At 70.2% G+C, this 227,474-nt stretch carries 216 protein-coding genes and 1 pseudogene; 84 read left to right on the top strand and 133 right to left on the bottom strand.

The annotated features are described in order from the left end of the window. Window positions 1-53: 53 nt before the first annotated feature. The gene (gene trxA, locus J5V16_RS01080) at window positions 54-446 is read right to left on the bottom strand and encodes a thioredoxin (protein ID WP_208494109.1); all 393 of its coding nucleotides are present in this window, start codon (window positions 444-446) and stop codon (window positions 54-56) included. A 116-nt stretch (window positions 447-562) separates the two neighbouring features. Here trxA and J5V16_RS01075 point away from each other — a divergent pair, with 116 nt between their 5' ends. The 9 genes from J5V16_RS01075 (at window position 563) to J5V16_RS01035 (ending at window position 11,361) form a co-directional block, all read left to right on the top strand. Next, on the top strand, window positions 563-1,732 hold the full coding sequence (locus J5V16_RS01075) for a PucR family transcriptional regulator (RefSeq protein ID WP_208494108.1): 1,170 nt from the start codon (window positions 563-565) through the stop codon (window positions 1,730-1,732). A gap of 93 nt (window positions 1,733-1,825) precedes the next feature. Then, on the top strand, window positions 1,826-2,761 hold the full coding sequence (locus J5V16_RS01070; RefSeq protein ID WP_208494107.1) for an ACP S-malonyltransferase: 936 nt from the start codon (window positions 1,826-1,828) through the stop codon (window positions 2,759-2,761). Further along, the gene (locus tag J5V16_RS01065) at window positions 2,758-3,711 is read left to right on the top strand and encodes a beta-ketoacyl-ACP synthase III (RefSeq protein WP_208494106.1); all 954 of its coding nucleotides are present in this window, start codon (window positions 2,758-2,760) and stop codon (window positions 3,709-3,711) included. Before J5V16_RS01070 ends, J5V16_RS01065 begins: the two co-directional genes overlap by 4 nt. A gap of 26 nt (window positions 3,712-3,737) precedes the next feature. Then, window positions 3,738-3,974, top strand: a complete 237-nt coding sequence (locus J5V16_RS01060) for an acyl carrier protein (RefSeq protein WP_363528385.1) — start codon at window positions 3,738-3,740, stop codon at window positions 3,972-3,974. Beyond that, entirely contained in the window at window positions 3,971-5,194 is a 1,224-nt protein-coding gene (fabF, locus tag J5V16_RS01055; RefSeq protein ID WP_243900640.1) for a beta-ketoacyl-ACP synthase II, read from the top strand. Before J5V16_RS01060 ends, fabF begins: the two co-directional genes overlap by 4 nt. A gap of 226 nt (window positions 5,195-5,420) precedes the next feature. Continuing rightward, entirely contained in the window at window positions 5,421-6,608 is a 1,188-nt protein-coding gene (locus J5V16_RS01050; RefSeq protein WP_208494103.1) for a DUF418 domain-containing protein, read from the top strand. Between the two features lie 157 nt (window positions 6,609-6,765). Then, window positions 6,766-7,962, top strand: coding sequence for a DUF418 domain-containing protein (locus J5V16_RS25285; protein WP_208494102.1), 1,197 nt, complete (start codon window positions 6,766-6,768; stop codon window positions 7,960-7,962). 82 nt (window positions 7,963-8,044) lie between these two features. Next, on the top strand, window positions 8,045-8,584 hold the full coding sequence (locus J5V16_RS01040) for a hypothetical protein (RefSeq protein WP_208494101.1): 540 nt from the start codon (window positions 8,045-8,047) through the stop codon (window positions 8,582-8,584). Window positions 8,585-8,685: 101 nt separating this feature from the next. Continuing rightward, on the top strand, window positions 8,686-11,361 hold the full coding sequence (locus J5V16_RS01035; RefSeq protein WP_208494100.1) for a Dyp-type peroxidase: 2,676 nt from the start codon (window positions 8,686-8,688) through the stop codon (window positions 11,359-11,361). Between the two features lie 52 nt (window positions 11,362-11,413). Here the strand turns inward: J5V16_RS01035 and J5V16_RS01030 are convergent, their stop codons facing one another. Next, entirely contained in the window at window positions 11,414-12,250 is an 837-nt protein-coding gene (locus J5V16_RS01030) for a phosphoribosylaminoimidazolesuccinocarboxamide synthase (RefSeq protein WP_208494099.1), read from the bottom strand. 153 nt (window positions 12,251-12,403) lie between these two features. Here J5V16_RS01030 and lipA point away from each other — a divergent pair, with 153 nt between their 5' ends. Both lipA and J5V16_RS01020 read left to right on the top strand, forming a co-directional pair. After that, window positions 12,404-13,312 carry a lipoyl synthase gene (gene lipA, locus J5V16_RS01025; RefSeq protein WP_243900637.1) on the top strand — a complete coding sequence of 303 codons (909 nt, stop codon included), beginning with the start codon at window positions 12,404-12,406 and terminating at the stop codon, window positions 13,310-13,312. A 30-nt stretch (window positions 13,313-13,342) separates the two neighbouring features. Further along, window positions 13,343-14,038, top strand: a complete 696-nt coding sequence (locus J5V16_RS01020; protein WP_208494097.1) for a DUF4191 family protein — start codon at window positions 13,343-13,345, stop codon at window positions 14,036-14,038. Window positions 14,039-14,164: 126 nt separating this feature from the next. On the opposite strand, the gene J5V16_RS01015 is transcribed toward J5V16_RS01020, so the two are convergent. The 17 genes from J5V16_RS01015 to hisI form a co-directional block, all read right to left on the bottom strand. Beyond that, on the bottom strand, window positions 14,165-14,575 hold the full coding sequence (locus tag J5V16_RS01015; RefSeq protein ID WP_205323886.1) for a DUF3040 domain-containing protein: 411 nt from the start codon (window positions 14,573-14,575) through the stop codon (window positions 14,165-14,167). Window positions 14,576-14,739: 164 nt separating this feature from the next. Next, entirely contained in the window at window positions 14,740-15,924 is a 1,185-nt protein-coding gene (gene dinB, locus J5V16_RS01010) for a DNA polymerase IV (RefSeq protein WP_255537178.1), read from the bottom strand. 416 nt (window positions 15,925-16,340) lie between these two features. Then, window positions 16,341-17,501 carry an alkaline phosphatase family protein gene (locus J5V16_RS01005; RefSeq protein ID WP_208494095.1) on the bottom strand — a complete coding sequence of 387 codons (1,161 nt, stop codon included), beginning with the start codon at window positions 17,499-17,501 and terminating at the stop codon, window positions 16,341-16,343. A gap of 83 nt (window positions 17,502-17,584) precedes the next feature. Continuing rightward, window positions 17,585-18,247 carry a response regulator transcription factor gene (locus J5V16_RS01000; protein WP_307792827.1) on the bottom strand — a complete coding sequence of 221 codons (663 nt, stop codon included), beginning with the start codon at window positions 18,245-18,247 and terminating at the stop codon, window positions 17,585-17,587. A gap of 40 nt (window positions 18,248-18,287) precedes the next feature. Further along, entirely contained in the window at window positions 18,288-19,427 is a 1,140-nt protein-coding gene (locus J5V16_RS25280) for a sensor histidine kinase (protein WP_208494093.1), read from the bottom strand. A gap of 92 nt (window positions 19,428-19,519) precedes the next feature. Further along, entirely contained in the window at window positions 19,520-20,290 is a 771-nt protein-coding gene (locus J5V16_RS00990) for a methyltransferase domain-containing protein (RefSeq protein WP_208494092.1), read from the bottom strand. 185 nt (window positions 20,291-20,475) lie between these two features. Beyond that, window positions 20,476-21,240 (bottom strand): WecB/TagA/CpsF family glycosyltransferase, encoded by a 765-nt coding sequence (locus tag J5V16_RS00985; protein ID WP_208494091.1) that lies wholly within the window; start codon window positions 21,238-21,240, stop codon window positions 20,476-20,478. After that, window positions 21,240-22,223, bottom strand: a complete 984-nt coding sequence (locus J5V16_RS00980) for an NAD-dependent epimerase/dehydratase family protein (protein ID WP_208494090.1) — start codon at window positions 22,221-22,223, stop codon at window positions 21,240-21,242. Before J5V16_RS00980 ends, J5V16_RS00985 begins: the two co-directional genes overlap by 1 nt. A 38-nt stretch (window positions 22,224-22,261) precedes the next feature. Next, window positions 22,262-23,236, bottom strand: coding sequence for a hypothetical protein (locus J5V16_RS00975; protein ID WP_208494089.1), 975 nt, complete (start codon window positions 23,234-23,236; stop codon window positions 22,262-22,264). A gap of 33 nt (window positions 23,237-23,269) precedes the next feature. Continuing rightward, complete coding sequence (locus J5V16_RS00970; RefSeq protein WP_208494088.1) at window positions 23,270-23,773, bottom strand: GNAT family N-acetyltransferase; 504 nt, start codon at window positions 23,771-23,773, stop codon at window positions 23,270-23,272. Window positions 23,774-24,085: 312 nt separating this feature from the next. Continuing rightward, entirely contained in the window at window positions 24,086-25,240 is a 1,155-nt protein-coding gene (locus J5V16_RS00965) for an FAD-dependent oxidoreductase (RefSeq protein WP_208494087.1), read from the bottom strand. A 28-nt stretch (window positions 25,241-25,268) separates the two neighbouring features. Then, on the bottom strand, window positions 25,269-26,315 hold the full coding sequence (gene lgt / locus J5V16_RS00960; protein WP_208494086.1) for a prolipoprotein diacylglyceryl transferase: 1,047 nt from the start codon (window positions 26,313-26,315) through the stop codon (window positions 25,269-25,271). Window positions 26,316-26,464: 149 nt separating this feature from the next. Next, entirely contained in the window at window positions 26,465-27,253 is a 789-nt protein-coding gene (gene trpA / locus J5V16_RS00955; protein ID WP_208494486.1) for a tryptophan synthase subunit alpha, read from the bottom strand. Window positions 27,254-27,258: 5 nt separating this feature from the next. After that, window positions 27,259-28,458 carry a tryptophan synthase subunit beta gene (gene trpB, locus J5V16_RS00950; RefSeq protein WP_208494085.1) on the bottom strand — a complete coding sequence of 400 codons (1,200 nt, stop codon included), beginning with the start codon at window positions 28,456-28,458 and terminating at the stop codon, window positions 27,259-27,261. Between the two features lie 83 nt (window positions 28,459-28,541). Beyond that, window positions 28,542-29,348 carry an indole-3-glycerol phosphate synthase TrpC gene (trpC, locus tag J5V16_RS00945; protein WP_208494084.1) on the bottom strand — a complete coding sequence of 269 codons (807 nt, stop codon included), beginning with the start codon at window positions 29,346-29,348 and terminating at the stop codon, window positions 28,542-28,544. Continuing rightward, window positions 29,349-29,939, bottom strand: coding sequence for a Trp biosynthesis-associated membrane protein (locus J5V16_RS00940; RefSeq protein ID WP_208494083.1), 591 nt, complete (start codon window positions 29,937-29,939; stop codon window positions 29,349-29,351). Next, on the bottom strand, window positions 29,936-30,280 hold the full coding sequence (gene hisI / locus J5V16_RS00935; RefSeq protein ID WP_270114183.1) for a phosphoribosyl-AMP cyclohydrolase: 345 nt from the start codon (window positions 30,278-30,280) through the stop codon (window positions 29,936-29,938). The genes J5V16_RS00940 and hisI overlap by 4 nt, the downstream gene beginning before the upstream one ends. Before the next feature lie 79 nt (window positions 30,281-30,359). On the opposite strand from hisI, the gene J5V16_RS00930 reads away from it, so the two are divergent. The 3 genes from J5V16_RS00930 to J5V16_RS00920 all read left to right on the top strand — a co-directional run bounded on the left by J5V16_RS00930 (window position 30,360) and on the right by J5V16_RS00920 (window position 33,887). Continuing rightward, the gene (locus J5V16_RS00930; RefSeq protein WP_208494081.1) at window positions 30,360-31,031 is read left to right on the top strand and encodes a RibD family protein; all 672 of its coding nucleotides are present in this window, start codon (window positions 30,360-30,362) and stop codon (window positions 31,029-31,031) included. Between the two features lie 93 nt (window positions 31,032-31,124). Continuing rightward, window positions 31,125-32,870 carry a BCCT family transporter gene (locus J5V16_RS00925; protein ID WP_208494080.1) on the top strand — a complete coding sequence of 582 codons (1,746 nt, stop codon included), beginning with the start codon at window positions 31,125-31,127 and terminating at the stop codon, window positions 32,868-32,870. A gap of 54 nt (window positions 32,871-32,924) precedes the next feature. Beyond that, window positions 32,925-33,887: a quinone oxidoreductase family protein gene (locus J5V16_RS00920; protein WP_208494079.1), complete on the top strand. Its 963-nt coding sequence runs from the start codon at window positions 32,925-32,927 to the stop codon at window positions 33,885-33,887. Here J5V16_RS00920 and J5V16_RS00915 read toward each other — a convergent pair. Beyond that, window positions 33,877-34,896 carry a GlxA family transcriptional regulator gene (locus J5V16_RS00915; protein ID WP_208494078.1) on the bottom strand — a complete coding sequence of 340 codons (1,020 nt, stop codon included), beginning with the start codon at window positions 34,894-34,896 and terminating at the stop codon, window positions 33,877-33,879. The genes J5V16_RS00920 and J5V16_RS00915 overlap by 11 nt on opposite strands. 111 nt (window positions 34,897-35,007) lie before the next feature. Here J5V16_RS00915 and J5V16_RS00910 point away from each other — a divergent pair, with 111 nt between their 5' ends. Beyond that, window positions 35,008-35,937, top strand: coding sequence for an NADP-dependent oxidoreductase (locus J5V16_RS00910; RefSeq protein WP_408612356.1), 930 nt, complete (start codon window positions 35,008-35,010; stop codon window positions 35,935-35,937). 351 nt (window positions 35,938-36,288) lie between these two features. Here J5V16_RS00910 and J5V16_RS00905 read toward each other — a convergent pair whose 3' ends face one another. From J5V16_RS00905 to hisF, 3 genes are all read right to left on the bottom strand, one after another. After that, on the bottom strand, window positions 36,289-38,073 hold the full coding sequence (locus tag J5V16_RS00905; RefSeq protein WP_208494076.1) for an ABC transporter ATP-binding protein: 1,785 nt from the start codon (window positions 38,071-38,073) through the stop codon (window positions 36,289-36,291). Further along, complete coding sequence (locus J5V16_RS00900) at window positions 38,070-39,911, bottom strand: ABC transporter ATP-binding protein (protein WP_208494075.1); 1,842 nt, start codon at window positions 39,909-39,911, stop codon at window positions 38,070-38,072. Before J5V16_RS00900 ends, J5V16_RS00905 begins: the two co-directional genes overlap by 4 nt. 453 nt (window positions 39,912-40,364) lie before the next feature. Continuing rightward, the gene (gene hisF, locus J5V16_RS00895) at window positions 40,365-41,129 is read right to left on the bottom strand and encodes an imidazole glycerol phosphate synthase subunit HisF (RefSeq protein WP_208494074.1); all 765 of its coding nucleotides are present in this window, start codon (window positions 41,127-41,129) and stop codon (window positions 40,365-40,367) included. Window positions 41,130-41,280: 151 nt separating this feature from the next. On the opposite strand from hisF, the gene J5V16_RS00890 reads away from it, so the two are divergent. Both J5V16_RS00890 and J5V16_RS00885 read left to right on the top strand, forming a co-directional pair. Continuing rightward, window positions 41,281-41,694: a hypothetical protein gene (locus J5V16_RS00890; protein ID WP_208494073.1), complete on the top strand. Its 414-nt coding sequence runs from the start codon at window positions 41,281-41,283 to the stop codon at window positions 41,692-41,694. Between the two features lie 19 nt (window positions 41,695-41,713). Beyond that, window positions 41,714-42,424, top strand: a complete 711-nt coding sequence (locus J5V16_RS00885; protein ID WP_208494072.1) for a TetR/AcrR family transcriptional regulator — start codon at window positions 41,714-41,716, stop codon at window positions 42,422-42,424. Between the two features lie 75 nt (window positions 42,425-42,499). On the opposite strand, the gene J5V16_RS00880 is transcribed toward J5V16_RS00885, so the two are convergent. The 6 genes from J5V16_RS00880 to J5V16_RS00855 all read right to left on the bottom strand — a co-directional run bounded on the left by J5V16_RS00880 (window position 42,500) and on the right by J5V16_RS00855 (window position 47,655). Further along, entirely contained in the window at window positions 42,500-42,910 is a 411-nt protein-coding gene (locus J5V16_RS00880; protein ID WP_208494071.1) for an SCO5389 family protein, read from the bottom strand. A gap of 146 nt (window positions 42,911-43,056) precedes the next feature. After that, a complete protein-coding gene (locus tag J5V16_RS00875; protein ID WP_208494070.1) occupies window positions 43,057-44,025 on the bottom strand; it encodes an ATP-binding protein in 969 nt (322 codons plus the stop codon). A gap of 216 nt (window positions 44,026-44,241) precedes the next feature. Further along, window positions 44,242-45,141 (bottom strand): amino acid ABC transporter permease, encoded by a 900-nt coding sequence (locus J5V16_RS00870; protein WP_208494069.1) that lies wholly within the window; start codon window positions 45,139-45,141, stop codon window positions 44,242-44,244. 13 nt (window positions 45,142-45,154) lie between these two features. Further along, window positions 45,155-45,811, bottom strand: a complete 657-nt coding sequence (locus J5V16_RS00865; protein WP_208494068.1) for an amino acid ABC transporter permease — start codon at window positions 45,809-45,811, stop codon at window positions 45,155-45,157. 76 nt (window positions 45,812-45,887) lie between these two features. Then, on the bottom strand, window positions 45,888-46,781 hold the full coding sequence (locus J5V16_RS00860; RefSeq protein ID WP_208494067.1) for a glutamate ABC transporter substrate-binding protein: 894 nt from the start codon (window positions 46,779-46,781) through the stop codon (window positions 45,888-45,890). Between the two features lie 118 nt (window positions 46,782-46,899). Continuing rightward, complete coding sequence (locus J5V16_RS00855) at window positions 46,900-47,655, bottom strand: amino acid ABC transporter ATP-binding protein (protein WP_304604838.1); 756 nt, start codon at window positions 47,653-47,655, stop codon at window positions 46,900-46,902. A gap of 250 nt (window positions 47,656-47,905) precedes the next feature. On the opposite strand from J5V16_RS00855, the gene lipB reads away from it, so the two are divergent. Continuing rightward, entirely contained in the window at window positions 47,906-48,577 is a 672-nt protein-coding gene (gene lipB / locus J5V16_RS00850) for a lipoyl(octanoyl) transferase LipB (RefSeq protein ID WP_208494066.1), read from the top strand. A gap of 66 nt (window positions 48,578-48,643) precedes the next feature. Here lipB and J5V16_RS00845 read toward each other — a convergent pair whose 3' ends face one another. Next, on the bottom strand, window positions 48,644-50,026 hold the full coding sequence (locus J5V16_RS00845; RefSeq protein WP_208494065.1) for an alpha/beta hydrolase: 1,383 nt from the start codon (window positions 50,024-50,026) through the stop codon (window positions 48,644-48,646). A 308-nt stretch (window positions 50,027-50,334) separates the two neighbouring features. Then, complete coding sequence (locus tag J5V16_RS00840; RefSeq protein ID WP_208494064.1) at window positions 50,335-51,126, bottom strand: ABC transporter ATP-binding protein; 792 nt, start codon at window positions 51,124-51,126, stop codon at window positions 50,335-50,337. Between the two features lie 238 nt (window positions 51,127-51,364). Between J5V16_RS00840 and J5V16_RS00835 the strand changes: the two genes are divergently transcribed. Both J5V16_RS00835 and J5V16_RS00830 read left to right on the top strand, forming a co-directional pair. Then, complete coding sequence (locus J5V16_RS00835; RefSeq protein ID WP_208494063.1) at window positions 51,365-52,432, top strand: ABC transporter ATP-binding protein; 1,068 nt, start codon at window positions 51,365-51,367, stop codon at window positions 52,430-52,432. Further along, window positions 52,429-53,445 carry an ABC transporter permease subunit gene (locus tag J5V16_RS00830; RefSeq protein ID WP_208494062.1) on the top strand — a complete coding sequence of 339 codons (1,017 nt, stop codon included), beginning with the start codon at window positions 52,429-52,431 and terminating at the stop codon, window positions 53,443-53,445. Before J5V16_RS00835 ends, J5V16_RS00830 begins: the two co-directional genes overlap by 4 nt. A 379-nt stretch (window positions 53,446-53,824) precedes the next feature. Here J5V16_RS00830 and J5V16_RS00825 read toward each other — a convergent pair whose 3' ends face one another. Beyond that, a complete protein-coding gene (locus tag J5V16_RS00825; RefSeq protein ID WP_208494061.1) occupies window positions 53,825-54,994 on the bottom strand; it encodes an ROK family transcriptional regulator in 1,170 nt (389 codons plus the stop codon). Between the two features lie 406 nt (window positions 54,995-55,400). Next, on the bottom strand, window positions 55,401-60,272 hold the full coding sequence (locus J5V16_RS00820; RefSeq protein ID WP_208494060.1) for an NAD-glutamate dehydrogenase: 4,872 nt from the start codon (window positions 60,270-60,272) through the stop codon (window positions 55,401-55,403). Window positions 60,273-60,455: 183 nt separating this feature from the next. Between J5V16_RS00820 and J5V16_RS00815 the strand changes: the two genes are divergently transcribed. The 7 genes from J5V16_RS00815 (at window position 60,456) to J5V16_RS00785 (ending at window position 64,876) form a co-directional block, all read left to right on the top strand. Then, the gene (locus J5V16_RS00815) at window positions 60,456-61,064 is read left to right on the top strand and encodes a DUF4178 domain-containing protein (protein ID WP_208494059.1); all 609 of its coding nucleotides are present in this window, start codon (window positions 60,456-60,458) and stop codon (window positions 61,062-61,064) included. Between the two features lie 55 nt (window positions 61,065-61,119). Further along, window positions 61,120-61,647, top strand: a complete 528-nt coding sequence (locus J5V16_RS00810) for a DUF2617 family protein (RefSeq protein WP_208494058.1) — start codon at window positions 61,120-61,122, stop codon at window positions 61,645-61,647. A gap of 57 nt (window positions 61,648-61,704) precedes the next feature. Then, window positions 61,705-62,169 (top strand): DUF4247 domain-containing protein, encoded by a 465-nt coding sequence (locus J5V16_RS00805; protein ID WP_208494057.1) that lies wholly within the window; start codon window positions 61,705-61,707, stop codon window positions 62,167-62,169. Window positions 62,170-62,206: 37 nt separating this feature from the next. Beyond that, window positions 62,207-62,653, top strand: a complete 447-nt coding sequence (locus J5V16_RS00800; RefSeq protein ID WP_208494056.1) for a DUF350 domain-containing protein — start codon at window positions 62,207-62,209, stop codon at window positions 62,651-62,653. Between the two features lie 43 nt (window positions 62,654-62,696). Then, window positions 62,697-64,244, top strand: a complete 1,548-nt coding sequence (locus J5V16_RS00795) for a polyamine aminopropyltransferase (protein ID WP_208494484.1) — start codon at window positions 62,697-62,699, stop codon at window positions 64,242-64,244. 3 nt (window positions 64,245-64,247) lie between these two features. Further along, entirely contained in the window at window positions 64,248-64,394 is a 147-nt protein-coding gene (locus J5V16_RS00790; protein ID WP_208494055.1) for a hypothetical protein, read from the top strand. A gap of 74 nt (window positions 64,395-64,468) precedes the next feature. Beyond that, window positions 64,469-64,876: a hypothetical protein gene (locus J5V16_RS00785; RefSeq protein ID WP_208494054.1), complete on the top strand. Its 408-nt coding sequence runs from the start codon at window positions 64,469-64,471 to the stop codon at window positions 64,874-64,876. 99 nt (window positions 64,877-64,975) lie between these two features. On the opposite strand, the gene J5V16_RS00780 is transcribed toward J5V16_RS00785, so the two are convergent. Both J5V16_RS00780 and J5V16_RS00775 read right to left on the bottom strand, forming a co-directional pair. Continuing rightward, complete coding sequence (locus tag J5V16_RS00780; protein WP_208494053.1) at window positions 64,976-65,278, bottom strand: hypothetical protein; 303 nt, start codon at window positions 65,276-65,278, stop codon at window positions 64,976-64,978. Continuing rightward, the gene (locus J5V16_RS00775; protein ID WP_208494052.1) at window positions 65,271-65,615 is read right to left on the bottom strand and encodes a hypothetical protein; all 345 of its coding nucleotides are present in this window, start codon (window positions 65,613-65,615) and stop codon (window positions 65,271-65,273) included. Before J5V16_RS00775 ends, J5V16_RS00780 begins: the two co-directional genes overlap by 8 nt. Before the next feature lie 229 nt (window positions 65,616-65,844). Here J5V16_RS00775 and J5V16_RS00770 point away from each other — a divergent pair, with 229 nt between their 5' ends. Both J5V16_RS00770 and J5V16_RS00765 read left to right on the top strand, forming a co-directional pair. Beyond that, window positions 65,845-66,663 carry a helix-turn-helix domain-containing protein gene (locus J5V16_RS00770; protein ID WP_208494051.1) on the top strand — a complete coding sequence of 273 codons (819 nt, stop codon included), beginning with the start codon at window positions 65,845-65,847 and terminating at the stop codon, window positions 66,661-66,663. Next, window positions 66,660-66,845, top strand: coding sequence for a DUF397 domain-containing protein (locus J5V16_RS00765; RefSeq protein WP_208494050.1), 186 nt, complete (start codon window positions 66,660-66,662; stop codon window positions 66,843-66,845). Before J5V16_RS00770 ends, J5V16_RS00765 begins: the two co-directional genes overlap by 4 nt. 53 nt (window positions 66,846-66,898) lie before the next feature. On the opposite strand, the gene J5V16_RS00760 is transcribed toward J5V16_RS00765, so the two are convergent. The 3 genes from J5V16_RS00760 to J5V16_RS00750 all read right to left on the bottom strand — a co-directional run bounded on the left by J5V16_RS00760 (window position 66,899) and on the right by J5V16_RS00750 (window position 72,333). After that, window positions 66,899-71,392 (bottom strand): hypothetical protein, encoded by a 4,494-nt coding sequence (locus tag J5V16_RS00760; RefSeq protein WP_208494049.1) that lies wholly within the window; start codon window positions 71,390-71,392, stop codon window positions 66,899-66,901. A gap of 161 nt (window positions 71,393-71,553) precedes the next feature. Then, window positions 71,554-71,907 (bottom strand): carbon-nitrogen hydrolase family protein, encoded by a 354-nt coding sequence (locus J5V16_RS00755; RefSeq protein ID WP_208494048.1) that lies wholly within the window; start codon window positions 71,905-71,907, stop codon window positions 71,554-71,556. Window positions 71,908-72,045: 138 nt separating this feature from the next. Then, window positions 72,046-72,333 (bottom strand): hypothetical protein, encoded by a 288-nt coding sequence (locus J5V16_RS00750; RefSeq protein WP_208494047.1) that lies wholly within the window; start codon window positions 72,331-72,333, stop codon window positions 72,046-72,048. Between the two features lie 53 nt (window positions 72,334-72,386). Between J5V16_RS00750 and J5V16_RS24815 the strand changes: the two genes are divergently transcribed. Continuing rightward, on the top strand, window positions 72,387-72,515 hold the full coding sequence (locus J5V16_RS24815; RefSeq protein ID WP_255537157.1) for a hypothetical protein: 129 nt from the start codon (window positions 72,387-72,389) through the stop codon (window positions 72,513-72,515). A 45-nt stretch (window positions 72,516-72,560) separates the two neighbouring features. Here J5V16_RS24815 and J5V16_RS00745 read toward each other — a convergent pair whose 3' ends face one another. The 6 genes from J5V16_RS00745 to J5V16_RS00720 all read right to left on the bottom strand — a co-directional run bounded on the left by J5V16_RS00745 (window position 72,561) and on the right by J5V16_RS00720 (window position 78,443). After that, complete coding sequence (locus J5V16_RS00745) at window positions 72,561-73,748, bottom strand: RtcB family protein (RefSeq protein ID WP_208494046.1); 1,188 nt, start codon at window positions 73,746-73,748, stop codon at window positions 72,561-72,563. 138 nt (window positions 73,749-73,886) lie between these two features. Beyond that, window positions 73,887-74,801 carry an arginase family protein gene (locus tag J5V16_RS00740; protein ID WP_243900561.1) on the bottom strand — a complete coding sequence of 305 codons (915 nt, stop codon included), beginning with the start codon at window positions 74,799-74,801 and terminating at the stop codon, window positions 73,887-73,889. Between the two features lie 148 nt (window positions 74,802-74,949). Continuing rightward, the gene (locus tag J5V16_RS00735; RefSeq protein ID WP_208494045.1) at window positions 74,950-75,819 is read right to left on the bottom strand and encodes a co-chaperone YbbN; all 870 of its coding nucleotides are present in this window, start codon (window positions 75,817-75,819) and stop codon (window positions 74,950-74,952) included. An 84-nt stretch (window positions 75,820-75,903) separates the two neighbouring features. Beyond that, window positions 75,904-76,368 (bottom strand): ribonuclease HI, encoded by a 465-nt coding sequence (rnhA, locus tag J5V16_RS00730; RefSeq protein ID WP_208494044.1) that lies wholly within the window; start codon window positions 76,366-76,368, stop codon window positions 75,904-75,906. Window positions 76,369-76,378: 10 nt separating this feature from the next. Beyond that, window positions 76,379-76,966, bottom strand: a complete 588-nt coding sequence (locus J5V16_RS00725; protein WP_208494043.1) for a TMEM165/GDT1 family protein — start codon at window positions 76,964-76,966, stop codon at window positions 76,379-76,381. Between the two features lie 253 nt (window positions 76,967-77,219). Continuing rightward, a complete protein-coding gene (locus J5V16_RS00720; RefSeq protein ID WP_307792825.1) occupies window positions 77,220-78,443 on the bottom strand; it encodes an MFS transporter in 1,224 nt (407 codons plus the stop codon). 143 nt (window positions 78,444-78,586) lie between these two features. Between J5V16_RS00720 and J5V16_RS00715 the strand changes: the two genes are divergently transcribed. Beyond that, window positions 78,587-79,744 carry an ROK family protein gene (locus tag J5V16_RS00715; protein WP_208494041.1) on the top strand — a complete coding sequence of 386 codons (1,158 nt, stop codon included), beginning with the start codon at window positions 78,587-78,589 and terminating at the stop codon, window positions 79,742-79,744. Between the two features lie 249 nt (window positions 79,745-79,993). Here J5V16_RS00715 and araA read toward each other — a convergent pair whose 3' ends face one another. From araA to araB, 3 genes are read right to left on the bottom strand one after another with little or no spacing between them, the layout of a single operon-like run. Continuing rightward, window positions 79,994-81,490, bottom strand: a complete 1,497-nt coding sequence (gene araA, locus J5V16_RS00710; RefSeq protein ID WP_208494040.1) for an L-arabinose isomerase — start codon at window positions 81,488-81,490, stop codon at window positions 79,994-79,996. Window positions 81,491-81,495: 5 nt separating this feature from the next. Continuing rightward, window positions 81,496-82,185, bottom strand: coding sequence for an L-ribulose-5-phosphate 4-epimerase (locus J5V16_RS00705; protein ID WP_208494039.1), 690 nt, complete (start codon window positions 82,183-82,185; stop codon window positions 81,496-81,498). Further along, on the bottom strand, window positions 82,182-83,846 hold the full coding sequence (gene araB, locus J5V16_RS00700; RefSeq protein WP_208494038.1) for a ribulokinase: 1,665 nt from the start codon (window positions 83,844-83,846) through the stop codon (window positions 82,182-82,184). The genes J5V16_RS00705 and araB overlap by 4 nt, the downstream gene beginning before the upstream one ends. 358 nt (window positions 83,847-84,204) lie before the next feature. Between araB and J5V16_RS00695 the strand changes: the two genes are divergently transcribed. Continuing rightward, on the top strand, window positions 84,205-85,050 hold the full coding sequence (locus J5V16_RS00695) for an SDR family oxidoreductase (RefSeq protein WP_208494037.1): 846 nt from the start codon (window positions 84,205-84,207) through the stop codon (window positions 85,048-85,050). Window positions 85,051-85,282: 232 nt separating this feature from the next. Here J5V16_RS00695 and J5V16_RS00690 read toward each other — a convergent pair whose 3' ends face one another. From J5V16_RS00690 to J5V16_RS00675, 4 genes are all read right to left on the bottom strand, one after another. Next, complete coding sequence (locus J5V16_RS00690) at window positions 85,283-85,855, bottom strand: hypothetical protein (protein ID WP_208494036.1); 573 nt, start codon at window positions 85,853-85,855, stop codon at window positions 85,283-85,285. Then, window positions 85,852-86,355 carry a phage holin family protein gene (locus tag J5V16_RS00685; protein WP_208494035.1) on the bottom strand — a complete coding sequence of 168 codons (504 nt, stop codon included), beginning with the start codon at window positions 86,353-86,355 and terminating at the stop codon, window positions 85,852-85,854. Before J5V16_RS00685 ends, J5V16_RS00690 begins: the two co-directional genes overlap by 4 nt. A gap of 22 nt (window positions 86,356-86,377) precedes the next feature. After that, window positions 86,378-86,710 carry a plasmid stabilization protein gene (locus J5V16_RS00680; RefSeq protein ID WP_208494034.1) on the bottom strand — a complete coding sequence of 111 codons (333 nt, stop codon included), beginning with the start codon at window positions 86,708-86,710 and terminating at the stop codon, window positions 86,378-86,380. A 279-nt stretch (window positions 86,711-86,989) separates the two neighbouring features. Then, window positions 86,990-87,502 carry a DUF4383 domain-containing protein gene (locus J5V16_RS00675; RefSeq protein WP_208494482.1) on the bottom strand — a complete coding sequence of 171 codons (513 nt, stop codon included), beginning with the start codon at window positions 87,500-87,502 and terminating at the stop codon, window positions 86,990-86,992. Window positions 87,503-87,705: 203 nt separating this feature from the next. Here J5V16_RS00675 and J5V16_RS00670 point away from each other — a divergent pair, with 203 nt between their 5' ends. The 3 genes from J5V16_RS00670 to J5V16_RS00660 all read left to right on the top strand — a co-directional run bounded on the left by J5V16_RS00670 (window position 87,706) and on the right by J5V16_RS00660 (window position 90,784). Beyond that, window positions 87,706-89,547 carry a transketolase gene (locus tag J5V16_RS00670; RefSeq protein WP_208494033.1) on the top strand — a complete coding sequence of 614 codons (1,842 nt, stop codon included), beginning with the start codon at window positions 87,706-87,708 and terminating at the stop codon, window positions 89,545-89,547. Between the two features lie 76 nt (window positions 89,548-89,623). Further along, a complete protein-coding gene (locus tag J5V16_RS00665; protein WP_208494032.1) occupies window positions 89,624-90,040 on the top strand; it encodes a CBS domain-containing protein in 417 nt (138 codons plus the stop codon). A 177-nt stretch (window positions 90,041-90,217) separates the two neighbouring features. Next, the gene (locus J5V16_RS00660; protein ID WP_208494031.1) at window positions 90,218-90,784 is read left to right on the top strand and encodes a hemerythrin domain-containing protein; all 567 of its coding nucleotides are present in this window, start codon (window positions 90,218-90,220) and stop codon (window positions 90,782-90,784) included. A 122-nt stretch (window positions 90,785-90,906) separates the two neighbouring features. Here the strand turns inward: J5V16_RS00660 and J5V16_RS00655 are convergent, their stop codons facing one another. From J5V16_RS00655 to J5V16_RS00555, 21 genes and pseudogenes are all read right to left on the bottom strand, one after another. Then, window positions 90,907-91,704, bottom strand: a complete 798-nt coding sequence (locus J5V16_RS00655; RefSeq protein WP_208494030.1) for a SigB/SigF/SigG family RNA polymerase sigma factor — start codon at window positions 91,702-91,704, stop codon at window positions 90,907-90,909. A gap of 271 nt (window positions 91,705-91,975) precedes the next feature. Next, complete coding sequence (locus tag J5V16_RS00650; protein ID WP_208494029.1) at window positions 91,976-93,712, bottom strand: acyl-CoA mutase large subunit family protein; 1,737 nt, start codon at window positions 93,710-93,712, stop codon at window positions 91,976-91,978. Window positions 93,713-93,996: 284 nt separating this feature from the next. Further along, entirely contained in the window at window positions 93,997-94,398 is a 402-nt protein-coding gene (locus tag J5V16_RS00645) for a Rid family hydrolase (protein ID WP_208494028.1), read from the bottom strand. A gap of 18 nt (window positions 94,399-94,416) precedes the next feature. Next, a complete protein-coding gene (gene priA, locus J5V16_RS00640; RefSeq protein WP_208494027.1) occupies window positions 94,417-95,145 on the bottom strand; it encodes a bifunctional 1-(5-phosphoribosyl)-5-((5-phosphoribosylamino)methylideneamino)imidazole-4-carboxamide isomerase/phosphoribosylanthranilate isomerase PriA in 729 nt (242 codons plus the stop codon). Then, window positions 95,142-95,759, bottom strand: a complete 618-nt coding sequence (gene hisH / locus J5V16_RS00635) for an imidazole glycerol phosphate synthase subunit HisH (RefSeq protein WP_208494026.1) — start codon at window positions 95,757-95,759, stop codon at window positions 95,142-95,144. Before hisH ends, priA begins: the two co-directional genes overlap by 4 nt. Window positions 95,760-95,768: 9 nt before the next feature. Continuing rightward, window positions 95,769-95,927: a hypothetical protein gene (locus J5V16_RS00630; RefSeq protein ID WP_208494025.1), complete on the bottom strand. Its 159-nt coding sequence runs from the start codon at window positions 95,925-95,927 to the stop codon at window positions 95,769-95,771. Beyond that, a complete protein-coding gene (gene hisB, locus J5V16_RS00625) occupies window positions 95,924-96,532 on the bottom strand; it encodes an imidazoleglycerol-phosphate dehydratase HisB (RefSeq protein WP_208494024.1) in 609 nt (202 codons plus the stop codon). The genes J5V16_RS00630 and hisB overlap by 4 nt, the downstream gene beginning before the upstream one ends. Next, on the bottom strand, window positions 96,529-97,689 hold the full coding sequence (locus J5V16_RS00620; protein ID WP_208494022.1) for a histidinol-phosphate transaminase: 1,161 nt from the start codon (window positions 97,687-97,689) through the stop codon (window positions 96,529-96,531). The genes hisB and J5V16_RS00620 overlap by 4 nt, the downstream gene beginning before the upstream one ends. Continuing rightward, window positions 97,686-98,996, bottom strand: a complete 1,311-nt coding sequence (gene hisD, locus J5V16_RS00615) for a histidinol dehydrogenase (protein ID WP_208494020.1) — start codon at window positions 98,994-98,996, stop codon at window positions 97,686-97,688. Before hisD ends, J5V16_RS00620 begins: the two co-directional genes overlap by 4 nt. 45 nt (window positions 98,997-99,041) lie before the next feature. Further along, complete coding sequence (locus J5V16_RS00610; RefSeq protein WP_208494018.1) at window positions 99,042-99,758, bottom strand: hypothetical protein; 717 nt, start codon at window positions 99,756-99,758, stop codon at window positions 99,042-99,044. A 73-nt stretch (window positions 99,759-99,831) separates the two neighbouring features. Continuing rightward, the gene (locus tag J5V16_RS00605; RefSeq protein ID WP_243900619.1) at window positions 99,832-100,872 is read right to left on the bottom strand and encodes a MinD/ParA family ATP-binding protein; all 1,041 of its coding nucleotides are present in this window, start codon (window positions 100,870-100,872) and stop codon (window positions 99,832-99,834) included. A 313-nt stretch (window positions 100,873-101,185) separates the two neighbouring features. Beyond that, entirely contained in the window at window positions 101,186-102,136 is a 951-nt protein-coding gene (locus J5V16_RS00600) for an RluA family pseudouridine synthase (RefSeq protein WP_208494014.1), read from the bottom strand. Continuing rightward, window positions 102,133-102,660: a signal peptidase II gene (gene lspA, locus J5V16_RS00595; protein WP_208494012.1), complete on the bottom strand. Its 528-nt coding sequence runs from the start codon at window positions 102,658-102,660 to the stop codon at window positions 102,133-102,135. Before lspA ends, J5V16_RS00600 begins: the two co-directional genes overlap by 4 nt. An 89-nt stretch (window positions 102,661-102,749) precedes the next feature. After that, the gene (locus J5V16_RS00590) at window positions 102,750-103,157 is read right to left on the bottom strand and encodes a TraR/DksA family transcriptional regulator (RefSeq protein WP_363528361.1); all 408 of its coding nucleotides are present in this window, start codon (window positions 103,155-103,157) and stop codon (window positions 102,750-102,752) included. Between the two features lie 483 nt (window positions 103,158-103,640). Continuing rightward, window positions 103,641-104,309, bottom strand: coding sequence for a hypothetical protein (locus J5V16_RS00585; RefSeq protein ID WP_208494008.1), 669 nt, complete (start codon window positions 104,307-104,309; stop codon window positions 103,641-103,643). A gap of 240 nt (window positions 104,310-104,549) precedes the next feature. Beyond that, a complete protein-coding gene (locus J5V16_RS24810; protein ID WP_255537156.1) occupies window positions 104,550-105,533 on the bottom strand; it encodes a DivIVA domain-containing protein in 984 nt (327 codons plus the stop codon). Window positions 105,534-105,616: 83 nt separating this feature from the next. Beyond that, a complete protein-coding gene (locus J5V16_RS00575) occupies window positions 105,617-105,907 on the bottom strand; it encodes a YggT family protein (protein WP_208494006.1) in 291 nt (96 codons plus the stop codon). Between the two features lie 22 nt (window positions 105,908-105,929). Then, window positions 105,930-106,538: a cell division protein SepF gene (locus J5V16_RS00570; RefSeq protein ID WP_208494004.1), complete on the bottom strand. Its 609-nt coding sequence runs from the start codon at window positions 106,536-106,538 to the stop codon at window positions 105,930-105,932. Window positions 106,539-106,681: 143 nt separating this feature from the next. Next, complete coding sequence (locus tag J5V16_RS00565; protein WP_243900559.1) at window positions 106,682-107,389, bottom strand: YggS family pyridoxal phosphate-dependent enzyme; 708 nt, start codon at window positions 107,387-107,389, stop codon at window positions 106,682-106,684. A 296-nt stretch (window positions 107,390-107,685) separates the two neighbouring features. Then, window positions 107,686-108,631 (bottom strand): annotated as a pseudogene (gene ftsZ, locus J5V16_RS00560) (cell division protein FtsZ); the annotation flags it as partial. Between the two features lie 75 nt (window positions 108,632-108,706). After that, a complete protein-coding gene (locus tag J5V16_RS00555; protein ID WP_208493998.1) occupies window positions 108,707-109,441 on the bottom strand; it encodes a cell division protein FtsQ/DivIB in 735 nt (244 codons plus the stop codon). Window positions 109,442-109,541: 100 nt separating this feature from the next. Between J5V16_RS00555 and J5V16_RS00550 the strand changes: the two genes are divergently transcribed. After that, window positions 109,542-110,459, top strand: coding sequence for a siderophore-interacting protein (locus J5V16_RS00550; RefSeq protein ID WP_307792824.1), 918 nt, complete (start codon window positions 109,542-109,544; stop codon window positions 110,457-110,459). A 63-nt stretch (window positions 110,460-110,522) separates the two neighbouring features. On the opposite strand, the gene murC is transcribed toward J5V16_RS00550, so the two are convergent. The 8 genes from murC to J5V16_RS00510 all read right to left on the bottom strand — a co-directional run bounded on the left by murC (window position 110,523) and on the right by J5V16_RS00510 (window position 120,345). Continuing rightward, complete coding sequence (gene murC, locus J5V16_RS00545; RefSeq protein ID WP_243900558.1) at window positions 110,523-111,935, bottom strand: UDP-N-acetylmuramate--L-alanine ligase; 1,413 nt, start codon at window positions 111,933-111,935, stop codon at window positions 110,523-110,525. After that, complete coding sequence (locus J5V16_RS00540; protein ID WP_408612355.1) at window positions 111,932-113,044, bottom strand: UDP-N-acetylglucosamine--N-acetylmuramyl-(pentapeptide) pyrophosphoryl-undecaprenol N-acetylglucosamine transferase; 1,113 nt, start codon at window positions 113,042-113,044, stop codon at window positions 111,932-111,934. Before J5V16_RS00540 ends, murC begins: the two co-directional genes overlap by 4 nt. A gap of 2 nt (window positions 113,045-113,046) precedes the next feature. Next, window positions 113,047-114,345: a putative lipid II flippase FtsW gene (gene ftsW, locus J5V16_RS00535; protein ID WP_307792823.1), complete on the bottom strand. Its 1,299-nt coding sequence runs from the start codon at window positions 114,343-114,345 to the stop codon at window positions 113,047-113,049. Continuing rightward, window positions 114,342-115,706, bottom strand: a complete 1,365-nt coding sequence (gene murD / locus J5V16_RS00530) for a UDP-N-acetylmuramoyl-L-alanine--D-glutamate ligase (RefSeq protein WP_208493994.1) — start codon at window positions 115,704-115,706, stop codon at window positions 114,342-114,344. The genes ftsW and murD overlap by 4 nt, the downstream gene beginning before the upstream one ends. 3 nt (window positions 115,707-115,709) lie before the next feature. Then, complete coding sequence (mraY, locus tag J5V16_RS00525; RefSeq protein ID WP_208493992.1) at window positions 115,710-116,834, bottom strand: phospho-N-acetylmuramoyl-pentapeptide-transferase; 1,125 nt, start codon at window positions 116,832-116,834, stop codon at window positions 115,710-115,712. Further along, complete coding sequence (locus J5V16_RS00520) at window positions 116,831-118,204, bottom strand: UDP-N-acetylmuramoyl-tripeptide--D-alanyl-D-alanine ligase (protein WP_208493990.1); 1,374 nt, start codon at window positions 118,202-118,204, stop codon at window positions 116,831-116,833. Before J5V16_RS00520 ends, mraY begins: the two co-directional genes overlap by 4 nt. Window positions 118,205-118,243: 39 nt before the next feature. Then, on the bottom strand, window positions 118,244-119,761 hold the full coding sequence (locus J5V16_RS00515) for a UDP-N-acetylmuramoyl-L-alanyl-D-glutamate--2,6-diaminopimelate ligase (RefSeq protein ID WP_208493988.1): 1,518 nt from the start codon (window positions 119,759-119,761) through the stop codon (window positions 118,244-118,246). Between the two features lie 65 nt (window positions 119,762-119,826). Beyond that, the gene (locus tag J5V16_RS00510; protein ID WP_208493986.1) at window positions 119,827-120,345 is read right to left on the bottom strand and encodes a MarR family winged helix-turn-helix transcriptional regulator; all 519 of its coding nucleotides are present in this window, start codon (window positions 120,343-120,345) and stop codon (window positions 119,827-119,829) included. Between the two features lie 260 nt (window positions 120,346-120,605). Between J5V16_RS00510 and J5V16_RS00505 the strand changes: the two genes are divergently transcribed. Beyond that, complete coding sequence (locus J5V16_RS00505) at window positions 120,606-121,634, top strand: hypothetical protein (RefSeq protein WP_208493984.1); 1,029 nt, start codon at window positions 120,606-120,608, stop codon at window positions 121,632-121,634. A gap of 81 nt (window positions 121,635-121,715) precedes the next feature. Further along, the gene (locus tag J5V16_RS00500) at window positions 121,716-122,930 is read left to right on the top strand and encodes a L,D-transpeptidase (protein ID WP_208493982.1); all 1,215 of its coding nucleotides are present in this window, start codon (window positions 121,716-121,718) and stop codon (window positions 122,928-122,930) included. A 48-nt stretch (window positions 122,931-122,978) separates the two neighbouring features. Here the strand turns inward: J5V16_RS00500 and J5V16_RS00495 are convergent, their stop codons facing one another. Together J5V16_RS00495 and J5V16_RS00490 are read right to left on the bottom strand one after the other, a co-directional pair. Continuing rightward, a complete protein-coding gene (locus J5V16_RS00495) occupies window positions 122,979-123,323 on the bottom strand; it encodes a DUF3817 domain-containing protein (RefSeq protein WP_208493980.1) in 345 nt (114 codons plus the stop codon). Continuing rightward, window positions 123,320-123,682: a hypothetical protein gene (locus J5V16_RS00490; RefSeq protein WP_208493978.1), complete on the bottom strand. Its 363-nt coding sequence runs from the start codon at window positions 123,680-123,682 to the stop codon at window positions 123,320-123,322. Before J5V16_RS00490 ends, J5V16_RS00495 begins: the two co-directional genes overlap by 4 nt. Window positions 123,683-123,748: 66 nt before the next feature. Here J5V16_RS00490 and J5V16_RS00485 point away from each other — a divergent pair, with 66 nt between their 5' ends. After that, complete coding sequence (locus tag J5V16_RS00485) at window positions 123,749-124,657, top strand: acyltransferase domain-containing protein (RefSeq protein WP_208493974.1); 909 nt, start codon at window positions 123,749-123,751, stop codon at window positions 124,655-124,657. A 46-nt stretch (window positions 124,658-124,703) separates the two neighbouring features. On the opposite strand, the gene J5V16_RS00480 is transcribed toward J5V16_RS00485, so the two are convergent. Further along, entirely contained in the window at window positions 124,704-125,195 is a 492-nt protein-coding gene (locus J5V16_RS00480; RefSeq protein WP_208493972.1) for a cupin domain-containing protein, read from the bottom strand. A gap of 164 nt (window positions 125,196-125,359) precedes the next feature. Here J5V16_RS00480 and J5V16_RS00475 point away from each other — a divergent pair, with 164 nt between their 5' ends. The 5 genes from J5V16_RS00475 (at window position 125,360) to J5V16_RS00455 (ending at window position 128,619) form a co-directional block, all read left to right on the top strand. Next, the gene (locus J5V16_RS00475; protein WP_208493970.1) at window positions 125,360-125,848 is read left to right on the top strand and encodes an RrF2 family transcriptional regulator; all 489 of its coding nucleotides are present in this window, start codon (window positions 125,360-125,362) and stop codon (window positions 125,846-125,848) included. Window positions 125,849-125,857: 9 nt separating this feature from the next. Continuing rightward, window positions 125,858-126,751 (top strand): TIGR01777 family oxidoreductase, encoded by an 894-nt coding sequence (locus J5V16_RS00470; RefSeq protein WP_208493968.1) that lies wholly within the window; start codon window positions 125,858-125,860, stop codon window positions 126,749-126,751. Between the two features lie 169 nt (window positions 126,752-126,920). Continuing rightward, window positions 126,921-127,433, top strand: coding sequence for a hypothetical protein (locus tag J5V16_RS00465; RefSeq protein ID WP_208493966.1), 513 nt, complete (start codon window positions 126,921-126,923; stop codon window positions 127,431-127,433). A 2-nt stretch (window positions 127,434-127,435) separates the two neighbouring features. After that, a complete protein-coding gene (locus J5V16_RS00460) occupies window positions 127,436-127,999 on the top strand; it encodes a hypothetical protein (protein WP_208493964.1) in 564 nt (187 codons plus the stop codon). A 32-nt stretch (window positions 128,000-128,031) separates the two neighbouring features. Continuing rightward, a complete protein-coding gene (locus J5V16_RS00455) occupies window positions 128,032-128,619 on the top strand; it encodes a hypothetical protein (RefSeq protein WP_208493962.1) in 588 nt (195 codons plus the stop codon). Here the strand turns inward: J5V16_RS00455 and J5V16_RS00450 are convergent. Together J5V16_RS00450 and J5V16_RS00445 are read right to left on the bottom strand one after the other, a co-directional pair. Continuing rightward, window positions 128,567-129,598, bottom strand: coding sequence for an LLM class flavin-dependent oxidoreductase (locus J5V16_RS00450; protein WP_208493960.1), 1,032 nt, complete (start codon window positions 129,596-129,598; stop codon window positions 128,567-128,569). The genes J5V16_RS00455 and J5V16_RS00450 overlap by 53 nt on opposite strands. 22 nt (window positions 129,599-129,620) lie before the next feature. Beyond that, window positions 129,621-130,982 carry a class II 3-deoxy-7-phosphoheptulonate synthase gene (locus J5V16_RS00445; protein ID WP_243900612.1) on the bottom strand — a complete coding sequence of 454 codons (1,362 nt, stop codon included), beginning with the start codon at window positions 130,980-130,982 and terminating at the stop codon, window positions 129,621-129,623. A 166-nt stretch (window positions 130,983-131,148) separates the two neighbouring features. Between J5V16_RS00445 and J5V16_RS00440 the strand changes: the two genes are divergently transcribed. The 3 genes from J5V16_RS00440 (at window position 131,149) to J5V16_RS00430 (ending at window position 133,413) form a co-directional block, all read left to right on the top strand. Then, the gene (locus J5V16_RS00440; protein WP_208493956.1) at window positions 131,149-131,772 is read left to right on the top strand and encodes a cyclodeaminase/cyclohydrolase family protein; all 624 of its coding nucleotides are present in this window, start codon (window positions 131,149-131,151) and stop codon (window positions 131,770-131,772) included. After that, window positions 131,769-132,614 (top strand): bifunctional 5,10-methylenetetrahydrofolate dehydrogenase/5,10-methenyltetrahydrofolate cyclohydrolase, encoded by an 846-nt coding sequence (locus J5V16_RS00435; RefSeq protein ID WP_208493954.1) that lies wholly within the window; start codon window positions 131,769-131,771, stop codon window positions 132,612-132,614. The genes J5V16_RS00440 and J5V16_RS00435 overlap by 4 nt, the downstream gene beginning before the upstream one ends. A 187-nt stretch (window positions 132,615-132,801) precedes the next feature. Beyond that, on the top strand, window positions 132,802-133,413 hold the full coding sequence (locus J5V16_RS00430) for a hypothetical protein (RefSeq protein WP_208493952.1): 612 nt from the start codon (window positions 132,802-132,804) through the stop codon (window positions 133,411-133,413). On the opposite strand, the gene J5V16_RS00425 is transcribed toward J5V16_RS00430, so the two are convergent. Continuing rightward, on the bottom strand, window positions 133,410-134,117 hold the full coding sequence (locus tag J5V16_RS00425; protein WP_208493950.1) for a hypothetical protein: 708 nt from the start codon (window positions 134,115-134,117) through the stop codon (window positions 133,410-133,412). The genes J5V16_RS00430 and J5V16_RS00425 overlap by 4 nt on opposite strands. A gap of 250 nt (window positions 134,118-134,367) precedes the next feature. On the opposite strand from J5V16_RS00425, the gene J5V16_RS00420 reads away from it, so the two are divergent. Beyond that, the gene (locus J5V16_RS00420) at window positions 134,368-134,760 is read left to right on the top strand and encodes a hypothetical protein (RefSeq protein WP_208493948.1); all 393 of its coding nucleotides are present in this window, start codon (window positions 134,368-134,370) and stop codon (window positions 134,758-134,760) included. 117 nt (window positions 134,761-134,877) lie between these two features. Continuing rightward, complete coding sequence (locus tag J5V16_RS00415; RefSeq protein ID WP_208493946.1) at window positions 134,878-135,084, top strand: hypothetical protein; 207 nt, start codon at window positions 134,878-134,880, stop codon at window positions 135,082-135,084. A gap of 183 nt (window positions 135,085-135,267) precedes the next feature. Here J5V16_RS00415 and J5V16_RS00410 read toward each other — a convergent pair whose 3' ends face one another. Together J5V16_RS00410 and J5V16_RS00405 are read right to left on the bottom strand one after the other, a co-directional pair. Continuing rightward, entirely contained in the window at window positions 135,268-136,293 is a 1,026-nt protein-coding gene (locus J5V16_RS00410; RefSeq protein ID WP_208493944.1) for a 6-phosphofructokinase, read from the bottom strand. 108 nt (window positions 136,294-136,401) lie between these two features. Continuing rightward, window positions 136,402-136,956, bottom strand: coding sequence for a polyadenylate-specific 3'-exoribonuclease AS (locus J5V16_RS00405; RefSeq protein ID WP_208493942.1), 555 nt, complete (start codon window positions 136,954-136,956; stop codon window positions 136,402-136,404). Between the two features lie 329 nt (window positions 136,957-137,285). Here J5V16_RS00405 and J5V16_RS00400 point away from each other — a divergent pair, with 329 nt between their 5' ends. Further along, window positions 137,286-137,975 carry a Crp/Fnr family transcriptional regulator gene (locus J5V16_RS00400; protein WP_030158415.1) on the top strand — a complete coding sequence of 230 codons (690 nt, stop codon included), beginning with the start codon at window positions 137,286-137,288 and terminating at the stop codon, window positions 137,973-137,975. Between the two features lie 40 nt (window positions 137,976-138,015). Here the strand turns inward: J5V16_RS00400 and J5V16_RS00395 are convergent, their stop codons facing one another. Further along, window positions 138,016-138,693, bottom strand: coding sequence for a lysophospholipid acyltransferase family protein (locus J5V16_RS00395; RefSeq protein WP_307792822.1), 678 nt, complete (start codon window positions 138,691-138,693; stop codon window positions 138,016-138,018). Window positions 138,694-138,918: 225 nt separating this feature from the next. Here J5V16_RS00395 and J5V16_RS00390 point away from each other — a divergent pair, with 225 nt between their 5' ends. Both J5V16_RS00390 and J5V16_RS00385 read left to right on the top strand, forming a co-directional pair. Continuing rightward, window positions 138,919-139,689, top strand: a complete 771-nt coding sequence (locus J5V16_RS00390) for an alpha/beta hydrolase (RefSeq protein ID WP_208493938.1) — start codon at window positions 138,919-138,921, stop codon at window positions 139,687-139,689. Continuing rightward, on the top strand, window positions 139,682-140,200 hold the full coding sequence (locus J5V16_RS00385) for a hypothetical protein (RefSeq protein ID WP_208493936.1): 519 nt from the start codon (window positions 139,682-139,684) through the stop codon (window positions 140,198-140,200). The genes J5V16_RS00390 and J5V16_RS00385 overlap by 8 nt, the downstream gene beginning before the upstream one ends. Window positions 140,201-140,370: 170 nt before the next feature. Here J5V16_RS00385 and J5V16_RS00380 read toward each other — a convergent pair whose 3' ends face one another. Continuing rightward, window positions 140,371-141,003 (bottom strand): hypothetical protein, encoded by a 633-nt coding sequence (locus J5V16_RS00380; RefSeq protein ID WP_208493934.1) that lies wholly within the window; start codon window positions 141,001-141,003, stop codon window positions 140,371-140,373. After that, a complete protein-coding gene (locus tag J5V16_RS00375) occupies window positions 141,000-142,349 on the bottom strand; it encodes a flavin-containing monooxygenase (protein ID WP_208493932.1) in 1,350 nt (449 codons plus the stop codon). Before J5V16_RS00375 ends, J5V16_RS00380 begins: the two co-directional genes overlap by 4 nt. A 156-nt stretch (window positions 142,350-142,505) precedes the next feature. Here J5V16_RS00375 and J5V16_RS25275 point away from each other — a divergent pair, with 156 nt between their 5' ends. Beyond that, window positions 142,506-143,630, top strand: coding sequence for a cytochrome P450 (locus tag J5V16_RS25275; RefSeq protein ID WP_208493930.1), 1,125 nt, complete (start codon window positions 142,506-142,508; stop codon window positions 143,628-143,630). A gap of 40 nt (window positions 143,631-143,670) precedes the next feature. After that, complete coding sequence (locus J5V16_RS00365) at window positions 143,671-144,162, top strand: NUDIX domain-containing protein (protein ID WP_208493928.1); 492 nt, start codon at window positions 143,671-143,673, stop codon at window positions 144,160-144,162. A 232-nt stretch (window positions 144,163-144,394) separates the two neighbouring features. Here the strand turns inward: J5V16_RS00365 and bioD are convergent, their stop codons facing one another. From bioD to bioA, 3 genes are all read right to left on the bottom strand, one after another. Next, window positions 144,395-145,069, bottom strand: a complete 675-nt coding sequence (gene bioD, locus J5V16_RS00360) for a dethiobiotin synthase (RefSeq protein WP_208493927.1) — start codon at window positions 145,067-145,069, stop codon at window positions 144,395-144,397. Between the two features lie 226 nt (window positions 145,070-145,295). After that, complete coding sequence (locus tag J5V16_RS00355; protein WP_208493925.1) at window positions 145,296-146,402, bottom strand: aminotransferase class I/II-fold pyridoxal phosphate-dependent enzyme; 1,107 nt, start codon at window positions 146,400-146,402, stop codon at window positions 145,296-145,298. Further along, window positions 146,399-147,721 (bottom strand): adenosylmethionine--8-amino-7-oxononanoate transaminase, encoded by a 1,323-nt coding sequence (gene bioA / locus J5V16_RS00350; protein WP_208493923.1) that lies wholly within the window; start codon window positions 147,719-147,721, stop codon window positions 146,399-146,401. The genes J5V16_RS00355 and bioA overlap by 4 nt, the downstream gene beginning before the upstream one ends. A gap of 445 nt (window positions 147,722-148,166) precedes the next feature. Here bioA and J5V16_RS00345 point away from each other — a divergent pair, with 445 nt between their 5' ends. From J5V16_RS00345 to J5V16_RS00335, 3 genes are all read left to right on the top strand, one after another. Continuing rightward, entirely contained in the window at window positions 148,167-149,468 is a 1,302-nt protein-coding gene (locus J5V16_RS00345) for an MFS transporter (protein WP_208493921.1), read from the top strand. Window positions 149,469-149,603: 135 nt separating this feature from the next. Then, entirely contained in the window at window positions 149,604-150,848 is a 1,245-nt protein-coding gene (locus J5V16_RS00340; RefSeq protein ID WP_208493919.1) for an ornithine cyclodeaminase, nickel-pincer nucleotide-dependent, read from the top strand. 280 nt (window positions 150,849-151,128) lie between these two features. Beyond that, window positions 151,129-152,256 (top strand): hypothetical protein, encoded by a 1,128-nt coding sequence (locus J5V16_RS00335; RefSeq protein WP_208493917.1) that lies wholly within the window; start codon window positions 151,129-151,131, stop codon window positions 152,254-152,256. A 55-nt stretch (window positions 152,257-152,311) separates the two neighbouring features. On the opposite strand, the gene J5V16_RS00330 is transcribed toward J5V16_RS00335, so the two are convergent. After that, window positions 152,312-153,271: an ROK family glucokinase gene (locus J5V16_RS00330; protein WP_208493915.1), complete on the bottom strand. Its 960-nt coding sequence runs from the start codon at window positions 153,269-153,271 to the stop codon at window positions 152,312-152,314. Window positions 153,272-153,597: 326 nt separating this feature from the next. Here J5V16_RS00330 and J5V16_RS00325 point away from each other — a divergent pair, with 326 nt between their 5' ends. Genes J5V16_RS00325 through J5V16_RS00315 form a run of 3 tightly spaced genes read left to right on the top strand, consistent with a single transcriptional unit; the run spans window position 153,598 to window position 157,904 of the window. Continuing rightward, entirely contained in the window at window positions 153,598-155,412 is a 1,815-nt protein-coding gene (locus J5V16_RS00325; protein WP_208493913.1) for an AMP-dependent synthetase/ligase, read from the top strand. A 13-nt stretch (window positions 155,413-155,425) separates the two neighbouring features. After that, the gene (locus J5V16_RS00320) at window positions 155,426-157,219 is read left to right on the top strand and encodes a sensor histidine kinase (protein ID WP_208493912.1); all 1,794 of its coding nucleotides are present in this window, start codon (window positions 155,426-155,428) and stop codon (window positions 157,217-157,219) included. Between the two features lie 13 nt (window positions 157,220-157,232). After that, window positions 157,233-157,904, top strand: coding sequence for a response regulator transcription factor (locus tag J5V16_RS00315; protein ID WP_208493911.1), 672 nt, complete (start codon window positions 157,233-157,235; stop codon window positions 157,902-157,904). 47 nt (window positions 157,905-157,951) lie between these two features. Here the strand turns inward: J5V16_RS00315 and J5V16_RS00310 are convergent, their stop codons facing one another. Next, window positions 157,952-159,088, bottom strand: coding sequence for a glycosyltransferase family 4 protein (locus J5V16_RS00310; RefSeq protein WP_208493910.1), 1,137 nt, complete (start codon window positions 159,086-159,088; stop codon window positions 157,952-157,954). Between the two features lie 119 nt (window positions 159,089-159,207). On the opposite strand from J5V16_RS00310, the gene J5V16_RS00305 reads away from it, so the two are divergent. Continuing rightward, window positions 159,208-160,404 (top strand): RNA-guided endonuclease InsQ/TnpB family protein, encoded by a 1,197-nt coding sequence (locus tag J5V16_RS00305; protein WP_208493909.1) that lies wholly within the window; start codon window positions 159,208-159,210, stop codon window positions 160,402-160,404. A 162-nt stretch (window positions 160,405-160,566) separates the two neighbouring features. Then, the gene (locus tag J5V16_RS00300) at window positions 160,567-161,997 is read left to right on the top strand and encodes an NYN domain-containing protein (RefSeq protein ID WP_208493908.1); all 1,431 of its coding nucleotides are present in this window, start codon (window positions 160,567-160,569) and stop codon (window positions 161,995-161,997) included. 20 nt (window positions 161,998-162,017) lie between these two features. On the opposite strand, the gene J5V16_RS00295 is transcribed toward J5V16_RS00300, so the two are convergent. Further along, complete coding sequence (locus J5V16_RS00295; RefSeq protein WP_208493907.1) at window positions 162,018-162,467, bottom strand: RDD family protein; 450 nt, start codon at window positions 162,465-162,467, stop codon at window positions 162,018-162,020. Window positions 162,468-162,741: 274 nt separating this feature from the next. Between J5V16_RS00295 and glnA the strand changes: the two genes are divergently transcribed. The 3 genes from glnA to J5V16_RS00280 all read left to right on the top strand — a co-directional run bounded on the left by glnA (window position 162,742) and on the right by J5V16_RS00280 (window position 165,301). After that, the gene (gene glnA / locus J5V16_RS00290) at window positions 162,742-164,166 is read left to right on the top strand and encodes a type I glutamate--ammonia ligase (RefSeq protein ID WP_208493906.1); all 1,425 of its coding nucleotides are present in this window, start codon (window positions 162,742-162,744) and stop codon (window positions 164,164-164,166) included. Between the two features lie 134 nt (window positions 164,167-164,300). Further along, entirely contained in the window at window positions 164,301-164,996 is a 696-nt protein-coding gene (locus tag J5V16_RS00285; protein ID WP_208493905.1) for an AzlC family ABC transporter permease, read from the top strand. Further along, complete coding sequence (locus tag J5V16_RS00280; protein WP_208493904.1) at window positions 164,993-165,301, top strand: AzlD domain-containing protein; 309 nt, start codon at window positions 164,993-164,995, stop codon at window positions 165,299-165,301. The genes J5V16_RS00285 and J5V16_RS00280 overlap by 4 nt, the downstream gene beginning before the upstream one ends. Window positions 165,302-165,383: 82 nt before the next feature. Here J5V16_RS00280 and J5V16_RS00275 read toward each other — a convergent pair whose 3' ends face one another. Beyond that, a complete protein-coding gene (locus tag J5V16_RS00275) occupies window positions 165,384-166,481 on the bottom strand; it encodes an LPXTG cell wall anchor domain-containing protein (RefSeq protein ID WP_208493903.1) in 1,098 nt (365 codons plus the stop codon). A gap of 236 nt (window positions 166,482-166,717) precedes the next feature. Beyond that, window positions 166,718-167,827: a substrate-binding domain-containing protein gene (locus J5V16_RS00270; RefSeq protein ID WP_208493902.1), complete on the bottom strand. Its 1,110-nt coding sequence runs from the start codon at window positions 167,825-167,827 to the stop codon at window positions 166,718-166,720. A 329-nt stretch (window positions 167,828-168,156) separates the two neighbouring features. On the opposite strand from J5V16_RS00270, the gene J5V16_RS00265 reads away from it, so the two are divergent. After that, window positions 168,157-169,065, top strand: a complete 909-nt coding sequence (locus J5V16_RS00265; protein WP_208493901.1) for an MBL fold metallo-hydrolase — start codon at window positions 168,157-168,159, stop codon at window positions 169,063-169,065. Between the two features lies 1 nt (window position 169,066). Here J5V16_RS00265 and J5V16_RS00260 read toward each other — a convergent pair whose 3' ends face one another. Then, complete coding sequence (locus tag J5V16_RS00260) at window positions 169,067-169,597, bottom strand: MarR family winged helix-turn-helix transcriptional regulator (RefSeq protein WP_208493900.1); 531 nt, start codon at window positions 169,595-169,597, stop codon at window positions 169,067-169,069. Between the two features lie 136 nt (window positions 169,598-169,733). Between J5V16_RS00260 and J5V16_RS00255 the strand changes: the two genes are divergently transcribed. Then, window positions 169,734-170,642, top strand: coding sequence for an EamA family transporter (locus J5V16_RS00255; protein ID WP_208493899.1), 909 nt, complete (start codon window positions 169,734-169,736; stop codon window positions 170,640-170,642). 53 nt (window positions 170,643-170,695) lie between these two features. Here the strand turns inward: J5V16_RS00255 and J5V16_RS00250 are convergent, their stop codons facing one another. The 8 genes from J5V16_RS00250 to J5V16_RS00215 form a co-directional block, all read right to left on the bottom strand. Continuing rightward, window positions 170,696-171,358, bottom strand: coding sequence for a hypothetical protein (locus tag J5V16_RS00250; RefSeq protein ID WP_208493898.1), 663 nt, complete (start codon window positions 171,356-171,358; stop codon window positions 170,696-170,698). A 69-nt stretch (window positions 171,359-171,427) separates the two neighbouring features. After that, on the bottom strand, window positions 171,428-172,231 hold the full coding sequence (locus J5V16_RS00245) for an ABC transporter permease (RefSeq protein ID WP_208493897.1): 804 nt from the start codon (window positions 172,229-172,231) through the stop codon (window positions 171,428-171,430). Then, window positions 172,228-173,223 carry an ATP-binding cassette domain-containing protein gene (locus J5V16_RS00240; RefSeq protein ID WP_208493896.1) on the bottom strand — a complete coding sequence of 332 codons (996 nt, stop codon included), beginning with the start codon at window positions 173,221-173,223 and terminating at the stop codon, window positions 172,228-172,230. Before J5V16_RS00240 ends, J5V16_RS00245 begins: the two co-directional genes overlap by 4 nt. A gap of 190 nt (window positions 173,224-173,413) precedes the next feature. Next, on the bottom strand, window positions 173,414-177,307 hold the full coding sequence (gene hrpA / locus J5V16_RS00235; RefSeq protein ID WP_243900557.1) for an ATP-dependent RNA helicase HrpA: 3,894 nt from the start codon (window positions 177,305-177,307) through the stop codon (window positions 173,414-173,416). A gap of 62 nt (window positions 177,308-177,369) precedes the next feature. Then, a complete protein-coding gene (locus J5V16_RS00230) occupies window positions 177,370-177,876 on the bottom strand; it encodes a superoxide dismutase family protein (RefSeq protein WP_208493894.1) in 507 nt (168 codons plus the stop codon). Window positions 177,877-177,959: 83 nt separating this feature from the next. Next, window positions 177,960-179,546, bottom strand: coding sequence for an ABC-F family ATP-binding cassette domain-containing protein (locus tag J5V16_RS00225; RefSeq protein WP_208493893.1), 1,587 nt, complete (start codon window positions 179,544-179,546; stop codon window positions 177,960-177,962). 338 nt (window positions 179,547-179,884) lie between these two features. Continuing rightward, the gene (locus J5V16_RS00220) at window positions 179,885-179,995 is read right to left on the bottom strand and encodes a methionine/alanine import family NSS transporter small subunit (RefSeq protein WP_208493892.1); all 111 of its coding nucleotides are present in this window, start codon (window positions 179,993-179,995) and stop codon (window positions 179,885-179,887) included. Continuing rightward, window positions 179,992-181,557, bottom strand: a complete 1,566-nt coding sequence (locus J5V16_RS00215) for a sodium-dependent transporter (protein ID WP_208493891.1) — start codon at window positions 181,555-181,557, stop codon at window positions 179,992-179,994. The genes J5V16_RS00220 and J5V16_RS00215 overlap by 4 nt, the downstream gene beginning before the upstream one ends. Before the next feature lie 276 nt (window positions 181,558-181,833). Here J5V16_RS00215 and J5V16_RS00210 point away from each other — a divergent pair, with 276 nt between their 5' ends. Both J5V16_RS00210 and J5V16_RS00205 read left to right on the top strand, forming a co-directional pair. Beyond that, window positions 181,834-184,059 carry a HelD family protein gene (locus tag J5V16_RS00210; RefSeq protein WP_208493890.1) on the top strand — a complete coding sequence of 742 codons (2,226 nt, stop codon included), beginning with the start codon at window positions 181,834-181,836 and terminating at the stop codon, window positions 184,057-184,059. Between the two features lie 52 nt (window positions 184,060-184,111). Beyond that, complete coding sequence (locus tag J5V16_RS00205; RefSeq protein ID WP_208493889.1) at window positions 184,112-185,911, top strand: Stk1 family PASTA domain-containing Ser/Thr kinase; 1,800 nt, start codon at window positions 184,112-184,114, stop codon at window positions 185,909-185,911. A gap of 46 nt (window positions 185,912-185,957) precedes the next feature. Here the strand turns inward: J5V16_RS00205 and pyrE are convergent, their stop codons facing one another. From pyrE to J5V16_RS00175, 6 genes are all read right to left on the bottom strand, one after another. Continuing rightward, a complete protein-coding gene (gene pyrE, locus J5V16_RS00200; RefSeq protein ID WP_208493888.1) occupies window positions 185,958-186,491 on the bottom strand; it encodes an orotate phosphoribosyltransferase in 534 nt (177 codons plus the stop codon). 26 nt (window positions 186,492-186,517) lie between these two features. Further along, window positions 186,518-187,396, bottom strand: coding sequence for a phytanoyl-CoA dioxygenase family protein (locus J5V16_RS00195; RefSeq protein ID WP_208493887.1), 879 nt, complete (start codon window positions 187,394-187,396; stop codon window positions 186,518-186,520). A 211-nt stretch (window positions 187,397-187,607) separates the two neighbouring features. Further along, complete coding sequence (locus J5V16_RS00190) at window positions 187,608-189,299, bottom strand: serine/threonine protein kinase (RefSeq protein WP_208493886.1); 1,692 nt, start codon at window positions 189,297-189,299, stop codon at window positions 187,608-187,610. Between the two features lie 127 nt (window positions 189,300-189,426). Continuing rightward, complete coding sequence (locus J5V16_RS00185; RefSeq protein WP_208493885.1) at window positions 189,427-189,861, bottom strand: hypothetical protein; 435 nt, start codon at window positions 189,859-189,861, stop codon at window positions 189,427-189,429. Between the two features lie 120 nt (window positions 189,862-189,981). Further along, window positions 189,982-190,449, bottom strand: a complete 468-nt coding sequence (locus tag J5V16_RS00180; RefSeq protein WP_208493884.1) for a ribose-5-phosphate isomerase — start codon at window positions 190,447-190,449, stop codon at window positions 189,982-189,984. A 9-nt stretch (window positions 190,450-190,458) separates the two neighbouring features. Further along, window positions 190,459-191,664 (bottom strand): DUF1015 family protein, encoded by a 1,206-nt coding sequence (locus J5V16_RS00175; protein ID WP_208493883.1) that lies wholly within the window; start codon window positions 191,662-191,664, stop codon window positions 190,459-190,461. 102 nt (window positions 191,665-191,766) lie between these two features. Between J5V16_RS00175 and pepN the strand changes: the two genes are divergently transcribed. Further along, window positions 191,767-194,307, top strand: coding sequence for an aminopeptidase N (gene pepN, locus J5V16_RS00170; protein WP_208493882.1), 2,541 nt, complete (start codon window positions 191,767-191,769; stop codon window positions 194,305-194,307). Between the two features lie 148 nt (window positions 194,308-194,455). Then, complete coding sequence (locus J5V16_RS00165; RefSeq protein WP_208493881.1) at window positions 194,456-195,388, top strand: hypothetical protein; 933 nt, start codon at window positions 194,456-194,458, stop codon at window positions 195,386-195,388. A 53-nt stretch (window positions 195,389-195,441) separates the two neighbouring features. Here J5V16_RS00165 and J5V16_RS00160 read toward each other — a convergent pair whose 3' ends face one another. The 3 genes from J5V16_RS00160 to J5V16_RS00150 all read right to left on the bottom strand — a co-directional run bounded on the left by J5V16_RS00160 (window position 195,442) and on the right by J5V16_RS00150 (window position 196,975). After that, a complete protein-coding gene (locus tag J5V16_RS00160; RefSeq protein ID WP_208493880.1) occupies window positions 195,442-195,876 on the bottom strand; it encodes a DUF5130 family protein in 435 nt (144 codons plus the stop codon). Further along, window positions 195,863-196,123 carry an aa3-type cytochrome oxidase subunit CtaJ gene (gene ctaJ, locus J5V16_RS00155; RefSeq protein WP_208493879.1) on the bottom strand — a complete coding sequence of 87 codons (261 nt, stop codon included), beginning with the start codon at window positions 196,121-196,123 and terminating at the stop codon, window positions 195,863-195,865. The genes J5V16_RS00160 and ctaJ overlap by 14 nt, the downstream gene beginning before the upstream one ends. A gap of 294 nt (window positions 196,124-196,417) precedes the next feature. Further along, on the bottom strand, window positions 196,418-196,975 hold the full coding sequence (locus tag J5V16_RS00150) for an HNH endonuclease (RefSeq protein ID WP_208493878.1): 558 nt from the start codon (window positions 196,973-196,975) through the stop codon (window positions 196,418-196,420). Between the two features lie 254 nt (window positions 196,976-197,229). On the opposite strand from J5V16_RS00150, the gene J5V16_RS00145 reads away from it, so the two are divergent. Both J5V16_RS00145 and J5V16_RS00140 read left to right on the top strand, forming a co-directional pair. Continuing rightward, window positions 197,230-198,264, top strand: a complete 1,035-nt coding sequence (locus tag J5V16_RS00145; RefSeq protein WP_208493877.1) for a mechanosensitive ion channel family protein — start codon at window positions 197,230-197,232, stop codon at window positions 198,262-198,264. A 76-nt stretch (window positions 198,265-198,340) separates the two neighbouring features. After that, entirely contained in the window at window positions 198,341-198,769 is a 429-nt protein-coding gene (locus J5V16_RS00140; RefSeq protein WP_208493876.1) for a globin, read from the top strand. 99 nt (window positions 198,770-198,868) lie between these two features. Here J5V16_RS00140 and J5V16_RS00135 read toward each other — a convergent pair whose 3' ends face one another. From J5V16_RS00135 to ettA, 5 genes are all read right to left on the bottom strand, one after another. Beyond that, on the bottom strand, window positions 198,869-199,699 hold the full coding sequence (locus J5V16_RS00135) for a hypothetical protein (RefSeq protein ID WP_208493875.1): 831 nt from the start codon (window positions 199,697-199,699) through the stop codon (window positions 198,869-198,871). A 138-nt stretch (window positions 199,700-199,837) separates the two neighbouring features. Beyond that, on the bottom strand, window positions 199,838-200,635 hold the full coding sequence (locus J5V16_RS00130; RefSeq protein WP_208493874.1) for a type III secretion system chaperone family protein: 798 nt from the start codon (window positions 200,633-200,635) through the stop codon (window positions 199,838-199,840). A gap of 340 nt (window positions 200,636-200,975) precedes the next feature. Further along, complete coding sequence (locus J5V16_RS00125; protein WP_208493873.1) at window positions 200,976-201,560, bottom strand: hypothetical protein; 585 nt, start codon at window positions 201,558-201,560, stop codon at window positions 200,976-200,978. 21 nt (window positions 201,561-201,581) lie between these two features. Next, a complete protein-coding gene (locus J5V16_RS00120) occupies window positions 201,582-201,983 on the bottom strand; it encodes an acyl-CoA thioesterase (RefSeq protein WP_307792821.1) in 402 nt (133 codons plus the stop codon). A 2-nt stretch (window positions 201,984-201,985) separates the two neighbouring features. Continuing rightward, window positions 201,986-203,665, bottom strand: a complete 1,680-nt coding sequence (ettA, locus tag J5V16_RS00115; protein WP_208493872.1) for an energy-dependent translational throttle protein EttA — start codon at window positions 203,663-203,665, stop codon at window positions 201,986-201,988. 161 nt (window positions 203,666-203,826) lie between these two features. Between ettA and J5V16_RS00110 the strand changes: the two genes are divergently transcribed. The 3 genes from J5V16_RS00110 (at window position 203,827) to J5V16_RS00100 (ending at window position 209,854) form a co-directional block, all read left to right on the top strand. Beyond that, window positions 203,827-205,257 carry an alpha,alpha-trehalose-phosphate synthase (UDP-forming) gene (locus J5V16_RS00110; protein WP_208493871.1) on the top strand — a complete coding sequence of 477 codons (1,431 nt, stop codon included), beginning with the start codon at window positions 203,827-203,829 and terminating at the stop codon, window positions 205,255-205,257. Window positions 205,258-205,322: 65 nt separating this feature from the next. Further along, the gene (otsB, locus tag J5V16_RS00105) at window positions 205,323-207,917 is read left to right on the top strand and encodes a trehalose-phosphatase (protein WP_208493870.1); all 2,595 of its coding nucleotides are present in this window, start codon (window positions 205,323-205,325) and stop codon (window positions 207,915-207,917) included. 101 nt (window positions 207,918-208,018) lie between these two features. Then, entirely contained in the window at window positions 208,019-209,854 is a 1,836-nt protein-coding gene (locus J5V16_RS00100) for a protein kinase domain-containing protein (protein ID WP_208493869.1), read from the top strand. Window positions 209,855-210,071: 217 nt separating this feature from the next. On the opposite strand, the gene J5V16_RS00095 is transcribed toward J5V16_RS00100, so the two are convergent. After that, entirely contained in the window at window positions 210,072-210,422 is a 351-nt protein-coding gene (locus tag J5V16_RS00095; protein WP_208493868.1) for a hypothetical protein, read from the bottom strand. A 394-nt stretch (window positions 210,423-210,816) separates the two neighbouring features. On the opposite strand from J5V16_RS00095, the gene J5V16_RS00090 reads away from it, so the two are divergent. Continuing rightward, window positions 210,817-211,326, top strand: a complete 510-nt coding sequence (locus tag J5V16_RS00090) for a DUF3145 domain-containing protein (RefSeq protein ID WP_208493867.1) — start codon at window positions 210,817-210,819, stop codon at window positions 211,324-211,326. Between the two features lie 88 nt (window positions 211,327-211,414). Here J5V16_RS00090 and J5V16_RS00085 read toward each other — a convergent pair whose 3' ends face one another. Then, the gene (locus tag J5V16_RS00085) at window positions 211,415-212,062 is read right to left on the bottom strand and encodes a mycothiol-dependent nitroreductase Rv2466c family protein (RefSeq protein WP_208493866.1); all 648 of its coding nucleotides are present in this window, start codon (window positions 212,060-212,062) and stop codon (window positions 211,415-211,417) included. Window positions 212,063-212,218: 156 nt separating this feature from the next. On the opposite strand from J5V16_RS00085, the gene J5V16_RS25270 reads away from it, so the two are divergent. Further along, entirely contained in the window at window positions 212,219-213,061 is an 843-nt protein-coding gene (locus J5V16_RS25270; protein WP_208493865.1) for a helix-turn-helix domain-containing protein, read from the top strand. A gap of 183 nt (window positions 213,062-213,244) precedes the next feature. Here J5V16_RS25270 and truB read toward each other — a convergent pair whose 3' ends face one another. The 4 genes from truB to J5V16_RS00060 all read right to left on the bottom strand — a co-directional run bounded on the left by truB (window position 213,245) and on the right by J5V16_RS00060 (window position 216,584). After that, entirely contained in the window at window positions 213,245-214,159 is a 915-nt protein-coding gene (gene truB, locus J5V16_RS00075; RefSeq protein ID WP_208493864.1) for a tRNA pseudouridine(55) synthase TruB, read from the bottom strand. A gap of 228 nt (window positions 214,160-214,387) precedes the next feature. After that, window positions 214,388-215,713: an MATE family efflux transporter gene (locus J5V16_RS00070; RefSeq protein WP_208493863.1), complete on the bottom strand. Its 1,326-nt coding sequence runs from the start codon at window positions 215,711-215,713 to the stop codon at window positions 214,388-214,390. After that, window positions 215,710-216,156 carry a 30S ribosome-binding factor RbfA gene (gene rbfA, locus J5V16_RS00065; RefSeq protein ID WP_208493862.1) on the bottom strand — a complete coding sequence of 149 codons (447 nt, stop codon included), beginning with the start codon at window positions 216,154-216,156 and terminating at the stop codon, window positions 215,710-215,712. The genes J5V16_RS00070 and rbfA overlap by 4 nt, the downstream gene beginning before the upstream one ends. A 131-nt stretch (window positions 216,157-216,287) precedes the next feature. Further along, entirely contained in the window at window positions 216,288-216,584 is a 297-nt protein-coding gene (locus tag J5V16_RS00060) for a DUF503 domain-containing protein (protein WP_208493861.1), read from the bottom strand. A 216-nt stretch (window positions 216,585-216,800) separates the two neighbouring features. On the opposite strand from J5V16_RS00060, the gene J5V16_RS00055 reads away from it, so the two are divergent. The 3 genes from J5V16_RS00055 (at window position 216,801) to J5V16_RS25180 (ending at window position 219,380) form a co-directional block, all read left to right on the top strand. Then, window positions 216,801-217,334 (top strand): DUF6069 family protein, encoded by a 534-nt coding sequence (locus tag J5V16_RS00055; protein WP_208493860.1) that lies wholly within the window; start codon window positions 216,801-216,803, stop codon window positions 217,332-217,334. Between the two features lie 75 nt (window positions 217,335-217,409). Then, the gene (locus tag J5V16_RS00050; protein ID WP_208493859.1) at window positions 217,410-218,672 is read left to right on the top strand and encodes a sensor histidine kinase; all 1,263 of its coding nucleotides are present in this window, start codon (window positions 217,410-217,412) and stop codon (window positions 218,670-218,672) included. Window positions 218,673-218,732: 60 nt separating this feature from the next. Then, window positions 218,733-219,380, top strand: a complete 648-nt coding sequence (locus tag J5V16_RS25180) for a response regulator (RefSeq protein ID WP_208493858.1) — start codon at window positions 218,733-218,735, stop codon at window positions 219,378-219,380. On the opposite strand, the gene J5V16_RS00040 is transcribed toward J5V16_RS25180, so the two are convergent. The 5 genes from J5V16_RS00040 to rimP form a co-directional block, all read right to left on the bottom strand. Further along, a complete protein-coding gene (locus J5V16_RS00040; protein WP_208493857.1) occupies window positions 219,377-220,807 on the bottom strand; it encodes a DUF7782 domain-containing protein in 1,431 nt (476 codons plus the stop codon). The two genes, J5V16_RS25180 and J5V16_RS00040, sit on opposite strands and share 4 nt — an antisense overlap. Beyond that, window positions 220,808-223,729: a translation initiation factor IF-2 gene (infB, locus tag J5V16_RS00035; protein ID WP_208493856.1), complete on the bottom strand. Its 2,922-nt coding sequence runs from the start codon at window positions 223,727-223,729 to the stop codon at window positions 220,808-220,810. It lies immediately after the preceding gene. Between the two features lie 80 nt (window positions 223,730-223,809). Next, on the bottom strand, window positions 223,810-224,151 hold the full coding sequence (locus J5V16_RS00030; protein WP_363526142.1) for a YlxR family protein: 342 nt from the start codon (window positions 224,149-224,151) through the stop codon (window positions 223,810-223,812). Between the two features lie 7 nt (window positions 224,152-224,158). Further along, window positions 224,159-225,193, bottom strand: coding sequence for a transcription termination factor NusA (nusA, locus tag J5V16_RS00025; protein ID WP_208493855.1), 1,035 nt, complete (start codon window positions 225,191-225,193; stop codon window positions 224,159-224,161). A 74-nt stretch (window positions 225,194-225,267) separates the two neighbouring features. Beyond that, entirely contained in the window at window positions 225,268-225,729 is a 462-nt protein-coding gene (gene rimP, locus J5V16_RS00020) for a ribosome maturation factor RimP (protein ID WP_208493854.1), read from the bottom strand. An 84-nt stretch (window positions 225,730-225,813) separates the two neighbouring features. On the opposite strand from rimP, the gene J5V16_RS00015 reads away from it, so the two are divergent. The 3 genes from J5V16_RS00015 (at window position 225,814) to J5V16_RS00005 (ending at window position 227,329) form a co-directional block, all read left to right on the top strand. Then, on the top strand, window positions 225,814-226,209 hold the full coding sequence (locus J5V16_RS00015; protein WP_208493853.1) for a hypothetical protein: 396 nt from the start codon (window positions 225,814-225,816) through the stop codon (window positions 226,207-226,209). After that, the gene (locus J5V16_RS00010) at window positions 226,206-226,619 is read left to right on the top strand and encodes a DUF4439 domain-containing protein (protein WP_208493852.1); all 414 of its coding nucleotides are present in this window, start codon (window positions 226,206-226,208) and stop codon (window positions 226,617-226,619) included. Before J5V16_RS00015 ends, J5V16_RS00010 begins: the two co-directional genes overlap by 4 nt. A gap of 116 nt (window positions 226,620-226,735) precedes the next feature. Next, on the top strand, window positions 226,736-227,329 hold the full coding sequence (locus J5V16_RS00005; protein ID WP_208493851.1) for a PadR family transcriptional regulator: 594 nt from the start codon (window positions 226,736-226,738) through the stop codon (window positions 227,327-227,329). Window positions 227,330-227,474: the final 145 nt, after the last annotated feature.

The raw sequence follows: 227,474 nt of genomic DNA, 5'->3' as shown, positions 1-227,474 counted from the left end.
CCGCCCGTTCGCGTCTGCCGCCCGCGGCCCGCCGCCGCGGGGCGTAGGTCTGCCTAGTGCGCGTGGCCCTCGTGGTCGTGGTCCTCGGCCTCTTCCTTCTCGATCTCGGCGCGCACGGCGTCCATGTCGAGCTCCTTGACCTTGCCGATGATCTCCTCGAGCGCGGCCGGCGGGAGCGCGCCGGGCTGGCTGTAGAGGAGGATGCCGTCGCGGAAGGCCATGAGCGTGGGGATCGACTGGATCCCGGCCTCGCCCGAGAGCTCCGGCTGGTCCTCGGTGTCGATCTTGCCGAAGACGACGTCGGGGTGCTTCTCGCTCGACGCCTCGAAGGTGGGCGCGAACATCTTGCACGGGCCGCACCAGTCCGCCCACCAGTCCACCAGCACGATGCCGTTGCCCGTGACGGTCTCCTCGAAGTTGTCCTTGGTCAGCTCAACCGTGGCCATAGGGCCGCCTCTCTGTCGTCGGTTCTTCGTGCTCTTCCGCGCAACAGTAGTGGCGGCCGAGCTATTCCGACAGACGGCCATGCGCGGCGCTCGCCACGTCTGGCAGGCTATAGGGCATGGATCTGGCCACGACCATTCAGAACATCGAACGCTCCTCGTCGGCGCTGACGACCCAGTCGCTCACCCGGATGGACGAACGCCTCCCCTGGTTCCGCGACCTCCCCGCCGAGCAGCGCTCCATGGTCACCCTGGTGGCGCAGGCGGGCGTGCGGCAGTTCCTCGAATGGCTGCGCAACGGCGGCGAAGACCTCGGCACCTCCGACATGGTCTTCGAGGCCGCCCCCGTCGAGCTCGCCCGCGCGATCAGCCTCCAGCACACCGTCGCCCTCATCCAGGTCGTCATCGACGTGGTCGAGGAGCAGGTGCCCCAGCTCGCCGCCGAAGGCGAGACCGACCAGCTGCGCGAATCGGTGCTGCGCTTCAGCCGCGAGATCGCGTTCGCCTCCGCGCGCGTGTACGCCCGCGCCGCCGAGACCCGCGGCGCCTGGGACGCGCGCCTGCAGGCGATGCTCGTCGACGCGCTCCTGCGCGGCGACAACTCCGACGAGCTCATCTCCCGCGCCGCCGCCCTCGGCTGGTCCGAGACGCAGACCATCACGGTCGTCTGCGGCGCCACACCCGGCGGCGAGGCCACCCTCGTGCTCCACTCCGTCCAGCGCGCCGCCAGGCGGCTCGGGCTCGACATCCTCGCGGGCGTCCACGGCGCCCGCCTCGTGCTCCTCCTCGGCGGCGTCAAAGAGCCCGTCGAGATCGTCGAGAAGCTCACCGGGCAGTTCGGTGACGGCCCGGTCGTGGTGGGCCCCACCGTGAGCGGCCTCGCCGACGCCTCCACGTCCGCGCTCGCAGCCGTCGCCGGCCACCGGGCCGCACCGGCCTGGCCCGACGCGCCCCGGCCCGTCACGGCCACGCAGCTCCTGCCGGAGCGGGCCATCGCGGGCGACGAGGAGGCCCGTCGGGCCCTGCGCGAGAGCGTCTACCTGACGCTGCGCCGCGCGGGCGGCGAGCTGCTGGAGACCATGGACGCGTTCATCGCCTCCGGCGGCGTCCTCGAGGGCACCGCCCGCGAGCTGTACGTCCACCCCAACACCGTCCGGTACCGCCTGCGCCGCATCCAGGAGGTGACCGGTTTCTCCCCCACCGAACCGCATGAGGCGTTCGTCCTCCGTGTGGGGTTGACCATAGGGCGCCTGGAGAACGCTTCGGGCACCCGGCGTTCTCGCAGTTGACAACGAGTGTTGTAGATTCCCTACAAGAACCGAACGGGCTTTCAGTCCTCCGACTGCTCCCGTATCTCCTGTTGTCGATGCGAAAGTCTTAGTGTGCTTGCCATTCTCGCCCCCGGGCAGGGCTCGCAGAAGCCCGGGTTCCTGACGCCGTGGATCGAATACGACCCCGCCGCCGAGGCCCGCCTGCGCGCCTGGTCCGACCTCATCCAGCTCGACCTCGTGCACCTCGGCACGGCCGCCGACCAGGCCGAGATCACCGACACCGCGAACACCCAGCCGCTCCTCGTGGCCGCCGGGCTCCTCGCCGCCGAGTACCTGCCGGTATCGGCCGCGAGCGTCGTCGCCGGCCACTCCGTCGGCGAACTCACCGCGCTCGCCCTCGCGGGGGTCCTCTCCCCCGAGGCCGCCGTGCAGCTCGCCGCCGTCCGCGGCCGCGAGATGGCCGCCGCGTGCGCGATCGAGCCGACGACCATGGCCGCCGTCCTCGGCGGCGTCGAAGCGGACGTCCTCGCCGCGATCGAGAACGCCGGCGCCTGGCCCGCCAACCGCAACGGCGCCGGCCAGATCGTCGCCGCCGGACCGGTCGCCGCCATCGAGAAGCTCACCGGCAACCCGCCTGAGAAGGCCCGCGTCATCGCGCTCAAGGTCGCCGGCGCCTTCCACACCCCGCACATGGCCCCCGCGCAGGAGGCGCTCGAGGCCGCGGCCGCCGAGATCGAGGTCGCCGACCCGGTCCGCACGCTGCTGTCGAACCGCGACGGCAAGCCCGTGGCCTCCGGCCGCCAGGCCCTCGACCAGCTCGTGGCCCAGGTCACGTCGCCGGTCCGGTGGGACGCCTGCATGAGTACGCTTGAAGACATGGGCGTCACGGCGGTCGTGGAGCTGCCGCCTGCAGGTACGCTCACCGGCCTCGCCAAGCGGGCGCTCAAGGGCGTGGAGCGCGTCAACGTGAACACGCCCGACGAGCTTCACCTCGCCGCCGAACACGGCGCGCAGGCCGAATCCGACTCGAACGAAGGAGCCGAGTGAGCGTCAACGGATCGCGCGTCGTCAGCGTCGGGCACTACCAGCCGGAGAAGATCCTCACCAACGCCGACCTCGCCGAGATGGTCGACACGAACGACGAGTGGATCGTCTCGCGTGTCGGCATCAAGGAGCGCCGCATCGCCGCCGAGGGCCAGAAGGTCGCGGACCTCGCGATCGAGGCCGCCCGGAACGCGATGGCAAACGGCGGCTTCACCGCCGAGGACATCGACATGGTCATCGTCGCCACCGTCTCGGCGAAGGACCTGTGCCCCAACACCGCCTGCCGCGTCTCCGACGCCCTCGGCATCGGCGCCCCGGCGGCCATCGACATCAACACCGCGTGCTCGGGCTTCGAGTACGCGCTGGCCCAGGCCGACATGGCCATCCGGGTCGGCAGCACCAAGCGCGCCATCGTGATCGGCGCCGAGTGCCTCAGCGCGGTCACCGACTGGGAGGACCGCTCCTCGTGCGTCCTCTTCGGCGACGGCGCCGGCGCGGTCATCGTCGAGGGCACCGACGACCCGGAGCAGGCGATCAGCCCGGTCCTGTGGGGCTCGGAGCCGTCGATGAGCGACGTCATCCGCATCGAGGAGGACGTGCCGTACATCAAGCAGGCCGGCCAGACCGTGTTCCGGTGGGCCACCACCCAGCTCGCGCCGCTCATCGAGCAGGTCGCCGAGCGGGCGGGCCTGAAGGTCAACGAGCTCGCGGCCTTCGTGCCGCACCAGGCGAACCTGCGGATCATCCAGGGCATCGCCAAGCGCCTCGACTTCAGCGACGACTGCGTCATCGCCGAGGACATCGTCTACTCCGGCAACACGTCCGCGGCATCGGTGCCGCTGGCGCTGTCGAAGTTGGTTCAAAGTGGCAAGGTGGCCTCCGGCGCCCCGATCCTCCTGTTCGGATTCGGCGGCGGACTCACCTACGCCGGGCAAGTCATCCGCTGCCCGTAATTATCGAGAGGAAATAACTCATGGCTCTGTCTCGTGACGAGATCCGCGAAGGCCTGTCCGACATTCTCGAAGAGGTCGCGGGCGTCAACCCCGACGATGTCGCCGACGGCAAGTCCTTCACCGACGACCTGGACGTCGACTCGCTCGCCATGGTCGAGGTCGTCGTGGCCGCCGAAGAGAAGTTCGGCGTGAAGATCCCCGACGACGAGGTCGCCAACCTGAAGACCGTCGGCGACGCCGTCTCCTTCATCGAAAAGGGCTGAATGTGACTGAGGTAGTCGTCACCGGGCTCGGCGCGACCACCCCGCTCGGCGGGGACGTGGCGTCGACCTGGGAAGCACTCGTGGCCGGTCGGTCGGGCGTCCACCTGCTCGAGCACGAATGGGCGCAGGAACTTCCCTGCCGCATCGCCGCCGAGCTGGCGGTGGAGCCGTCCGAGGTCCTGCCCCGGGTCCGGCTGCGCCGTCTCGACCGCTCCGAGCAGATCGCGCTCGTCGCGGCTCAGCAGGCGTGGGATGACGCGGGGCTGAACGACGACCTCGAGAAGGAACGCCTGGGCGTCGTCTTCGGTTCCGGCATCGGCGGGGCGCTGACGCTCCTCGCCCAGGACGACATCCTGGAGGAGAGCGGCGCCCGCAAGGTCTCCCCGTTCACCGTGCCTATGCTCATGCCCAACGGCCCCGCGGCCGTGGTCGGCCTCGAGTACCACGCCCGCGCCGGCGTGCACGCCCCCACCAGCGCGTGCGCCACCTCGGCCGAGGCGATCTCCTGGGCCGCCGACATGATCCGCGTCGGCCGCGCCGACGTGGTCATCGCCGGCGGCGCCGAGGCGGTCATCGGCGGCCTGCCGATGGCCGGGTTCTCCTCGATGAAGGCGATGTCGACCCGCAACGACGACCCGACGCACGCCTCCCGGCCCTGGGACCGCGACCGCGACGGGTTCGTCATGGGCGAGGGCGGCGGCGCCCTGATCCTGGAGCGCCGCGACCACGCCGAGGCGCGCGGGGCGAAGATCTACGCGGTCGTGGCGGGCTCCGGCCTGACCTCCGACGGCTTCGACATGGTCCAGCCCGACCCGGAGTGCCGGGGCGGCGGCCGGGCGATGGCGGCGGCGATCAAGCAGGCCGGCATCGACCCGAAGGAGATCGGCCACGTCAACGCGCACGCCACCTCGACCCCGGTCGGTGACATGGCCGAGGTCAAGGGCGTCAAGCGCGAGGTCGGCGACCACCCGGTGCTGACCGGCACCAAGTCCATGACCGGGCACCTGCTCGGCGGGGCCGGCGCGGTCGAGTCGATCGCGACGATCCTGGCGATCGTCGAAGGGGTCATCCCTCCGACCATCAACCTGGAGAACCCGGACCCGGCCCTGGACCTGGACGTGGCGGCGAACGAGGCCCGCAAGGTCGAGCTGAACGCGGCGCTCAACACGGCCTTCGGCTTCGGCGGCCACAACGCGGCGCTTTTGTTCACGAAGGCCTAAGCGGCACAAGAACATTGAAAGGCCCCATCGCTCAATGCGATGGGGCCTTTCGTCTGCCTGCGGCCCGTAGTACCGGGGTACCACGTGCGCGTCGGTGCTCCTTCTCGAGAACGAGCCGAGTCCGTCCCGCGGACGGGTGTGCCGTGCGGCGCCCGGCACTAGCGTGGAGCACGCCCGGTCGTCAGTGGACGGCCGGGACCACGAACCCGCAGAGGAGCCCCTTGCCATGACCGCAGCCCCCGTCGTGAGCGCCGGCCCGCCGGCGCCGATCGCCAAGGCCGAGCGGTCGCTCGCGCCCGACATCGCGCGGGGCGGGATGCTGCTGTTCATCGCGCTCGCGAACGTCCCGAACCACCTGTGGGGCATGGGCGTCGACGAGTACGGGCGCAACACCGGCCAGTCCGCGGCCGACCATGTCGCGCTGTTCATGGAGCAGCTGGTCGTCGCCGAGCGGTCCCGGCCGATGTTCGCGATCCTGTACGGCTTCGGGATCGCGGTCATGGCCTCGCGCATGTTCGCGCGCGGCATGGAGCCCAAGGAGGTCCGCAAGGTCCTGCGCCGCCGCTCGTGGTGGCTCCTCGCGTTCGGCTTCCTGCACGCCACGTTCCTGTTCGCGGGCGACATCCTCGCCCCGTACGGAGCCGCGGGGCTGGTCGCCCTGTTCTTCGTCAACCTCTCGGACAAGTCGCTCAGGCGCTGGCTGTGGGGCAGCTCGATCTACCTGGTGCTCGTCGGCCTCCCGCTCCTGGCCGTGCTCTTCAGCGAGAGCGGCCCGCCGGCCGAGTCCACCCGGCCGCCCTATGTGGAGCAGATGATCGGAGGCGCGTCCACTTCCGCCCTCCTCAGCTTCGTGAGCGTCCTGGTCGCCCTCTTCATCCCGCTCATCATCGCAGGGCTCATGCTCCACCGGGCGGGCTGGATCGACCGCCCCGAAGCGCACCTCCCGGCACTCAAGAAGGTCTTCATCACCGGCATGGCCGTGAACGTCCTCAGCTCGCTTCCCTTGGCGCTCACCGCACTCGGCGCCTGGGAGCCGCCGACGCTGCTCTTCATCGCGGCCATGTACCTGACGATCGCGGGCGGCATGTACGCCGGACTCGGCTACATCTGCGGCTTCGCGCTCCTCGCCCACAAGCTGCGCGGCTTCGGCCGCCGCGGCATCCCCGGCGCGCTCGCGGCGGTCGGCGAACGGTCGCTCACCAGCTATCTCCTGCAGTCGATCATCATGGCCCCGCTCCTCACCGCGTGGGGCCTCGGCCTGGGCGAGGACATGGGCTACCTCGCCGCGTTCAGCGTGGCGTTCGGGACCTGGCTGATCACGGTGCTCGTCGCGGTCGCGCTCGACAAAGCCGGGAAACGCGGCCCGTTCGAGGTGCTGCTGCGCCGCCTCACCTACGGCCGCCGACGGTCCTGATCCACCCTGGGTACGACGGGGGTCCTTCCGGGGCATGAGGCGGTTCGGTACCGCAGGCTGCAGTGTTCGACGGGGGTTGGCACTACCGTGAAATCACGCCTTTTCCCTTACGCTGTAAACGGAAACCCGCACCCGCACGACCCCGAAGGAGCCCGTCGTGTCCACAACGACCCCTGTCGCGGCCACCAGCCCGCCCGGCCCGCCCGCTTCCATCACCAAAGCCGAGCGCTCACTCGCACCCGACATCGCGCGCGGCTTCATGCTCCTGTTCATCGCGCTCGCGAACGTCCCCGTCCACTTGTGGGGCATGGAGCACGACCGGTACAACCACAACACCGGCCAGTCCGCGGCCGACCACATCGCCTACTTCATCGAGCAGCTGCTCATCGCCGAACGCTCCCGCCCGATGTTCGCCGTCCTGTACGGCTTCGGCATCGCCATCATGGCCTCGCGCATGTTCGCCCGGGGCATCGAGGCCAAGGGCGCCCGCAAGATCCTGCGCCGCCGCTCGTGGTGGCTCCTCGCGTTCGGCTTCCTCCACTCGGTGTTCCTCTTCTACGGCGACATCCTCGCCCCGTACGGCGCGATGGGCCTCATCGCCCTGTTCTTCGTCAGCCTCTCCGACAAGTCGCTCAAGCGGTGGCTGTGGGGCTCGATCGCGTACGTCGTCCTCATCGGCAACGCGATCATGGCGTACTTCTTCACCTCGACCACGCCGCCCGGGATGGACCTCCCGCCGTACCTCAGCCAGATGGTGACCGGCGCGTTCGCCTCGCCCGCGGGCGTCCTCGGCATCGTGCTCACCGGTTCGTTCTTCCCGCTGATCATCGCAGGCATGATGCTCCACCGCGCGGGCTGGATCGAGCACCCGGGAGACCACCTGCCGCAGCTGAAGCAGGTCTTCATCACCGGCATGGTCGTGAACGTGGCCAGCTCGCTTCCCGTGGCGCTCATCGGACTCGGCGCCTGGGAGCCCTCGACCGGCGTGTGGATCGGCTCGGTCTACCTGACCCTCCTGGGCGGCCTCTACGCCGGGATCGGCTACATCTGCGGCTTCGCGCTCCTCGCCCACAAGCTGCGCGGCTTCGGCCGCCGGGGCGTCCCGGGGGCGCTGGCGGCGGTCGGCGAGCGGTCGCTCACCTGCTACCTGCTGCAGTCGTTCATCATGGCGCCGCTGCTCACCGCCTGGGGCTTCGGCCTCGGCGAGGACCTCGGCTACCTGGGCGCGTTCGGCGTCGCGTTCGGGACCTGGCTGATCACGGTGTTCGTCGCGGTCGCGCTCGACAAGGCCGGCAAGCGCGGCCCCTTCGAGGTGCTGCTGCGCCGCCTCACCTACGGCCCCAAGCGGGCCTGAGGACCGCGATTCCCGACACCCCCGCGTCGCATTGCCGACGCGGGGGTTCCGCGCGTTTCGGGCGGCGTGCCACAATACGCGAGTGCTAGTGAGGCAGACGCCGTTCCGACTGCTGCGGGCCGCCGTGTTCGCAGCGGTCTCGGCGTCCGCTTCGCTCCTGCTGCACCTGTGGAGCGGCGGCCTCGCGCCCGGCCCGCTCCAGTTCGCCGCCGCCCTCGCGCTGCTCTTCGCGGCCGCGTACGCGATCGGCGGCCGCCAGCGCGGGTTCCTCGTCCTCACGCCGCTGTGCCTCGCCGCGCAGTTGGGGCTGCACGAGTGCTTCGAGCTCGGTGCCACCGCCACGGCGGGCCACGCGCACGGCGCGGGCCTGAGCATGTGGCTGGTGCACCTCGCGGCCGCACTCGCGCAGGCGTCGTGGCTGGCGCGCGGCGACGCCGCGTTCGCGAAGCTGCTGGACGCGCTCACGCTGTTCTTCGCGCGGGCGGTCCGGGTGCTCGGCGCCGGGCTCCTCGTGGCGATCCGGCCGCGCCGGTTCGCGCTGCGGACGCAGACGCCCCGTCCGGTCCCGGCGGTGCGCACCGCCATATCGCATCGCGGTCCACCGCCGTTCGCTTTCTCCTGAGTCCTTTTGTCCCCCAGCGCTTGAGGCGCTGACTCCTGCCCTCGATCAGGCGTGCCCCCGTGTGCGGCCGCCTGCTCCCAGGGCTGCTCAGAAAGCGAACCATGTCGAATACTGCAAGGATTCCGGCTGCCCTCAGGCGGCCGCTGCTCCGGCTGCACTTCCACGCCGGGATACTCATCGCCCCGTTCCTGCTGGTCTCGGCTTTGACCGGGCTGGCCTACGCGCTCTCCTACCCGCTTGAGGACGCGCTCTACGCCGACCTGCGGACCGTCGACCCCGGCAGCGGGCGGTTGGGCCTCGCCGCCCAGGTCGAGGCCGTCACCGCCGCACACCCGGACTGGACCGTGACGGCGGTGCGGCCCGCGGCCGAGGACGACGCCTCGACCGCGGTGCTCGTCGACGACGGCGTGACCCGCGAGTCGGGCGCGGTCGCGGTCGTCTACGTCGACCCGTACACCGGCGACGTGCTCGGCGAGTCGACCTCGTACGGGTCCTCGCAGGCCGGGCCGGTGCGCGAGTGGATCTCGACCCTGCACCGCAACCTGCACCTGGGCGAGCCGGGCCGCCTCTACAGCGAGCTCGTGGCGAGCTGGCTGTGGGTGGTGGCCCTGGGCGGGCTCGTGCTGTGGCTGGCCCGCCAGCGCCGCCACGGAGGCCTCCTCTTCCCGAAGCCGGCCGGCGCGGGCCGGTCGCGGACGCTCGCGTGGCACGGCCCTGTGGGCCTGTGGCTGGTCGCGGCCCTGCTGTTCCTGTCGGTCACCGGCCTGACCTGGTCGCGGTACGCGGGCGAGCGCATCGCGGACCTGCGCGAGACCCTGAATTGGACGACGCCGTCCGTCTCCGTCGAGGCCGCGGGCGACCACGGCGGCCACGGCGAGCACGACCACTCGGGTGCGACGGGCGCGTCGCCGTTCGCGGTGGCGCTCCTCGACAGCGTCTACGCGACCGCGCGCGACGCGGACATGAACGGTCCCTTGCAGATCACACTGCCCACCGGGGCCGGCACCCAGTACCTGGTGGCCGAGACGCACCGGGCGCTGCCGCTCGAGCAGGACCAGATGGTCGTCGACACCGCGTCGGGCGCTCCGGAGGTGGCCGAGGAGCTGCGGTTCGCGGACTGGCCGTTCATGGCGCAGGTGACGAACGTGCTCATCGCCGCGCACATGGGCCTGCTGTTCGGTCTGGCGAACCAGCTGCTGCTGGCGGCGGTGATGGTCGCGCTCGCGTGCATGATCGTGTGGGGCTACCGGATGTGGTGGCAGCGCCGCCCCAAGGACGGGCTCGTGGGCCGGCCGTATCCGCGCGGGTCGCTGCGGCGCCTGCCGTGGCCGCTCGTCGCGGGGATCGTCGCCGTCGCCGCGGGCGCGGGCTGGCTGTTCCCGCTCTTCGGCGTCTCCCTGGCGGCGTTCGTCGCGATCGACATCGCGATCGGCCTGTGGCAGCGGTTCAGGAAGCCGCCCAAGGAAAACGGCGAGGGCGAGGCCATGCTCTCCCGTCGCGCGGCGCTCGCCGGCGCCACGATCTCCGCGGCCGTCGGCGCGGGCGTGGGCATGGCGATCGCGTCGTCGCGGCCCGACGACGGCGAGGCCGCCGCGGACGCCACGAGCGTGGAGCCGTTCTTCGGGGAGCGGCAGGCCGGGATCGAGACGCCCGCGCAGGCGCACGCGCTGTTCGCGTCGTTCACCCTGTCCGACACCGATCTGGCGTCCGGCGCGGCGCTCGACGCGTCCGCGGTGGCCGCGAATCTGCAAGCGCTGCTGCAGGACTGGTCGGCGGTGGCCGCGGCGCTGGCCGCGGGCGAGGCGCCGCCGAAGGCGAGGATCGACGGCGACGACCAGTTCGACGCGGAGGCGGTGGCGGCGGGCCTGGACCCGGCGCGCCTGACGGTGACGTTCGGGCTCGGCCCGGGCGCGTTCGCGAAGACCGGGCTGGGGCGGGTGCAGCCGTCGAAGCTGGTGGAGCTGCCCGAGTTCGACGGCGACAGGCTCAACCCGGCCTGGTCGGGCGGCGACCTGCTCGTGCAGGTCTGCGGTGACGATCAGCAGGTGGTGAGCGGCGCGTTCCTGGAGCTGCGGAAGCGCGCGGTCGGCTTCGCGACGCTCGGCTGGGTGCAGCAGGGGTTCTCATCGCGTCCGGCGGGGGGCGGGACGCCGCGGAACCTCATGGGGTTCAAGGACGGCAGCGCGAACCCCGCGGCCGGGTCGGAGGCGTTCGACTCGCGGGTGTGGGCGGTCGACGCGGAGCCGGCGTGGTTCGAGGGCGGCACGTACCTGGTGTTCCGCAAGATCCGGATGCGCCTGCCCGACTGGTCGATGCTCTCGCGGGAGGACCAGAACCTGACGTTCGGGCGCGAGCGCGACTCGGGGGTGCCGCTGAGCGGCGGCGGCGAGTTCGACCACCCGGACTTCACGGCGCTCGACGCGTCGGGGCTGCCCGCGGTCCCGGCGGACTCGCACATCGCGGTCGTGCACGACGCGCCGATGGTGCGGCGCGGCTACAACTACGACTACGGGTTCCTCACCCAGGGCGACGTGAGCTCCGACGCGGCCGCGGACGGCCACCTCGACGGGCACATGCACGCCGAGCACCCGTACGACGCGGGGCTGCTGTTCGTGTCGTTCCAGGCCGATCCGCAGGCGTTCATCGACGCGCAGGAGAAGATGGCGGCCTCGGACCGGTTGAGCGAGTTCATCACCGCCGAGGGCAGCGGGGTGTTCGTGCTCCCTCCGGGCGCGCCCGAGGGCGGTTACGTCGGCCAGGGGCTGTTCGAGTCCTGAGGAAGATGGTGGCGGTGCGGGCCGTCCGCGAGGGCGGCCCGCACGATGCCGTTCAGGACCAGGTGCGGCCGGTGAGGAGCTCGTAGGCCTCGATGTATCGGGCGAGGGTGGCCTCGGCGACGTCCTGCGGGATCTCGGGGGCTTCGGCGTCGTCGGGCCGCCAGCCGGTGGACCTGGCCCAGTCGCGCACGAACTGCTTGTCGAACGAGGGCTGGGTCTGGCCGGGCTTCCACGCGGCGGCGTCCCAGAAGCGGGAGGAGTCGGAGGTGAGGGCCTCGTCGGCGAGGCGGAGGGTGCCCTCGGCGTCGATCCCGAACTCGAACTTGGTGTCGGCGATGATGATGCCCTTGTCGAGGGCGATCTCGGCGCCGCGGCGGTAGAGCGCGAACGTCAGTTCGCGGATGCGGGCGGCGAGGTCGGGGCCGAGCTTCGCCTCGGTGTCCTCGTACGTCATGGGGAGGTCGTGGTCCCCGACGTCGGCCTTGGTCGTCGGGGTGTAGATCGGCTCGGGCAGGCGCGAGCCGTCGACGAGGCCCTCGGGCAGCTCGAGCCCGCACACGGTGCCGCTCTTCTCGTACTCGGCGAGGCCGGAGCCGGTGAGGTAGCCGCGCACGACCGCTTCGACCTTGACGATCTCGAGGCGCTTGACGCGCACGGCGCGACCGGCGAACTCGGCGGGCACGTCCTCGGCGGAGATCACGTGGTTGGGCACGATGTCGGCGAGCTGCTCGAACCACCACAGGCTCAACGCGGTCAGGAGCGCGCCCTTGCCGGGGATCGGGGTCGGCAGGACCACGTCGTAGACGCTGACGCGGTCGGAGGCGACGAGGATCAGGTCGCCGCGGTCGGCGTAGACGTCGCGGACCTTGCCCTGGTGAATGAGTTCCACTGCTGCTCCCCTGTTCGACTGGTCCCATTAGACCAGCGGGAACGTCATCCTACGTTTCATCGACGCGGCCGCTGTGCGGAGCGACACCTGCCGTCCGGCGTCTGCGCGGCGTAGGCTGGGCCGGTGACTTCCGTACAGCCTGAAGGACGCCGGATGCTGCGCCTCGAAGTGCGCAACGCCCAGACCCCGATCGAGAAGAAACCCTCCTGGATCAAGGTCAAGGCCAAGACCGGCCCGGAATACACCGAACTGCGGGGCCTCGTCAAGAGCGAGGGGCTGCACACGGTCTGCCAAGAAGCCGGTTGTCCCAACATCTACGAGTGCTGGGAGGACCGGGAGGCGACGTTCCTCATCGGCGGCTCCCAGTGCACGCGCCGCTGCGACTTCTGCCAGATCGACACCGGCAAGCCCGACGCGCTCGACCGCGACGAGCCCCGCCGCGTCGCCGAGTCCGTGCAGACCATGGGTCTGAAGTACGCCACGATCACCGGCGTCGCCCGCGACGACCTCGACGACGGCGGCGCCTGGCTCTACGCCGAGACCGTCCGCCAGATCCACGCGGCCGTCCCCGGCTGCGGCGTCGAACTGCTCATCCCCGACTTCAACGCGGTCCCCGAGCAGCTCGCCGAGGTCTTCGCCTCCCGCCCCGAGGTGCTCGCGCACAACGTCGAGACCGTGCCGCGCATCTTCAAGCGCATCCGGCCCGCGTTCCGCTACGAGCGGTCCCTCGAGGTCATCACCAAGGCCCGCGAGGCCGGCCTGGTCACCAAGTCGAACCTCATCCTCGGCATGGGCGAGACCCGCGAGGAGGTCTCCCAGGCCCTCCGGGACCTGCACGCCGCCGGGTGCGAGCTCATCACCATCACCCAGTACCTGCGCCCGACCAAGCGCCACCACCCGGTGGACCGCTGGGTCAAGCCCGAGGAGTTCGTCGAGCTCACCGCCGAGGCCGAGGAGATCGGCTTCGCGGGCGTCATGAGCGGCCCGCTCGTGCGCTCCTCGTACCGCGCCGGCCGCCTGTACCGACAGGCGATCGAAGCACGCGCCGCAGCCCCCGCATAGAGTCCCGAACCGCCAACTAGAATTGACGTCATGGCAAAGCAGCAGGAAAAAGAGACGTTCGGGTCGCGCCTGAAGACCATCGGGATGGCGATCAAGTTCACCCACCAGCGGGACAAGCTGTTCCTGCCGCTGGAGGCCGCCGCGATCCTGCTGCCGTTCGCGATCATCACCGCTTTGGTCGTGTTCGCGAAGTTCTCGCTCATCTGGTTCGTGAGCGCCCTGTTCGTCGCGCTTCTCGCCGGCCTGATCGTGCTCAACATGCGCACGAGCAAGGTCGTGAACAAGGAGGCCGTGGGCAAGCCGGGCGCGGCGTACGCGCTCATCGACGGCATCCGCGGCTGGCAGGTCACCCCCGGCGTCGCGGCCCTGTCCGAGACCCAGATGGTGCACCGCGCGGTCGGCAAGGCCGGCGTGGTCCTCCTCGGCGAGGGCGGCGGCAAGGTCCGCAAGCTCCTCGGCCAGGAGAAGAAGCGCATCTCCCGCGTGGTCGGCTCGACCCCGGTCTACACGTTCCTCGTCGGCGAGACCGCGAGCGACGACTTCTCCGTGACCGAGGTCCGCAAGCGGCTCATGAAGCTGCCCAAGAACATCGACTCCAAGGACGCCAACCACATCGCCAAGCGCCTCGACGCGCTCGGCATCGGCATGGCCATTCCGAAGGGCCCGATCCCGACCAGCGCCAACGCCGGCAAGGGCGCCCGCCGCGCCGCCCTGCGCGGCCGCTAGAACGTAAGCGCCGCAACACACCTGCGCACGAAAAGGCCCGGCGGGGGAATCCCCGCCGGGCCTTTCGCTGTCCCTGCCCCGCCGCCGGTCGTGCCGCGGCGAAGCGATGTCTCAGATGACCAATGCCTAGAAGATGTCGCCGTTGTCGCGGCGGCGCCGCCAGCGCTCTTCCATGCGGGAGGTGAAACCGCCGGGTTTGGGGGGCTTCGAGCCGCCGACGGGCCGACTGGCCTTGCCGTCGACCGCCTTCAGCTTCACATTGGTGCCGCGGCGCTGGGCCCACAGGCCGAGGATCAGACCGCCGAACATGAGCACCGCGCCGATCGGGGCGCCGAACATGGCGACATCGCCCCCGGCGATCACAGAGCCGATGACGACGCCGATCCCGATGACCGTGACGATGCCGGCCAGGATCAGCCTGCGCCGGGTCACGTGCGCCGGATCGTGGGCGCGCACAGCAGAGGCGAACTGCGGGTCTTCGGACAAGGACTGCTCGATTTGCTCGAACAGACGTTGTTCGTGGTCGGAGAGCGGCACGACACTCCTCCTGCGCTAGTGCTCGACGGAGCCGCCGCGGCGACTCCACTGCTTGCGTCCAAGTCTACGAGGCTTTCGCCCGAGGCGGAAGGCAGTTCGTGCTTGAATCAGTGCGTTCTGGCCCCCATGCGCGCGCTGACGGAGCCGGCCCGCGGCCGAGGCCCTCACCGCCTCGGGTTCCCCGAATCCGGGGTGTCTACACGCGAGTCCCGGCGCGCCAGACGGCCCGCCGAACGCACCGCGCCCTTCCCGAACTTCGCGCTCGCCTGATCGATCACCGTCTCGATGTCGCGCCACCCGTGCTCGGGCTCGCCGAGCGCCACCTGCCGCCCCACCGCGGCCGCCTCGACCAGGTGATCGAGCTTCACGCCGATGAGCCGCACCGGCGCCGTCGCGGCCGCGTCCGCCAGTTCCCTTGCGGCGGCGTAGATCTCACGGCCCACATCGGTCGGCGCGGGCAGCATCCTCGAACGCGTGATCGTCTTGAAGTCCCCGAAGCGGATCTTCACCGTCACCCCGCGGCCCGCCCAGCCCGCCGCGCGCGCCCGCGACGCGACCTTCCGCGACAGCTCCAGCAGGACCGGCCCCCACACCGCGCCGTCCGGGGCGTCGCGGTCGAACGTCGTCTCGTTGCTGATCGACTTCTCGACCCGGTCGGGCCGCACCGGCCGCGGGTCGATGTTCCGCGACAGCGCGTACAGGTGCTCGGCGCTCGCGGTGCCGACGGACGCGGCGAGGCTGTCGACGTCGAGCCGGGCCAGGTCGCCGACCGTGCGCATCCCCAGGCGCGTGAGCTTCTCGGCGGTCTTCTCCCCGATCCCCCATACCGACCGGATCGGCAGGCGGTGCAGGAACTCGAGTTCCGTGGCCGCGGGGACGACGCCGAGTCCGTCGGGCTTCGACGCCTCCGACGCGAGCTTCGACAGGAACTTCGTCGAGGCGATCCCGACGGTGCAGGTGATGCCGTGCTCGGCCCGCACCCGCTCGCGGATCGCCCGCGCGATCTGGACGGGCGAGCCGATGAGCCGCCTCGCCCCGGACACGTCCAGGAACGCCTCGTCGACAGAGATCGGCTGGACGTGCGGCGTGAACTCCCGGAAGATCGCCATGACCGCGCGCGAGACCTCCCCGTACGAGGTGGTCGGGGTGATGAACACGCCGTGCGGGCAGCGGCGCCGGGCGATCGCGGTCGGCAGGGCCGAATGCACGCCGTACTCGCGGGCCTCGTACGAGGCGGCGGAGACGACCCCGCGCGGCCCGAGCCCGGCGACGATCACGGGCTTCCCGCGCAGCGAAGGGTCGCGCGCGATCTCCACGGACGCGAAGAACGCGTCCATGTCGACGTGCATGATCCCGAGACCGTCATCGGACAGCCCGGGACCGATGAACCGATGAAGATCGCTGGCCACCCCCGAAGCCTAACCACCAGGTCCGACAACCCCGACACCACCACCCATGACCTGCACAGACACATGAATGCCAGACCCATATGGGAGTGTGGTCCTTTTCGGTTGGTCGGCAGGCGGATGCGGGTGGGAAGGGGCACGCCCTACGCGCCCGCGCGAAGCGCGCCGCGCCGCGGCCCGAAGCGCCCCCGCGCCGCGGCCCGAACCGCGCGCGCCGCCGCGCACCCGTGGCCATCACACGCCGCCTCAGCCCCCGCGCCGCGCAGCACACGCGTCGCGTCCAGCCGCCCTCGTGAAGCGCCCCGCGGCGCACGGCCCACCCCCGCCGCCCGAGCGGCATCCGCGCCCCGGCCCTCGGCTCAGCCGGTGCGGTAGCTCCACAGCGGGACCGCCATCTCCGCGGCCGTCAGGCCGCCGTGGTGGCCGATGAGCCGTGCGACGTGCGGCGGCTCGCCCTCGACGCCCACGATCGCGAACGTGTCCCGGCACGCCACCACCAGGTCACCGATGCGCTCGCGGCTCCTCTCGGTGACCTTCGGCCCGAACCAGCCGCGGTCGACCGCCTCGTCGCGCCCGATCACCTCGGCCCGGCCCGCGACCGCGTCGGTCCACGCCTGCCGCACGTCCTCGACCGCGCCCGGCGCCGTGTACAGGTACCGCATCCGCCCGTCGCCCGCGACCGCCTCGACCCCGTACCGGAGGTCGGGCCGCCGGTCGAGGTGCAGCCGGTCGGTGATGTTGACCATCCCGTGGTCGGCGGTCACCATCAGCGCCGCGTCCCGCGGCAGCCCGGTGAGCATCCCGTCGATCGCCTCCGCGACCTTCGCGACCGCCTCGAGCCACTGCGGCGACCCGATCCCGTGAAAGTGGCCGGCCGTGTCGACGTCGGGCAGGTACGCGTACACGAGGCTCCGGTCCCCCCGCGCCAGCGCCGCCAAGGTCCCCTCGGCGACCTCGTGCGGGGCGATCGCGGGCAGCCAGTCGGCCCCGCGGTAGATCGCTCGGGTCAGGCCCGTGTCGCGGAACGTCCCGTTCGAGACGACCGTGCACGCCACGCCGTCCGCGTCGGCCTGCTCGAAGCAGGTCGGCTCGGGCTGCCACGTCTCGGGGTCGGGCGCGCCGTCCCACCGGATGTGGGTGACGAGGTCGCCGGTGTCGGGCACGCGCACGGTGAACCCGATGATGCCGTGCTCGCCGGGCGGGAGCCCGCAGGCGAGGGACGCGAGGCTGATCGGGGTGGAGGACGGCACCGTGGCGGTGATCGGGGTGAGGGTGCCGAGTTCGCCGTGGTGCATGGCGCCGATGGTGGCGCTGGCCTGGGCGGCCTGGCCGAGCAGGTGGTAGCCGAAGCCGTCCAGGAGGAGGACGGCGATGCGGCGGACGCCGTCGAGCTCGGCCCCGCGGAGGTTGAGGCCGCGGGTGGGGATGCCAAGGGCCGCAAGCGCGGTGGGCATGACGTCGGCGAGTGTGCCGGTGCCGTAGGCGGGTCGCATCGCCGTGAGGTGCGGGCTCGAAGGCATGGCCCGAGGCTAGCCGGTTTCGTGTCGGTTCGGCCACACCATGTGCGAAAGGAGCGTGGTTTCCGGGTCGCGGCTGGGGTCGTTCAGGCGTCGGGGATGTCGAGGCCGGACCGGTAGGCGAGGGCGACGAGTCCGGCGCGGTCGCGGGCGGCGAGTTTCGCCAGGAGCTTGCCGACGTGGGTGCGGACGGTGGCGGGGCTGATGAACAGGCGGGCGCCGATCTCGTCGTTGGGGAGGCCGGTGGCGACCCAGCGCAGGATCTCGAGTTCGCGTTCGGTGAGGGCGGCGAGGCCGGGGTGGGGCCGGGTGGCGCCGGTGCCGCGCTCGGCGTAGGCGTTGATGACCTTGCGGGTGACGTCGGGGCTGAGCAGGGAGTCGCCGGCGGCGGCGAGGCGCACGGCCCGCAGCAGGTCGTCCGGGGGCGCGTCCTTCATGATGAAGCCGGCGGCGCCGCTGGAGAGGGCGTCGAAGATGTAGTCGTCGACTTCGAAGGTCGTGATCATGACGACGCGGGTGGCGGCGAGGTGGGCGTCGCGGCTGACGCGCCGGAGCACTTCGAGGCCGTCGAGGCCGGGCATGCGCACGTCGAGGAGGGCCACGTCGGGCCGGAGGCGCGAGACGAGCTCCCAGGCTTCTTGGCCGTTCTCGGCTTCGGCGGCGACGTGGATGTCGTCCTCGCCGTTGAAGAGGTTGCGCAGGGCCATGCGGATGAGGCTCTGGTCGTCGGCGATCACGAGTTCGATCACGCGCGGTCCTTCATGCGTTGTCATTTATGGGCATTCTGGTTCATGCTGTCGTGTAAGGCATATCGGCTTTGACGGCGAAGCCGCCGCCGCGCCCGGGCGCGGCGCTGAAGTGGCCGCCGCTGGTGAGGACCCGTTCCATCATGCCGGTGAGGCCCTGGCCGACCCGGTCGAGGTCGATCGGCCCGCCGCGCCCGTCGTCCTCGACGAGGATGCGGATCTCCGTTGCTCCGCAGTCGATCCGGACCGCCGCCCGGCTCGCTTCGGCGTGGCGGATGACGTTCGTCAGCGATTCCTGGACCACCCGGTAGGCGGTGGCGGCGAGGTTCGCGGGCACGAGCGCGGGGTCCCCGCCGACCTCGTACGCGACGTCGAGCCCGCCGGTCCGCACCGACTCGACCAGGGACGGTATGTCGGCGATGGCGCCGGTCGGGCGCAGGTCGGGGTGGCGGCCCTGGCGCAGCGGCGCGAGGGTGGCGCGGAGGTCCTGGAGCGCGCGGGTGGAGGCGTCCCGGATCGCCTGGAGGTTCTCGAGCACCTCGGGCGGGGCGCTTTGGCCGCGTTTCTCCAGCATGTGCAGGGCGACGCCGGCGTTCATGCTGACGACCGCAAGGCTGTGGCCGACCACGTCGTGGATCTCGCGGGCCATCTCGACGCGCTCGTCGGCCCGGTACCGCTCGCGCTCGGCCTCGCGCTCGCGCGCCCGGGCGTGCCGGGCCTCGCGGACGATGCGGCCGCCCGCGGCGGCGATGCCGAGCCACACGGAGGTGATGCTCGCGTTGACCCACAGGTCGGGGATGTCGCCGAGGACGAACGTCTGGAACGCGGTGTTGACCGCGAAGAGCGCGCCGATGACGGTCAAAACGGTCTTGAGCGGCCTCGCGAACGCGTAGAAGAACACCGCGACCGCCGGCAGCATGTAGATCGGGCCTTCCGGCAGGCCGAGGTACAGGTACACGTACAGGCTCGTGATCGACCCGGCGAGGGCGACCTCGGGCCAGTGGCGGCGGACCGCCAGGAACGCGGCGGTGACCGCGATGAGGGTGAACGCGAGCGGCCCGGGGTCGTGGTCGACGGCCGCGCCGACCGTCGTGCCGCTCGCGAGGACGCCGAGCAGGGCGGCGAGGCCGATGTCGAAGGCCAGGGCCGGGAGTCGGCGCCGGGCGGCGGATGGCGTGGTCACGGCTCCAGGCTACGGCCGGTAGGCGCGTGCGCCTTCGGTGCGAGGACGTAACCGCGTCTACGCGCCTCGGCGTAGACGCGGCCGTTCCCCGGTCAGCGCATGGGTTTGCGGGCGAGCAGGTGGATGTGGGTGGCCATGTCCCGGAAGGGGACTCGCGAGGCGGTGGCGAGTTCGAACTCGCGCAGGCCCTCGCCGGGGCCGGTCTCGACCCTCGCGAGCGGGGCCGGGACGAGGTCGCCGACGACGCCGACGCCGTGGACCTGCTCGGTGACGAGGCCGGAGCCGCCGACGAGCGCGGTGAGCGTCGCGGTCTCGAAGCGGCGCTTGATGGTGTCGCGGCCCGCGGTGACGCCGTCGACGTGGGTGAGGAGGTCGAGCGCGGTGTCGAAGTGCCCGGAGAGGGCTTTGCTGAGGACGGCGGCGATGCGGTTGGCGACGAGGATGCTGACGGCGCCGCCGGGCGCGCAGACGCGGCCGAGGGCGTCGAGGGCGGAGTCGGGGTAGTCGACCATCTCCAGGACCGAGTGGCAGAGCACGAGGTCGGCGGAGCCGGGCTCGGCCACGTCGGGTAGTTCGTCGGCGTCGGCCTGGACGGCGCGGACGCGGTCGGTGACGCCCGCGTCGGTGGCGCGCTGGCGCAGGGAGGCGAGCGCGTTGGCGCTCGGTTCGACGACGGTGACGTCGTGGCCGAGTTCGGCGAGGGGGACGGCGAATCCGCCGGAGCCGCCGCCGACGTCGAGGATCCGGAGGGTCGCTCCGGTCCCGGCGGCGAATCGCTCGATCTCGGCCGACAGGACCGACCACACGACGGCCATGCGGGGGTGGTGCCCGGTGTGCGTGATCTCTTTGGGAATGTCGACCATGGGCCACAGCCTAGCGCCGTTCACCCCTGCGGGTGAGGAGGGCGGCGGAGTGCGGAAACGTGAACGGAGGGTCTGCATAAACCGGACTTTGATGGGCCGGCCCCCCGGTCTCAACCCTGACACGGGGGTGCGACACCGAAAAGCCGCCCGGTCCCGAGGACGGGACCGGGCGGCGGATGCGAGTGTCAGTCGCGCAGGAAGGGCGGGCGTTTGCGGATCTCCCGCAGGTACGCCGGGTTGTTCTTGAAGTACCGGCGCCAGAGGCGCTTGGGCTCTTTGGTGAGCCGGTAGAACCATTCGAGGCCGTTGCGCTGCATCCACGGCGGGGCCTGCGGGACGAGTCCGGCGTGGAAGTCGAATGCGGCGCCGACGCCGAACATGGCGGGGGCGTTGAGGCGGTCGCGGTGTGCGGCCATCCACCGCTCCTGCTTGGGCGTCGAGAGCCCCACCCACACCAGTTGGGCGCCGGAGTCGTTGATGCGCTTGACTACGCCAGCGTCCTCCTCCTCCGTGAGGGGACGGAACGGCGGCGAGTACATGCCGGCGAACTTGACGCCCGGGATGCGCTCGGCGAGCTTCTCGGCGAGGAGTTCGGGCACGCCGTCCTTACCGCCGTAGAGGAACGAGGTCCAGCCGCGTTCGGCGGCGCGGGCGAGCACGTTGAGCATCAGGTCGGGCCCGTAGACCCGGTCCATCCAGTCGGCGCCGGCCTTGTGCCCGGCCCACACCATCGGCATGCCGTCAGGCGTGGTGAGCCCAGAGGCGTTGTGGATGGCCAGGAGCTCGGGGTCCCGCTGGGACTCCATGACCCCGTGCACGCCGGTGACGCACACGTAGTGGCGTTCGCCGGTCTCGACCCAGCGGGTCACCTCGGCCAGCGCCATGTCCTGGTTGACGGTGGAGACGCCGACGCCGAGGACGTCGACGCGGCGCAGCTGCGGGTCGGACATTAGAAGCTGTACTTAGCCTTGACCTGGTCGTAGACCCACTCGTAGGTCTTCGTCATGCCTTCGCGGAGGCTGATCGAGGGCTCCCAGCCGTAGTACTTCTGGATGAGCGTGTTGTCCGAGTTGCGGCCGCGCACGCCCAGGGGGCCGTCGATGTGCTTGAGCTCGATCTCGATGCCGGCGATGTCGGCGACCAGGTAGTACAGGTTGTTGATGGTGGTCAGCTCGGAGGAGCCGAGGTTGAGGGGCTCGGTGACGTCGCCGCGGGTGAACATCTTGGTGCCGTGGACGCAGTCGTCGATGTAGGTGAAGGAGCGGGTCTGCTCGCCGTCGCCCCAGATCTCGACGGTCTTCTCGCCCTTGAGGGCGGCGAGGGCGATCTTGCGGCAGGTGGCGGCGGGGGCCTTCTCGCGGCCGCCGTCCCAGGTGCCTTCGGGGCCGTAGATGTTGTGGTAGCGGGCGATGCGCGTCTCGAGCCCGAAGTCCTCGCGGAAGTGGCGGCACATGCGCTCGGAGAACAGCTTCTCCCAGCCGTAGCCGTCTTCGGCGTCGGCGGGGTAGGCGTCTTCTTCCTTCAAGGGCGCGATGTTCGCCTCGGTCTGCTTGTAGCCGGCGTAGACGCAGGCGGAGGAGGAGTAGAAGAAGCGGCCGACCTCGGCGTCCTTGGCGGCCATGAGCATGTGGGTGGAGGGGAGGACCGAGAGCATGCAGAGGGCTTTGTTGTTCTCGATGAAGCCCATGCCGCCCATGTTGCAGGCGAGGTTGTAGACCTCGGCGGCGCCGTCGCCGACGGCTTCGCGGCAGGCGTCGAGGTCGGCGAGGTCGCGCTGCAGGTTCTCGGTGTCGCCGTGGACCTGGTACCACTCGTCGAGGGGCTTGACGTCGACGGCGCGAACGGTCTTGCCTTCGGCGAGGAGGCTCGCCACCAGGTGCCCGCCGATGAACCCACCGGCTCCCGCCACTACCGCGTCCACGCTTGCCGCCATCGTCACTCCTCAAGGTTTCGGATACGGGGAAAGAAGCCTCAGCCTACCCGTCGCGTTTCCGCACCTACCAGCCGGGAAATGGGGTGTAAGTCACCTTTGGGGGCTGTTTCGGGGCCGGCTGCGGGCGCCTCGTCCGCGCCGCGGCGCAGCAGCTGCGCGGGGCCGATGACGAACAGGTCCGGGTCGGGGTCGGCGGCGATCGCGGCCTCGACGCGGGGGGCGATGCAGTAGAGGCGGGTCGGGGGGTCGCCGAGGAGCTTCCGCACGTACCTGAGGCGTTTGAGCTGGCGTTCGACCATCTGGAACTTCCAGCGGATGGTGCCGAGCGCGATCGGTTCGCCAGTCGCGGTCCAGGCGGCGAGTTCGATGGAGCGCAGCTGCCGGAAGCGCGGGTCGGGGACGGTGAGGCGGGTGGTCTGCGCGGCGGCGGGGTCGTTGAGCGCCCATTCGCGGGCGAGCCGGTGGAATTCGGGGCGGCACACGTACCGGTCGAAGCGGGCGTGGGTCATCCGCCACAGTTTGTCGGTGATGTACCCGCGCCGCCAGCGCGGCAGGTGCTCGGCGAGCATCGCGTAGTGGAAGCGGGCGAGGCGGTGCTCCATGGTCCAGAACGGCGCGTCGGGTTCGAGCGGGTTCGCGTCGGCGCGGATGAGCCCGGCGGCTTCGAGGTGCGGGAGGAGGACGTCGAGGTCGGCTTCGCTGAGGCCGGTGGTGGCGCGCAGGTCGTAGGGGGTGCGGGGGCGGACGGTGACGGCGGCGAGGACGGCGTCGGTCGGCTTGTCGGGGGCTTCGCCGAGGACGGCCCGGACGGCGCCGGCGGCGGTCTCGAGGAAGGGGCTGCCGGGCCGCAGGAACGCGGTCTTGACCCAGGTGTCGGCTTCTTGGCGGGTCGTGGGGAGGTCGCCGGCCTGCGCCAGGAGGGCGGGGTCGGAGCCGAGGAGGGCGTGGACGCTGACGGCCGTCTCGGGGTCGGCGACGCCTACGGAGAGGATGGACTCGCGCAGTTCGTTCATAGCGATTGCGATGCTACACAAGTGCTGCGCGGGTCACAGTTCGCGGAACATGAGGTGCATGCCGACCATGCCGCGGGCGGGGTGGCGGAAGGTCTCGGGCAGGACCGCGAGGGTGCGGAAGCCGAGTGAGTGCCAGAGGTCGACGGCGCGGGTGTTGGTGGCGACGACGGCGTTGAACTGCATGGCGGTGAACCCGTCGGCTTTGGCGCGGGCGAGCGCGGCTTCGCCGAGGGCGCGCCCGAGGCCCTGGCCGCGCACGGTCGGGTCGACCATGAACCCGGCGTTGGCGATGTGCGAGCCCCGCCCGGGCTGGTTCGGGTGGATCTCGGCGATCCCGGCGACCCGGCCTTCGGCCGTACCGTCGTCGACGACCGCGACGAGCGCGCTCGCGGGCGCCTCCTTCTCGATCCAGTACGCCCGCAACCGATCCTCGGGAGTGTCGGCCTCCCACACGAAGTGCTCCCCCGACGCGACGATCGGGGCGGCGAACGCCCACACAGCGGGCCAGTCCTCAGGACGAGCGTCACGGATCTCCATGGCTCGAAAGCGTAATCCGCCCCTTCGAACAGCGCCAGCCCGCGCGAGCCGCCGACCGCTGTCGCACCCCGGTGTCAGGGTTACTGCGCACATTGCCGGCTCGCAAGCTTCGCCGGGCCTGGGGCCCATCGATATCCGATTTTCCGGGACCCTCCGCTCACGTTTCCGTGGCGGCCAACGATGTCGGACCGATGGTGCAGGGTTGAGACCGGGGGTCCGGTCTCGGCGAAGCTCGCGAGCCGTCAATTCGCAGAGGTGTCCGATTCGCGAAGACCCGCCGCTCACGTTTCGCGAAGCGCCCGCCGGTCGCGCTCAGCGCGGGGGTTGCCAGTCCGAGAGCGATGCGGCCTGGTTCTGCACCCAGGAGTCCGGGACCGCCCGCAGCAGGCTCTTGGTCATCCCGCGCCCGCCCGAGGCGATCGTGTGGACGCGCCGCGAGAGCCGGGCGACGCGCTTGATGCGCGCCATGCGCGCCCGGTCGTAGGAGCCGAGGGCCGCGGGCACCGACTCGGGGCTGCGCCGCAGCGCCCACCCGAGCGTCACCGCGTCCTCCAAGGCGAGGCTGCCGCCCTGCGCGAGGATCGGCGCCACCCCGTGCGCGGCGTCGCCGAGGAGCACCAGGCCGCCGTTGCCCACCCGCTGGTGCAGGACCGGCGGCACCGGCCACACGTACCGCACCGCCTGCTGCGTCAGCTCCGAAGGGCGCGTCGCGGCGATGAACTTCCCCACCGGCGCGGGCCAGTCCGCGAACCACCGGTTGATGAGCTCGTACTGGATCTGCGGCGACTCCGGGCGCATCCCGCCCGGCACCGTCGCCCACCAGCACGCCCCGGCGTGCCCGAGGTCGCCGTAGCCGAACCGGCGGCGGTCGGGCCCGTAGATCTCGACCGCGTCCGTGGTGCGCTCGGGCGCGCGGTGCGCGGGCACGAGCCCGCGGAAGCTCACCACTCCAGCATCCACTGTGGGCGAACCGGGGGCGACGAGCTGCCGGGTCGGCGAGTCGATCCCGTCGGCGGCGACCACGAGGTCGGCGTCCCACCGGCGCGACGCGTCACCCGCCGCGAGGTCCACCAGGTCGATCCGGTCGACCTGCGTCGCCGGATGCACCTCGACGCTGTCGCCGAGCCGCGACACGAGCGCCTCGTACAGCATCGCGGTGTGCACCATCACCGAAGGCGTCCCGTCGTCGGCCCCGAGCATCGCCGCCGCGAACGAGCTCGACAGCCGCTCCTCGCTGCGGATCTCGAACCGGTCCACCGGGGTCCCGGAGGCGTCGAGCAGCGCGTCGACCCCGAGCGCGCGCAGCGCGCGCACGCCCGAGGCCCACAGGACCATGCCCAGGTTCTCGCCCTTCAGCCGCTCGCGCCGCTCGAGCAGCGCGACCCTCCACCCCAAGCGGGACAGGACGATCGCACTGGCGAGCCCGGCGACGCCGGCGCCGACGACTACGGCTCTTCGGTTCTGCATCTGCACCTGCCCGGGGGATCGGCGGCGGTCAGCTGTCGTCGCGGGTCTTGCCCGCGGCCGGGGGCGCCTCGGCGGCCGGCTCGTCGGCGATCACATCGTCCTCGGGCCGGTCGGGCGCGGCCTCCGCGTCGTCGTCTTCGTCGTCGGCTCCGTATGCGGCGTCTTCGATCTCGCCCGGCTCGGCGCCCTTGGGGAGGGCCCCGTCCACGTAACCCGCGGCCTCGGCTTCGGGAGCGTCCCAGTCGACGGTGACGCGTTCGCCGCCGTCGAGGACGAACACCTGCCGGCGCCCGCGCACGAGCAGCAGGTAGACGATGGCGGCGGCCACGACGACGATGCTCACCCACTGGTTGAGGCGGAGCCCCAGCGCGCCCTCGGCGGGGTCGATGCGCAGGCCCTCGATCCAGAACCGGCCGGTCCAGTACAGGACGACGTAGAGGGCGACGGCGCGCCCGGCCCCGAACTTCCACTTCCGGTCGGCGAGGATCAGCACGGCCGCGACCCCGAGGTTCCACAGCAGTTCGTACAGGAACGTCGGGTGGAACGTCGCGTACTCGGAGTATCCGGCGACCCGGTGGCCCTCGTCGATGGCGACGGCCCACCAGGCGTCGAGCGGCTTGCCGTACAGCTCCTGGTTGAACCAGTTGCCGAGGCGGCCGATGGCCTGCCCGACGGGGATGCCGGGCACGACCGCGTCCGCGACCATCGCGAAGGGGAGCTTCAGCTGGCGGCATCCGAGCCATACGCCGACGGCGCCGAGGAGGACCGCGCCGGGGATGCCCAGGCCGCCCTCCCACACCGCGAGGGCCTTCCACGGGTCCCCGTCGGGCCCGAAGTAGGCGTCAGGGCTGGTGAAGACGTGGTAGAGGCGGGCGCCGACGATGCCGAACGGCACGGCCCACACGGCGATGTCGAGCACGGCCCACTTGGGGGCGCCGCGCGAGCGCATCCGCGCCTCGGCGATCCAGCAGGCGGCGACGATACCGGCGATGAGACACAGCGCGTAGGCGCGGATCGGGATGGGGCCGAGGTGCCAGACGGACTCCGACGGGCTCGGAATGTATGCGAGGTCCACGACGAGTAAACCTATCGGTTGCGCGTGCTGACCCTGGCACGGCCCCGAGCCGGTCCCACCGGCGGCCGCCGCCGGTATCGCATAACACGCAAAACGCCCCCGGGCACGGCGCGGCCCCGCGGGCCGGGCCCGCGGGGCTGCACGGCACGCTAGCGGCGGACGCCCTCGGCGAGGTCCGCGGTGAGCTCGGCGAGCTTCTGGTGCCCGGCCGGGATGTCGTCGGACTCCAAGTAGCAGTTGACGATCGCGGATCCGACGATGACCGCGTCACCGTACGCGCCGATCTCGGCGGCCTGGTCGCCCGACCGGACCCCGAGCCCGACGCCGATCGGCAGGTCGGTGTGCTTGCGGGTGCGCTCGACCAGCAGCGGCGCGGCCGCCGACGTGGCGGCGCGGGCGCCGGTGACGCCCATGACCGACTGCGCGTACACGAACCCGCGGCAGGCCGCCACGGTCGACGCGATCCGTTCCTCAGTGGACGACGGCGCGACGAGGAACACCCGGTCCAGGCCGTGCGCGTCCGAAGCGGCGATCCATTCCCCCGCCTCGTCCGGGATCAGGTCCGGCGTGATGAGCCCGGCCCCGCCCGCGGCCGCGAAATCGCGCGCGAACCGCTCGACCCCGTACCGCTCCACCAGGTTCCAGTACGTCATGACGAGGATCGGGACGCGGCCCGCGACCGCCTCGGTCACCTCGAACACCTGCCGGGTCCGGAACCCGCCCGCCAGCGCCTGGTCGGCGGCCTTCTGGATCGCCGGCCCGTCCATCACCGGGTCCGAGTACGGCAGGCCCAGCTCGATGATGTCGGCCCCGTGGTCGATCATGATCTCCACGGCCTTGATCGAGTCGGCGAGCGTCGGGTAGCCCGCGGGCAGGTACCCCACGAGCGCCGCCCGCTCTTCGGCCCTGGTCTTCGCGAAAGCGTCCGCAGCGTGCAGCACCCCTACGCCCCCTTCTCGTTCGCGAAGCCGAAGTACTCGACGACGTTGCCCATGTCCTTGTCGCCGCGCCCCGACAGGTTCACCAGGACCCGCGCGCCGGGCTTGAGGCCCTTCGCGAGCCGCAGCGCCCCCGCCAGGCCGTGCGCGGACTCGATCGCGCAGATGATGCCCTCGGTGCGGGCCAGCTTCTCCAAGGCCGCCATGGCCTCCGCGTCGTCCACCGGCTCGTACGCGGCCCGGCCGGTCGCGGCCAGGTGCGCGTGCTCGGGGCCGACGCCCGGGTAGTCGAGCCCGGCCGAGATCGAGTGCGACTCGATCGTCTGCCCGTCCTCGTCCTGCAGCACGAACGTGCGCGCCCCGTGCAGGACCCCGATCTGCCCGGCCGTGATCGTCGCGGCGTGCCGGCCCGTGTCGTAGCCGTCCCCGCCCGCCTCGAACCCGTACAGCTTCACGTCGGCGTCGTCGAGGAACGCGGTGAAGATCCCCATCGCGTTCGAACCGCCGCCAACGCACGCCGCCACCACATCGGGCAGCGACCCGGTCCGCTCGAGGAACTGGGCGCGGGCCTCGTCGCCGATGCCCCGGCAGTAGTCCCGCACCAGCTGCGGGAACGGCGCCGGCCCACCGACCGACCCGATCAGGTAATGCGTGTGGTCCACCGAGGCGACCCACTCGCGCAGGGCCTCGTTCATGGCGTCCTTCAACGTGCGCGACCCGGTCGTGACCGGCACGACCTCCGCGCCCAGCAGGCGCATCCGGGCGACGTTCAGCGCCTGCCGGCGCGTGTCCTCCTCGCCCATGTACACCGTGCACTCGAGCCCGAAATACGCGGCCGCGGTCGCGGACGCGACCCCGTGCTGGCCCGCGCCGGTCTCGGCGATGATCCGGGTCTTGCCCATCCGCTTCGTCAGCAGGGCCTGGCCCAGCACGTTGCGGATCTTGTGCGCGCCCGTGTGGTTGAGGTCCTCGCGCTTGAGCCACACCTCGACCCCGGTCTCCTCCGAGAGCCGCTCGGCGAAGTACAGCGGCGACGGCAGGTTCCCGTACTCGCGGCCCAGCTTGTCGAGCTCGGCCGTGAACGCCGGGTCCGCCAGCGCGGCGGTGTGGGCGGCCTCGAGCTCGTCGAGGGCGGCGATGAGCGCCTCGGGGACGAAGCGGCCCCCGAACTCGCCCCAGTGGCCGCTGGCATCTGGATTAGGCACGGTGTTCGCTCCCCTTCGCTGCTCGCTGCCCGGGCGCGCTCCCGCGCGCCTTCGGGCTGACCTGTGTGTTGCCCCCGCGGCCGCTACAGCGGGCGCGGCGTCGCCGGGTGGGACCCGGCGGTGACGAGCTCGGCGACGGCGTCGCGCGGGCTCTTCGTCTTGACCACGCCCTCGCCCACGAGCACGGCGTCGGCTCCGGCGCTGGCGTAGCGGATGAGGTCGCGGGTGCCCCTGACGCCGGACTCCGCGACTTTGACGACGTCGCGGGGCAGGCCGGGGGCGATCCGCTCGAACACCGAGCGGTCCACGTCGAGCGTAGTCAGGTCGCGGGCGTTGACGCCAATGACTTTGGCGCCGGCGCGCAGGGCCCGGTCGGCCTCGTACTCGGTGTGGACTTCGACGAGGGCGGTCATGCCGAGGCCCTCGATGCGCTCGTGGAGCGAGACGAGGGTGTCCTGGTCGAGGGCGGCGACGATGAGGAGGACGAGGTCGGCGCCGTGGGCGCGGGCTTCGAGCACCTGGTAGGGGGAGACCACGAAGTCCTTGCGGAGGACCGGGATCTGGACCTTGGCGCGGACGGCGTCGAGGTCGTCGAGGCTGCCTTTGAAGTAGTGCTGCTCGGTGAGGACCGAGATGACGGACGCGCCGCCCGCGGCGTACTCGGCGGCGAGCACGGCCGGGTCGGGGATGTCGGCGAGGGCGCCCTTGGAGGGGGAGGCGCGTTTGACCTCGGCGATGACGCTGACGCCGCCGCCGGCGAGGGCGGCGTACCCGTCGAGGGCGGGGCGGGCGGCCTCGGCGCGCTCGCGGATCTTCTCGATGGGGGTCTCGGTCTGGCGCCGTTCGAGATCGGCGCGGACTTCGGTGATGATCTGCTCCAGCACGTTCACCTAAGATCGTCCCTTCTCCTGCGCCGATGCCGAAATATTAGGCGACGAGGGGTCCTCGCCGGAGTCGAGGGCGTTCCACAGGGACACCGGGTCCTCTGCTATGGCCTTGTCGCCCGTGCCGTCGGGTGCCGCCTCGTAGCGGGAGCTGCTGTCGGGCCAGGTGCCGGCGCGGGCGGTGGTGGCGGCTCCGGCGGCGGCGAGGGCGAGGGCGGCGGCGGTCATGGCGATCGGCCAGGGGCCGGCGTCGAGGTGGAGGGCGCCGCCGAGGGCGGCCGCGAGGCCGGCGAGGGCGGCGACGACGCCGAGGGCGCGGCGGGCGCGGTTGCCGGCGGCGAGCATCGCGAGGAAGGCGGCGCCGCCCGCGAGCGCGCACGGCAGGGCCCAGGAGGCGAGGTCGGTGCCGGCCTGGGCGGTGGTGGCGGTGATGCCGGCGTGCCCGGTCGCCGTGGTGGTGGTCCAGTCGCGGGAGGCGGCGAGCGCGGCGAGGGCGGCCGCGAGGATCCCTGCGAGGAGGACGCGGGTGCGTTCGGCGGCGCGCTGGTCGGCGGCGCTGGTCGCGGCGTCGCGGGTGTCGTCGTTCGCTTCGCTCATGCGATCTCCCTTCCGGTGAAGCAGGTGCGGGTGCCGGTGTGGCAGGCCGGGCCGGTCTGGTCGACCTGGAGCAGGACGGTGTCGCCGTCGCAGTCGACCGCGACCGAGACGACCGCCTGGTGGTGGCCGGACGTCTCGCCCTTGACCCAGTACTCGCCGCGGCTGCGCGACCAGTAGGTGGCCTTGCGGGTGGCGACGGTGCGCCGCAGCGCCTCGGCGTCCATCCACGCGAGCATGAGGACTTCGCCCGTGTCGTGCTGCTGCGCGATGGCGGGGACGAGTCCGTCCGCGTTGAACGTGAGGTTCGCGATCACGTCGTCGCTGGTCTGTCCTGCTTCCACGTCTACTGATTGTGATCGCTCCCCGGCGGGCGCCGCCACCCGGCCCCGGTCGGGAGTGCATCGTGGGATTCTCGGGGGCATGGAGCGCCCTTATGTGATCGTTTCGGCCGCGATGAGTCTCGACGGCTACCTCGACGACGTGTCCCCGAAGCGGCTGATGCTCTCGAACGCGGCCGACTTCGACCGGGTCGACGGCGTGCGCGCGGGCGTGGACGCGATCGCGGTCGGCGCGGGCACGGTGCGCGCGGACGACCCGCGGCTGCTGGTGCGCTCCGCGGAGCGCCGCGCGGCCCGCGAGGCCGCGGGCCGGCCCGCGTCGCCGCTGCGGGTCGTGTTCTCCCCCTCGGGCGACCTCGACCCGGCCGCGCGCCTGTTCGACGGCGAGGGCGGCCCGGTCGTGGTGTACACGAGCGACCACGGCCGCCGGGCGTGCCCGCTCGGGCCGGAGGCGGCCGAGGTCGTCTCGCTGGGCGAGGGCCCGGTCGACCCGCGCCCGGCCCTCGACGACCTGGCGCGCCGCGGCGTCGACCGCCTGCTGGTGGAGGGCGGCGGCACCGTCCACACCCTGTTCCTCTCCGAGGACCTCGTCGACGAGGTGCATCTGGTGGTGGCGCCGTTCCTGCTGGGGAGCGCGGGGGGGCCGAAGTTCGTGCACGCCGCGGCGTTCCCGCAGTCCCCGCAGCGCCCGCTCCGCTTGGCGGAGACGCGGGCGATCGGGGAGGTCGCGCTGCTGGTGTACCGGCGGGAGTGAGCGCGGCGCGGGCTCCGCAAAGCGCCCGATCGGGTGCGTTTCGTCACTTATGGTGACTGCAGCGCCACTGGATCGACGAACGGAGCCCGCCCGATGGCAACGACCGCGATACCGCCCACCGAACCCGAGGACGTCCCGGCGGCGCCCCTCCCGCCGGTCCCGGCCGAGCGGCAGGCGACGCACCCGGTCGACCGGCCGGTGTTCTGTATCAGCGCGGTCGTCATCCTCGCCGTCATCGTCTTCGGCGCGGTCTTCCCCGACCGGTTCGAGGACGGCTCCACGGCGGCCCTGGACTGGGTCATCGTGAACTTCGCGTGGCTGTTCATCATCGCGGGGAACATCTTCGTGGTCCTCGCGGTCTACATCGCCGCGAGCCGGTACGGGAACATCAAGCTCGCCGCGAACTCGCAGGAGGAGCCGGAGTTCGGGACGCTCCCGTGGATCTCCATGATGTTCGCCGCCGGCATGGGCATCGGCCTCATGTTCTACGGCGTGGCCGAACCCCTCGCCCACTACTTCGACGCGCCCCCGCCGCTCGAACTCGACCCCGCGTCCCCGTTCTACAACGACGAGCTGACCGAGGGCGCCCTCGTCTACTCGTTCTTCCACTGGGGACTGCACCCGTGGGCGATCTACGCCGTCGCCGGGCTCGCCCTCGGCTACTCGACCTTCCGCAAGCAGCGCGGCAACAACATGAGCGACGCGTTCGCGCCCCTGACCGCCGGGCACTGGTGGGGGCCCGCGACCGGCCGCGCCATCGACCTCCTCGCCGTGTTCGCAACCGTCTTCGGCACCGCAGCGAGCCTCGGCCTGGGCGCGCTCCAGGTCGCCGTCGGCCTCGACATCGTCGTCGGCGTCCCCGACTCGACCCAGCTCGAGCTCATCGTCATCATCGCGCTCACGGCCGCGTTCGTCGCCTCGGCGTTCTCGGGCGTCCACCGCGGCGTCAAATGGCTGTCGACGACGAACGTGGTCCTCGCCCTGTTCCTGGTCGTGTTCGTGTTCTTCGCCGGCCCGACCCTGTTCATCCTCGACGCGTGGCCCAACGCCATCGGCGGCTACCTCACCGACCTCGTCGGCATCTCCAGCGCCACGGGCGCGTTCGGCGGCGCCGAGTGGATGGGCACCTGGACGATCTTCTACTGGGCGTGGTGGCTGTCCTGGGCGCCCTTCGTGGGCACGTTCATCGCCCGCATCTCCCGCGGGCGCACCATCCGCCAGTTCATCGTCGGCGTCCTCCTCATCCCCTCGGCCGCTTCGACACTGTGGTTCGCGATCCTCGGCGGCACGGCCCTGTGGCAGCAGAACCACGGCGAGGACTTCAGCGACGCCGTCGCCCTCGGCGAGGAGTACTCCCTGTTCGCCCTCCTCGAGTCCCTGCCGCTGTACAGCCTGCTCTCCGGCCTGTCGATGGTCCTCGTCGCGATCTACTTCGTGACCGGCGCGGACTCGGCTTCGCTCGTCCTCGGGTCCCTCTCCAGCCACGGGTCCCTCGCCCCGAAGAAGCCGCTCGTCGTCTTCTGGGGCACGACGATCGGCGCCGTCGCGGCCGTCCTGCTGCTCTCCGGCGGCCTCCAGGGCCTCAAGAACGCGACGATCATCGTCGCGCTCCCGTTCGTCATCGTCATGCTCCTGCTGTGCGTCGCCCTGATGAAGGAGCTCGTCCAGGACCCCGCCTCGCACCCGCTGCGGCACCAGCTGCGGCACAAGGGCTTCCGCGACGCGATCCGCAAACTCGTGGGCGAAGAGGTCGACTCCCGCACCTCCGACCCCAACCGGTGGGGCCGCAGCCGCCTCCGCTTCGGCGCGGGCAGCAAGCGCAGCAGCACGGAGGAATAAGTGATGCCGACCGCTGCTATTTTATGGGATGACCCTGCGGCGGAAGGAAACCTCATGAAGGCGATCGTGGTCGAGCAGACCGGCGGGCCGGGCGTGATGCGGGTGCTCGAGGGCGACGACCCCGGCCCCCGCCCCGGCCAGATCGCCGTCAAGGTCGCCGCCGCCGGCGTCAACTTCATCGACGTCTACCACCGCACCGGCGCCTACGGCCTCCCCCTGCCGTTCACACCCGGCCTCGAAGGCGGCGGGTACGTGACCGCCATCGGCGCCGGCGTCACCGGCTTCGCCGTCGGCGACGAAGTCGCCTGGAAGAGCGTCCCCGGCTCCTACGCCGACCTCGTCGTGGGCGACGCCGACCAGTTCGTGCCCGTCCCCGAGAAGGTCGCCGTCGAGACCGCCGCCGCCGTCATGCTCCAAGGCCTCACCGCCCACTACCTGTGCAACACCGTCTACCCCGTCCAGGAAGGCGACACCGTCATCGTCCACGCCGCCGCCGGCGGCATGGGCCTCCTCCTCACCCAGATGGTCAAGAGCAAGGGCGGCAAGGTCATCGCCACCGTCTCCACCGACGCGAAAGCCGAACTCGCCCGCCAGAACGGCGCCGACCACGTCATGCGCTACGAGGGCTTCGGCGCCAAAGCCCGCGACCTCACCGGCGGCGAAGGCGTCGCCGCCGTCTACGACGGCGTCGGCAAGACCACCTTCACCGAAGGCCTCGGCGCGCTCCGTCGCCGCGGCGTCATGGCCCTCTACGGCCAGGCCAGCGGCCCCGTCCCGCCCGTCGACCCCCAGGACCTCCACAAAGGCGGCTCGCTCATCCTCACCCGCCCGACCCTCCACGACTTCACCGCTACCCGCGAGGAGTACCTGTGGCGCGCCGGCGAGGTCTTCCAGATGATCGAGGACGACGACCTCCTCGTCCGCGTCGGCGAGACCTTCCGCCTCGAAGAGGCCCCCGAAGCCCACCAGGCCCTGCAAGACCGCAAGACCACCGGGAAGCTCCTGCTCATCCCCTGACCGGAGCGGCCCCCGCCGGCTCGCCGTCCACTTCGGACCGTTGGAACGTCTTGCGGTACGCCGAGGGCGAGACCCCGACCGCCGCCCGCAGATGCTGGCGCAGCGACACGCCCGTGCCGAGCCCGGCGCGCGCGGCGACCTGGTCCACCGACAGGTCCGTGGCCTCCAGCAGGTGCCGGGCGAACTCGACGCGCTGGCGCACCAGCCACTGCACCGGGCTGAGGCCGGTCTCGGCCCGGAAGCGGCGCGTGAAGTTGCGGCGGCTCATGCTCGCGCGGCGGGCCAGGTCGTCGACGCCGATGGGCCGGTCGAGGTTGGCGAGCGCCCATTCGCGCGCGACGGCGGTGCCGGCGTCGTCGGGTTCGGGCACGGCCCGCTCGATGAACTGGGCCTGCCCGCCTTCCCGCCAGGGCGGGACGACGCAGCGGCGGGCGACGGCGTTGGCGAGGGCGCTGCCGTGGTCGCGGCGGACCAGGTGCAGGCACAGGTCGACGGCCGCTCCGGCGCCCGCCGAGGTGAGGATGCGGCCTTCGTCCACGAACAGCACGTCAGGGTCGACGTTGACGGCCGGGAAGCGCTCGCGGAAGCGGTCGGTCAGCATCCAGTGGGTGGTCGCCGTCCTGCCGTCGAGGAGCCCGAGCTCGGCCAGGACGAACGCGGCGCTGCAGAAGGAGACGATGCGGGCGTCGGGCCGCACGGCCGCGAACGCCGCGGCGAGCCCCGGCGGGTTCGGCGGCATGTCGCAGCCGGGGCCGACGGGGTCGACCGTGGCGATGATGACGGTGTCGGCCCAGGCCAGCGTCTCGGGTCCGTGCTCTACGGCGAGGGAGAAACCGCCGCCGCAGGTGCGGACCGGACCGCCGTCGAGCGAGCACACCCGCAGCTCGTAGCGGGGCCGACCGTCGACGACGGCGGCCGAGAAGATCCGGTGCGGCACACCGAGTTCGAAGGGCATCACGCCGTCGAGGGCCAGTACCGCGACGCGGTGGGGGCGTTCGGTTCGAATCATGGCCCGATACTTTCACATCATGGCCTCCGGGCCACTGGGCGGCGGCCCCGCGCCGCAGCAGACTGGTCCCCACTGCACCGCAGCGATGGAAAGGAATCCACTATGGCCATGATGCGCACCGTCACCCAGGACGAGCTCGGCGGTCCCGAAGTCCTCAAGGTCGTCGAGGTCGAACGCCCCGAGCCGGGCGTCGGCGAGATCCTGGTGCGGGTCCAGGCCGCCGGGACCAACCCGGTGGACTGGAAGTCCCGGGCCTTCGGCGGGCTCCAGGCCCGCAAGCCCCCGTTCACGCTCGGCTGGGACGTCTCGGGCACGGTCGAAGCGGTCGGCTTCGGCGTGCGGCTCTTCGCGGTCGGCGACGAGGTGTACGGCATGCCGCGGTTCCCGCACTTCGCGAACGGCTATTCGGAGTACGTGACCGCGCCCGCGCGGCACTTCGCGCCCAAGCCCGCGGGCCTGACCCACGCCGAGGCGGCCGCGCTACCGCTGGCGGGGCTCACCGCCTACCAGGCGCTCGTCGACATCGCGGGTGTCCAAGCGGGCCAGCGGGTCCTGGTCCACGCCGCCGCAGGCGGCGTCGGCCACCTCGCAGTCCAGATCGCCAAAGCGAAGGGCGCCTATGTGATCGCTACCGCCAGCGCCGCCAAACACGACTACCTGCGGGGCATCGGCGCTGACGAGGTCATCGACTACACGGCGGTCGATTTCGCCGCCGAGGTCAACGACATCGACATCGTGCTCGACGGCGTCGGCGACGAATACACCGCCCGCTCCGCACTGGTGGTGCGCGACGGCGGCCACCTCATCACCCTCCCCGGCCCCGCCGAAATCCCCGCCGCCGAGGAGGCCCGGATCAAGTCGGGGTTCATGATCGTCGAACCCGACCAGACCGGCCTCCACGCCCTCACGGCCCTCGTCGAAGCAGGCCGCCTGCAGCCCACCGTGTCAGCGACCTTCCCGCTCGAGCACGCGGCAAAGGCCCACGAAGCGCTCGCGACCGGCCGCACCATCGGCAAGATCGTCCTCACAATCACCGAATAGAAGAGCGAACCGACCTCAACAAGTTGTCCACAGGCATGTGAACAGGCAAAATGTCAATCACTCGCGATACTGGCCCGGAGTTATCCACAGGCAAAAAAGTTGTCTTGAGTGTCTTGACTTTCTGTGGGAGGCTGGCTTCAGTTTTGGTGTAGGTCGGCGGTAGGTAGGGGTACCGCGGTCCGCCGGAAGATCGGAGGCGCGGGATGGCTCCCGCGCCGACGGCACCTGCATCAGACGGCCGCGGCAGCGAGGCGGCGGTCGGCCCTAGCCAGGCCGACCGCCCCCGCTACAACAACAGTCCAGTCGAGCACAGCTCAGTCAGTTTGAGCTCAGGTTCAGTTCAGTTTCAGTTCAGTTCGAGCGGGTCTGCTCCACCCAGGAGCCGTGCAACCCGGCGTATACCGAGCCAGCCTCGGCGGCCAGCTCGGCATGGGGGCCGTGTTGCACGAGGTTGCCGGCGTCGAAGACCAGCACCTCATCCGAGGTCTCGGCCGTCGACAGGCGGTGCGCGATGATCACGGTGGTGCGCCCCCGGGTGACCGCGTCGAGCGCCGACGAGAGCCGCAGCTCCGTGGCCGGATCGACGGCGCTCGTCGCCTCGTCGAGGACGAGCAGGTCGGGGTCGGCCACATAGGCCCTCACCAGCGAGACCAGTTGGCGCTCACCGACACTCAGATTCGCGCCGCTCTCGCCGAGCTCGGTGTCGAGCCCGGCCGACAGGGTCTCGAGCCAGTCGTCGAGGCCGAGTTCGGCGAAGGCCACATAGATTTCGGCATCCGTGAGGTCTGGCCGGGCGAAGCGCACGTTGTGGGCGAGGGTGCCGTTGAAGAGGAAGCCCTCCTGAGGCACCATCGTCACCCGGCCGCGCAGCGACGCGAAGGTCACCTCGGTGAGCGGGACCCCGCCGATGCGGACCTGTCCGGCGGTCGGGTCCATCAGGCGCGTCAGCAGCTTCGCGAACGTGGTCTTGCCCGAGCCGGTCTCGCCGACCACCGCGACCTTCGCGTGCGCGGGGATCTCGACGTCGATGCCGTGCAGGACCTCCTCGCCGCCCGGGTAGGCGAATCGCACGCCCTCGAAGCTGACCCCAAGGGGCCCTTCGGGAAGGGCCCGGCCGTCGACCGGGTCGGCTACGTCGGGCTCGGTGTCGACGATGTCGAGCACGCGGCGCCAGCCCGAGACCGCGTTCTGGGCCTCGTTGAGGGTCTCGGTGCCGATCACGACCGGCTGGGTGAAGAGGATGACCAGGAACAGGAACGCCGTCAGCTCGCCCACGGTCATCGAGCCGTCCGCGACCAGGAACGCGCCGAGGACCACCACGATCACGTTGACGCCCAGATAGACGAGCTCGCCAGCGCCGAACGAGAACGCCGAGCGGCTGATCGCGCGGGCCTGGTCGCGGCGGTGCTCCTCGATCGAGGCGTCGAGCCGCTCGCTCGTGCGCGAGCCGACCCCGTACGCGCGCACCGTGCCCGCGCCGACCACCGATTCGGCGACGGCCGAGAGCATCTTGGACACGCTCTTGCGCACGTCCGTGTAAGCCGCGGCCAGATGCCCCTGCAGCCATTTGATCAGCCAGGTCACGGGGATGAACACGATCCACACCGCGATCGCCAGCTGCCACGAGTAGACCGCCATGACCACCGTGGCGACCACGATCTGCGCGGCCGCGGTCACCAGCACCATGCCGCCCTGCTGCAGGAATGTGCTCACCTGGTCAATGTCAGTGGTCACCCGCGCCGTCAGCGCGCCGCGCCGCTCCGACTGCTGGTGCAGCATCGACAGGTCGTGGATGTGCCGGAACGTCCTGCGCCGCAGCGACGCCAGCGCGTGCTCCGAGACGACGAAGAGCCGCCGGTTCATGAGGTAGTTCGTGCCGGTGGTCACCAGCAGGGCGGCGACGCCGAGGGAGGCGACGAGGACGACGTAGCCGATGTCGGGGCCGCCCGGGCCGAGGAGGCCTTTGTCGAGGACCTGCTGTGCGCCGATCGGGACGACGAGGCGTCCGATGGAGGTGACGGCGGCGAGGAACACGGTGAAGCCGAGCCCTCGGCGCAGTTCGGGCGAGAGCCTGAGGCCGCGTTTGACGGTCTGCCAGGGGCCGGGCTGGGTGGGGGTCTCCTGCTGCGTGCTCACGCGGCGGCCTCCTCGTCGTTGAACTCGCGTTCGGCCTCGGCCCGTTCGTAGGCGGTGACGAGGTCGGCGTAGGGCTGGTGGGTGCGCAGGAGCTCGTGGTGGGGGCCGCGGGCGGTGATGCGGCCGTCTTCGAGGAAGACGACTTCGTCGGCGAGGGCGATGGTGGCTCTGCGGTAGGCGACGACGAGGACGCTGGCGGCGTCGGCGGAGTCCTTGAGTCCCCTGAGGATCTGGGATTCGACTTTGGGGTCGACGGCGCTGGTGGCGTCGTCGAGGATGAGGAGTCGCGGTGCGCCGGCGAGGGCGCGGGCGAGGGTGAGGCGTTGGCGTTGGCCGCCGGAGAGGGTGGTGCCGCGTTCGCCGACTTCGGTGTCGAGGCCGTCTTCGAGTGCGGCGGTGAACTTTTCGGCGCCGGCGGCGACGAGGGCGTCCCAGAGGCGGTCGTCGGTGAGTCCGGCGCGGTCGAGGGCGAGGTTGGCGCGGACGGTGTCGTCGAAGACGAACGGGATCTGCTGGACGAGCGCGGTGGTGCGGGCGAGGCTGGCGTGGGTGAGGTCGCGCAGGTCGGTGTCGTCGAGGGTGACGGTGCCGCGGGTGGGGTCGATGAGGCGGGCGGCGAGGTGGGCGAGGGTGGATTTGCCGGAGCCGGTGGCGCCGACGAGGGCGACGGTGGTGCCGGGTTCGACGGTGAAGGTGACTTCGCGGAGGGCTTCGTGGCCGTCGGGGTAGGCGTAGGCGACGGCGTCGAAGCCGAGGCGGGCGGGGGCGGTGGTGGCGGGGAGTTCGCTGCGGCCGTAGGTCATGTCGCCGGTGGCGGAGAGGACGTGGTCGACGCGGCGGCGGCCGACGACGGAGCCGGGGAGGTCGCCGAGGACCCAGCCGATGGCGCGGACGGGGAAGGCGAGGACGGAGAACATGAAGGAGACGGTGACGAGTTGGCCGAGGTCGATCGCGCCGGCTTCGAAGCGGGCGAGGCCGACGAGGAGGGCGATGAGGACGCCGATCTCGGGGAGGCCGGAGATGGCGGGTTCGAAGGCGGCGCGGAGGCGGCCGACGCCGATCATGGCGTCGCGGAGTTCTTCGGCGGAGGCGCTGAAGCGTTCGGTTTCGGCGGCTTCGCGGCCCATGGCTTTGACGACGAGGGCGCCGTCGAAGGATTCGTGGCCGACGGCGGAGACTTCGGCGCGGAGTTCTTGGGCGCGTTTGGCGCGGGGGGCCATCTTGGTGGCGAAGAGGGCGTTGAGGGCGAACAGCGCGGGGAACATGCCGAGGGCGACGAGGGCGATGGCCCAGTCGATCCAGAAGAAGGCGACCATGGCGACGGCGACCATGAAGAGGGTGCCGACGGCGAAGGGGAGAGGCGCGAGGGGGCGGGTGGCGGCTTCGACGTCGGCGTTCGCGTTGGAGAGGAGGGTGCCGGTGGGGTGCTTCTGGTGCCAGGAGACGGGGAGGGCGAGGTAGCGGCGGGTGATCTGGCGGCGCCAGTGGGCTTGGACACCGAACATCATGACGCCGGCGCCGATGCGGCGGGCGCACATGGTGGAGAAGCGGATGATGGAGGTGCCGAGGAGGGCGGCGACGCCGATCATGACGGTGCCGAAGGCGACTTCGCCGTTCTCGTAGGCGGGTACGGCGATGCCGGAGACGACCCAGCCGACGACGAAGGAGAGGAAGAGGGTCATGGCGGTGTTGGCCATGGCTCCGGCGGCGCCGACTGCGAACGGTTTGGGCTGGAGTCGGATCATGTCGCCGATGTTCCGCAGTCCTTGGCGGAGGATGCGGTCGTCAGCGGGCTGATCGTCGAGGGACGTTGCGGCGTCGCCGGTGGGCAGCGTCATTGGGTCTCCGGTCGGGTGGGTTCGGGCGCCAGGTGTCGCGCGCTGGCTAGCCGGTCGGCAAGCAACCGCTAGCAATCATGCCTCGCGCGCGCGGCGGTCGCCAACCGGATTCGCGCTTTGTCCGTTCCGGCAGGTTGGCGCCTTGGATCAGACGGCACGGTCCGGCAACGTGTCATACCTGTGGGACAGGGTTGAGACCGGGGCCCGGTCTCGGCGAGGCTTGCGAGGCGTCCATGTGCAGAGGTGTCCGATTTACGACGAACCTCCGTTCACGTTTGTGAATCCGTCGGCGTGTCGAGGCCGACTGTCGTCGCGGTGATCCGTCGTTCGTCGTCGGCGTGGCTGCGGCACCGTCCGAGGGCAGGGCAGTTCCGGTTCGCTGGCTCGCTGAGGTCAGGTTCGCCGTGCTGGTCTATTCGGTCGCAATGGCCGGCGGCTTCGGCGCCTGCGGCGTCAGCGGACCGGGTGGCCGGCGTTCTTGAGTTCCTGCTTGACTTCGCCGATGGCGACGTCGCCGAAGTGGAAGATGGATGCGGCGAGGACCGCGTCGGCGCCGGCGTCGACGGCGGGCGGGAAGTCGGCGGCTTTGCCCGCGCCGCCGGAGGCGATGAGCGGGATGTCGACGGCCGCGCGCACGGCGGCGATGAGCTTGAGGTCGAAGCCCTGCTTCATGCCGTCGGAGTCGATGGAGTTGAGCAGGATCTCCCCCGCGCCGAGTTCGGCGGCGCGGGCGCACCATTCGACGGCGTCGAGCCCGGTGGACCGCTTCTGGCCGCCGTGCGTGGTGACTTCCCAGCCGGAGTCGGTGTCGCGGCCGGAGGCGACGTCGGCGGAGAGCACGAGCACCTGGTTGCCGAAGCGTTCGGCGATCTCGGAGATGACTTCGGGCCTGGCGATGGCGGCGGTGTTGATGCCGACTTTGTCGGCGCCGGCGCGCAGGAGCCGGTCGACGTCGTCGGGGGCGCGGACGCCGCCGCCGACGGTGAGGGGGATGAAGACCTGCTCGGCGGTGCGGGCGACGACGTCGTACATGGTCGCCCGGTCGCTGGAGGAGGCGCTGACGTCGAGGAACGTCAGCTCGTCGGCGCCGGCGGCGTCGTAGGCGGCCGCGAGTTCCACGGGGTCGCCCGCGTCGCGCAGGTTCTCGAAATTGACGCCTTTGACGACCCGCCCGGCATCCACGTCCAGGCAGGGGATCACACGCACCGCAACAGTCACGCGGCAAGCCTACAGGCGCGGCCCGGCCGTGTCGTCCGCCATATTTCCCCTCCAGTCTTGAACATGTTCAAGAATCGGGTGTAGCGTCGATTTCGTAGTTGAACATGTTCAACTCAAGCCCTGACCACCCCGCACAGAACGGAGCACTGTCATGGACCTGGCAGTCGTCGGCTACATCGCCTACCTCCTCGTCGCCATCCCGCTCACCGTCTGGGTCGCCCGCACCCTCGGCGCGAACGGCTTCCACTTCATCAAGGACGTCTTCGCCGGCGACGAGCAGCTGGCCCAGGCCGTCAACAAACTCCTCCAAGTCGGCTTCTACCTCCTCAACTTCGGATTCGTGGCCCTGTGGCTGCGCACCGCCCAACCCGTCCACGACGCCCGCGGCGTCTTCGAGACCGTCGCCGTCAAGATCGGCGCCGTGCTCCTCGTCCTCGGCGTCCTCCACGTGCTCAACGTGGTCGTGCTCAACGGCTTCCGCAAGCGAGGCCACGTCGACGCCCGCGCCCTCGCCACGCTCGAGCCGCCGACCCCGCCCCGGCGGCCGCAGCCGTACGGCGCCTGACCCAAGTAGGATCGCCTGCGTGAGCACCGAATCCGAGTCCTCCGACGCGTCCGCCCGCCCCTCATCGAAGGGCGAGCGGACGCGGCAGCGCATCATCGACACCGCGCTCGACATGTTCGCCGAACGCGGCTACGACAAGACCACGATGCGCGCGATCGCCGCCGAGGCCGGTGTGTCCGTGGGCAACGCGTACTACTACTTCAAGTCCAAAGAACACCTCATCCAGGGCTTCTACGAGCAGGCCACCACCCGCCACGCCGAGCTGACCCCGCGCCTGCTCGACGGCAAGGAGACCCTGGCGGAGCGGATCGAGGCGGCGCTGCTCGCCTGGCTCGACATCGCCGGGCCCTACCACGCGTTCGCGGGCCAGTTCTTCAGGAACGCCGCCGACCCCGCCAGTCCGCTCAGCCCCTTCTCCGAGGACTCGACCGAGAGCCGCGACCGCGACATCGCGCTCTACCGCGAAGTCCTCGAAGGCTCGAAGACCAAGGTGCCCAAGGACATGGCGGACATCCTCCCCGAGATGCTGTGGCTCCACCAGATGGTCGTGGTCCTCTACTGGGTGTACGACAACTCCCCCGGCCAGGAGAAGTCGCGCGAGCTCGCCCAGCGCACCGCGCCCCTCGCCGCCCGCGTCGTCGCCCTCTCCCGCCTGAAGATCCTGCGGCCCTTGGTGAAGCAGGGCGAGGAGCTCGTGCGGGACTTCCTCATCACCCGCCGCCCGGCGTGAACGCCGAACGGGCCGGCGGGACGTGAGTCCCGTCGGCCCGTTCAACTTGCGCAGCAACGGTTCGAGCCGTGCGGCTCAGCAGTCGCGCAGCTCCGGCGACTGGTTGAGCAGCTGCCCGCGCGGGGAGATGAACTTGCGGTACGTGTCCGAGTCGACCTCCGAGAGCGGGAACGCCGCGATCCGGTGGCAGTTCTGGAACGCGAGCTTCACGCCGTAGTGGCGCTCCAGCGCGCCGCGCATCGAGTCCGAGGCGAGCACCCGCAGCAGCTGCCCGCGCGCCTGCTCGTCCGGCGGCGGCGTGGTGTTGTCCGCGAACTGGGTCGAGCCGCTGGACGAGACGACCCCGTTCTTCAGGTCGTTCACGACCTTCGCGATGAGCTCCCACGCGAACGGCAGCGACTGCTTCACGCAGTCGACGAAATCGGCGTCGCCGACCTCCCCTGCCTCGGCCTTGGCGAGCAGGTCTTCAGAGACGTCAAGGGACATGCGTTCTCCTCTCGGTTCGAATCGGTTCATTGTGCTCGGTCCCGGTGACCCTCCGCTGTCGGGTAATCGACGCAGAGAAGTCCTGAAAAGTTCAGCCCGGTCCCCGAGCGCCCGGGGGGCCGCACGGCTTTGGGCGGCCCCGCGGGTCAGACGGTCTGGGCCCGGAGCAGGTGCTCCCCGAGCACGAAGTCGGGCACGATCTGGTCGGCCAGGTCCACGCCCGCGCGGTCGTTCCCCCAGGCCAGAGCGGCCTTTCGGTGGAATTCGTGGGCTTGGCGGGTGAATTTGGCCCAGTCCTTGCCGCCGGCGACGGCGCGTTCGCGGGCGGCGTCGAGGACGGCGAGGTTGCGGGGCTCGAGGTCGGCGACGGGGCCGACGCTGCCGCGTTCGGCGGCTTTGACGTAGCGGGAGCGGGAGCACCAGCCGATGAGGGCGTCGCCGACGTGCTCGCGGAGGAAGGCGACGTCGTCTTCGTCGTCGATCTTGTTGCCGATCACGGAGATGCGGACGTCGTAGTCCTCGGCGTAGCCGACGTACTGCTTGTAGACGCCGACGCTGCGGAGGGTGGGCTCGCACACGAGGAAGGTGTGGTCGAAGCGGGTGAACATGCCGGAGGCGAAGGCTTCGGCGCCGGCGACCATGTCGACGATGACGAATTCGTCGGTGCCGTCGACGAGGTGGTTGAGGAGGAGTTCGACGGCGCCGACCTTGGAGTGGTAGCAGGCGACGCCGAGGTCGTCGTCGACGAAGCCGCCGGTGGCGGCGAAGCGGATGCCTTCGTGCTGGGTGAAGAGCATGTCGAAGACGGGGTTGGCCTCGCGGACGGTGAGGAGGCGGGAGCCGGGTCCGGGGGGCGTGGTCTTGAGCATGAGGTCGGTGGTGGGGATGAGCGGGTTGGCGCCGCGGAGGTAGTCCTTGATGTCGGGCAGGTGCTCGCCGAGGACGGGGCCCATGGCGGCGGCTTCGGGGTCGAGGCCGAGTGCGGCGGCGAGGTGCTGGTTGATGTCGGCGTCGATGGCCATGACCGGGTGTCCGAGCGCTGCTGCGCGACGCGCGAAGAGCGAGGCCATCGTGGTCTTGCCGGAGCCGCCCTTGCCGACGAAGGCGAGTTTCATGCCGTGGTCTCCCACCAATTGAAAATGGTTGTTGGTTTCAAGAGGAGGTTAGCAGGACGCGAATGCGTATGCGCCTCATATCGATCGGGTGACGGGCGTGTCGTTTCGCGGTGGGCGGTAATGCGTCACGTACTACCGTGATGCGGCCCGGGGGAACGGCGAGGGCCCCGTCGCGGTTCGCGGCGGGGCCCTCGGTAATGCGTGATGTGTGACGTGCTATTCGGCCATGACGGCGGCCTGCTCGATCTGCTGGACGCTCTCGGCGGGCGCGGCGGTCTTCTTCCGCAGCCGGCGTTCGACCAGGACCACGAGCTTGGAGAGCGCGTAGGCGAGGACGAAGTAGATGAACGCGGCGATGATGAGCGCCTGCAGGAAGGAGTTCCCGTAGTCGCGGCCGATGATGTTGGCCGAGTGCAGCAGCTCAGGGTAGGTGATCACGTAGCCCAGGGAGGTGTCCTTGAGCAGGATGACCAGCTGCGCGAGCACCGCCGGGAGCATGTTCCGCAACACCTGCGGGAGGACGATGAGGCGCTGCACCTGGCCGTGGCGCAGGCCGATGGCGTAGCCGGCCATGGCCTGGCCCGCGGGCAGGGCGTTGACGCCGGCGCGCAGGATCTCGGCGAGGACCGCGCCGTTGTAGACGGCCAGGCCCACGACGAGGAAGGTGAGGCGGCGGGCGTCGCCGTCCCAGCCGAGCACCTCGGTCGTGAACCCGAAGTAGCCGTCGATGGTGAAGGAGATCCAGATGAGCAGCACCAGCGGCAGGGACCGGAAGAACTGCACGTAGACCGTCGAGGCCCACCGGGTGGCGGCGAACCGCGAGATCCGCCCGAAGCCCACCACGGTGCCCAGGAGGAGCGCGCCGATCGAGCCGAGGGCGAAGGCGGTGAGGGTGTCGATGATCGCGGGGATCCACGTGGTCTGGACGACCAGGACGTCCAGCGGGTTGGCCCACCGGGACTCCTCGAAGAAGCCCTCGCCGGCGAGTTGCACGGCCGCGAAGGCCAGGATGCCGAGGATGACCGCCGCGGAGACGGCGGAGGCGATGTTCGAGTTGCGCTTGCCCTTGGGGCCGAGCGCGTCGAACAGGACTGTGCTCTCGTTCTGTCGGCTCATGTGTCACCCGCTCTCATCGGACGAAGGCGGTGCGTCGTTCGACGAGCCGCACGAGGTAGCTGAGGGCGAAGGCGATCAGCAGGTAGCTGACGGTCACGCCGATGATGACCCCCCAGAGGTCGAAGCGGCTCTCGTTGTCCTCGATGAGCCGGCGCGACTGGGCGGTGAGTTCGGTGACGCCGATGGCGAGCACGAGGGCGCTGTTCTTGACCAGGGCGATCAGGAGCGACCCGAGGGGCGGGATGACGGCCCGCACGGCCTGCGGCAGGATGACGCCGCTCAGCGACTGGCTGAACGTGAGGCCGATCGAGCGCGCGGCCTCGGCCTGGCCGAGGGGGATCGAGTTGATGCCCGAGCGCAGGGTCTCGCCGACGAACGCGCCGGTGTACATGCCGAGGCCGACCAGGGCCCAGACCCAGCTGTCGGCCACGATCCCGACGCTGGGCAGGCCGAAGTACATGATGAACAGGACGGCCAGGAGCGGCACGTTCCGGAACAGCTGCGTGTAGGCGTTCGCGGCCCAGCGGGCGGGCCAGGCGGGGCTGACGTGCATGACCACGAGGATCATGCCGATGACGAGGGCGATGGTGAAGCTGACGAGCGTGACCCACACCGTGGTCCATGCGCCCGCCCCCAGGGCCGCGACCATGAGGTCGAAATTGTCGAACAAGCGGACTCCTCCATAGGGCGGTCGGCGGCGGCTGCTTGAGCCGCCGCCGACCAGCCGAACGGTATCGGGTTACCGGTTACTTGGCTTCGTAGCGGTCCGGGACGGGCAGCTCGGCGGGCATCGGCATCCCGGCCGCGCCGAAGGTCAGGTTGAAGGCCTTCTCCCAGTCGCCGTTGGCGGTGATCTCGGCGATCATGTCGTCGATGAACAGGCGCGCGTCGGTCTCGCCGAGCTTCATGCCGACGCCGTAAGGCTCCTCGGTGAAGATGTTGGCGGAGTCGAGGACGCGGTAGGCATCGGGCTTGTCGACGGTGAAGCCGTAGAGGATGGTCTCGTCGGTGCTGACCGCGTCGGTCTGGCCGTTCTCGAGCGCCTGCGCGCAGGCCGCGTAGTCGGCGAGCGGCGTGATCTTGGCCTCCGGGTTCTCGGCCTCGAGGTTCGCGATCGAACCCGAGCCCTCGGCGATGCAGACGTCCTTGCCGGCGAGGTCGGCGACCGAGTTGATGTCGGTGTTGGAGGCCTGGACCATCACGTTCTGGCCGGTGTTGAAGTACGGGCCGGCGAAGTCGAACTTCTCCAGGCGCTCCGGGTACATCGAGTAGGACGCGATGACCACGTCGACGGTGCCGTCGTTGATGTAGGTCTCGCGGTTCTGGGAGGTCGTCTCGACGAACTTGAGGTTCGCGTCGTCGCCCTCTTCGTCGACCGAGCCGAAGATGTACTGCGTGAGCAGGCGGGCCATCTCGGCGTCGAAGCCCTCGATCTTGTCGGTCGCGGTGTTCTTCTGGCCGATGAGCGGCTGGTCGAACTTGACGCCGACGGTGATGCTGCCCTTGTCCTGGATGTCCTTGATCAGGCCTTCGGGAATGTTCTCGGCCTGCGCGAGGGAGTAGTCGCCGACCGAGTCCTCGAGCTCCTCCTGCTCCTGCTGGTCCTGGCTGGCTTCGCCGGAGCAGGCGGCCAGGGACATGGCGACAGCAGCTACCGCTGCTGCAACCGCGGTCCTGCGCCTCGAGCTTTTGAAGAACGTACGCATGGATGTTTCCTTTCCTCAAGGGGGCGGAACTGTGTGGTGGTGGTGCGGTTGCTCAGTGGGTCATGACCTTGGACAGGAAGTCCTGCGCGCGCTCGGTCTGCGGGTTGTCGAAGAACTCGTCGGGCGCGGCGGTCTCGACGATCTGCCCTTCGGCCATGAACACGACCCGGTTCGCCGCGCGGCGCGCGAACCCCATCTCGTGGGTGACGACGACCATCGTCATGCCCTCGCGGGCGAGGTCCTGCATGACGTCGAGGACCTCGTTGATCATCTCGGGGTCGAGCGCCGAGGTCGGCTCGTCGAACATCATGATCTTCGGGTCCATCGCCAGGCCGCGGGCGATCGCCACGCGCTGCTGCTGGCCGCCCGAGAGCTGCGACGGGAATACGTCGGCCTTGTCCGAGAGGCCCACGCGTTCGAGGAGCTGACGGGCGCGGGCCTCGGCCTTCGCCTTCGGGGTGCGGCGCACCTTGATCGGGCCGAGGGTGATGTTCTGCAGCACCGTCAGGTGCGCGAAGAGATTGAAGTGCTGGAAGACCATGCCGACGTCGGCGCGCAGGTTCGCCAGGGCGCGGCCTTCGGCGGGGAGGGGCTTGCCGGCGACGGTGATCTCGCCGGTGTCGACGGTCTCGAGCCGGTTGATGGTGCGGCAGAGGGTGGACTTCCCGGAGCCGGAGGGTCCGATGAGGACCACCACCTCGCCGTCCTCCACGGTCAGGTCGATGTCCTTGAGCGCGTGCAGGTCTCCGAAGTGCTTATTGACCCCGGAGATGCTGACCATCGGTGTCTTCGGCTGCGTTGCTTCCATTCGTGTCCCTGTTGTCGTGTGCAACCCTCGACTGGCGCGGGGCGAGCGGATGGGCTTGAGTACCTGGAAATAGTAGTGTGACAGCTCACCCGCGGTCAGCGGGGCGGCCAGAGCCGCAACTAGTCGGCAATTAAGTAACAGCATCATAAAGAACGACTTGGGCATAACGGATACGACCCAGCACTGGAACAATCGTGACGCAAACGGCGTCCGGTGGCCGCGGCGGCGCCGCGGGGATTAGTGTCGATCCATGACCGCAACCGTGGGAACCGCGAGCGTCGCCGGCGGGAAGATCACCGTCGAACGGCGCGGCCTGGTGGACTACCAGGAGGCCTGGGACTACCAGAAGGCACTGCAGCAGCGGCGGATCGACGACGAGATCGGCGATACCGTGCTCCTGCTCGAGCATCCGAGCGTGTACACCGCCGGGCGGCGGACCGAGACGTGGGCGCTGCCGCAGGACGGCACCCCGGTCGTCACCGTCGACCGCGGCGGGCAGATCACCTGGCACGGGCCCGGCCAGATCGTCGGCTACCCGATCATGAAGATGCGCAACAAGGTCGACGTCGTCGGCTACGTGCGCCGGGTCGAGGACACCATCGCGGCGGTGTGCCACGAGTTCGGGGTGACCTCGGCGCGCGGGCGGATGCACGACCGGACGGGTGTGTGGCTGCCCGAGGACGACAAGGGCCCGGAGCGGAAGATCTGCGCGATCGGCGTGCGGGTGCGGTGGGCGACGACGATGCACGGGTTCGCGCTCAACTGCAACCCCGACATGTCGTACTGGGAGCGGATCGCGCCGTGCGCGATCACGGACGCCGACGTGACGAGCCTGTCGCAGGAGCTCGGCCGCGAGGTCACGGTCGAGGAGGTCCTCCCGGTGGTGGAGAAGCACCTCGGGCTGCTGCTCGAACGGGACTAGACGAGGATTCGAGAAGCGGGCGCCGCGGATGCGGCGCCCGTTTCGCGTTCCCTGCGCCGGCCTCGGCTACGAGCAGGCTTCGTAGGGTTCGGGCTGCTCGTCGGCGAGTTCGGGCGTCTGGTTGAGCAGGACCTTGTAGATGTTGTTCCAGGCGTCCGACTCGGGGTAGAAGATCTCCGAGTGCGAGTGGACGCCTTCGACGGGCTTCCCGGAGAGGCCCTGGTCGGCGAGGCTGAGCCCGTAGTCGTCGACGGCGTCGGGGGCGTCGGAGAGGTTCCCGGTGACGAGGTTGCGGTTGCCCGGGAAGTCGTCGGGGTCGGCGCCGTGGCCGAGGAGCGGCACGTACGGCATGCCCTGGACGTACGAGATGGGGTCGCCCGGGCCGGTGATCGAGTACCGGGGCCGGCACGGCTCGGTGTAGTCGGCGGGGCTGTACACGTCGTTGCCCATGCCGGCGGAGGCGATGTGCAGGACCTGGTCGGCGGCGACGTCGTAGGTCTCGGCGTAGCCGATGACCGCGCCGCCGTACGAGTGGCCCGCGAGGGTGAGGGGCGTGTCGGGGCCGATCTGGTTGCGCAGGTCGAACGTGAAGGCGGCGAGGCTCTCGGCGGCGACCTGCGACCAGGACGCCCAGGACTCCTCGACCCAGCCGGACGGCCAGGACGCGGCGGCCCAGACGATGATCGCGAGGTCGCCGTCGGCGGCGTCGACGAAGGACTTGGCGCGGTTGTAGTAGAGCTGGAAGTTCTCGCTGGAGAGGACGGCCGAGCCGCCCGGTACGAGGACCGCTACGTTCGCGGCGGTGTCGAGGTCGCCGACGACTTCGATCCAGGAGCCGTCGCCGTTGTTGTTGTAGGGGTCGAGGTAGAGGAACTGGCGGTCGGTGCCGACGAGCGCTTGGAGTTCCTCGCGGGCGGGCCGCTCGGCGTCGTCGGTCCATGGCCGTGAGGGGCTGTCGTAGGTGGTCGAGGCGGTGGTGGTGGCCTCGAGGATGAGCTGGTTCGCGGTGATGCGGGCGTCGAACGGGGCGCCGGGCATCTCGGCGACGACCGAGGGGTAGAGGACGGCGAGCCAGGCGGTGGCCTCGTCGCCGAGGCCGGTGAAGAACGCATTGACGTCGAGCGGGTCGAGGTCGCCGCCGGCGTGGTAGAGCTCGGCGAGGGCGGCGCCGAGTTCACCCGAGTCGGCGGTGGGTTCGGCGTCGACGAGGGCGGCGGCGGTCGCGGGATCGGCAAGGGCCGCCTCGAGCGCGGCGGCCGGGTCCTCGCCGGCGACGGGGGCGTCCGCGCGGAGCGCGGCGAGCTCGCCGGCAGGGTCGGCCGCGAGGACCGGGACCGCGTGGAGCTGGTCGGCCTCGGCCTCGCCGAGGCGGGTCAAGCCGGCCAGGTAGACGAGCGCGAAAACGGCGACGGCCGTCACGACCGTCGCACGCCACCACCGAAATCTCACCGAGTCAGCCTAACCGAGGCGGGCCGGGGCCGACGAACGCTGCGCGTGTGAGGGCAGCCTCCGGGGAGGGAAAACGAGAGCAGGGTCCAGCCTTCAGGAAGCCGCCGTTGGGTCCCCCATGTATACCCTGACATGCCGGTACGACACCCCTACGGAACCCGACCAGCGCTCGCATTCGGGGGTGTTTTCCAGGCAGGGTTCGAGCCGCTGGGGGCCGTGTTTCGGGCCCCCGGTCAAAACCCTGGCTCGGGGGTGCGACATTTCCGGGCGGTTGAAGGGCCGGGGTGTCGCGGCTCACCGGGTGTGGGTCAGGCGGCGGTGGCGGTGTAGCGATTGCCGTTGGCGGTGAGGGTGAGCGGGAGGCCGAAGGCCTTGGAGAGCGTCTCCGAGGTGAGGGCGTCGCCGATCGGGCCCGCGGCGACGACGCCGCCGCCCGAGAGGACCAGGGCGTGGGTGAAGCCTGGGGGGATCTCTTCGACGTGGTGGGTGACCAGGACCAGCGCGGGCGCGGCCTCGTCGCGGGCGAGGCCGGCGAGGGTGGCCACGAGCGCTTCGCGCGCGCCCAGGTCGAGGCCCGCGGCGGGCTCGTCGAGCAGCAGCAGCTCGGGGTCGGTCATGAGCGCGCGGGCGATGAGCACGCGCTTGCGCTCGCCTTCCGAGAGCGTCCCGAACAGGCGGTCGGCGAGCTGCGAGACGCCGAGCCAGCGCATGAGGGAGGCGGCGCGCTCGTCGTCCTGCGGGTCGTACTCCTCGCGCCAGTGGCCCATCATGCCCCAGGCGGCGGTGCGGACGACGTCGAAGGCCTTCTCGTCGTTGGGGATGGCGTCGGCGACCTGGGTGGTGGTGAGGCCGATGCGGGGGCGCAGTTCGAACACGTCGACGCGGCCGAGGCGTTCGCCGAGGATCTCGACGACGCCGGAGGTCGGGTGGTTGCGGGCGGCGGCTAGGTTGAGCAGCGTCGTCTTCCCGGCGCCGTTGGGGCCGAGCACGACCCACCGCTGGTCGGCGTCGACTTGCCAGTCGACCCCGTCGAGGAGCTGGTTGCCGCCGCGCCGGACGGTGACGCCGGACAGGTCGAGGACGCGTTCAGACTGAGCCACGGGTCAATGAAACCACGGACCCCGGACGCCCGGTCGCGGGCGGGCCTCGGCGGCGGGAGTACGACACACGGTCGAACACCCCTGGGCGTGCGGAAGCGAATCCCCGGGCCGTGCAACGGCGCCGCGTCCGGCGGCGTCTGCATAGGGACGCCGTGTCCCGACGGCGGGAGGCGCCTCAGGTGTCGCCCCGCGCGCGGCCGGACAACTTGACCATGTACGTCCTAACTGGAATGAGCAGATGCCCCCCATCATCGAGATCTCGGGGCTGAGGAAGACCTATTCGAGGGCCTTCCGTCAGCCGCACAACGCTTTGGACGGCCTCGACCTCGAGGTCGCCGCCGGCCAGGTGCACGGATTCCTGGGCCCCAACGGCTCGGGCAAGACCACGACCCTGCGGGCCCTGCTCGGTCTCATCCGCGTCGACGGCGGGACCATGCGCATCTTCGGCGAGGAGGTGCCGCAGCGCCTGCCCGAGGTGGTGTCGCGGATCGGCGCCGTCGTCGAGTCCCCGCAGTTCTTCAAGCACTTCTCCGGGCGTCTGACGCTCCAGCTGCTCGCCGAGAGCGCGGGCGTGTCGAAGGCTCGTGTCGAGGAGGTGCTGGAGCAGGTCGGTCTGCGGGACGCCGCGAAGGCGTCCGTGAAGGGCTACTCGCTGGGCATGCGCCAGCGCCTCGCGGTCGCGCAGGCGCTGTTGAAGCAGCCGCAGCTGCTGATCCTGGACGAGCCGGCGAACGGGCTCGACCCGGCGGGCATCCACCACATGCGCGAGCTGCTGCAGTGGCTGGCGCATTCGCAGGGCGTGACCGTGGTGGTGAGTTCGCACCTGCTCTCGGAGGTGCAGCAGTTGTGCGATTCGATGACGATCGTCTCCAGGGGACGGCGCATCGTGGACGGGAATGTCGCGGACATCATCGCGGGTCACGGCGAGTCGAGCTTGAGCGTGCGGTTCCCGGACGCGGCTTCGCTGCCGGAGGCGGCTGAGGCGCTGGTGTCGGCGTCGTCCGGTCTGGAGGGGCCGAAGGCGGCGGTGTCCGCTGCGATCGACCGCGACCGGCTCGTGGTGAAGGGCGCGCCGGAGGCGGCGTGGGTGACGAGGACGCTCGCTGACGCGGGGATCTACCTGTCGGAGCTGCGGACGGAGACGAAGAACCTGGAGTCGGTGTTCCTGGAGTTGACCGGGACGGCGCCGGTGCCGGGGCAGACGGTCCAGATCGGGGAGTCGGTGGTGGTGCCGCAGGCGCCGTCGGTGCCGGTGTCCGCCGGTGAAGTGACGGTCCAGGTCGAGTCGGAAGGGGCCGAGCGGTGAATCTGTTCAAAGCTGAATTGCGGCGTATCGCGCGTCGTCGTCTGACCTTGGTCTTCGGGATCATCGCCGCGGCGGGGCTGCTGGTGCTGGCCGCGGTCTTCTGGTTCACGTCGAGCAAGGGCCCGACGGAGGCCGAGCTGGCCGACGCGCAGGCGGAGGCCGACCGGTTGAACGAGGAGAACTACGAGTACGAGGAGTGCCTGGACGATGAGGCGTACTTCGAGACCGAGGAGTACAGCTTCATCGAGGGTGAGCCGTACTACGAGGACATGACGCACGATGAGCTCTGCGCCGACATGTTCGGCATGTGGACCGCTGAGGACCTCATCTACACGTACACGTTCGATTTCGCTGCGGAGAGCCCGCTGATCCTCATCGGCGTGGCGATCATCGCGGGCCTGGTGATGATGATGCTCGCGTCGTCGCTGATCGGCGCGGAGTGGTCGAGCGGCGGTATGGCGAACCTGCTGCTGTGGCATCCGAACCGGATGAAGGTGTGGGGCGCGAAGCTGGGCGCGGCGGCCGCGGTGTGCGTGGCGGCGGTGGTCGTGCTGATGGTGCTTGCTTTCGGGTTGCTGTATGTGATCGCGGCGGCCCGCGGCGAGGTCGGCGATCTGGACTCCGGGTGGTGGAACGAGAACTTGGAGAAGTTCGCTCGTGCCGGGGTGCTGTCGGTCGGGATGACCTTGCTGGGTGCGTCGCTGGCGATGCTGGGCCGGCACACGGCGATCTCGGGCGGCATCATCGCGGGCTATCTGATCGTCGGCGACATGCTGGTGCGGTTCGCGGCCATGGCGCTGGAGATGGCGTACCCAGAGCGGTTGTCGCTGTACACGTGGGTGTCGGCGTGGATCGAGGGCCGGGTCGAGCTGTTCGACTGGAGCGATGTGAGTTCGGAGCAGGCCGACGTCATGGTGATCACTTCGAGTGAGGCCGGGCTGCTGCTGGGCGGGATCGTGTTCCTGTTCGCGGCCTTGGCGACGTGGGCGTTCAAGCGCCGCGACGTGGCGTAGCCGCTACCGGCTGGGCCGCGCCCGGCCGGTAGCGCGTGCCGCGTGACATATCACTGCGCGGCGTGGGCCGGTGAGCGATAGCGCGTGACATGTCACCGCGAGATTGGCCGCCGGCTTCGCGCGGTGACACGTGACATGTGCCGTGTGACATGGCACTGCGAATTGGATAGAAGACGAAAGAGCGCCGCCCGCAGGGTTCCGCGGGCGGCGCTTCGTTCTCGGTTCCAGGCCGCGGGCGCTGGGTTGTTGCGGCTCAGTCGGATGCGAAGGCACGGCCGAGGAACCTCGCGAGCCGGTGGCGGTGACCGGTCAACGTGGCTCTCTCACCCGGACCGGATTGGAAGGTCAGTCAGTCGCGCTCGTGGGGCCGGAGGCGGGGTCAGTCGAAGAGGCTTTCGCGGACGGCGTCGAGGCCGTGGAGGATGGCGCCGCGCATGACCGGCTCCTCGGTGACCGAGCCGGCGACGACGCTCGGGTTGACCGGGGCGAGTTGGGAGGTCTGGGCGGCGACGCGTCCGGCGAGTTCGAGCCCGCCCGCGTAGCCGACCGGTCCGCCGAGGACGACCACGGTGGGGTCGAGGAGGACGCAGACGGCGACGATGCCGAGGGCGATGCCGCGCGCGATCTCGTCGAGGCAGGCCGCGCCTTCGGGGCCCGCCGCGATCGCGGCGGCCAGGACGTCTTCGGGTTCGGTGGCGTCGAAGCCGTGCTTCGCGCCGATGTCGAGAACGGCGTCGCCGCCGATGACGCGCTGGTACGAGCCTTTGGAGAGGCGCGTGACGACGCCGCCGGTGGGCAGTTCGCCGCCGGGCACGGGGAGGAAGCCGATCTCGCCGGCGGCGCCGGACGCGCCCCGGTAGAGCTGGCCGTTGAGGATGACGCCGAGGCCGAGGCCGCCGCCGAACCAGGCGTACACGAAGTCGGTGGCCCCGCCGGCGCCGCCGGAGCGCTGCTCGGCGAGGCAGGCGAGGTTCACGTCGTTCTCGATCTCGACGGCGGGCGTGAACTCCTCGTTCAAGGCGGTGCGCAGGCCGCGGTGCCAGGCGGGGAGGTTCCAGGAGAAGCCGATGTCGCCGCTGGCGGGGTCGATGACGCCGGGGGTGCCGAGGACGATCCGCTGCACCTTCGACATCTCGACGCCGGCGTCGGCGACGGCGTCGGTGACGACGCGGCGGACCACGGCGACCGGGTCGGTCGAGTGCTCGACGTCGATTTCGGCGCGGCCGACGATGCGGCCGGTGAAGTCGGCGCAGGCGCCCTTGGTGGTGACCGGGCCGACCTCGACGCCGACGACGTACGTGAAGGTCGGCACGGCCGCGTACAGGGACGCGTTGGGGCCGCGCCCGCCGGACTTGGAGCCGACGACCTCGACGAGGCCGCGGCTCTGCAGGCGCTCCATCATCTGCGAGGCGGTGACCTTCGACATCGAGGTCCGCTCGGCGAGCTGGGCGCGGGTCTGGGGGCCGTCCTCCAGCAGGAGCTTCAGCGCGGCCTGGTCGTTGAGGACGCGCAGCAGTTTCGGCACCCCGGGGGTGTGGCTCTTCGGCATTCGTACGTACTTCCTTCTCCTCCGAGCCCACATTATCCACGGGAGCCCACACGCTAATGCTTCACCTAGCGCGCGAAAGCCGAACGCGTGATCGGTAAACGCCCGCCGCAGCCCAAAATCGCGGCGGGCCGCCCCGCACCGGGGCGAGGCGGCCCGAGCGAAAATGTCGCACCTCTATGCCAGGGTTTCGGCTCCGCCGATTGACGACTCGCAAGCTTCGCCGAGACCGGGCCCGAAATACAGCCCCCAGCGGCTCGGCCCCTGCCCGCCAAACCCCGTCCGGATTTGGCACGCACCACAGTAGACACGAAATTGTCGTACCCCCATGTCAGGGTTTTGACCGGGGGCCTGCGATACGGCGCTCAAGGCCTCTGCCCCTGCCCGCGAAACCCCCGGCCGCCGCCCCCTACTCCCCCTCGGTCTCGACCAGGCTCCTGATCTGGCGCAGCGACACCGACAGGACCGCCAGCTTCTCGTCCGAGCGCGAGGCCTCTGCCGTCGCCTCGTGGATCCGCTCGATCTCCGCGGCGTTGCGCTCGGCCCACGAGTCGACCGCCTCGGCCGGGTCCGTGCCCGGCTTCGCCTGCATCACGCTCGCGGTCAGGCCCGCCATCGCGCCGTACAGGTCGTACCGCAGCGCCGACCGCGCGAGCGTCTGCCACCGGTTCGTGCGCGGCAGCGCCGAGATCTCGTTCAGGATCGCGTCCAAGTGCACGCTCGCCGCGATCCCGTAGTACACCTCCGCGGTCTGGTGGAGGTCCGTCTCGTGCAGCCGCGCGACCTCGACCACGTCGACCAGGCCGAACCCGAAGATCGGCGCCGAGGCGTCCCGCGCGATCTCCGCGGGCATCCCCTGCTCCTCCAGCTCGTCGCAGAACTGCTCGAACCCGATCGCCTCCGAGTCGTGCAGCAGCTCCGGCAGCCGCGGCTGCAGCACCGCGAGCCCCGGCCGCAGCCGCTCCGACTCCGCCGCCACATCGAGCGGCCCGCGCCGGTGCTGCACCAGCCAGCGCACGCCCCGGTCCAGCAGCCGCCGGATCACGAGCATCCCCGCGATCTGCGCGTCCTGCGGCACCTGGTTGTCGAGCGCCTCGATGCGCCGCCACAGCCCCGGCAGCCCGAACGCGTCCCGGATGATCACGTACGCGCGGATCACGTCGACCACGTCCGCGCCCGTCTCGTCGGCGATGCGGAACAGGAACGTGGTGCCGGCCCGGTTCACGGCCTCGCCCACGACCGCGGTCGCGACGATCTCGCGCCGCAGCGGGTGGTCGGCCATGAGGTCCGTGTACGGCTCGCGCAGCGGCGCCGGGAAGTACTCGCGCAGCACCGGCGCCGTCCAGTCCTCGTCCGGCAGCCCCGAGTCGAGCACCGCCCGCTTCGCCCAGATCTTCACGTACGACAGGAGCACCGACAGCTCCGGTTCGGTCAGCGCCGTCCCCGTCGCCACCCGCTCCTTCAGCTGCTTGTCGCTCGGCAGCCCCTCGATCTCCCGGTCGAGGCCGACCGTCTTCTCCAGGTGCTTCATGAGCCGGATGTGCACGGGCAGCAGCCGCGTGCCGAGCCGCTTCGCGTTCGCCAGCGCCATGTTCTGCCCGTAGTTGTCGGCGAGCACCGCCTCGGCGACGTCGTCGGCCATGTCCATGAACAGCTTGTCGCGGTGGCCGGGGTCGATGCGTCCGGTGAGTGCGGCCGAGCGCAGGAGGATCTTGATGTTGACCTCGTGGTCGGAGGTGTCGACGCCGGCGGAGTTGTCGATGAAGTCGGTGTTGCAGTGCCCGCCGGTGCCTTCGGGGCCGCCGGTCTGGGCGTATTCGATGCGGCCGAGCTGGGTGAAGCCGAGGTTGCCGCCTTCGCCGACGACGCGGCAGCGGAGCTGTTCGCCGTTGACGCGGACGGCGTCGTTGGCCTTGTCGCCGGCGTCGGCGTCGGTCTGGGTGGCGGCTTTGACGTAGGTGCCGATGCCGCCGTTCCAGAGGAGGTCGACGGGGGCGGTGAGGATGGCGCGGATGAGTTCGGGCGGGGTGAGGTCCTTGACGTCGTCGTCGATGCCGAGGGCGGTGCGGACTTCGGGTGCGATGGGGATGGATTTGGCGGTGCGTTCCCAGACGCCGCCGCCGGCGGAGATGAGGGTGGGGTCGTAGTCGGCCCAGCTGGAGCGGGGCAGGTCGAAGAGGCGGCGGCGTTCGGTGAACGAGGCGGCGGCGACCGGGTTGGGGTCGATGAAGATGTGCATGTGGTTGAAGGCGGCGACGAGGCGGATGTGCTCGGAGAGGAGCATGCCGTTGCCGAAGACGTCGCCGCCCATGTCGCCGATGCCGACGGCGGTGAAGTCCTGCGCTTGGGTGTCGAGGCCTTCGGCGCGGAAGTGGCGTTTCACGGATTCCCATGCGCCTCTTGCGGTGATGCCCATCTTCTTGTGGTCGTAGCCGACGGAGCCGCCTGAGGCGAAGGCGTCGCCGAGCCAGAAGCCGTATTCGGCGGCGACGGCGTTGGCGGTGTCGGAGAAGGTGGCGGTGCCTTTGTCGGCGGCGACGACGAGGTAGGGGTCGTCGCCGTCGTGGCGGACGACGTCCGGCGGGGGGACGACGGTGTTGTCGGCGTCGCGGTTGTCGGTGATGTCGAGGAGGGCGGAGATGAACTCGCGGTAGCGGGTGACGCCTTCGGCCTGGTATTCGGCGCGGTCGGCGAAGTCGGCGCGTTTGAGGACGAAGCCGCCTTTGGCGCCGACGGGGGTGATGACGGTGTTCTTGACCTCTTGGGCTTTGACGAGGCCGAGGATCTCGGTGCGGAAGTCCTCTTTGCGGTCGGACCAGCGCAGGCCGCCGCGGGCGACGCGGCCGTAGCGCATGTGGACGCCTTCGAAGTTCGGGGAGTAGACGAACACTTCGAACATGGGGCGGGGTTTGGGGAGGAAGTCGATGGCGCGGGCGTCGAATTTGAAGGCGACGTACTCCTTGGGGCGGCCGGTGTGGGCGCGTTGGAAGTAGGAGGTGCGCAGGGTGGAGCGGATGAGGGTGAGGAAGGCGCGGAGGATGCGGTCGGCGTCGAGGTTGGGGACGGCGGCGAGGCCTTCGGCGAGGGTGGCGTCGATGCGGGCGACGGCGGCTTCCCGGTCGTCGCCGACGCGCGGGTCGAAGCGGGCTTCGAAGAGGCGCACGAGGTTCGCGGCGATCGCGGGGTAGGCGCCGAGGGTGGAGGCGATGAACGCCTGGGAGAACACGAAGCCGCATTGGCGGAGGTATTTGGCGAGGGCGCGGAGGACGACGACTTGGCGCCAGGTGAGGCCGGCGGCGATGACGAGTTCGTTGAACCGGTCGGATTCGGCTTCGCCGGTCCAGGCGGCGCGGAAGGCGTTCTCGAAGCGGACGCGGAGCTGCGGCACTGATTCGGCGGCGTTGCCGGGGAGTTGGAGGCCGAAGTCGTGGAGGTGGATGGTGGTGTCGTCGTCGAGGGTGATGTGGTACGGGCGTTCTTCGGCGACGGTGACGCCGAGGTGGCGCAGGACCGGGAGGGCTTCGGAGAGGCCGATGGTCTGGTTGAGGGCGTAGATCTTGAAGTGGACGTCGGTGTCGTCGCCGCCGCGGCGGAACAGCTGGAGTTCCATGTCGCCGGATTCGCGGAGCATTTCGAGGGCCGCGATGTCCTTGGCGGCGTCCATGGGGGTGTGCTCGGCCTTGTACGCGGGCGGGTAGGCGCTGGCGTAGGTCTTGGCGAGGGTGCGGGCCTGGCCTTCGCCGATGTGGTGGTCGAGTTGGAGGATGAGGTCGGCGTCCCAGGAGCGGGTGGCGTCGGCGAGTTCGGCCTGGATGGCTTCGACGTCGATGGGCGGGTGGTCGACGAACGGGTCGATGCGGACGACGAAGTGGAGGCGGGCGAGCACGGATTCGGTGACGCGGGCGTCGTAGCTGATGTCGACGCCGTAGAGGCGGCGTTTGAGGATGGCTTCGATCTTCTCGCGGTTCTCGGTGTTGTATCGGTCGCGGGGCAGGTAGACGAGGCAGGAGTAGAAGCGGCCGTAGACGTCGCGGCGGGCGAAGAGGCGCAGGCGGCGGCGTCCGGCGAGGCGCAGGACGCCCATGGCGGTGGTGTAGAGGTCGTCGGTGCGGGCTTGGAAGAGCTCGTCGCGGGGGTAGGTCTCGAGGGCGGTGACGAGGTCTTTGCCGGAGTGGGAGGAGAGGGTGACGCCGGAGCGTTCGAGGACGTCGTGGACTTTGCGTTTGACGACGGGCAGTTCGGTGACGCTGGAGAGGTAGGCGGCGGAGGTGAACAGGCCGAGGAAGCGCAGTTCGCCGTCGGGTTCGCCGTTCGCGTCGAAGGTCTTCACGCCGATGTAGTCCATGAAGGACGTGCGGTGGACGGTGGAGCGGGCGTTGGACTTGGTGATGACCAGGAGCCGCTGCTCGCCGATCTGGGCGCGGGCGTCGGTGTTGAACGAGGCGAGCGGGCGGGGCGTGGCGGGGGCCTTGCGGAGCAGGCCGAGGCCGGTCTCGGCGAGGGGCGTGAGGGCTTCGTCGTCGCCTTCGCCGGTGAGGCGGTACTGGCGGAAGCCGAGGAACGTGAACTTGTCGTCGGCGAGCCAGCGGAGGAGTTCGACGGTGTCGTCGATGTCCTTGGGGGGCACGGGGAGCGCGGTGGTGCCGGGGGCGCCGGCGGCGGCGCGGTCGAGGTCGTCGGCGATCTGGAGGGCCTTGCCGCGCATGGCCTGCCAGTCGGCGACGCAGACGCTGACGTCGGAGAGGACTTCGAGGATGTCCGCTTCGAGTTCGGCGAGGAACGCGGGGTCGGCGACCCGCTGCGTCTCGATGTGCATCCAGGATTCGGCGCGGCCGCCTTCGGCGGCGGGGGCCTGCTGGAGGGTGCCGTCCGCGTCGCGGGTGACGGGGACGATGGGGTGGACGAACACGGAGACGTCGACGCCGTGCTTGTTGAACAGGCCGGTGAGGGAGTCCACGAGGAACGGGGAGTCGTCGCAGACGATGTCGACCCGGGTGGAGGCGGCGGCGTCGGGGCCGTCGGCGTCCTCGGGGCAGTCGAGTTCGAGGGCGACTTCGCCGGGGGCGCGCGTCTCGGCCATGCGGCGGTGGTGGGCGGTGGTCTCCAGGAGCTGCTGGGCGCTGCGGCCGACGAGGTCGTCGTCGGCGACGAGGCTCCAGTAGAGCTCTACCAGCCTGGCCAGCGAGGCGTCGGATCCGGCCAGTTGTGCGGCCTCGTGGAGCAGTTCCTCCCGGTCGGGGAGGGTCTCGCGGAACTCTTCGTCGCCGATGAACGCCAACACGTCTCGATCTCCAGTCCGATTCGACTCGGCCCACCTCGTCGTGGGCCGCCTACAGGCTAGATCGTAAGGATCCGCCGGGGATCTTAGGGTTCTCACGCGACACATCGGTTACACACGCATTGCCAACTCGGCGGTAGAGTGACGTCAAGGAACCATCCCGCACCCACCCTGTGAAGGCCGACCATGGAATTCGTCGTCATCCTGCTCATTGTCGCCGCTGTGTTCGCCGTCTGGTGGCTGTGGCGCAAGAACACCCGCAAGAGCGAGCCGGCCGGCCCCCCGCCGCCGGTCGACCCGTTCGCCGACGCCGACACCGACGTGCTGCGCGGCGACCCGCGCCGGATCAAGGCCGCCGACTTGGTCGAGCTGTACGGCAAGACCCTCGCCGTGCGCGGCACCCTGCGCCTCTCCGAAGGCGACTACCACTGGGCGGAGCATTTCCTCGACACCGGGACGGGCGTCAAGCGCTGGCTGTCGGTCGAGGCCGACCCCGACGTGGAGATGGTCCTGTGGGAGGAGCTCACCGGCACCGACCTCCAGCCCGGCCCGCGTGAACTCAGTCACGAAGGCGTCTCGTTCAAGTCGGACGAGAAGGGCAAGGCGAAGTACGTGAGCGAGGCGACCACGGGCCTCGCGCCCACCGGCACCCTGCGCTACCACGACTACGCCGGCCCCGACGGGCAGAAGCTCTCCTTCGAGGCGTACGGCGACGACGCCAAGTGGGAGGTGGCGAAGGGGCTTACCCTGGATCGCGGCCAAGTCACCATCTACCACCAGAGCGACGACGCCTGACCCCCGTTCCCCTTACACCCCACTCAGGGAGCCCACGCTGATAGCGCATATCGAGGTGCCGTTCGTCGACGTCTCGGCGGCCTCGCTCACCTTCCGCCCCGACGCCCCGTCGATGCCGGTCCTCGACCTCCTCGAACGCGACGCCGGCCCGCTGCGGCTGTCCCTGCGCCTCCTCGGCGCCAGCCACCAGGCCGTCGTCGCCACCCCCGACGGGCTCATCGCCGAAACCCTCGCCTACCGCTCCGACTTCGCCCCCGACCTCCCCGAAGCGTTCAGCCAGCGCGTCGGCTCCTGGCGGCACCGGTACGAGTGCCGGGTCGAGCGGCTCACGGTTCCCGAACTGCGCCAACGGGTCCGGTCCCTGCGCGACCGGGCCGTCATGCGCACCGGGGAACCGGACCTGCTGGTGGGGGTGTTCGGGGACGACCTGGACGCGCTCACCGCGCTCGAGGTCACCGGGACGGCGCCGCTGTCGTGGCGGACCGTCCACACCTACCCGCAGTACGGCGAGGTCGTGACGACGCACAGCACCGTGGTGCCCGACAACGCCGTCGTGCCCGGCGGCGCTGTCGTACCGACTTGATGGCCGTGCGCCCGTAAGCTGAACCGACTCCCCGACAGGACGACCCGAGGAACACCGATGACCTATCAGCACCCGGCCCCTCCGCCGCCCGCTTCACGCGGCCTGAACTGGAAGCACTGGACGGCGATCGCCGTGGTGCTCGTCCTGTGCTGCGGCGGGGTGTTCCTGATGAACACCAACTTCTCGAACCCGACGGACACGATCCGCGACCACTACACGCGGGCCGCGAACCTCGACGAGGGCGGCGGGAAGGCGTACACGTCGAGCGCGTCGCCGGCGACGGTGGCCGACCAGATCGACGACGACGCCGAGGCCCGCTCGGAGCGGTCCTCGAACGGCGTCTACTACCTGCAGTACTCCAAGCACATCGTGGCCGTCTCGCCGTACAACGGCGGCTCGAAGATCCTGCTGCACGACTACCGCAGCGGCTACAACCACTACTCCTCGGTGTTCGTCCTGTGGGGATGGTCGTCCTCCCCGCCGTCGCCGTTCCGCGGCGGCGGACCCGGCTCCGGTAAGTAAGCCCGAACCCAACCCAGTCAAGGAAAGGCAGCCCATCATGTTCGCACTCGGAGAGCAGGTCTTCGGAGGGTTCGGGACCGACGTCGTCGGCGCGATCGCCTACAGCGTCATCGGCATCGCGCTGATGGTGCTCGGATTCTTCATCGTCGACTGGCTCACCCCCGGCAAGCTCGGCGAGCTCATCTGGACGCACCGCAACCGCAATGCCTCACTCCTCCTGTCCTCCAACCTGATCGGTGTAGGACTCATCGTGGTCGGCGCGATCTGGGCGTCGGAGGGGAACCTGGTCGAAGGCATCGTCTCGACGTTCGTGTTCGGTGTCATCGGGCTCGGCGCGATGGCCGTGGCGTTCCTGATCCTCGACGTGGTCACGCCCGGGAAGCTGGGCGCGCTCGTCGTGGACGAGGAGCCGCACCCGGCGGTGTGGGTCAGTTCGGCGATGCACCTCGCGCTGGGCGGGGTCATCGCGATGGCACTGTCGTAAAGGCGCAGGAATCTTGACGACTGAGGCCGCCCCTCAGCAGGTAATGCCGGCGCGCCGGGTCCGCCTGGCGCGCTTCGGTCTGCTCGCGACCGCGTTCGCGGTGTCGGCGTGCGGGCTGGTGTACGAACTCGCGCTCATCACGTTGGGCGCGTACCTGGTCGGGAACACCGCGAAGCAGGCGTCGATCGTGCTGGCGGTCATGGTGTTCGCGATGGGGCTGGGCGCCCTCGCCGCGAAGCCGCTGCGCCGCTGGCCGGCGCTGGCGTTCGCGGCGGTCGAACTGGCGCTGGCGCTGCTGGGCGGGTTCAGTGTGATGCTGCTGTACGCGGCGTTCTCGTGGACGGACCTGTACAGCCTGCCGCTGGTGGTGGTCGCGGGGGCGATCGGGCTCTTGATCGGCGCGGAGATCCCGCTGCTCATGGAGTTGCTGCAGCGCATCCGGGAGCAGGCAGCGGGCGCGGCGGTCGCCGACTTGAACGCGGCGGACTATCTGGGCGGGCTCATCGGCGGGCTCGCGTTCCCGTTCGTGCTGCTGCCGTTCTTCGGGCAGATCCAGGGGGCGCTGCTGGTCGGCGCGGTGAACGCGGTCGCCGGGGTCGTGCTGGTGTGGATCCTGTTCCGCGACGACCTGCCGAAGGCCGCGAAGCAGCTGCTGGCGCTGGTCGCGGGGTTGACGGCGGTGCTGCTGGTGGCGGCGTTCGTATACACGGACCGATTCGAGACGGCGGCGCGGCAGGCGCTGTACGCGGCGCCGATCGTGTACAGCGAGGACAGCCAGTACCAGCAGATCGTGATGACGGAGTCGGCGTCGCCGTTCGGGGAGCGCGACCTGCGCCTCTATCTGAACGGCGACCTGCAGTTCTCCTCAGTGGACGAATACCGGTACCACGAGGCGCTGGTGCACCCGGCGATGCACGGCCCGCACGAGAACGTCCTGGTCCTCGGCGGCGGCGACGGGCTCGCGGTGCGCGAGATCCTGCGCTACCCCGACGTCGAGACGGTGACCCTGGTCGACCTGGACGGCGCGGTCACCGACCTGGCGCAGACGTTCGACGACCTGGTGGCGCTCAACGGGAACGCGATGAACGACCCCAAGGTCAACGTCGTCAACGCCGACGCGTTCACGTGGCTGCGCGAGCAGACCGGCACCTGGGACACCATCATCGTGGACATGCCCGACCCTGACGCGACCGAGACCGCGAAGCTGTACTCGATCGAGTTCTACGGGCTCGCGACCGCCCACCTCAACGAGACCGGCCGGATGGTCGTGCAGGCGGGTTCGCCGTACTTCGCGCCCAAGACGTTCTGGACCATCGCCTCCACGCTCGAAGCCGCCGGGTACGCGACGAGCCCGTACTGGGTGTCGGTGCCGAGCTTCGGCGACTGGGGATACCAACTCGTGCAAGCGGACGGCGACGCCCCCGCCCTCGGGCTCGACACCTCCGTGGGGCCGTTCCAGTCCCTCACACCGGAACTGATCGAAGCCGCCCAGGTCTTCCCGCCCGACCGGGCGCGGATGGACATGGAGCCGTCGACGCTGATGCACCCGGTGATCCTCGACCGGGTCGAGTCGGAATGGAACAACTACTGACCGATGCCGGTCGGCGGACACCGCTACGGGAACGGCCGCAACCTGATCCGAGTCACCGCTGACGGCCGCCGCCTGCCGGTCAAGACCTGGCCCGGCCACATCGAGGACCGGCCTCGGCCGTTCGCGGCGCTGCCCTGCCGCCCGGCCTGAACCGCACCGGGAACCCCGCTGATCCCCCTGCGCTATCCTGGCGCTGCCCGGCCCCTTCGTCCAAAGGAAGTCCAATGACAACTCAACAGAACCCCCACCTCGTCGCCGTCAGACTGAGCACCGGCTTCGCGGTCCTCGAGATCGTCCTGGGCGCCGTCCTCGGCCTCGTCGGCCTGCTCGTGATCCTCGCCGGGGGCTTCAGCGTCTGGATCGTCCTCGGACCCCTGTTCCTGATCATGGGCATCCTCTCGCTCAGCAAGCCGTACTGCACCTATGACACCGCGACCGGAGCGCTGTACCTGCACTCACCGCTCGGCATCAAGTACACGTACGGCGCGCCGAAGGGCGAGCGCGTCTACTTCGACCGCGCCACCTCCAAGGTCATGCGGGCGCGCCAGAACGGTGCCCCCCGCAAAGTGAGCATGTTCAGCGTCAACCGCGAAGAGCTGGCCCGCCTCATCTCCGTACTCCCCCAGGCCTGACCCGACGACACGAGCGGGGCGGCGGACTCCACCCAGTCCACCGCCCCGCTGTCCCCTTTCATGCGGTCGCAATGCCGCACGGCGGGCGGCCGACGCCGCTCACGCCTCAGGGTTCTCGATGAGTCTCTTCGCCTGTCGGAGTATCCAGGAACACCAACGGTCATTCCTCCACGCGCCGAACCATTCCGGCGCGAACTCGGGCTCCTCGGTGAACCGGCAGATCTCACGCGGCCCCGCGCCGTCATTGCAAGTGATCCGGAACTCCGGCGGGAGCAACGGGTGACCGCCGTTGTTCGGCCCGGTTCGGAAGACCGAGAACACCGCCGGCCCCCTGGCGAAGTCACCGAGCCAGCCGTTCTCGCCGGGATCGGGTTCGTCGTCGACGAAACGGGTCTCAGCCATCGCAGAACCGGACCTTCCTCGCACCCGTCTGCGGCTCCTTGAGTAGGCTGCCGTTGGCGAAGACGTGCATGGCGCAGCCCTTCGCCCACTCACGCCATTCCACTGAGCGCGACCGCCAGCCTTCACCCCACGTGGCATGGATCAGACCGGAGTGCAACCCGGAGACGATCAGGACGATGTCCGCCTGATTCCCGTTGGCGCACACCTGGAACGCATCGGGCGATGCCGCGCTCAGCGCGTACACCCAGAATCCGTCGACCTCGTCGGTGAAACCACCGCGCACCAACAGGTCCGGATTCGGACTCGGCGCGGACTTCCCATTCTCTGCTCGCAACATCGTTGTCCCCTCTCCTGCGGAACGACTCGCGATGTGTCGACAGTAGGGCGACACCAAGCCCGATTCAATAGCAAAACCGCAGGTCAAAGCGTGGCAGTTGGCGCACTGCCGGGGGCTGCGGCCGCAGGCTGTGGCGCGTGGAGTACGCCCACAGGCCACAGCCAAACGCCACATCGAACTGAGGTGCGTTGAGGGTTGCGCAATCCGTAGCCGTTGCTTTACTGGAGAGATGCGTAACGACGCGACGCGCCAGACTCCCATGCGGCGCAAACTCATCGGCAGGAAACTCAAGATCGCGCGCAAGCAGGCGGGCTACTCCATGCGCCATCCGGAGGTCACCGCGAGAGCCGGATCGACCCGGACCGTCCAACGGTTGGAAGACGGCGAAGCCACCACGCTCTCCTTCCCCGTCATCGGATCGCTGTGCGATCTCTACGGGATGCCGAAAGAGGAGAAGTTCGAGCTGGAGCGGCTGTGGAGGCTGGGACCGGCGACGACCTGGACGCAGCCGAGAGGACGCGGTCTCTTCGGATTCAGCGCCTTCCATGAACTGCAGCTCCATGCCAGCACGGTCCACCAGTACGAGTCGACCTTCGTGCCAGGCCAGCTCCAGTCAGAGAGCCACCTGCGGATGCTCTTCAGCCGAAATCCCGACCTCGGTTCGGCTGAGGTCGAAGAGGAAGTTCAGCTCCGACTGCAAAGCCAACGACCTTTTTGGCAGGGCAATGAGCCGCAGCACCACTTCCTTGTAAGTGAGGCAGTGCTCCGGTTCGGCTGCGACACTGAGCAGATCAATCGGCTCATCGAAGCGGATTCGCTCGACCATGCAACGGTGCGGTACCTTCCGTTCTCCAGCGGTCCGCCCCACCTCATGCACCTCCCGTTCATCCTGTTGTCCTTCTCCGCCGAAGACGACCCCGACATCATCTTCGTCGAGGCGCAGAACGCCTACCTATACTTCGAGGAGGCGGAGTCCGTGCAGCACTACCGCAACGGACTCGATGCAGTGGAAGGCCTGGTCAGGTCAATTAAGGAGTTCAAGCTATGAGTCAAGCCGGGTGGCGCAAGTCCAGCAGGAGTAGCGGCTCGCAAGACTCTGCGTGCGTCGAAGCCCGTCCCGCCCCCTCCGGCTTTCAGGTGCGGGACAGCAAGCTCGGCGACGAGTCCCCGATCCTCGATCTCGGGGCCGCCGACTTCACCGGCCTCCTCCGCGCTGCAGGGCGCAACTGAGCATCAGAACCCGACAGGGTCCGAGCGCTCCGCGCTCGGACCCTTCGCGCTTCTCAATCGTGAACGATTCGAGCACCAGCACGCGCTTCAAGGGCTGTCACCCGGCGGCGAAACGGGTGCCCAGTCCGCAGGTCCAACACGATCGAATCGTCCGCCGCCTTGCGCAAGCGCGCGAAGTCCACAGCGCTCGGATCGACCTGACGCCGCTCCAATGACGCGCGCACCCCGGCATCGCGCCACGAAAGCGTGATCTCGGCCCAGATCCGCTCCGTCTCATCGAGTTCCGGATCAGCGCTCAAAGCGCGCAAGCGCTCCACACCCTCCACCTTCCTCCCGAAGGAGATCTTGAGCGCCGCCCCGACCCGCCCGAAACCGCTGAAATCGGGGTCGTCTACAAAGCGGCGCTGCAATGCGAGGTACTGGCTGAAGTTCTCTAGAGGCAGGTCGTCTGCGGCCTCGACACGGACCAGCGCAGGTGCCGATTCGTCCATGACAAGCTTCCACAGCATCTCGGCCGCGGTCACATGGTCGACATCCCCGATGCGGCGAACGGCGACCTCACGGGCGCAAGGGTCGATCGATCCATCCTCGGCCAAGTCGCACAGGATCGACAGACCGTTATCCCGATCGAAGTCCACCAGCGCGTCGGCTGCGAGGACACTGGTCAGGCCTCGCTCGCTCGTGTCGGCGACCAACTCGTGCAGCAGCCGTTTGCCCTCGTCCGGTTGGTACTTGGTGATACCCCACGCTGCACGAGCCTTGCGGCCCCCGATCGTCGGCGGCGCCTCGGCGATGTCGCGAAGCGCGCGGAGTCCCGCGTCGCGATCGACCCTTGCGAGTGCCAGCGCCGCGTCCGTTTGGGCCTTGTCATCAAGTCCGAAGTCTGCGGCGAACGCGGTCAGCAGTCCTGTACCGAACTCGGGATCGAGTTCCAGCAGGTTTCTGGCGGCAGCGACTCGCGCCTGGTCATCGAGGTCCGGGCCGGTCGCATACGAAATGGTGAGAGTCTTCCCGCGGTCGTCACCGAACTTGTAGAGCCAGTAAGCAGCGTCGACGGTGAGGTTGCGATAGAGGCCAGTGTCTTGCGCTAGCGGGAAGAGGAGGACGCGCCCGCTTTCGCGGTCTACTTCCGCCACACTCTTGGCGGCCTTGACTCTGGCCTCGTCATCCATGTCAGGAGTCGAGGCGATGCCGGTCAGCAGCCGCAACGCAGGATCGGGTTCGAACGCGACCAGTTCCCCAGCCGCCGCTGACCGTGCGCCCTCGCTCACTTCTGCGCTCACCGCGAGGCGGCGCAGGGCGGCGGTTGCATTTGCGAGGTCGTAGCGCGCCAGCGCGACCGCGGCTTTGATGCGGGCGTCCTCGTGCGCTTCGGGGTCGTTCGCGAGATCCGTCAGCCGGTTGACAGGCTCGTCTTCGTCGAAATCGACCAGGAACGCGACCGCATCGGCGCGGTGTTCCGGCTGTAGCCGGTTCTCTGACTGCAGTGCCCTCACGATCGCCAGGCCCTGCTCACCGAGCCTCGGCATCAGTGAGCGCAACGCCTCGAGACGGGCCGTGGGGTCGACCGTGTCGTCCGTGGCGAATTCGAGGAGACGCTGTCGAGCTGTCGGATGTCCTTTCCTCAACATGCAGGAATAGGCGTACTCGCGTTCAGATCCTCTGACCGCAGCGTCGTCTGCGATGGATTCCAGCAGAGAGGTTCCAAGGCGGAAGTCGTACTGCTGAATGTAGGTCGCGGCGTTGCTCCGGGCGTAGCCCTCAACGCCGGGGTCGGTCGCGTACTGCCTCAGCCGGTCCATCATTCGCTTCTGGTCGATGTTCAGCATCTCGTCGATCGCATACACCTGCTCGTTGTCGCTTGCCGAGGGGTCGGACGCGATGGACTCAAGCGTCGCGACGTCGATCCGGCCGCCGTCTCGTGCTGGAATCCGCGTGATGACCATCTGGTCAATGGCGTCCAAGGACCGATCGGCTGCGACCTCTGAAAGTTCACGTTGCGCTGCATCGGGGTCGTACTCGCGGAGCCAGATCAGCAGCGTGATGCGCGTTCGGATCGCGATCGAGCGGTCCCTCGCCAATTCCCACAGCATGGCGACCCCGGATTCGCGGTCGAAGCGCGGCAGCGTGTTCGCGGCTTGGCCTCGTGTATACGAGTCCATCGCTCGGTCCGACGCGAATGCCCGCAGTGCGGCGACTCCTGCATCCCGATCGGTCTCGCAAAGCCACGTCGCGGCGTAAACCCGGGCGGAATCGGGGAGGCCGCGCTGGTCGAGGAATCGGCGGAGCAGGTCTGCGGCGGCGAGTGCGTCATGATCGGCCAATGCGCCCGCTGCGTTCACCCGTTCGTTGGGGTCGTTGCTCGGATCGTTCGCGATTTCCCGCAGGATCGGCACTGCCGAGTCCGGCCAGTATCCGGCGAGGCTTCTCAGTGCATTGACGCGGGTGAAGGAATGCGAATTCAAGTCGGATGCGAGCTCGTCCAGGATGTCTCTCGCCGCAGCTCGATCGTGTTCTAGGAGCTCGTTCGCGGCGTTCCATCGAATCCAGGGTTCGTTTCCCTCACTGGTGAAGTCGCGGAGCAGATCGACGCCACGAGGATCATGGTTTGCCAGGCTGCGGGAGATGTCGACACGGTCGGATTCGGATTCCCGCCCTTCCTCCACGAACCTGAAGAGCAGGTCCCTGGCGTGCTTCACATTGCAGAGCCCGTTGATCAACCGCCACCAGTCAGAGCTCTGGTAGCGAGGCCAGGCCCCGAGCACCGTCTCGATGAGCGCGTTCCGCATCTCGCGGTCGATGCGGCCAGTCCCTTCAACCACGCACAGGCCCTCCGCGGCGATCCAGCCGAGCGCGTGAATGCAGTCTCCCTGGTCACGCATGGTTGTGATGAGTTCTGACCGCTGGTCGTGCGGGATCTGCGCGAAGGCGAAGATCGCGCTGATGCGGCGTTCAGGATCGCGGAAGGCGTCGTCCCAGTCCTTCGGGGTCCGGTACGAAGGGAGGGAATCGGGGGCGGCCAGATACTCGGCATAGGACTTGTGGACGAAGTGGGATTGGGCGGTCCGGACGTCGTGGACGAGTCCGGTGGCTTCGAGGAGGGTCACGAGTGCGTCGAGATCGCGTGGGTCCTTCGGGTGGACCGGGAGCCGCATCAACTCGCAAGCGAGGGCGACCACTGGACTCTGTCCGCTCTCCAGGTACTGCGATGCCAAGCGGCGCAAGAGATCCCGGATGGCGATGTCAGTGGCGTCGGGGCTCGGTTCGCCCGCGCCGCCGTGCCACTCGTGGAGCAGGCGCAGCGCCCGCCCGTGCTGCTCCCGTTCGACGCTCATGCGCTTGTGGAACTGGGTGATCCAGTGCTCGATCGCGTCGTGGTAGATGTCGATGCGCCGCGACGGGAGTTCAAGGTGGCGGTCGTGGAAGTAGATCGTGGCCGCGACGCGGGCGAGCAGCGGGAGCTTGATGAGTTCGAGAAGGTCGTCCTCGTCCTCCCAGCGTTTGAGGAACCGGTCGGCTTTCGCGACCGCCGCGGTGTACGCCGCGGATCGGTGCTCGCGGTCGGGGATGCTCGTCTCCGCGTTGACGAGGAATGCGTGGAGCTGTTCGGAGGTGAACGGCTGCAGCTCGAACTCGGTGACGCCGCGGCTCTCGAAGCTGCGGCGGCGGTCGTCGGTGAGGCCCCGAGTGGTGAGCACGAACTTGCAGGGCCGGTTGTGCTTCGTGGCGTCCTCGACGGCCTCGAAGACGAGGTGTTCGACTTGGGCGCGGTCGTCGGCGGCGGTGATCTCGTCGAAGGCGTCGATCATCACGAGCCAGGTGTGGCCCTTCGCGGGCGGTCGGGTGAGCACGTCGGTGCTGACGTCGCCGAACGCCTCGGCGATCGAGGCGCGGCCGACGAGCTTGCGGGCCGCGACGAGCAGCGGCTTGAATTTGGAGACGGGGCCTGATGACGGCGCGCGGTGTCGCAGGTCGTGCTCCCAGTAGCGGAGCAGGAAGGTCTTGCCGACTCCGGCCTCACCGGTGATCGCGACGTGCCGCACCTTCGGGTCGGCGATGATCTTGTCGAAGCTCAGCCGCTGTTCGGCCGCCGCTTCCTGCGGCTTGTCGGAGTTCGGGTGTTCGAGGGCGTCGCGGTCCCTGGCGAGGTCGTTCTTGGTGTAGACGCGCACGAGGTCGGGAAGGAAGTCGCGGTCGTACTCGAAACCCGGTGCGGCTCGCGGTCCGTCCAGAAGTTTGGCGGCGTCGGGGAGGACCCGGGGGTGTCGTCTCGATCGGTGCCAGGACCAGGTGAGCGCCAAGGTGAGTGCGAGAACGTAGGCTCCGGCTGCGGCCCAGTTCCACGGCGGGGGCGCGAGGAACACGGCGATCACGGCCGGGATCGCGGCGAGGCCGACGACGCGACCGGCCCGGCCAGTGCTCGACACCGACACGTTCGCTTCGGTGTCCTTGTCGTTCTTCACGTATCGGGCGATCGCGGAGATCGCCATCGGGGCGAGGGCTGCTGCGAGGGTTGCGACGGCGGGCACCCAGACTTCGGGTCGCATCAGTCCACCTTAGCGACGTTCGTCGAGACCTGGTGCTCCACAAGCGCCGTCAGTGTCTGCTCGGCCGGGGTTCAGTGCCCCTTGGGCGGACGCCGCGCGAGCTTTGTCGCCGGCGGCCCCGAGCGGAGACGCGGTCGGGGCCGCCGGCGAGGGTGGCCTGCTCAGTCGCGGGCGCCAAGAGCGGCGGGTTCGGCCTCGACCGGTTCCGGCTCAGGTGCCCGGCAGCCGCGGCGGGCGGGGATCGCGGCGGCGATGCCGGCGAGCAGGAGGGCGAAGACGGGGAACAGGAACCAGTTCCCGAACGCGTCGTAGAGCGTCTCGACGTGGCCGGTCGGGACCTCCGCGATCGCGAGGCGGTCGTCCTCGGCGAGCACGGCGCCGGACGCGTCGCTCACGGTCATCAGGCCGATCTGGCCGGCCCGCACGAGTGAGAAGCCCTGCTCCACGCCGCGGGTGACGGCGACGCGGCTGTGCCACCAGCCGTCCACATGGAAGTCGAGGGCGGGAGCGAGCACCAGCCCGGTGTCGCCGTCGCCGTACGCGGCGATCGTGGCGGCGTGGTCGAGGTCCTTGCAGATCGTCAGCCAGGACGAGCGCGGGCCGGAAGCCGAGGCGGGGCACGGCCGCCAGCAGCGGGACGGGCGCGAGCCACATCAGCCAGGCGACCGGTTCGAGCGCGAAGCCGAAGGCGAGTATGACGGCGGTGGCCGCTGCGGCGGCGACCGCCCAGGGCCAGGGGTGTCGTTCAGGCGAAGGTTCGCCAGAGCGGGCTCCTCCCCCGGCGGGGTGTCGGCGAGGTCGACGGTCTCGCGGAGTTCGATCGGGCTGAGGAACAGCGCGGCGACGAGCCCGGCCGCGGCGATGCACGCGGAGATGAGGAACGGGTGCCCGGTGGCGTCGCCGTAGGCGGCGCGCACGATCTCGGCGACCGGGTCGGGCATGGCGTCCAGGTCGAGACTGGAGGCGCTGCCGCCGGGGGGCCGGATGCCCAGGGGTGGTCAACCTTGCCCCGAACCTCCTCACCCACTACTTCCTCACCCGCGGCCACGCCGCCCCGCAGCAGGTCATCGACGACATCCTCGACCAGGTCGTCATGCCCCTCGTCAACACCGGGAACGACTGAGGGCCGGACCCGCGCCATGCGGGTCCGGCCCTGCGGCCGTTCAGGTCAGCCCTTGACGCAGACGACCTGGCGCAGCCGCGCCACGATCTCCACCAGGTCGGACTGGGCGGCCATGACCGCCTCGATGTCCTTGTAGGCGCCGGGGATCTCGTCGAGGACCCCGGCATCCTTGCGGCACTCGACGCCTTCGGTCTGGGCGATGAGGTCCTCGGCGGTGAAGCGCTTCTTCGCCGCGTTCCGGCTCATCTTCCGGCCCGCGCCGTGCGAAGCCGACTCGTACGCGTCCCCGTTGCCGAGGCCGCGCACGATGAAGCTCGAGGCGCCCATCGACCCGGGGATGATCCCCATGTCCCCCAGGCCCGCCCGGATCGCGCCCTTGCGGGTCACGAGCAGGTCCTGCCCGTCGTGCGTCTCCTCGGCCACGTAGTTGTGGTGCACGGAGATCTCAGGCTCGAAGCGGGCCTTCGGGAACCGCTTCTTGACGACCTGGCGGTACAAGGCCATCATGACGGCCCGGTTCCGGCGCGCGTACTCCTGCGCCCAGTACAGGTCCCGCCGGTAGGCCTCCATCTGGGGCGTGTCGGCGACGAACACCGCGAGATCGGGGTCGGGCAGGCTCGCGTTGTGCGGCAGGCTCTTCGCCTTCTCGATGTGGTGCTGCGCCAGCGCGTTCCCGACGTACCGGGAACCGGAGTGGAGCATCAGCCACACCTGGCCGTCGTCAGATAGACAAAGCTCGATAAAGTGATTTCCGCCACCTAGAGTGCCGAGCTGCTTCATCGCCTTCGCCTCGGACCGGCGCGCCACCGGCCGCGCGAGATCGTCGAAGCCGGACCAGAACTCGTGCCAGCCGTGCAGGCCCGTCTTGACGTGCCCGGTGTCGACCGAGTTCTTGTGCATCGCTTGGCCGACCGGGATCGCCGCCTCGATCGCCGAACGCAGCCGCCCGAGGTCGTCGGGCAGGTCCTCCGCGGTGAGCGAAGTCCGCTGAGCGGTCATGCCGCAGCCGATATCGACGCCGACCGCGGCGGGCGATACCGCGCCGCGCATTGCGATGACGGAGCCGACCGTGGCCCCGATGCCGTAATGCACATCGGGCATGACGGCGACACCGTGGACCCACGGGAGCTTCGCGATGTTGTGCAGTTGGCCGAGCGCCTGCGGCTCGACCGAGTCGACATCGCCCCACAGGCGGATCGGAGCCGCTTTGGACTTGAGGTCGGTGAAGGACATGGAGGGGCTCCTCTCAGAGGGGACACTGTGGACAACCGGCCGAGTTGCGGGCACCATCGTCCTACGCGCGAACACGAAATATCAACGCATTTAGTCGAAAGGCGCGATCGGTGATCGTGCCGAAGTCGTGAAGCGGCGCTATTGGAGTGCTTCGACGAGGAGGTCGGCGAGGGCCTTCGCGTACTCGCCGTCGGGGTCGTAGTCGGGGTCGAAGACGGTGAGGTCCATACCGGCGCAGCGGTCGTCGGCGGCACAGGTGGTGATGATCTGGCTCAGCTCGCCGAGGGAGATGCCGCCGGGCGCGGGGCCGTCGACGGCGGGCATCACCGAGGGGTCGAGGACGTCGGTGTCGACATGGAGCCAGAACGTCGCCACGTCCCCCAGCGAGTCGAGCGCCCACTCCGCGGACCGGCCGATCCCGTTGGCGCGCAATGCAGGAACCGTGCGCATGGCGACGCCCGAGGCCTCGAGCTCGACCCGGTGCGGGTCGTCCGACCGCAGGCCCAGCACCACGAGATGGTCGGTGTCCACATACGGGCGCAGGCCGCCGATGTCGGTGAGGTCGGGCTGGCCGCGGCCGGTCGCGAGCGCCAGCTCCTCGGCCGCCGCAGCGCCCACATACTGCGAGTTCCCCGGGTGGCGGAAGTCCGAGTGCGCGTCGATGAAGACCAGGCCGCGGTCCTGGCGGTCGCGTTCGGTCCGCCGCCGGGCCGCCAGCGCGGGCCCGAGCAGGATCGAGCAGTCGCCGCCGAGGACGAGCGGGAAGCGCCGCTCCTGCCACTGCCGCTCGACCCGGTCGGCGAGGCGCCTCGTGTACTCGGCGATGGCCTTGGCCTGGCCGACGCCGTCGCCGGGCCGCCAGGCGGAGGCGTCGAAGCGGGGCGGGGTGAGGCAGCCGGCGTCGACGGCGTTGAGGCGCGAGAGGAGGCGGTGGTCGCGCAGTGCCCCTGGGGCTTTGGCGCAGCCGGGGACGGTGCTCGGGGTGGGCGGGCGCAGTCCGAGGTTGGAGGGCGCGTCGAGGACCGCGATGCGTCTCGTTCGAGTCGCTGGCAACGCCCACCTCCCACTCGGCACCGGCTTCGCTAGCTTGTCACAGCGGACCGCCTCGGCACCAGTTCCGGGGGTCCACCGAACGGCCGGACCTCCACGTCACGGTGTGGCGTGGAGGTCCGGGTGCGTCGTGCGGTGCTGGTGGGTCCGGTCAGAAGAGGACGGCGCTGAGCTTGCGGCGGGCCTTGGCGACGGTCGGGTCGTCGGTCCCGGCGACGGTGAACAGTTCGACGAGGCGCTTGCGCAGGCGCTCGCGGTCGTCGCCGAAGTTCTTGGCCACCAGGCCGATCAGCCGCTCGTAGGCGGCTTCGGCCTGCCCGGAGAGGAGCTGGAGGTCGGCGGCGGCGAGGGCGGCGTCGATGTTGTCGGGGTCGGCGTCGGCGATCGCGACGGCGTTGTCGGGCAGGGCCCCGACGCGCCGCAGCATGCGCACCTGCGCGAGCCCGGCCTCGGCTTCGCCGGACGCGGGGTGGTTCTTGAGGTACTTGTCGTACGCGGCTTCGGCGGCGTCGAGGTCGCCTTCGACCATGAGGTTCTCGGCGCTGGCGAGCTCGGGGTCGACCGGCTGGGGCACGTCGAGGCCGGCGGCCTGGGTGACGCGGCCGATCCATTGGCGCAGGCCCTGTTCGGACTGCGGGCCCTGGAGCAGGTCGAGCGGGCGGCCCTGCGCGAGTGCGACGACGGCGGGCAGCGACTGGAGCTGGAGGGCGGCGGCGAGCTGCTGGTTCTGCAGCACGTCGGCCTTCGCGAGCACCCATGCGCCGCCGGCTTCGGCGGCGAGGCGCTGGAGGATGTCGCGCACTTGGAGGCTCTCGGGCACCTGGTCGGCCCAGAACGCGACGACGACCAGCGCGTCGAGGGAGCGCTCGAGCACTTCGCTCTGGACGGTCGCGTCGGTGACGTCGATGGCGAGGACGCCTCCGCCGCCGAGGCCGCCCTGCTGCGCCTGCTGCTGGGCGGCGGCCGCGAGGGTGCTGAGGTCGACGCCTCCGGAGAATCGTGACGGTACCTGGTCGCTCATGGTGGTGATTGTTCCATTCTCATCGTGGCCCGGGAGCGCGGGCCGGGTGCGTTGTGGATCGCGCGGCGGCGGGAATAGACGGGGTCAGCGGCGTCCGGCGGCTTCGTCGCGGCCTTTGCAGGCGAGGCGATCGGCGCGTTCGTTGCCGGGATCGCCCGCGTGGCCTTTGACCCAGCGCCAGTCGACGGTGTGGCGGGCGGCGGCCTCGTCGAGGCGGCGCCACAGGTCGGCGTTCTTGACCGGTTCCTTCTTGGAGTTGATCCAGCCGTTGCGCTTCCAGCCGTTCATCCAGGAGGTGATGCCGTTGCGCACGTACGAGGAGTCGGTGTAGAGCACGACGTTCATGGGGCGCTTGAGGGTCTCGAGGGCCTGGATGGCGGCCATGAGCTCCATGCGGTTGTTGGTGGTGGCCTTCTCGGCGCCGTACAGCTCCTTCTCGTGCTCGCCCCACTGGTAGTAGACGCCCCAGCCCCCCGGGCCGGGGTTGCCGGAGCACGCCCCGTCGGTGTAGATGACGGCGGTGTCCTCGTTCGCGTCCGGTTTCGGCATGACCGCCAGCTTAGTCCGCGAGCGCGGTGAGGGCCTCGATGGCCAGCAGGACGCCGATCACGAGGAACAGTCCGGAGGAGACGTAGCGGATGACCTTCTCGGGGATGCGCTGGGCGACCCAGGCGCCGGCGAAGACGGCGAGGAGGTCGGCGGCGAGCATGCCGGCGGTGCCGCCGGCCCAGACGCCCCAGGGGTGGTAGCTGGAGCCCATGCCCATGGCGATGATCATGGTCTTGTCGCCGAATTCGGCGAGGAACATGGCGGTGACGATGGTGAGGAGGCCGGTGCGGCGTTCTTTGATGGGGCCTTCGTCTTCGTCGTCGCCGCGTTCGGGTTTGAGGCCCCAGAGGCCGAAGCCGATGAACATGAGGGCGGCGGCGAGGCGGATCCAATCGGTGGGCAGGAGGTTGCCGAGGGCGGCGCCGACGCCGACGGAGAGGCCGATGAGGGCGCCGATGGCGATGACGAGGCCGAGGATGACGGTGCGCATCCGGTATTTGGTGGCGAAGGTGAGGGCCATGAGCTGGCTCTTGTCTCCCATTTCGCCGAGGAAGACGGCGCCGAACGCGACGCCGGCGGCGATGAGCAGTGCTTCCATTGAGGGTGATCCTCCCAGTGTTCACGCCGGGAGGAGGGGACACAGCGACCTCGACCCGGCCGTACGGCCTTGGTCGAAGGTCTCGCTCGCCTCGGGGACCGAGGCCGTGCGGCCGGGTTCGGTCTCGGCGAAGCCTGCCGAGAGGAACCAGTATGTCGACCGCAGCGTTGGGAGCTACTCCCCTTCTGCGCTCGCAAGTCTACGCGGGGGCCCGTCGCGGCGCGACGGGCCCGGTGCGTGACGTGCGCCGCGGTCAGACGGCGGCGGGGGTCTGCTCGGGTTCCGGTGCCTGCTCCTTGAAGAGGCGGCGGAGGGTGAGGGGGCCGGCGAATGCGGCGAACGCGGCCAGCACGGTGGGCACGAGGAGCCCGGTGGTGATGCTGGTGGCTTCGGCGATGTAGCCGATGGCAGCGGGGCCGATGAGGAGGCCGGCAGAGCCGGACATGGAGATGAGGGCGACGTTGGAGGGCGTGCCTCCGGCTTGGCCGATGGCGCTGAACAGGACCGGGACGATGATGGCGATGCCGCTGCCGGCGAGGAGCCAGCCGGCCCAGGCGAGCGGGAGGCCGCCGCCCTGCCCGGAGGCCAGGACGAGGGCGTAGCCGGCGGTGGCGGTGGCGCCGGCCCACAGGAGGGTGCGGCCGGGGCCGAGCGCGGCGCGGATGGGGTCGCCGAAGAGCCGGAAGACGGTCATGGCGACGGCGAAGACGGTGTAGGAGAGGGGCGCGAGGGCGTCGTCGGCTTCGAGGACCTTGGCGGCGTGGAGGTTCGCCCAGTCGATCGCGCCGGATTCGATGAGGTGCCCGCCGAGGCCGAGGACGAACAGGGCCGCGAGGAGCAGGACGCCGATGCGGCGGACGGGGGCTCCGCTGCTGCCGCCGGAGTTGTCTCGACCCGGTGGCGGCAGCAGCGGACTTGTGAAGGCGGCCATGGCGACCGCGCTGACGAGGGCGACGGCGAGGAGCACGGTCTGGCCGCCGAAGCCGATGCCGAGGGCGATGGCGGTGACGGCGCCCGCGAGGGCGCTGCCGAGGCTCCAGAGGCCGTGGAAGGCGGAGATGATGGGCCGCCCGTAGCGCTGCTCGAGTTCGACCGAGTGGGCGTTGATGCCGACCTCGATGAAGCCGACGCCGACGCCGTAGAGGGCCGCGCAGGCGAGGAGGGTGGTGTAGTTCGGGGCGAGGGCGGGGGCGATGAGCACGAGCTGTGTGGCGGGGGCGGTCCACAGGAGGAGCTTGCGGCTCGTGACGCGGTCGGCGATGCGGCCGGCGAGGACCATCGAGCCGAGGCCGACGAGCTGGATGAGCAGGAGCGCGGTGCCGAGCTTCGCTTCGCCGAGGCCGAGGCGGTCGTCGATGCCGGGCAGCGAGGCGGCCCAGGCGCCCATGACGAAGCCGGAGGTGGCGAAGGCGCCGTGGAGGCCGATGCGGGCGCGTCGGAGGGCGAGGAGATCGGGGGTGGTGGTCGCGGTGGGCACAGCCGTTGGTCCTTGCGATCGGGAGGCGGCGCACCGCCAAGGTTTTGTTCTCGATATGAACATAACAAGGGCGGCGTGCCGTCGTCAAGGTTTATGTTCAAGCTGAATACAAAAAATGGGGGTGCGGCTGGCATAATCCCTGCATGCCCCAGACGATGACCAGCGCCGACCTCCGTGTCCGCAACCAGGTCCGGCTGCTGCGCGCCGTCCACGACGCCGCCGCGCCGTTCACCCGGGCCGAGGCCGCGCGGCTCCTCGGCATCGGCCGCAACACCGCCGCCGCGCTCGTCGGCGAGCTCGAGCAGGCCCGCCTGCTGCACGAGGTCCCGGCCGAGAGCAGCGGCCGCGGGCGGCCCACGACCCTCCTCGTCCCGCATCCCGAAGGGCCGCTGGCGTTCGCGGTCGACTTCCGGGAGGACACGTGGACACTCGCCTCGGTCGCGCTCGGCGGCGCGATCACCGAACTCGAATCCGGCGAGCACGACCGCACCCCCGCGGTGTTCGCGCGGATCCGCGCCGCGATCGCCCGGCACGAGGACGAGCGGCTGGCCGTCGTCGGGTTCGCCACGTCGGGGCCGATCCGCGACGGGCACCGGCTGCACATCTCGCACCTGGGCTGGGACGAGGTGGAGCTGGGGACGCTCATCGGCGCGGACTGGCCGACCACGGTGATCGACAACGACGCGCGCCTCGCCGGACTCGCCGAATCGCGGCGGGGCGCGCTGCGCGGCATGGGGACCGCGATGCACTTCCACATCGACTTCGACATCGGCGGGACGCTGCTGCTGGCCGGCGACGCGCAGCGCGGCGGGCACAACATCGCCGGAGAGTTCGGGCACATGCCCCTCACCGGGTCCGGGCTGACGTGCATGTGCGGCGTGCGCGGCTGCTGGAGCCTCGACGTGGGCGCGAACGCGCTCGTGCGGCGGTTCGGCGAGCAGCCCGGCTACGGCACGGGACGCGAACTGGCGCGGGAGATCCTGCGCCGCGCCGAGGACGGCGACCCGGAGGCCGGCGCGGCCCTCGACGAGAACGCCGCCGCGCTCGGCCGCGGGCTCGGCGCGCTCGCGAACGCGCTCGACCCGGAGGCGATCAGCCTCTCGGGACTCGGGGTGGACTTGATCCGCTTGCGGCGCAGCCTGATCGAAGCGAGCTGCGCCGAGTTCCTGATGGCGTTCCGCCGCGACGAGCCGCCGCGGATCGTGCCCGGCACGGTCGGCGACGCGGGGCCGCTGACCGGCGCGGCCGAGATCGCGTGGGACGCGATCCTGACCCCCGAATGGGTGAAATCGCGGCAGTGAACGCGACACGCCCGGGTGGGTTGTCACACCCGGGCGCGATGATCGCGACAGCCCCTCTGGGAGGGTGGGGGTTCGGGATGGTCGTACAGGCCTTCCCAAGCCCCCCACCCACCCAGGGGAGCCCAGCATTGCCCCCGGGTCCGACAAGAATCCCCGCCGTAACCCCGCCCCTCTGCGGAATCCACTCGAACGAGTGAGGGGCGGGCCCGACCGGGCCCGCCCCTCATCACTTCCGCCTTGCGGCGCTCGTTAGATGCCGCCCTCGAGGTGGTGGTACACCTGGTTCCAGCGCAGCTCGCGCTTGAACTCGGTGGCGGTGGTGCCCTCGCCGATCACGACGAGCTCGAGGCCCGCGATCTCCGCGAAGTCCTCCATCACCTCGCGGCCGAAGGCCTGCGTGTACGAGGTGTGGTGCGGTCCGCCGGCGGTCAGCCAGGCCTCGGCCGCCGTCTCCAGGTCCGGGCGCGGCACCCACACGGCGCGCGCGACCGGCAGGTTCGGCAGGTCCTCGTCGGGCTCGACCGTGTCGACCTCGTTGGCCACCAGGCGCAGCCGCGTCCCGAAGTCCATCAGGCCCACCGCGATCGCCGGGCCGGGCGGCGCGGTGAAGACCAGGCGCACCGGGTCCTCCTTGCCGCCGATGCCCAGCGGGTGGATCTCCGCCGCCGGCTTCGCCGACGCGATCGTCGGGCACACCTCGAGCATGTGCGCGCCCAGGATCTGCGGGGTCTCCGAACCGAGGTTGTACGTGTAGTCCTCCATGAAGGACGTGCCGCCCTCGAGGCCCTGCGCCATGACCTTCATGACCCGCACGAGCACGGCGGTCTTCCAGTCGCCCTCGCCGCCGAAGCCGTAGCCGTCGGCCATGAGCCGCTGCACCGCGATGCCCGGGAGCTGCTTGAGCGCGCCCAGGTCCTCGAACGTGTCCGTGAACGCCTTCGCGCCGTGCTCCTCCAGCACCGACCGCAGCGCCAGCTCGATGCGGGCCGCGTCGCGCAGCGACTCGTGCCGCTCGCCGCCGACGCGCAGCTCCGGCACCACGTCGTAGTCGGCCTCGTAGAGCTTCACGAGGTCGTCGACGTCCTTGTCCTCGATGGTCGCCACGCGCTCGACGAGCTCGTTGACGCCGTACGTGTTCACCTCGACGCCCAGGCGGATCTGCGCCTCGACCTTGTCGCCCTCGGTCACGCCCACATAGCGCATGTTGTCGCCGAAGCGCACCAGCTTCAGGTTCTGGACCTCGTTCCAGCCCAGCGCCGCCCGCGCCCAGTTGCCGATGCGGCCCTGGACCCGCGCGTCCGCCCAGTGGCCCACCACGGTCTTGCGGCGGTGGCGCAGGCGCGTGAGCATGTACCCGAACTCGCGGTCGCCGTGGGCGGCCTGGTTCAGGTTCATGAAGTCCATGTCGATGTCGGCCCACGGCAGGTCGCGGTTGTGCTGCGTGTGCAGGTGCAGCAGCGGCTTCTGCAGGGCGCCGAGCCCGGCGATCCACATCTTCGACGGGGAGAAGGTGTGCATCCACGTGATGACGCCGATGCAGGCGTCGTCCGCGTTCGCCTCCAGGAGGACCTTCTTGATCTCCTCGGGCGTGGTCAGCACCGGCTTCGCCACGACCTTGACCGGGATCGAGGGGGCGGCGTCGAGCCCGGCGACGATGTCGGCCGAGTTCTGCGCGACCTGCTCGATGGCCTCGGGGCCGTAGAGGTGCTGGCTGCCGGTGACGAACCAGAGTTCTTTCGTTTCCATTTGTGCTATTGCTCCTTGGAGGACGGCTGCTGGCCGTAGACGTTCTGGTAGCGGTCGTAGAGCTTGTCGATGTCCGCCTGGGGGATCGGGACCGGCTCGCCCAGCTGGCGCGAGATGTGGACGGTGCGCGCCACGTCCTCGGCCATGACGGCGGCCTTCACGGCGGCCTTCGGGTCCTTGCCGATGGTGAACACGCCGTGGTTCTGCATGATGACCGCCGGGGAGCGGTGCCCCCGCAGGGTCTCCACGATGCCCTTGCCGATCGCGTCGGAGCCGATGCGCGCGAACGGGCCCAGCGGGATCTCCCCGCCGAACTCGTCGGCCATCGCCGTGATCACGCACGGGATCGGCTCGGCGCGCGCGGCCCACGCCGTCGCGTACGGGCTGTGCGTGTGGACCACGCCGCCGACCTCGGGCATCTCCTGGTAGACCACGTTGTGGCTCTCCGCGTCCGAAGACGGCGCGAGGTCGCCGTCGAGGATGTTGCCCTCCAGGTCGGTGACGACCATCAGCTCGGGCTTCATATCGTCGTAGGAGACGCCGCTGGGCTTGATGACGATGAGGTCGGTGCCCGGGACGCGGCCCGAGACGTTGCCGCTGGTCCAGGTCACCAGGCCCCAGCGCAGGAGCTCGGCGTGCAGGTCGCTGACCTTGACCTTCATCTCCTCGACGGCCGCAGTCGTCTTGAACGTCATTTCGTTGCCTCCGTGGCGATCTTGTGCAGCGTGTGCAGGGCGCGCGAGCCGCCGCGACCGAAGTGGTCGTGCAGCTCCTCGTAGACGGCGTACAGCTGGTCGTAGGCGTCGGCGCGGGCCTCGTCGGGGACGTACGCGTTGCGCTCGACCTTGCCCATGGCCTCCGCGGCCGCCACGATGTCCGGGTAGGCGCCCGCCGCGACCGCGGCGTGGATCGCCGAGCCCAGCGCCGGGCCCTGCTGCGAGGTGAGGACCGTGATCGGCATGCGCAGCACGTCCGAGTAGGTCTGCATGAGCCACTTGTTCTTCAGCAGGCCGCCCGCGGCGACGAACTCGTCGATCGGGACGCCGGCCTTGACCAGGGTCTCGACAATCATGCGGGTGCCGAACGCGGTGGCCTCCACCAGCGCCCGGTACACGTCCTCGGGCTTGGACTGCAGGCCCAGGCCCAGGATGACGCCGTGCAGGTCGTGGTCGACCAGGACGGAGCGGTTCCCCGAGTGCCAGTCGAGCGCGACCAGGCCGTGCTGGCCGACGGCCTGCTGCTCGGCGAGCTCGGTCAGGTACTCGTGGATGGAGACGCCGCGCTTCTCGGCCTCGGCGGTGTACTCGCCGGGGACGCCGTTCTTGGTGAACCACGCGAAGATGTCGCCCACGCCGGACTGCCCGGCCTCGTAGCCCCACAGGCCCTTGGTGATGCCGTCGCGGACCACGCCGCACATGCCCGGCGCCTCGGTCAGGTTCTCGCCGTTGACGACGTGGCAGGTGCTGGTGCCCATGATGGCGACCATCTGGCCGGGGCCGACGGCCTTCGCGGAGGCGGCGGTGACGTGCGCGTCGACGTTCCCGGCGGCGATCACGGTGCCGGCGTTCAGGCCCGTCCACTCGGCGGCCTGCGCGGTGAGCTCGCCCGCCTTGTCGCCCAGGGGCAGCAGCGGGTGCTCCATCTTGGCGTTGAAGTCGGCGAAGTCGGGGTTGAGCGCGGCCAGGTACTCGCGGGAGGGGCGCTCGCCGTCCTGGACGATGCCCTTGTAGCCGGCGGTGCAGGAGTTGCGGGTCTCCTGGCCGCACAGCTGCCACACGATCCAGTCGGCCGCTTCGATCCAGCGCTCGGCGCGGTCGTAGATCTCGCGGTCCTCCTCGAGGAGCTGCAGGCCCTTGGCGTAGGCCCACTCCGAGGAGATCTTGCCGCCGTAGCGGGGCAGCCACGCCTCGCCGCGCTCGGCGGCGACGGCGTTGATGCGGTCGGCCTGGCCCTGCGCGGCGTGGTGCTTCCACAGCTTCGGCCACGCGTGCGGGCGGTCCTTGAACTCGTCCAGCTCGCACAGCGGCGTGCCGTCGGCGGTGGTCGGGAGGATCGTGCACGCGGTGAAGTCCGTGGCGATGCCGATGACCTGGTCGGGGCTCACCCCCGCGGCGGCGATGGCGGCGGGCACGGCGTTGCGGAGGACGTCGACCCAGTCCTTGGGCGACTGGAGCGCCCAGCTGCGGCCGAGGCGGACGCCCGAGCCCGGCAGGGCTTCTTCGATGGCGCCGTGCTCGTACACGTGCTCGGCGCTGGCCAGCTCGCGGCCGTCGGCCACCGATGCCACGACGACCCGGCCCGACAAGGTGCCGAAGTCGATCCCGATAGCAACGGCATCGTTGTCGCTGCCCGTCATTGCGCCTCCTTGGGGGTGCTCGTTTTCGACACGTTCGTCGAGGTCCACAAGTAAAAAGTGATCGCTCACATGCTGCTGTTCCACCGGTGGGCGGCGGCGTGTGCACAGAGTTGGATCCCCAACAACCTAACGCATTCACACGTTCGGTACCAGCAGTGGTCCGATGAACGGGAGCCGGAACCGGAAATACCGGATCGATCCGCCCGAGCGGGACCCGAGGGTGTGACCGAGGTCCCTCAGTGCCCCTTTATACAAGTTACATCGTACGGCGTACGAGATTACCTGCGGAGGTCGACGGGTATTCGCCGGACCGGGACCCGGCCACGCCGCGGCCGGGCTGGAGCGGAAGGACGATCCGATGAGCAAGCCGGGACAGCAGCAGGAACCCCCCGGAATGACCGAGGAGATGACCCCGAAGCCCAAGGACGCCATGGAGGGTTACGAGGGCCGCGGGCTGCTCAAGGACCGCCGTGCGCTCATCACCGGCGGCGACTCGGGCATAGGCCGGGCCGTCGCGATCGCGTTCGCGAAGGAAGGCGCCGACGTCGCCATCGCGTACCTCGACGAGCACGAGGACGCCGAGCGGACCGCCGAACTCGTCGAGGCCGAGCACCGCCAATGCGCGCTGCTCCCGGGCGACCTCGCCGACCGCGACCACTGCCGGGAAGTCGTCGACCAGACCGTGAAGGCCCTCGGCGGCCTGGACCTGCTCGTCAACAACATCGCGACGCAGACACCCGTCGAGCGGCCCGAGGACATCACCGACGAGCAGTGGGAGCACACGTTCAACGTGAACATGCACAGCTTCCACCGCGTCACCAGGGCGGCCCTGCCGCACATGAGCGAAGGCGACGCGATCGTCAACTGCGCCTCCGTGAACGGACTGCGCGGCAACAAGACGCTCATCGACTATTCCGCGACGAAGGGCGCGATCATCGCCTGGACCTACTCGATGGCGCAGGCGCTCGCCCCGCGCGGCATCCGCGTCAACTGCGTCGCGCCGGGCCCGGTCTGGACGCCGCTGATCCCGTCCACACTGCCGGAGGACCACGTCGAAGGCTTCGGCGACAAGACGCCGATGGGCCGCCCGGCCGAACCGGACGAGCTCGCGCCCTCGTTCGTGTTCCTCGCCGCCAACCGCATGTCCTCGTTCATCACCGGCGAAGTGATCGCCGCCCTCGGCGGCGAGACCATGCCCGGCTGACCAGAAGAAACGACACGCCGCGGCCGATTCCGGCCGCGGCGCGAACGCGCTGGTCAACCGCAGCGCGCCGAAAACTGTCGTACCGATCGGTCAGGGTTGAGACCGGGGGCCCATCAATGTCCGATTCGCCAGGACCCTCCGTTCACGTTTTCTGCTCGGCGGTTCACGTTTCCCCGCTCGCACAGGCGGAACGGCGGGCCATGGCCCGCCGTTCCGCTGCTCCGGCGTCGACTCACCGGTGGGTGAGCCGGCGCATCGCCTTCTTGCGCTGCCGCTGCACGGTCGTCGCGGCCGAACCGAAGACGTCCTTCGCCGCGGCCCAGCGCTTGCGGGCCGCCTTCCGAGCCGCCTTGCGGCGAAGCTCGCTCGCCTTCATCGCCTCACGGGCCGCGTCGCGCGCGGCCTTCGAGGACCTGCGGTGGTCGCGGTACATGTGCACCCCGATCAGCGTCGCCGCCGCCGCCCCGGTCGCCGCGATCGCCACCGTCAACGGGTGGCGCCGCACCGGCGCGAACGGCCCGTGGGCGTGCGCCGCGTCAGGGTCGAGCCCCAGCTTCGCGCGCAGCTCCAGCACCGAGTCGTTGACCCGCTCGCGGGTCTGGTCGGCGTCCCGCTCCAAGTCCGCAGTGGACTTGTGGCGGTCGGCCTCGGCGTCCTGGAGGGCCCATTCGCGCTGGCGCGCCAGGTTCTCCTCCGCCTCGGGGTCCTCTTCCTCAGGCTGGTAGGGCATCCCCACCGCCGGAGGCGGCGCGAGCCCCGCACCGGGCGGTATGGCCGCGCTCGGCGGCACCGTCCAACCGGTCATCGGTCCATCCTCCCTCGCAGTGCCTTCGCGTCCTCGCGGGCGTGCTCCATCGTCTCCTCCGGCACCGGCGGCAGCGCCGCGCGCAGTTTCGCGCGCCCCACCAGCGCGAAGATCCCCGCGAGCGCGAACAGGGCCACGCCCGTCACGATCGCGGCCAGCCACGCGGGCCACACGAGCGCGAGCGCGATGCCCGCCGCGAGGGCCAGTGCCGCTCCGCCGTAGATCGCGATGATGCCGGCGAGGGCGAACATGCCGCCGCCGAAGGCGCCGCGTTTGGCCTTGTCGCCGATCTCGCGTGCGGCCAGTTGGGCCTCGACGCGGGCCAGGTGCGCGACCTCTGACGTCAGGTCGCCCACGATCTGGCCGACGGACCGGTCGTGTTCGTTCAAGTCGTGACGGCCCCAGCCGCGCCTGCCCTGGCGGGTGTCGCGGTCGGCCCATTCGTGCTCGCGCTCGGCGGCGCGGATGGCCGGTGCGTCGGGGTCGTGTCGGACCTCCATGTCGTCACCTCTCTCCGCCGACTCACTTGCGCCGGTCGACGGCGCGTTTGAGCTCGGCCTTGTTCATCTTGGATCGGCCTTCGATGTTCATGCGGCGGGCCTCTTGGTAGAGCTGCTCTTTGGTGCGGCCCTTGGGGCCCGAGTGCGAGCGCTGTCCTCCGCGCCTGGAGGACGACATGTCCTTGGTGGAGGTGCGGCTGGCCGTCTTGGTCTTGCCCTTGCGGGCGCGTTCCTTGTTGACGGTCCGCGCGGCCATCTCCTCGGCCCGGTCGTGTCCCATGCCGCGGTCTTCGGCCTGGTCTCGGATGTGCTTGTACTGGCGTTCTTCCTTGTCGCTCCATTGCCGCTGCGGCATGGCGTTCACCTCCACGGTGTCCGGTTTCGCCCGGCTGCGATGAGGTTCGGGTTCCCCGCCCGGGTTCGGTGGAAACCTGGCCGGGGGTGCGGCGCGCCTGGTGGGGGCGGGCGCATATTTCGGGGCGGGTCGGGTAGTCCTTCCCGGCAAGCGAGGCTTGCGGGTCAACTCCCGTCGGCCGGCGCGGTCTGTTAGAGGGCTGCCGTGCCGGGTCGGCGGAGCACCGAGAGAGAACGGCGCTTCGGGAATCCGTCCCGAAGCGCCGTTGTGCGTGGGCGGTCAGCGGGCGGCGCCGCGGTTGGTCTCACCGAAGTCGCCTTCGCCGCGGGCCTCGCTCTCCTTGGGCAGCTTGGCGTGCAGGAGGAGGCCGAGCGCGATCATGAGGAGGCCGAGGCCGAGGTGCAGCCAGTCGTCGGCGGTGTTGGCGGGCAGGAAGTTGCCCGCGTGCTCGTCGCCGACGGGGAAGCCGTACATGCCGAGGAGCAGGTAGAGGACGCCGCCGCCGATGAGGTACCAGCGGGCGGTCCTGACGGTCCAGGCCATGAAGAGGCCGAGGACGCCGAAGACGAGGTGGACGAGGTTGTGCAGGACCGAGACCTGGAAGACGCCGAGGAGGTGGGCCTCGGAGTCGGTCCCGGAGAAGGTCATGTTGGAGAAGTCCTGGGTGATGCCCGGGAGGAACCCGAGCACGCCGACCACCACGAACACGAGGCCGACCCCGGAGGCGCCGTCCTGGACGGCGGTGGTGCGCCGGCGTTCGGCTTCCCACCAGTGGTGTCCGGTGGTGGACATCGGGTGCGAGTTCATCGTTCCCTCCTCGGAGCGTGTGAGCGCGCCGCCCGCCCGCCTATGGGCATCCCAGGCGAGGCGGCGCGCCGCGGGGTCCGTCGGACCCGCATTGCGGGGGTACCCGGGCGGGCCGCGGCGACACCCGGTTTCGGGCGGGTGAGCACGGGTAGTCCTGGCGTTCAGGGACTTGACACACAGGAGGAACCGTGAGCGTCATCGAGGCCCGCACGAGTGACATCGCCGAGCTGGGGCAGCAGCTGCGCGTGGACGCGGTGCGCGCGTCGGCCCGGGCGGGGTCGGGGCATCCGACGTCGTCGATGTCGGCCGCGGATCTGATGGCGGGGCTGCTGGCGGGGCATCTGCATTACGACTTCGAGCATCCGCACCTGCCGGGGAACGACCGGCTGGTGTTCTCGAAGGGGCATGCGTCGCCGCTGCTGTACGCGATGCTGCACGCGGCGGGCGTGATCGACGAGGAGCATCTGCTGACGTACCGGAAGCTGGGCTCGGACCTGGAGGGGCATCCGTCGACGCGGCTGCCGTGGGTGGACGTGGCGACGGGGTCGCTGGGGCAGGGCCTGCCGATCGGGGTGGGCATGGCGCTGGGGGCGCGGTTGTCGGGTTCGCCGGCGAAGGTGTGGGTGCTGTGCGGGGACGGCGAGGTCGCGGAGGGCTCCATGTGGGAGGCGTTCGCGGCGGCGGCGGATTTCGGGCTGGGGAACCTGTGCGCGATCGTGGACGTGAACCGGCTGGGTCAGACGGGGCCGACCCGCTACGAGTGGGACACGGCGTCGTACGCGGCGCAGATCGGCGGGTTCGGATGGCACACGGTGGAGATCGACGGGCATGATCCGGCGCAGATCGACCGGGCGTACGCGGCGGCGGAGCGGGAGGGTTCGCGGCCGACGGCGATCCTGGCTCGGACCCGCAAGGGCAAGGGCGTGGCGGCCGCTGAGGATAAGGAAGGGCTGCACGGGAAGCCGCTGGACGAGCCGGAGAAGGCGGTGGTGGAGCTCGGCGGGGTGCGCGAGGCGCGGGTGCGGGTGAATCCGCCGCGGTCGAGCGAGCCGCGGCAGTCGCAGCCGTCGCGGGTGGTGGAGCGGCCGTCGTTCGCGGTGGGGAGCAGTGCGGCGACGAGGGACGGGTTCGGTGCGGCGCTGGAGGCGCTGGGCGACGCGAACCCGGACGTGGTGGTGGTGGACGGCGAGGTCGCGGATTCGACGCGGACGGCGGCGTTCAAGAAGGCGTTCCCGAACCGGTTCTTCGAGTGCTACATCGCCGAGCAGCAGATGATCGGCGCGGCCGTGGGGCTGCAGACGCAGGGGTGGATCCCGTACGCGGCGACGTTCGCGGCGTTCTTGACGCGAGCGCACGACTTCCTGCGGATGGCCGCGATCGGCGGCGCGGACCTGCGGGTGGTGGGTTCGCATGCGGGGGTGTCGATCGGCGCGGACGGGCCGAGCCAGATGGGCCTGGAGGATCTGGCGATGTTCCGGGCGCTTTGGCGCAGCGTGGTGCTGTACCCGTGCGACGCGAACCAGTGCGCGCATCTGACGGCGACGATGGCGGACCTGCCGGGGATCAGCTACCTACGCACGACGCGCGCGGCGACGCCGGTGATCTACCGGTCGGACGAGTTGTTCCCGGTGGGGGGCAGCCGGACCCTGGTGGGTTCGGCGCATGACCGGGCGGTGATCGTGGCGGCCGGGATCACGGTCTCGGAGGCGTTGGGCGCGGCGGAGCGCCTGGCCGACGAGGGCATCCCGGTGCGTGTGATCGACGCGTATTCGATCAAGCCTTTGGACGCGGCGGCGATCCGCCAGGCCGCCGCGGACACCGGCCGGGTGCTCACGGTGGAGGACCACTGGCCGGTCGGGGGTCTGGGGGACGCGGTCTTGGAGGCCGTGGCCGGGCAGATCCCGGATGTCCGTTTCCACAAGCTGGCCGTGCGCGGCATGCCCGGTTCGGCCGGGCCGGCCGAGCAGCTGGCCGCGGCCGGGATCGACGCGGCCGCGATTGTGCGGGCCACGCAGCGGCTCGTGGCCTGAGAACTGTCAAAACGCCGCAAAGGAAAGTGACGCGAACGATACTCGTGTCAACGGCTCAACGAAGGAGACGAGCAGCATGGCAACCGCACGCGACCTCATGCACACTGGGTGCACCTGCGTCAAGAGCAATGACACGGCCGCCAATGCGGCCCGGATGATGGCCGAGCTGGACGTCGGCTCGATGCCGATCTGCGGCGCGGACGACGACAAGCTCCACGGCATGGTCACGGACAGGGACCTGGTCCTCCAGGTCATGGCGAAGGGCCACGATCCGGAGTCGTACACGGTCGACCAGCTGCCGCAGCGGCACCTGATCCTCGCCGACGCGAACGAGGACGTCGACAACACCATCGCCAAGATGAAGGAGCACCAGGTCAACCGGCTTCCGGTGATCGACAACGGCCGACTCGTGGGCATCATCTCGCTCATGGACGTCGCCCACCACATGCCGGAGTCCGTGACCGGCAGTCTCGTGGACTCGATCAAGTCCTGACGCCCGACCGGGCGGCCGGTACCGGGAGTCCTTGGGACGCAAGACCACAGGGGGTGGGGCGCCGCCGCGGCGAAAGCCGCGGCGGCGCTGTTTCGCGTGTGGCCGGACGCGGCAGGGGTTTTGCCCCGTACAGCACGGGTATGCCCTATATCGGATCGATCGCACAAGGGAGGACCGATGCCTTACACCGAGGCCGACACCGACTTGATCGATGTCATCATCAAGGACCACCGCCATTTCGAGGCCGTGTTCACCGAGCTCGAGACCCACACCGGGATCGGCTACGGCCGCAAGGACCTCGTCGACCACGTCATAGCCGAGCTCGTACGCCACGAGGTGGCCGAGGAGCAGTTCATGTACCCGGTCGCGCGCGACCGGCTCAAGCAGGGCGACGAGATCGCCGACCACGAGATCGAGGAGCACGCCGAAGCCGAGGAGGTGCTCAAGCGGCTCGAAGGGCTCGAGCCGGACCACCCGCAGTTCGAGGCGCTCGTCAAGAAGATGATCGACGACGTGCGGCACCACATGGACGAGGAGGAGCGCGATCTCCTGCCGCGCCTGCGCGAGGTCTGCGACGAGGAGGAGCTGCAGGACCTCGGGCACAAGGTGCTGGCCGCCAAGGAGTTCGCGCCGACCCGGCCGCACCCGCACGCGCCCGACAAGCCGCCGGCGAACCTCATCCTGGGTCCCGGGATCGGCTTCATCGACAAGATCCGGGACACGCTGAGCCATCGCGACGTGTGAGCGCAGTGCCGCCGCAGCGTGTGAGCGCCGACCGCGGGCTTCGAGTGGACATGGGAAAACCGGAGCGGCGGGCCTTTCGGCCCGCCGCTCCGGCGTGGTGCTCCACTTGTCGGACAAGTCCCCTAACGGGGTGTCTTGTCCAAACCGTCGCGCAGATCCTCCAGCGTCCGGTGCAGGAGGCGGGAGACGTGCATCTGCGAGATGCCCACCTCCTGTGCGATCTGCGTCTGCGTCATGTCGCCGTAGTACCGCAGCGCCAGGATCTTGCGCTCCCGCTGCGGGAGCTCCTGGATGAGCGGCACCAGTGATTCGTGGTTCTCGACGAGTTCGAGGGCGACGTCCTCCTCGCCCACCGATTCGGCGAGCGTCGTGCGCTCCCCGTCGGCGAACGGCGGCTCGTCGAGCGAGACCGCCCGGTAGGCCTGCCTCGCCTCGTACCCTTCCTGGACCTCGGCGACCGTGATGTCCAGGTGCTCGGCCATCTCCTCGTCCGTCGGCGGCCGCCCCAGGCGCTGCGACAGCTCGCCACCCGCCTGGTTCAGGGCGATCCGCAGCTCCTGCAGCCGGCGCGGCACGCGCATCGGCCAGCTCGTGTCGCGGAAGTGCCGCCGGACCTCGCCCATCACGGTGGGCACGGCATAGGAGAGGAAGTCCGCCCCCTGCTCGGGGTCGAAACGGTCCACCGCGTGGATCAGGCCCACGGAGGCGACCTGTACGAGGTCGTCCTTCGCGATGCCCTTCCCGGCGAACCGCTGCGCTATGTGCTCGGCAAGGGGAAGATGTCCGGTGACGAGCCGGTCGCGGACCTCTGCCCGCCGCGGGTCGGCCTCGTCGAGGGAGGCCAGCTCCCTGAATAGCGGCGCCAGGTGGCCGTACTCGTCCGATCCCTTGCGCTTGCTCTTCGATCGATTGTCTGCCATGCGATCGCCCTCCTGTCCAGGTGGACATCGGTTGGAAGCATGTTCGCCCGCTCGGGGCCCTGACGCTTCTCATTGTAAGACTGATTGCGGGCCAAAGGCAATGATTGAAGGTGAATTCCGGATTAGTTATGGGATACGGGATTCCAGTGGATATTACCCCCAGATGCCGCGGATCTTGCCGACCGGGATACCCGGACGGCCTCGCATCGAAACATGTACCTGTGTCAGCGATCACCGATCCTTGAAAATCATTGGGCCGCAACGGCAACGATCAGAGCCCGGTGGTCTCGCGGTACTCACCCCACTCCTCGCGCAGCACCCCGCAGATCTCCCCCAGGGTCGCCTCGGCGCGCGCCGCCGCCAGGATCAGCTCGATGAGGTTCGCCGTTCCCTTTGCGGCCGTGACGATGTCGGCCAGCGCGCGCTCGACGGCAGCGTTGTCGCGGTCGGCGCGGCGGCGCCCGAGCACGGCGTTCTGCTCGCGTTCGACGTCGCCGGAGATGCGCAGGATCTCCAGGTCGGGGGTGACGGTGTCGTGGAGTTCGGTGACGCCGACGATGTGCTTGGTGCCGTCTTCGAGCTGCTGCTGGTAGGTGAAGGCGGCCTCGGCGATCTCGGCGTTGAACCAGCCGTCCTCGATGCCCTGGAGGATGCCGGAGGTGACGGGGCCGATGTCGTGGCGGCTGCCGGTTCCCATGGCGGCCATGGCGACCGATGCGGGGTCCTCGCCAACCTCGCCGCCGAGGGCGAGGATCTGGAGGAAGATCTTCTCGGCTTCGGCTTCGATCTTGTCGGTGAGGGCTTCGACGTACCAGGAGCCGCCGAGGGGGTCGGCGACGTTGAGGACGCCGGTCTCGTCGCGCAGGACGGACTGGGTGCGGAGGGCGATCTCGGCGGACTGGTCGGTGGGGAGGGCGAGGGTCTCGTCGAGGGCGTTGGTGTGCAAGGAGTTCGTGCCGCCCATGATGGCGGCGAGGGCTTCGACGGCGGTGCGCACGACGTTGTTGTAGGGCTGCTGGGCGGTGAGGGAGACGCCGGCGGTCTGGGTGTGGAAGCGGAGCCATTGGGCGCGGTCGGTCTTGGCGCCGTAGACGTCGCGGAGCCAGCGGGCCCAGATGCGGCGGGCGGCCCGGAATTTGGCGATCTCTTCGAAGAAGTCGATGTGGGCGTCGAAGAAGAACGAGAGGCCGGGGGCGAAGCGGTCGACGTCGAGGCCGCGCGAGAGGCCGAGTTCCACATAGGAGAATCCATCGGCGAGCGTGAAGGCGAGTTCCTGCGCCGCAGTCGATCCGGCTTCGCGGATGTGGTAGCCGGAGACGGAGAGCGGCTTGTAGCGCGGGATGTTCTCGGCGCAGTACTCCATGAGGTCGCCGATGAGGCGCAGGTGCGGCTCGGGCGGGAACAGCCATTCCTTCTGGGCGATGTACTCCTTGTGGATGTCGGTCTGGAGGGTGCCGTCGAGGGTGCCGATGTCGACGCCCTGGCGTTCGGCGGCGGCGAGGTACATGCAGAAGATGGGGACGGCGGGGCCGGAGATGGTCATGGAGGTGGTGACGCCGCCGAGGTCGATGCCGTCGAAGAGGCGGTCCATGTCGGCGGTGGAGTCGATGGCGACGCCGCAGTGGCCGACCTCGCCGAGGGAGGCGGGCTCGTCGGAGTCGCGGCCCATGAGGGTGGGCATGTCGAACGCGACGGAGAGGCCGCCGCCGCCCGCCTTGAGGAGCATCTTGTAGCGGGCGTTGGTCTGCTCGGCGTTGCCGAAGCCCGCGAACTGGCGGATCGTCCAGGGGCGGCCGCGGTAGCCGGTGGGGTAGAGGCCGCGGGTGAAGGGGAACTCGCCGGGCCAGCCGATGCGGTCCATGCGGGGATCGGCGACGCCTTCGGGCGGGCCGTAGACCGGTTCGGTCTCGAGCCCGGAGAGGGTGGTGAAGTCGGCCTCGCGTTTGGCGGCCGTCGCATAGCGCTTGGCCCAGCGCTCGCGGCCTTCGGCGATCGACTCAGCGTCCACGGTGACACCCCATTTTCGGTCGTTCGTGCCGTGCAGGGCCGCCCTTGGCGCGGGCTCGTGGCCCGCGGACTCCGACGCGGCCGCTTCGGCGAGCCCCGGTCAGGCTCACGGCCAATACTACTGAACGATCGTTCAGGAGCATAGGATCGCCCACCCTCGGATCATCGCATGCGGATCGGGAGCGTCTGCGCAAATCGGGCGCATGGTGGTCCCCCGATTTCCGGTCTCCCGGAAAGGTCCGACATTGCGTCTGAAGCGAGGCGCTCGCGTCAGTCGACGTCGGATCAGTCGATGTCGCGCCAGGCGCGGAACGCCTCGAGTTCGACGGCCACGAGCTGGCCGGGGTGGAAGAGGCCGTTCACGATCACGACCGTGGCGGTCGGCTTGACGACGCCGAAGAACTCGCCGTGGACCCGGCCCACCGGGTCGGCGTGGGCTGGGTCGGTCACGTACAGGCGGGAGCGAACGACGTCGGAGACGCCGGCCCCGGCGTGGACCATCGCGTCCAGCGCGGTCCGGAAGGCCTCGCGGGCCTGCCCGGCGGCGTCGGCTTTGAGGTGCGGGCGGGCCTCCACGTCGGCGGTGCAGGCGCTGGTGACCACCAGCGGCCCCACCGCGACCGCCCGCGAGTACCCGTAGAGCTGCGCCCACGGCCCGGTCTCCGGTACCCGTTCGACCAATGCCATGCGCGCCTCCCCGTGTGGTTAAAGCCCCTTCAACAGGTTCAACGCCTCAGCGACCGTGAAGTTACGCTCGTACAGCGCCGTTCCCACAATGGCGCCCTCGACGCCGATCCCCGTCAGGCCCGCCAGGGCGCGCAGGTCGTCGAGGGAGGAGACGCCGCCGGAGGCGATCACCGGCTTGTCCGTGGCCTCGCAGACCGAGCGCAGCAGGTCCAGGTTCGGGCCCGAGAGCATGCCGTCGCTGTTCACGTCGGTGACGACGTACCGCTCGCATCCGGCGCGCTCGAGCCGCTCCAGGGTCTCGAAGAGTTCGCCGCCCTCGCGGGTCCAGCCGCGTGCGGCGAGGCGCCCGCCCTTCACGTCGAGGCCGATGGCGACGCGGTCGCCGTACTCGCCGCAGATGCGGTCGCACCATTCGGGGTTTTCGAGCGCAGCGGTGCCGATGTTGACGCGGCGGGCCCCGGAGTCCAAGGCGCGCTTGAGGGTCTCGTCGTCGCGGATGCCGCCCGAGATCTCGACCTGCATGCCGACTTTGCCGACGACCTCGGCGAGCAGCTCGTGGTTGGTGCCGCGCCCGAAGGCCGCGTCGAGGTCCACGAGGTGCAGCCACTCGGCGCCCTGGCGCTGCCACTCGAGGGCGGCCTCGATCGGGTCGCCGTACGCCTTGCCGGAACCGGCCACGCCCTGGACGAGCTGGACGGCCTTGCCGCCGGTCACGTCGACGGCGGGGAGCAGTTGGAGTTCGGTCATCTCAATCCCTTGATCCAGTTGGACAGCAGCGCGTACCCGGCGTCGCCGGACTTCTCGGGGTGGAACTGGGTGGCGGCCACGGAGCCGCGTTCCACGGCGGCGACGAACGGCTCGTCGTGGGTGCAGATCGCGGCCAGCGCGCCCGGGGGCACGGTCTTGGCGGCGTAGGAGTGCACGAAGTAGAACCGCTCGGCGGGGTCGATCCCGGCGAACAGGCGCATCCCCGCGTCCGCTTCGACGGTGTTCCAGCCCATGTGCGGGATGCGTTGCGCGGCAAGCTGCTCCACGACGCCTTCGAAGATGCCGACGCCGCGGGTGCGGACGCCGTGCTCGACGCCCTCTTCGAACAGGACCTGCTCGCCGACGCAGACGCCGAGGACGGGGGCTCCGGCGGCGGCGCGTTCGCGGATGACCGCGTCGACGCCGTGCTTGAGGATGCCTTCCATGCAGGCGGCGTACGCGCCGACGCCGGGCACGAAGAGGCCGTCGGCGCGGCGGGCCGCGTCGAGGTCGCTCGTGAGGGTCACGTCGCCGCCGGCGCGTTCGAGCGCGCGGAACGCGGACCGGAGGTTCCCTGACCCGTAGTCGAACAGGGCCACCGTGGGTTTGGTCATCGCTGTCCCCTAGCCGTAGATGAGGTAGAGGCCGCCGAGGAACGCGGCCGCGGCGAGCACCGCGACGACGATCGCGGCGGCGTGCTTCTCGTTCTTGCGCAGGCTCATCGAGCCGCCGACGAGGGTGCCGGCGAGCGCCATCAGCAGGATCGGACCCGCGTAGCTCACAGCACGCCCTTGGTGGAGGGGATGTCGGTGCCGTTGATGCGGGTGGCGTACTTCAGGGCCCGGGCGAGGGCCTTGAACTGGGCTTCGATGACGTGGTGCGCGTCGGGCTTCTGGCCGGGGTTGGAGGCGCGCAGCACGGTGACGTGCAGGCAGATCCGGGCGTGGTACGCGAAGGACTCGAGGATGTGGCGGGTCATCGAGGTCGGGTAGTCCGTGCTGATCATCGGCGCGATGTCGACGGGCTCCTCGTGGACCATGTAGGGGCGGCCCGAGAGGTCGACGACGGCGCGGGCGAGCACCTCGTCGAGGGGGACGGAGGCGTCGGCGAAGCGCACGACGCCGGCCTTGTCGCCCAGGGCCTCGGCGAAGGCCTGGCCGAGGGCGATCGCGGTGTCCTCCATGGTGTGGTGCGAGTCGATGTGGAGGTCGCCCTTGACGGCGATCTTGAGGTCGAAGCCGCCGTGCTTGCCGAGCTGGTGGAGCATGTGGTCGTAGAAGCCGACGCCGGTCGAGACGTCGACGGTCTTCTCGGTGCCGTCGAGGTCGACGTAGACGTCGACGCTGGTCTCGCCGGTGGTGCGGACGATGTGCGCGGTGCGGCTCACGGTTGTTGCTCCTGCAGGTCGAACATGTCGGGTCGCTGCTCGATCGCCTGGTCGAAGGCGTCGAGCAGCGCGGTGGTCTCGTCCTCGGTGCCGGCGGTGATCCGGAGGCGGCCGGGGAGGCCGACGTCGCGGATGAGCACGCCCTGGTCGAGGATGGCGCGCCAGACGGCGGCGGCGTCGCGCAGGCCGCCGACGAGCACGAAGTTCGCGTCGGAGTCGGCGACGGGGAGTCCCTTGGCGCGCAGGTTCTTCACGATGCGGTCGCGCTGGTGCTTGAGCTCGTCCACTTCGGCCTGGAGCTGGGCGGCGCACGCGAGCGCGCCGCGCGCGGCGGCCTGGGTGATGCTCGAGAGGTGGTACGGCAGGCGCACCAGGAGGAGCTTCTCGACGAGTTCGGGGTCGGCGGCGAGGTAGCCGACGCGGGCGCCCGCGAACGCGAAGGCCTTAGAGAGGGTCCGGGTGACGACGAGGCGCTTGCGGCCCGCGAGGTGGCCGAGCGCGTTCGCGTGCGGGTCGCGGGCGAACTCGGCGTAGGCCTCGTCGATGACGACGATGCCGCGGGCGGCCTCGTAGGCGGCCTCGATGACGTCGGCGTCGAGCGCGGTCCCGGTCGGGTTGTTCGGGGAGACGAGGAAGACCAGGTCCGGGTCGTGCAGCCGGATCGCGTCGGCGACGTACGCGGGGCTGAGCGTGTAGTCGGCCTCGCGTCCGGCGTCGACGAAGGCGGTGCCGGTGCCGCGGGCGAGCAGCGGGTGCATCGAGTAGGAGGGCATGAAGCCGAGGACGGTGCGGTCCGGCCCGCCGAAGGCCTGCAGCAGCTGCTGCAGGATCTCGTTGGAGCCGTTGGCGGCCCACACGTGGTCTGCGGTGAGCCCGTGGCCCAGATAGGCCGCGAGGTCGGTGCGCAGGGCGATCGCGTCGCGGTCGGGGTAGCGGTTGAGGCCGGGCAGCTCCCGCCCGATGAACTCGGCGACGACGGCCGCCACGTCCTCGGGGATCGCGAACGCGTTCTCGTTGGTGTTCAACTGGACCGGCACGTCGAGCTGGGGCGCGCCGTAGGGCGACTGCCCGCGGAGGTCCTCGCGCAGCAGGTTCTCGATCTCGCTCTCCCGCCCGTCGCCCGCCACCGCCCGAACCGGAGTGAACCCTGTGCTCATCGTGCCTCGAATCTCGCCGTCACGGCCTCGCCGTGTGAAGGAAGGTCCTCGGAGTTCGCGAAGGCCACCACGTCGTCGGCGACGGCGGCGAGCGCTTCGCGGGTGTAGTCGATGATGTGCACGCCGCGCAGGAACGTGTGCACGCTCAGGCCGGCCGAGTGGCGGGCGCACCCGCCGGTCGGCAGCACGTGGTTCGACCCGGCGCAGTAGTCGCCGAGGGAGACCGGCGAGTACGCGCCGACGAAGATCGCCCCGGCGTTGCGGATGCGCAGCGCCACCTCGCGGGCGTCGGCGGTCTGGATCTCGAGGTGCTCGGCGGCGTACGCGTCGGCGACGGCCACGGCCTCGTCGATGTCGGCGACGAGGATCGTCCCCGACTGCTCCCCCGCGAGCGCGGTCTGGATGCGGCCCGAGTGGCGCGTGTCCGGCACGCGGCGCGCCAGCTCGTCGTCCACGGCGTCCGCGAGGTCGGCCGAGTCGGTGATGAGGACCGACGCGGCCGCGGGGTCGTGCTCGGCCTGGCTGATGAGGTCCGCGGCGACGTGGCCCGGGTCGGCGGTCGCGTCCGCGATCACCGCGATCTCGGTGGTCCCGGCCTCGGCGTCGATACCGACGAGGCCGCGCACGGCCCGCTTCGCGGCGGTCACGTAGATGTTCCCGGGCCCGGTGACCATGTCGACCGGCGCGCACTCGTCGGTGCCGTAGGCGAACATGCCGATCGCGGCGGGTCCGCCGACCGCGTACACCTCGTCGATGCCGAGCATCCCGGCGACGGCGAGGATGCCCTGGTCGGGCAGGCCGCCGTTGTTCTTCTGGGCGGGGGACGCGAGCGCGATCGAGCCAACCCCGGCGATCTGGGCCGGGACGGCGTTCATGATCACCGAGGAGGCGAGCACGGCCAGGCCGCCGGGCGCGTACAGGCCCACGCGGCCTACCGGCAGGTACCGCTCGGTGACGGTGCCTCCCGGCGCGACCTCGGTGACGACCTCGGGGAGGCGCTGGGCCTCGTGCGCGGCGCGCACCCGGTCGATCGAGGTCTGGTAGGCGCGGCGCAGCTCAGGGTCGAGCTCCTCGACGGCGGTCTTGATCGCGGCGTCGGGGACGCGCAGGTGCTCCAGGCGCACATGGTCGAAGCGCTCGACGATGTCCACGACCGCGGCGGTCCCGCGATGGGCGATGTCGTCGATCAGCGGCTGGACCGAGCGCAGGGCTTCGTTGACGTCGAAGGCGGCGCGCGGCATCAGCTCGCGCAGGGCGCGGGCCGAGTAGCCGGGTACTTCTCCTGAAAGGTCGATGCGTCTGAGCACGGTCCAAGCGTAGTTGCCCGGCTTTCCAGGTCAAAAGGCATACCGCTATTCGGGAGCGTCCGTTCGAAGGCTGGGCCGACGTGACCAGCCCGCGATGACGGTGTAAGTGAAGGTCGCGGCGAGGGCCATGACCGCCAGGGCCCCGAGCTGGAGCGCGTCGAGCGCCGATGTGAAGTTGCCGACCTTCAGCGCCGCCCACGCCGCGGCGGGGTCGAGGCCGGTGAACAGCACCGACGGCGGCCGCCACATGTGCGCGCCCACGGGCGCGCGCTCGACCGAGTCCCAGAATCGCTGCCACTCGTTCGCGCCGATCTTCCACGCCACGACCTGGCAGCCGATCGAGCCGATGACCAGGCCCAGGAGCATGAGCGGGCCGCGCCGGTCCCGCATCGACGTCCACGAGAAGATCGCCGCGAGGATGCCGAGGACCAGCCCGATCCCGGCGAACACGAGGTCGCCCTCGACATAGGCGCTCGGGTACGTCTCGATCGAGGCCCAGCCGACCTCGAGCACCACGAACTCCACGCGCGGGGTGACGATCTGCCACAGCATCGCGGCCGGGAACCCGAGCGCGGTGAGGACCACGGCGAGGAACCCGGCGGCGGCCAGGTCGCGGCCGATGGTCCGCTCCGAGCGCTCGCGCCCGCCGTACGTCGTCCCGTTGCCGGGGCGGGGCCCGCCCGCCGGGGCGACGGCCGCGCCCTCCCTGCCCGCACCGTCGTCCGGACGGAGGTTCACGGTGCGCTCGGCGTCGTCATTCACGCCTGGAATCCTGCCACAGCGCCGCCCGCGCCCGGCAGGGATGTGCGGGAGCGGACGGTGCGGAAAGCGGTCGTTACAGACCGTCGACAATGGTCGCGGCGGCCTCGAACCACGCCGCGCGCGTCTCCGGGCGCAGCGCCGAGAACTCGATCTTCGCGCCCGGCTCCAGCGACGGGTCGTACGGCACCACCGCGCATGCGCGCGTGCGCTGCGCGAAGTGCCGCTGCAGGTCGTTCAGGAGCGGCCCCGGGTTCGGGGTCGGCATCGACAGCAGGGTCACCGCGTTCTTCACGAGGTTCCCGTAGCCGCCCTCCTCGAGGTGGTCGAGCATCCAGTCCGCCGAGAACGCCGCGTCCTCGCGCGGCACCGTCGTGACCACGAGCCGGTCCACCGAGGAGACCACGGTCCGCCAGTTCGGCGACTCCACGTTGTTGCCCGTGTCGATGCAGACGATCCCGTGCGTCCGGGTCAGGATGTCGAGCACCCGCAGCACGGTGGTCGGGTCCAGGCGGCGCTGCAGCTTCGGGTCCTCGTCGCCCGCGAGCACGTCGAACGAGCCGTCTGAGGAGTGGCGCAGGAACTCGTCCAGGTGCTCAGGCAGGTGCACGCCGGCGGCCTCGACCTGGTCCAGGTGCTCCACGAGGTGGCGGATCGTCCGCCCGTGCCGCGCCGACCCGGCCCGCAGGCCCAGGGTGCCGCGCAGTTCGTTGTCGTCCCAAGCGATCACGCCGCCGTTGCGGGCCGTGCCCATCGCGGCGGCCGACAGCACCGTGGCGGTCGTCTTGTGCACGCCGCCCTTGGGGTTGATGAAGGCGATGACCCGGCTGCGGCCCAGGTCCCGGCGCAGGCGCTGCAGCGCCACCGGGCTCGGCTCGACCGCCTGCTGGCGGCGCGGCTGCGGCGGCAGCCCCTGCTGCGGCGGGCGCACCTGTCCCGAGAGCTGCGAAGCGCTCGGCGGCGTCTGCGTCGCCACGGGAGGGCGGCGGCCCGCGGTGGGCACCGAGTAGTGCGGCTGGCCCGGCGGCGGGCCGACCGGCGGCGACGGGTAGGTCTCGCGCGGCGGCGGCGTCGGGGTCTGCTGCGCGCCTCCGGCGCGGCCGCGACCGCGCCCCAGGAGCTTCTGCCAACGGGAACCGTCTGACCGGTCGTTGCTCCAAGCTTCGGGCGTGTTCACCCACAACCTCCTCTCGGGCGGACCGAGCTGCGGCACGCAGCTGCTCTCAAGCCGACTCGGGCAACGCCGCACCGACCGGAATCCATTACCACCCGCGACTATTAGATCACGACGATCCCTCAAGGCCCGCTGCGAATCGCGGGCCTGGAGACCCCGGGGTGAGGCGTGCGTTACGCCCGCGGCGGCGATGCCACGGACGCCGATGCCGAGTCTGCTGAGGGCCTTGCTTCTCGGGACCCAGTCTAATGGCTCCCTAGGAGTCGTCTCGCAACCGCGCCAGTGCCAATTCGAGGTCGGCCGGGTATTCACTCGTGAAGGTGACCGTCCGGCCCGTCACCGGATGCGCGAACTCCAGCCGGTACGCATGCAGCCATTGGCGGGTGAGGCCCAGGCGCTCGGCCATCTTCGGGTCCGCGCCGTACGTCGCGTCCCCCACGAGCGGATGCCCCAGCGCCGAGAAGTGCACTCGGATCTGGTGGGTCCGGCCCGTCTCCAACCCGATGTCCATGAGGGACGCGCCGGGGAAGACCTCGATCGTGTCGTAATGCGTCACGCTCGGCTTGCCGTCGGCGACGACCGCCCACTTGTAGTCGTGGCGCGGATGCCGCCCGATCGGCGCGTCCACCGTCCCCGACAGCGGGTCCGGATGCCCTTGCGCGACAGCGCGGTAGCGCTTCGAGACTCGGCGCTCCTTGAAGGCGCGCTTGAGCTCCGAGTACGCGGCCTCGCTCTTCGCGACCACCATCAGGCCCGAGGTGCCCACGTCGAGCCGGTGCACGATCCCCTGCCGCTCATCGGGCCCGTGGCTCGAGATCCGGTAGCCCGCGGCGGCGAGACCGCCGGTCACGGTGGGACCGGTCCAGCCCGGGCTCGGATGCGCCGCGACCCCTACCGGCTTCATGACCACCACGATGTCGTCGTCGTCGTAGACGATGTCCATGCCCTCGACCGGTTCGGCCGGTCGCACGAGCAGGTCCTCCGGCGGCGGCGGCAGCACCACTTCCAGCCACGCCCCCGCGCTCACCCGCTCCGACTTCGTCTGGCACGGTGCCCCGTCGACGGTCACGTCCCCGGCCGCGACCAGCTCGGCGGCCACGGTCCGGGACAGGCCCAGCAGACGCGAGACGACCTGGTCGACCCGCTGGCCCTCGAAGCCCTCGGGGACCGGCAGCGCCCGGGTCTGGCGCGCGGCGACGTCGCTCATGCCGCGGCCTCCTTCTTCCGGCCGTCCTCGCGCGGCGCCGCCTTCCGGGACGCCGGCGAGAAGCCGCGCCCGGTCAGCTCGAGCAGCACGATCAGCACCACGCCGCAGCACAGCGCCGAGTCGGCGATGTTGAAGATCGGGAACGCCTGCGCGTCCGGCTTGAACACGCTGATGAAGTCCACGACGTGCCCGTGCGCGAACCCCGGCTCCCGGAAGTACCGGTCCACGAGGTTGCCCGCCGCGCCGCCCAGCACCAGTCCGATCGCGACCGCCCACACCGGGTAGACGATCCGGGTCGACAGCCCGATCAGGAACACCACCACCGCCGAGGCGATGATCGTGAAGATCCAGGTGTAGTCGGTGCCGAGGCTGAACGCCGCCCCCGAGTTCCAGGTCAGGTCGAGGTAGACGAGACCGCCCAGGATCCGCACCGGGTCGGCCGGGTCCAGGTTCGCCTCGGCCAGGTTCTTGGTCCACTGGTCCAGACCGATCGCGAACGCCGCTATGAGCAGCGCAGCGATCATCAGCCCGGGCCGTCGCGCGGGTCGGGGGTCTGCAGGGGTGGTCTCCTCGGGACCCGGACCGTTGGCGGTCTCGGGCGGCGTGTCCTCGCTCAGCGTCGCTCCTCCAGCTGTTTGCAACCGACGTCGAGGGTAGCCGACGGGAACGCGGCCAACCGCGCCGCCGGGATCGGTTTACCGCACTTCTCACAGAAGCCGTAGGTGCCCTCGTCGAGGCGTTCGAGCGCATGGCTGACCTGCCGGATGCGCTCGGAGAGCGAATCGGCCACCGCGACCTCGTGCTCGTGCTCGACGGTCTTCGAACCGGAGTCGACCTGGTCGTCCCCGGCCGTGTCGCTCAATCGCTCGCGCTGGGCGAGGGTGATCGAGTCGCTATAGCGCTGCTGCTCCTCGACCAGCTCGTCCAGCCGCTCTTTGAGCGCGGCCCGCAGTTCGGCCTGCTCGCTCTCGGTGCGCAGCTGCTGCGCCTCGGCCTCCTCGGCCGTCTCCTCCGCCTCCACCGCGGGGGGCGCGGGCGGGGCCTGCTTCGCGGCCTTCTTGGCGGTCGTCTTCTTCGCGGTCTGCTTCACCGCCGCCGCGGGCGCCTTCGCCGCGGCCTTCTTCACCGCCGCCTTCTTCGCCGGGGCGACCGCCTTCTTGGCGGCCTGCTTCTGGGTCTTCTTCGCTGGACTCATGACGCGCCTCTGGAGGGGTATGTCGGCTCGGGTTCCGGTGGCGTCACGGCAGCGCGGCGCCGCAGCTGCGGCCCGCATCGGGTGTTCGGCATAGCGTCTCCCGAAATCGCGTACTCGTGACGGCCTCGTCGAAACGAGGACAATGCGCGTCAGGCCCCGCCGAGGCGGGGGCCTGCCGCGCAATTAAGCACACAGGATACGCAAGTCCTGCAAGTAGGTCAATTACTTCGAGAACTTGTGTCCGGACTGCGCGTTACCGGGAATTCGAATGGAGAGGAGCGGGCGCAGAGCAACCCTTTGCCGATCGGCTCAGCGCCCGGCGGTCGGCACCAGGAGCAGACGCGACACCGGCTCGCACATCCCGCACGGGGTGAAGCCCAGTTCCAGGGCCTCCGAGACGGCCAGCGGCTCGTGGTCGCGGCCGGTGAGGTGCGCGCACAGCGCGTGGTGGAAGCGGGGGCGGCCGTCGACGACCGCGACCTCGGTGTCCAGGCGCATGAGCGCGGCCGATTCGACGCTCGACATGCGCTGCTCGGTGGGCTCGTCGGCCATCGATGCGGGCGCGCGGTGGCGGCTGCCCGCGCCGCGGGACTGGCGCGGCGGCACGTCCTCGAAGCGCAGCTCCGGGTCGCGGTCCACCGTGTAGTCCGTGGGTTCGAAGACCTTGCCCTCGAGCAGCGGCATCTCCGTGGTCGGGGTGTCGTCCGCCCCGATCCGGCGGAACTGCTGGGTGTCGTCGGCGTCGCGCCACCGCTCGCCCCGTTGGCGGCCCGGGGCCGCCGGCGAGGCGTGATCGCCCCGGCGCGGGGTGACGCGCGGGCGCTGGGCGCCCCGGCCGCGGATCCCGATGTACAAGGCCGCGCCGGCGGCGAGGCTCGCCGCGATGGACGAGACCAGCAACTGGTTGTTCCCGGTGATCATGCCAGTGACCAGCAAGACCGCCGCGGTGACGAGGATCAGCAGGCTGCTGACGATCACGTCGATTCCTCCCCTGCGCGCGGGTAGCGGGGCCCTCGCGCGGTCCTTCGCGGCCCCCTGCGGGGACCGCGGCATCGTTGAAGCATGGTGCGGCGGTGAGGGCGGCGGTTCTCACCGCGCCCTCACCCGCTCAACCATGACTAACGAGGCGATCCCCGTTCAGGTTATGGCCCGGCGCCGCCAATCTGCGGCGCGCCCGAGCCGGCCCGGAGGAGGTGTCCCGGGGAGGAGCGGGAGGGGTTACCCGCGCCCGCCCTGCATCACGAACGCGGACCTGGAACCGGTGCGCTCGCTCGGTGGCGTCTGCTGCGGGGCCTCCTCGAAGCCCTCGTCCTCGGACCGGCCCTGCTGGCCGTTGAGATCGCGCAGCTGGCTCTCGAGGTAGAGCTTCAGGCGCGTGCGGTACTCGCGCTCGAAGGTCTTCAGCTCCTCGATGTTCTTCAGCAGCGACGAACGGGAGTCCTCCAGCTGGCCGATGACCTTCTGGCGCTCCTGCTCGGCTTCCATCTCCATGCGCTCGGCCTTGTCGCGGGCCTGGCCCACCAGGTCCTCGGCCGCGGCGCGCGACTCGGTGACCAGGGACTCGGACTCGCGCTGGGCGTCGGTCAGGAGGGCCTTCGACTCGCGCTGGGCCTCGGCCATCATGGCCTTCGACTCGCGCTGCGCCTGCGAGACCATCGTCTGCGCCTCGCGCTGGGCCTCGGTCACCATGGACTGGGCCTCGCGCTGCGCCTCGCCGAGCACGGTGTCGGCCTCCCGGCGGGAGTCCTCCAGGTGCTCGTCCGCGGTGCGCTGGGCGACCATGAGGAGACGCAGGGCCTCCTGCTCGCCGCCGCCGGCGGGAGCCGAAGCGTCCTGCTGCGGGCCGCGCTGGGCCAGTTCCTGCTGGAGCTGCTGCGCCTGCTGCTGCGCGGCCACCATCTCCTGGTGCATCGCGTGCAGCTCGGCGTCGAGCTCCTGGAGCTGCTGCTCCATGGCGTGCTTCTCCCGCTGCACCCGATCGAGTGCGGCGGCCATCTCGGCGTGGTCGGCTGCCCCGGGGGGAGCGCCGGCGCGGAGACTCTCGAGCTGTGCGCGAAGTTCGCCGTTCTCGTCGCTGAGGCGTGCGAGCTCCCGCTCGACCTCATCGAGGAAACCGTCGACCTCGTCCTCGTCGTATCCGCGCTTCCCGAGCATGGGTTTCTTGAACGTGACGTTGTGAACGTCGGCTGGGGTCAGCGGCATTCGAAACTCCTTCTCAGCTGTTCGCCTGGCGCGCAAGGCCACTCAACACGATAACCGTGTCTCGCACCCCCGCCCGGCACCGCTCAGATGTTCCGTCCGACCACCAGGTCCATCAGGATCCACGTGATCAGGAGCAGCGCCAGGAACGCCAGATCAATCGATACAGTACCAAGCCTGAGAGGCGGAATCACCTTCCTCAACCCCTTCAGGGGAGGGTCCGTCACGCTGTAGACCGTCTCGAGCAGGGCCGCGGACTTGGGTCCGGGCTCCCAGCGGCGGGAGAACTGCACGACGACGCTGCACACCAGTCGGGCCAGGAGGAAGAGGTAGAACGCGAAGAGCGCCAGATAGATCAGCTGCAGTGCCAGGTTCACGGTTCGCAGTGTATCCCTCGGATCACGACTGGTTGAAGAACCCGCCCTCGGCGATCTTGGCCTTGTCCTCCGCGGTCACCTGGACGTGAGGCGGCGAGAGCAAGAACACGCGGTTCGTCACCCGCTCGAACGAGCCCCGGGTCCCGAAGATGAGGCCCGCGGCGAAGTCGACCAAGCGCTTCGCGTCGGCCTCCTCCATCTCCGAGAGGTTCATGATCACGGGGGTGCCGTCCCGGTAGCGCTCGCCGATGGTCCGCGCCTCGTTGTACGTGGTCGGGTGCAGCGTCGTGATCCGGTAGTTCGCGGGCTCCTCCTCCGCCGGGACCGGCCGCACGGTGGCGGGCTCGGCCAGCGCGAGGTTGTCTCGCGTCAAGGTCTCGCGGGGACCGGTCTCGCGGGAGAGCGGCGTGACCGAACCGGAGCCGCGGTTGAGCTGGCGGACGGGGCGGTCCTCCGAAGGGGTCCGGCCGACCCGGCCGGTCGTGCGCTGCGCGCCCCGCGCCCGCTGGGGAGCCGCCTGCTGCTGCTCCTCGGCGAACTCGTCGTTCTCCTCGTAGCCGTTGCCGTAGCCGCGATCGTCCTCGTCCTCGATGAGGCCGAGCCAGATGCCTGCCTTCCGCATCGCGCCCATCGATCGTGCTCCCTCCTCGGGCCGCGCCCCTGTTGAGTCAGGTACGCGGTCTCATCCTAGCGCCGACTCCTTACACGGATGTGTTTTTGCCCGACTAGTCAACCGTCATAGTACGGCCATTTGCCCCACTGCTGCCCCACACCTTACGCCATCGGTTCACGTTCGCCGAGCACGTTTCTGCCCAGTCTGACCATTGTGGCCCCGGCGAGGACGGCCTCCCGGTAGTCGCCGCTCATGCCCGCCGAGACCTCGGTCGCGCCCGGGTCGGTCCGGCGTACCCTCTCGGAGCATTCGTTAAGCAGCGCAAAGGCTCTCGCCGGTTCCCAGCCGAGGGGGGCCACGGCCATGACCCCTTTGAGGACGAGCGCGGGCGCGGCGGCGATGGCCTCAGCGAGCGGTTCGAGGTCCGCGACGGGGACGCCGCCGCGGGCGGTGTCGCCGTCGAGGCTCACCTGGATGAGCGCGTTCAGGGTGCGGCCGTGGGCGTTCGCGGCGTTGCTGAGCGCGGCGGCGAGCGGGGCGCGGTCGACCGAATGCACCCAATCGGCGTAACCCGCGACGGACTTGGCCTTGTTGCGCTGGAGCTGGCCTACGAAGTGCCACACCGGTTCCAGTCCGGCGGCGCCGAGTTCGGCGGCCTTGGGGGCGGCCTCCTGGTCGCGGTTCTCCCCCAGGTCGGTCTGGCCGAGTTCCACGAGGGTCGCCGCATCGGAGGAGGGGAAGGTCTTCGTGACGACGATGAGGCGGACCGAGTCCGGCGTGCGGCCCGCGTCGGAGCAGGCGGCCGCGATGGCCTCGCGGGTCCGGTTGAGGTTGTCCCGCAACTGGTCTCGGCGAGATCGGGTGGTCAAGTGCTGAGGTCCTAGCGAATCGGGAGGGGCTGCGGCCTGAACGGGTGGGCGGCGCTGCGAATTCATGGCTCGCAGGCTTCGGCCGGGAGGCGGCCGCCGAGACGTTGCCGGTCTCGACGGTCGCCGCCGCTAGAAGCCGTCCTTCAGAAAGGCCGGGACGTCGACGTCGTCGAACAGGACCTTGCCGTTGCTCGACTCGCGCTCCGGCTCGGGCTTGGCCTCGCGCACCGGCTCGGGCTTCTGCTCGGGCAGCGCGGAGATCCGGGTCGGCTGGGCCAGTTCGAACTCGGCCTCGTCCTCGACGTCGAACCCGGCGGCGATGACGGTCACGCGGGCCTCTTCGCCGAGGGCGTCGTCGATGACCGCGCCGAAGATGATGTTGGCGTCCGTGTGGGCGCAGTCCGAGACGAGCTCGGCCGCGTCGTTGATCTCGAACAGGCCGAGGTCCGAACCGCCGGCGATGGAGAGCAGCACGCCGCGCGCGCCTTCCATGCTCTGCTCGAGCAGCGGCGACTCGATCGCGGCGCGGGCCGCCTCGACGGCGCGGTTCTCGCCGCGGGCCGAGCCGATGCCCATGAGCGCCGAACCGGCTCCGCTCATGACGCTCTTGACGTCGGCGAAGTCGAGGTTGATGAGGCCGGGCGTGGTGATGAGGTCGGTGATGCCCTGGACACCGGAGAGCAGCACCTGGTCGGCGAGGCGGAATGCGTCCATCATGGAGATCGAGCGGTCGCCGAGGTGCAGCAGGCGGTCGTTCGGGATGACGATGAGCGTGTCGCACTCGTTGCGCAGATCGTCTATCCCCGAGACGGCCTGGGTCTGGCGGCGCTTGCCCTCGAAGGCGAACGGCCGGGTGACCACGCCGATCGTGAGCGCGCCGAGCTTGCGGGCGATGTTGGCGATGACGGGCGCGCCGCCGGTGCCGGTGCCGCCGCCCTCGCCGCAGGTCACGAACACCATGTCCGCTCCCTTGAGGACTTCCTCGATCTCGTCGCGGTGGTCCTCGCAGGCCTTCGCGCCCACTTCGGGGTTGGCGCCCGCGCCGAGGCCGCGGGTCAGTTCGCGGCCGACGTCGAGCTTGACGTCGGCGTCGCTCATCAAGAGCGCCTGCGCATCGGTGTTGATGGCGATGAACTCGACGCCCTTGAGGCCCGCCTCGATCATCCGGTTGACAGCATTGACGCCGCCGCCTCCGACTCCAACGACTTTGATGACGGCGAGGTAGTTGTGCGGTGGTGTCATCGCTGCTGCCTTCCTTCCCCTTCGGCCCTGGGTACGGCAAACGGATGTGCGCGCACACCCGCTCCCCCCTTAACGCTAACTCACAGTGGGGGCATCTGGTGCGCTGACATCGACATGTTCGTACCCTCCGGCCAACAATCGATCGGCGACCTCGGCTTTCTGCTCGCTTTCGGAACCGTCGCCCCACCGGAGCGTCCGTCCATCTTCGAGATACAGGGTGATCCCCGCCGGGGACGGCGCTGCCACGTGTTCGACCTCGTCGGCCAGGGCGGCCGGAAGCGACTGCAGCACCGTGAGGGTCTCGATCGTCGCGAGGTCGTCAGGGCCCGGCTCGGCCAGCTCGACCCTCCAAATTGATCCGGGCGGGGCGGCGGTCTCGTCGAATACCACACCTTCGGAATCCACCATGAGAAAAGTCTCGTCATCCACCGGAACGGCCATATATGGCTCGCGTTCCGTGACGGCGACGCTCACCGCGTCCGGCCACGCGCGGGTGACCTCGACTGAGGCGACGGGCGCGAGCTTCGCGACGGCGGCCGCGATCGCGTCGAGGTCGGCGCCGAGCACCGAGCGGCCCACCGCGTCCTCGCCGAGCGCGGCGACCTCGTCGGGGGTGAGCACCGAGGTCCCGGTGACCTCGATCCGCTTCACCTCGAACAGGGGCGTGGTCCACACGATCACGAAGGCCAGCAGGAGGAACGCCAGGACGCTGACGGCGATCCACCGCAGTCGCCTGTCGGGCAGCTTGCGGCGCACCACGTGGACGAGCCGCCAGGGCCCCGCTTCGGACGTGTTCTCTGGGCCGCGCATGGGTCGATGATTCCACGTCCCGGCCGTTCGGCGGTGGCGGCTCGCCCGGCCCTTCGGCTAAGGTTAGGCAAACCTTAGCCGAGAGAAGGAGGCGTGCCGCGTGGCGACGCAGACTGAGGAACAGACCGAGTCCATTGTTCGGCCGTTCGAGCTGTTCCCCGTGGCGGTGCGGGCGCTGCGGCGGTTGAGCCCCTCCTTCATACGGGTCACCTTCGCGGGCCCGACCCTCGCGCACTTCGCCGACAACGGCTACGACCAGCGGTTCAAACTCATCTTCCCGGCCCGGACCTGCGGCTTCGACAAGATGCCCACGAGCGAGCGCTGGTACTCCGAACTGCGCGCGCTCCCTGCAGAGGAGCAGTGCGGCGTCCGCACCTACACGGTGCGCGCGGTCCGCCACACCGCCGGCGAGGTCGACGTCGACATGGTGGTGCACGAGGCGCACTCGGACGACGAGTGCGGCCCGGCGCTGCGGTGGCTGCGCGACGCGGCAGTGGGCGACGAGATCCTGCTGCTCGGCCCCGACGCGCGCTGGGACGGCCCGCACGGCGGCGTCGACTTCCACGCCCCCGAGGGCGCCGAGCTGCTCATCGCGGGCGACGAGACGGCGGCCCCCGCGATCGCCGCGATCCTCGAGGACCTGCCGATCACCGCGCGCGGCAAGGCGTTCATCGAAGTGCCCGAGGCGGCCGACGTGCTCGAGCTCGACGCCCCGGCGGACGTCGAGGTCGTGTGGCTCCCCCGCGACGGCGCGGTCTGGGGCGACAAGCTCATCCCGGCGGTCACCGAAGCGGCTCGGGCGATGGACTTCGCCAAGACCGAGGTGTTCGACGAGAACGACGACGAGATGATCTGGGAGGCGCCGCAGGCGGTCGCCCAGAGCGACGCGTACGTGTGGATCGCCGCCGAGACCGGCGTCGTCAAGGCGCTCCGCTTCACCGTCCGCAAGGAGCTCGGCCTTCCGAAGGAGTGCGGGGCGTTCATGGGCTACTGGCGCAACGGCGCCGCCTGGGACTAGTCCAGGGCACGGCACGGTATTGCGGGGCCGCACCCTTTCGGGTGCGGCCCTTTCGATTTGCGTCTACCGCAGCAGGTCGTCCGGCATGAGCTGGACGGGCGGGGCGCCCATGGTCACGACGACGTCGCCTTCGGCCGCGAGGGCCTTCACGGCGGCGGGGACGTCCTCCCACTCGGGGACGAAGACCTTGTCCCCGTCGGGGAGGTCCACGGCGTCCAGGAGCGCCTGGCCGCCCTCGCCCGCGGGGATCTCCTCGCCGGGGCCGAAGATCTCCATCACGACCGCCCTGTCCGCCAAGGAGAGCGCCTCGGCGATGTCGGCGCGCATCTCTACGGTGCGGTAGACCCGGTAGGGCATGAAGACCACGATGAGCCGGCCGGGAGCGGCCACCTCTTTGAGGGTCTTGATGGCCTCGGTCATCGCGGTCGGGTGGTAGGCGTACTCGTCGAAGACCGCGTACCCGTCGATCTCGCCGCGCTTCTCGAAGCGGCGCTTGACCCCGCCGAACGCGGCGATGCCCGCCTGGATCTGGTCCGGTTCGAGACCGACGTAGAGGCCCACCGCGATCGCGACCGCCGAGTTGAGCGCGATGTGCTTGCCGGGCGTCGGAAGGTGGAAGCGGCCGAGGAGCTGGTTGTGCGCCAGGACGGTGTAGTCCACGCCGTCCTTGGTGGACTCGACCTCGCCGAGCTGGATGTCCGCGCCGTCCGAGAAGCCGTAGGTGGCGACGGTGCGGCCCTCGGCGCGGAACCGCTTGGCGAGCGCGGCCGTGCCGGGGTTGTCGGCGCAGAGGACGAGCAGGCCGTCCTTGTCGGTGTTGCGGCCGAAGCGCTCGAAGGCCTCGGTGAGGGAGGCCATGTCGCCGTAGGTGTTGAGGTGGTCGACGTCGATGTTGGTGACGATGCCGATCTCGGGGCGGAAGCGCAGGAACGAGCGGTCGGACTCGTCGGCTTCGGCCACGAAGTACTCGCCGGTGCCGTGGGCGCCGGTGTGGGCGCCGATGTTCTCGCCGCCGTTCACATAGGACGGATCGAGGCCGGCGTGCGCGAGCATCTGCGAGATGATCGCGGTGGTGGTGGTCTTGCCGTGGGTGCCGGTGACGACGATCGAGCGGCGGCCGGTCATCGCAGCGGCCAGGGCCTCGGAGCGGTGGTAGACGCGGATGCCGCGCCTGCGGGCCTCGGCCACTTCCAGGTGCTCGTCGTTGTGCGCGGTCGATCGCACGACGGTGTCGATGCCGTCGAGGTTCGAAGGCACGTGCTCGCGGTGGAGCGTGACGCCGAGGCGCTCGAGCTCGGGCAGGCTCGGCCAGTCCTTCAGCTCGGAGCCGGAGACGGGCAGCCCGCGGGTGGCGTAGAGGCGGGTGAGGCCGTTCATGCCGACGCCGCCGACGCCGATGAACAGCGTGCGGCCCAGGTCCTCCGCCGTGATGCCCTCGTCGATGGGGCTCGTCAGGTCGTTCGGGTCGTCGCTCATGCCTGTTCCAGCACTTTCAAGGTGTAGTTGCGCAGCGCCTCGTCGCCGGTGCGGCTGCCGAACGCGGCCGAGGCCCGGGACATCGCGGCGACCCGGTGCGGGTCGGTGATGACCGGGATGAGGTTCGCCTCGATCCATGAGGGGTTGAGGTTCTCGTCGTCGCAGAACATGGCGCCGCCGGCGTCGACGACGGGCCCGGCGTTGCGGTACTGCTCCTTGTTGCCCCAGGGCATGGGGACGAAGACGGTGGGGACGCCGAGGGCGGAGACTTCGGCGACGGTCATGGAGCCGCCGCGGGCGAGCACCATGTCGGCGGCGGCGTAGCCGAGATCCATACGGTCGAGGTAGGGCAGGGTCCGGTACGGGACCGGGAGGCCCTCGGGGATGTGGATGGGCTCCTCGCGGCGGGCGCCGGTGATGTGGAGGACCTGGACGCCGCGGTGCGTGAGCGCTCGGGCCGCACCGGAGACGGCGTTGTTGATCGAGGCCGCGCCCTGGGAGCCGCCGTAGACGAAGAGGACGGGGCGGCGGGGGTCGAGGCCGAAGTACTGGCAGGCCTGGGCGCGCATGGCCTGGCGGTCGAGGTGGGCGATCTCGGGGCGCAGCGGTACGCCGGTGATGGTGCCGTCGGCGAGGATCGGGGAGGCCTGCGGGAGGTGGGGGAAGCCGAGGGCGAGGTTGTCGCTGAACTTGAGCGCCATCTTGTTGGCGACCCCGGGCGGGTCGTTGAACTCGAAGATGACCATGGGGGTCTTGCGGCGCCAGGCGGCGAGGTAGGCGGGGACGGCGACGTAGCCGCCGAAGCCGACCACGACGTCGGCCTGGACCTCGTCCATGATGTCGCGGGTGGCCTTCATGGCCTTGAGCATCCGGGGCGCGGTGAGGAGCAGGTCGAGGTTGATCTTGCGCGGCAGCTGGTGCGCCGGGACGTTGCGCAGGTCGTAGCCGGCCTTGGGGATGAGGTCGTTCTCGAGCCCCTTCTCGGTGCCGAGGCAGGTGACGCGAACGTGAGGGTCGTGCCGACGCAGGCAGTCGGCGTAGGCCAGGAGCGGGTAGATGTGGCCGCCGGTGCCGCCGCCGGCGAGGACGACCGATCGAAGCTGAGGCAACGTCATGTCTTTCTGGTCGTAGTTTTCTTCTTGGTGGAGGGCTCCGGGTCGGACTCGGAGCGGGGTGCGGGCGGCAGGGGGGCCCACAGCAAGCGTACGAGACGCGAGGGGTTGCGGGCCCGCAGCGCCGTGGCGGCGTCGGGTTCGGCACGCGCGAACCCGGCGAGCATGCCCACGGCGGCGAGGATGACGACGAGCGCCGTGCCGCCGTCCGAGATGAACGGCAGCGGCACCCCGGTCATGGGGATGAGGCCGAGCACGCCGCCAATATTGATGAAGGCCTGGCCGGCGATCCAGATGGTGACGCCGGCGGCCACGAGCGCCCGGAACGGGTCGTCGGAGCGGCGCGCGATGCGGAAGCCGGTGTAGACGAGCACGGCGAAGAGCGCGAGGATGACGAGGCAGCCGACCACGCCCAGCTCCTCGGCGATGAGCGCGAAGATGAAGTCGTTGTGGCCGTTGGGGAGCCAGTCCCATTTCTGGCGGCTCTCGCCGAGGCCGACGCCGAACCAGCCGCCGTCCGCGATGGCGTAGTACCCCTGGATGGCCTGGTAGCCCCAGCTGTCGGCGAAGTCCTCGGGGCGCGCGAAGGAGATGATGCGCTGCATCCGGTACCCCTCGAAGGCGATGAGGACGGCAGAGCCGAGCAGGCCCATCGCGACGAGGACGCCGAGGATGCGCAGCGGCACGCCCGAGGCCCACAGGAGGCCGAGGAACATCGCCAGGATGATGAGCATGGTGCCGAGGTCGGCGTAGCCGATGATGATCATCAGGAGCCCGGCGATGGGGAACATCGGGATGGCCAGCTCCCGCCAGGAGGCGATGCGCGGGCCGAGGCGCACGAGCGCGTCCGCGGCCCACAGCAGCAGCGCGAACTTGGCGATCTCGGCGGGCTGGAACTGGAAGGGCCCCAGGTCGATCCACAGCTGGTCGGTGGCGAGGCCGCCGGTGCCCTCGCCGCCCGCGGCCTCCGCCTGCTTCTGGCGGATGGACATGACGACCAGGACGAGGCCGAGCAGGATCGCGACGACCAGGAGCGGCCGGGAGACCGCGCGGTAGGTGCGCGAGGGCAGGCGCTGCGCGATCCAGAAGCAGACGAGGCCGACGACGGCCCACACGACCTGCTGGAGGATGACGGCGAACGGGTCGCCGGTGGCCTCGTAGGACTCGACCATGGTGGCCGAGAAGACCATCACGAGGCCGATGGTGAGCAGCAGCGCCGAGGAGGAGAGCAGCAGGTAGTACGAGGCGAGCGGCCGGTCGAGCAGGCCGCGCAGCATCTCGGTGAACCCGCTCCTCACCCGGCCTCACCCTCGATCAGGGCTCGTGCGGCGGCGGCGAACGCGTCGCCGCGGTGGGCGTAGGAGGTGAACATGTCGTAGGAGGCTCCGGCCGGGGAGAGGAGCACGGTGTCCCCCGGTTCGGCCATGGCCGCGGCGCGGGCGGCGACTTCGGTCATCACCGCATCGTCGCGGCCGTCGAGGACGACGACGGGGAGGTCCGGGGCGTGTCGCGCCAGCGCGTCGGCGACGAGCGCCCGGTCCTGTCCGATGAGGACGGCGCCGCGCATCCTGGGGGCGTACTGGGCGACGAGGCCGTCGACGTCGACGCCTTTGAGCTGGCCGCCCGCGACCCAGACGATGGAGTCGTAGGAGGCGAGCGCGGCGGCGGCGGCGTGCGGGTTGGTGGCCTTGGAGTCGTCGACCCAGGTGACGCCGTCGTGCTCGACGAGGGTGACGTTGCGGTGCGGTTCGGGGACGTATTTGCGCAGGGCGTCGCCGATGTCGCTGTGGCTCACCCCGACTTGGCGGGCGAGGGCGGCGGCGGCGAGGGCGTTGGCGACGTTGTGCCATCCGGCGGGGTGGACGTCGTCGACCGAGCAGATCTGCACGGGTTCGGGTCCGGTGTAGTCGACGAGCCAGCCGAGCGCGACGCCGAACTGGCCGCGTTCCGGGTGGTTGAGCGTGAACCCGGTGACGTCGGCGTCGGCGTGCTTGGCGAGGGCGACCACGGACGGGTCGTCGAGGTTGACGACCGCCTGGCCGCCGCGCCAGACGGCGGCCTTGGCTTCGGCGTAGGCGTCGAAGCCGCCGTGCCAGTCGAGGTGGTCGGGAGCGAGGTTGAGCACGGCTCCGGCGGTGGGCGCGAGTTCGCTGGACCAGTGGAGCTGGTAGCTGGAGAGTTCGACGGCGATGACGTCGAAGGGGCCGTTGGCGGCGTGGACGAGCGGGACGCCGATGTTGCCGAGCGCGGCGGTGCGCAGTCCGGCGGTCTCGAGCATCGCGGCGAGCATCGTGGTGGTGGTGGTCTTGCCGTTGGTGCCGGTGACGGCGAGCCAGCGGGCGGCGCCGGGTTCGCGCAGGCGCCAGGCGAGTTCGGGCTCGGAGAAGGTCTCGATCCCGGCTGCGGCGGCGGCCTGCGCGATGGGGTGGTGGGGCGGGAAGCCCGGGGAGAGCACGACCTGCTGGACGCCGTCCAGCAGTGCGGGGTCGAATTCGTCGGCGACGACGCAGGTCGCGCCGCGGGCGGCGAGGGCCTGCATGCGTTCGGAGTCCTCGCGGTCGTAGACGGTGACGGCGGCGCCGCGGTCCAGGAGGATCTCGGCGCACGCGGCCCCGGCGACGCGGGCGCCCGCGACGAGGACGTTGTCGGCTATCCGCATCCCTTACCCCGCGATCCGCAGGAAGTCGGCGAAGAAGAAGCCGAGCGCGATGGCGACGCCGATGCCGGCGATGATCCAGAACCGGACGACGATGGTCACTTCCGACCAGCCGGCGAGCTCGAAGTGGTGCTGGATCGGCGACATGCGGAACACTCTTCGGCCGGTGAGCTTGAAGGAGGTCACCTGGATCATGACGCTGGCGGTGGTGATGACGAAGAGGGCGCCGAGGATCGGCAGGAGCAGGATCGTCTTGGAGGCGAAGGCGAGTCCGGCGATGAGGGCGCCGAGGCTGAGGGACCCGGAGTCGCCCATGAAGATCTGGGCGGGCGAGGTGTTCCACCAGAGGAAGCCGAACATGGCGCCGGCGGCGGCGCCGGCGATGAGGGCGATCTCGAGGGGGTCGCGGACGTCGTAGCAGAGGTTGTCGGCGGGCTGGGCGCCGCCGCACCAGTGGCGGTACTCCCAGAAGCCGATGATCATGAAGGCGAGGAACGCCATCATGGACGCGCCGGTGGCGAGGCCGTCGAGGCCGTCGGTGAGGTTGACGCCGTTGGCGGTGGCGTTGACCAGGAGGATGATCAGCACGATCATGCCGATCTCGGTGATGTTGGGGCCGATGTCGCTGGTGAAGGAGATGAACGGGGTCGCCACGGTCTCGGAGATCTCGTCGGAGTCGATGGAGCCGGTGTAGTAGACGGCCAGGATGCCGAAGACGGTGGCGGCGATGGTGAGGCCGAGGACCTTGGCCTTGCCGGAGATGCCGCCGGAGTGCTTGCGGCGGATCTTGAGCCAGTCGTCGATGAAGCCGACGAACCCGCAGGTGACGAAGAGTCCGATGAGGACGATGCCGGTGGCGGTGAAACCGGTGGGGCGGTTGAAGGTGACGCCGTCCACCGACTCGGGCAGGGCCATGAGGACGAGGTGGCCGGCCACGTAGGCGAGCACGGTGGTGAAGATGAAGACGACGCCGCCCATGGTGGGGGTGCCGGCCTTGGCGAGGTGGGTCTGGGGGCCGTCGGTGCGGATGGGCTGCCCGGCCTTCAGGCGGCGGAAGGCCTTCGCCGCGAGGGGCGTCAGCGCCATGGTGAGCGCGAACGCCACGAACGCGGCGACGATTACGGCTCTCACTGGTCTTTGTCCTCCTTGGCGCGCAGGTAGTCGGCGACGTCCCAGGTCCGGTATCGGGAGCCCTTCACCAGGACGGCGTCGCCGGGGCGCAGCCGGTTCCGCAGCAGCGCGATGGCTGCGGCTTGATCGGGTACATGGGTGGCGGTGACGCCGTCGGCACCGTCCACGATGGGTTGGGTTCCTTCGCCCACGGCGACGACCTCGTCGATGCCGGCGTCGCGGGCCTGCTCGCCGAGGCGGCGGTGGCAGGTCTCGCTCTGCTCTTCGAGGTCGGCCATGAGCCCGAGGACCGCGATGCGGCGGCCCTCGGTGGGGAGCTGCCCGAGGGTGCGGACGGCCGCGCCCATGGACTGGGGATTGGCGTTGTACGAGTCGTCGATGACGGTGGTGCCGTCGGGGCGGGTGAAGACGTCCATGCGGCGCTCGGAGAGCCGCCCGGCCTCGGAGACCCACGCGGCGACGGCCTCGAGCGGGGCGTGGAGCCGCCACAGGACCGCGATGGCCGCGAGCGCGTTGTAGACCTGGTGGAGTCCGAACTGGCGCAGCCGGACCGGGGCGGTCTGGCCGTCGGGGGCGCGGACGGTGAAGCGGTGGCGGCCGTCAGCGGGGTCGAGGTCGACCGCGGTGAAGTCGGCGTCCTCGTCGATGCCGTAGGTGAGGACAGCGGCCTTCGTGGCCTCGGCCATGCGGGCGACGCGGGGGTCGTCGGCGTTGAGGACGGCGACGCCGTCTTCGGCGAGGAAGCGCGGCAGTTCGCTCTTGGCGACGGCGGTGGTCTCGATGTCGCCGAACCCGTCGAGGTGGGAGATGCCGACGTTGAGGACGACGCCGAACTCGGGCGGGGCGATCTCGCACAGCTGCGTGATGTGGCCGACGCCGCGGGCGGCGAGTTCGAGGACGACGTATTCGGTGTCGGGTTCGATGCGGCACACCGTGTAGGGGTGGCCGAGCTCGTTGTTGAAGTTGCCTTCGGTGGCGACGGTCTTCCCGAGGTGGGCGCAGAGCTGGCCGATGACGTCCTTGGTGGAGGTCTTGCCGTTGGAGCCGGTGACGCCGATGATGCGGGCCTTGGAGGCGGCGGCGACGTGCCTGGCGAGGCGGGTGAGGGCCGCGATGGCGTCGTCGACGTAGATCGCGGGGGTGTCGATCGGGCGGGTGGCGACGGTGGCGACCGCACCCTGGGCGGCGGCCTTGGCGGCGAAGTCGTGGCCGTCGACTTTGTCGCCCGGGATCGCCAGGAACAGTCCGCCGGGCCCGGCCTTGCGGGAGTCGTATTCGATGCCGCCGGTGACGACCGCTTCAGGGTCGGCCGTCTCGCTGAGTTCGCCGTCCATGACGGCGGCGACCTGGGCCAGGCTCATGGGGATCACGCGGCGGTCTCCTCCTGTTGCGTGCGGTGTACGGGACTATCACGCTTCAACGTCGTGCGCCGGTTTCACCGACGCGGCGTTTCGCAGCGCACGCGCCAGGAGTACCCGGTCGTCGCCGGCGACGAAGCCCGCGGCGGTCTCGGTGGCGGTCTCGTGCCCCTTGCCGAGGAGGGCGATGGTGTCTCCGGGGGCGGCCAGCGCGGCGGCCTCTTCGACGGCGGCTTCCCGCCCCGCGATATTACGGCAGGGCACGCCGTGGACGGCGGCTGCCACCTCGTCGCGGATGCGCGCCGGGTCCTCGGTGCGGGGGTTGTCGTCGGTGACGATGACCAGGTCGGCGGCGCGAGCGGCGGCCGCGCCCATGAGGGGGCGCTTGGAGCGGTCGCGGTCGCCGCCGGCGCCGAGGACGGCGATGACCTTGCCGGGGGTGGAGTCGCGGAGGGCTTCGAGGACGGCGGTGATGGCCTCGGGCTTGTGGGCGTAGTCGACGACGCCGCGCACGGGGTTGTCGCCGGAGACGAGTTCCATGCGGCCGGGGACGCCGGTGCAGGAGGCGACGCCGGCGAGGGCGGTGTCGGTGTCGACGCCGGCGGCTTCGAGGAGGGCGACGGCGAGGGCGGCGTTGGCGACGTTGTGGCGGCCGGGCATGTTGACCAGGCCTTCGCCTTCGCCGTGGGGCGTCTTGAGGCGGAACCGCTGGGTGAAGCCGTCGGTGGTGATGTCGGATGCGTAGTAGTCGGCGCCGGAATCGGTGAGGGAGAACTCGAGGGTGCCGGGGCCTGAGAGGGAGGCGACGCGCTTGTCGTCGGCGTTGAGGACGGCGGTCCGGGCGCGGCCGTCGAAGAGTCGGGCCTTGGCCTCGAAGTAGTCGTCGAGGTCCTTGTGGAAGTCGAGGTGGTCGGTGCCGAACATGGTGAATCCGGCGGCGCGGAAGCGGCAGCCGGCGACGCGGCCGAGCACGAGGGCGTGGCTGGAGACCTCCATGACGACGTCCGTGACGCCGTTTTCGAGAGCGACGGCGAGGAGGGCCTGGAGTTCGGGGGCTTCGGGGGTGGTGCGGGCGGATTCGATGCGCTCGCCGGCGATGCGGGTCTCGACGGTGCCGATGATGCCGGTGGTGCGTCCGGCGTGGGCGAGCCCGGCTTCGACGAGGTAGGCGGTGGAGGTCTTGCCGTTGGTGCCGGTGATGCCGAGGAGGTTGAGGCGCTCGGAGGGGCGGCCCCAGACGCGGGCGGCGATCTCGCCGGTGAGGGCGCGGGGGTCGTCGGTGACGAGCACGGGGAGGCGGCCGCCGCTTGAGGAAGCGCTGACGAGTCCGGCGCCGCGGGCGTCGGTGAGGACGGCGACCGCACCGCGTTCGGCGGCCTGGGCGGTGAACTCGGCGCCGTGGCGGTTGGCGCCGGGCAGGGCGGCGAAGAGGTCGCCGGGTGCCACGGCGTCGGCGGCGAGCGAGACCCCGGTGACGTCGAGGGCCAGTCCGGCCGCCTCGGGGAGGAGGTCGGCGAGGCCGTCGATGCGGTAGGGGACGGTCGTCTCTGGACGCGGAAAGCTCGGCACGGCCTGACCCTACACCGGTACGCACCGTCTGCGAGCCTTACACCGGCGGGACGCACCGAAAGCGGTTACGCGGCCTCCGCGCCTGGGTGGCCGGGGTAGGCGACGGGGTTGCGGTCGTGCGCGTCGAGGTTGTCCGACCAAGTGCCGAGGAGCTTGTCGAGCTCGGCGGCCTGGTCGCAGCTGATCGCGTCGAGGAAGAGCTCGCGGACCAGCGAGAGGATGCAGGGCGCGGCCTGCTCCAGGCGCGCGGAGCCGTCCTCGGTGAGGTGGACCCAGATGCCGCGGTTGTCGCGGCCGCACTTCTTGCGCGAGACCAGGCCCATCTCGGAGAGCTTGTTGATCTGGTAGGTGACGGCGCTCTTGGCGGTGACGATGCTGTCGGCGAGGTCGCTCATGCGCATCGCGCGCTCGTCGCTGTCGGCGAGGCGCAGCAGGATCTCGTACTGGGTGTGGGTGATGCCGTGCTGCTCCTGGAGCCGCCGGTCGATATGGTGCTCGAGGCGGTGGGTGACCTGCAGGAACCGGGTCCACACGGAGTTCACGTCGGGCGAGAGCCAGCGGCTCTCGAAGTCTCCCGCGCTCATCGGCGGCCCCTCCTTCCTCGGTTTCGGCACCCGCCCGGGCGGCTGGTTCGAATTCGAACAATCCTATCAGGGTGAACCTCTCCACACGGGTCTCGAGTTAGCCACGCCATACGCCATGCCACAGCCGTGACCGGGACCGGTAGCTCGGCGGCTACCTGCGGTAATGCGGAATGACCCGATGCGACCGAGGAATCCTCCCGTTCTAGGCTGTACGCCGACCACCCGTCCCATCGGCTCCGAGCAACCGAAGGACCCCCGCCTTGAACGCCGGCACTTCCTCCCCCGCGCGCGCCCGCGGCCCCAGGCCGCTCCTCAGCGGCGCCAAGCGCATCCTCTCGCTCCCGATCGTGGCGCTCGCGGGCGTGGTCTTCCTGGTCGCACCCGCCTCCCAGTCCTCAGCACAGGAGGAGGAGGGCAGCATCTCGGACGAGCTGAGCGAGGCCGTCACGGCCTATCTCGACGCCCAGGACGAGCTGGACGCGCTCAAACAGGAGCAGGCGGACCTCGAGCAGGAGCTCGAGGACTCCGAGGCCGAGTCCGCCGCGCTCAAGGTCGAGCTCGAGGAGTACGCGGCCATCGCGTCCACGACCTCCGACTTCCAGTCCACCGCCGCGCTGCTCGCCTCGGGCGACCCGCAGAACGCCATCGCGGCCATGGAGATGCTGCAGTTCCTCGGCGAGTCCCGCGCCGACCGGCTCAACGAGCTGATCGCCCGGCTCCAGGAGATCGAGGCGACCCGCCAGACCCTCGCGGACAACATCGAGGAGCAGGAGAACACCACCGAGGAGATGGAGGCGGCCCGCGACCGGGCCGCCCGCGAACTCGCGGCCTCCGGAGGCGACGACGCCGTCGGCCCCACCGCCTCCGACGCTCCCCCGGCCGAGCCCTTCGAAGGCGAGAGCAACGGCTGTACCGAGGAGGACCCGACCGCTGACGGCTGCCTCACCCCGCGAACCCTCCACGCCCTGGAGCAGGCCCAGATCGTGGGCTTCCGCCGGTTCGTGGCGTGCTACCGGCCGTCCTCGTTCGGCGAGCACGGCAAGGGCCGGGCCTGCGACTTCTCCTCCGAACCCGACGGGTTCAGAGGCGACGCCCAGGGCGAGGACTACGAGTACGGCCAGAACCTCGCGGCCTGGTTCGTCGAGAACGCCGACGTGCTCGATGTGCAGTACGTCATCTGGTACCGCCAGATCTGGCTGCCCTCGAGCGGCTGGAAGTCCTACAGCGGCGCGCACGGCGACCCGAACTCCGACCACACGAACCACGTCCACCTGAGCATCCGCTCCTGACGTTCGCGGCCCGGACAGGGGCGGAACAGGTCACAGGTGCGAAGTAGACGCAGTGTCGCCGCCCCTGTGTACCGTGGTCCCATGAGCTTCGGACCGTCCTCCCTCTCTCGCCGCGGCGCGCTGACCGCCGGCGGCCTCGCCGTGGTGGGCCTCGCAGCGGCCTGCACGAAGGAATCGGGCACCCTCGGCGAGGACGGGGGCGACGCCACCTCCGAAGCGCCGCAGAGCGCCGCGAAGGTGCAGATCACCCCCGCCGACGGCGCCACCGACGCGACCGCCGCCACCGAGATCTCCTGGACCGTCGAAGCCGGCGAGTTCAAGGAGTTCAAGCTCACGGACGCCGAGGGCGCCGAAGTCGAGGGCGCGATGCACCCCGACGGGACCACCTGGGTCCCCGCCAGCCCGCTCGCGTGGGAGGGCACCTACACGGCCACGGTCACCGCCGACGACGCCGACGGCCTCACCGCCACCGCGACCTCGACGTTCACCACCATCGCCTCCCCGGGCAACCGCGTCTCGATCGAGAACTACCTGCCGGGCGAGGACTCCACGGTCGGCATGGGCGCGATCCTCGCGTTCCGCTTCTCCGACTACGAGATCCCCGAGGACCTGCGCGCCTCCGTCGAGCGCCGCCTCTTCGTCACCTCCGAGCCGGCGCAAGAAGGCTCCTGGCACTGGATCACCGGCCGGGCGCTCGAATACCGGCCCAAGGAGTACTGGCAGCCGAACACCGCCGTCACCGTGCGGCTGGCCCTCGGCGGCCTCGACCTCGGCGACGGCCGCTACGGCGAGTTCGACGCCGAGACCGCCTTCAACATCGACGCCGAATCGCGGTACCTGGAGGCGGACAACAACACCAAGCAGATGAAGGCCTACCGCGACGGCTCCATCGTGCAGACCATCCCGATCTCGCTCGGCTCCGACACGCCCATCGACGGCAACGACGCGCGCTCGTTCTCCGGCACCATGACCATCATGAGCCGCGAGGAGGAGTCGACCTTCGTCTCCGACCTGTACGACTACGAGACCGACGTCAAGTGGGCGATGCGCCTGACCTTCTCGGGCCAGTTCATCCACGGCGCGCCCTGGGCCGCCGACCGGCTCGGCCGCGCGAACGGCTCCCACGGCTGCCTCAACGTCTCCGACGAGATGGGCGAGTGGATCTACAACTTCGTGCGCTGGGGCGACCCGGTCATCGTCAAGAACACCGGCCTCGAAGTCCCGCAAGGCGACGGCTTCACCGGCTGGACCCTCGACTGGGAGACGTTCAAGGCGGGCTCGGCCCTGCAGCCTTAGACGCAGAAAGCCCGGCGATGATTCGCCGGGCTTTTCTCGCGGTCTCGTTCAGACGACTTCTTCGGTGCGGACCTTCGGGTCGGCGGCCTGCGGGTGCTCCTCGAGGATCTTCCGGTGCGCCCAGCGCTCCACGAAGAACGAGGCGACCGGGACGGTGCCGCCGAGCATGAGCCCCACCGTCTGCGGCCAGAACCGCCAGCCCGCCTGCTGCGCGAGGTGGAAGGCGAGCACCAGGTAGACCATGTAGCAGAGGCCGTGGATCGGGCTGATGACCGACACCATCGTGTCGTTCCCGCCGAAGTACTTGAGCGGCATGGCCACGAACATGAGCAGGATCAGGAAGGTGCCCACGATCCAGGCGACGATCCGGAAGCGTTTCAGAGCGGCGTTCATGCGTGGCTCCCCTGTACGGGTTCGGTTTCGGTCGGGCGGGCGCGGAGGCTCAGCTCATGGTCTTTCCGGCGGGCCTTCAAGATGTCGCCTTCGTAAGGCGAGGTCATGGGGGGCGGCTCGGGCTTCCCGCGCCCCGGCTCCGCGGGGCGGTCCTTGCGCAGTTCGAGGCGCATCTGGCGGATCCACAGCGCGAGCGTGAAGACCGCGAACAGCGGCCACTCGAACGCATAGCCCCAGCTGATGGCATTGCCGCCTTGCGCGCGGGAGAGCTGCCACCAGCCGAGCAGGCCGAAGGCGACCGTCAACACCACTGCGAAGAAGTGGAGGACGATCCAGGGAGGCGTCAGCAACCGTCGCACAAGGCCCAGACTAAGGTGACTGACCCGATGTTGCCGCCGGGGGGCCGCGCGTGGTGACATAGGCCGGTGACTCAGGACCTGCCGCTGCCCGGCGCCGTGAAGGCGTACTCCGAACCCGACGCCGCCGACGTCCGCGAACTCCTCATCGACTGGTGCGGCGCCGAGACCGAGGACGCCGACGACGCCGCGAAGGCCCTCGGCGCGCTCGACCCCGCCGCGCGCGAGACCGCCGACCGCCTCTACCAGTCCATCGCCGCCGACATGGGCGGGCGCAAGTGGCTGGCCTGGCCCAAGCCCCCCGAGGCGCACCCGCTGCTGGGCCTGTACCCGCTGCTCGCGGCCGTCCCGGACATGCTGGCGTTCCACCGCGAGCGCGGCATCGACGAGGAGCTCTCGCGCAAGGTCCTCGCCGACGTCGGCGAGAAGCTGCGCTTCAACCGCCGCATCTACGGCCGTGCCGGCCTGGACGCCGCTTACTGGTTCACCGGCCACGTGCGCGGCGCGCTCTACCAGCTCGGGCGGCTCCAGTTCTGCGTCGAAGGCCCCGACCCGCGGCCGTTCGTGGGCATGCACATCCGCGGCGAAGGCGGGCCGCTCACACTCGACGCGGTGCGCGACTCGGTCGAATGGGCCCTCGAGTACTTCCCGGCGGTCTTCCCCGAGCGGTACGACGGCCCCGAGGACATGGTCTTCATGTGCGAGTCGTGGCTGCTCGACCCGCAGCTGCGCGACTGGCTGCCCGAGCGGTCGAACATCCCCGGCTTCGGCGCGCTCTTCGACCTCCAGGGCCCCGGCGACCCGGCGGGCAACCGCTCCGACCTGTGGCGCTTCGTCTTCGGCCGCCCCGAGGACACGCCCGTCGACGAACTGCCGCAGGACAACACGCTCCAGCGCTCGGTCCTCGCGGGCATCAAAGCGGACGTGCCGTGGCGCAACCGCTTCGGCCGCCTCAATCTCCCAAGGCTCGGCCTCTAGACCGGAACCGCTACGGCCGCAGCGCTATGCTGCGGCCGTTCGGCGTCTACTCTCCCGAGCGGGCCAGCTGCCAGGCCTCGCTCGCCACATAGTGGTTGTCGTACCGCTCCCCCGACGCGGGGATCTCCTTCGGGTCGGCCTCGCCCGCGTTGACGCGTTCGAGCAGCCGGTAGTAGTCGAACCGGTCGGCGGCCGGGGTGAAGACGGCGAGGACGTCGGCGTCGTGCCCTGCGGCGGCGCCGAACGCGTGCGGCAGGCCCGGCGGGATGGTCACGAAGTCGCCGGCCTCCAGGACGATGACCTCGTCGCCGGTGAGGACCTGGAGCCTGCCCGAGATGACGAACAGCGATTCGCTGGTGCCGGTGTGGAAGTGAGAGGGCGCGCCGTCGCCGCCGTCGGGGAAGGTCGAGCGGGTGACCGAGAGGGCGCCGCCGGTCTGCGAGGAGTCGGCGAGCAGGGTCATGACCGAGTGCTGGGCGTGGGCCAGCTTCTCGGCGGTGTCGGCGCGGGCGATGACGGGTGCGGGGACGGTGCTCATGGGGTTCTCCTCAGCTGGGCGGTCCGGCTCCCGCCGGACGTTATATCTAGATATTATATGTCCAGATAAAGATCCGCAACTTCGACCTCGGTGTCGAACCTCATGCCCACAACGGGAACACCAGCCCGGCATGTTCCGCTTACCAGGACAGTTAAGCTCGAGATATGAAGATCAGCGAAGGCGTCGAATGGGCCGCGCACTGCTGCCTGCTCCTGGACTGGATGGGCGTGGACGAGCCCGTCTCCACCGCCCGGCTCGCCGCCGGGTACGGCCTGCCGCCCGCCTACCTCAACAAGCAGCTCCAACCGCTCGTCAAGGCGGGCATCCTCACCTCGACCGCGGGCAAGAAGGGCGGCTTCCGGCTCGCCAAGGGCCTCAAGGACATCACGCTCATGGACGTGCTCACCGCCATCGAGGGACCCGCAGAGGCGTTCCAATGCGCCGAGATCCGCCAGAACGGCGTCTGGGGCGACGAACCCGCCTCGGCGTTCCGCGCCCCGTGCGCGATCGACACCGCCATGCGCGGCGCCGAACTCGAATGGCGACGCGCCCTCGCCGCGCAGTCGCTCGCCGCGATCCAGGAGAACGCCGAACTCCAGGCCCCGAATCTCCGCACTCAGGTTCAAGACTGGTACCGCGAGCCGAGGCCATAGGCTGTCGGTATGCGGATCGTCATCGCCGGGTCGAGCGGCTATCTCGGCAAGCCCCTGATGAAGGCCCTCGAAAGCGTGGGCGAGGGGCACGACCTCGTGCGGCTCGTGCGCCACCGCCCCGACGAGGAGAACGAGATCCGGTGGGACCCATATAAAGCGCCATTGGATCCGCAGATCCTCGACGGCGTCGACGCCGTCGTGAACCTGTGCGGCGTCAACGTCGGCGGCAAGCGCTGGAACGACGCCTACAAGAAGCGCATCCAGACGAGCCGGGTCATCCCCACCAAGGTCCTCGCCGAAGCGGTGGCAGCAGCCGAAGTCCCGGTCTTGGTGAACGGCTCCGCAGCGGGCTGGTACGGCGACCGCGCCGACGTCGAAGTCGACGAGTCGACCCCGGCGGCGGCCGACTTCCTCGGACGCCTGTGCCTGCGATGGGAGTCGGCGACAGCCCCGGCCGAGGAGGCGGGCGCGCGGGTGGTGAAGCTGCGGACCGGCCACGTGCTCGGCCCGGACAGCGTCCTGCTCGACCACTTCGTCCCGGTCTGGAAGTGCTTCCTGGGCGGCCGGTTCGGGAGCGGTCGCCAGTACCTGCCGTGGATCTCCTTGCGCGACTGGGTGAACGCCGCGGTCACCGCCATCGAGGACGACTCGATCCGCGGGCCGGTCAACATGGTCGGCCCCACGCCCGCCACCAACCGCGAGTTCACCAAGGCTCTCGGAGCGGTCGTCCACCGCCCGACCCCCTGGATCATCCCCGGCTGGGCGGTCAAGATCGTCGCCGGAGAAGCCGCGATCGAGATGCTCCGGGGAGCCAAGATCAAACCGGGTGCATTGCAGGCCAACGGCTTCCAGTACCAGGACGAGACGGTCTTCGAGGCCCTGAGGTACGCCCTCCGCGACTGACCACCGCACCACCGAACGGCCCCGCGCATTGCGCGGGGCCGTTTTCGTTTTCTCGCTGGGAGGCGGACGCAGCTCACAGCCCTTGGCCCTTCCCACTGAGTTCCAACACGAGCTAAATTGAACATGTTCAACCTTGAACACGTTCAACTATTCTTGTGAACGGAACCCCATGGACCCCAAGCCCACAACCCCGGACCCGACCCCGATCTCCGCACGCGCCGTCCACTCCGCACCCCGCTCTGTCGTCACCGCACCGGTGCTCATGTGGCTGCACTTCGCCGCCCTGCCCTGCATCCTCGGCGCGGTTGTGATGCTCTTCCTCTTTCGCATGACCGACGTCGAAAGCGGCCCGATCACGGAAGAAGAGGCGACCGCCATGCTGTTCTTCGGCGCTGGTGCCATGCTCATCCCAGCCGTGGTGCTGACCTTGGTCGGCATTCTCGCCGTCAATCTCCTCCGCGGCCGCCGTTGGGCCTGGACCGCGACTCTCGTGTTCAACGGCGTCTGGATCGCGCTCGGGCTCCTCAGCTTCTTCGGAACCGCCCCCATACCCTCGCCTCTTCTCATCGGTTTCGAGGGCGCAATCGCCGCATGCCTGTCCACGCCCTCGGCGAAAGCCTGGTTCACCAACCCCCCGAATGCCGGCCCTCTCATCGTGGCCTGGCCGAAGGACAAGGACTGACGATGTCTTCACAAGATCCAACGGCCCCCGGCCGCCGGCCGAAGCGGAGCACGGCCTATCCAGAAATGCCGATCTTGGTTCAGCCTGCGCCCAAGTCCAGGTGGCCGAAGGCCATCAAAACCGTGCGAGTTCTCACCGTGATGCAGGTCGTGTTGGTCATGCTCTGCGGAAACTGCTCGTTCGGCTGGACGCTGGCCCTCGGGATCGGTTGGGCCGCAAAGTACTTCGGCCTTACCGCAGATGTCATCGGGTTCGGAATACCATCGGCCTGGATCGTCGGCTTCGCCGCGATCTTCACCTACGCCTACTTCACCAACCGCTGGGCGGCCCGGGCGGACCACCGAGCTCGGACCACGATCATCATCGGAACCGTGGTCCTGGTCAGCTTCACCGCCGCAGCGATCGCGATATGGAGGTGGAATGGAGATGACATCACTGGGGCCATTCTCGTCGCTGCCGCGCCTCCACTCATCCTCCAGGCGATCGCCCTGGGGTGCGTCTTCGGACATGAGGGCCGCCGCTGGTTCGCAAGCAGTGAGGCCGACCGGATGGACGGGTCTGCCTAGACTGGGCGGACCCGCCATTGAAGGACCCGCCCATGTACACGCCGCCTGCCACTCCGCCCTCAAACCCGCTCCCTCCTGAGCTGCTGCACCGCAAGCCGGGCACGGTCACCACCGCGCAGGTGATGCTCTGGTTGCAGTTCTCGTTCCTGATCTGCTGTGGAGCCGGGGGCGGGTTGACGGCGCTGTTCTGGTCGGATGCGTTGAACTTCAGCGACTTCAAATTCGAGGAAGACCTCTCGAAGGGCTTCGGCGACTTGGCGTTGGTCGTCACGCTCGTCATCGCGGCGACGATCGTGGTGGTGATCCTGTTCGGCATCCTGGCCGTCAAGATCGGCGCGGGACGCCGGTGGGCGCAGGTGACGACGATCGTGGTCATGCTGCTGGCGTTCGTGTCCGGCTTTATCGGGATCTACACCGGGTTCGAGGCGAGCAGTCAGACGGGCGCGCCCGCCGACGGGTCGCGGCTCATCATGACGCTGCTGAGCCTCGCGATGCCGCTCGTGACGCTCCTGTGCCTGTTCACCGGCTCGGCGAACCAGTGGTTCCGGCAGAAGGGGCGCGACCCCCTCAAGGGGCTGCCGCCGCAGAGCCCTCCGGCAGTGCCGTACCGGTCCTACTGAGAGCGGCCCCGAGGGCGGCGATGTTCTCGCCCACCGCGTCCGGGTCGCCGATGCCCTCGACCATGAGGAGCTGGCGGCGCACTCCGGTGGCTTCCGCCGAGGCGGCGAGGCGTTCGGCGACGTGGTCGGCGGGGCCGACCGCGTGGCGTCCGATCATCCAGTCGACATAGGCGGCGTGGTCCCTGGCTCCCCGCCCGGGTTTGAGGCTGACGTACTGGCCGACGCCCCTGGTGAGCAGTTCGGTGAGGGACGACCGGAGCCGGTCGACGGTCGCATGGTCGTCGGCGATCTGCGCCAAGTGGGTAGAGACGTGTTCGGCCGCATCGGGATCGAAGCCGGCGGTTTCGGCTTCGCGCCGCCAGGCGGTCAGGAGCTTCACATGGTCCTCATCGGGGGCGTGCATGCCGAGGAGGAGCGGCATGCCGAGGCGTCCGGCGAGGCGGGCGGTGCCCTCGCCGGTGGCGGCGACCCAGACGGGGCGGCCGGTGCCGGGGGGCATGACGCGCACGGGCAGGACGTCGAAGAACTCGCCGGTGTGGGCGACTTCGGCGTCGCCGGAGAGCCAGCGCCGCAGGAGGCCGAGGCTCTCTTCGAAGCCGCGTTCGTAGCGGTCGAGGCCGGAGCCGAAGACGTCGAGGTCGATCCAGGGGCCGCCGCGGCCGACGCCGAGGCGGAAGCGGCCGGGGGCGAGGGCGTCGAGGGTGGCGGCTTCTTCCCCCAGCGCCACAGGGTGGCGGTTGGAGAGGACGGCGACGGCGGTGCCGATCTGGATCCGTTCGGTGGCGGCGAGGAGGTGGGCGGCCATGAGGGTCGCAGAAGGGCTGGCGCCGTATTCGATGAAGTGGTGCTCGGCGGTCCAGACGCCGTCGAGGCCGGCCGTCTCGGCTTGCCGCGCATAGGAGACGACTCGGCGGAGTGCCGCCGCCGGCGCGATGCCGGGGAACACTCCGCCGAGGAGGAAGAGATCGTGAGCGCTCATGCGCTCACTCTATGGCTTTGTCCTAATGGCGCAACATCTCCGCGACGAGGAACGCGAGCTCGAGCGACTGCTGCGTGTTCAGGCGCGGGTCGCAGGCGGTCTCGTAGCGGTCGGAGAGCTGGTCGTCGCGGATCTCCTGGGCGCCGCCGACGCATTCGGTGACGTCCTCGCCGGTGAGTTCGATGTGGATGCCGCCCGGGTGGGTCCCGGTCTGGCGGTGCACTTCGAAGAAGCCGAGGACCTCGTCGACGACCTGGTCGAACGCGCGGGTCTTGTAGCCCGAGGCGGCCTCGTAGGTGTTGCCGTGCATGGGGTCGCACTGCCACACGACTTTGCACCCGGCGGCCTGGACCTTCTCGATGATCGGGGGCAGGACGGTGCGGACGTTCTTGTGGCCCATGCGGGTGATGATGACGAGCTTCCCGGGGACGTTGTCCGGGTTGAGCTTCTGGCACATCTCGACGACGCCTTCGGGCGTGGCGGTGGGGCCGATCTTGCAGCCGACCGGGTTCGCGACGCGGGAGAGGAAGTCGATGTGGGCGCCGTTCAACTGGCGGGTGCGCTCGCCGTTCCACAGCATGTGGCCGGACAGGGCGTAGGCCTTGCCGTTGAAGATGCGGGTGAGCGCCCGGTCGTACTCGATGGCGAGCATCTCGTGGGAGGCGAAGACCTCGGCGGTGTGGAGGTTCTCGTCCTCGACGCCGCAGGCGGCCATGAAGCGCACGGCGCGGTCGATCTCGCGGCCGATGGCCTCGTAGCGCTCGCCGGCCGGGGAGGTGCGGACGAAGTCCTTGTTCCAGTCGTGCACGGCCATGAGGTCGGCGAGGCCGCCGCGCAGGTAGGCGCGGAGCATGTTCATGGTGGCGGCGGAGTTCGCGTAGGCGCGGATCATGCGCTGCGGGTCGCAGACGCGGGCCTCTTCGGTCGCTTCGAGCGAGTTGAACATGTCGCCGCGGTAGACGGGCAGGCCGAGCGAGTCCTTGGCGGCCGAGCGCGGCTTGGAGTACTGGCCGGCGACGCGGCCGACCTTGACGACCGGGAGCGAGGCGCCGTAGGTGAGCACGACCGCCATCTGCAGGAGGGTGCGCATGTTCGCGAGCACGTGGTGCTCGGTGTTGTCGATGAACGTCTCGGCGCAGTCGCCGCCCTGCATGAGGAAGGCGCGACCCTCGCACACCTCGGCGAGGAGTTCGCGCAGGTGCTCGACTTCGTAGGGGGCGACGATCGGCGGGACGCCGGCGAGCACCCCGGCGACGTCCTCGACCTCGGCGTAGTCCTCCCACGGGGGAACCTGCTCGCGGGGCAGGTTCCGCCAGGCGTCGAGCTGATAGCGCTCGGCTTCCTCCGCGTCGGCGACGACGGGGACGAGGCCAGGGTTTCGCAGGTCATGCCATTGGCGGTTCACGCGCTAATGGTACGTGGCGGCGGGGCGCGGTCACCACGATGATTTGCGTGTCCCAATGGGTGAACCCTCACAGGCGGGCGGGCGGCGCGACACACCGGGACCGGCGCAGACATCCCACCTTTGGGGACGCGTCTAGGCTGGCCGGGTGCGCAAGACGACTATTGAAGACTGGCTGACCGACCTCGCCTCGGAGCTCCCGGCGCCCGGCGGCGGCGCGGCGGCGGGGATGAGCGCGGCCATGGCCGCCGCCCTGGTGTCCATGGTGTGCAACCTGACCATCGGCAAACCGAAGTTCGCCGAGCATGAAGCGGTGATGCGGGAGGCGCTGGCCGAGGCCGAGCGGCTGCGGCTGGAGGCGCTGCAGCTCGCGGAGGACGACGCGGAGGCGTTCTCGGGCGTCGTCGCCGCCTACAAGCTGCCGAAGTCCTCTGACGAGGAGAAGGCGGCGCGGACCGCGGCGATCCAGGCGGGCCTGGTCGAGGCCGCGGCGGTGCCGCTGGCGGTGGCGCGGGTGTCGGCCGAGGTGATCAAGCTGTCGGGCCGGATCCTGGAGGGGTCGAACCCGAACGTGCTCTCGGATGTGGCCGTGGCGGCGTCGGCGGCGAAGTCGGCGCTGGAGTCGGCGGCGCTGAACGTCGACATCAACGTGGTGGCGATCAAGGACGCCGCCGAGCGGGAGCGGCTGGCGAGCACGCTCAACGAATCGCTGCAGGCGAAGGTGCAGGCCGAGGCGATCATGCAGATCGTGGCGAAGAGGATTCGGGCATGAGTGACATCGACGGGCGCGCCGTAGCGGCGGCGCTGCGCGCGGAGGTCGCCGCGGACGCGGCGCGGCTGCGCGAAGAGGGCATCGTGCCGACCCTGGCGGTCGTGGTGCCGACGGACGACGAGGGCACGGCCTGGTACGTGCGCTCGATCCGCAAGGCCGCGGAGAAGGAGGGCATCGACTGCCGGGTCGAGCACCTCAAGGACCCCGGCAAGGACGAGATCGTCGCGAAGCTGCAGGAGCTCTCGGCCGATCCGGCCGTGCACGGCATCATCTGCCAGACGCCGCTGCCGGAGGGTGTGACGCTCTCGGCGGTCGGCGGGTACATCAGCCCGCTCAAGGACGTGGACGGCGCCAACTCCGAGAGCCTGGGCCGCTTGGCCGCCGGGCTCCGCACGTTCGCCCCGGCGACGGCCGCGGCGGTGCTGGAGCTGCTCAAGCGCGAGGACCTGGTCCTGGAGGGCGCCAAAGCGGTCGTCGTGGGACGGTCCACTGTAGTGGGCAAGCCCGCGGCGCTGCTGCTGCTCAACGAGTCCGCGACCGTGACGGTGTGCCACTCGCGCACGAAGGACCTGGCGGCGGTCTGCCGCGAGGCCGATGTGCTGGTCGCGGCGGTGGGCCGCGCGGGGATGATCACCGCGGACTTCGTGAAGCCCGGCGCGACCGTGATCGACGTGGGCACCAACCCGACCGACGACGGCGGTCTGGTCGGCGACGTCGACTACGCCTCGGTCGCCCCGATAGCGGGCCGGCTCACCCCGGTCCCCCGCGGCGTCGGACCGGTCACCACCGCACTCCTGCTGCGCCACACCGTGATCGCGGCGGAACTGCCGAAGAGTCACTAGCGCGTCAAAAGTTTGAAGGCCGATCGCCCACGACGGGCGGTCGGCCTCATTCGTCGGCGCAGACTGTCGGGCTTGCGACAACACCCGGTCGGCCCGCCGCGGTTCGCAGGGTTTGCCCCGGAAACGCCGGAACCCGCGAAACCAGCGATGAACTGGGGAAACGTCCGGTCGTCGCTATGCTCCGGCCATGAGCGCATTCCCCTCGAAGAACTTCTGGGCCGCCCTCAGCGCCCTGGCCACTGCGGCAGGTGTCGTCGTCACCGTCCTGATCTGGCGGCACGGCGTCAACGCCCAGGACGACCCCGATCCCGCCCAGCCCACCGTCTCGAGCGAGGACGGTGCATCTCCCGAGACCGGAAGCGGCCCTTGGCAGGAGGCCGAGACATTCACCGTCCGGCTCTCGGCGACGTTCCAAGGCGACGAATGCTGGGACCGGCACGTCGACCTCGACGACGGCGGCGCCGGCGAAGACCTCCACGGCGACAGCGAGGCCGCCCCATGGGCCGACCTCATCTGGTACTCGTGCGGCAGCTGGCAGGCCGCCTACCTGTACAGCCCGGGCGAGACGACCGGGACTACCCCGGCCGGTGCAGGCCTCGACCCCGCGAACTGCAACGCCGCGACCGGCGGCGAGACCGGATTCGGGCTGGACCTCGACCCCGACGCGCCGCCGAGCGCGCACGGATGCCTGTTCACCACCGAAGGCGTACTCACGGGGGTCTCGGTCGACACCCTCGAATGGGTCGCGGGCGCGGCCGAGGCGGAGCTGACCGTGGTCCTCTGGGCGCGGGACGGCTAAGCGTCGACGCAGTCGGCCAGCGCGGGGAGGAAGTCCATGAAGCGGGCGCGCTGCTGGTGCGTGTCCGTGCCGGTGCCGTCGCTCTTCCAGGCCGCGAGCCAGCAGCCCTTGGCGGCCCACGACCAGCGGAACAGGTCAAGACCCTCAGCCTCGGCCGCGGCGGCGAGCGCCGTCGCGAAGGCCGGGTCGTCGGTGTGGAGCTGGCGGGGCACGGGCCGGAAGAAGCGGTCGAGGGCGTCGGCGGTGAACCGCCCGATGCGGCCGCGCTGGCGCGTCGGCGGGCGCGGCGGGTCGGGCAGCACCACGGTGGTGTAGCGCGCGCGGTGGGGGTGCCAGTTCCCGGCCATCGAGGAGTCGCCGTCGAGCAGCCGGTGCTGCACCACGTCGGGGCCGACGCTGCGCAGCCGCACGGCATGGCAGCGCAGCTGGTAGATCGAGCCGGCGGCCGTCGCGTCGAGCGCGCTGAACCCGAAGCTGGGCCGGCCGCCCCACACGCCGCGCGTCCACCCGCGCACCTGCGCAACCGGGAATCCCAAGCGCCCCAAGGAGTCCAAGACCTCGGCGGTCTCGCCGCCCAGGTCCTCGGGCTGGAGTTCGGCGCGGAACGCGAGCCGGTACTTGCGGGAGAACTGCTGCCAGCCCGCGAGCGCGGCGCGCGCCTCGCGTTCGGCCGCGGGATCGAGCCCGCTCCTCGTCTCGAGCACGGCTTCCGCCCTGCCGACCTGACCCACCACAGGTTCCTCCAACCGTCGATTCACGAGCACTGTATGGCGGCGGGGCAAGGCCGTCCTCCCCCAATTCGCGCGCGCTCTCGCGCCTTCCCGGTCCGCCTCCGCACCGGGCGCTGAGACCGGTGCCGTGGCCTCGGAAAATAACCCCAAGTGGCGGATACCCGACAGACATGCACGACTACTGGACGTAGCGTTAAGGCTTCCCACGCAGAGGAGGTTGCGTATGACACGTCGTCTCGCATTCGTGGCGACCGTCGCCGCCATGATCGTCTCGGTCTCGAGTCCGGCGATGGCGTTCCAGCACGACAGGGTCCAGAACCCGGTGGTGCACTGGGCACTCGACATCGCGGTCCTCGCCATCGTGGTGGCTCCGATCTGGACGGCGCTGCTGTGGGGCAAGGGCGGCGGCAAGTGGCTGCTGGCCGGGCTGATCGCGTTCGTGCAGCTGCCCGTCGCGGTCCTGGGCTTCTCACCCGAGGCCTCGGCGTGGTTCGCCGGGAGCGGCCTGTTCCTCGGCCTCGCGATCACGACCGCCGCGATCGTCTACACCCGCAGGGTGACCCGCCGGGAGCGGGAGGCGCTCCGCCACGAGGAAGCGTCGGGCGAGACCGCCTGAGCCGAGTTCGAAGCCGGTGAGCCGGGTGCCTTCGCGCAGCAGCCTGAACACCGGGCAGCCTTGGAAGGGACCGTCGAACCCGCCGGTGGCGGGGTTCCGGTAGGCGTGCCAGGAGCAGTGCGGCTCGCCGACCCAGCCCCAGGCGCGGTGCGTCTCGGCCCCGGCGAAGCGGTACACGCCGACGCTGAGGATCCGGTCGCCGACGGGGCGCCGGTAGAAGTCGGCGTCGAGGCCCGGCACCGGGATCGAGTCGAAGTCGATGTCCGGCAGGGTCTTGTGAAACGTGAAATCGGCGAGATGCGGGATCTCGCCGACCGTCACTGAGGGATCAGTCTCTCGAAAAGCCACGGGCACGCCTGGTCTAACGACCGGGCGTGCCCGTGGTTGCGTGCTGACAGTGCTTTATGGCCGGTCGGGGCTTCAGCTCCCCTTCAGGTTTCCCCTAGTAGCTTGGAAAACCGGGGGACCTAACCCAACCGACCGCAGTGCTTTCGGAGTGCCCTCCGGCTACACGCCGAAGAAGACCTCGGCGTCGGCGTAGCGCTCGACCGGGACGGTCTTGAGCACGTCGGTGCCTTCGTTGATCGGGATGCGCACGACGTTGGTGCCCTGGAGCGCCATCATCTTGCCGAAGTCGCCCTCGTGCACGGCCGCGGCGGCCTCGAGGCCGAGGCGGGTGGCGAGCACGCGGTCGAACGCGGTCGGGGTGCCGCCGCGCTGCAGGTGGCCGAGGATGATCGCGCGGGTCTCGATGTCCGCGCGCTCCTTGATCTCCTTGGCGACCCAGTCGCCGACGCCGCCGAGCTTGACGTGGCCGAACGCGTCGACCTCGCCGTCCTTGAGCACCATGCCCGACTCGGCGTGCGCGCCCTCGGAGACGGCGACGATGGTGGCCTTGCCGGCCTCCTTGCGCTCCTTGACGAAGTTCGCGACCTTCTCGATGTCGAACGCGACCTCGGGGATGAGGGTGACGTTCGCGCCGCCGGCGATGCCCGCGTGCAGCGTCATCCAGCCCGCGTGGCGGCCCATGATCTCGACGACGATGCAGCGGTCGTGCGAGTCCGCGGTCGTCCACAGGCGGTCGATGGCCTCGGTCGCGATGTTCACCGCGGTGTCGAAGCCGAAGGTGTAGTCGGTGCCCGAGAGGTCGTTGTCGATCGTCTTCGGCACGCCGACGCAGTTGACCCCGTCCGCGGTCAGCTTCGTCGCGACACCCAGGGTGTCCTCGCCGCCGATCGCGATGAGCGCGTCCACGCCCAGGTCGGCCATGTTCTTCTTGATGGCCTCGACGCCGCCCTCGATCTTGTAGGGGTTGGTGCGCGAGGAGTGGAGGATCGTGCCGCCCTGGTCGAGGATGTTCTCGACCGTGTCCCAGTTCAGCTCCTGGGTGATGCCCTCGATGGGGCCCCGCCAGCCGTACCGGAAGCCCACGAACTCGTGGCCGTATTCCTTGCTGCCCTTGCGGACCGCGGCACGGATGACCGCGTTGAGACCGGGGCAGTCCCCGCCGCCGGTGAGCACGCCAATGCGCATGTGTCTTACTCCCTGGAGTCAGGACTGTTAACTGGGCGGCCCCATTGCCGAAACACTGCCCACCTTATATCGGCGTCAGGGGGCGGCGACCTGGGGTTCCGAGAGGCGCTACGGGTGGGATTCGACCGGTGCGTACGCGCCGCGCTCGGCGCGGTACGCCTCGAGCGCCTTCCAGCGGGCGAGGTTCAGCTTGGCGTCGGTGAGGGCGTCGTGCATGTCCGCGTCAGGGGTGGTCGGCAGCTCCGGGCGGCCCAGGTCCTCCCAGCGCTGGCGCAGGTCCTTGGTCATGCGCGGCAGCGCCCGCGGCAGCTCCGGCATCGTGCCCCACAGCTGCGCGAACACGACGTGGTCGTACGCGCCGATCCAGGCCCACAGCTCGACCCGCTCCCCCGGGTGGCTGCCGGACTTGCGGCGCACGGGCGACACCAGGAAGTCGTAGAGCTCGTCGCGAATGGTGGCGCGGTCCTTCCACAGGGAACTCGCCGGAGGCGGCAGCTTGTCGAGGACGTTGCGGCGCACCCAGTCGATCGCGCGGGAAGGGTCGAACTCGGTCGACACGGCGTAGTACTCGCGCCCTTGCTCGTCGACGACGGCGATCGAGACCAGGTCGATCGTGCGACCGTCCTCGATGAACTCGCAGTCGTAGAAGTATCGGTACGCCACGCATCGGCCTTTCGTATGATCACGAGCGGTCTTTTTCGGCCGTTCTCGGGCCCCACCCGTATGTCGCCGGACTCGAGTCGACGCTACGCCATACGATCAGGCAGCCGGAATCTGACCTCGCGTCCCGCACGCGGGCGTCGCGATACCGGACAATCGACGCTAAAGCACGTAGACTTGATCGTACACTCGGTCGAGCGACAAGTGCGCCGTCTGGACACACGGCCCAACGGAGCGTGAAGTTTCCGACACCGGGCTCTGTACAACGACGGAAAAGACAGCGATCATCGGAGGGAACCCGCGGACCCGGGACCCACCGAAGGGGGAGAACTATGGGTGTCAGCCCATCTGAAGACCCGCTTGCAGGCGTCGCCATGTTCGCCGGCCTCGACCCGCAGGCACGGCGGCAGATCGCGGGGGTGGCGGTACAGCGCCACTACCGGCGTGGGCACCTCCTGTTCTTCGAAGGCGAGCCGGGCGAATCACTCATCATGATCCGGTCGGGGGCGGTGAGCGTCTTCCGCACCGCCGCGACCGGCGAGCGCGCGATGCTCCACGTCGCGCGCGCCCCCGAAGTGCTCGGCGAGGTCTCACTCCTGGACGGATCGCCCCGTTCGGCCAGCGCGGAGGCCCTCGAGGACACGTCGGCGCTGGCGCTGGCGCGCTCGTCGTTCCTGGAGCTCGTGCACGGGAACCCGAAGATGCTCGACGCGGTCCTGCGGTCGATGGGCATGATCGTGCGGCGGCTGACCGAGCAGTCCTCCGACCACGTGTTCCTGGATCTACCGGGGCGGGTCGCGAAGACACTGGTGCGTCTGGCGGAGCAGCACTCGTCGCCGATGACGACGATCGAGCTCAACCAGACGCAGCTGGCGGAGATGGCCGGCGGTTCGCGCCAGAGCGTCAACCAGGCGATCGGGATCTTCGCCAACCGCGGCTGGCTGCGCACGGAGGGCCGCAAGATCGTCGTGGTGGACCTGCCCGCGCTGCGGCGCCGGGCGGGCTTCGGGGGAGCCGAATAGAGGCTGAGGAGAAGCGTGCGGTCCCGTGGGGGGATCGCGCTTACTGCTTGCCCTTGTTCTTGAACTTCGCGGCGTATTCGTCGACGTAGTCCTGGCCGGAGAGTGCCCTGAGTGCGTCCATGACCTCGTCGGTGACGGCGCGTTCGATGAAGCGGTCGCCCACGAGCTCTCGGTAGCGGTTGAAGTCCAGTGAGGGGCCGAACTTGATCTTGACTCGGCCGATCTTGGGGATGCGCCTGCCGATGGGCTGGAGCTCCCCCGTGTTGAGCATGGCGACGGGGACGACCGGGGAGCCGGTCTGGAGTGCGAGGCGGGCGACGCCGGTCTTGCCGCGGTAGAGGCGGCCGTCGGGCGAGCGGGTGCCCTCGGGGTAGATGCCGAAGAGGCGGCCCTCGGAGAGGACGCGCTTGCCGGTGTCGAGGGAGGCGCTGGCGGCGTCGCCGCCGGCGCGGTCGACGGGGATGGCGCCGACGGCGTTCATGAAGGTGCGCACGAACCGGCCTTTGAAGCCGGTGCCGGTGAAGTACTCCTCCTTCGCGATGAACGTGACCCGGCGTTTGACGACCAGGGGCATGAAGAAGGAGTCGGTGACGGCGAGGTGGTTGGAGGCCAGGATCGCCGGGCCGTCCTCGGGCACATGCTCGAGCCCTTCGACCTGGGGCCGGTACACGACCCACAGCAGCGAGCCCAGCGTCGCCTTCAGCACCCAGTAGATCACGCGCTCAAGCGTATCGGTACCGGTCAATCCTTCTGACGTCGAACGCGGACGGCGGCTCGCGCGGGCGCGGCCGGGCGCTCCCGCGCGGTGGCGGCGGCCCGCGGGCGCGTGCGAGAATGGGCAAGCGGCGCGAAACGGGACCGCCCGGCCGCCGGTTCGACCGGCGGGCCGTGCACGAGTCCACGCGATCCCGCGCCCCGTCATTCAGCGACCCCGGGAGGCGACGTGACGAGCGATTCCGAGGAGTTCACGTTCGACCTCGGTGCCGACGCCAAGGCCACGATGGTGCTGTGCCACGGTTTCACCTCCGATCCGGCGAGCATGCGCCCGTGGGGCGAGTACCTGCGCGGCGAGGGCTTCAACGTGGTGGCGCCGCTGCTGCCGGGCCACGGCGACACGTGGCAGGTGCTGGCGAAGGCGACCTGGCAGCAGTGGTACCGGCGGCTCGAGGATGCCGTCGACGAGGCGCTGGCGCTGGGTCGGCCGGTGTTCGCGGGCGGCCTGTCGATGGGCGGGTCGCTGTGCCTGCGTCTGGCGGAGCAGCGCGGCGGCGACCTGTCGGGGCTGGTGCTGGTGAATCCGGCGATCTTCGACGACAAGCCGCAGGGGTTCCTGGCGCCGGTGCTGAAGTACGTGATGCCGAGCGTGGCGTCGATCGGGTCGGATCTGAACAAGCCGGATGTGCGGGAGAAGACGACGTCGCGGACGCCGGTGGCGGCGTACGCGTCGCTGCGGCGGCTGTGGCAGGTGACGCGGCCGGAGCTGGCGCGGGTCACGGTGCCGCTTCGGATCTTCACGAGCGCGGAGGACCATGTGGTGAGTCCGCGCAACAGTGCGGTGATCCGGGCGGGCGTGCGTTCCAAGGACGTCGAATCGACGGTGCTGCCGCGCAGTTACCATGTGGCGACGCTCGACTACGACGCTGAGACGATCTTCTCCGGGAGTGTCGAGTTCATGAACCGGCAGCTGGTCAAGGCTCGGAGTGTCCATGACTGACCGCAGCGAGCAGGAGGGCAACGGGGAGCCCGAGAGCGGCGAGCAGGACGGCAAGGGCGGCCCGGAGGAGCTGCGCCCGGAGGACGTCGACCGCCGTTTCAACGAGCTGATCAAGGGCTTGGGCGACACGGACACCGGGCTCGTGAAGGGGCTCGACGCGGAGGAGCATCCGACCGAGGTCGTGCCGATGACGCCGCCGGTCGTGTCGAACCGGGACGACGAGCCGACGCTCCTGGACCTGTGGGACGCGGAGCTGCCGGACGACGACGAGGACGACTACGACCCGCCGGAGCCGCCTCCGGTGCCGTGGCCGAGCCTGCCGGCGATCGGCGGGGTGCTGCTCATCATCGGCGGCCTCGCGCTGCTGGTGAACCCGGGCATCGCGCCGCTGGGGACGAACCCGGGCCGGCTGGTCGGGTTCGTGGGCTTCCTCATCGGCGTGTGGCTGCTCATCAGCCGCCTGCGCCCTGACAAGGAACCGGACGACACCGACGACGGAGCGGTCGTCTGACCCACCCGTACGGGTGAACCTCGGCCGGGCCCGGGCGCAGCCCGACCCGGCCTTCAGCTCGGCTTCAGGTTCGCTTTCCTACCCTGGAAAACCGGGGAACCGAACCCGGTCCGCGTTCGGGCTTTCGGCGTGCGCCGAGAATGCCGCGGCCGGTCGATTCCGGCGCTTCGTCACGGCTTCTGGGCGTCGAGCCAGGAGAGGACCGTGTCGAGGAGTCCTTCGGCGGTGGCGCCTTTGAAGACGTCGTCGGGGGCGCCCGCGAAGGTGAGCGGGGTGATGCCGTATTCGTCGGATACCGCCTGGACTTCCTTCGACTGCGTCTCGGACTCGCTCACCACCAGCAGCACCGGCGGTTCGCCCACCGGTTTCGGCAGCTGCTTCGGGACCCGCAGCGGGGAGACGAGCACCAGGCCCGCCGCCGGGTAGCGCCCGGCCGCCAGTGCGGCCCAGGCCGCGCCCTCGCGGTGTCCGATGAGGACTGTCTGGCGGGGCACGGTGACCGCGGCCTGCACCACGTCGTGCGCGCGGGCCTCCGGCCCGCCCGCGGCGGCGGGCGTGCCGCCCTGGCCGCGCACGCTCACGGCCGCCGCGTACCGCCCCGAGGTGGCGATCCGCTTGAGCCACAAGGCGTTGAAGGCGGCCGCGCCGGCCGGGTCGCCGGTGCAGCAGAGCACCGGGTTCGTCTCGGGGTTGTCCTTGATCTCGATGTCGAAGAGGTCGGCGGGCTCGAAGACCGCGATCTCGCGCCGGACCGGGACCGGCTCGGGGGTGCGGGCGCGCCGGCTCCAGGCGGTGAGGCTCATTTGGCGGGCTCCTGTTCGAGGGTGTCGATGATGCGGCCCAGGCTGGCCAGGTACTCCTCGGCGTCGACCACGAGGCGGCGGCGCGGGTCGACGTGCTCCACCGCGTCGTGGTGCGATTCGGCGTTGACCTGCAGCTTGAAGCTCTCGGCGCGTTCGGGGTCGCTCTTGCGGACCTGGAGCCAGCGGGAGATCGCGTGGGTCTGCCAGTGGACGATGGGGAGGACGCCCACGCCGGGTTCGACGAGTCCGGCCACGGCGAGGGTCTGGGCCTTCGGGGAGAACATCCGCGCGAACAGCCTCGGGGCGGGCTCGTCGCGGGTGCCGCCGAGCAGTTCCGGTGCGACGCAGGCGATCTTGGGCTGGTACCCGGTGGCGAGGACGACGAGGTCGGGGCGGATCTCGGTGCCGTCGGCGAACGCGACTTCGTAGCCGTCGAAGCGGGCGACCTCGCCGCGGCGCTTGATGGACCCGTCGCCGACGTGCTCGAGGTAGCGGCCGTTGCGCACGGGCTCTTCACCGGCCGGGCCGGGGCCGGGCGCCTCGATGCCCATCCGCTCGGCGAGTCGCTTGGGGCCCTTGAGGATCCGGTCAGTGAGGAAGCGGCGCAGGTACTTCGGGCGGGACGCGAGGCGGGCGAGCGCGTAGTCGGCGGGCTCGCCGCCGAGGTACTTGGGCAGGTGCCAGGAGCCGCGGCGCACGGAGTGGACGCAACTGGCGGCGTTCACTGCGGCCTCGCAGGCGATGTCGACGCCGGAGTTGCCGCCGCCGATGACGAGGACGTGCTTGCCGCGCAGGCGGGACGGGTCCTTGAGCTGCGAGGAGTGCAGGACGGTCCCGCGGAAGTCGTCCAAGCCCGGGTAGGAGGGCAGGTTCGGGGACCAGTGGTGGCCGGTGGCGATGATGACCGCGCCGTAGCGCAGCCGCCGCGCGGCGGCGCCGGCCGCGGGCTTGACGACGACCTCGAAGCGGGAGCCCTCGACCGGTTCGAGGTGGGAGATCTCAGAGCCGTACCAGATGTGCTCGGAGAGCCCGAAGTGCTTGGCGTACGCGGTCAGGTACTCGAGCATCTGGGCCGCCGACGGGTAGTCGGGCCAGTCGTCGGGCATCGGGAAGTCGGGGATCTCGGTCTGGGACCGGGAGGTGACGAGGTGGGTGTTGGGGTAGAGCGGGCTGTGCTGGTTCTGCGGGTTCCACAGGCCGCCGAGGACGGTGTCCCGCTCGTAGCAGTCGACTTCGAAGCCGTTCTCGCGGAGGTTCTTGACCGCGATGAGGCCGGACGCTCCGGCGCCGATGACGCAGACGGCCTCGCCGCGGTCGTAGGCGGCCTGGGAGGAGTACTCCTGCAAGGGAAAGGCTCCTTACGGTGGGCATGCAGTCAGGTGCCGGACGGCGGTCCGCGCGCGGGCGGCCGCCGGGGGCGGGTCGCGGTGCGGGGCGCCGAAAGACTGAGAGCAGATTACCGTGAACGGGACTCGTACTTTCGGGGGAGGTAGGCTGCGCGCGTGCTCTTCGAGCTGTGGAAACATCCCCGACCCGACGCCCCCGTCATGCGGCGCGACGGGCAGGTCGTGGTGTCTTCGCACCGTCTCGCCAAGCAGGTGCTGGCCGACCGGGAGCGGTTCTCGGCCGCGAACGCGCTCGACGCGATCACCCCGATCCCCACGGACGCGCTGCGGGAGCTGACGCGGCACCGGTTCCGGCTGCCCGCGACGCTGGCGAACAACGACGGCGACTCGCACGAGCGGATCCGCGCGGCGTTCGGCGAGGTGTTCGCGCCCTCGAACGTGGAGGCGTTGCGGCCGTGGCTGACAGGCCTGGCGCGGCGGACCGCGGCCGGAGTCGCGCGGCGGCTGCGGGCGGGCGAGGCGGTGGACGTGGACGCGGCGGTCTCGTCGGAGATCCCGCTCGCGGCGCTGGCGCGGCTGCTCGGTCTCGAGGTCGAGGCCGCCATGGAGGTCAAGCGGTTCAGCCGGGCCGCACTGGAGCTGTTCTGGGGCGATCCTTCGCCGGAGCGCCAGCGCGAGCTGGCCGGGGTGGTCGGGCCGTTCCATGCGCTGCTGCGCGGCTGGACGGCCGGGTCCACCGGGGCGACGAGGGAGCTGCTGGAGGAGTACGGGGAGGACGCGGCGACCGCGGCACTGTTCTTTCTGCTGGTGGCGGGCCAGGAGACGACGTCGCAGTTCCTGACGCTGCTGCTGCACCGGCTGATCGAGGAGCCGTCGCTGCTGGCCTCGGAGCCGGCGCTGATCGTCGAGGAGGGGCTGCGGCTGCTGCCGCCGATCACGTCGTGGCGGCGGGTGGTGAAGCGGGACACGGACATCGACGGTTTCGCGGTGCGGGCGGGCGAGTCGGTCCTGGTGTGGCTGGGGGCGGCCGGCGTGGACGAGGGCGTCGCGGAGTGTCCGATGAGGATGGTGCCGGGGCAGCGGGGTTCGCGGCGGCACTTGGCGTTCGGTGCGGGCGCGCACCGCTGCTTGGGGAGCCAGTTGTCGCGGATGGAGGCGGAGGTGGTGGTCGCGGAGCTCGCGCCGCTGCTCCCCCGCTGCCGGGTGGTGGCGGCGCCGGTGAGCGACCCGAACCTGTCGTTCCGGATGCCGAGCCCGCTCGTGGTGCGGCTGGCCGTTTAACGGCTTGCGGTGCGGCGCATGCGCTTGCCAAGCTGTCGGGATGCCTGAATTCCTGGAGTTCCGCCAACGCGGGACCGCTTACGTCCTCCGTGACCTGCCTGAGCGGCCCGGCCTCGAGGTGCTGGTGATGCTGCACCGGGACCGGCCGGAGGCCGGGGTGCAGGTGCCCGGCGGCGGGGCGCGGCCCGGGGAGACGCCGGGCGAGACGGCGATGCGCGAGGCGGTCGAGGAGACCGGCGTGCGCGGCCTCGTGTTCGGGGAGGTGCTGGGCAGCAAGCTGATGGCGGTGCCGGACTGGCGCGACTACGACTACCAGGTGAGCACGTACTCGTGGATGGTCACGGAGGATCCGCGGGACGCGTGGGACCACACGGTGGTCGAGACGGGCGACGAGGACGACGGCATCCGGATGCGGTGCGAGTTCAGGCCGGTCGAGGCGTCGGGCATCGACTGGGGGCTGGACTTCCTGCTGGGCCTTGCCATCCCGCGGTTCGAGGCGCGGCGCGGGGCCGGGCTCGGCGTGCCCGCTTAGCGTGCGCTGCCGGACTGGGGCTCGGTGCGGCGGCTTTGGTGCGATGCGGGCGCCGGGGGTAGAGGCGCCCGCATCGCACTGATTCGGCACCTATTGGGCCGGTTCGCTACCAAGGTACCGGGTGGCGTCAAGGCAGGTGGGAGCGAGCGCCATAGCTGTGACGGACCGGTCCGTCACGCGGGCAGGGGGAACCGCGCCGCGGGCGCGATGCCGCGCGACGGGCGGGTTTTCGTCAGGCGTCGGGGCCGAAGCGGCGGAGGTCGCCTTCGAGGTCGAACCATTCGGAGGCGCTGAGGCGGAAGACCTCGGGGTCGAGCCCGGCGGCGCCGGCGGGGATCCAGCCGAGGCGGCGGCCGGGCAGGTCCTTCAGGTTCTCGTACTCGGCGAGGCCCGGTTCGAGCGGCCATGATCCGATGAGGACGGACGCGTCGATGCCGCGCCGCGACAGCGCCTCGAGGGTGAGGGCGGTGTGGTTGAGCGTGCCGAGGCCGGCGCGAGTGACGACGACGGCAGGGCAGCCGAGCTCGACGGCCAGGTCACGGGCGGTCCAGCCGCCGGCGCCGAGCTGCACGAGCAGGCCCCCGGCGCCTTCGAGGAGGACGACCTCGGATTTCGCTTCGAGGACCGTCTCGGCGACGTCGTGGAGTTCGAGCAGCGGGAGGCCGCTGCGGCGCGCTGCGGCGAAGGGCGCCAACGGGTCCGGGTAGCAGGCGAGCGCCCGGGCCGGGGCCCCCGAGAGCCGGGTGACCTCGGCGGCGTCGTCATCGTCGCCGGTCTGCGCGATCTTGACGACCTCGACACTGCGGCCCTGCCGCATGAGGAACGCGGCCAGCGCAGCGGTGGCGACGGTCTTGCCGACGCCGGTGTCGGTGCCGGTGACGAGCACGGGTCCTTCGAACGCGATCATGCGCATAACGTAACGCTCCCCGCACGAGCCTCGCCGCCGTCCAGCGGCCCGGCGACTCTCCGATACCGATGACCAGTGCAAACGCTCGATTGTCGGACCCGCGTGGGACCGTGGTCCTTTTCGGTTGGTCGGAGGCGGATGCGGGTGGGAAGGGGCATGCCCTACGCCTCGCCGAGCGGTGGCCGGCAGCGGCGAGCCGTCGCCGTCGACCGGCTCGGCCCGATCCCTACCGCGCCGCCTGGATCACCTCTAGCGCCCGGTCGAAGTCCTCGACCGCCACTCCCGTGTTGATCGTGACTCGCAGCCGGGACCGATGGTCCGGCGTGGAGGGCGGGCGGAAGCAGCCGACTGCCACGCCTGCCGCCGCGCAGCGTTCGGCCCAGTCGGTCGCGGCCTTCGCGTCTCCGGCGGGCGGCGAGAGGACCCCGGCGGCCGGTGTCGGTGCGTTCAGCGTCGCCGCCGCCAGGGCGGCCCGGCGGGCGAGTTCGGCTCGGGCGCTGTCGGATTCGCGTGCGATGGCGAGCGCCGCGCCGGCGCCGGCAATCACTGCGGGCGGTGGGGCGGTGTCGTAGATGAAGGTGCGGCCCGTGTCGTGGAGGTGGCGGCGCAGGGCGGCCGGGCCGGCGACGATGCCGCCCGCCGCGCCGAGCGCCTTCGAGAGGGTCGCGGTGAGGACCACGCCCGGGTCGCCCGCGAGCCCGGCGGCGGCTGCGCCGCCCGCGCCGTGCGGGCCGATCGTGCCGATCGCGTGGGCTTCGTCGATGAGCAGCAGCGCGCCGTGCGCGGTCGTGAGTGCGTGGATCTCGCGCAGCGGCGCCGCGTCGCCGAGCACGGAGTACACCGACTCGACCGCGACGAGGGCCGGCCGCACCTCCCGGAGCCGGCGCTGGAGCTCGTCGAGGTCGTTGTGCGCGAACGTGTCCGAGCGGCCCCCGGCGAGGCGGGCGGCGTCGTGGAGCGACGCGTGGGCGTGCGCGTCGAGCAGGACCGGCCCGGCCAGCGCGGCCACCGCGCCGAGATTGGCCATGTAGCCCGAGGAGTAGAGGACGGCGGTCTCGGTGCCGGTGTGCTGCGCGAATTCGGCCTCGAACCGTTCGTGCACACCGGTGGTGCCGCGCACGAGCCGAGAGCCGCTCGCGCCGAGGCCGTGTTCGGCGAGCGCGGCCGCGGCGGCGGCGAGGACGGCGGGGTGGCGGGAGAGCCCGAGGTAGTCGTTCCCGGCGAGGTCGATCGCATCGGCGCGGGTGCGGACGTGGCGGGTGAGCCCGGCCTTGGCGCGCAGGTCCGCTTTGCGGCCCAGGCGGTGCCAGACGCCGGGGGCGGCGCTTGTCATGCCGCGACCTCGTCGATCGCTTCGGCGAGGGCGTTCACGAGCAGGTCGGTCTCGTCGTCGCCGAGGGTCAGCGGCGGCATGAGCACGACCGTGTTCCCGAGCGGGCGCAGCCACACGCCCCGGTCGCGGGCGGCCTGGCAGACCGCGAACCCGGTGCGGTCGCCGACCGGCGCGACCTCGACGCCGATCATCGTCCCGAGCTGGCGGATCTCGAGCACATTGTCGTTGGAGCCCAATGGCTCCAGGAGTTTCGCGAGGCGTTCGCCGAGGCGGGCGGCCTGGCCGGTCACGTCCTGCTCCCCCATGACGCGCAGGTTCGCGAGCGCGGCGGCGCAGCACAGGGGGTTCGCGGTGTAGGTGTGGCCGTGGAAGAACGTGCGCGGCGCGCTGTCGCCGGGCCGGGTCAGGAACGCCTCGTAGACGTGTTCGGCGGCGAGGACCGCCGAGAGCGGCAGGTACCCGCCGGTGATGCCCTTGCCGCAGGTGAGGAGGTCGGGGGTGACGCCGGCGTGCTCGGCGGCCCACATGCGCCCGGTGCGGGCGAAGCCGGTGGCGACCTCGTCGAAGATGAGGAGCGCGCCGTGGGCATCGGCGAGTTCCCTTGCGGTGCGCAGGAACTGCGCGTCGTAGTCGAGCATGCCCGCGGCGCCTTGGATCATCGGTTCGACGATGATCGCGCACACCTGGGCGCCGTGCTCGCCCATGACGCTGCGGAGCGCGGCCTCGGCGATGGCGTTGCGGTCGGGGCCGAGGGCGCGGTCGCCGGGCGAGGGGACGCCGATCGTGTCGAGCAGCAGCGGCTTGTATGCCTGGTGGAAGAGGTCGTGGCCGCCGACGGCGACCGCGCCGAGGGTGTCGCCGTGGTAGGCCTGGTCGAGGCGGACGAACTTGGGCCGGGAGTGCCCGGTCTGGGTCGAGTACTGGTAGGCGATCTTGAGGGCCGCTTCGACGGCGGACGAGCCGTCTCCGGCGTAGAAGACCTTGGTCAGCTCGGGTCCGTTCCCCTTGGGGGCGAGGGCGATGAGCGCCTCGGAGAGTTCGATGCCCGGGGTGTGGGTGGTGCCGAGGAACGTGGAGTGGTCGAGCTTGGCGAGCTGGGCGGTGATGGCGGCGTTGATGTCGGGGTGCCCGTGGCCGAGGGTGGTGGTCCACAGTGAGGAGACGCCGTCGAGGTAGCGGCGGCCGTCGACGTCGATGAGCCAGGGCCCTTCGGCGCGGTCGACGACGACGGGCCGGTCGCCGGTCCAGGTGGAGTGCTGCGTGAAGGGGTGCCACACGGCGGCGGCGTCGCGGGCGGTCCATGCGGCGCTGGCGGTCATCGCTCGACTCCTTAGACGGTTCCTACAAGACGCTTTGGAGGATACCGTCAGCCGCTGGTGGTCGGGCGGGGGTGCGCGGCCGTTTCCGGGCCGTGCGATTCCCTTGACACCACCGTTATCGAACCGAGGCCGCCGCAGTCGCGTTGCGGCAGGAGGCGTAGTTTTGGGCGGTCATAACGGACCCTCCGGCTCCGTCCGGGTTTTTGCACTTTGAACACAGTGGGACGCTTGACAACCACATACGCCAGGGGCAGACTAGTGACACTTACGGCAATCGCGGAGGATTGTCACTTACCGCCCTTCAGGTACCGGACCCATCGGCGATTCCCTGCGCCGACGCGGTCCCTGCCGCGTCATAGGCCGCAACCCCCGTGGCGGCAAGCTGCAACGGCGCAGACCGGTGCCCGAGGACGACGCTCGCGGAGCCGAGAACGAGGAAGGCCCTGTGTCGAACCAGAACCCCCCGCCGGCCCCGGCCGGACCCGCCGACGACGCGTCCGAGTCCGACCGCAAGCCGACGTTCTCCCAGGTCTTCGGCGACCGCGAAGCCGCCGGGTTCCTCCTCGCCTTCTGCCTCTCCAACGCCGGCGCGATGCTCAACCGGGTCGCCGTCACCTTCCTCGTGTGGCAGCAGACCGGCTCCTCGGCGCTCGCCGCCGCCTCCTTCGCCATCAGCTTCGCGCCCTATCTCGGCCTCGCCCAAGTCCTCGGGGCCATTGTGGACCGGTACTCGTACCGGAACGTCATGGTCGTGTGCGACGTGCTGCGCGCCGGCCTCATCGCCCTGCTCCTCATCCCCGGCCTGCCCATCGGCGTCATGATCGCGATCGTCTTCGCCGTCGCCGCCGTCCAGCCCGCCTACAACGCCGCCCGCGTCGCGACCCTCGCCCAGATCCTCACCGGCGACGCCCTCTCGGTCGCGATCGCGCTCTCCTTCAGTGCCGCCGCGACCGCCCAGATCATCGGCTACCTCGCGGGCGGCCTGCTCGCCGCCATCGACCCGCACACCGCCCTCGCGATCAACGCCGCGCTCTTCGTCGTCAGCGCCGTCGCGATCAGCGCCCTCGTCCAGTACCGGCCCTCGGTCAACAAGCGCGAAGAGCGCCGCCACGTGCTCACCGAGACCGCCGACGGCCTGCGGATGCTGCGCGACAACAAGGTCCTGCGCACCGTGTCCTTCGGGATCTGGGGCCTGTTCGCCCTCACCGCCGTCCCCGAAGGCGTCGCGGTCCTGTGGGCGGCGCACCTGGGCGGCGACTCCAAGACGCAGGGCCTCATCATGGCCGTCGACGCCGCCGCCGCGGTCGTCGCGAGCCTCCTGTTCGCCCGGCTCGTGCGGCCCTCGGTGCGCGACAAGCTCATCCGGCCGCTCGCGTTCATCGGCCCCGTGGTCCTGACGGCCGCGCTGCTCGACCCGCCGCTCGCCGGCGTGCTGCTCATCGCGATGGGCGCGGGCCTCGCCAACATGATCATGGCCCCCATGAACGCCACCCTCGCCCAGTGCATCCCCGACGGCTGGCGCGGCCGCGTCGTCGCCGCCGCGAACTCCGGGCTCCAGCTCAGCCAGGGCATCGCCATCGCCGGGATCGGCCTCATCGTCGAGTTCGGGGCGTCCGTGCCGTATGTCGTGGGCGCGTGGGGCCTCATCGGCTTCCTCATCCAGTACCTGGTCACCCGCAACTGGCCCACCACCGCCGAGATCCAGGCCGCCAAGGCCGCCGCCGCGCCGCCGCCCGCCGCGGCTTGAACCCCGCGGAGCCTGCCGCCGCTCCCCCGCACCGAGAGCTAGGCTCGTCACGGCGCCTCCCGCCCGCGGCGAAGCCCGCGAGCCGTACACCCGCGGAGGCGCCGCTTGGGCCGGGAAGCAACAGGAGCACCAAACGTGGAACACGCAAAGACCGTCGAGCTGCGCGGACACCTCATCGACCAGGGCATCTTCGCCCGCGTCATGGACGACGTCCTCGAGTACTCGGGGGCCTACACGATCGACCGCTTCGACGTGGGCCGCCACCACACCGACGAGTCCTACGTCCAGCTCACCGTCTCCGCCGAGACGCCCGAGCTGGTCGAACGCATCGTCATGCGCCTCCAGACGCACGGCGCGAACCCGCTCGACCCCGGCATCGCAGCCCTCAAGCCGGCCCCGCGCGACGGCGTCTTCCCCGAGGACTTCTACTCCACCACCAACTTCGACACCCAGGTGCGGCTCAACGGCAGCTGGATGGACGTCGAGAACTCCGAAATGGACTGCGGGATCATCGTCTCCGAGGACCGCGCCACCGCCAAGACGCTCCCGGTCTCCGACGTCAAGGCCGGCGAACTGGTCGTCTGCGGCGGCGAGGGCGTCAGGGTGCTGCCGCTGCCCGAGCCCGAGCGCAAGAGCCCCGAGTCCTCGAACTTCGAGTTCATGAGCGGCGGCGTCTCCTCCGAACGGCCGCAAGCGCTCCAGGTGCGCCAGATCGCCGAGCGCATGCGCGAGGTCAAGGCCCGCGGCGAGAAGATCCTGTGGGTCGGCGGCCCCGCCATCGTCCACACCGGAGCCGGTAAGGCCCTTGAGGCGCTCATCAACGAGGGCTATGTGGACGTGATCTTCGCGGGGAACGCCTTGGCGGCGCACGACATCGAGTCGAACCTGTTCGGCACCTCGCTCGGCGTCGACCTCGACAAGGGGCACGGCGTGCCGCACGGCCACGAGCACCACATCCGGGCCATCAACAAGATCCGCACCTGCGGGTCGATCGCCGAGGCCGTCGAGCAGGACGTGCTCAAGGGCGGCATCATGCACGCGATGGTCAAGAACAAGAAGGAGTTCGTGCTCGTCGGCTCGGTGCGCGACGACGGCCCGCTGCCCGACGTGCACACCGACGTGATCGAGGGCCAGCGCGCGATGCGCGCCGCCCTGCCGGGCGTGGGCTTCGCGATCATGGTCGCCACGATGCTGCACTCGATCGCGACGGGGAACATCCTGCCCGCGAAGGTGCCGCTCGTGAGCGTGGACATCAACCCCGCGACGGTCACGAAGCTCGCGGACCGCGGTTCGGCGCAGGCGATCGGCGTCATCACCGACATCGGCCTGTTCTGCGAGCAGCTCGCCGGCGAGCTCGTGGTCGGGTACAAGCGCGACTAAGACGAGGCGAGGGGAGGGCGGTCGACCTGGTCGGCCGCCCTTTCGCGTTCCCCGTCCACAAGCCCCCACCCACCACTAGAGGGGAAATACTGTAGGGCCAGCGTCGCGCGGGGGTCTGACAAGAACCGGGCCGCGCGGCGTCCATGTCACCCGAAAGTGGCCCGATTCGGGTGGTGTAGCGCTTTCCAAACCGCGGCGCGCCCGCTATGATCCCATTAAATCGATTCATATCGATATCTCAATTGAATCGTTTCACCGGCACGACTCCATAGGAGCAGCAATGTCCCTCGCACCGAAGCGAAGACTCCGCACCCTCGTCGCGACGGCCGCGGCCGTCATCGCGGGCGCCGCCGGCGCCGTCGCGATCCCGGTCCTCGACGGCGCGGCCGTCGCCCAGGCCGCGTGCGGCGCCAACTCGCCCCACGCCACGGTCACCGGCTCCAGCGGCGCCTACGTCACCAGGGAGGGCTCGACCACGGTCTACTCCGGCGGCGACTACCGCGCCGCCGTCCAAGCCGGCGTCGACACCATCTCCAGCGGCCAGCGCGTCGCCGTCATGGCCTCCGGCTCGATCGGCGCCAGCACCATCACCATCCAGAGCGGCAAGACCTTCGAGGGCTGCGGCACCATCAACGTGGGCAACCGCTCCGGGCGCGGCGCGATCGAGGCGATCAACACCACCGACGTCAACATCGCGTTCCTGAAGATGTCGGGCAACCCGTACTTCGGGCTGCGGTTCTCCGGGACCAACGGCCTCAAGCTCGGCGATATCGACCTAACCCTGAGCGGCGGCCTGGGCATCCGCTTCGACCGCGACGCGGCGTGGAACTACAACGTGACGATGAACGACATCTACGTGTCGGGCGCCGGGAGCCACGCGGTCGAGACCTGGAACATCGACGGGTTCAACATCACCAGGGTGACCGCGCGGAACGTCGGCGAGTCGGGCCTGCTGATCCAGAACTCGCGCAACGGCTGGGTCGGCACGGTCGACGGCAACAACGTCGGCGCCGGCACCGGTTACGCGACCTTCCGGATGGCGAACACCAACGGCAGGACCGCGAGCGGCGGCTACGCGACCAACATCTGGGTCGACAACGTGATCTCCCGCGGCGGCGGGCGCGGCATCTTCTGCGTCTCGCAGTCCGGCGGGGTGGTCATCAAGAACGTGGACCTGGCGAGCAACGGGAACAACTCGGTGCTCATCGAGAACTGCTACAACGTCTCGATCAGGGGCGGGACCGTGAACGGCGGCGGCGAGGTGCGCCTGGCGGCGCGCACGGAGTTCCCGAACAACAAGGACATCTGGATCACGCTGCGGGTCGACAACACGTCGGTGCGCGAATCGCCCTGCGGCGAGAACACCAACTGGACGCTGAGCGGCAACGGCGCCAGGAACATCTGCTGACACCGCCGCAAAGAAGCAGGGCCGGAGCTTCCGCTCCGGCCCTGTCATGTGTGTCTTAAGGGACGATCTCGCGGTGGCGGGCGAGGTCGGCCGCGCCGATGACGCCGGCCTTGGAGCCGAGCTCGGCGGCGCGGACCTCGGCGACCGGCACCTGGGCCCGGTCGGCGAGGGCCGCCGTGTAGTGCTTGCGGATCGGGTCGAGGAGCAGGTCGCCCGCGTCGACGACGCCGCCGGCGATGAGGATGACGCCGGGGTCGATGAGGTTGACCAGGTCCGCGGCGGAGTTGCCGAGGTAGAAGCCGATGAAGTCGAAGGCGCTCAGGGCGACCTCGTCGCCCTGGCGGGCGGCCTCGGTGACCTGGCGGCCGGTGATCGACTCGGGGTCGCCGCCGGCGAGCTTGAGCAGGACCGCGGCCTTCTCGGGGTGCTCGGCGGCGCCTTCCTGGGCGGCGCGGGTCAGCGCCCGGCCGGAGGCGTACTGCTCGAGGCAGCCGGTGCGGCCGCAGCCGCACTGGCGGCCGTCGGGCATCACGGAGCGGGTGTGGCCGATCTCGGCGGCGACGCCGTGGGTGCCGCGCAGCAGGTTGTCCTTGACGACGATGCCGCCGCCGACGCCGGTGCCGATCGTGTAGAGCACGGAGGAGCGGTGGCGCTTGGCGGCGCCGAAGCGGTGCTCGCCCCAGATGGCCACGTTGGCGTCGTTCTCGACGACGACGGGGAGGTCGATGGCCTCGGCGACCTTGTCCCGGAGCGGCTCGTTCTTCCAGGAGAGGTTGGGAGCCAGCATGACCGTGGAGCGGTCGGAGGAGATCCAGCCGGCCGCGCCGATGCCGACGGCCTCGATCTCGCGGCCTTCGCGCAGTTCGTCGACGACCGCTTTCACGGCCTGGATGACGCCGGGCGTGTCGTCCGCTGGGGTGGGGCGCCGGGTCGTGGCGAGGACGTTGCCGTTTTCGTCGACGACGCCGCCGCCGACTTTGGTGCCCCCGATGTCGACTCCGATAGTCAGACTCACTGCTGTACCCTCCAGCGGTTCACGGTTTGAGGCGTGGAATGCCGCGCGACGCTGCGGGCCACCGAGGACTTTACAACCCGATGACCTGGAGATGAAATCGGCCGTTCCGTCCTACTCGGCGAAGGTATCACCGGCCGGGATCGGAGCGGGCGGCTTGGTGACAGTCCGCAACGGGCGTTCGACGGTCCGGCCCCAGCTCCGCTAAGCTGCCCTTAGCATCATGGTCTGCCTCACAGTCCCTCTTCCGTCGGAAGTTGACCCACCGGTAACATGATCTGTGAGCCACTTTACAAAGCCGTGAACATGGCCTTTGAACGGAGCCTTCCATGCGCGAGTTCGCCGTCCCCCCCGTGGTGACTGTGCCCGACGACGACAACACCCTCACCGCGCTGTGGGACGCGGCCGAGAACCACCCCTCCTCGATCCTCTTCATGCGCTCGTTCGACGACGGCGCGACCTGGCAGGACGTCACCTCGGTCATGTTCCGCGAGCAGGTGGTCGCCGCCGCGAAGGGCCTGGCCGCGGCCGGTATCCAGCCCGGCGACCGGGTCGCCCTCATGTCCGCCACCCGCTACGAGTGGACCCTGCTCGACTACGCGATCTGGGCCGCCGGAGCCGTCACCGTCACCATCTACGAGACCTCCTCCGCCGACCAGGCGAAGTTCATCATCGAGGACTCCGGCGCGGTCGCCGCCATCGTCGAGGACGCCGAGATGGCCGAGATGGTCGAAGGCCTCGGCACGCAGGTCAAGCACGTGTGGACCATCGACGGCGCGCCCGGCGCGATCGAGGCCCTGGACGCCCTCGGCGCCGACGCCGGCGTCGACATCGAGGAGCGCCGCACCTCCCGCAAGGCCGACGACCTGGCCACCATCGTCTACACCTCCGGGACCACCGGCCGCCCCAAGGGCTGCATGCTCACCCACCGCAACCTGCTGGCCGACATCCGCAACATCATCCCCGAGGTACCCGGCGTCCTCTTCGACGGCGCCCGCATGCTGCTGTTCCTCTCGCTCGCGCACGTCCTCGCCCGCATCCTGCAGCTCGCCGGCATGGAATCGCGCACCACCATCGCCCACGCCGACCGCACCAAGCTCACCGCGATCATGCCCGTGGTCAAGCCGACCACCCTCCTCGCGATCCCGCGCGTGTTCGAGAAGGTCTACGCCGGGGCGTACCAGAAGGCCCTCGACGGCGGCAAGGGCGCGATCTTCGAGAAGGCCGCGGCCTGCGCCAAGGAGTACAGCCGCGCCCTCGACAAGCCCGGCGGGCCCGGCCTCGCCCTCAAACTGCGCCACAAGCTGTTCGACATGCTCGTCTACGGCAAGATCCGGGCCGCCATCGGCGGCGAGTGCAACTCCGCCGTCTCCGGCGGCGCCGCCCTCGGCCCCGAGCTCGGCCACTTCTTCCGCGGCATCGGCGTCACCATCTACGAGGGCTACGGACTCACCGAGACCTCGCCCGTGCTCTCGCTCAACCTCCAGACCGCCATCAAGGTCGGCTCGATCGGCCGGCCCACCCCGGGCACCGCGCTGCGCATCGCCGAGGACGGCGAGCTCCAGGCCAAGGGCCCGCAGGTATTCCCCGGGTACTGGAACAACGACGCCGCCACCGCCGAAGTGCTCGACGCCGACGGCTGGTTCTCCACCGGCGACATCGCCGAGATCGACGACGACGGGTACGTCACCATCACCGGCCGCAAGAAGGACATCATCGTCACCGCGGGCGGCAAGAACGTCGCCCCCGGCCCGCTCGAGAAAATCCTCGACGCCCACCCGCTCATCGCCTACGCCATGGTCGTCGGCGAGGGCCGCCCCTACATCGGCTGCCTCATCTCCCTCGACGGCGAGATGCTCCGCGACTGGCTGACCAGGCACGACAAGGACCCGAAGACCCCGATCAGCGACCTCACCGAGGACCCCGAGCTCCTCGCCGAACTGCAGGCGAAGGTCGACGAGGCCAACAAGACGGTCTCCCGCGCCGAGCAGATCAAGCAGTTCCGGGTCATGCCGGTCGAGCTGAGCGAGGACGCCGGGGAAATCACCCCGTCAGTCAAGGTCAAACGACACGTCGTCATGGAAAAATACTCAAACGAGATCAACGCGCTCTACGACACGGCGAAGGCGCGACGAAACGAGTAAGCGAGGTGCCCGCATGGGCGATGAGGCGGTGCTCGAGCGCCAGTGGCGACTGCCCGCCCTCGCGCTGCGGGGTGTGCTGTTCGCGCTGGTCGCGGTCTTCGGCTGGGCTTCGGAAGGGCTCGCCGACGCCGCGACCTGGTGCGGCATACTCGCCCTCGCGGCGCTCCCCGGCGTCGTCCTCCCCCGGCACCGGCTCCTGGCCCCCGCCGGGCAGCTCGCCGAGGTCGCCGTCGTCGTGCTCGGCACCCTCGCCACCGACGGGCTCCCCGCCTGGATGCTGCCGTACCTGATCGCGCCGTTCGCCACGGCCGCGTTCGACGCCGCCGACCAGACCGGCGAGGACGACGACCGGTACGCGCGGCTGCGCACCTGGGGCCCGCCCGTGCTCGTCGCCGTCGCCGCGGTCGGCCTCATCGCCCAGACCCCGCGCATCTCCGCGTACGACCGCGGCACCTACGTCACCACTGTCGCCGTCGCGCTCGCCTTCGGGCTCGCCTCCGCCGTCGGCGCCTGGTGGCTGCGCCGCTCCCGCTCCTCCGACCTGCACCACTCGCAGCTCCCGTACGCCGAGGCCGCGGCCCTGCTCACGCAGCTCCGCGTCGTCGCCCGCCAACTCCCCGGATCCACACTAGACCCGGGCGGCATCGCGACCGAGATCGTCGACACCGCCTCGCGCATCCCCGGCGTCGCCCGCGCCGCCGTGCTCTCCGCGGCCTCGGGCCGGCGCCTGGTCGTGCTCGCCCAACTGGCCGACGAACGCGTCGACTGGGAGACCTCCCCGCAGCTCAACTCGCTCCTCGCCGACGCCTGGGCCGGGCAGAAGCCCCAAGCCGGGCAGGTGCCGCTCTCGCGCTCGACCCAAGGACCCGTCGCGTCCCTGGTCATCCCGCTCGTCGCCGAAGGCCGCACCGTCGGCCTCGTCGCGATCGAATCCGACGACCCCGCCGCGTTCGGCCCCGAGGCCATCACCGCCGCCGAGGACCGCACCAAAGGCGCGGCCCTGCGGCTCGAGACCGCCCTCCTGTTCGAGGACGTGCGGTCCATGGCCACCACCGAGGAGCGCCAGCGCCTCGCCCGCGAGATCCACGACGGCATCGCCCAAGAGCTGGCGATGCTCGGCTACGGCATCGACAACGCCATGGCGGTGCTCCCGGCCGACGCCGGAGAGGCCAAGGGCGAGCTCGAGGAACTGCGGTCCGAGGTGACCCGGCTGGTGACCGAACTGCGGTTCTCCCTGTTCGAACTGCGGTCGAACGTCGACCGTCAGGGCGGACTGGCCTCCGCGATCGCGGACTATGCTCGTACTGTGGGCGCTTCCGCCGGCCTCAGGGTGCACTTGTCGCTCGACGAGGGCGGGGCGAGGCTCCCCGCCAGTACCGAAGCGGAGCTGCTGCGGATCGCACAGGAGGCGATCACGAACGCCCGCAAGCACGCCCGAGCCGAGAATCTGTGGGTGACGTGCGAGGTGGACCCGCCTTACACGCGCATCGAGGTGACCGATGACGGCCAGGGGCTCTCCGGGGAGGCTTCGGAGGGGCGCTACGGGCTGGCGATCATGAGCGAGCGGGCGGAGCGGATCCGCGGATCACTGGAGATCCGTCCGCACCAGCCGCACGGGACGACGGTGGCGGTGGTGCTCAACGCGGGGGCGCGGCCGACGCCCCGGGCCGAGACCCCGCGCCCGGGCTCCGCGGCCTGGGCGGCCGCCGACCGCACTTCGAGAACTGAACAGCCGGCCCGACGGCCCGACCGCGACGACGATTTAAGGCTTGCGAGCTGCGCGTCGAGTGGCCGTGGCAGCCAATGAGGAGAGAGACGAGATGAACGCTGAGGCGCAGGAGACGACCGGTCAGACGACCGTGCTCATCGTCGACGACCACGACCTGATCCGCAAGGGTCTCCGGCATGCCTTCGACCGCGACCCCGAGTTCGAGGTGGTCGGCGAGGCCGACACCGCCGCGGACGCGCTGCGGCAGGCCGCTTCCCTCATGCCGTCGGTGGTGATCATGGACCTGCGCCTGCCCGACGGGTCGGGGCTGGACGCGACCCGGAAGCTGCGCAAGGCGCACCCGAACATGGGCATCGTGGTGCTGACGATGTACGCGGGCGACGACCAGCTGTTCGGCGCGCTGGACGCGGGCGCTTCGGCGTTCGTGCCCAAGTCGGCCCCGGCGAACGACGTGGTCTCGGCCGCCCGGCACGCGGCGGCGAACCCGACGGCGTTCAGCGCCGCGGACCTGGCCGAGGCGATGCAGCGGCGGCTGACCCCGACCGGTCCCCAGCTGTCGCCGCGCGAGTCGCAGGTGCTGAAGCTCCTGGCCGACGGCCTCTCGGTGGCGGGGATCGCGAAGCAGCTGTACGTCTCGGAGTCGACGGCGAAGACGCACATCTCGAAGCTGTACGAAAAGCTCGGCGCCGGCAACCGCGCCCAGGCCCTCATGACCGCCCTCAAGCTCGGCCTCCTCGAAGCCCCCGACCAGCCGAAGTTCTGACGAGCAGCGGACTCGTGGACGCGGCGGAGCCGTGTTCACCGGTCCGCTCAGACGGTTTCGCCGTAGAGCATGCCCTCGAGGCGCCCGGCCTGGCGGTCCCAGGTCCATTCGCTCAGGGCCCATTCGCGACTGGCCTCGCCGAGCTTTCGCGCCAGCGAAGGGTCGGCGAGGACCTGCGCGAGCCGGAAGGTGATCTCGCCGAGGTCGCGGCCGTCGACCACCCACCCCGACTGGTCGTGCAGCACCGTGTCCGGCGCGCCGCCCGAGTCCCCCGCGATGACCGGGAGCCCGCACGCGGCCGCCTCCAGGAAGACCGCGCCGAGCCCTTCCACGTCGAGGCCGCGGCGGCGGGTGCGGCACGGCATCGCGAAGACGTCCCCGGCCGCGAAGTGCGCGGCGAGTTCGTGTTCGGCGACCCCGCCGGTGAAGACGACCTGGTCCTCGACGCCGTGCATGCGGGCGAGCGCGCGCAGCCGCGCCTCGTAGGGGCCCTGGCCGACGATGAGCAGCCGCACGTCCTGTCCGACCTGCTCGCGCACGTGCGGCAGGGCCGCGATGAGCATGTCCTGGCCTTTTCGCGGCACGAGCCGCGAGACGCAAACGATCACCGGGAGTCCGGTGAGCCCGTGGCGTTCGCGCACGCCGGAGCCGTCGACGCCGGGGTGGAACGTCTCGGTGTCGATGCCGAACGTCAACTGCTCCAACCGGGTCAGGTGCCCGGCGACCGGCGCGATGCGCCGGTGCGTGTAGTCCCCCAGGTAGGTCATGACGTCGAGAGATTCGGCGATGCGCCGCAAAGCGCCGCGCGTGCCGGGCATCATCGCCCAGCCGACCTCGTGGCCGTGGGTGAGGGCGATGGCGCGCTCGATCCCGGTGTCGTGCTTGAGACCGGCGGCGAGCAGGCCGAGCGGGGCGGCGGCACCGAACCAGACGCGGTCGCAGCGGTGCTCGCGCGCGATGGCGGTGACGGCGCGGGCGACCCGGGGGGTGGGCAGCAGCATCGCGGTGCGGTCGCGGACGACGGTGAAGGGCTGGGCGGCGTCGAACTCCTCCCAGCCGGGCGAGGCGGAGGTGTAGACGACCAGGTCGTCGGAGGGCAACCGCAGGGCCATGCCGTGCACAAAGGTCTGGATGCCGCCCCGGCGGGGCGGGAAGTCGTTCGTCACCAGCAATGTCCTGCTCATTTGCCACCCCCAACAAGGCTCCGGTCCTCGCTCCTGCTTGGAGTCAGTCCCTTGCGGAGCAACGCATGAAGAGCGGCCCTATCCGCGTCCTCACAAGAATGCATGTTACTTTGTGAACCATGACTTCCAGCGTCAAGCGGTCTTTCAAGTACCGCTTCTATCCGACCGACTCCCAGGCAGCGGAGCTGTCTCGGACGTTCGGATGTGTGCGCAAGGTCTACAACCTGGCCCTGCAAGCCCGTACGGAGGCGTGGACACGGGGAGAGCGGGTCAACTACAACCAGACCTCGGCGATGCTCACTGAATGGAAGAAGACCAAGGAACTCGCCTACCTCAATGAGGTGTCGTCGGTCCCGTTGCAGCAGGCCCTCCGGCACCTGCAGGCTGGGTTTGCGGGGTTCTTCGCGAAGCGGGCGAAATACCCGAGCTTCAAGTCCCGCAAACGCTCCCGCTCGGCGGCGGAGTACACCACCTCGGCATTCCGGTACAGCCATGGCCGACTCACCTTGGCGAGGATGTCCGATCCGCTGGCGATCGTTTGGTCGCGCCCGCTCCCGGAGGAGGCCAGACCATCGACGGTGACCGTCTCTCAGGACGCCGCTGGGCGCTGGTTCGTCTCGATCTCGTGTGAGGATCCGACCGTCAAGCGCATGCCTACCGCCGATGGGGTCGTGGGCATCGACGCGGGCCTGACGCATCTGCTTACGCTCTCGACCGGCGAGAAGATCGCGAACCCCCGCCATGAGCGTCGTGAACGGGAACGGCTGGCGAAGGCGCAGCGGCAGTTGGCGCGCAAAGCGAAGGGAGATGGGGCGAACCGAGCGAAGGCCCGACGCAAGGTCGCCAAGGTCTACGCGAAGATCGCCGACCGGCGCCGAGACCACTTGCACCAGCTGTCGACTCGACTCGTGCGTGAGAACCAAACGCTCGTGATCGAAGATCTGACAGTGCGCGACCTGGTCAAGCATCGACAGCTGTCGCGAGCCATCTCGGACGCGTCCTGGGCAGAGTTCCGCGTGATGCTGGAATACAAGGCGGCCTGGTACGGGAGAAAGGTGGTCACCGTGGATCGCTTCTTCCCGTCCACCCGGATGTGCTCGGCATGCGGCGGGCTCGGTGCAAAGCTGCCGTTGAACGTCAGGGAGTGGGTTTGCACTGGATGCGGGGCCTCCCACGACAGGGACGTGAATGCCGCGAAGAACATCTTGGCCGCCGGGCTGGCGGTGTCGGTCTGCGGAGCCGGTGTAAGACCTCAACGGAGCACTCCGGGCGGGCAACTGGCGATGAACCAGAAAACCCTGCGGCGTGAGCTGTAGGACTCTTGCCCGATAGGGACAAGAGGATGTCAACATGACCCCCTTCATAATCGAATCAGTCTTCCATGAAGGGAAAGATCGCGCGGCGATCCGCCATGACCGGGGGGTGAAGAGCAGCGGTCGGCAGTTCCGGTCTGTGACGGCGGTGGCACACTGGTGCCTATGTTGAGCGGCCAGGAAAGCGGCGACGAAGCCCCTGAACCGACGGCCTCCGGAGACGGGGCCGGCGCGGACGGGGGCTCCGAAGAGGACCCCTCCGAACCGGGCGCCGGGCCTTCCGACAGCGCCGTCCCCGACGGTGGCGGCCCGGCGGTCTTCCTCACCGAACCGGTGCGGCGCAGGGCCGTCGAGATCGCCGCGGTGGCGATGCCAGGGCTCGGCCCGGGGAAGGTTCCGGCCCGGCTCCGCCGCTTCCTCAAGTTCAACCCGGTCAAGCGCGCGAAGCTCGCCAAGTCCGAGCTCGTGTTCGCGCTCGCCTCGGACGCCGCGTTCCGCGAGGGCCTCGCCGAGGTCCTGACCGCCACTGATTCGTCGCTCATCGCCGCGATCGCCACCGGCGGCGAGGTCTCCCCCATGGCCGACCCGGCCGAGGTCGCCGCGCTCGCGTACCTGCTGCGGCCTGAGGGCTGGCGCGAGCTCATCGCCACCGCGAGCCAGGCCGTGCCCGAGGCCCCGGAGGCACCGGCCGCCGAGGCGGTGCCCGAGGGCGACTCGAAGCGGTTGGCGGCGTTGGAGAAAGAGAACGGGAAGCTCCGCGGCGCGCTGGCCGAGCAGCGCGCGGCGGCCGCGGCGCTGCAGGAGGAGCTGCGGCGCGCCCGCCGCGAGCTGAAGGACGCCGAGGACCGGGCCGCGAAGGCCGCGGGGGACCTCGCGGCCGACCGCGGGCGGCTCAAGCACCTCGACACCGAGCGCCGTTCCGAACGCCGCCGCCTCGAGTCCGAAGTGGAGTCATTGAAGGCGCAGGTGGAGCGGGTCAGGAAGGCCGACCGGGAGCACGAGCGGCTGATGTCGGCGCGGTTGTGGCTGCTCATGGAGACCTTGTCGGGCACCGCGACCGGCCTCCGCAGGGAGCTCGGGCTCGAGCCGGTCGTGGAGCGGCCCGCGGACTACATCGCCGACGAGCTGTGCGCCGAGCCCGAGGAGCGCACCGCCGAGGGCTCGCGCGGCCTCGAGCAGACCGACCCGCAGCGCCTCGACCACCTGCTGTCCCTGCCGAACCCGCACCTCATCGTCGACGGCTACAACGTCACGATCTCGGCCTGGGGCGAGACGCTCACCCTCGAGCAGCAGCGCAACCGGCTCGTGCAGGGCCTCGGCGCGGTCGCGGCCCAGACGAACGCCGAGATCACCGTCGTCTTCGACGGCGCCGACGCGATCTTCGGGACCAAGCCGAACGCCCGCGGCGTGCGGGTCCTGTTCAGCGCCAAGGGGCAGATCGCCGACGACGTCGTGGTCGAGCTCGCCCGGGTCGAACCCGAGGGCCGGCCGGTCATCGTCGTGTCGTCGGACCAGGAGGTCGCGATGCGGGTGCGCCGCGAAGGCGCCTACCCGGTGCCGTCGCCGCTGCTCGTCCGCTGGTTGCAGCGGATCTGAAGGCCGCCGCGGACGGGGCGCTAGCGGCTGCGCTTGGTCTTGGCGGCCGGTTCGGCCTTCAGGACCACCGATCCGGCGGCGAGGTCGTGCAGGCCGCGGTGGTACGGGTGGGCCAGCGCGGTCAGGGCCGGGAGCAGGAGCGAGAGCAGGACCGCGCGGATCAGGGAGCGCAGGGGGCCGATCGGCCCGCCGTGGTCCGCCGAGACGCATGCGATGCGCATGAGCCACATGCCGAGCGTCTGGGTGCCGAACGCCAGCAGGGCGGTGCAGTACACGGCGAAGATCACGGCGCGCAGGAGCGCCTGGCCGAAGGGGTCGGCCGTCGCGAGGTCGAGCCAGTTCAGGATTATCGCGAAGACCGTGCAGGCGGTCCAGTCGATGAAGAGGGCGACGAACCTCGCGCCGAGGGTCGCCAGGTCCTGTCCGGAGCCGGTGGTTTGAGGGGTGTTCGCACCGCGTTCGCTCGTCATGGCCCGAGTCTACGGGTGAGCCCGAAAGGTGCCTTGTACACCGCCCTGAGCAGTGGTTTCGGTCAATGTGGAACAGGCCGGAACAACGCAAGTAACACGCACGAAACATTTGATTTACGGTGGGGCAATTGATCGCGGTTAGCGTTTCGGCTAATAAGCTTAGGCGTCGACAGCGAGGTCGGCCAGCCCGGCGAAGCGAGCCGGCCTGAGCACTGCTGACCAGGGGACCGCTGTACGGGTCCTCCGGCACATACCTACCGAGAGGAATACCTTCGTGTTCTCCAGCCCTGAAGAGCTCCTCGGCTACGTCCGCGACAACGACGTGAAGTTCATCGACGTCCGCTTCTGCGACCTGCCGGGCGTCATGCAGCACTTCAACATCCCGGCCGAGTCCTTCGACGACGACCTCCTCGAAGAGGGCCTCGCCTTCGACGGCTCCTCGATCCGCGGCTTCCAAGAGATCCACGAATCGGACATGCTGCTGCTGCCCGACGTGGCGACCGCGTTCGTCGACCCCTTCCGCGAGCAGAAGACGCTCGCCCTGAACTTCTTCGTCCACGACCCGTTCACCCGCGAGGCCTACAGTCGCGACCCGCGCAACGTCGCGAAGAAGGCCGAGCAGTACCTGGCCGGCTCCGGCATCGCCGACACCGCGTACTTCGGGGCCGAGGCCGAGTTCTACATCTTCGACTCGATCCGCTTCGACCAGAACGCGCACGAGGCCTACTACCACATCGACTCGGTCGAGGGCGCCTGGAACACCGGCGCCGTCGAAGAGGGCGGGAACCTCGGCTACAAGCCGCGCCACAAGGGCGGGTACTTCCCGGTCGGGCCGGTCGACCACTTCGCCGACCTGCGCGACCGCATGGTCACCAACCTCATCGAGGGCGGCCTCACCATCGAGCGCGCCCACCACGAGGTCGGCACCGCGGGCCAGTCGGAGATCAACTACCGCTTCGACACCCTGCTGCACTCCGGTGACGACGTCCAGAAGTTCAAGTACATCATCAAGAACACCGCCACCCAGGCCGGCAAGACCGTGACCTTCATGCCCAAGCCGCTGTTCGGCGACAACGGCTCGGGCATGCACACCCACCAGTCGCTGTGGGCGAACGGCGAGCCGCTGTTCTACGACGAGACCGGTTACGCGGGCCTGTCGGACACCGCCCGCCACTACATCGGCGGCCTGCTCAAGCACGCCCCGAGCCTGCTGGCGTTCACGAACCCGTCGGTGAACTCCTACCGCCGCCTGGTGCCGGGCTTCGAGGCCCCCGTGAACCTGGTGTACTCGCAGCGCAACCGCTCCGCGTGCACCCGCATCCCCGTCACCGGCTCGAACGCCAAGGCCAAGCGCGTCGAGTTCCGCGTGCCGGACCCGTCGAGCAACCCGTACCTGGCGTTCTCGGCCATGCTCATGGCCGGCCTCGACGGCATCAAGAACAAGATCGAGCCCCCGGCGCCGGTCGACAAGGACCTGTACGAGCTCGGCCCGGAGGAGTACGGCGACATCCAGCAGGTCCCCGGCTCGCTCGACAAGGTGCTCGACAACCTCGAGGCCGACCACGACTTCCTCACCGAGGGCGGCGTGTTCACGCCCGACCTCATCGAGACGTGGATCAGCTACAAGCGCGAGAACGAGATCGACCCGATCCGCCTCCGCCCGACCCCGCACGAGTTCGACCTGTACTACGAAGTGTAACGAGCAGTACCAAAAGGTACAGCTTACGAGGTCTACAGGCGCGCAGTGCCTGTGAGGGGCGCGGCCGGTGTGACGCACCGGTCGCGTCCCTTGAACGTTTGTTCACCGCCTGGCGCGCGAGGGATACTCGCCCGGTGCCTCCCCGCTTCTTCCCCGAACGCGACCGGGACGTCTACCGCGACGCCCTCGCCATGTCGATCGGCATCGGCATCGTCGGCGTCTCCTTCGGCGCCCTGGCCACCTCGGCCGGGCTGCCGTGGTGGATCCCGGTCGCCATGTCCTTCCTGACGTTCGCGGCCACCTCGCAGTTCGCGATGCTCGCCGTCATGATGGCCGGCGGCGGCGTCCTCGCCGGCCTCGCCGCGGGCGTCCTCGTCCATCTGCGGCACGTCCCCTACGGCCTGGCGGTGGGCAACCTCTACTGGGACAAGTGGTGGACGCGGCTGCTCGGCACCTTCATGCTCATCGACCAGTCGACCGCGTTCGCGCTCGCCGCCGGGGACGACCGGCGGCGCGCCAAGGCCGCGTACTGGATCACGACCTCGATCATGTTCGTGGCCTGGAACGTCGGCACCGTCATCGGCGTCCTCGCGGGCGGCTTCATCCCCGACCCGAACGTGTTCGGGCTCGACGCCGCGTTCCCCGCGCTCCTGCTCGCACTGGTCATGCCCGCCATGAAGGATCGCGACACGCTCCTGGCGGCCCTCGTCGGCGCCGGCGTCGCCGCCGCGACCGCGCCGTTCCTGCCCACCGGCATCCCGGTCCTGCTGGGCCTGCTCGGGCTCCTCGCGACCTGGCCGCGCCGCAAACCGAAGGAGGACGCGGCATGACCATGACCGCCGTGCTCGCCCTCGCCGTGGGCGTCTTCCTCGTCCGCCTCGCCGGGCCGCTCATGCGCAGCCGCATCACCGTCTCCGAGCGGACCGAGACCCTGATGAAACGCGGCGCGATCGTGGTCCTCGCGGCCCTGGTCATCACCGGCGCGCTGTTCGCCGACGGCGGCTTCGCGGGCTGGGCGCTCCCCGCGGGCGTCCTCGTCGGCGGCGTCCTCGCCTGGCGCAGGGCTCCGATCCTCGTCGTGGTGGTCGCCGCCGCCGCGACGACGGCGCTGCTGCGTCTCGCCGGGATCGCTTGAGAGCGATGGGAAAGGGCCGCACCATCGGTGCGGCCCTTTCCTTACTCAGCTAGAAGCCTGTGTCCCGCAAGGGGATCCAGTGCTACCAGTCCTGCGCGGCGCGGCGGCGGCGCATGATCAGGAAGATGGCGGCGGCGGCCACGATGAGCGCGGCGGCCGAGCCGATCATGATCGTCATCGAGCTACCGGTGGTGGGCAGCTGCGGCTGAGCGGACGGGGTGCCGCTGGGCGAGGGGGTCTCCTCGTCGCAGGGGGCCCAGTACAGCTCGCCGCCGGTGGCGTCCTTCGGGGTCTCGATGTAGTACCAGGCCCAGAACTCTTCGCCCGCGGCCGGGATCTCGACGACCTCGGACTCGCCCGCGGCGAGGGTGTAGCCGAGCGGCTCCTCCATGGTGTCGGCGTAGACCTCGAAGTAGGTCTCCTCGCCGTCGGCGGGGACGGTGAGCGTGATGGTCAGGCCGTCGCAGTCGGACTCGACCGCGATGTAGGAGCACAGCTCGTTGTCGTACCACTCGATGGTGTCGACCAGTTCCTCGCCGACGAAGATGTCGACCGTGAGGCCCTCTTCGGCGCTGTCGACGTAGAAGTACTCGTAGAAGCCCTCGTCCACCTCAGGGGTGTAGGTGACGGCGTCGCCGTTGCTCGGAGCGAAGGTGAACTCCGCCAGGGCGTCGGGGTTGTAGTTGTCGGCCCAGACGTAGACGCCGACGCAGTCGCTGCCGCCGCCGAACTCGTACTCGGGCTCGGGCTCGGCCGGGGGCTCCTCGGTGCAGCCGCCCTCAGGCGCGGACACGGTGCTGCTGGTCTCGCCCTTGGCGCCGTTGTCCCACTCGCCCTTGATCGTGATCGAGGCGAGGTCCACGTCGGCGCTGAAGTTCTGGCTGCCTTCGAGGTAGTCGCCCGAGTCGAAGGCCGGGAGCGACGCGCCGACGACGATCTCGGTGCCCTCGTTGAACTCGCCGTCGGTCAGGATCTCGGTGATCTTGCCCGCCGAGCCGTTGTCCGAGTCCCAGTCCTTGACCTGCCAGACGACGGTCCAGCCGCCGTCCGGGGTGCATTCGGTGATGCCCTGGATCTCCGGGTGGTGGGCTTGGGCACCGGAAGCGAAGGCGACCGCTCCTGCGAGGCCGAGGACGACGCTGCCGCTCAGTCCCAGCACCCGCTTGAGGGTACGGTTCATGATTCTCCTAAGGATGCAATTGCATTGGGGGGATTGGAAGCCGCGCGGCCGAGGGGTGTGTGCGCTCGACCGGCTTCGGCAACTTACCAAATGAGACACGCCGGAACGTGAGCAGAGGTCGCATAACGATCGGATAACAGCCCGGCCGCGACGCTCGGTGACACTGTGAGAACCCTTGGGGCACAAGGAAACGGCCGGGCGAAAGCCCGGCCGTCGCGCAGTGTCCCGTGCGGAGGCTAGCCCTCGTCGGCCGGGGCGTTGTCGATCTCCTCCTCGGTGATGTACCCCGAGTCGACGACGATCTCCTGGTAGTTCTCGGCGGTCACGTCCACCGGTTCGAGCAGGAACGACGGGATGAACTTGAAGCCGTTGTCGTAGGTGCCGTTGTCGTTGACCTCGGGGGTCGAGCCGCCCACGATGGCCTTCACCATGTTCACCGCGACCTCGGCCAGGTTGCGGGTGTCCTTGAAGACCGTCTCGGACTGGCCGGTGCCTTCCTTGATCGCCTTGAGCGACCGCGCTTCGGCGTCCTGGCCGGTGATGACCGGGAAGTCGTCCGAGCCGGGCTCGAAGTCGGCGGCGACCAGGGCCTCGACGATCCCGCGGCTGATGCCGTCGTAGGGCGAGAGCACGGCGTGCAGCGGCTCGTCCTTGTAGAAGTCGTCGAGCAGCCGGGCCATGCGCTCGCGGGCGAGTTTGGGGTCCCACTGCTGCGTGGAGGTGGGCTCCTGCTCGGTCTCATTCGAGGGGATGACGATCTGGCCGCTGTAGATGAACGGCTCGAGGGTGTCCATCCCGCCTTGGAAGAAGTACTGGGAGTTGTTGTCGTCCAGTGAGCCGGAGAAGAGCTCGATGTTGAACGTCTCGGTGCTGTCCTGGGAGAGGCCGAGCCGCGAGATGATGTGCTTGGCCTGGAGCACGCCGACCTGGTAGTTGTCGAACGAGGCGTAGTAGTCGACGTCGGGGGTCTCGAGGATGAGGCGGTCGTACGAGATGATCGTGACGCCCTTGTTCTTCGCATCGCTGAGCACCTCGCCGAGGGAGGTGTTGCCGATGGCGCCGATGATGAGGAATTCGACGCCGGCGTCGATCATCGACTGGATCTGCTGGATCTGCGTGGGGACGTCGTCCTCGCCGTACTCGAGGATGGTCTTGTAGCCGAGGTCCTGCAGCCGCTTCTCGAGGTCCGCACCCTCGATCACCCACCGGTCCGAGACGGTGGTGGGCATCGCGATCCCGGTGTGCCCGGTCAGCTGCTTCGACTCCTCGCCTTTCCCGCACGCGGCGAGCGACGCCGCTGCGGCGCCCGCTGTTCCGAAAAGCAGTCCGCGACGATTGAGACGCATGGGGGAGGTACTCCTTCGTACAGGTGAGGGGGTTCATTGCACCCTCGAAACTTACACGAGTGAAAAGCTCGCCAAACCGGGTCATTCCGTGATCGAACCGTGTCCTGGAAGGAGCGACGAAACGGGATGCAAAGGCGGATCGCGCCCCATTCTTCCCGCAGCGTTCAAGGACTGTGCCCGGCGATTCCGCGAACTTCCCAGAGCGAACGGTAAACCCGCCGGTAATGCGCGACCGGGCCGCCCCGCCCGAAAGCGACCGGTCTCGCTCCCATCCGAACCCGGTGATCATCGTCGATGTGTCCTCGCGCGGACCGCATACCATTGCGCGCATGAGTGATCGGTGGATCGAGGTGGCCCCCCGGGTGTGGGCGCTGCGCGTGCAGGAACTCGACCAGACGCTCGGTCTGGTCATCGGCGACGAGAGCTGCCTGGTGATCGACACCGGCGTCAGCGCCGAGGCGGGCTATGCGTTCGCCACGGCGATCAGGGAGAAGACCGACCTGCCGTGGCAGGTGGCCTACACGCACGACCACTTCGACCACTGGTTCGGGACTTCGGCGTTCGGCGAAGCCGCGATCTGGGCGGTGGGCGACGGCGCGCAGTACATCGCCCGAGGCGACGAGCAGCGCCAGGCCTGGGCCGCGCGGTACCGCCGGGAGGGCCGCGAAGAGAAGGCCCGCGACATCGCCCGCTCGAAGCTCGTGCCGCCGAACTGCCGCGTGCAGGGCGCGGTCGGGCTGAACCTGGGCGGGCGCACGGTGGTCCTGCGCCAGGCCGGCCTCGCGCACAGCGACAACGACTTGGTGATCGAGGTGCCCGATGCGGGCGTCCTGTTCGCCGGGGACCTGCTGGAGAACGGCGCCGCTCCCTCGTACACCGGGGCGTTCCCATACGAGTGGCCGCAGGCGGTCGAGTACCTGCTGAGCTGGAAGCCCGCGGTCGTGGTCCCGGGCCACGGCGACCCGGCGGACTACTGGTGGGCGCGGGCGCAGGTGCGCGACATGGCCGAGACGGCGCGGATGTGCGCGGAGGTGGCGCAGGGGTTCCTCACCGAAGAGGAGGCGCTCGCGCACAGCCCGTTCGGCGAGGCGACCATGCGCGCGGCGCTGGACCGGTGCAAGGAGCTCACGCCGCCCCCGCCGCCGGAGCCGGAGGCCCCTGCCGCGAAGCCGCAGACCCCGCCGCCGCCGGTGGTCGTCTACGACATCTTCGACTACGACATCGACCTGACGCGGTAGGTCAGTCGCCGAACGGCTGGTCCTCGAAGCCGAGGTGGAGCTTGCGCAGCAGCGCGCCGAGCTGCGCCTGCTCCTCCTCGGTGAGCACCGCGAGGGTCTCGAGCTGCAGGTCGATCCCGGTGCGCACGGCCTCTTCGATGACCTCGCGGCCGCGCTCGGTCATGCGGACCTTCAGGCCGCGCCGGTCGGCCGGGTCGGGCAGGCGCTCGACGAACCCGGCGGCCTCGAGCTTGTCGAGCCGCCCGGTGAGGCCGCCGGAGCTGAGCATGAGGGTCGCGCCGATCTCCTTGGGCGAGAGCGTGAACGGTTCGCCTGAGCGGCGGATCGAGGCGAGCACGTCGAACTCGTTGCGCCCCAGGCCCTGGCGCACGCGCATCTCGTGCAGGCGCGCGCCGAGCTTCTGCGAGATGCGGTGCATGCGCCCGTAGAGGGCCATGGACTCGAGTTCGAGGTCGGGCAGCTCGCGGTGCCACTGCGCGACGATCTTGTCCACGGCGTCCTGGTCGTCGCCCTTGGCGGCGTCTTCGGTCATGCGCGTCATTGTGGCCCATCGTCCTTCCGGTCGCTGAAGTACCTCAGGCGTGATCTAACTCAAGCCTGAGTATCTTGACAAAAAGTAGCTTGCGAGTAAGCTACTTCTTATCAAGCTACACCCCGAAGGAGCCACGATGAACCGCAGCACGAAGGACCTCCTCCTCACGGCCCTCGCCCCCGTCATGTGGGGCACCACCTACGTGGTGACCACCGAATTCCTCCCCGCCGACCGCCCGTTCCTCACCGCCCTGCTCCGCGCGCTGCCCGCCGGCCTCCTCCTCATCCTCCTGTCACGAAGGCTCCCAAGGGGTTCGTGGTGGTGGAAGTCGGCCGTGATCGGCACCCTCAACATCGCCGCGTTCTTCGCGCTGCTCTTCATCGCGACCTACCGGCTCCCCGGCGGCGTCGCCGCGGTCGCCGCGGCCGTCGGTCCGCTGGCGACGGCCGGCGCGACCCTGCTCATCCTGCACCAGCAGGTGCGGCTGCGCACCTGGCTGCTCGGCCTGGCCGGCGTCGGCGGTGTGGCGATGGTCGTCCTGACCGCCGAAGCGAAGATCGACACGGTCGGCGCGCTCGCCGGGATCGGCGGCGCGGTCTCCATGGCGGTCGCCGTGACCCTCACGAAGCGCTGGGGCATGCCGAAGGACGCGGGCCCGGCCGCTCTCGCGGGCTGGCAGCTCACCGCGGGCGGGCTCCTGCTCATCCCCCTGGCCTTCGCCGTCGAGGGCGGGATCCCGGCGCTCACCGGCACGAACGTGCTCGGCTACCTCTACCTCGGCCTCGTCAACACCGCCCTGGGCTACTGGCTCTGGTTCCGCGGCATCGGACGCCTCTCGATCGTGCCCCTGAGCTTCCTGGGCCTGCTCTCGCCGCTCACCGCCGCCACGGTCGGCTGGATCGTCCTCGGCGAGACCTTCTCGGCCTGGCAGACCGCCGGCTTCGCCGTCGCCCTCGCCGCCACGGTCACCGCCCAGCTCCAGGCCCGGCCGAAGGCACCCGTGCCTGAGCCCCTGGAAGCGCCGAAGACCCTCGCCCGGGTCTGAGCGCAGCGACGGCCCCCGCCGGAAGGCGGGGGCCGCTGTTCGCTTGCGGGCCTTTAGGACTCCGAGTCGGCTTCCAGGGCCTCCCAGACCGGCTCGGTGTCGAGGTCGGCGGCGAGCGCCGTGATCTGCTCGACCGAGACGTCGACCGCCTCGCCGTTCATGTCGCCCCACCAGACGGTGGCGACGGAGCCGTCCTCGAAGAACGCGGCGGCCTCCACATAGGTCCCGTCGGTCGTCCAGGCGACCACGGTGCCGTCCTCGAGCTCCTCCTCACCGCACTCGGTGTCGGTCTCGCGGCAGTGCACCAGGTAGTGCATGTCGAAGTCGTCCCCGCCGGTGACGTCCTGGATCCCCGTGCTGATCCCGCCGGGCAGGTACAGCGCGGTCTCCAGGCCCTCGCCGGTCTGGTCGACGTAGAAGTCGGCGCGGAACTTGCGCTGCACCGGCGTCTCGTTCTCGCCGTCGATGTAGTAGTTCTGGAGCCGCTTCATCTCCAGCGAGGCGTCGAAGGTCCAGTCCTCGAAGTGCTCGTTGAGCTGCTCCGCGGTCTCCTCGTGGGCTTCCGCGGTGTACTCGTCCTGGACGAAGTCCCACTGCTCGGAGTACTCCCAGCCCTCGGCCGGGATCTCCGGGTCCCCCGCCGCGGCCGCGGTCGCGGGGAGGAACACCGCCGCGGCCGAGGCCGCGACGATCGCAGAGCGCTTGAATGAGGCCATGATGGTCCCTTTCGGTAGGTCCGGTGTCCTTTGTTATATGCGCCGGACCCACCGAAACGTTGCCCCGGCTCAGACCATTTTGCGGCGGTAGGCCCGCATCGCCAGCGGAGCGGTCACCGCGAAGATCGCCGCGGCCCACACGAACGTCCACATCAGCGGCTCGGTCACGGGGCCGAACGACAGCAGGCCCCGCATCGTGTCCGCGAGGTGCGTCACCGGGTTGACCTTCGCCCACGCCTGCATGAACCCCGGCATCGTGTTGATGTCGACGAACGCGCTGGAGGTGAAGGTCAGCGGCATGATGATCACGAACGCGTAGATCTGGACCTTCTCCTCGGAGTCGGCCACCACCCCCATGAGGACCGAGATCCACGAGATCGCCAGCGCGAACACCACGAGGGTCAGCGTGGCGAGCAGCGCGCCCGCGACGCTGCGCAGCTCGAAGCCCATGAGCAGGCCCAGGCCGAGCATGACCACGATGGACCAGACCTGCTTGAACATGTCGGCGAAGATCTTCCCGGCCAGGGGCGCGGAGCGGGCGATCGGCAGCGACCGGAAGCGGTCGTAGACGCCCTTGCGCAGGTCGGCGTTGATGCCGGTGCCGGTGTACATGGTGAGGAAGATGGCGTTCTGCGCGATGAGGCCGCCGAGGACGTACTGCAGGTAGTCCGAGGTGGACCCGGCCATCTGGCCGCCGAAGACGTAGACGAACAGCAGCAGGAACATGATGGGGCTGAGGCTGAGGTCGACGAGTTCGAACGGGTTGTGCTTGATGCGGACCATCTGCCGCCAGGCCATGGTGAGGACCTGGCCGACCGTGGCGCCCGGGCCCGGTCGGCGGACGACGGGGACTTCGATGGTGGCGGCGGTCATTTCACGGGCTCCTCGTTCTCGGCGGCGCCTTCGTCATCGGCGTCGTCGTCGGTCTCGGTGCGGCGGCCGGTCAGGGTCAGGAAGACCTCGTCGAGGCTGGAGAGGCCGAGGTGGAATTCGGTGAGCGCGATGCCGCGGTCGCGCAGGTCGGCGGCGAGGGCCGGCATGATGCCGTCGTCGTTGACGCCGAGGGTGATCGCTCCGGCCTCGACCACGGGGTCGAGGTCGGGGAAGCGTTGGGCGACGAGGTCGCGCACGGCGTCGAGCTGGCCGTGGTCCTCCGGCTGGATGCGCAGGCTCTGGCCGCCGATCTTGGCCTTGAGCTGTGTCGGCGTGCCGGTGGCGATGACCTTGCCGTGGTCGATCACGGCGATCTCGTGGGCGAGCTGGTCGGCCTCTTCGAGGTACTGGGTGGTGAGCAGGACGGTGGTGCCGTCGGCGACGAGGCCGCGCACGAGGCCCCAGAGTTCGCCGCGGGCGCGCGGGTCCAGGCCGGTGGTGGGCTCGTCGAGGAAGAGGATGCGGGGCCGTCCGACGAGGCTGGCGGCCAGGTCGAGGCGGCGGCGCATGCCGCCGGAGTAGGCCTTGGCGGGCTTCTCGGCGGCGTCGGAGAGGTTGAACTGGGCGAGCAGTTCGCGCGCGCGGGCCTTGGCGTCCCGGGTGGGCATGCCGAGGAGGCGACCGATGAACCGGAGGTTCTCCTCGCCGGTGAGCAGTTCGTCGACGCCGGCGAACTGGCCGGTGAGTCCGATGAACGTGCGCACCTGGGCGCCGTCCTTGACGATGTCGTAGCCGCCGACGCGGGCGGTGCCCGCAGTGGGCTGGGAGAGGGTGGCGAGCATGCGGACCATGGTGGTCTTGCCCGCGCCGTTGGGCCCGAGGACGCCGAGCACGGTCCCGGTCCGGGCCGCGAGGTCGACGTGGTCGAGGGCGACGAGGTCGCCGAAGTGCTTGGTCAGGCCCTCGGTTTCGATGGCGTTGTCTGTCGACACTTCGTCCTCCTTCGGAGTGGTGTCGTGTGAAAGGGTTCTGGTCTCCGGGGTGGTGTGCACCCGGGTTCATCGTGTCATTTTCGGCGTGTTTTCACAGCACCTTTACGGCGGTGTGCGGCCGTACGGTGCGCGGCGTACGCCGGAACCCGATCATGCCCCCAAGGTGTGACATCCCGGGTGCGAATGGAGGTCAGAGGGTCTGGAGGAGCTTGCGGATGCGCTTCTCGCTGACCTGGTAGCGGGTGCCGAGCTGCTGGGCGAAGAAGCTGACGCGCAGTTCTTCGAGCATCCAGCGGACTTCGCGGCCCTCGCCTGAGCGGAGCGCGGCGGGGCGGGTGCGGGCGAGCGCGTCGCGTTCGGCCTCCAGGGACTGGATCACGTCCATCTTGCCCTTGTCCCCCGCTATGTCGGCGACGGCGCGCTTGGCGCGGAAGCTGATGGCCTTCACGTAGCGGTGCAGGTCGTCGAGGCGCCACCAGCCGGTCGAGCCGATGAAGCCGTCGGCGCCGACGAGCGCTTCGAGCTGGCGGCGCATGTCGCTCAGGGCGGGGAGCGCGCGCAGGTCGAACTTGCCTTCGAGGAGGCGGGACGCTTCGCGCGCCTCGGTGAGGACCGCGGCGGCTTTGCGGGCCACGGCGGCGGATTCGCCGGCGACCTCGGGCCGGGCGCGTTTGAGCAGGGCTTCGAAGCCTTCGCGGTCCCAGGCCGGGCCGCCGCCTTCGATGAGGACCTTGTCGAGGACGGTCCGCACGCAGTCGGCGAGGAGCGCGTCCACGTTCGCGTAGGGGCCGGTCGCGAGTGCGAGCTGCTCGTTGCGGGTGAGGGCTTCTTTGAGGCGCGGGTCGGGGGTGTTGAGGCGCAGGAGGCGGCGCGTGCCGGCCCACATGTTCGCGGCCTGCGAGCCGGGGTCGGGGAAGGCCTTGACCCCGACCGAGCCGCCTTCGTCGACGAGCGCCGGGTAGGCCTTGGCGGTGTAGCCCTTGCGCGGGGTCTCGTGGAGCTTCGGGAGGGCGTCGAAGTCCCAGGTCTTGAGGCCGGTCCGCTCGAGGTCGAAGGCCTCGGCGGCGGCCTCCTGGGTCTTGGGGGCGAGCTGGCGCTGCAGGGCGCCGAGTTCCTTGCCTTCGGCGAGGACCTGGCCGTCCTCGTCCTTGACCTGGAAGGTGACGAGGAGGTGCCCGGGGACCTTGGTGAGGTCGAAGGCGTCGGCGGGGACGTGCGTGTTCGTCATCGACTTGAGGGTGTCGGCGAGCGCGGCCATCATGGGGCGGCCGGGGGCGGGTGCCATGCGGGCGACGGCGGCCTTGGCGAAGTCGGGGGCGGGCACGAAGTTGCGGCGCAGGGTCTTGGGGAGGCTCTTGATGAGCGCTTCGGCGAACTCGGCGCGCAGGCCCGGGACCTGCCAGGTGAAGGCGTCCTGGTCGAGCTGCTGGAGGGCCGGGAGCGGGACGGCGACGGTGACGCCGTCGCGGGCCGAGCCGGGTTCGAACTCGTAGTCGAGTTCGAGGTCGGCGCCTTCGGAGGTCCAGACCTCGGGGTACTGCTCGGCGGCGACGCCTTCGGCGCGGTCGCCCAGGAGCAGGGCCTCGTCGAAGTCGAGGAGGGTCTTGTCCTTCTCCTTCTTCCACCACGAGTCGAAGTGGCGGCCCGAGACGATGTCGGCGGGGAGGCGCTCGTCGTAGAAGTCGAAGAGGGTCTGCTCGTCGGCGAGGAGGCCGCGTTGGCGCACCCGGTTCTCGAGGTCTTCGACCTCGCTGATCTTGGCGAGGTTGCGCGCCAGGAACTTGTGGTGGGTGTCCCATTCGGCCTGGACGAGGGCGTGGCGGATGAAGAGTTCGCGGCTGGTCTCGACGTCGATGCGTCCGAAGTTGACCTTGCGGCGGGCGACGATCGGGACGCCGTAGAGTGTGACGCGCTCGAAGGCGAGCACGGCGCCGGCCTTCTTCGACCAGTGCGGTTCGGAATAGGTGCGCTTGCTCAAATGCTCGGCGAGCGGTTCGACCCATTCGGGTTCGATCTTGGCGCACACGCGGCCCCACAGGCGGCTGGTCTCGACGAGCTCGCCGGCGACGACCCAGCGCGGCTGCTTCTTGGCGAGGCCGGAGCCGGGGAAGATCGCGAACTTGGCGTTGCGGCCGCCGAGGTACTCGCGGGTGTCGGCCTCTTTGACGCCGATGTGCGAGAGGAGCCCGGCGAGGAGCGCGATGTGGACGCGCCGCGGGTCGGGGACCGTGTCGGTGGGCCCGATCTCGATCTTGAGGCTCTTGAGGACGCCGAGGATCTGCCGGACCAGGTCCTGCCACTCGCGGATGCGCAGGTAGTGCAGGTACTCCTGCTTGCACATGCGGCGGAAGGAGGACGAGGAGCGGGAGCGGCGCTCGTCCTCGAGGTACTTCCACAGGTTGAGGTACGCGGAGAAGTCGGAGTCGGGGTCGTTGAAGCGCGCGTGGGACTGGTCGGCCTGGGCCTTCTTGTCCGCCGGGCGCTCCTTCGGGTCCTGGATGGACATGGCGGCGGTGATGACCGCGACGGCGTGGACGCAGCCCTCGTTCTGGGCCTGCAGGATCATGCGGGCCAGGCGCGGGTCGATCGGCAGCCGCGCGATGTCGCGCCCGGCCTTCGTCAGGCGCCGCTCGCCGCTGCGCACGTCCTCGAGCGCGCCGAGCTCCACTAGGAGGTCCATGCCGTCCTTGATGTTGCGCGAATCGGGGGCGTCGACGAACGGGAACGACTCGACCCGGCCGAGCTTCGCGGCGGTCATCTGCAGGATGACGCTGGCGAGGTTGGTGCGCAGGATCTCGGCGTCCGTGAACTCGGGGCGGGCGTTGAAGTCGTCCTCGGAGTACAGGCGGATGCAGATGCCCTCGGCGACGCGGCCGCAGCGGCCGGCGCGCTGGTTGGCGCTGGCCTGGCTGATCGCCTCGATGGGGAGGCGCTGGACCTTCGTGCGGGCCGAGTAGCGGGAGATGCGGGCGTACCCGGCGTCGATCACGTACCGGATGCCCGGCACGGTCAGGGAGGTCTCGGCGACGTTGGTGGAGAGGATGATCCGGCGGCCGGTGTGCGGGGCGAACACCCGGTGCTGCTCCTGCGCGGAGAGGCGCGCGTAGAGCGGGACGATCTCGGTGTGGCGGAGCTTGGCCTTCTCGAGGGCGTCGGCGGTGTCGCGGATCTCCTGCTCGCCGGAGAGGAAGACGAGGATGTCGCCGTCGCCGACCCGGCCGAGCTCGTTGACGGCGTCGAGGATGCCGTCGATCTGGTCGCGCTGCTCCTCGCCGTCCTCGTCGCGCAGCGGCCGGTACCGGATCTCGACGGGGTAGGTGCGGCCGGAGACCTCGAGGATCGGGGCCGGGGCCTCATCGGTGCTGAAGTGCTTGGCGAAGCGTTCGGGGTCGATGGTCGCGGAGGTGACGATGACCTTGAGGTCGGGGCGCTTGGGGAGGATCTGCTTGAGGCAGCCGAGGATGAAGTCGATGTTGAGGCTGCGCTCGTGCGCCTCGTCGATGATGATCGTGTCGTAGGCGCTCAGCAGCCGGTCGTGCTGGATCTCGGTGAGCAGGATGCCGTCCGTCATGAGTTTGACGTAGGAGTTGTCCGACACCTGGTCGGTGAAGCGGACCTTCCAGCCCACGGCCTCGCCCAGCGGCGAGCCCAGCTCCTCGGCGATCCGCTCGGCCACCGCGCGGGCGGCGATCCGCCGCGGCTGCGTGTGCCCGATCATGCCGCGCACCCCGCGGCCGAGCTCGAGGCAGATCTTCGGGATCTGCGTGGTCTTGCCCGAGCCGGTCTCGCCGGCGATGATGACGACCTGGTGGTCCCGGATCGCCTCGAGGATGTCGTCCTTGCGTTGCGAGACCGGCAGGGCCTCGGGGTAGACGATCTTCGGGACGCCGGCGGCGCGGGCCGCCAGCGCGGCCTCCTTGCGCTCGACGTCGGCCTCGAGTTTCGCGAAGGCCTCGGAGCGGGCGGGGCCGTCGAGTTCGCGGGCCTCGCGCAGGCGGCGGCGCAGCGCACGCTGATCGGCCGTGCGCAGGGCGAAGACGCGCTCGCGCAGGCTGGTTCGGGAGTCAGGGACGCTGCTGGGCATGACGATCGTCAAGGATACGCGGGCGGCCCGCCCCGCGCCATCCATTAAGCCCCGCAGTGACCTCAGACGTCCTCGAGGTCCCCGCACAGCACCCGGTCGGAGTCGAGGCCTTCTGACTGGGTGAGCGCTTCGGGCGCGTGGACGACGACGCTCTCGGCGCGGTCGTCCGGGACGAGGCGGCTCGAGGCGGTCGCGGAGCCGACGCCGGTGTCCGAGGTCGTGAAGCTCAGCTCGATGATGTTCCCCGCCGCGTCCTCGCCGTCGGGGTCGGCGAGCCAGTGGCCGCCACCGGGCGGGTCCTCGTCGCATGCGCCGTCGTGGACGTGCGCCATGTAGTCGGTGCCCGGCGCGAGGCCGGTCACCGCGAGCGTCACCGAGGTGCTGCCGGTCGAGGAGATGTCGGCGGTCCCGGTCGCGCGCGGGGCGACCCCGCTCCAGGCGGACGTGACCGCGAGGTTCGCGGTCCAGGCCCCGCCCAGGTCGGGGTCTTTGGGGTCCTCGTCGCCGCCGCAGCCGGCGAGGGCTCCGGCGAGGACGACCGCGGCGGTCAGGGCTCGGATGGACGGCATCGGCGCTCCTTCGTCAGTGCCCCTTGTCGGTGGGCGCACCCAGTATCGGGCCGCCGGGGCCGTCCATCCGGTATTCCACGCCGCTACGCGACCGGGACGTCGACCGCGATCCCCTCCCCGCGCGTCAGCTCGAGGCGGCGCGTCAGGCCGAGCCCCTCCAGGAACGCCTCGTCGTGGCTGACGACGACGAGCGCGCCGCGGAACGCCGTGAGCGCCTGCTGGAGCTGCCGGATCGAGCTCATGTCGAGGTTGTTCGTCGGCTCGTCGAGCAGCAGGAGCTGCGGCGCGGGCTGCGAGGACAGGACCGCGGCGAGGGCCGCGCGCAGGCGCTGCCCGCCCGAGAGGGTCGAGACCTGCTGGAACACCGCGTCGCGGCGCAGCCCGAAGCGGGCCAGGCGGGTCCGCAGGAGCGACTGGTCGGCCTCGGGCGCGCGGGCGCGCACGTTGTCGAGCACGCTCGCCTCGTCGTCGAGCAGTTCCAGGCGCTGCGTGAGGAACCCGTGCGGGACGCGGGCGGCGTCGGCGATCGCGCGCAGCAGCGTGGTCTTGCCCGCGCCGTTGTCCCCCGTGACCGCGACGCGCTCGGGTCCCCGCAGGTGCAGGCCGAGGCCTTCACCGTAGAGGTCGCTCACTTTGAGGCCCTTGAGGATCGCGATGTCGCGGTGTGAGGAGACGCTGGTCTCGGGCAGGTCGACGCTGATGCCGCCGTCGTCGCGCAGGCCCTCTTCGGCCTCGTCGAGGCGGTCGCGGGCCTCGGCCACGTCGTCGAGCTTCGCGTTGAGGAGCTTCGCGGACGACACCTCCCCCGCGTTCTTCTTGGCGTTGAGCAGTATCTTCGGCGTGCCGCCGCGCGCCTGCTCGCGGCGCCAGGACGAGGCGCCCCTGTCGTTCTGGGTGCGGGCGGCGACGAGCTCCTTCTTCTGGCGCACCAGGTCCTGCTTGGCGTCGCGCACGGCGCGCGCGGCCGCCTCCTGCTCGGCCGCGATGACCTCCTCGTAGGCGCTGTAGTTGCCCTCGAAGACCCGGATGCGTCCCTTGTAGAGCTCGGCGACGGCGTCCACGTGCTCCAGCAGCGCCCGGTCGTGGCTGACCACCACGAGGGTGCCGTTGAACCGCCGGATCGCCTGGTACAGGCGCTTTCTCGCCGAACCGTCGAGGTTGTTCGAGGGCTCGTCGAGCAGCAGCACGTCCGGTCGGCGCACGAGTCGCCCGGCCAGGCCCACGAGCATCGACTCGCCGCCGGACAGCGTGGCGACGGTGCGGTCGAAGCCCACGTGGTCGAGGCCCAGTTCGTCGAGTGCGACGCGGGAGCGGTCCAGGAAGTCCCAGTCCTCGCCGATCACGGTGAAGTTCGCCTCGTCCGCGTCGCCGGCCTCGATGGCGGCCAGCGCGCGGCGCTGCTCGGCGATGCCGAGGAGGTCGGACACGGTGTCGCCCAAGCGGAGCGGGAGCTCCTGCGGCAGGTACTCGATGAGTCCGGAGGCGGTGATCGTGCCCGACTCCGGCTTGAGGAGCCCCGCGACGAGTTTGAGCAGTGTGGACTTGCCGGTGCCGTTGTCGCCGATGAGCGCGGTGCGGCCGTCGGAGAAGACGGCGTCGAGGCCGTCGAAGATCCTCGCGCCTTCGGGCCAGAGGAAGCGGAGCTGCTGGACGTTGATATAGGTGGTCATGAGACCTCTCTCAGGTCGATGCGGAACGGAATCGAGATGAGAGACATCGCGCCGAGAAGGCCGGATACAGAAAAGTCCCCGGAAACAGGCACTCTCTTGATCGAAGACACACCGGTCACGTGCGCAGAGACGTGATGGGCGCGATGTCTACGACCTAGAGCTTCAAGTGAGTGCCTAACGTCGGGAACAAGGACTCGTCAAGGGTAGGGCAGGACCACGGCGGCGTCAAGCGAGACGCGCGACACGGGCGGCCGTGCCAGGCCGCCCGTGTCGCTTGCAGGGGAACGACGATGGCCGCGCACAGTTCGCGCGCGGCCATCGTCGACAGGTCGCCGAGGTCAGTCCTCGTGCTGTTCGGGATTCCTGATGAGCGCGATGATCGAGACGAGCAGACCGCCGCCGACCACCAAGAGCGCGACGATCATCATCGCAATGGCGCTGGGAGTCACAGGTCCACCTCCTTCTCGATCGCAGTGAACCCGGCCTCGTCGAAGACCTCTTCCGGAACGGCCGGGGGGCCTTCCCTGCGGCGCAGCACGAGCGCCATGATGAGCGCGAACGCGAGCGAGCCGCCCGCGACCGCCCAGCCGAACGCCTGGTACTCGTGGTAGTCCGCGAGCGGGCTGTCGGGGCCGGCCGCGAGCAGGTCCCGCACGTTGAAGAACAGGATGACCGCCAGCGCCAACGGCGTGATCACGCCCAGGCAGGCGAACCAGATCGGGCCGATCTTGAACGCCGAGGTGGCGTTCGCGTCGTCGCGCAGCTCCTTCCACCGCCACAGGACCCACACCACGGCGATGATCGCGACCGGAGCGGCCACCGCGATGCCGTAGTTGTTGATGAAGTGGTCGGTCACGTCGAGCACCATGAGGCCGTTGACCGTCGGGAACAGGATGAGCGAGACGACGGCCATGCCGCCGCCGATGATCGCGACGGTCTTCCTGCGGCCCCAGCCGAAGCGGTCCTCGAAGGCCGCGACCGGGACCTCGACCACGCTGATGAGCGAGGCCCAGCCCGCGACCACCAGCGACACGAAGAAGAGCACGCCGAACAGGCCCGCGAGGTAGGGCAGGGTGTTGATGATCGCCGGGAAGGCGATGAACGCCAGGCCCACGCCCTGGTAGGACTGCTCGTCGATCGGCACGCCGGTCTCGAGCGCGAGGAAGCCCAGCACCGAGAACACCGCGATGCCCGCCAGGATCTCGCCGAACGAGTTCGACATGCCCACCGTCCACGCGGAGGTGGTGATGTCGGACTTGCGCTTGAGATACGAGCCGTAGGTGATCATGATGCCGAAGCCGACCGAGAGCGTGAAGAAGATCTGCGCGTAGGCGGCGAGCCACACCTGCGGACCGCGGATGGCCTCCCAGTCGGGTGTGAAGAACGCGTTCAGGCCGTCGACCGCGCCGTCGAGCGTGAGCGACTGCACCAGGAGCGCGCCGAAGAGCACCACCAGCAGCGGGATGAAGATCTTGCTGGTGGCCTCGATGCCCTTCTTGACGCCCGCGCCGATCACCGTGAGAGTGGCGAGCCAGACCAGGGCGAGGGCGACGGCCAGGCCGGGGAGCCAGGTCCCGAAGTCGTAGAGCCCGCCGGCCTGGAGGAAGTCGACCATGAGGAACGCGGCCGGGTCCTCGCCCCACTGCTGCTCGAGCGAGAAGAACGCGTACCAGGCGGCCCAGGCGATGATGACCGCGTAGTAGACGCCGATGACGATCGAGATCGCCACCTGCCACCAGCCGATGAACTCGGTGTTCTTGTTCAGGCGGCGGAAGGCCAGCGGGGCCGAGCCCCGGAAGCGGCGCCCGATCGTGAACTCGAGGATGAGCAGCGGGATGCCCGCGGTGCACAGGGCGACCAGGTAGGGGATGAGGAACGCGCCGCCGCCGTTCTCGTAGGCGACGCCCGGGAAGCGCCAGATGTTCCCCAGACCGAGGGCGGAGCCGACGGCGGCGAGGATGAACCCGAGCCTGCTCCCCCAGTTCTCTCTGACATTCGGTTCTCGCGCCATGGGCAGCTCTCCAAGTACATCGGGGTCAGGGCACTGATATCGGCCTATACGGTAGCGAAGCCAGTGCCGCTGGAGCGCACGAGTGCGGCGAATGCGCTGTGCGCGCGGTCTCCGCGCACGTGGCAAGAGGAGACGATGCCGCCTCACAAGAGCTAAGCTTTTTCAGTTGCGCCTCACGCGGCCTAGGAGACACTGGCGAGTCGATTTCCTCGCAGCGCCCAGGACCATTCCGCGCATGTCGTCTTGAATCCGTCCGCTCCGCTTCAGAGGAGAGCCGTGTCCGCTGCCATCAACCCGGCCGTCAAGCAGGCGATACTGTTCGAGCAGCAGCGCCTCGACGAGCTGTACGCCCGCCTCGACCGCCTGCGCGACGAGAGCGCCGAGCGGCTCGGCGAGTCGCGCCGCAAGCATGTGGAGAACGACCAGGAGCGCTCGCAGCGCGACGCCGAGACGCACCTGTACCGCCGCCGCATCGCCGAGCTCGACGCCGTCGAGGAGGGCCTGTGCTTCGGGCGGCTCGACTACCTCAACGGCGATGCGCCGATGTACTTGGGCCGCATCGGCATCCACGCCGAAGGCGGGGAGCAGATGCTCGTCGACTGGCGCAGCGAGGCGGGCCGCCGCTTCTACCTCGCCACCGCCGCGTCCCCCGCCGGGGTGCGCCGCCGCCGCCACCTCCACACCAAGGGACGCCGCCTGCGCTCGGTGAACGACGAGGTCCTGGACCTGGACGCCGCGAGCGAGTCGGGTTCCACGATCGGCTCCGAGGGCGCGCTCATGGCCGCGCTGGACGCGGCCCGCACCGGCACGATGCAGGACATCGTGGCCACGATCCAGGCCGAGCAGGACCGGATCATCCGCGCGCCCTTGGAGGGCGTCATGATCGTCGACGGCGCGCCGGGCACCGGCAAGACCGCCGTCGCCCTGCACCGCGCCGCCTACCTCCTCTACGAGCACCGCGAGCGGCTCAAGCGCCAGGGCGTGCTCATCATCGGCCCCGGCAAGCAGTTCCTCCGCTACATCTCCGAGGTCCTGCCGGGCCTCGCCGAGTCCGACGTGCTGCTGCGCACGCCCGCGCAGCTGTTCCCCGGCGTCGTCGCCGACCGGCCCGAGACCGAGGCCGCGGCCGCCGTCAAGGGCCGGGCCGTCATGGCCGGGGTCATCGCCAGCGCGGTGGCCGACCGCCAGGTGGTGCCGCGCGAGCCCGTGCCGGTCGACTTCGAGGGCCACGAGCTGTTCCTGCGGCCCGAGAAGATCACGGCGGCGCGGGACGCGGCGCGCGAGACGGGCCTGCCGCACAACGAGGCGCGCGAGACCTTCCACAAGCGGGTGATCGCCGACCTGGCGATCCAGTACGCGGACATCATCGGCGAGGACCCGCTGGGCGGGGAGAACCTGCTGGGCCTGGAGGACCGGGCGCAGTTCGCGGTCGAGATCGCCTCCGATCCGGTGATCCGGGGCCAGATCGAGGTGCTGTGGCCCGAGCTGACGCCGAAGGAGCTCTTGGAGGACCTGTTCTCGTCCCGGGAGCTCATCGCCTCGGCGGCGGCGGTGCTCAAGAAGGAGGAGCGGGCGCTGCTGCTGCGCCAGCCGGGCGGCTGGAGCGAGGCGGACATCGCGCTGCTCGACGAGGCCGCCGAGCACCTGGGCGAGGTCGAGGTGAAGCAGCGGGCCGGCGAGCTCACGGCCGAGCAGATCGCGTACGCGCAGGATGTGCTCACGATCGCGGCCGGTTCGGCCTCGTTCGACTTCGAGGACGAGGAGTCGGAGATCCTGCAGGCCACCGACGTCATCGACGAGTTCTGGCTCGGCGAGCGGCAGGTCGACGAGCGGTTCGTGTCCGTGGCGGAGCGGGCGGCGGCCGACCGGCGCTGGATCTTCGGGCACGTGATCGTCGACGAGGCCCAGGAACTGTCCCCTATGGAGTGGCGGGCGCTGCTGCGGCGCTGCGTGACGCGGTCGTTCACCGTCGCCGGGGACCTGGCGCAGGCCGCCGGCCCGACCGCGCCGAAGCGCTGGGGAGAGGTGTTCGGGAACGCCGGGCTCGACTGGCGGGCCGAGCGGCTGACGGTCTCGTACCGGACCCCGGCCGAGATCATGGAGGTCGCGGCGCGGGTGCTCGACGCGATCGACGTGGAGGCGGCCCGGCCGCGCTCGGTGCGCGAGTCGGGGCACCGGCCGTGGCTCGAGATCGCGCAGGAGGACCTGGACGCGCGGGTCGAGGAGCTGGTCGCGGCCGAGAAGGCGGCGATCGGCGAGGGCAGCGTGGCGATCGTGACCACGCCTGAGCGCGCGGCGGGGCTCGCGGGCATCGCCGATGCGGCGGTGCTCACTGTCAAGCAGGCCAAGGGACTCGAGTTCGACTCCGTGATCGTCGTCGACCCGGACGCGATCGCGGGCACGGGCCTGCGGAACCTCTATGTGGCGCTGACGCGGGCCACCAAGCGCCTCGGCGTCGTGGCGCCTGACAAGCCTGTGTTCCCCGGCGCAGAGGTCCTGTAAGAGTCGTTCCCAGCTCCTACACTGATCACCAGAAGTGGGAGTGAGGTGCGGGTTGACAACGACGACAGGGGACCTGACCGGCGCGCGTATCGACGGGCGGTACCGGCTCGAGCGGCTCATCGCGCGCGGCGGCATGGCCGATGTCTACGAGGCGCGGGACGAGCGCCTCGACCGCACCGTGGCGGTGAAGATCATCACCAACGCGGCGGTGGCCGGGTTCGACGTGAAGGCCTTCGCCGACGAGGCCAAGACCATCGCGCGGCTCTCGCACCCGAACATCGTGGCCGTGTTCGACCAGGGCGTCCACGAGGGACTGCCGTACGTCGTCATGGAGTACGTGCCCGGCACGACCCTGCGCGACCTGCTCAACCGGCGGCGCCGCCTGCGCCTCGAAGAGGCCGTGGAGCTGTGCGGCCAGCTCCTCGACGGGCTCCAGGCCGCGCACGACGCCGGGCTCGTGCACCGCGACATCAAGCCCGAGAACATCCTGCTCAAGAACGGCGGCCGCGGCGACCGCGTCAAGGTGGTGGACTTCGGTCTGGCCGAAGCGGTCCACGGCGACCGCGACACCGGCGGCCCGCTCGTCGCCACCGCCGCGTACGTGGCGCCCGAGCTGGTGAACGGCAAGCCCGCCACGACCGCGAGCGACGTGTACTCGACCGCGATCCTCCTGTACGAGCTGCTGACCGGCGAAGTCCCGTTCGACGGCCCCGACTCCGGAGCGGTGGCGCGCCGGCACGTCGACGAGGACGTGCCGTCCCCGCAGGTGAAGGCCCCTGACGTTCCCGACAGCCTCGCGGAGCTGGTGATGATCGCCGCCGCGCGGCGGCCCGGCGCGCGCCCGGTCGACGCCGGGGCGTTCCTGCGCCGCCTCCATGCGATCGACGTGCGGCCCGCCAAGGGCAGCACCGGGAAGGTCCCGCGGCCCACGCGGGTCGTGCAGACGACGATGGTCGTGGATCCGCCGAAGGCCAAGCGGTCGTGGAAGGCGCTGCTCACGCTCGGCCTCATCGTGGCGCTGCTCGTCGGCGTCGCCGCGGCCGGATGGTGGATCGGCATCGGCCGGTACACGGCCGCGCCGTCGCTGCTCGACCAGTCGCGGGAGTCCGTGGAGGCGTTCGCCGAAGAGGCGGGCTTCGAGGTCGAGATCGTCGACGGCTACAGCGAGAGCGTGCCCGTGGGCGGGATCGTCTCGCAGGACCCCGGTGTGGGCGACCGCATCCGCCGCGGCTCCACTATCACCGTGGTCGTCTCGCAAGGGCCCGAGCGGTACCAGGTGCCGAACCTCGCCGGGCTCCCCGAGGACAAGGCCCGCGAAGAGCTCTCGAAGTTCAACGCCGAGATCGAGGTCGAGCACGAGTACAGCGTCGACATCAGGGCGGGCGAGGTGACCCGCACCGATCCTCCGGCGGGTGAAGAGGTCAAGGCCGGGACCCCGGTGACGGTCTTCGTCTCCGACGGGTTCCCGCCGCTCACCGTCCCGAACGTGGTGGGCAAGAGCGAAGACGACGCCCGCTCGGACATCACGACCGAGGGCCTGGAGATCGGCGAGGTCACCCGCAGCCACAGCGACACCATCGACGCGGGGCTCGTCATCTCGCAGACCCCCGCGGGCGAGGCCCCGGCCGGGCCCGGCGACACCGTCGACCTCGTCATCAGCGACGGCCCCGAGCCCGTCGAGATCCCCGACGTGGTCGGCATGGACATCGAGCAGGCCACCGAGGAGCTCGAAAGCCTCGGGTTCACCGTCAAGACCGCGCAGATCTGGTTCACCGGGACGGTCTTCGAGCAGTCTCTCGACGCCGGCAGCGAGCACCCCAAGGGGACCGAGATCTGGCTCTGGGCGAGATGAGGCGAAGGGCCGGACGGTCACCCGTCCGGCCCTCCTCCGTATGGCGCTAGTTCGCCCCTGCCGACTTCAGCTCGGTCATCGTGAACAGCGGCCGGATCGTCACGCCGATCTCGGCGAGGTTCTTCAGGCCGCCCGACTCGCGGTCGATGACGCACAGGCCGCCCTCGACGATCCCGCCCCGGTTCCGCAGCTCCGCCACGGCGTCGAGCACGGCGCCGCCCGAGGTGATCACGTCCTCCACGATGAACAGTCGCCGCCCCTCGACCTCGCCGCCCTCGGCCAGACGGCACGTGCCGTACGTCTTGGCCTCCTTGCGCACGAACAGGGCCGGAAGCCCCGTCACCTGCGACAGCATCGTCACGATGGGGATGCCGCCGGTCTCGAGCCCGGCCAGCGCGTCCACGCCGTGCGCGGGCACCAGCGGCGCCAGCGCTTCGGCGATGCGCCGCAGCAGGACCGGGTCGGACTCGAACAGGTACTTGTCGAAGTACTCGTGCGCGACCACACCGGACCGGAGGGTGAACTCCCCGGTCAGGTGCGAGCGGTTGAAGATGTCGCGGGCGAGGTCAGTGGTGCTCATGCGGCCAGCCTGCCACGTGCGGGCCCTTACGGGCGCAGCGGCGGGTAATCCGGGTCGAGGAGGTCACGCTCGGCGAGCCAGTTGTACAGCGGCGTCTCCTTCGGCCAGTGGCCCCAGCCGTGGTCGCCGGTGGCCATGTGGCCGCCGAGCATCTGCTGCTGCACCGGGTCGAGGTCGTTCCACCACGGCTCGTTCGGCAGGTGGTCGACGATGTCGCGGGCGCGGATCCAGCGCGGCGTGAACCCGAAGAACGCGACCTTGCGGGTCAGGTCCGAGTAGTTGTCGCTGCGGGCGTGCCAGATGCGGCGGTCGAAGAACATGACGTCGCCGGCGTTGCCGGTGACCTCGATGGCGCCTTCGGGGTCGGGCCACTCCATGTCGCGGCGCGGCGGGCCGTCGATCCGGTTCCACTTGTGGGAGCCGGGGATGATCTTGGTGTTGCCGCGGCCCTCTTCGGTCAGGTCGGTGAAGAAGTAGGCGAGCTTGACGGACAGGCGCGGGCGCGGGTCGGTCTCGGTCTCGCGGTTCTGGCGGCCGCCGTCCTGGTGCCATTCGAACCGGAAGGGGCGCTTGCCCTCGATCGGCGGGTGCTTGTCCACGTGCGAGTGGTAGACGTGGAAGTTCCAGCCCAGGATCGACCACACGTAGTGGAAGGTCTTGGGGTGGTTGAGGAGGAACGCGAGTTCCGGGCAGGAAGTGACGGCGTCGAGGCGGTGCATCGCGCCTTCGGGGCTCAGGCGCCCCGCTTCCCTCTCGAGCTCGTACACGCGGTCCAGAGCGTCGTTGCAACGCTGGATCTCAGCGGCGTCGAGCGCGCCGCGGATCATCAGATAGCCGTCGCGATCGAAGGCTTCACGCTGCTCAGGGGTAAGAGCTGCGGCACCGACCGATGTCAATGCGGTCATCTCAATGCCTTTCCGGTTTCCAGGGGGATCTTGTCGTCTACATAGACGCGTGATCCGCCCTCGGCGGTTGCACCGCGGGAATCGGAAAATCAGGCAAGACTCCCGCGGCGTTCATTACCGGAAATGGTAGGCGCGATCACTTCGGAAGCGCTGGAGAAAGACTCGAACTTCCATGGGAAGTCGTGAAACCTCCCGCATCGTGCCGATTTCGCTACTCTCCGAAAAGATCGGTGATCCAGTCGAACCAGCCGAAGTCGAGCGAGATCCAGGACCAGCTGAGCTGGTCGAGGTAGCTCATGCCGACCATGAACAGGAAGACGCCGGTCGCGAGGTGCGCGAGGCGCGCAGATTTGCGCTTGGCGTGCAGCCAGCGGCCCCACAGGATGCCGCCCGCGACGCGGATCAGGAAGAACACGCCGACGGCCACGGCGAGCACGAACAGGTAGCTGAAGACCTGGCTGCCGAGCGTCTCCATGCCCTGCTGGAGGGCCCAGATGAGCCACATGATGAGCGAGAACAAGGCGCCGATCACGGAGAGCTCGAAGCCCTTCGAGAGCGATCCGGGCGGGCCGAGCAGCGGCGGCCGGTCGGCCTTGTCGAGCTCGCGCTCGCTCGGCTCCTCGGGGTCGGTGGCGAGCTTGAGGCGCGGCAGCGGGCCGCGCTCGGGGGACGGCCCGGCGGAGCGGCCGGGCGAGTAGGCGTCGGGGCGCTCGTTCTGGCCGGGCACGCGCACGCGGCCGGCGACCGGCTTCTCCTGCGGGGCCGGGCTCTGCGGGGGCACGCCGGCCTCCATGACGCGGGTGCCGTCGGCCATCACGCGGGTGCTGTCGGCGGGCGGCGCTGAAGCGGGCGTCACCTGCGTGGGCGCGGCGAGCGGCGGGGGCGCCAGGTCGAGGCGGCGGGTCGCGGCGGAGTCGATCGGGGTGCCGCCGATCGGCATCGAGTGCGGGCCGCCCTGGTGCTGGGTGTTCCAGTCGACGCCGAGGTCGGGGAGGTTCGAGCGGGAGACGACGGCGCACAGCTCGCCGATCCAGCGCGGCAGCTCCTCGGTGCGCGGCCGGTTGTCCGGGTTGTCGTCGAGGGGCGCGGTCAAGAGTTCGCGCAGGCGCGGGTTCGACTCCAGGACCGGGTGCTTGCGCAGCCGCGCCCACGGCACCGACTGCTCCTGGCCGGGCGAGTCGGTGCGGGCGCTCGCGCCCGTGACGAGGTAGAACGCGATCGAGCCGAAGCCGTGCACGTCGTAGGCGGGGCCGACGCTCCCCTGGTGCGCTTCGGGCCCGGCGGTCTCGCGGGTGTACGCGATGGTGGTCAGGTGCGCGGGCGTGTAGTAGCGGGCGCCGGTGAAGTCGATGACCTTCGCCGAGCCGTCGGGGCCGATGATCACGTTCGCGGGCTTGAGGTCCATGTGCAGGACGGGGTGCGCGCCCGTGGGCGGGTGGTGCATGGCCCGCATGACCTCGGCGACGGACTTGAGGGTGCGCGCGGCGTCGACGCGGCCGAGCCGCCACTGCAGGAGCTGGCGCAGGTCGTGGCCGGGCAGGTACTCGAGGACCTGGAACGGCACCGGCTCGCCCTGCGGGGCCTGGCCGGGCGGGTGCGGCAGGCGGCCGTAGAACGCGTCGATGCGGCGGCAGATCGAGCCCACGTCGCGGCCGTGGAGGTCCATGAGGACCGCGTCGCCCTTGTCCCAGGAGCGGAACTGGTGCTCGCGGGTGTCATGGGGGTTGAGGCGCAGGACCTTGACGCTCAGCGGCGCCGAGGCGACCCCGGCGGAGACGCGGACGGCCTGGTACACGTCGGCCTGCCCGCCCGAGCCGAGCAGGCCGGTCAGCCGGTAGCTCTGCTCTGACCCCGGCAGGGGGTCGGCCGGTCCGCAGACGAGGTCGACGGTGGCGTGCGACATGAGGTGGTCCTTCGCGATGAATAGATCCGAGCCAATAGCGTAACGCCCGGAATCCACCTTCCACGGCCCCCAGAGGCGGTGCTGTTCGCATCGTCTCAGCTGACAACCCGGCGCGGGGTCCGCGGGCTCAGCGCCCGGGGTTCCAGGGGCTGCCGGCCTGCGGCGAGGAGGCCGGGGTGATGCCGCCCGCGGAGGGCTGGCCGTACGAGCTGGCGGGCGGGGCGGGCGCCTGGCTCGCGTTCATCGGCTCGAACACGCCGCCGGGCTGCTGCGGTTTCGGCGAGACGACGGGTTCGAACGCGACCCGGTCGAAGCTGCCCGTCGAGACGGGTGCGGCAACCTGGCCGCCCGCACGGGAGAGCGACCAGAGCGCGGGCGAGAGCGCCAGAGTGAGCACGCCGAACCCGATGGCCCACAGCTCGACCGGCGCCGAGTCCTCGGCGAGGCCGGTCAGGTCGAAGTCGGCGATGTACCACAGGAGCGAAGCGGTGAGGAACAGCAAGGTTCCGAGCAGACCGATCGTCTGAAAGATCTGGAGGAGAACGCGAAAACCCTTGGACATGTGTCGACGCTACCAACAGGCGTCCAATATCTCTAGATGCGATCTTCCGAATTCGCCTGGTTTTCGCCGACGCGAAAGGGCCCGGGGCATTCGCCCCGGGCCCTTCGACGGTGTTGCGTCTTAAGGCAGTTCGGGCAGCTCGTGAGTGGCCTCCCACTCGGTGAGCATGTCGATGCGGCGCTGGTGGCGCTCGGCCCCGGAGAAGGCCTCGTCCACGAACGCGTCGGCGAAGCTGGTGGCCTCCTCGAGCGAGTGCATGCGGCCGCCGATGGCGACCACGTTCGCGTCGTTGTGCTGGCGGCCGAGCTTGGCGGTCTCCACGCTCCAGGCCAGGGCCGCGCGGCAGCCCGGGACCTTGTTCGCGGCGATCTGCTCGCCGTTGCCGGAGCCGCCGATCACGATGCCGAGGCTGCCCTTGTCGGCCACGACCTGCGAGGCGGCGTTGAGGCAGAACGGCGGGTAGTCGTCCTCGGCGTCGTACTGGTGCGGGCCCACGTCGACGACCTCGAAGCCTCGGCCGCCCAGGTGCTTCACCAGGTGGTCCTTGAGTTCGAGGCCCGCGTGGTCGGAGGCGAGATAAATGCGCACGATGGGACCTTAGCCTTTCGGGAGCTCGACGATGGCGAGACCGGCGCGCGCCTTCGGCACGAACCAGGTGGACTTGCGCGGCATCTTGAGCCGCTGGAGGTTCACGTCGATGAAGTCGGGGACCGTGACCGGGGCGATGAGGATCGCCAGGTCGGCCTTGCCCGCGTCCACCTGCTCGGCGAGCCACGACGCCGGGTAGTCGCCGCCCACGTACGTGATGCGCTTGTCCCCCGCGTCCCAGCCGAGCAGTCCGGTGAAGACCTCGTTCTCGACCTGCGTGTGGTCGAGCCGGTCCACGACCGAGCCCTCCACTGCGGGGAACGCGATCTCCCAGGTGCGGCCCTGGCCGTAGACGACCACGGTGCCGCCCTCGGCCGGGGTTTCCGGGGGGCCGTCGGTCTCGATGACCGAGGCGCCGATCTGGCCGATCTGCTCCACCAGCTGCGCGGCCGAGCCGGGCAGGCCCTTGACGAGGCGGTGGTAGGGGCGGATCACGACCGACTGCGGGGTGGTGATGACCGCGAGGAACCGGTCGAGCTCGCCGACCTGCGCGGCGAGCGAGCGGTGGTTGCCGTCGGCGACGATGAGGTCGCCGTCCCCGGCCAGCGCGGTCAGGGCCTCGCCGGCGTCGCCGCCGATCGCCCAGATCTCGTGCGAGCGCCCGGCCTCGTCCACGTCCTTGGCGACGGGCTCGCCGGCGCCGGCGATCGCGGTCTCGATCGCGGCGTGCAGCTCCTCGCCGCGGCTCGACTGGAGCAGCAGGACGGGGCTGAGGAGGTGGCGCAGGCGCTGGTTGAGCTCGTTGCGCTGCTTGACCTTCTCGATGAAGACGTCCTCGTTGCGGATGACCTTGCCGGGCTCCTCGGCGGAGGAGGAGATCTCGGCGGTGTCGACGAGGCAGAACACGCCGTACGCGGTGGGCTCCTCGCCGCCGGAGATCCGGTAGGCCACGGCCACGTCGCCGAACGCGGCGAAGCGCCCGGCTTCCTTGAGCGCGGCGAGGCGTTCGGCGGCGGCCGGGAGGGCCTGCTCGAACGTCAGGCCCGCGGCCACCGCTTCGGGCGTGTGGGCGGGCATCTCGACGCCCAGCATGGACGCGGGGTTCGCCTCGATGATCCGGGTGATCTCGGTTTCGTCGGGGAACTCGTCGTAGTTCTTCGCACCAGTGCTCCCGGTGGAAAGCCAGGCCTGGTCGATCGGGTGTGCAGCAGTCACGCCACGAGCGTAATCGACCCTGTTCGTCGGCGACGTGGCCGCCGAGTGAACTCCCGAGATGTGACACACTTCTTTCATATCCGAACCCTGACTGGAGGCATTGTGGCGGCAACGCACATTCTCACTCGAGACGAGGCTCAGCGACGCGTTGAGCTGCTCCACGTCGAGTCCTACACCGTGGAGCTCGACCTCACCGGGCACGAGCAGGGCGACACCTTCGGCTCGCGCACCGCCGTCAAGTTCTCCTGCACCGAACCGGGTGCCGAGACGTTCATCGAGATCGCCGCCGAGCGCATCGAAGACGCCTACCTCAACGGGGAGCCCGTCGACCTCACGGCCTTCGACCCCAAGGCCGGGCTGAAGATCACCGGCCTCGCGGCCGAGAACGAACTGGTCGTCAACGCGGTCTGCGCGTACTCGACCGACGGGCAGGGCCTGCACCGCATGGTCGACCCGGTCGACAAGGAGACGTACCTCTACTCGCAGTTCGAGGTGGCCGACGCGCAGCGCGTGTACGCCTGCTTCGACCAGCCCGACCTCAAGGCCGCCTTCACATTCCAGGTGCGCACCCCCAAGCACTGGACCGTCATCTCGAACATGCCGGCCGAGTCCGAGACCGTCGTCGACGAGATCGGCCTCAAGGTGACCCTGTTCGAGCAGTCGGTGCGGATGAGCCCGTACATCACCGCGATCTGCGCGGGCCCGTACTTCGGGGTGCACGAGGAGCACGACGGGATCGACCTGGGCCTGTACTGCCGCCAGTCGATGAAGGACTACCTCGACCCCGAAGGGGTCTTCGAGGTCACCCGCCAGGGCTTCGACCACTTCCACGAGCACTTCGGGGTCCGCTACCCGCTGCCGAAGTACGACCAGGTCTTCGCCCCCGAGTACAACTTCGGCGCCATGGAGAACTTCGGCTGCATCACGATCGCCGAGGCCTCGTTCCTGTTCCGCTCCCAGGTCACCGACTTCGAGCTCGAGCAGCGCGCGAACGTGATCCTGCACGAGATGGCGCACATGTGGTTCGGCGACCTCGTGACCATGCGCTGGTGGGACGACCTGTGGCTCAACGAGTCCTTCGCGGAGTGGGCCAGCCACTGGGCGAACGTCGAGGCCACCCGGTTCGACGGCGCGTGGACCACGTTCCTCTCGGCCCGCAAGAACTGGGGCTACGGCGCCGACCAGCAGCCGACCACGCACCCGGTGTACACCGCCGCGGGCGACACCGAGGAGATCCAGGCCAACTTCGACGGCATCACCTACTCCAAGGGCGCCTCGATCCTCAAGCAGCTCGTCGCGTACGTCGGCATCGAGCCGTTCCTGGCGGGGCTGCGCGCCTACTTCGAGAAGCACCAGTTCGGCAACGCGGTCTTCCAGGACCTGCTCGGCGAGCTGGAGGCCGCGAGCGGCAAGCCGCTCAAGGACTTCGCGGACACGTGGCTGCGCACCGCGGGCGTCTCGACCCTGCGTCCCGACGTGGCGGTCGACGCGGAGGGCAACTACACCAAGGTGACCGTGCTGCAGGAGGTCCCGGCCGAGCACCCGACCCACCGCACGCACCGCATCGCGATCGGCCTCTACGACCTCGAGGGCGGCGCGCTCGTGCGCCGCGACCGGATCGAAGTGGACGTCACCGGTGAAGCGACCGAGATCGCGGCGCTCGCAGGCGTGAAGCAGCCGGACCTGCTGCTGCTCAACGACGACGACCTGACGTACGCGAAGCTGCGCCTGGACGAGCGGAGCCTCGCCACGGCCGTCGAGCACACCTCGGCGCTCGAGGACTCGCTCGCCCGCGCCCTGATCTGGGCCGCCGCGTGGGACATGCTTCGCGACGCCGAGCTCTCCGCGACGCAGTTCGTGGCGCTGGGCACCAAGAGCCTCACCACCGAGACGGACATCAACATCGTCACCGTCGCGCAGCGGCAGGTCGCCGGGGCGCTCGCCTACGCCGACCCCGCGCACCGGGCCGCGCTGCGCGAGTCCTGGGCGCAGGCCGCGAAGGCCGCGATGGAGGCCGCCGCGCCGGGCTCGGACCCGCAGCGGTCGTGGGCGAAGGCCTACGCGTCCGCGTCGCGATCCGAGGCCGACCTGGCCCGCATCGCCGGGTGGCTCGAGGACCGCGAGGTCCCCGAGGGCCTGGCCGTCGACGCCGACCTGCGGTGGGCGCTGCTCACCGGGCTCGTCGGCAACGGCGCGGTCCCCGAGGACGCCATCGACACCGAGCTCGACCGCGACTCGACCGCCGACGGCCAGCGCCTGGCGATCATTGCCCGCGCGGTCGTGCCGAACGCGGAAGCGAAGCAGCGCGCCTGGGAGCGGATCACCGACCCGAACTCCGAGAACTGGGTCCGCCGGTCCTCGATGCTCGGCTTCGCGCCGCTCGACCAGGCCGACCTGGTGCGCCCGTACCTGCGCCCGTACCTGGACGCGGTGCCGGAGCTGTGGGAGAAGCTGGGCGCCCAGCAGGCCGTCGAGTTCTCCAAGCTCGCGTTCCCGTCGAACCTGATCGAGACCGAGACCCTCGAGGCGCTCGACGCGTGGCTCGCCGAGGACCGGCCCGCGCCGGTCAAGCGCGGCGTCGCCGAGGGCCGGGCCGATGTGGCCCGCGCCCTGAAGGGCCGTGAACTGGACAAGTCCGCTTAGCCTCGGATCAAACCGCGTCAGGGCTCCGGGACCGCCGTGCAAGGTCCCGGAGCCCTGAGCGCTTCTCACGCCGTTGGTAAGCTCGCCGTGTTCCACCCCCCGGTGCCCGCCCGCGCCGACCCGGACACAGAAGAGGAGAAGAGCCGCCTTGTCCGCGCTTTTGCCGGTGGCCGTCCTGAGCGCCACCTTGGTCGCGTTGTTCGGGATCGTCCTGCCGCTCCTGCTCCTCGGGCCGGTGCTCGCCTCGCGCACCCGGCCGCAGCCCCAGCAGCTGATGTTCGCCGTCGTGCTGCTCATCCCGACCGTGCTCATCGGCTCCGGTTTCATGGCCTGGTGGGCCGTGGACTGGCTGCGCCGCTACGACGTGCCCGCGCCGGAGCTCACGGGGATCGCGCTGGTCACGGCGGCCGTGATCGGGCTGATGGCGCCGCTGCGCATGCCGGGCGGGAACGGGCCGTTCTGGCTCAAGCCGCTCCTGGGCCTCGCTTCGGGCGTGCTCGTGCCGATGTCGATCATCTGGTCGCTCGACGCCGGGCTGCACGAGGTGGCCGCGGTGGGCATCGGCGTGCTCGTCCTCGCGGTGCTCGTCGTGGCGTTCCGGGTCGTGGCGAAGCCGCTCGCGGACCGGCGCCAGGCCAAGCAGGCGCGCACTTCGGTGCGGCGCTTCCAGGGCCAGCTCGTGGACGTCGTCGACACGGCGTGGAGCCTGTCGAGCGCGCGCGGGGACGCGAACCGGATCGTGCTCACCTACAGCGGCGAGTCCGGCGGCAAGACCGTCGGCGCGGCCCTGATGCTCAAGCGCGACATGGAATGGGTGCCGAAGGCCAAGGAGAACGAGTCGGCGGTGTTCGAGCTCGCGAAGGGCCTCAACGGCCAGCCGACCGAGGCGGTCCTGGCCCAGAAGCAGATCGGCTCCCCCGCGACCCTGACGATGCGCATCCCGGGGACGACGATCCTGTCGATCCGCGAGACCGTCGCCGATTCGCTCTCGTGGGTCGAGTTCATCTCCAAGCTCGAGCTCACCGAGGCCGAGGACCTGCTCAAGCGCCAGTTCCCGGCCGAGACCGGCAAGTCGAAGTAGCAGCGCGAAGGCCCGGAAGCCGCGGCTTCCGGGCCTTCGTCGCATGTCGAGGTCTAGCGGCTCGCGGCGGTCTCCGCGAGCATGCGCAGGCCGGTGATGATGCCGCCGGCGAGCTGGCCGGCGCCGAACGCGGCCTCCATCGAGAAGACCACGAGGGCCGCGGAGCGGTCCGGGATCTTCTCCTGGGCGAGCTTGCCGGTCACGATCTCCAGCTGCCGCTGCTCGGGCGAGACGGCGATGAGGATCGAGCGGTCCGGGTCGGCGAGCTTGTCGTGCAGGGCCTCGGCCGCGCCGCGGACCGGGTCGTGCAGCGGGCCGACGTAGACGCTGTAGTGGAGGCCGCCGCCGTCGCGCTCGGCCACGGACAGGGCCTCGTCGATGTGCAGCAGCTCGCGGGTGTCGAAGGGGCCTTCGAGGACGGCCGGCTGGACCTCCTCGGGGCTCTTGTCGACGCCCTCGACGATGACCACCTGGTTACCACTTGCCATGCGAGCCTCCCTTGGGTCCACTGGCGACGGTCGCGGCGCCGTGGGCGCCCGACTCGAGTTCGGCCAAGCCGGACTCGCCTGCCACCGCGCCATTGCGGGCGACGAACCACACCGGTTTGAAGTTGTAGGGCTCACCCGCGCGGTAGCGGGACTGCGGCCGCGGGTGCCGCAGGAAGATCACGGCGAAGACCGCGACCACAACCAGGATCGGGGCGCCGAACAGTATCAGCCAGTCCTGGAACGTCATGTTGCTCCCCTAAATGCAGGTACAGGGTGGTCGGCATGCGGGCGCCGACACCCCGCTTCGTTGCGGCTGGTTAGCGGGCGCCGCCGCCCGGTCGTGTCCGGGTCGGCGGGCGGGCGCCTTGACCATGGCCCTCAGACTAATCCAATTACGCCCCTCACATCGCCGCAGGTGGTAACTCCGGTGCACCCGGTCGCACATGCCCGTGATGCGTTGGTGCGGAGGGGCATGCACGCGAACGGGGCCCGCCGTCGGTCTCACGACCGGCGACGGGCCCCGCACGTCCGATGGCGGCCCCTAAGAGAGCCGGGCGCGCTCCTTTCCGTGCTTGGGAAGCCAGGCTTCCCAGGCCGGGTCGGGGCGGCGCTGGCCGCGGAAGCCGCGCAGCTGCCAGCCCGAGGGCGGCCGGGGCACCCGAGGGAGGCGCCAGCCGAGCTCGGCCAGGGTCTTGTCGCTCTTGCGGTGGTTGCAGGGGGCGCACGCCGCCACGACGTTGTCCCACGTGTGCGTCCCGCCGCGCGAGCGGGGCACCACGTGGTCGATGGTCTCGGCCGAGGCGTTGCAGTACACGCAGCGCCAGTCGTCGCGGGCGAACACGCCGCGCCGCGAAGGGCTGGCCCCGACCTGCCTCGGAATCGGCACGTACCGGTTGAGGCGGACCACCGAGGGGACGGGAATGTGCATGGATTCCGAGCGCAGAAAACCGTCACCAGGAGTGACGGTTTCGGCCTTCCGAGTGAGCAGCAGCACTGCCGCCCGCTTGACTGGTATCACGCACAGAGGCTCGTAACTCTGGTTGAGGACGAGGGCGGAGCCCAGCGCGGGCGCATGGTGCGTGAAGAGATTCGGGAGCATCCCTGGGGCGGGGTCGCTGTCGAGAGCGCTCCTATGTCGAGGACCTATCACGGTGACGTACCTCCAAGCCATCGGTCCCGTCAAGTTTGACCTAAATCTCAGAAAATTGCACCCTGGTTCCGTGGGATCTTGAATGACGCGCGAATATCGTCTGTGCGAACCCGAGGCGACGCCGCATGGGACGGCCGTCGGCAAGGGTGCGCGCGGCCTGTGAACACTGCGGCCGCGCCCTCATGACCTTGAGAAGGACGAACGTGGAACTGCTTGCCGCCACCGAGGAGGCCTCGCCCTGCGACGCGGGCTTCAACTCGTGCTCGATGCTGTGGAGCATCACCAAGAGCGAGGGCTTCGCCGTCGACGGCGGTGCGGTCTTGGACAAGATCGGGCAGGTCCTGCTCATCGTCCTGGCGGCCCTCTTCCTCCGCTGGCTCGTCAACCGCGCCATCGGCCGCATCATCAAGCAGGTCACCTCCATCAAGGGCCCGCAGTCGATCGCCGAGCTCGCGGACAAGCTCGGCTCGGGCAACGCCCGCCGCGACGAGCTCCTCGGCGACCGCAGCGAGAAGCGCGCCGAGACCCTCACCGGCGTGCTCCAGCACGTCGCCGGGATCGTCATCTTCTCCGTCGCGTTCATGCTGGTCCTCAGCGCCTTCAACGTGAACCTCGCGCCGATCCTCGCCAGCGCGGGCATCGCCGGCATCGCCATCGGCTTCGGTGCCCAGAACCTCGTGCAGGACTACCTGGCCGGGATCTTCATCCTCATCGAGGACCAGTACGGCGTGGGCGACAACGTCGACGTCGGCGACGCCACGGGCACCGTGGTGGACATGGGCCTGCGCGTCACCACGCTGCGGTCGCTCGACGGGACGCTGTGGTACGTGCGCAACGGCCAGATCCTGCGGGTCGGCAACTCCAGCCAGAGCTGGGCGTACGTGGTGGTGGACACGCCGCTGCCGCCGACGGCGGACATCGACCGGGCCGGGGAGATCATCACGCAGGTCGCCGAGGGCTTCGTCGAGGACGAGGAGTGGAGCGAGCACATCCTCAAGGAGCCGGAGTACCTCGGCCCGATCGAGATGACGATCGACGAGATCAAGGTGCGCCTGGGCGTGCGGACCACCTCGGACAAGCAGTGGGCGGCCGGCCGCGAGCTGCGACTGCGGGTGACCGAGGCGCTGCGGGCGGCCGGGATCATCGACCTCGCGTCGGCCGGCCGGATCTACGTGCCCCGGACCGTCGCGAACGGCGGGGCCGCTGGTGCTCCCGGGGCGGCCGGGACGACCGCTTAGGTGATGTGCGGCCCATTCGGTGTGACGCGCGCCGGATGGGCTTTCCAGTCGGTCCCGCCCTTGGCACGATTGGGAGATGCCTAGTGACAGCCCGCGCGCCGTGGTCGCCTTGACCCCGACCGGACAGCCTGCGCCCACGCAGTCCTTCTACGAGGCCGTGGGCGGCGAGGAAACCTTCGAGCGCCTGACGAACGCGTTCTACGCGCAGGTCGCCGACGACCCGATCATGCGGCCGATGTACCCCGAAGAGGACCTGGCCCCGGCCGCCCGGCGGCTGAAGATGTTCCTCGAGCAGTACTGGGGCGGGCCGCACACGTACTCGGAGGAGCGGGGCCACCCGCGCCTGCGGATGCGCCACGCGCCCTACACGATCGGCGAGCGCGAGCGCGACGCCTGGCTTCGCTGCATGCGCCACGCCATGGACGAGGTCGCCTTGCCGCCGGAGTACGACAAGGTCATGTGGGAGTACATGGAGCGGGCCGCGGACTTCATGCGGAACGCGTGAAGCATCTGAGCAGCACGCGGAACGCCTAGAACTCAAGACACCAGACGCGAGACGGAGCGGCGGGGAGACCCGCCGCTCCGTCGTCGTACCAGCGTCAGATCAGACGAGGCACTGCCGTTCGACTTCACGGTAGAGCTCGTCGTGGGCTTCGGCCCAGGCCAGGTATTCGGCGCTGGCGAGGTCTTCGAGGCTGTCGACGGTGCCCGGGTACTCGTCGGCGATGAGGACGTCGAGCGCGTCGGAGCAGACCTGCCGGGCTTCCGAGTCGGCCTGGAGGTTGTCGCGCTCCAGCTGGAGGGCGACGATCTCGTCCTCGAGCTCGGTCTTCGCGGCGTCGAGCTCGTCGCGTTCGGCCTCGGCGGCCGCGAGCCGGTCGGCCTGGTCGGAGAAGTCGTTCGCCTTCTCGGAGTAGAGGATGCCGAAGGCCGCGGCGGCGATGAACAGCACGATCGCGATGACCGCGAACGTGATCGCGCCCTGGTTGCGGGGCTTGCGCGGAGCCGGGGGAAGCGGCGCGGGACCGGTCGGCATGGCGGGCGGGGCGGGCAGCGCTCCGCCCGGAGATCCCATGGGGGGCGGGGTCATCGCGTAGGCGGGGGCGGGCGGGGCCACCGGCGACGGGAGGGTCGTCTGCGGCATGGCGCCGGTCGAGGAGACCGGTGCCGGGGGCACCGCTCCCGGGGCGACCGTGGGCGCCTGGGTCTCGGTGAGGAAGTCGTCGTCCTTTTCGAACGCGGAGGGTGCGGGCACTGCAGGGGGCTGCGAGGCGGTGCCCGGAACGACCTTCACGGTCGCGTCGTTCTCGCCGGTGAAGACCGAAGGAGCGGGGAGTTTGGCGGTGGCTTCCGCTTGCGGCGCTTCGGGGTCGGCGTTCGGTGAGGCCGGGGCGGGTGCGGCGGGGGGTCGCGAGCCTTGGGGTGCGGGGTCCATGGGGTCTCCTATCCAATTTGGAGGTGGGGGTTCCTCATGATCGTACCGGTCGAAAGCCGTTCGCACCTGCGCAAAAGCGCCGCCCCGGGCTCCTTTCGGAGCCCGGGGCGGCGGACGCGACGGTCAGACCGGCAGGGTTCAGAGCAGTTCGCCCTCGAGCCACTCCACGAACGTGCCCGAGATCGCGGTGCCGCAGTCGATGAGCTCTTCGAGCAGGGCGGTGGTGATGCCGGGGCGGACGGGGACCTGGATCTCGCCGAAGACCGGGAGCGCGCCCGAGTCGGTCGGCTCGCCGAGGTAGGCCTTGAGGAACCTGCGGGTGCGGTTCCACTCGTTCATGGCCGCGTAGCCGCGCTCGGCCCACTCGCGGGGGACGGTCTGGTAGGCGCGGGCGCGCAGCACCAGGATGTCGGCGTCAGGGCCCTCGGCGCGGACCTGGACGATGTGGCGCTCCCAGAGGGCCACGATGCCGCCGTTCTCGTCGACGAGGTAGCGAATGTCGAGGTTCTTCAGGGCCGCGATGATGCGGTCCGAGTCGAGCGGCGCGGCCTCGTCGGTCTCCTGGGCGACCGCGTCGGCCGCGATCTGTTCCAGGTCGCTGATGAACTCCGGGTCGATCTCCTCGAGGTCCCGCTTGATGAGGTGCCAGCGGTCGACCTCGGAGATCTGCTCGCGCTCGGGGCCGAGCAGGAGCTGCTCCGCGGTGAGCTCGTGACGCAGCTCGCGGGAGGCGAACTCGAGGTCGATCTCGAGCGCTTCAGTGTCGACCTCGGGGTCCTCGTGCCGCTCGGCGCGGGGGTTCGGGACCGCGCTCGGCTGGCTGCCGCGCGCTTGGGCGCGCTCGGCGGCTCCGCCGAGCTCGCTGTCGGCTTCGGCGACCGCCTCGGCGGTCGACTCTTGCTGTGCGTCGCGTTTTCTGCTGCGCCACCATGCCATGGTGTTGTCCGCCTTCCCACCCAAAATGCGAATCACTGGCAGTGTTGGGTAATACGTTGGCATTCATGCTGGGCTGAACCATTGGTGCGATTGGTCGTGCTTCGCGGGGCATAGCCAAGTTACGTCGTGTTGCAGTGAGCAGACTAGGGCTCGCCACTGACATGGCACAACCGTCAACCAATCCTGACCGAAAGTATGAACCGTCGCGCGTTTGTTCGCAGGCGCGAACGGGGTACTGTCACCGGTTTCATATGTATCAGAACAGGAAGGGACGTCCCATCCTCCGGACGTCGGGTATCCGTCACCGATCGTGTGACGGTCACTCAGTGTTCTGAATCGGTCACAACATCGGCAGACCGCGGTCGCGGTCCCAGACGGTGCCGTAGGTCCCGGCGAGGCCGATGCGCCGTCCCGCCTTGAGGACCCGCACCGGATCCTCGCCGAGGAAGCCCATGCGGCACAGCCCTGCCACGAGCCGGAATTCGACCGGGTAGATCCGGCCGTCGTGTTCGACGCGGAGGGTGACGTGGTCGAGCATGGCGTCGCGCAGGCGCCGGTCGCCCACTCCTTGGCCGCGCCGCTCCCGCAGGGCCTGGGCGGCCTTGCGGTCGATCTCGGCGATGTCGGCGGCCGGGACGGTCTCGACGGTCGTCCACGGCTGCTTTGGGAGCCGCCCGCGCCATTCGGCCGCGAGTCGGGGCGCGGCCGTGCCTGCCGCGAGGTCGCCGGCGCGGTAGACGCCGTCGGGCAAGGCGCTGTCGCCGTCGGCGAGCGCGGAGCCCGAGGCCTCGCGGACGGCGAGGACCCCGAAGGGCAGGGCGGCCCAGAGGCGGCCGCCCTGCGCGAGCACGAGGGTGTCGGGGTCGAGCCTGGCGGCGCGGGAAGCGAAGGCCGCGTCGTCCCCGGCGGTGGTCGGATCGGTCATCGGAGGTCGGTCACCGCAGCTTCAGTCGGTCCACTGCTCGAGGTAGACGCGCTCCTCGGCGGTGAGGCGCCGGGGCCGCTGGCTGGCGGTGTCGAACGGCACCATCACGGTCTTGGCGCGCAGCGCGAGCTTGTCGTTCGCCATGAGCTCGTAGGCGAACGAGAACGAGGAGTTCCCGATCCGCTCGACCCACAGCTCGACGCGGGCCTCGGCGGGCACGACCACGGGCAGCAGGAAGTCCACCTCGTGGCGGGCCACGACGACGCCCTCGCGGAAGCCGGGGATGCCGGACTCGGCCGCGGCGGAGAACATCATCGCGACCCGGGCCTCTTCGAGCAGCACCATGAACTGGTTGTTGTTCACGTGCCCGAAGGCGTCCATGTCCGACCAGCGCAGGGCGACATCGGTCTTGAAGCGCGCCACGGCTAGTCCCGGGTGAGCTTCCGGTGGGTGACCCGGTGCGGGTTCAGGGCCTCGGGGCCGAGCCGCTCGGCCTTGTTCTTCTCGTAGGCCTCGAAGTTGCCCTCGTACCAGAACCACTTCGGCAGGCCGTTCTCATCGTCGCCCTCCCAGGCGAGGATGTGGGTGGCGACCTTGTCGAGGAAGGCCCGGTCGTGGCTGATGACCACGGCGCAGCCGGGGAACTCCAGGAGCGCGTTCTCGAGGCTCGAGAGGGTCTCGACGTCGAGGTCGTTGGTGGGTTCGTCGAGCAGGAGCACGTTGCCGCCCTGCTTGAGGGTGAGCGCCAGGTTGAGCCGGTTGCGCTCGCCGCCCGAGAGGACCTTGGTGGGCTTCTGCTGGTCCGGGCCCTTGAAGCCGAACGCGGCGATGTAAGCGCGCGAAGGCATCTCGACCTTGCCGACCATGAGGTAGTCGAGGCCGTCGGAGACGACCTGCCACACGGACTTGTCGCCGTCCAGCCCCGCCCGGTTCTGGTCCACATAGGAGATGTCGACGGTGCCGCCGATGTTCACGGTGCCGGAGTCGGGCTTCTCGAGGCCGACGATGGTCTTGAACAGGGTGGTCTTGCCCACGCCGTTCGGGCCGATGATGCCGATGATGCCGTTGCGCGGCAGGTTGAAGTCCAGCCCGTTGATGAGCGTCTCGCCGTCGAAGCCCTTGACCAGGTCCTTGACCTCGATGACGGTGGAGCCGAGGCGCGGGCCCGGCGGGATCTGGATCTCCTCGAAGTCGAGCTTGCGGGTCTTCTCGGCTTCGGCGGCCATCTCCTCGTAGCGACCGAGGCGGGCCTTGGACTTGGTCTGGCGGCCCTTGGCGTTCGAGCGGACCCACTCGAGCTCGTCCTTGAGGCGCTTCTGGAGCTTGGAGTCCTTGCGGCCCTCCACCTTCATGCGCTCGGCCTTCTTCTCCAGGTAGGTGGAGTAGTTGCCCTCGTAGGGGTAGGTGCGGCCGCGGTCGAGCTCGAGGATCCACTCCGCGACGTTGTCGAGGAAGTACCGGTCGTGGGTGATGGCGATCACGGCGCCGGCGTAGGAGGCCAGGTGGCGCTCCAGCCAGAGCACGGACTCGGCGTCGAGGTGGTTGGTGGGCTCGTCGAGGAGCAGCAGGTCGGGAGCCTCGAGCAGCAGCTTGCAGAGCGCCACGCGGCGGCGCTCGCCGCCGGAGAGGTTGGTGACGGGCCAGTCGCCGGGCGGGCAGCGCAGCGCGTCCATGGCCTGCTCGATCTTCGAGTCGAGCTCCCAGGCGTTGGCGGCGTCGAGCTCCTCCTGGAGGCGGCCCATCTCGGTCATGAGCTCGTCGGTGTAGTCGGTGGCCATCTCCATGGCGACCTCGTTGAACCGGTCGAGCTTGCCCTGGATGTCCGCGACGGCCTCCATCACGTTCTCCATGACGGTCTTCGACTCGTTCAGCGGCGGCTCCTGCGCGAGCATGCCCACGGTCGCGCCGTTGGCGAGCTTCGCCTCACCGTTGGAGACCTGGTCCTGACCAGCCATGATGCGCAGGAGGCTGGACTTACCGGCGCCGTTGGGGCCGACCACGCCGATCTTCGCACCCGGGTTGAAGTACAGGGTGACGTCGTCGAGGACGACCTTGTCACCGTGCGCCTTGCGCGCCTTTTCCAAGGTGTAGATGAACTGCGCCACGCTGATCCTTCGCTATGCGACGAGCTGGACTGAACTGACCGGTGTCAATGATGTCAAGTCCGCGCGGGTAACCGCCAATCGGGCCGTCGCGGGACCGTCTGCGTCACCGCCGCCGCTCGCTCACCGGTCCCGGTAGGCTTGTCAAAAGGAGGAAAACCGAATTGAGCAACGCATCCTTCATTGTCGTAGCCAACCGCCTCCCCGTCGACTCCGTGGTCGACGACGAGGGAAACCGAACCTGGCGCCGATCCCCTGGCGGCCTCGTCACCGCCCTCGAACCCGTTCTCCAGGCCAATCACGGCACGTGGATCGGCTGGGCCGGCACCGCCGGCGAAGCGCCCGCCGCCTTCGAGTCCGACGGCGTCACGCTCCTGCCGGTCTCACTGAGCGAGAACGAGGTCCTGCGCTACTACGAGGGGTTCTCGAACGCCTCGCTGTGGCCGCTCTACCACGACGCGGTCGAGCCCCGCGTCTTCCGCCGCTCCTGGTGGAAGTCCTACTACGAGGTCAACGAGCGGTTCGCCGACGTCTGCGCCCGCGAGGCCGCCCCCGGGGCGGTCGTGTGGGTCCAGGACTACCAGCTCCAGCTCGTCCCCGGAATGCTGCGCGAGAGGCGCCCCGACCTTCGGATCGGGTTCTTCCTGCACATCCCGTTCCCACCGGTCGAGCTGTTCATGCAGCTCCCCCACCGCATGGAGATCCTCAAGGGCCTCCTGGGGGCCGACCTGGTCGGCTTCCAGCGCCCGCTCGCGGCGCAGAACTTCCTGGCGCTCACCCGGCACCTCCTCGGCTACCGGCCGCGGGGGCACTACGTCACCGTCGACGACCGGCTCGTGCGCGCCGACGCCTTCCCCATCTCCATCGACACCGCCCACAACGAAGAGGTCGCGGGCACCGAGCGGGTCCGCCAGCGCGCCAAGGAGATCCGCGCCGAGCTCGGCGAGCCGGAGACGATCTTCCTCGGCGTGGACCGGCTCGACTACACCAAGGGCATCGAGCAGCGGCTCAAGGCCTTCCGGGAGCTCCTGGAGGACGGCCGGCTGCAGGTGCCGAACGCGGTCATGGTCCAGGTCGCGACCCCCAGCCGCGAGCGCGTCGACCAGTACATGAAGCTGCGCGAGCGGGTCGAGCGGCAGGTCGGGCGGATCAACGGCGAGTACGGGCAGGTCGGGCTCCCGGCGGTGCACTACCTGCACCAGAGCTTCGACCGGTACGAGCTGGCGGCGCTGTACCAGGCGGCCGACGTGATGGCGGTGACCCCGCTGCGCGACGGGATGAACCTGGTCGCGAAGGAGTACGTGGCGAGCCGCATCGACAACCGCGGGGCGCTCGTCCTGAGCGAGTTCGCCGGTGCCGCAGGCGATCTGCGGCAGGCGTTCCTGGTAAATCCGCATGATTTGACCGATTTGAAAGACGGATTTGTGACAGCGGCGAACGCGTCCCTCGACGATAAGATGAAGAGGATGCGCGCCATGAGGCGTTATCTGCGCAAGCACGATGTGAGTCGCTGGGCGCGCAGTTTCCTCACAGCGCTAGGAGTTCCGGAGCGCAGCGCGGCGTACAATCCGGGCAGCCCGCCTGCCGAAGTCTGATACCCGGCGGTCGGGCGGCAGGCACAGACATTTCCGCAACGACGGTGTTGGAGAGATACGCCACGATGACCGCACCACGCCCTGAGGGCCCCGCGCCGGAGGACTTCAGCTCCTCTGAGGAGCTGCGCTCGGCCCTCACTCTGCTCGCCCGTGTTCCGCAGCTGCTGATCGCGTGCGACTACGACGGCACGCTCGCGCCGATCGTCACCGATCCTTCGCAGGCCATGCCGATTCCCGAGTCGGTCTCGGCCCTGCGGACGCTGGCGAACCTGCCGCAGACGAAGGTCGCGGTCATCTCCGGCCGGGCGCTGCGGGACCTGGCGGCGCTCTCCCGCCTACCGTCCGAGATCCACCTGGTCGGATCCCACGGATCCGAGTTCGACATCGGCTTCACCCGGGCGCTCTCCAGCGAGGACCAGCGGTTGCGCGACAAGCTCGTGGCCGAGCTGTCGGCGATCGCCGAACGCTACGAGGGCGCCCGGGTCGAGCCGAAGCCGGCCGGGTGCGCGCTGCACGTCCGCGAAGCGTCCGAAGCGGATGCGATGCGCGCGGTCGAGGACGTCCGCGAGGGTCCGTCCACATGGGATGGCGTGCACACCACCGAGGGCAAGGCCGTCATCGACCTGTCCGTGGTCACCACCCACAAGGGCGACGCGCTCGACAAGCTGCGCCACCAGCTGGGGGCCTCCGCGGTCCTCTTCCTGGGCGACGACGTCACCGACGAGAATGCGTTTGCGCACCTGCACGGCCCGGACGTCGGCGTCCGCGTCGGCCCCGGGCCCAGCCGCGCCGCGTTCCGCATCGGCGACCCCACCGACGTCGCGAAGCTCCTCGCGCGCCTCGTCGACACCCGCCGGGCCTGGCTCCAGGGCGAGCAGGCGCAGCTCATCGAGCGGCACACGATGCTCGCCGACGGCGCCAACCACGCGCTCCTCACCCCTGACGGGCGCGTCACCTGGATGTGCCACCCGCGGCCGGACTCCGGCTCGGTCTTCGCCGACCTGCTCGGCGGCGAGCACGCCGGGCACTTCACCGTCCAGCCCGTCAACGCCGGCATCCCGCTCGGGCAGCGCTACGTCTCCGGCACCATGACCGTCGAGACCCGCTGGCCGGGCCTGTCGGTCACCGACTGGCTCGACTCGACGCCGCGGCGCCGCGGCGACCTCAACGCCACCGTGCTCGTGCGCGAGATCAGCGGCGAGGTCCCCGTCAAGATCACCTTCGCGCCGCGGCCGGAGTTCGGGCAGCTGCCCGTGCAGCTCCAGCCCGTCGGCGGCGACGGCCTGCACGTCCTGGGCGGCCGCGAACCGATCAGCCTGCGCTCGCCGGGCGTGGAGTGGCACATCGAGTACGACGGGCAGCACTCGCTGGCCGTCGCGGTTGTCGACCTCGCCGCGATCGGCGGGTCCCTGGTGCTCGAGATGCGCGCCGGATCGGCGAACCTCGACGAGTGGAAGCCCGCCGTCAACGTCCGCCGCCGCACCACCGAGGCCGGCTGGCGCAACTGGTCGGACTCGCTCAAGCTCCCGCGCGTCGAGACCGAGATGGTCTCCCGCTCGGCGCTGGCGCTCAAGGCCCTCTGCTACCAGCCCACGGGCGCGATCCTCGCGGCCGGGACCACCTCGCTGCCCGAGGAGCTCGGCGGCGTGCGCAACTGGGACTACCGGTTCTGCTGGATCCGCGACGCCGCGATGACCGCGAACGCGCTGGTCGACCTCGGCTCCCTGCAGGAGGCCGAGTCGTACTTCGCGTGGGTCGCGGGCATCCTCGAGCGCACCGCGGGCCACCCCGAGCGGCTGGCCCCGCTGTACGACATCGAGGGCATGGCACCGAGCCCCGAGGCGATCATCGACACGCTCCCCGGGTACGCCGGGGCGCGGCCGGTGCGCATCAACAACGCCGCGTCGAACCAGGTCCAGCTGGACGTGTTCGGCCCGGTGGCGATGCTCGTCGAGGCGGTCGCGCAGCGCCGCGGGCACCTCTCGGACTTCGAGCAGCAGGTCCTCGGCAGCATGGTCGAGGCCGTCGCCAAGCGCTGGCACGAGCCCGACCACGGCATCTGGGAGGCCCGCCAGGCCCCGCGGCACCACGTGTACTCGAAGGTCATGTGCTGGGTGACCGTGGACCGCGCGCTCAAGGTCGCCGAGCACTTCGGCATGGAGTACGGCCCCGACTGGCACGAGCTGCGCGACCAGATCGCCAAGAACGTGCTGGAACTGGGCTGGAACGACGAGGCCGGGGCCTACACGGCCGCGTACGGCCACGACGACCTCGACGCCGCGTCGCTGTGGATCGGCCTCTCCGGGCTGCTCCCGCCGGACGACCCGCGCTATCTCAAGACCGTGCTCAGGATCGAGGCCGGGCTGCGCTCGGGCCCGACGGTCTACCGCTACCACCGCGACGACGGCCTGCCGGGCACCGAGGGCGGGTTCATCATCTGCGCCGCGTGGCTCGCCGAAGCGTACCTGCAGGTGGGTCGCCGCACCGACGCCGAGGAGCTGTTCGAGCAGATCCTCGCGTGCGCGGGCCCGACCGGGCTGCTGCCCGAGCAGTGGGACCCGATCGCCGAGCGCGGCCTGGGCAACCACCCGCAGGCATACTCGCACCTGGGCCTCATCCGGGTGGCGAACCTGCTGAACGGCCAAAGCGGACGCATCTGAGGCACCCTCAAGGCGAGGGCTACTCTGTTCAGGACGACACGGCGAAGCTTGCGAGCCGTGCATGAACACAGTCTGCTGCATCCTGACAGGAAGCCCTCGCCTTGAGCTCCCCCACTCCTGCCATCCCCGGCTACCGCGACTTCGCGATGGTCGCGCACGGTTCGACCGCGTTCGTCTACACGGCCGTCCAGGAGCGCCTCGACCGCACGGTCGCCGTCAAGGTCCTGCTCGTCGACGACGACATGACCACCGCGGACTCGGTCGAAAAAGAGCTCGAGGCCACCGTCGCGGTCTCGAACCACCCCCACATCGTCTCGATCATCGACACCGGCCACACCGAGGCCGCGCAGCCGTACATCGTCATGGAGTACTGCGAAGGCGGCTCGTACTCGGCGATCCTCAAGGCCGGCGGGCCGCTCCCCGTCGAAGACGTCATCGACGTGGGCGTCAAGATCGGGCAGGCCCTCCAGGCCGCGCACAACGCGGACATCCTCCACCGGGACGTCAAGCCCCAGAACATCCTTCGCGGCCAGTACGGCCCCGCGCTCGCCGACTTCGGCATCGCCCGCAGCGGCGCCTCGCTGGCCGCCACCGCCGCGATCGACAAGCTCACGCCGCTCCACGCCTCTCCTGAGGCGCTGCTGCGCCAGGCCCAGACGCCCGCGAGCGACCTGTTCAGCCTCGCGTCGAGCATGTGGCACCTCCTCGCCGGGTTCGCGCCGTTCGCGAACCCCGAGGGCGGGACCGACCCCGACACGCACCGCGCGCGCGTCACCTCCGACGCGCCGCCGCCGAAGCTCCCCCGCGACGACGTGCCCGAGTGGCTGGAGAGCCTGCTCGTGCGCGGCCTGTCCCGGGACCCGGCCCGCCGGCCCGCTTCGGGCCAGGCGTTCGCCGAGGAGCTGCAGCGCGGCATGTACGGCGGCGGGGTCGGCAAGGCCGCCGCGCCCGCCGTGATCGGCGACGTGAGCAACGAGGAGACGGTCTACCGGCCCGAGGTCGCCTCGCGCGGCACGCGGGTGCCGCTCGACCCGTTCGCGCCCGTGCAGCCCATGCCGCAGCCCGAACGCGGCGGCACGCTCGGCAGCGGCCTCACCGGAAGCCGCACCGGCGGCGGGTACGCCGGGGAACTCGGCCACGCCGTGGACCCGCGGTACGCGCAACTCGATGGGACGCAGGGTGGTCCGGTCTCGGCCGCGCCGTTCTCCGGTGCCCCGATGAGCGCCCAGCCGTTCTCGGGGGCGCCCATGAGCGCCCAACCGTTCTCCGGCGCGCCGCAGCAGCAGGCCCTGCACAGCGGTCTCGCGCCGTACTCGGCGCCGCCGCAGGCGCCGGTGAGCATGCAGCCGCCGCCGATGCCGTGGAGCCCGCAGGCCGCACAGCAGGCGCCGCCGATGCAGGCGGCCCCGCAGGAGCAGGTGTTCGCGCCGCCGGTGATCGGCCGCGACGGCTCCAAGCCGCGGAAGACCAAGGCGTACAAGGCCCCCAAGCAGGTCCAGCCGCGCCAGAAGGACGAGCGCGGCCTCAAGTCGTACGTGTACCTCGGGCTCGCGATCACCGTGCTGCTCGGCACGGTCATGACGGTGTGGCTGTGGCTCCTGACCCCCGACAAGACCGCCGACGACCTCGACCAGGCGAACACCGACGGCAAGGGCGCACCGACGGACGTGACGATCGCGTCCTGGAGCGACGGCGAGGTGACGCTCACCTGGACCGAACCCGATGGCGCGACGGATTCGCTGCGGTACATCGTGTTCGCCCAGCGGGTGGGCGACGAGAAGGCCGAGGCGCTCGACGAGGTGGGCACCACCGAGCCGACCTACACCTCGGCGGGGTTCAACCCCGACGAGGACTACTGCTTCCTCGTGAGCGCCTTGTGGGAGATCAACAAGGTGCCGAAGTCCGAACCGGTCTGCACCGCCGATCTCGCCGACTGAACGTCCACCCCATTGGGGATCGTCCGATCGGGTGAGGCAAGCCCCCTTCGGGGGCTTATTCGGAGTGCCTTCGATAAACGCCGATGCCATTTGCGCCCCCAATCGCATCGGAGCGCTGTCGTACAAGCGATCGAGCAATTCGGAGCATGGATCGGGGACGAGAAAAAGCGCCCCACGCCCTGGCGGGCATGGAGCGCGAACGTCGCGGGTGCGAAACCTAGGCGGCGACGGCCTCGGCGGAGAAGGCGCCGGCCTCTTCGAGGGTCTTGAGGGTGGTGTCCCAGCCCTGCTCCGCGGGGAGCTTGGCGGCGAGGCCCTCGATCTCGGCCTTGATCTTGGCACCGTGGCCGGCGGCGGCGAGGGCCTTGACGGCCTCGGTGAACGCCTCGGAACCGGTGGCGAGGTGCAGGGTCTTGCCGGTGGTCAGGCTGCGCAGGTACACGTGCTTCCCGTTGTTGAGCGGGATCAGGTACTTGAACTCGCCGAGGACGTTGAGCCCACCAGCGGAGCCGCCCTTCTGGCCGGCCTTGACGGAAGCGCGTGCTGTCTTGGAAGTGTTGGCTGCCACGCCGGTCTCCTCACCTTGTCGTGTAAGACGAATCTTCGGCCTGACACAGGAAGAGCAGCCCTCATGGCGGGCACTGAACCTGGGTTGGACCACAAAAGAAAACCGACAGTACGCCGGTCATGCGCAAGTGTAGCTCAGGCGCCGGGTGCGGCAACTAGCACACGCACCGGGTGTGACGCATCGAATGATCGAAAAAGTGAGCCCCCGGAGCGGTTTAAGCCTAGCGCGATGCTTTCGAAGCTGTCAGTATGTAACTGAGCGGAATAGCGTGCCGGGTTCGAGTTCATCCCACTCTCATCCCGGCCGATACCCGTTGCACGACTTCAAGTCGTTATGAAATGACCACAAGGAGTGAGCCAGTACTCAGATACGCCGATTCCCAAGGAGGTGCGCGATGCAGACACGCGGCGTGATCTACATCCACTCCAGCCCGTCTGCGGTCTGCCCGCATGTCGAGTGGGCGATCGGTCGTGTCCTGGAGCGCTCCGGCTCCGCGAGCCAGGGCGTGAAGCTGGGCTGGACCCCCCAGGAGGCCGAACGCAGCACCATGCGCGCCGAGCGCGCTTGGACGGGCTACGCCGGCATGGGCGCCGAGTTCGCGAAGGCCCTCGCCCAGTGGCCGATGCTGCGTTTCGAGGTCACCGAGGACCCGAGCGCTGGCGTCGACGGCGAGCGGATCATGCATGTCCCCGGGCGCGGCATCTACCGCGCGGCGATGAGCGCCGGCGGCGAGATCATGATCGCCGAGGACCGCATCCGCGCGCTCCTGGCGACCACCACCAGCGCCGAAGCCCTGCGCAACGGGCTCGACCAGCTGCTGGGCCTGGAATGGGACCGCGAGCTGCGCCCCTACCGCCAGGCCGCCGGCGGCAGCGAGCAGTCCTGGCTGTCCCAGGTCGGCTAACGCTCCGGGACGGCCTTGCCGCCCAAGGAAACCGCAACGTTCGATGCCCGCGACGCAGCGCGTCGCGGGCATCGGCGTTCTCGTCCGCCTACAGGTCGGCGGTGAGGTTGTCGAAGTTCGGGCCGTCGGTACGGGAGCGCTTGAGCTCGTAGAAGCCCGGCGTGGTGGCCACGGCGTAGACGCCGTCCCACAGCTTCGCGGCGGCCTCGCCCATCGGGGCGGGGGTGACGACGGGACCGAAGAGGCCGACCCGCACGCCCTCGTCGTTCTCCACGGCCACGACCGGAGTGCCGACGTCGGTGCCGACGAGGCCGATGCCGTGCTGGTGCGAGGCCTGCAGCGCCTCGTCCCACTCCTCGCTCTTGCCGGCGTCGGCCAGCTCGACCGGGAGGCCGACCGCTTCGAGCGCGGCCGGGATGTAGATCTCGGAGTCCTTCTCGCCGCCGATGTGGATGCGGTTGCCGAGGGCCGTGTAGAGGCGGCCGAGGGTCTCGTTGTCGTACTGCTCGGCGACCGCGGTCGCGACGCGAACGGCCGGACGGGTCTTGGGCAACAGATCCTGGTAGAACTCGGGGAGCTCGTCGAGCTTCGGCTCGTTGAGCACCCAGAGGCTCATCACGTTCCAGCGCACGTTGATCGGGCGGAGCTTCGCGGCCTCGAGGATCCAGCGGGAGGTCATCCACGCCCAGGGGCAGGCGGGGTCGAACCAGAAGTCGACGGTCTTGGTTTCAGCCATGCGCATTAGACTACTTCAAATTTAAACAAGTTTCCTGGGCGGCTCGGCCCTATGATCGAGACACAACGTGGAACCACGATAAAAGGGATAAACTTGCCGTCGATGCTGGTGAATACGCGACAAGATGACATAACGGGCCGCCTTTTCGCGCCCGCCGTGGAACCGGCCGCGCACGACGGCCGCGGCCCTTCGATCGAGATCGTCACGCTCTCGCGCCTGCGCGCGGGCGGCGACGCCCCCGCGCTGACGCGGCCCTTCCGCTCCGACCTGCACTGCCTGCTCACGCTCTCCTCGGGCGCTATGCGGCACTCAGTCGACTTCACCGAGCACGCGCTGAACCCGGGCCAGTGGCTGTGGGCGCGGCCGGGCCAGGTGCAGCAGTGGAGCGGCCTCGACCAGGCCGAGGGCACCGTCATCCGCTTCGCCACCGACTTCTTGGACCCCGACACCGCGATCGGCGTGTGCGTCGACGACCCGCACGCCCCGGTGATGCGCGTCCCCACGGCCGAGGACCACGCACTGCTGCGGGCGGCGACCACCCAGCTGCAATGGGAGCACTCGGCCGACCGCTTGCCTTGGGACACGCGGCTGCAGGTGCTGCGGCACCTGCTCGCGGTTTTGGTCCTGCGCATCGCGAGCCTGCCCGCACCGCAGGCCGGGCCCGACCCGAGCGAGGTGTACCTGGCCTTCCGCGACGCCGTCGAGCGCGACTTCGCGAACTCGCGCCGGCTCAGCGACTACGCCGAAGCCCTCGCCTACTCCCCCAGGACACTCTCCCGGGCCACCCTCGCGGCCGCCGGCATCCCCGCGAAGGAGTTCATCGACCGCCGCGTCATCCTCGAAGCCAAGCGCATGCTCGCCTGCTCCCCCATCCCCGCCGCCCGCATCGGCGAACGCCTCGGCTTCACCAGCGCCACCAACTTCAACAAGTTCTTCGCTCAACGAACGGGAACCACCCCGATCGCCTTCCGCGCAACAGCCCACAAGCAACCGACCTGACAACTCATGCTTGACCTGCCAAAACCCAAAAATGTCGGCCCCACATGCGACCATCGTCCTTTTCGGTTGGCAGGAATGCGGATGCGGGTGGGAAGGGGCACGCCCTACGCCCCCAGCGCGCCCGCGCCGCAGGCGCCGGCCCGCCACCGCGCAATCGCGGGCACGCCGTGCCGCCGCCGCTGCTTAGCTCGCGGCCGCGAACACCGTCTCGGGCTTGGCCTTGCCGTCCCGCTCGGTCATCACCGCGAGGAGGTCGCCGGCCTCGCTGAGAACCGCGTACCGGCCCTCGATGCCGGCCGGGTCGAGCGCCTTCCCGTACGACAGCGCCTTCGCCTCGGCATCGGTCGCCGTGCGCGTCGGCATCAGCCGCGCCGCAGCCTCGCCCATCGCGAGCGCGCCGAGCGGCTCGCCCGCCTCCGAACGCTCCGCCAGCGCCTCCAAGGTCGCTGCCACATCAATGCCGAAGCCACCGATCCTGGTGCGCCGCAACGCAGTCAGGTGCCCACCGACGCTCAGCACGTCGCCGAGGTCGCGCGCGATCGCGCGGATGTAGGTGCCCGAAGAGCACGAGACGTCCACATCGACATCGACGAACTCGCCTTCGCGTCGGATCGCCAGGACCTCGATCGAGGCGATCGTGACCCGCCGGGCCTTGAGCTCCACGGTCTCGCCCTCGCGCACCCGCTTGTACGCGCGCTGGCCGTCGACCTTCACGGCGCTCACCGCGCTCGGCACCTGGTCGATCTCGCCGGTCATCGCCGCGAGCCCGTCGCGGATCGCGGCGTCGGCGACCGCCGACGCGTCGGCGCTCGCGATCACCTCGCCTTCGGCGTCGTCGGTGACCGTGGCCTGGCCGAGCCGGATCGTCGCGGCGTAGGACTTGTCCAGGCCGGACACGTACGTGAGCAGCTTGGTGGCCTTGCCGACCGCGACGATGAGCACGCCGGTCGCCATCGGGTCGAGCGTGCCGCCGTGGCCGACCTTGCGGGTGCCGCAGATACGGCGCATCCGGGACACCACCCCGTGCGAGGTGATGCCCTGCGGCTTGTCGACGACGATGAGGCCCGGCGCAGCGGGCTTGGCGGATTTGGACGTCACGGACGTAGAGGCTAATCGCGTCTCCGACCGCGCCCGCCGCGCGGGTGGCTACTGGTGCCGGTCGAGCGATTCCTGAAGGGCGCGCAGGGCCTCCGCCTTCTCCTCGTCCCAATTATCGGGACGGTGGCGGCGCTTCCGTCGAGTCGATGAATGAGTCTTCATCCTCGACACCTTAACGAAGGTTCAGGTGGGATTTCGCGCACAATTCACATGGTGAGACAAGAATTCTCAGGCGCGCTCAGCGCCGGTGACGGCCCACTCGCCCGAGCGCAGCCGCCAGAGGATCATCGCGAGGCGCACGAGCATGAACACGGCGATGCCGCCCCAGATCCCGGCGAGGCCCCAGCCGAAGACGAGCGTGAGCCACGTGAACGGCAGGCCGCTCGCGATCGAGATGACGGTCATGTTCCGCATGAACCGCAGGTCGCCCGCGCCGATGAGCACTCCGTCGAGTGCGAACACGACCCCGGCCACCGGCAGGAGGAGCACGAGCCAGGGCCAGATGTAGACGAGCTGGTCGTGCACGTCGGCCGAGGCGGTGAACACGTCCGGGAGGATCGGCAGCAGCGCGAGGATCGCGAGCAGGAACGCCACGCCGTAGCCGAGGCCGACGAGCGTCAGCCGCTTCGCAGTGGCGCGCGCGGCGACCGGCCGGCCCGCGCCGAGGTCGGCGCCGATGAGCGCCTGCGCCGCGATCGCCACGGCGTCGAGCGCCAGCGCCGCGAAGAACCACAGCTGCATGCCGATCTGGTGCGCGCCGAGCGCGGCCGTGCCGACCCGGGCGGCCACGGCGGTGGCCGAGAAGGAGCTGACCTGGAACGCGATGCCGCGGATGATCAGGTCGCCGTTGGCGACGAGCTGCTTCGACATGAGCGGCCGGTCGACGCGCAGCGGCACGCCTTCGCGGCGCAGCGCGAGGAGGAACAGCACGCCGGAGACGGCCTGCGCGACGACGTTCGCCCACGCGGAGCCGACGAGTCCGAGCCCGACGGGGTAGACGAGGACCGGCGCGAGGATCGCGGAGAGGAGGAATGAAGCGGTGACGAACCACATGGGGCGCTTGGTGTCCTGCACCGCGCGCATCCAGCCCTGCCCGGCCCCGGCGACGAGGAGGAAGGGCGCGCCGAGGACGGCGACGCGCAGCCATTCGGCGGCCGCGGCCTCCACGGACGGGTCGTCGCCCATGAGCCCGGCGGCCGGGCCGGCAAGGAACTGGAATGCGACGACCATGACGAGTCCGGCGGCGAGCGCCAGCCAGGTGCCTTGGACGCCTTCGGCCACCGCGCCGGGCCGGTCCCCGGCGCCGAAGCGGCGGGAGGCCCGGGCGGTGGTGCCGTAGGCGAGGACCGCGCCGATGAACGGCGCGAGGCCCATGATGACGCCGCCGAGGGCGAGGCCCCCGAGCGGGACGGCGCCGAGGTGGCCGACGACGGCCGTGTCGATGAGGAGGTAGATCGGCTCAGCCGCGAGCACGACCAGGGCCGGGATCGCGAGGGACGCGATGCGCCGGTACGAGGCCGGGCGCGGTTCGGCGTCCCGCGGGGCCGGGGTCACCGGGTGGACTCTTCCGAGTCCTCCTCTTCGCCCTTCTCTATGTAAGGGTTCTCGTCGCCCGCGTAGGAGGCGCCTTCGGCGAGCTTGTGCACCTCGGCGTCGGCCGCGGCGGCCTGCGCGAGGAGCGCTTCGATCCGGTTGGCCTGGTCGGGGACGGTGTCGGCCACGAACGTGAGGGACGGCGTGTGGCGCATGCCGAGCGCGCGTCCGACGGTGGTGCGGAGGTGCCCGGTGGCGCGCTCGAGGCCCGCCGCGGAGGCCTTGACCTGCTCCTCGTCGCCGAGCACGGTGTAGAAGACCGTCGCTTCGCGCAGGTCGGGGGTCATGCGCGCGTCGGTGATGGTGACCATGCCGACCCGGGGGTCCTTGAGCTTGCGCACCGCCTGGGCGGTGAGCTCCATGACCCGCTTCGATACCTGGGCCCGCTTCGCCGCGTCTGCCATCTTCCTGCCTTCCGCTTCACGCGCACCTCGCTTCGGGTGCGCCATACTCGTTCTCCGCCCGGGGCTTCCCCGCGGCGGCGCTGCCGCCCGCCTTCCGGCGGGCCGCTACTGGTCTTGCAACAATGCTGCGTCTACTCGTCTTCCGGGCCGAAGAGGCGGCGCCTGACGCTCAGGAGCTCCACTTCGGGCCGCCCGGCGATGTGGTGCTCGCAGGCGTCCAGGAGCTCGCGGACGTGCCGGTGCTCGCCCGCCACGGCGGCGACGCCTATGGTGGTGCGGCCGTGGACGTCCTGGTCGCCGACTTCGGCCACCGCCACCTCGTACTTCCGCAGCGAGGCGACGATCGGGCGCACATAGGAGCGCTTGGCCTTCAGTGAGCGGGAGTCCGGTGGGAGGAGAAGGTCGAATTCTGCGCATCCGGTGAACACCGCTCTAGATTACGCGCCACCTCCGACAACACCAAGATCTTTACCCGCCGCGGCGATCGCGGCGCATCGTGAGCTTGGAGACTCGACGCGGTGGGAAGGACGTGAATCCGTCGAGTCCGAAAACAGCGTTTCGCGACCTCCGTACCGGGTTACTGCCACCATGAGCCGAGAAGCGGGCCGCTCCAGGTCCGCAGGGACGGCCGAGGAGGAGGAGCCATGTCCGCACCGCAAGGCGGTTGGGCCGGGAACCACGAGGAGCCGACGAGGCGGTATCCGGCGGCGGCCGAACCGCAACCGCAGTCGGACCGCCCGACGGTCGACGCCGCGAAGCTGTGGGCGGGCGGGTTCGGCACGGGCGTGGTGGCCGCGCTGGTCGCCCTGGTGGGCATCCTGCTCGTGCGCGGGGTCTTCGGCATCCACATCCTCTCGCCGTCCGAGGCGGGCGCTTACGGCAGCTCGGCCACGACGACGTACGCGTTCGGCGCGTTCGGCGTGGCGATCCTCGCCACAGGGGTCGTCCACATGCTGCTGCTGCTCATGCCGCGCCCGATGAGCTTCTTCATCTGGATCATGCTGCTGGTCATCGCGGTGGGCGTGCTCATCCCGTTCACCGTCGTGGCCGACCTCGAGTCGCAGATCGCGACGGCCGGGCTGAACTTCCTCATCGGCATCTGCATCATGAGCCTGCTCAACTCGGTGGCCGGGATCGCCACCCGGGAGCCGCGCCGACCAGGTGCGGGAGCGGGCTGAGGTAGGGCTGTCCCTACCCCGAAGACACAGGACGGCCGGGTCGCCGCGGCGACCCGGCCTTTCTAGTGTTGACGCATGCGAAAAACCCTCCGGCAACTGAGCGTCGACACCGGCTATCTGCTGTCGATGTTCTTCATCGCCCTGCCCTCGTTCATCATCGGTGTGGTCGGCACCGCGCTCGGTGTCGGCACGGCCGTCATCTGGATCGGCGTGCCCATCGCCGCGGCCACCCTCTTCGCGATGCGCGGCATGGCCGCCGCCGGCAGGTCCATGATCCCCGCGGTGCTGCGTCGCGAGCTGCCCCGCCCCCGCTACAAGCGCGCCCGCGAGGACGCGTCCGCCCTGCGCCGCTTCCTGACGCCGCTCACCGACGGGCAGTCCTGGCTCAACGTGCTGTGGGCGGTCGCGATCCTGCCGATCGCCATCGTCGGCTTCGCGGTCGCGATCGCGTGGTGGACGGCGACGGCGGCGACACTGCTGTACCCCACCTACACGTGGATCATCGAGGCCGCGACGAACGGCAGCGACGACGGCCTGCACTACGCCACCGAGTGGCTGGGCTGGGGCGACTCGTACCTCGCCCGCTCGATCCTGGCGATGAGCGGCGGCGTGATCATGGCGCTGACGCTGGTGCCGGTCCTGCGCGGCCTGGCGCTCGCCCAGGCGTTCGTCGGCAAGGGCATGCTCACGTCGATCAGCGGCCTGCACGAGCGGATCGACCAGCTCGAGGAGTCCCGCAACGCGGCCACCTCGGCCGAGGCCGACGCGCTACGCCGCATCGAGCGCGACATCCATGACGGCCCGCAGCAGCGGCTCGTGGGCCTGGGCATGGAGCTGGCCCGCGTCAAGCGCCAGCTCGCGACCAACCCTGAAGCGGCGCAGGCGACTTTGGAGGCCGCGATCGCGCAGACCCGGGAGACCATCGACGAGTTGCGGTCGCTCTCGCGCGGCATCGCCCCGCCGATCCTCACCGACCGGGGCCTCGACGCGGCGCTCGCGGCCCTCGCGGCGCGGTCGCTCGTCCCGGTCGAACTCGAGACGAACCTCAACGGTCGGTACAAGGCGGCCGTGGAGAGCACCGTCTACTTCGTGACCGCCGAGTGCCTGACGAACATCGCGAAGCACTCCCAGGCGGCCAAAGCGACCGTGTCGGTCGAGGACTGGGGAGATAGGCTGGTGCTCTCGGTCGGCGACAACGGGATCGGGGGCGCGCACGTCTCGAAGGGGCACGGGCTCTCGGGTCTCACCGACCGGGTCAAGGCCGTCGAGGGCCAGTGGACCATCGACTCCCCCGACGGCGGTCCTACGGTGATCGTCGTGGAGGTTCCTAGTGCGTAGGAACAGTGTTAACTCGAATTCGGGGAGAGGCGCCGAAGGCGCCGGAGGGTGGGGTGACGGGTGCGGGTAGTGGTGGCCGATGACGCAGTGCTCATCCGGTCGGGGCTGGTCAAGCTCCTGGAGGAGTTCGGCTGCGACGTGGTCGCCGAGGTCGGCGACGGCGACGCCCTCGTGGAGGCCGTCGCTGAGCACCGGCCCGACGTGTCGGTGGTGGACGTGCGCATGCCGCCGTCCTTCACGGACGAGGGCCTGCGGGCCGCGACCCGCGCCCGCGAGCTCGTGCCGGGCGCGCCGGTGCTCATCCTCAGCCAGTACGTGGAGGTCTCCTACGCGGACGACCTCCTGGCCGACGCCCGCGGCGCGGTCGGCTACCTGCTGAAGGACCGCGTGATCGATGTGGACGACTTCATGGACTCCCTCAAGCGCGTCGCCGGGGGCGGCACCGTCTTCGACCCCGAGGTCGTCTCCCAGCTCATGGTGCGCCGCAGGAAGAACGACCCGGTCGCGACCCTCACCCCCCGCGAGAAGGAGGTCCTGGGCCTCATGGCCGAGGGCCACTCCAACAAGGCGATCGGCAAGCGCCTCTTCATCTCCGACGGCGCGGTCGAGAAGCACATCCGCAACATCTTCACCAAGCTGACCCTCAGCAGCGAGGACGGCGACCACCATCGCCGCGTCAAGGCGGTCCTGGCCTACCTGCGGTCCTAGACCAGGAAGCCGCGGTCGACGAGGCGGCGGATCAGCGGGTAGAGCTGGGCGTAGAGCATGGCGGGCTCGGCGCCGTACGTGTCGGCGAGGAGCTGGACCTGGAGGCGCACTTCGACTTCGCCGTCGCAGGCGCCCATGAACTGCACGAGCAGCGGGTCCAGTTCCTCGGCGTAGCGCATGCCGTTCTCCTGTTGGAGCCACTGCCGGTCGACGTCCCAGCCTTCGGCGCCGAGTGCGGCGCTCTGCTGGAGCATGACGCCGTCGGCCACGCGGAGCTTCGCCTGCCACAGCGTCTCGGGCTCGAGATCCCTGGCGCGCAAGGCGAACCAGTCCTCGATGCGGTCCCGCCACGGCGTCTCCACCGCGTGGCGGGCCGTCTCGCAGACCACCTCGGTCGGGCCGTCGACGCGGCGGACGTTGACGAAACCGAAGCCCACGGCGGCGACGTGCTGGGACTCGAACCAGTCGAGCCAGGCCGCGGCCTGTTCGGCGTCGTGGCTCTCGCCGGAGTCGCGCTGCCAGGTGCGCACGTAGTCGAGCGGGTCGAGCCGTTCGCGTTCCACGACCCACACCTGGACGCCGTCGTCGGGGAACCAGCCCGTGACGCGCTCGGCCCAGTCCGCGCCCTCGATGTGCAGCCAGTTCGCGAGGAACTGCATCGTGCCACCGGGGTTGAGCAGGTCGGCTGAGGCCGCCGCGAGTTCGGCGGCGATGCCGTCCGCTTCGCGGCCGCCGTCGCGGTAGGTCCACCCGGAGCCGGGCGTGGCGATCACGAACGGCGGGTTGGCGACCACGAGGTCGAAGCGCCGTCCGGCGATGGGCGCGAGCAGGTCCCCTTGCAGGAGTTCGAGTTCCACGCCGTTCACGACGGCGTTCAGGTCGGCGAAGGCCACCGCGCGCTCGCTCAGGTCCGTAGCGGTCACGTTCGCGGCGTGGTCGGTCAGCGCGAGCGCCTGCACCCCGCAGCCGGTGCCCAGGTCGAGTGCGGAATCCACCGGGGCGCGGAGCGTCGCGTCCATGAGGAGCTTCGAGGCGCCGCCGACACCGAGCACGTGCTCGCGGGTGCGGCCGCCGGTGGTGTTCGGCAGCTGGTCGGAGAAGAGCAGCCGGTCGCCCTCGAACTGGGCGCCCCAGCCGGCCGAGACTTCGTCGCCGCCGACCAGGAGTCCGCACTTGACGGCCTCGTCAAGACTGAAGGGCGCCAAGGCGTTCGCGGCCGCCCCCGCAGGGACCGGCACGCCGACCACGAACAGGCGGGTGAACACCCCGAGCGCGTCGTCTCCGCACTGCGCGAGGAGTGCCCTGTAGTCGCCACGGTCGGCGGCGGCCAGTGCTTCGGGTGTGCAGACGGCCGACAGCGCGGCCCGGCGGAAGCCCCGAAGGGCTTCGCCGAGCCGCGCTGCGGCTTCGGTCTCGAGGAGCCGCACTTACGCGCGCGGCTTCTCGCGCATCTCGAAGGCTTCGATGATGTCGCCCTCTTCGATGTTGTTGTAGTTCTTCAAGGTGAAACCGCACTCGAAGCCCTCGCGGACCTCGGTCGCGTCGTCCTTGAACCGGCGCAGCGACGAGATGGTCGTCTCGATGACGACGTTGCCGTCGCGCATGAGGCGGACCTTCGCGTTGCGCTTGATCGAACCGCTCGTGACCAGCGCACCGGCGATGTTGCCGAGCTTCGAGGAGCGGAACACCTCGCGGATCTCGGCGGTGCCGAGCGCCACTTCCTCGTACTCGGGCTTCAGCATGCCCTTGAGCGCGGTCTCGATCTCTTCGATCGCCTGGTAGATGACCGTGTAGTACCGGACGTCCACGCCTTCGCGCTCGGCCATGTCGCGGACGCGACCCTCGCCTCGCACGTTGAAGGCGATGATCGTCGCCGGCTCGCCGTCGCCCGCCGCGGCGAGGTTGACGTCGCTCTCGGTGATCGGACCGACGCCGCGGTGGATGACCTGCAGGTGCACTTCCTCGGGGATCTCCAGCGCGACCAGGGCCTCTTCGAGGGCCTCGACCGAACCGGCGCCGTCGCCCTTGATGATGAGCGACAGCGTGGTGCGCTCGCCTTCGGCGATCTTGTCCATGAGGTTCTCGAGCGTGGTGCGCGAGACGCGGGACGCCTGCTGAGCGGCGCGGCGGCGAGCCTGACGCTGCTCGGCGATCTGACGGACCGTGCGGTCGTCGTCGGCGGCGAGGAACACGTCGCCCGCCATCGGGACGGACGCGAGACCCTGCACCTGCACCGGGAACGACGGGGTCGCCTCGGTGACGCGGTTGCCGTCGGCGTCGAGCATCGCCCGGACGCGGCCGTGCGCGCCGCCGGCGACGATCGAGTCGCCGACCCGCAGCGTGCCCTTCTGGACCAGGACGCTCGCGACCGGGCCGCGGCCCTTGTCGAGGTGCGCCTCGATCGCGATGCCCTGCGCGTTGCCCTCTTCCGAGGCTTCCAGCTCCAGGGACGCGTCGGCGGTCAGCAGGACCGCCTCGAGCAGGTCGGCGATGCCGATGCGCGGCTTGGCGGCCACGTCGACGAACATGGTCTGCCCGCCGTACTCCTCGGCGACCAGGCCGTACTCGGTCAGCTGCTGGCGGACCTTGCCCGGGTTCGCGTCGGGGAGGTCGGTCTTGTTGACCGCCACCACGACCGGAGCGCCAGCGGCACTCGCGTGGTTCAGGGCCTCGACCGTCTGCGGCATGACGCCGTCGTCGGCCGCGACCACGAGCACCACGATGTCCGTGACGTTCGCGCCTCGGGCACGCATGGCGGTGAACGCCTCGTGGCCCGGGGTGTCGATGAAGGTGATCGCGCGGTCTTCGCCCTCGTGCTCGACGTGCACCTGGTACGCGCCGATGTGCTGGGTGATGCCGCCCGCCTCGCCGGCGACGACGTTGGACGACCGGATGGCGTCCAGCAGCTTCGTCTTACCGTGGTCGACGTGGCCCATGACCGTGACGACCGGCGGACGCGCGACGAACGTGTCCTTGTCCTCGGCGTCGAGGTCGATGCCGAACTGCGAGAGCAGCTCGCGGTCCTCTTCCTCGGGGGACACGATCTTGATGTCCCAGTCGAGGTGGGCGCCCAGGAGTTCGAAGGTCTCCTCGGACACCGACTGCGTCGCGGTCACCATCTCGCCCAAGGAGAACAGCTCCTGGACGAGGGTGCCCGGCAGGGTGCCGATCTTGTCGGCGAAGTCGGAGAGCGACGCGCCGCGGGCCAGGCGGATGGTCTCGCCGTTGCCGCGCGGGGCGCCCGACTGCATCCTCGGCGCTGCGAGGTTGTCGAACTCCTGGCGCCGCTGACGACGCGACTTGCGGGACTTGCCGCGGGGTCCGCCGCGGCCGAACGCGCCGGCCGCACCGCCGCCGCGGGCCTTGCCGCCGCCGCCCGCACGGCCACCGCCGCCGCGGTAGGGAGCCGGCGCACCGGTCGAAGGACCGGAACCGCCCGCACCGCCGGCGCCGCCTGCGGCACCGCCGCCGGAGCCGCCGAACGTGCCGCGGTAGTTGCCGCCGCCACCGCCGGGACGGCCACCGCCGCCACCGGGACGACCGCCGCCGCCGGGTCCGCCGCGACCGCCGCCGCGGGCCCCGCGGGGACCGCCGTCGCGGCCGCCACCGGCCGGGCGACCGGGCATCATGCCCGGGTTCGGGCGCGGAGGCATCATGCGCGGGCTCGGGCGGGGACCGCCCGGGCGCTCGCCGCCGCCTTCAGCGGCGGCAGGGCGCGGCTTGGGGCTCGCGCCGCCGACGCCGAACGGGTTCTTGGGGCCCGGCTTCGGGGCGCCGGGACGGGCGGCCGGAGCGGGCTTGGGGCCGGGCTTCGGAGCGGCGGCGGCGCGCTTGGCGGCCTCGGCCTGCTCCTGCTGGCGCTTGACCAGCTCCTCAGCGCGCTTCTGCTCCGCGGCCACCTCGATGTCGCGGGCGCTCGTGGGCTGGGCGGCCGGGGCCGGCGCGGGGGCCGGCTTGGGTCCGGGCTTCGGCGCGGCCGCTCCCGGCTTCGGGGCGGCGGCCTTCTTCACGGCCTTCTTCGCTTCGGCTTCGGCCTTCGCCTCGGACTTGGCGTCCTTGGCCTCGACCTTGGCCTGCATGATCTTGGACGGGCTCGGTGCCGCCGGGCGCGGGCCCTTGGGGGCCGCCGCCTTGGCGGGCTCGGGCGTCGGCGCCGACTTCGGCGCCGGCGCGGACTGGGCGCCCTGTGCGGCGTCGTATTCCTGCCGCAGTCGACGCGCCACCGGGGCCTCGACCGTGCTCGACGCTGACTTCACGAACTCGCCCATGTCCCCGAGGCGGGCGAGCAGTTCCTTGCTCGTCGTGCCCAGTTCCTTGGCAAGTTCATGTACGCGGGGCTTTGCTGCCACTGCACTCCTCAATTCGAGGTCGTACGGGCAGCGCCCGCCGACCTTATCTACCGACTAGCAACGCGTTCATTCGAAGAACTTCATCGCGTGGTCTTCATTCGGTCTCTACCTGCTTCGTGTGCGGGAGTCGGCCTCTCGGCCGACTCCGACTCGACATGGGTTCGCACCGCTCCAACGTCTACCGCTCCCTCGATTCTGAGGGCTCGGGCGAACGCACGCTTGCGAACTGCCTGTTCAAGGCAGTTCAGGTCGTGGTGCACATGGGCTCCGCGGCCGCTGAGGCGGCGCTGCGGGTCCGGAACCAGGCGGTTCGGGGAACCCTCAGAGCGTTGAACGACGACGCGCAACAGCTCGGCGGCCGATGCGCGTCTGCGGCACCCCACACAAGTGCGGACTACCGCTGCGTCACGTTGCGATCCGATGTTCAGTCTACCTCCCGGACCGCCGACCGCCACCGGCCGGGCCGGTCTCCTCCTTGGCGCCGCCGGAGACGTGCGCGTCGGACTTGATGTCGATCCGCCACCCCGTGAGGCGCGCGGCGAGACGGGCGTTCTGGCCTTCGCGGCCGATCGCGAGCGAAAGCTGATAGTCCGGGACGATCACCTCAGTGGACCGTGTCGCCTCGTCCACGACCCGCACCGACAGGGTCTTCGCCGGGGAGAGGGCGTTCGCGACGAACCGCGCGGGGTCGGCGTCCCAGTCGACGATGTCGATCTTCTCGCCGCCGAGTTCGCTCATGACCGCGCGCACGCGCGAGCCCATCGGGCCGATGCACGCGCCCTTCGCGTTGACGTCCTTCGTTGTGGCGCGCACCGCGATCTTGGAACGGTGACCGGCCTCACGTGCGATCGCCGGGATCTCCACGGCGCCCTCGTCGATCTCGGGCACCTCGAACGCGAACAGCTTCTTCACCAGGGCGGGGTGGGTGCGCGACAACGTGATCTGGGGGCCGCGGGCGGTGCGGTTCACCTGGATGACGATCGCGCGGATGCGCTTGCCGTGCTCGTAGTTCTCACCGGGGACCTGCTCGTTGAGGGGCAGGGTGGCCTCGATCTTGCCGAGGTCCACAGTGACGATCCCGCGCTCGTTGCGCTCGCCGTGGGCCTGGACGACACCGGTGACGATGTCGCCCTCCTTGCCGGAGTACTCCCCGTAGTTGACCTCGTCGGCGGCCTCGCGCAGCCGCTGCAGGATGACCTGCTTCGCGGTCTGGGCGGCGATGCGGCCGAAGCCCTCGGGGGTGTCGTCGCGCTCCGAGACGACCTCGTCCTCTTCGTTCACCACCGGCACAAGGACATTGGCGATCCCATTGTCGCGGTTCACCACTACTCGCGCGCGCTCATCGGCCCCGGGGGTGTGCTTGTAGGCGGTCAGCAGCGCCGATTCGATAGCGCCGAGGATTGTCTCGAAAGGGATGTCGCGCTCGCGTTCCAGCGACCGCAGCGCGGCCAGGTCGATATGCACCCGTTCTCCTTAAGTCTTGAGTTGTCCTCACCGCGGCCGTTCAAGGCGTGCGAGCCGCGTCTTCGAGCAGACGCTCATCTCAGCTCGATCTGCACCTTGCCGGGCCCCAGCTCGGCATAGGTAGCCGAGCGGCGCACGCCGTCGGCTTCTAGTTCAATCCCCCGCTCGCTGGCGGCCGTGACGCGCCCGGTGACGGGCTCCTCCCCGATGTGCACGGCTACCAAGCGCCCAATATTACGCCGCCAGTGCCGAGGCTCGGTCAGCGGACGGTCCACGCCCGGCGAGGACACTTCCAGGGTATAGGGGGTGTCGGCGAAGGGCCCACCCGTGGAGTCCGACTCGTCCAGGGCCTTCGAGCAGGCTTTCGAGACAACCGCCACATCGTCCAGCGAGATCCCGCCGTCCTTGTCGACGAGCACGCGGACGAGCAGCCGCCGGCCGGCCTTGGTGACCTGCAGCCCTTCGAGATCGAAACCGATCTTGGCCACGGCCGGGGCCAGGATCGCCTCGACCTCCGCTTGCCGCTCATTTCCCATGCGCACTTCCCCTCCATGTCGCCTGTTCGGCCGAGATTAACCGCCCGGAGACAGAATGGAAAGGCAGCCTGGGAAACTGGGTGGGTGTTCACGACCCGACGCGGACTCCTGGTCGGGGCGGCCGTTCTCACGGCCGCCGGATGCACCCGGGAGACGGCGCACATCATCACCTCGGACGCGGACCTCACCGCCGCGCTCCGCACCGCCCGCACGCTGGCCGCCGCCGGGGACGCCCTCGGTTACGGCGACTTCGCCGAGGACCACCGCACCCACGCGGCCACATTGGAACGGCTCCTGAAGCCCAATGTGGTCGCCGAGGAGATCGGCGAGCTCCCGGCCGACGCCGCCGCGCTCGCCGAAGCCGAGAGCGCGGGGAGCAAGGAGGCGGGCGACGCCTGCCTCAGCACCGACTCGGACTACGCGGTCGTGCTCGGAGAGATCGCGGCCTGCCGCGCCGCCCACGCGGCGGTGCTCGCATGACCGTTGTGGACACCGGCCTCGCCGCCGAGTACGCGGCGATCTACGCCTACAGCGCCGCCGCGGTGCACCTGGACGGCGACCCGCGCTGGATCGCCGAGGAGCTCGAGGCCGAGCACCGCTCGCGGCGCGACGCGCTGCTCGACTTCTACGACGAGCACGGGCTCGAAGCGGCCCCGTCCCTGGCGGGCTACGACATCGAGCCTATCGCCGACGCCGCCGGGGCGCAGCGGCTGCTGCTCGCCGTCGAGACGAACGTGACCACCGCCTGGCGCGCGGGCGTGGCCTCGACCGAGCCGCGCGACCGCGAGATCTGCCTCAGGATGTACGGCGACGCCGCGGTGGCCCTGGCGCGCTGGCGGATCGCCGTCGGCGAGTCCGCCGCCGACCCGTGGCCGGGCCGCCCCGAGTAGGCGTTCACCTGCACCTCGAAAAAACAGCCTTACCTGTATCCGCCTGCTGCATACCAGCTATGCCATACTCGGTATCTCTCCACTTGGAGAGGACTAGTAGCGATACGAGGTAGCTCATGAGTGTCAAGCACAGCCTCCTCGCGCTGCTCGAACGGGGACCCGCCTACGGCTACCAACTGCGGGCCGCGTTCGAGAGCGCCACCGGCAACACCTGGCCGCTCAACATCGGACAGGTCTACACCACCCTCAACCGGCTCGAACGCGACGAGCTCGTCGAGGCCATGCCGGAGAACGACTCCGGCCAGCGCCCCTACCGGATCACCGAGAGCGGCCGCCGCCACCTGGCCGGCTGGTTCGCCTCGCCGGTGCAGGCCGCCGACCGGCCCCGGGACGAGCTCACCATCAAGCTGGCGCTGGCGGTGACCACGCCCGGCGTGGACGTCGCCGACGTCATCCAGCGCCAGCGCGGGGCGACCCTGCGCCTGCTCCAGGAGTACACGCGGCTCAAGTCGGCCGAGGACCACCCGGAGCTGGCCTGGCGGCTGGTGCTCGAGTCGATGATCTTCCGCGCCGAGGCGGAGATCCGCTGGCTCGACCACACCGAGGCCGTGGTGGCCCGCGCGGAACCGCAGGCGACGTTGCCGTTCGGCGTCGGCGAGTCCGACTCGGCCGACGCGGAATCCGAAGTCAACCGATCCCGATCCCACTGAGAAGAGAACGCGGTACCCCCATGACCGTTCTGCATCTGAAAGGCGTGAGCCGGACCCACGGCTCGGGCGAGAACATCGTCCACGCCCTGATCGAGGCCGAGCTCACCATCGCGGCCGGTGAACTCGTCGCCATCATGGGCCCTTC

The sequence above is a fragment of the Glycomyces niveus genome (assembly GCF_017592475.1).
Classification (GTDB): Bacteria; Actinomycetota; Actinomycetes; order Mycobacteriales; family Micromonosporaceae; genus Glycomyces; species Glycomyces niveus.
This window is presented reverse-complemented; position numbering and strand designations above follow the sequence as displayed.

Coding starts and splice junctions, on each gene's coding strand:
- trxA (WP_208494109.1), bottom strand. CDS start 446: ATGGCCACGGTTGAGCTGACCAAGGACAACTTCGAGGAGACCGTCACG.
- J5V16_RS01075 (WP_208494108.1), top strand. CDS start 563: ATGGATCTGGCCACGACCATTCAGAACATCGAACGCTCCTCGTCGGCG.
- J5V16_RS01050 (WP_208494103.1), top strand. CDS start 5,421: ATGACCGCAGCCCCCGTCGTGAGCGCCGGCCCGCCGGCGCCGATCGCC.
- J5V16_RS01035 (WP_208494100.1), top strand. CDS start 8,686: ATGTCGAATACTGCAAGGATTCCGGCTGCCCTCAGGCGGCCGCTGCTC.
- lipA (WP_243900637.1), top strand. CDS start 12,404: ATGCTGCGCCTCGAAGTGCGCAACGCCCAGACCCCGATCGAGAAGAAA.
- J5V16_RS01020 (WP_208494097.1), top strand. CDS start 13,343: ATGGCAAAGCAGCAGGAAAAAGAGACGTTCGGGTCGCGCCTGAAGACC.
- dinB (WP_255537178.1), bottom strand. CDS start 15,924: ATGCACGTCGACATGGACGCGTTCTTCGCGTCCGTGGAGATCGCGCGC.
- J5V16_RS01005 (WP_208494095.1), bottom strand. CDS start 17,501: ATGCCTTCGAGCCCGCACCTCACGGCGATGCGACCCGCCTACGGCACC.
- J5V16_RS00990 (WP_208494092.1), bottom strand. CDS start 20,290: ATGGTCGACATTCCCAAAGAGATCACGCACACCGGGCACCACCCCCGC.
- J5V16_RS00985 (WP_208494091.1), bottom strand. CDS start 21,240: ATGTCCGACCCGCAGCTGCGCCGCGTCGACGTCCTCGGCGTCGGCGTC.
- J5V16_RS00980 (WP_208494090.1), bottom strand. CDS start 22,223: ATGGCGGCAAGCGTGGACGCGGTAGTGGCGGGAGCCGGTGGGTTCATC.
- J5V16_RS00975 (WP_208494089.1), bottom strand. CDS start 23,236: ATGAACGAACTGCGCGAGTCCATCCTCTCCGTAGGCGTCGCCGACCCC.
- J5V16_RS00970 (WP_208494088.1), bottom strand. CDS start 23,773: ATGGAGATCCGTGACGCTCGTCCTGAGGACTGGCCCGCTGTGTGGGCG.
- J5V16_RS00965 (WP_208494087.1), bottom strand. CDS start 25,240: ATGCAGAACCGAAGAGCCGTAGTCGTCGGCGCCGGCGTCGCCGGGCTC.
- J5V16_RS00940 (WP_208494083.1), bottom strand. CDS start 29,939: ATGAGCGAAGCGAACGACGACACCCGCGACGCCGCGACCAGCGCCGCC.
- J5V16_RS00930 (WP_208494081.1), top strand. CDS start 30,360: ATGGAGCGCCCTTATGTGATCGTTTCGGCCGCGATGAGTCTCGACGGC.
- J5V16_RS00925 (WP_208494080.1), top strand. CDS start 31,125: ATGGCAACGACCGCGATACCGCCCACCGAACCCGAGGACGTCCCGGCG.
- J5V16_RS00920 (WP_208494079.1), top strand. CDS start 32,925: ATGAAGGCGATCGTGGTCGAGCAGACCGGCGGGCCGGGCGTGATGCGG.
- J5V16_RS00915 (WP_208494078.1), bottom strand. CDS start 34,896: ATGATTCGAACCGAACGCCCCCACCGCGTCGCGGTACTGGCCCTCGAC.
- J5V16_RS00910 (WP_408612356.1), top strand. CDS start 35,008: ATGCGCACCGTCACCCAGGACGAGCTCGGCGGTCCCGAAGTCCTCAAG.
- J5V16_RS00900 (WP_208494075.1), bottom strand. CDS start 39,911: ATGACGCTGCCCACCGGCGACGCCGCAACGTCCCTCGACGATCAGCCC.
- J5V16_RS00890 (WP_208494073.1), top strand. CDS start 41,281: ATGGACCTGGCAGTCGTCGGCTACATCGCCTACCTCCTCGTCGCCATC.
- J5V16_RS00880 (WP_208494071.1), bottom strand. CDS start 42,910: ATGTCCCTTGACGTCTCTGAAGACCTGCTCGCCAAGGCCGAGGCAGGG.
- J5V16_RS00875 (WP_208494070.1), bottom strand. CDS start 44,025: ATGAAACTCGCCTTCGTCGGCAAGGGCGGCTCCGGCAAGACCACGATG.
- J5V16_RS00870 (WP_208494069.1), bottom strand. CDS start 45,141: ATGAGCCGACAGAACGAGAGCACAGTCCTGTTCGACGCGCTCGGCCCC.
- J5V16_RS00860 (WP_208494067.1), bottom strand. CDS start 46,781: ATGTCCCTGGCCGCCTGCTCCGGCGAAGCCAGCCAGGACCAGCAGGAG.
- J5V16_RS00855 (WP_304604838.1), bottom strand. CDS start 47,655: ATGGAAGCAACGCAGCCGAAGACACCGATGGTCAGCATCTCCGGGGTC.
- lipB (WP_208494066.1), top strand. CDS start 47,906: ATGACCGCAACCGTGGGAACCGCGAGCGTCGCCGGCGGGAAGATCACC.
- J5V16_RS00835 (WP_208494063.1), top strand. CDS start 51,365: ATGCCCCCCATCATCGAGATCTCGGGGCTGAGGAAGACCTATTCGAGG.
- J5V16_RS00825 (WP_208494061.1), bottom strand. CDS start 54,994: ATGCCGAAGAGCCACACCCCCGGGGTGCCGAAACTGCTGCGCGTCCTC.
- J5V16_RS00815 (WP_208494059.1), top strand. CDS start 60,456: ATGGAATTCGTCGTCATCCTGCTCATTGTCGCCGCTGTGTTCGCCGTC.
- J5V16_RS00805 (WP_208494057.1), top strand. CDS start 61,705: ATGACCTATCAGCACCCGGCCCCTCCGCCGCCCGCTTCACGCGGCCTG.
- J5V16_RS00800 (WP_208494056.1), top strand. CDS start 62,207: ATGTTCGCACTCGGAGAGCAGGTCTTCGGAGGGTTCGGGACCGACGTC.
- J5V16_RS00795 (WP_208494484.1), top strand. CDS start 62,697: ATGCCGGCGCGCCGGGTCCGCCTGGCGCGCTTCGGTCTGCTCGCGACC.
- J5V16_RS00790 (WP_208494055.1), top strand. CDS start 64,248: ATGCCGGTCGGCGGACACCGCTACGGGAACGGCCGCAACCTGATCCGA.
- J5V16_RS00785 (WP_208494054.1), top strand. CDS start 64,469: ATGACAACTCAACAGAACCCCCACCTCGTCGCCGTCAGACTGAGCACC.
- J5V16_RS00780 (WP_208494053.1), bottom strand. CDS start 65,278: ATGGCTGAGACCCGTTTCGTCGACGACGAACCCGATCCCGGCGAGAAC.
- J5V16_RS00775 (WP_208494052.1), bottom strand. CDS start 65,615: ATGTTGCGAGCAGAGAATGGGAAGTCCGCGCCGAGTCCGAATCCGGAC.
- J5V16_RS00770 (WP_208494051.1), top strand. CDS start 65,845: ATGCGTAACGACGCGACGCGCCAGACTCCCATGCGGCGCAAACTCATC.
- J5V16_RS00765 (WP_208494050.1), top strand. CDS start 66,660: ATGAGTCAAGCCGGGTGGCGCAAGTCCAGCAGGAGTAGCGGCTCGCAA.
- J5V16_RS00760 (WP_208494049.1), bottom strand. CDS start 71,392: ATGCGACCCGAAGTCTGGGTGCCCGCCGTCGCAACCCTCGCAGCAGCC.
- J5V16_RS00750 (WP_208494047.1), bottom strand. CDS start 72,333: ATGCCCGACCCGGTCGCCGAGATCGTGCGCGCCGCCTACGGCGACGCC.
- J5V16_RS00745 (WP_208494046.1), bottom strand. CDS start 73,748: ATGTCCTTCACCGACCTCAAGTCCAAAGCGGCTCCGATCCGCCTGTGG.
- J5V16_RS00735 (WP_208494045.1), bottom strand. CDS start 75,819: ATGAGCGACCAGGTACCGTCACGATTCTCCGGAGGCGTCGACCTCAGC.
- rnhA (WP_208494044.1), bottom strand. CDS start 76,368: ATGCCGAAACCGGACGCGAACGAGGACACCGCCGTCATCTACACCGAC.
- J5V16_RS00725 (WP_208494043.1), bottom strand. CDS start 76,966: ATGGAAGCACTGCTCATCGCCGCCGGCGTCGCGTTCGGCGCCGTCTTC.
- J5V16_RS00715 (WP_208494041.1), top strand. CDS start 78,587: ATGCCCCAGACGATGACCAGCGCCGACCTCCGTGTCCGCAACCAGGTC.
- araA (WP_208494040.1), bottom strand. CDS start 81,490: ATGGAAACGAAAGAACTCTGGTTCGTCACCGGCAGCCAGCACCTCTAC.
- J5V16_RS00705 (WP_208494039.1), bottom strand. CDS start 82,185: ATGACGTTCAAGACGACTGCGGCCGTCGAGGAGATGAAGGTCAAGGTC.
- araB (WP_208494038.1), bottom strand. CDS start 83,846: ATGACGGGCAGCGACAACGATGCCGTTGCTATCGGGATCGACTTCGGC.
- J5V16_RS00695 (WP_208494037.1), top strand. CDS start 84,205: ATGAGCAAGCCGGGACAGCAGCAGGAACCCCCCGGAATGACCGAGGAG.
- J5V16_RS00690 (WP_208494036.1), bottom strand. CDS start 85,855: ATGACCGGTTGGACGGTGCCGCCGAGCGCGGCCATACCGCCCGGTGCG.
- J5V16_RS00685 (WP_208494035.1), bottom strand. CDS start 86,355: ATGGAGGTCCGACACGACCCCGACGCACCGGCCATCCGCGCCGCCGAG.
- J5V16_RS00680 (WP_208494034.1), bottom strand. CDS start 86,710: ATGCCGCAGCGGCAATGGAGCGACAAGGAAGAACGCCAGTACAAGCAC.
- J5V16_RS00675 (WP_208494482.1), bottom strand. CDS start 87,502: ATGTCCACCACCGGACACCACTGGTGGGAAGCCGAACGCCGGCGCACC.
- J5V16_RS00665 (WP_208494032.1), top strand. CDS start 89,624: ATGGCAACCGCACGCGACCTCATGCACACTGGGTGCACCTGCGTCAAG.
- J5V16_RS00660 (WP_208494031.1), top strand. CDS start 90,218: ATGCCTTACACCGAGGCCGACACCGACTTGATCGATGTCATCATCAAG.
- J5V16_RS00655 (WP_208494030.1), bottom strand. CDS start 91,704: ATGGCAGACAATCGATCGAAGAGCAAGCGCAAGGGATCGGACGAGTAC.
- J5V16_RS00645 (WP_208494028.1), bottom strand. CDS start 94,398: ATGGCATTGGTCGAACGGGTACCGGAGACCGGGCCGTGGGCGCAGCTC.
- priA (WP_208494027.1), bottom strand. CDS start 95,145: ATGACCGAACTCCAACTGCTCCCCGCCGTCGACGTGACCGGCGGCAAG.
- hisH (WP_208494026.1), bottom strand. CDS start 95,759: ATGACCAAACCCACGGTGGCCCTGTTCGACTACGGGTCAGGGAACCTC.
- J5V16_RS00620 (WP_208494022.1), bottom strand. CDS start 97,689: ATGAGCACAGGGTTCACTCCGGTTCGGGCGGTGGCGGGCGACGGGCGG.
- J5V16_RS00600 (WP_208494014.1), bottom strand. CDS start 102,136: ATGAGCGACGTCGCCGCGCGCCAGACCCGGGCGCTGCCGGTCCCCGAG.
- lspA (WP_208494012.1), bottom strand. CDS start 102,660: ATGATCGCTGCGCTGCTCATAGCGGCGTTCGCGATCGGTCTGGACCAG.
- J5V16_RS24810 (WP_255537156.1), bottom strand. CDS start 105,533: ATGCCGCTGACCCCAGCCGACGTTCACAACGTCACGTTCAAGAAACCC.
- J5V16_RS00570 (WP_208494004.1), bottom strand. CDS start 106,538: ATGGGCGCGATGCGGAAGGCAGGCATCTGGCTCGGCCTCATCGAGGAC.
- J5V16_RS00555 (WP_208493998.1), bottom strand. CDS start 109,441: ATGCGCGGCCCAGAGAACACGTCCGAAGCGGGGCCCTGGCGGCTCGTC.
- murC (WP_243900558.1), bottom strand. CDS start 111,935: ATGAGCGACGACCCGAACGACCTGACGAGCCCCATCGACGAGGGCATC.
- murD (WP_208493994.1), bottom strand. CDS start 115,706: ATGCGGATAGCCGACAACGTCCTCGTCGCGGGCGCCCGCGTCGCCGGG.
- J5V16_RS00510 (WP_208493986.1), bottom strand. CDS start 120,345: ATGAGCGCGGGAGACTTCGAGAGCCGCTGGCTCTCGCCCGACGTGAAC.
- J5V16_RS00500 (WP_208493982.1), top strand. CDS start 121,716: ATGAGCTTCGGACCGTCCTCCCTCTCTCGCCGCGGCGCGCTGACCGCC.
- J5V16_RS00495 (WP_208493980.1), bottom strand. CDS start 123,323: ATGAACGCCGCTCTGAAACGCTTCCGGATCGTCGCCTGGATCGTGGGC.
- J5V16_RS00480 (WP_208493972.1), bottom strand. CDS start 125,195: ATGAGCACCGTCCCCGCACCCGTCATCGCCCGCGCCGACACCGCCGAG.
- J5V16_RS00475 (WP_208493970.1), top strand. CDS start 125,360: ATGAAGATCAGCGAAGGCGTCGAATGGGCCGCGCACTGCTGCCTGCTC.
- J5V16_RS00470 (WP_208493968.1), top strand. CDS start 125,858: ATGCGGATCGTCATCGCCGGGTCGAGCGGCTATCTCGGCAAGCCCCTG.
- J5V16_RS00465 (WP_208493966.1), top strand. CDS start 126,921: ATGGACCCCAAGCCCACAACCCCGGACCCGACCCCGATCTCCGCACGC.
- J5V16_RS00460 (WP_208493964.1), top strand. CDS start 127,436: ATGTCTTCACAAGATCCAACGGCCCCCGGCCGCCGGCCGAAGCGGAGC.
- J5V16_RS00455 (WP_208493962.1), top strand. CDS start 128,032: ATGTACACGCCGCCTGCCACTCCGCCCTCAAACCCGCTCCCTCCTGAG.
- J5V16_RS00450 (WP_208493960.1), bottom strand. CDS start 129,598: ATGAGCGCTCACGATCTCTTCCTCCTCGGCGGAGTGTTCCCCGGCATC.
- J5V16_RS00435 (WP_208493954.1), top strand. CDS start 131,769: ATGAGTGACATCGACGGGCGCGCCGTAGCGGCGGCGCTGCGCGCGGAG.
- J5V16_RS00430 (WP_208493952.1), top strand. CDS start 132,802: ATGAGCGCATTCCCCTCGAAGAACTTCTGGGCCGCCCTCAGCGCCCTG.
- J5V16_RS00420 (WP_208493948.1), top strand. CDS start 134,368: ATGACACGTCGTCTCGCATTCGTGGCGACCGTCGCCGCCATGATCGTC.
- J5V16_RS00410 (WP_208493944.1), bottom strand. CDS start 136,293: ATGCGCATTGGCGTGCTCACCGGCGGCGGGGACTGCCCCGGTCTCAAC.
- J5V16_RS00400 (WP_030158415.1), top strand. CDS start 137,286: ATGGGTGTCAGCCCATCTGAAGACCCGCTTGCAGGCGTCGCCATGTTC.
- J5V16_RS00385 (WP_208493936.1), top strand. CDS start 139,682: ATGACTGACCGCAGCGAGCAGGAGGGCAACGGGGAGCCCGAGAGCGGC.
- J5V16_RS00380 (WP_208493934.1), bottom strand. CDS start 141,003: ATGAGCCTCACCGCCTGGAGCCGGCGCGCCCGCACCCCCGAGCCGGTC.
- J5V16_RS00365 (WP_208493928.1), top strand. CDS start 143,671: ATGCCTGAATTCCTGGAGTTCCGCCAACGCGGGACCGCTTACGTCCTC.
- bioD (WP_208493927.1), bottom strand. CDS start 145,069: ATGATCGCGTTCGAAGGACCCGTGCTCGTCACCGGCACCGACACCGGC.
- J5V16_RS00355 (WP_208493925.1), bottom strand. CDS start 146,402: ATGACAAGCGCCGCCCCCGGCGTCTGGCACCGCCTGGGCCGCAAAGCG.
- bioA (WP_208493923.1), bottom strand. CDS start 147,721: ATGACCGCCAGCGCCGCATGGACCGCCCGCGACGCCGCCGCCGTGTGG.
- J5V16_RS00335 (WP_208493917.1), top strand. CDS start 151,129: ATGTCCCTCGCACCGAAGCGAAGACTCCGCACCCTCGTCGCGACGGCC.
- J5V16_RS00325 (WP_208493913.1), top strand. CDS start 153,598: ATGCGCGAGTTCGCCGTCCCCCCCGTGGTGACTGTGCCCGACGACGAC.
- J5V16_RS00320 (WP_208493912.1), top strand. CDS start 155,426: ATGGGCGATGAGGCGGTGCTCGAGCGCCAGTGGCGACTGCCCGCCCTC.
- J5V16_RS00315 (WP_208493911.1), top strand. CDS start 157,233: ATGAACGCTGAGGCGCAGGAGACGACCGGTCAGACGACCGTGCTCATC.
- J5V16_RS00310 (WP_208493910.1), bottom strand. CDS start 159,088: ATGAGCAGGACATTGCTGGTGACGAACGACTTCCCGCCCCGCCGGGGC.
- J5V16_RS00305 (WP_208493909.1), top strand. CDS start 159,208: ATGACTTCCAGCGTCAAGCGGTCTTTCAAGTACCGCTTCTATCCGACC.
- J5V16_RS00300 (WP_208493908.1), top strand. CDS start 160,567: ATGTTGAGCGGCCAGGAAAGCGGCGACGAAGCCCCTGAACCGACGGCC.
- J5V16_RS00295 (WP_208493907.1), bottom strand. CDS start 162,467: ATGACGAGCGAACGCGGTGCGAACACCCCTCAAACCACCGGCTCCGGA.
- J5V16_RS00280 (WP_208493904.1), top strand. CDS start 164,993: ATGACCATGACCGCCGTGCTCGCCCTCGCCGTGGGCGTCTTCCTCGTC.
- J5V16_RS00275 (WP_208493903.1), bottom strand. CDS start 166,481: ATGAACCGTACCCTCAAGCGGGTGCTGGGACTGAGCGGCAGCGTCGTC.
- J5V16_RS00270 (WP_208493902.1), bottom strand. CDS start 167,827: ATGCGTCTCAATCGTCGCGGACTGCTTTTCGGAACAGCGGGCGCCGCA.
- J5V16_RS00265 (WP_208493901.1), top strand. CDS start 168,157: ATGAGTGATCGGTGGATCGAGGTGGCCCCCCGGGTGTGGGCGCTGCGC.
- J5V16_RS00260 (WP_208493900.1), bottom strand. CDS start 169,597: ATGACCGAAGACGCCGCCAAGGGCGACGACCAGGACGCCGTGGACAAG.
- J5V16_RS00255 (WP_208493899.1), top strand. CDS start 169,734: ATGAACCGCAGCACGAAGGACCTCCTCCTCACGGCCCTCGCCCCCGTC.
- J5V16_RS00250 (WP_208493898.1), bottom strand. CDS start 171,358: ATGGCCTCATTCAAGCGCTCTGCGATCGTCGCGGCCTCGGCCGCGGCG.
- J5V16_RS00245 (WP_208493897.1), bottom strand. CDS start 172,231: ATGACCGCCGCCACCATCGAAGTCCCCGTCGTCCGCCGACCGGGCCCG.
- hrpA (WP_243900557.1), bottom strand. CDS start 177,307: ATGCCCAGCAGCGTCCCTGACTCCCGAACCAGCCTGCGCGAGCGCGTC.
- J5V16_RS00230 (WP_208493894.1), bottom strand. CDS start 177,876: ATGCCGTCCATCCGAGCCCTGACCGCCGCGGTCGTCCTCGCCGGAGCC.
- J5V16_RS00225 (WP_208493893.1), bottom strand. CDS start 179,546: ATGACCACCTATATCAACGTCCAGCAGCTCCGCTTCCTCTGGCCCGAA.
- J5V16_RS00215 (WP_208493891.1), bottom strand. CDS start 181,557: ATGGCGCGAGAACCGAATGTCAGAGAGAACTGGGGGAGCAGGCTCGGG.
- pyrE (WP_208493888.1), bottom strand. CDS start 186,491: ATGAGCACCACTGACCTCGCCCGCGACATCTTCAACCGCTCGCACCTG.
- J5V16_RS00195 (WP_208493887.1), bottom strand. CDS start 187,396: ATGACCGCATTGACATCGGTCGGTGCCGCAGCTCTTACCCCTGAGCAG.
- J5V16_RS00190 (WP_208493886.1), bottom strand. CDS start 189,299: ATGTCGCACGCCACCGTCGACCTCGTCTGCGGACCGGCCGACCCCCTG.
- J5V16_RS00185 (WP_208493885.1), bottom strand. CDS start 189,861: ATGTCCAAGGGTTTTCGCGTTCTCCTCCAGATCTTTCAGACGATCGGT.
- J5V16_RS00160 (WP_208493880.1), bottom strand. CDS start 195,876: ATGGCAAGTGGTAACCAGGTGGTCATCGTCGAGGGCGTCGACAAGAGC.
- ctaJ (WP_208493879.1), bottom strand. CDS start 196,123: ATGACGTTCCAGGACTGGCTGATACTGTTCGGCGCCCCGATCCTGGTT.
- J5V16_RS00150 (WP_208493878.1), bottom strand. CDS start 196,975: ATGCTCCCGAATCTCTTCACGCACCATGCGCCCGCGCTGGGCTCCGCC.
- J5V16_RS00140 (WP_208493876.1), top strand. CDS start 198,341: ATGCCTAGTGACAGCCCGCGCGCCGTGGTCGCCTTGACCCCGACCGGA.
- J5V16_RS00135 (WP_208493875.1), bottom strand. CDS start 199,699: ATGGACCCCGCACCCCAAGGCTCGCGACCCCCCGCCGCACCCGCCCCG.
- J5V16_RS00130 (WP_208493874.1), bottom strand. CDS start 200,635: ATGGCATGGTGGCGCAGCAGAAAACGCGACGCACAGCAAGAGTCGACC.
- J5V16_RS00125 (WP_208493873.1), bottom strand. CDS start 201,560: ATGACCGATCCGACCACCGCCGGGGACGACGCGGCCTTCGCTTCCCGC.
- otsB (WP_208493870.1), top strand. CDS start 205,323: ATGACCGCACCACGCCCTGAGGGCCCCGCGCCGGAGGACTTCAGCTCC.
- J5V16_RS00090 (WP_208493867.1), top strand. CDS start 210,817: ATGCAGACACGCGGCGTGATCTACATCCACTCCAGCCCGTCTGCGGTC.
- J5V16_RS00085 (WP_208493866.1), bottom strand. CDS start 212,062: ATGGCTGAAACCAAGACCGTCGACTTCTGGTTCGACCCCGCCTGCCCC.
- rbfA (WP_208493862.1), bottom strand. CDS start 216,156: ATGGCAGACGCGGCGAAGCGGGCCCAGGTATCGAAGCGGGTCATGGAG.
- J5V16_RS00055 (WP_208493860.1), top strand. CDS start 216,801: ATGTCCGCACCGCAAGGCGGTTGGGCCGGGAACCACGAGGAGCCGACG.
- J5V16_RS00050 (WP_208493859.1), top strand. CDS start 217,410: ATGCGAAAAACCCTCCGGCAACTGAGCGTCGACACCGGCTATCTGCTG.
- rimP (WP_208493854.1), bottom strand. CDS start 225,729: ATGGGAAATGAGCGGCAAGCGGAGGTCGAGGCGATCCTGGCCCCGGCC.
- J5V16_RS00010 (WP_208493852.1), top strand. CDS start 226,206: ATGACCGTTGTGGACACCGGCCTCGCCGCCGAGTACGCGGCGATCTAC.
- J5V16_RS00005 (WP_208493851.1), top strand. CDS start 226,736: ATGAGTGTCAAGCACAGCCTCCTCGCGCTGCTCGAACGGGGACCCGCC.